Annotated in this window: 149 protein-coding genes, 7 tRNA genes, 1 other RNA gene and 1 pseudogene (1 of these 158 running past the window's edge); 49 read left to right on the top strand and 109 right to left on the bottom strand. The window is 58.4% G+C overall.

Annotated elements, in window-relative coordinates; all coding sequences use genetic code 11:
* Positions 1–632: 632 nt before the first annotated feature.
* The 3 genes from dnaQ to BMX68_RS03225 form a co-directional block, all read right to left on the bottom strand.
* Positions 633–1388 (bottom strand): DNA polymerase III subunit epsilon, encoded by a 756-nt coding sequence (gene dnaQ / locus BMX68_RS03235; protein WP_017134077.1) that lies wholly within the window; start codon positions 1386–1388, stop codon positions 633–635.
* A complete protein-coding gene (gene rnhA / locus BMX68_RS03230) occupies positions 1381–1833 on the bottom strand; it encodes a ribonuclease HI (protein ID WP_017134078.1) in 453 nt (150 codons plus the stop codon). The genes dnaQ and rnhA overlap by 8 nt, the downstream gene beginning before the upstream one ends.
* A gap of 152 nt (positions 1834–1985) precedes the next feature.
* Positions 1986–2744, bottom strand: a complete 759-nt coding sequence (locus BMX68_RS03225) for a methyltransferase domain-containing protein (protein WP_017134079.1) — start codon at positions 2742–2744, stop codon at positions 1986–1988.
* A gap of 74 nt (positions 2745–2818) precedes the next feature.
* On the opposite strand from BMX68_RS03225, the gene gloB reads away from it, so the two are divergent.
* The 7 genes from gloB to BMX68_RS03190 all read left to right on the top strand — a co-directional run bounded on the left by gloB (position 2819) and on the right by BMX68_RS03190 (position 12619).
* A complete protein-coding gene (gene gloB, locus BMX68_RS03220) occupies positions 2819–3598 on the top strand; it encodes a hydroxyacylglutathione hydrolase (RefSeq protein ID WP_026013419.1) in 780 nt (259 codons plus the stop codon).
* Between the two features lie 99 nt (positions 3599–3697).
* Positions 3698–5101: a transglycosylase SLT domain-containing protein gene (locus tag BMX68_RS03215; protein ID WP_026013420.1), complete on the top strand. Its 1404-nt coding sequence runs from the start codon at positions 3698–3700 to the stop codon at positions 5099–5101.
* 133 nt (positions 5102–5234) lie between these two features.
* Positions 5235–7064: an extracellular solute-binding protein gene (locus BMX68_RS03210; RefSeq protein ID WP_017134082.1), complete on the top strand. Its 1830-nt coding sequence runs from the start codon at positions 5235–5237 to the stop codon at positions 7062–7064.
* Positions 7061–8905, top strand: a complete 1845-nt coding sequence (locus tag BMX68_RS03205) for an extracellular solute-binding protein (RefSeq protein ID WP_017134083.1) — start codon at positions 7061–7063, stop codon at positions 8903–8905. The genes BMX68_RS03210 and BMX68_RS03205 overlap by 4 nt, the downstream gene beginning before the upstream one ends.
* Positions 8906–8909: 4 nt before the next feature.
* A complete protein-coding gene (locus tag BMX68_RS03200; protein ID WP_017134084.1) occupies positions 8910–9983 on the top strand; it encodes a microcin C ABC transporter permease YejB in 1074 nt (357 codons plus the stop codon).
* A gap of 1 nt (position 9984) precedes the next feature.
* A complete protein-coding gene (locus BMX68_RS03195) occupies positions 9985–11004 on the top strand; it encodes an ABC transporter permease (RefSeq protein ID WP_017134085.1) in 1020 nt (339 codons plus the stop codon).
* 1 nt (position 11005) lies between these two features.
* Positions 11006–12619 (top strand): ABC transporter ATP-binding protein, encoded by a 1614-nt coding sequence (locus BMX68_RS03190; protein WP_017134086.1) that lies wholly within the window; start codon positions 11006–11008, stop codon positions 12617–12619.
* A gap of 83 nt (positions 12620–12702) precedes the next feature.
* Here BMX68_RS03190 and BMX68_RS03185 read toward each other — a convergent pair whose 3' ends face one another.
* The 9 genes from BMX68_RS03185 to BMX68_RS03145 form a co-directional block, all read right to left on the bottom strand.
* Positions 12703–14562: a SurA N-terminal domain-containing protein gene (locus BMX68_RS03185; RefSeq protein WP_017134087.1), complete on the bottom strand. Its 1860-nt coding sequence runs from the start codon at positions 14560–14562 to the stop codon at positions 12703–12705.
* Positions 14563–14801: 239 nt separating this feature from the next.
* Positions 14802–15074, bottom strand: coding sequence for an HU family DNA-binding protein (locus BMX68_RS03180; protein WP_002552737.1), 273 nt, complete (start codon positions 15072–15074; stop codon positions 14802–14804).
* 163 nt (positions 15075–15237) lie between these two features.
* Entirely contained in the window at positions 15238–17634 is a 2397-nt protein-coding gene (gene lon, locus BMX68_RS03175) for an endopeptidase La (protein WP_017134088.1), read from the bottom strand.
* 166 nt (positions 17635–17800) lie between these two features.
* Positions 17801–19084, bottom strand: coding sequence for an ATP-dependent Clp protease ATP-binding subunit ClpX (gene clpX / locus BMX68_RS03170; RefSeq protein WP_017134089.1), 1284 nt, complete (start codon positions 19082–19084; stop codon positions 17801–17803).
* A gap of 112 nt (positions 19085–19196) precedes the next feature.
* Positions 19197–19832 (bottom strand): ATP-dependent Clp endopeptidase proteolytic subunit ClpP, encoded by a 636-nt coding sequence (gene clpP / locus BMX68_RS03165; RefSeq protein ID WP_017134090.1) that lies wholly within the window; start codon positions 19830–19832, stop codon positions 19197–19199.
* Between the two features lie 93 nt (positions 19833–19925).
* Positions 19926–21236: a trigger factor gene (gene tig / locus BMX68_RS03160; protein ID WP_026013422.1), complete on the bottom strand. Its 1311-nt coding sequence runs from the start codon at positions 21234–21236 to the stop codon at positions 19926–19928.
* A 413-nt stretch (positions 21237–21649) separates the two neighbouring features.
* Positions 21650–21734, bottom strand: a tRNA-Leu gene (locus tag BMX68_RS03155).
* 58 nt (positions 21735–21792) lie between these two features.
* Positions 21793–21868: transfer RNA gene (locus tag BMX68_RS03150), tRNA-His, on the bottom strand.
* Positions 21869–21900: 32 nt separating this feature from the next.
* Positions 21901–21977: transfer RNA gene (locus BMX68_RS03145), tRNA-Arg, on the bottom strand.
* Positions 21978–22256: 279 nt separating this feature from the next.
* Here BMX68_RS03145 and folD point away from each other — a divergent pair.
* On the top strand, positions 22257–23111 hold the full coding sequence (folD, locus tag BMX68_RS03140; protein WP_017134092.1) for a bifunctional methylenetetrahydrofolate dehydrogenase/methenyltetrahydrofolate cyclohydrolase FolD: 855 nt from the start codon (positions 22257–22259) through the stop codon (positions 23109–23111).
* A 67-nt stretch (positions 23112–23178) separates the two neighbouring features.
* On the opposite strand, the gene BMX68_RS03135 is transcribed toward folD, so the two are convergent.
* The 6 genes from BMX68_RS03135 to BMX68_RS03110 all read right to left on the bottom strand — a co-directional run bounded on the left by BMX68_RS03135 (position 23179) and on the right by BMX68_RS03110 (position 29160).
* A complete protein-coding gene (locus BMX68_RS03135; protein ID WP_060783785.1) occupies positions 23179–24942 on the bottom strand; it encodes an ABC transporter substrate-binding protein in 1764 nt (587 codons plus the stop codon).
* A 70-nt stretch (positions 24943–25012) separates the two neighbouring features.
* A complete protein-coding gene (locus tag BMX68_RS03130) occupies positions 25013–25285 on the bottom strand; it encodes a DUF2160 domain-containing protein (protein ID WP_017134093.1) in 273 nt (90 codons plus the stop codon).
* A gap of 11 nt (positions 25286–25296) precedes the next feature.
* A complete protein-coding gene (locus BMX68_RS03125; RefSeq protein ID WP_017134094.1) occupies positions 25297–26097 on the bottom strand; it encodes a carbohydrate ABC transporter permease in 801 nt (266 codons plus the stop codon).
* 8 nt (positions 26098–26105) lie between these two features.
* Positions 26106–26972, bottom strand: a complete 867-nt coding sequence (locus tag BMX68_RS03120) for a carbohydrate ABC transporter permease (protein ID WP_017134095.1) — start codon at positions 26970–26972, stop codon at positions 26106–26108.
* A complete protein-coding gene (locus BMX68_RS03115; protein ID WP_017134096.1) occupies positions 26969–28066 on the bottom strand; it encodes an ABC transporter ATP-binding protein in 1098 nt (365 codons plus the stop codon). Before BMX68_RS03115 ends, BMX68_RS03120 begins: the two co-directional genes overlap by 4 nt.
* Positions 28066–29160: an ABC transporter ATP-binding protein gene (locus BMX68_RS03110; RefSeq protein ID WP_017134097.1), complete on the bottom strand. Its 1095-nt coding sequence runs from the start codon at positions 29158–29160 to the stop codon at positions 28066–28068. Before BMX68_RS03110 ends, BMX68_RS03115 begins: the two co-directional genes overlap by 1 nt.
* A 293-nt stretch (positions 29161–29453) precedes the next feature.
* On the opposite strand from BMX68_RS03110, the gene BMX68_RS03105 reads away from it, so the two are divergent.
* The gene (locus BMX68_RS03105) at positions 29454–31295 is read left to right on the top strand and encodes a sigma-54-dependent Fis family transcriptional regulator (protein ID WP_017134098.1); all 1842 of its coding nucleotides are present in this window, start codon (positions 29454–29456) and stop codon (positions 31293–31295) included.
* 65 nt (positions 31296–31360) lie between these two features.
* Here the strand turns inward: BMX68_RS03105 and cysS are convergent, their stop codons facing one another.
* Complete coding sequence (gene cysS / locus BMX68_RS03100; protein ID WP_017134099.1) at positions 31361–32743, bottom strand: cysteine--tRNA ligase; 1383 nt, start codon at positions 32741–32743, stop codon at positions 31361–31363.
* A gap of 17 nt (positions 32744–32760) precedes the next feature.
* Positions 32761–34458 (bottom strand): glutamine--tRNA ligase/YqeY domain fusion protein, encoded by a 1698-nt coding sequence (locus BMX68_RS03095; RefSeq protein WP_017134100.1) that lies wholly within the window; start codon positions 34456–34458, stop codon positions 32761–32763.
* A 244-nt stretch (positions 34459–34702) separates the two neighbouring features.
* On the opposite strand from BMX68_RS03095, the gene BMX68_RS03090 reads away from it, so the two are divergent.
* Both BMX68_RS03090 and BMX68_RS03085 read left to right on the top strand, forming a co-directional pair.
* Positions 34703–35206: a peptidylprolyl isomerase gene (locus BMX68_RS03090; protein WP_017134101.1), complete on the top strand. Its 504-nt coding sequence runs from the start codon at positions 34703–34705 to the stop codon at positions 35204–35206.
* Positions 35203–35937, top strand: a complete 735-nt coding sequence (locus BMX68_RS03085; protein ID WP_017134102.1) for a UDP-2,3-diacylglucosamine diphosphatase — start codon at positions 35203–35205, stop codon at positions 35935–35937. The genes BMX68_RS03090 and BMX68_RS03085 overlap by 4 nt, the downstream gene beginning before the upstream one ends.
* Positions 35938–35994: 57 nt before the next feature.
* On the opposite strand, the pseudogene BMX68_RS03080 reads toward BMX68_RS03085, so the two are convergent.
* The 10 genes and pseudogenes from BMX68_RS03080 to BMX68_RS03035 form a co-directional block, all read right to left on the bottom strand.
* Positions 35995–37529, bottom strand: a pseudogene (locus BMX68_RS03080) (DHA2 family efflux MFS transporter permease subunit).
* A gap of 63 nt (positions 37530–37592) precedes the next feature.
* A complete protein-coding gene (locus tag BMX68_RS03075; RefSeq protein WP_017134103.1) occupies positions 37593–38795 on the bottom strand; it encodes an HlyD family secretion protein in 1203 nt (400 codons plus the stop codon).
* A 67-nt stretch (positions 38796–38862) separates the two neighbouring features.
* The gene (locus tag BMX68_RS03070) at positions 38863–39345 is read right to left on the bottom strand and encodes a MarR family winged helix-turn-helix transcriptional regulator (protein WP_017134104.1); all 483 of its coding nucleotides are present in this window, start codon (positions 39343–39345) and stop codon (positions 38863–38865) included.
* A 198-nt stretch (positions 39346–39543) separates the two neighbouring features.
* A complete protein-coding gene (locus tag BMX68_RS03065) occupies positions 39544–40389 on the bottom strand; it encodes an HpcH/HpaI aldolase/citrate lyase family protein (protein ID WP_017134105.1) in 846 nt (281 codons plus the stop codon).
* The gene (locus BMX68_RS03060; protein ID WP_017134106.1) at positions 40386–40871 is read right to left on the bottom strand and encodes a MaoC family dehydratase; all 486 of its coding nucleotides are present in this window, start codon (positions 40869–40871) and stop codon (positions 40386–40388) included. Before BMX68_RS03060 ends, BMX68_RS03065 begins: the two co-directional genes overlap by 4 nt.
* A gap of 119 nt (positions 40872–40990) precedes the next feature.
* Positions 40991–42289 carry a CitMHS family transporter gene (locus tag BMX68_RS03055; protein WP_017134107.1) on the bottom strand — a complete coding sequence of 433 codons (1299 nt, stop codon included), beginning with the start codon at positions 42287–42289 and terminating at the stop codon, positions 40991–40993.
* A gap of 106 nt (positions 42290–42395) precedes the next feature.
* A complete protein-coding gene (locus tag BMX68_RS03050) occupies positions 42396–43541 on the bottom strand; it encodes a CaiB/BaiF CoA transferase family protein (RefSeq protein ID WP_017134108.1) in 1146 nt (381 codons plus the stop codon).
* Positions 43542–43600: 59 nt separating this feature from the next.
* Positions 43601–44767, bottom strand: a complete 1167-nt coding sequence (locus tag BMX68_RS03045; RefSeq protein WP_017134109.1) for an acyl-CoA dehydrogenase family protein — start codon at positions 44765–44767, stop codon at positions 43601–43603.
* A gap of 360 nt (positions 44768–45127) precedes the next feature.
* Positions 45128–45871: an IclR family transcriptional regulator gene (locus BMX68_RS03040; protein WP_026013423.1), complete on the bottom strand. Its 744-nt coding sequence runs from the start codon at positions 45869–45871 to the stop codon at positions 45128–45130.
* Positions 45872–46000: 129 nt separating this feature from the next.
* The gene (locus tag BMX68_RS03035; protein ID WP_017134111.1) at positions 46001–46606 is read right to left on the bottom strand and encodes a MiaE family protein; all 606 of its coding nucleotides are present in this window, start codon (positions 46604–46606) and stop codon (positions 46001–46003) included.
* A 427-nt stretch (positions 46607–47033) separates the two neighbouring features.
* Here BMX68_RS03035 and BMX68_RS03030 point away from each other — a divergent pair, with 427 nt between their 5' ends.
* Positions 47034–47894, top strand: coding sequence for a universal stress protein (locus tag BMX68_RS03030; RefSeq protein WP_017134112.1), 861 nt, complete (start codon positions 47034–47036; stop codon positions 47892–47894).
* A 42-nt stretch (positions 47895–47936) separates the two neighbouring features.
* Here the strand turns inward: BMX68_RS03030 and BMX68_RS03025 are convergent, their stop codons facing one another.
* Entirely contained in the window at positions 47937–48407 is a 471-nt protein-coding gene (locus BMX68_RS03025) for a DUF1289 domain-containing protein (RefSeq protein WP_017134113.1), read from the bottom strand.
* 457 nt (positions 48408–48864) lie between these two features.
* On the opposite strand from BMX68_RS03025, the gene acnB reads away from it, so the two are divergent.
* The 3 genes from acnB (at position 48865) to BMX68_RS03010 (ending at position 53620) form a co-directional block, all read left to right on the top strand.
* Entirely contained in the window at positions 48865–51465 is a 2601-nt protein-coding gene (gene acnB / locus BMX68_RS03020) for a bifunctional aconitate hydratase 2/2-methylisocitrate dehydratase (RefSeq protein WP_026013424.1), read from the top strand.
* A gap of 437 nt (positions 51466–51902) precedes the next feature.
* Complete coding sequence (locus BMX68_RS03015; RefSeq protein WP_074861860.1) at positions 51903–53186, top strand: DUF6402 family protein; 1284 nt, start codon at positions 51903–51905, stop codon at positions 53184–53186.
* Positions 53162–53620 (top strand): hypothetical protein, encoded by a 459-nt coding sequence (locus tag BMX68_RS03010; RefSeq protein ID WP_017134116.1) that lies wholly within the window; start codon positions 53162–53164, stop codon positions 53618–53620. The genes BMX68_RS03015 and BMX68_RS03010 overlap by 25 nt, the downstream gene beginning before the upstream one ends.
* Before the next feature lie 198 nt (positions 53621–53818).
* Here BMX68_RS03010 and queF read toward each other — a convergent pair whose 3' ends face one another.
* The 5 genes from queF to BMX68_RS02985 all read right to left on the bottom strand — a co-directional run bounded on the left by queF (position 53819) and on the right by BMX68_RS02985 (position 58705).
* Positions 53819–54649 (bottom strand): NADPH-dependent 7-cyano-7-deazaguanine reductase QueF, encoded by an 831-nt coding sequence (gene queF / locus BMX68_RS03005; protein WP_017134117.1) that lies wholly within the window; start codon positions 54647–54649, stop codon positions 53819–53821.
* Positions 54650–54730: 81 nt separating this feature from the next.
* Positions 54731–55267 (bottom strand): copper-resistant cuproprotein CopI, encoded by a 537-nt coding sequence (copI, locus tag BMX68_RS03000; protein WP_017134118.1) that lies wholly within the window; start codon positions 55265–55267, stop codon positions 54731–54733.
* 124 nt (positions 55268–55391) lie between these two features.
* On the bottom strand, positions 55392–56636 hold the full coding sequence (locus BMX68_RS02995; RefSeq protein ID WP_017134119.1) for a lipoprotein-releasing ABC transporter permease subunit: 1245 nt from the start codon (positions 56634–56636) through the stop codon (positions 55392–55394).
* 124 nt (positions 56637–56760) lie between these two features.
* Positions 56761–57447 (bottom strand): lipoprotein-releasing ABC transporter ATP-binding protein LolD, encoded by a 687-nt coding sequence (lolD, locus tag BMX68_RS02990; protein ID WP_017134120.1) that lies wholly within the window; start codon positions 57445–57447, stop codon positions 56761–56763.
* A gap of 7 nt (positions 57448–57454) precedes the next feature.
* Positions 57455–58705 (bottom strand): lipoprotein-releasing ABC transporter permease subunit, encoded by a 1251-nt coding sequence (locus tag BMX68_RS02985; RefSeq protein WP_026013428.1) that lies wholly within the window; start codon positions 58703–58705, stop codon positions 57455–57457.
* 112 nt (positions 58706–58817) lie between these two features.
* On the opposite strand from BMX68_RS02985, the gene BMX68_RS02980 reads away from it, so the two are divergent.
* Together BMX68_RS02980 and BMX68_RS02975 are read left to right on the top strand one after the other, a co-directional pair.
* The gene (locus BMX68_RS02980) at positions 58818–59405 is read left to right on the top strand and encodes a PilZ domain-containing protein (RefSeq protein WP_017134122.1); all 588 of its coding nucleotides are present in this window, start codon (positions 58818–58820) and stop codon (positions 59403–59405) included.
* A 62-nt stretch (positions 59406–59467) separates the two neighbouring features.
* The gene (locus BMX68_RS02975) at positions 59468–60190 is read left to right on the top strand and encodes a glycerophosphodiester phosphodiesterase (RefSeq protein WP_017134123.1); all 723 of its coding nucleotides are present in this window, start codon (positions 59468–59470) and stop codon (positions 60188–60190) included.
* 42 nt (positions 60191–60232) lie between these two features.
* Here BMX68_RS02975 and sthA read toward each other — a convergent pair whose 3' ends face one another.
* A complete protein-coding gene (gene sthA, locus BMX68_RS02970; protein WP_017134124.1) occupies positions 60233–61627 on the bottom strand; it encodes a Si-specific NAD(P)(+) transhydrogenase in 1395 nt (464 codons plus the stop codon).
* 164 nt (positions 61628–61791) lie between these two features.
* Positions 61792–62793 carry an FAD:protein FMN transferase gene (locus BMX68_RS02965; RefSeq protein WP_017134125.1) on the bottom strand — a complete coding sequence of 334 codons (1002 nt, stop codon included), beginning with the start codon at positions 62791–62793 and terminating at the stop codon, positions 61792–61794.
* Positions 62794–63168: 375 nt separating this feature from the next.
* On the opposite strand from BMX68_RS02965, the gene BMX68_RS02960 reads away from it, so the two are divergent.
* Entirely contained in the window at positions 63169–64467 is a 1299-nt protein-coding gene (locus BMX68_RS02960; RefSeq protein ID WP_017134126.1) for an MFS transporter, read from the top strand.
* 53 nt (positions 64468–64520) lie between these two features.
* On the opposite strand, the gene BMX68_RS02955 is transcribed toward BMX68_RS02960, so the two are convergent.
* Entirely contained in the window at positions 64521–65984 is a 1464-nt protein-coding gene (locus tag BMX68_RS02955) for a glyceraldehyde-3-phosphate dehydrogenase (RefSeq protein ID WP_026013430.1), read from the bottom strand.
* A 352-nt stretch (positions 65985–66336) separates the two neighbouring features.
* On the opposite strand from BMX68_RS02955, the gene mfd reads away from it, so the two are divergent.
* Genes mfd through BMX68_RS02940 form a run of 3 tightly spaced genes read left to right on the top strand, consistent with a single transcriptional unit; the run spans position 66337 to position 73069 of the window.
* Positions 66337–69786, top strand: coding sequence for a transcription-repair coupling factor (gene mfd / locus BMX68_RS02950; RefSeq protein WP_017134128.1), 3450 nt, complete (start codon positions 66337–66339; stop codon positions 69784–69786).
* A 12-nt stretch (positions 69787–69798) separates the two neighbouring features.
* A complete protein-coding gene (locus BMX68_RS02945; protein ID WP_017134129.1) occupies positions 69799–70365 on the top strand; it encodes a CsiV family protein in 567 nt (188 codons plus the stop codon).
* Between the two features lie 7 nt (positions 70366–70372).
* A complete protein-coding gene (locus tag BMX68_RS02940; protein ID WP_026013431.1) occupies positions 70373–73069 on the top strand; it encodes a DEAD/DEAH box helicase in 2697 nt (898 codons plus the stop codon).
* Between the two features lie 69 nt (positions 73070–73138).
* On the opposite strand, the gene nagZ is transcribed toward BMX68_RS02940, so the two are convergent.
* Complete coding sequence (gene nagZ / locus BMX68_RS02935) at positions 73139–74137, bottom strand: beta-N-acetylhexosaminidase (RefSeq protein ID WP_176987347.1); 999 nt, start codon at positions 74135–74137, stop codon at positions 73139–73141.
* 37 nt (positions 74138–74174) lie between these two features.
* Positions 74175–74885 (bottom strand): TetR/AcrR family transcriptional regulator, encoded by a 711-nt coding sequence (locus tag BMX68_RS02930; RefSeq protein ID WP_017134132.1) that lies wholly within the window; start codon positions 74883–74885, stop codon positions 74175–74177.
* A 251-nt stretch (positions 74886–75136) separates the two neighbouring features.
* Between BMX68_RS02930 and lexA the strand changes: the two genes are divergently transcribed.
* Together lexA and sulA are read left to right on the top strand one after the other, a co-directional pair.
* On the top strand, positions 75137–75745 hold the full coding sequence (lexA, locus tag BMX68_RS02925; RefSeq protein ID WP_026013432.1) for a transcriptional repressor LexA: 609 nt from the start codon (positions 75137–75139) through the stop codon (positions 75743–75745).
* 10 nt (positions 75746–75755) lie between these two features.
* Positions 75756–76223 (top strand): SOS-induced cell division inhibitor SulA, encoded by a 468-nt coding sequence (gene sulA / locus BMX68_RS02920; RefSeq protein WP_017134133.1) that lies wholly within the window; start codon positions 75756–75758, stop codon positions 76221–76223.
* An 89-nt stretch (positions 76224–76312) separates the two neighbouring features.
* Here sulA and BMX68_RS02915 read toward each other — a convergent pair whose 3' ends face one another.
* From BMX68_RS02915 to BMX68_RS02880, 7 genes are all read right to left on the bottom strand, one after another.
* A complete protein-coding gene (locus tag BMX68_RS02915) occupies positions 76313–76546 on the bottom strand; it encodes a hypothetical protein (RefSeq protein WP_026013433.1) in 234 nt (77 codons plus the stop codon).
* A gap of 129 nt (positions 76547–76675) precedes the next feature.
* Positions 76676–77197 (bottom strand): DUF6586 family protein, encoded by a 522-nt coding sequence (locus tag BMX68_RS02910; protein WP_017134135.1) that lies wholly within the window; start codon positions 77195–77197, stop codon positions 76676–76678.
* Between the two features lie 139 nt (positions 77198–77336).
* Positions 77337–79958: a type I DNA topoisomerase gene (gene topA, locus BMX68_RS02905; RefSeq protein WP_060783799.1), complete on the bottom strand. Its 2622-nt coding sequence runs from the start codon at positions 79956–79958 to the stop codon at positions 77337–77339.
* 115 nt (positions 79959–80073) lie between these two features.
* Positions 80074–80310 (bottom strand): DUF1653 domain-containing protein, encoded by a 237-nt coding sequence (locus BMX68_RS02900; RefSeq protein WP_017134136.1) that lies wholly within the window; start codon positions 80308–80310, stop codon positions 80074–80076.
* Between the two features lie 86 nt (positions 80311–80396).
* Positions 80397–81572, bottom strand: a complete 1176-nt coding sequence (gene fadA, locus BMX68_RS02895; RefSeq protein WP_026013434.1) for an acetyl-CoA C-acyltransferase FadA — start codon at positions 81570–81572, stop codon at positions 80397–80399.
* Between the two features lie 29 nt (positions 81573–81601).
* Positions 81602–83749: a fatty acid oxidation complex subunit alpha FadB gene (fadB, locus tag BMX68_RS02890; RefSeq protein ID WP_017134138.1), complete on the bottom strand. Its 2148-nt coding sequence runs from the start codon at positions 83747–83749 to the stop codon at positions 81602–81604.
* Between the two features lie 544 nt (positions 83750–84293).
* Positions 84294–84731 carry a hypothetical protein gene (locus BMX68_RS02880; RefSeq protein WP_017134139.1) on the bottom strand — a complete coding sequence of 146 codons (438 nt, stop codon included), beginning with the start codon at positions 84729–84731 and terminating at the stop codon, positions 84294–84296.
* 107 nt (positions 84732–84838) lie between these two features.
* Here BMX68_RS02880 and BMX68_RS02875 point away from each other — a divergent pair, with 107 nt between their 5' ends.
* Positions 84839–85279 (top strand): universal stress protein, encoded by a 441-nt coding sequence (locus BMX68_RS02875; protein ID WP_017134140.1) that lies wholly within the window; start codon positions 84839–84841, stop codon positions 85277–85279.
* 51 nt (positions 85280–85330) lie between these two features.
* Here BMX68_RS02875 and BMX68_RS02870 read toward each other — a convergent pair whose 3' ends face one another.
* Positions 85331–87250 (bottom strand): ATP-binding cassette domain-containing protein, encoded by a 1920-nt coding sequence (locus tag BMX68_RS02870; protein WP_017134141.1) that lies wholly within the window; start codon positions 87248–87250, stop codon positions 85331–85333.
* A gap of 211 nt (positions 87251–87461) precedes the next feature.
* Between BMX68_RS02870 and BMX68_RS02865 the strand changes: the two genes are divergently transcribed.
* A complete protein-coding gene (locus tag BMX68_RS02865) occupies positions 87462–89390 on the top strand; it encodes a transglycosylase SLT domain-containing protein (protein ID WP_017134142.1) in 1929 nt (642 codons plus the stop codon).
* A gap of 43 nt (positions 89391–89433) precedes the next feature.
* Here BMX68_RS02865 and BMX68_RS02860 read toward each other — a convergent pair whose 3' ends face one another.
* Both BMX68_RS02860 and BMX68_RS02855 read right to left on the bottom strand, forming a co-directional pair.
* Positions 89434–90243, bottom strand: coding sequence for an MOSC domain-containing protein (locus BMX68_RS02860; RefSeq protein WP_017134143.1), 810 nt, complete (start codon positions 90241–90243; stop codon positions 89434–89436).
* Positions 90244–90351: 108 nt separating this feature from the next.
* Positions 90352–91281, bottom strand: a complete 930-nt coding sequence (locus BMX68_RS02855; protein ID WP_017134144.1) for a chemotaxis protein CheV — start codon at positions 91279–91281, stop codon at positions 90352–90354.
* A 262-nt stretch (positions 91282–91543) separates the two neighbouring features.
* Between BMX68_RS02855 and BMX68_RS02850 the strand changes: the two genes are divergently transcribed.
* The 4 genes from BMX68_RS02850 to BMX68_RS02835 all read left to right on the top strand — a co-directional run bounded on the left by BMX68_RS02850 (position 91544) and on the right by BMX68_RS02835 (position 94356).
* The gene (locus BMX68_RS02850) at positions 91544–91867 is read left to right on the top strand and encodes a hypothetical protein (RefSeq protein WP_143063226.1); all 324 of its coding nucleotides are present in this window, start codon (positions 91544–91546) and stop codon (positions 91865–91867) included.
* A complete protein-coding gene (locus BMX68_RS02845; protein ID WP_017134146.1) occupies positions 91854–92318 on the top strand; it encodes a hypothetical protein in 465 nt (154 codons plus the stop codon). The genes BMX68_RS02850 and BMX68_RS02845 overlap by 14 nt, the downstream gene beginning before the upstream one ends.
* Positions 92319–92803: 485 nt before the next feature.
* Positions 92804–93700 carry a sensor histidine kinase gene (locus BMX68_RS02840; protein WP_017134147.1) on the top strand — a complete coding sequence of 299 codons (897 nt, stop codon included), beginning with the start codon at positions 92804–92806 and terminating at the stop codon, positions 93698–93700.
* Positions 93697–94356 (top strand): response regulator, encoded by a 660-nt coding sequence (locus BMX68_RS02835; protein ID WP_017134148.1) that lies wholly within the window; start codon positions 93697–93699, stop codon positions 94354–94356. Before BMX68_RS02840 ends, BMX68_RS02835 begins: the two co-directional genes overlap by 4 nt.
* Here BMX68_RS02835 and yegS read toward each other — a convergent pair.
* The gene (gene yegS, locus BMX68_RS02830; RefSeq protein ID WP_017134149.1) at positions 94340–95239 is read right to left on the bottom strand and encodes a lipid kinase YegS; all 900 of its coding nucleotides are present in this window, start codon (positions 95237–95239) and stop codon (positions 94340–94342) included. The two genes, BMX68_RS02835 and yegS, sit on opposite strands and share 17 nt — an antisense overlap.
* Positions 95240–95598: 359 nt before the next feature.
* Here yegS and BMX68_RS26220 point away from each other — a divergent pair, with 359 nt between their 5' ends.
* Positions 95599–95931 (top strand): hypothetical protein, encoded by a 333-nt coding sequence (locus BMX68_RS26220; protein WP_244159591.1) that lies wholly within the window; start codon positions 95599–95601, stop codon positions 95929–95931.
* Positions 95932–95960: 29 nt separating this feature from the next.
* On the opposite strand, the gene recR is transcribed toward BMX68_RS26220, so the two are convergent.
* The 3 genes from recR to dnaX all read right to left on the bottom strand — a co-directional run bounded on the left by recR (position 95961) and on the right by dnaX (position 99380).
* Positions 95961–96563, bottom strand: a complete 603-nt coding sequence (gene recR, locus BMX68_RS02820; RefSeq protein WP_017134151.1) for a recombination mediator RecR — start codon at positions 96561–96563, stop codon at positions 95961–95963.
* Between the two features lie 292 nt (positions 96564–96855).
* Positions 96856–97194: a YbaB/EbfC family nucleoid-associated protein gene (locus BMX68_RS02815; RefSeq protein ID WP_017134152.1), complete on the bottom strand. Its 339-nt coding sequence runs from the start codon at positions 97192–97194 to the stop codon at positions 96856–96858.
* Positions 97195–97256: 62 nt separating this feature from the next.
* A complete protein-coding gene (dnaX, locus tag BMX68_RS02810) occupies positions 97257–99380 on the bottom strand; it encodes a DNA polymerase III subunit gamma/tau (RefSeq protein WP_060783823.1) in 2124 nt (707 codons plus the stop codon).
* A 149-nt stretch (positions 99381–99529) separates the two neighbouring features.
* Here dnaX and BMX68_RS02805 point away from each other — a divergent pair, with 149 nt between their 5' ends.
* The 8 genes from BMX68_RS02805 to BMX68_RS25285 all read left to right on the top strand — a co-directional run bounded on the left by BMX68_RS02805 (position 99530) and on the right by BMX68_RS25285 (position 106830).
* Positions 99530–100321 carry a substrate-binding periplasmic protein gene (locus BMX68_RS02805; protein ID WP_017134155.1) on the top strand — a complete coding sequence of 264 codons (792 nt, stop codon included), beginning with the start codon at positions 99530–99532 and terminating at the stop codon, positions 100319–100321.
* A gap of 438 nt (positions 100322–100759) precedes the next feature.
* A complete protein-coding gene (locus tag BMX68_RS25290; protein WP_143063225.1) occupies positions 100760–100996 on the top strand; it encodes a hypothetical protein in 237 nt (78 codons plus the stop codon).
* Between the two features lie 82 nt (positions 100997–101078).
* Positions 101079–101942 (top strand): McbB family protein, encoded by an 864-nt coding sequence (locus BMX68_RS02795; RefSeq protein WP_074861834.1) that lies wholly within the window; start codon positions 101079–101081, stop codon positions 101940–101942.
* Positions 101939–102733, top strand: coding sequence for a SagB/ThcOx family dehydrogenase (locus BMX68_RS02790; protein WP_074861831.1), 795 nt, complete (start codon positions 101939–101941; stop codon positions 102731–102733). Before BMX68_RS02795 ends, BMX68_RS02790 begins: the two co-directional genes overlap by 4 nt.
* Positions 102730–103647 (top strand): YcaO-like family protein, encoded by a 918-nt coding sequence (locus tag BMX68_RS02785; RefSeq protein ID WP_083400854.1) that lies wholly within the window; start codon positions 102730–102732, stop codon positions 103645–103647. Before BMX68_RS02790 ends, BMX68_RS02785 begins: the two co-directional genes overlap by 4 nt.
* A 292-nt stretch (positions 103648–103939) precedes the next feature.
* A complete protein-coding gene (locus BMX68_RS02780; protein ID WP_017134157.1) occupies positions 103940–104683 on the top strand; it encodes a hypothetical protein in 744 nt (247 codons plus the stop codon).
* Positions 104683–105387, top strand: coding sequence for an ATP-binding cassette domain-containing protein (locus BMX68_RS02775; RefSeq protein WP_017134158.1), 705 nt, complete (start codon positions 104683–104685; stop codon positions 105385–105387). Before BMX68_RS02780 ends, BMX68_RS02775 begins: the two co-directional genes overlap by 1 nt.
* A 342-nt stretch (positions 105388–105729) precedes the next feature.
* Positions 105730–106830: a hypothetical protein gene (locus BMX68_RS25285; RefSeq protein ID WP_143063224.1), complete on the top strand. Its 1101-nt coding sequence runs from the start codon at positions 105730–105732 to the stop codon at positions 106828–106830.
* A 221-nt stretch (positions 106831–107051) separates the two neighbouring features.
* On the opposite strand, the gene ffs is transcribed toward BMX68_RS25285, so the two are convergent.
* From ffs to BMX68_RS02700, 14 genes are all read right to left on the bottom strand, one after another.
* An RNA gene (gene ffs / locus BMX68_RS02765) (signal recognition particle sRNA small type) lies at positions 107052–107148 on the bottom strand.
* A gap of 316 nt (positions 107149–107464) precedes the next feature.
* Entirely contained in the window at positions 107465–108253 is a 789-nt protein-coding gene (locus tag BMX68_RS02760; protein ID WP_017134160.1) for a TatD family hydrolase, read from the bottom strand.
* A 15-nt stretch (positions 108254–108268) separates the two neighbouring features.
* The gene (locus BMX68_RS02755; RefSeq protein ID WP_017134161.1) at positions 108269–108625 is read right to left on the bottom strand and encodes a PilZ domain-containing protein; all 357 of its coding nucleotides are present in this window, start codon (positions 108623–108625) and stop codon (positions 108269–108271) included.
* A 54-nt stretch (positions 108626–108679) separates the two neighbouring features.
* Positions 108680–109663, bottom strand: a complete 984-nt coding sequence (locus BMX68_RS02750) for a DNA polymerase III subunit delta' (protein ID WP_017134162.1) — start codon at positions 109661–109663, stop codon at positions 108680–108682.
* Positions 109656–110288, bottom strand: a complete 633-nt coding sequence (tmk, locus tag BMX68_RS02745; protein ID WP_017134163.1) for a dTMP kinase — start codon at positions 110286–110288, stop codon at positions 109656–109658. The genes BMX68_RS02750 and tmk overlap by 8 nt, the downstream gene beginning before the upstream one ends.
* 19 nt (positions 110289–110307) lie before the next feature.
* Positions 110308–111495, bottom strand: coding sequence for an endolytic transglycosylase MltG (gene mltG, locus BMX68_RS02740; protein WP_026013435.1), 1188 nt, complete (start codon positions 111493–111495; stop codon positions 110308–110310).
* A 1-nt stretch (position 111496) separates the two neighbouring features.
* Positions 111497–112312, bottom strand: coding sequence for an aminodeoxychorismate lyase (gene pabC / locus BMX68_RS02735; RefSeq protein WP_017134165.1), 816 nt, complete (start codon positions 112310–112312; stop codon positions 111497–111499).
* Entirely contained in the window at positions 112312–113556 is a 1245-nt protein-coding gene (gene fabF / locus BMX68_RS02730) for a beta-ketoacyl-ACP synthase II (protein ID WP_026013436.1), read from the bottom strand. Before fabF ends, pabC begins: the two co-directional genes overlap by 1 nt.
* A 111-nt stretch (positions 113557–113667) precedes the next feature.
* Complete coding sequence (gene acpP, locus BMX68_RS02725) at positions 113668–113904, bottom strand: acyl carrier protein (protein WP_017134167.1); 237 nt, start codon at positions 113902–113904, stop codon at positions 113668–113670.
* Positions 113905–114099: 195 nt separating this feature from the next.
* Positions 114100–114840, bottom strand: coding sequence for a 3-oxoacyl-ACP reductase FabG (gene fabG, locus BMX68_RS02720; RefSeq protein WP_017134168.1), 741 nt, complete (start codon positions 114838–114840; stop codon positions 114100–114102).
* Positions 114841–114857: 17 nt separating this feature from the next.
* Positions 114858–115796, bottom strand: coding sequence for an ACP S-malonyltransferase (fabD, locus tag BMX68_RS02715; RefSeq protein ID WP_026013437.1), 939 nt, complete (start codon positions 115794–115796; stop codon positions 114858–114860).
* 138 nt (positions 115797–115934) lie between these two features.
* Complete coding sequence (gene plsX, locus BMX68_RS02710) at positions 115935–116945, bottom strand: phosphate acyltransferase PlsX (RefSeq protein ID WP_017134170.1); 1011 nt, start codon at positions 116943–116945, stop codon at positions 115935–115937.
* A 3-nt stretch (positions 116946–116948) separates the two neighbouring features.
* The gene (gene rpmF / locus BMX68_RS02705; RefSeq protein ID WP_017134171.1) at positions 116949–117131 is read right to left on the bottom strand and encodes a 50S ribosomal protein L32; all 183 of its coding nucleotides are present in this window, start codon (positions 117129–117131) and stop codon (positions 116949–116951) included.
* Positions 117132–117144: 13 nt separating this feature from the next.
* Positions 117145–117672: a YceD family protein gene (locus tag BMX68_RS02700; protein WP_017134172.1), complete on the bottom strand. Its 528-nt coding sequence runs from the start codon at positions 117670–117672 to the stop codon at positions 117145–117147.
* A 105-nt stretch (positions 117673–117777) separates the two neighbouring features.
* On the opposite strand from BMX68_RS02700, the gene BMX68_RS02695 reads away from it, so the two are divergent.
* Positions 117778–118356 (top strand): Maf family protein, encoded by a 579-nt coding sequence (locus BMX68_RS02695; RefSeq protein ID WP_017134173.1) that lies wholly within the window; start codon positions 117778–117780, stop codon positions 118354–118356.
* A 64-nt stretch (positions 118357–118420) separates the two neighbouring features.
* On the opposite strand, the gene BMX68_RS02690 is transcribed toward BMX68_RS02695, so the two are convergent.
* The 3 genes from BMX68_RS02690 to rluC are packed head-to-tail and all read right to left on the bottom strand — an operon-like array spanning position 118421 to position 121038.
* Positions 118421–119410 (bottom strand): S49 family peptidase, encoded by a 990-nt coding sequence (locus BMX68_RS02690; protein ID WP_017134174.1) that lies wholly within the window; start codon positions 119408–119410, stop codon positions 118421–118423.
* A 19-nt stretch (positions 119411–119429) separates the two neighbouring features.
* A complete protein-coding gene (locus BMX68_RS02685; RefSeq protein WP_017134175.1) occupies positions 119430–120092 on the bottom strand; it encodes an HAD-IA family hydrolase in 663 nt (220 codons plus the stop codon).
* Positions 120082–121038, bottom strand: a complete 957-nt coding sequence (rluC, locus tag BMX68_RS02680) for a 23S rRNA pseudouridine(955/2504/2580) synthase RluC (RefSeq protein ID WP_017134176.1) — start codon at positions 121036–121038, stop codon at positions 120082–120084. The genes BMX68_RS02685 and rluC overlap by 11 nt, the downstream gene beginning before the upstream one ends.
* Positions 121039–121748: 710 nt before the next feature.
* Between rluC and rne the strand changes: the two genes are divergently transcribed.
* Complete coding sequence (gene rne, locus BMX68_RS02675; protein ID WP_176987320.1) at positions 121749–124979, top strand: ribonuclease E; 3231 nt, start codon at positions 121749–121751, stop codon at positions 124977–124979.
* 204 nt (positions 124980–125183) lie between these two features.
* On the opposite strand, the gene BMX68_RS02670 is transcribed toward rne, so the two are convergent.
* The 12 genes from BMX68_RS02670 to BMX68_RS02615 form a co-directional block, all read right to left on the bottom strand.
* Positions 125184–125798, bottom strand: coding sequence for a nucleotidyltransferase family protein (locus BMX68_RS02670; RefSeq protein ID WP_017134179.1), 615 nt, complete (start codon positions 125796–125798; stop codon positions 125184–125186).
* Positions 125791–126777: an XdhC family protein gene (locus BMX68_RS02665; RefSeq protein WP_017134180.1), complete on the bottom strand. Its 987-nt coding sequence runs from the start codon at positions 126775–126777 to the stop codon at positions 125791–125793. Before BMX68_RS02665 ends, BMX68_RS02670 begins: the two co-directional genes overlap by 8 nt.
* Positions 126777–129095 carry a xanthine dehydrogenase family protein molybdopterin-binding subunit gene (locus BMX68_RS02660; RefSeq protein ID WP_060783830.1) on the bottom strand — a complete coding sequence of 773 codons (2319 nt, stop codon included), beginning with the start codon at positions 129093–129095 and terminating at the stop codon, positions 126777–126779. The genes BMX68_RS02665 and BMX68_RS02660 overlap by 1 nt, the downstream gene beginning before the upstream one ends.
* Positions 129092–129562, bottom strand: a complete 471-nt coding sequence (locus BMX68_RS02655; RefSeq protein WP_017134183.1) for a (2Fe-2S)-binding protein — start codon at positions 129560–129562, stop codon at positions 129092–129094. The genes BMX68_RS02660 and BMX68_RS02655 overlap by 4 nt, the downstream gene beginning before the upstream one ends.
* A gap of 236 nt (positions 129563–129798) precedes the next feature.
* Positions 129799–130818, bottom strand: coding sequence for a UDP-N-acetylmuramate dehydrogenase (gene murB / locus BMX68_RS02650; RefSeq protein WP_017134184.1), 1020 nt, complete (start codon positions 130816–130818; stop codon positions 129799–129801).
* Positions 130815–131279 (bottom strand): low molecular weight protein-tyrosine-phosphatase, encoded by a 465-nt coding sequence (locus BMX68_RS02645; protein WP_017134185.1) that lies wholly within the window; start codon positions 131277–131279, stop codon positions 130815–130817. The genes murB and BMX68_RS02645 overlap by 4 nt, the downstream gene beginning before the upstream one ends.
* Entirely contained in the window at positions 131279–132043 is a 765-nt protein-coding gene (gene kdsB, locus BMX68_RS02640; protein WP_017134186.1) for a 3-deoxy-manno-octulosonate cytidylyltransferase, read from the bottom strand. Before kdsB ends, BMX68_RS02645 begins: the two co-directional genes overlap by 1 nt.
* Positions 132040–132225 (bottom strand): Trm112 family protein, encoded by a 186-nt coding sequence (locus tag BMX68_RS02635; protein WP_010447200.1) that lies wholly within the window; start codon positions 132223–132225, stop codon positions 132040–132042. The genes kdsB and BMX68_RS02635 overlap by 4 nt, the downstream gene beginning before the upstream one ends.
* Before the next feature lie 26 nt (positions 132226–132251).
* Entirely contained in the window at positions 132252–133262 is a 1011-nt protein-coding gene (gene lpxK / locus BMX68_RS02630) for a tetraacyldisaccharide 4'-kinase (RefSeq protein WP_017134187.1), read from the bottom strand.
* Positions 133262–133690 carry a flagellar polar localization protein PocB gene (gene pocB, locus BMX68_RS02625; protein WP_017134188.1) on the bottom strand — a complete coding sequence of 143 codons (429 nt, stop codon included), beginning with the start codon at positions 133688–133690 and terminating at the stop codon, positions 133262–133264. The genes lpxK and pocB overlap by 1 nt, the downstream gene beginning before the upstream one ends.
* The gene (gene pocA / locus BMX68_RS02620; RefSeq protein WP_017126384.1) at positions 133687–134322 is read right to left on the bottom strand and encodes a flagellar polar localization protein PocA; all 636 of its coding nucleotides are present in this window, start codon (positions 134320–134322) and stop codon (positions 133687–133689) included. The genes pocB and pocA overlap by 4 nt, the downstream gene beginning before the upstream one ends.
* 99 nt (positions 134323–134421) lie before the next feature.
* Positions 134422–136656 (bottom strand): DNA internalization-related competence protein ComEC/Rec2, encoded by a 2235-nt coding sequence (locus tag BMX68_RS02615; protein WP_017134189.1) that lies wholly within the window; start codon positions 136654–136656, stop codon positions 134422–134424.
* A 140-nt stretch (positions 136657–136796) separates the two neighbouring features.
* Here BMX68_RS02615 and BMX68_RS02610 point away from each other — a divergent pair, with 140 nt between their 5' ends.
* A complete protein-coding gene (locus tag BMX68_RS02610; protein WP_060783838.1) occupies positions 136797–137333 on the top strand; it encodes a DUF2062 domain-containing protein in 537 nt (178 codons plus the stop codon).
* A 39-nt stretch (positions 137334–137372) separates the two neighbouring features.
* Here the strand turns inward: BMX68_RS02610 and BMX68_RS02605 are convergent, their stop codons facing one another.
* The 3 genes from BMX68_RS02605 to BMX68_RS02595 form a co-directional block, all read right to left on the bottom strand.
* Complete coding sequence (locus tag BMX68_RS02605; protein WP_017134191.1) at positions 137373–138152, bottom strand: ABC transporter permease; 780 nt, start codon at positions 138150–138152, stop codon at positions 137373–137375.
* A complete protein-coding gene (locus BMX68_RS02600) occupies positions 138149–139081 on the bottom strand; it encodes an ABC transporter ATP-binding protein (protein ID WP_017134192.1) in 933 nt (310 codons plus the stop codon). The genes BMX68_RS02605 and BMX68_RS02600 overlap by 4 nt, the downstream gene beginning before the upstream one ends.
* A 133-nt stretch (positions 139082–139214) precedes the next feature.
* Positions 139215–139838: a glutathione S-transferase gene (locus BMX68_RS02595; protein WP_017134193.1), complete on the bottom strand. Its 624-nt coding sequence runs from the start codon at positions 139836–139838 to the stop codon at positions 139215–139217.
* Between the two features lie 386 nt (positions 139839–140224).
* Between BMX68_RS02595 and BMX68_RS02590 the strand changes: the two genes are divergently transcribed.
* Together BMX68_RS02590 and BMX68_RS02585 are read left to right on the top strand one after the other, a co-directional pair.
* A complete protein-coding gene (locus BMX68_RS02590) occupies positions 140225–142672 on the top strand; it encodes an acyl-CoA dehydrogenase (RefSeq protein WP_060783839.1) in 2448 nt (815 codons plus the stop codon).
* Between the two features lie 63 nt (positions 142673–142735).
* Positions 142736–143143 (top strand): PA2817 family protein, encoded by a 408-nt coding sequence (locus tag BMX68_RS02585; RefSeq protein ID WP_017134196.1) that lies wholly within the window; start codon positions 142736–142738, stop codon positions 143141–143143.
* Positions 143144–143313: 170 nt separating this feature from the next.
* Here BMX68_RS02585 and BMX68_RS02580 read toward each other — a convergent pair whose 3' ends face one another.
* Entirely contained in the window at positions 143314–144225 is a 912-nt protein-coding gene (locus BMX68_RS02580; RefSeq protein WP_026013438.1) for an NAD-dependent epimerase/dehydratase family protein, read from the bottom strand.
* Positions 144226–145107: 882 nt separating this feature from the next.
* On the opposite strand from BMX68_RS02580, the gene BMX68_RS02575 reads away from it, so the two are divergent.
* Together BMX68_RS02575 and BMX68_RS02570 are read left to right on the top strand one after the other, a co-directional pair.
* Positions 145108–145524, top strand: coding sequence for a cupin domain-containing protein (locus BMX68_RS02575; RefSeq protein WP_017134199.1), 417 nt, complete (start codon positions 145108–145110; stop codon positions 145522–145524).
* 480 nt (positions 145525–146004) lie between these two features.
* On the top strand, positions 146005–146763 hold the full coding sequence (locus tag BMX68_RS02570) for an aspartyl/asparaginyl beta-hydroxylase domain-containing protein (RefSeq protein WP_017134200.1): 759 nt from the start codon (positions 146005–146007) through the stop codon (positions 146761–146763).
* 190 nt (positions 146764–146953) lie between these two features.
* Here the strand turns inward: BMX68_RS02570 and BMX68_RS02565 are convergent, their stop codons facing one another.
* On the bottom strand, positions 146954–147841 hold the full coding sequence (locus BMX68_RS02565; protein ID WP_081503074.1) for a scabin-related ADP-ribosyltransferase: 888 nt from the start codon (positions 147839–147841) through the stop codon (positions 146954–146956).
* 54 nt (positions 147842–147895) lie between these two features.
* On the bottom strand, positions 147896–148225 hold the full coding sequence (locus BMX68_RS25280; protein ID WP_143063223.1) for a hypothetical protein: 330 nt from the start codon (positions 148223–148225) through the stop codon (positions 147896–147898).
* A gap of 590 nt (positions 148226–148815) precedes the next feature.
* Here BMX68_RS25280 and BMX68_RS02560 point away from each other — a divergent pair.
* The gene (locus BMX68_RS02560; protein ID WP_060783840.1) at positions 148816–149832 is read left to right on the top strand and encodes a hypothetical protein; all 1017 of its coding nucleotides are present in this window, start codon (positions 148816–148818) and stop codon (positions 149830–149832) included.
* A gap of 423 nt (positions 149833–150255) precedes the next feature.
* Here the strand turns inward: BMX68_RS02560 and BMX68_RS02555 are convergent.
* The 4 genes from BMX68_RS02555 to BMX68_RS02540 form a co-directional block, all read right to left on the bottom strand.
* Positions 150256–150331 (bottom strand) — tRNA-Gly (locus BMX68_RS02555).
* A gap of 3 nt (positions 150332–150334) precedes the next feature.
* Positions 150335–150410 (bottom strand) — tRNA-Glu (locus BMX68_RS02550).
* A gap of 102 nt (positions 150411–150512) precedes the next feature.
* Positions 150513–150588: transfer RNA gene (locus BMX68_RS02545), tRNA-Gly, on the bottom strand.
* A 2-nt stretch (positions 150589–150590) separates the two neighbouring features.
* Positions 150591–150666, bottom strand: a tRNA-Glu gene (locus tag BMX68_RS02540).
* 360 nt (positions 150667–151026) lie between these two features.
* Between BMX68_RS02540 and BMX68_RS02535 the strand changes: the two genes are divergently transcribed.
* Positions 151027–151785, top strand: coding sequence for a hypothetical protein (locus BMX68_RS02535; protein ID WP_017134204.1), 759 nt, complete (start codon positions 151027–151029; stop codon positions 151783–151785).
* Between the two features lie 92 nt (positions 151786–151877).
* Here BMX68_RS02535 and BMX68_RS02530 read toward each other — a convergent pair whose 3' ends face one another.
* On the bottom strand, positions 151878–152222 hold the full coding sequence (locus tag BMX68_RS02530) for a YggL family protein (RefSeq protein WP_017134205.1): 345 nt from the start codon (positions 152220–152222) through the stop codon (positions 151878–151880).
* A 232-nt stretch (positions 152223–152454) separates the two neighbouring features.
* On the opposite strand from BMX68_RS02530, the gene dacB reads away from it, so the two are divergent.
* Positions 152455–153909 carry a D-alanyl-D-alanine carboxypeptidase/D-alanyl-D-alanine endopeptidase gene (dacB, locus tag BMX68_RS02525; RefSeq protein WP_017134206.1) on the top strand — a complete coding sequence of 485 codons (1455 nt, stop codon included), beginning with the start codon at positions 152455–152457 and terminating at the stop codon, positions 153907–153909.
* Positions 153910–153951: 42 nt separating this feature from the next.
* On the opposite strand, the gene BMX68_RS02520 is transcribed toward dacB, so the two are convergent.
* Positions 153952–155901 (bottom strand): sensor domain-containing diguanylate cyclase, encoded by a 1950-nt coding sequence (locus tag BMX68_RS02520; protein WP_017134207.1) that lies wholly within the window; start codon positions 155899–155901, stop codon positions 153952–153954.
* Between the two features lie 134 nt (positions 155902–156035).
* Positions 156036–158303: a bifunctional 23S rRNA (guanine(2069)-N(7))-methyltransferase RlmK/23S rRNA (guanine(2445)-N(2))-methyltransferase RlmL gene (gene rlmKL, locus BMX68_RS02515; RefSeq protein WP_017134208.1), complete on the bottom strand. Its 2268-nt coding sequence runs from the start codon at positions 158301–158303 to the stop codon at positions 156036–156038.
* A 707-nt stretch (positions 158304–159010) separates the two neighbouring features.
* On the opposite strand from rlmKL, the gene rmf reads away from it, so the two are divergent.
* Positions 159011–159226 (top strand): ribosome modulation factor, encoded by a 216-nt coding sequence (gene rmf / locus BMX68_RS02510; RefSeq protein ID WP_074861824.1) that lies wholly within the window; start codon positions 159011–159013, stop codon positions 159224–159226.
* Between the two features lie 129 nt (positions 159227–159355).
* Here the strand turns inward: rmf and BMX68_RS02505 are convergent, their stop codons facing one another.
* From BMX68_RS02505 to BMX68_RS02450, 12 genes are all read right to left on the bottom strand, one after another.
* Positions 159356–160378 (bottom strand): quinone-dependent dihydroorotate dehydrogenase, encoded by a 1023-nt coding sequence (locus tag BMX68_RS02505; RefSeq protein WP_017134209.1) that lies wholly within the window; start codon positions 160376–160378, stop codon positions 159356–159358.
* Positions 160379–160449: 71 nt separating this feature from the next.
* Entirely contained in the window at positions 160450–160881 is a 432-nt protein-coding gene (locus tag BMX68_RS02500) for a hypothetical protein (RefSeq protein WP_017134210.1), read from the bottom strand.
* Positions 160871–161584 carry a hypothetical protein gene (locus tag BMX68_RS02495; protein ID WP_017134211.1) on the bottom strand — a complete coding sequence of 238 codons (714 nt, stop codon included), beginning with the start codon at positions 161582–161584 and terminating at the stop codon, positions 160871–160873. The genes BMX68_RS02500 and BMX68_RS02495 overlap by 11 nt, the downstream gene beginning before the upstream one ends.
* Complete coding sequence (locus BMX68_RS02490) at positions 161559–162119, bottom strand: OrgA/MxiK family T3SS sorting platform protein (protein WP_017134212.1); 561 nt, start codon at positions 162117–162119, stop codon at positions 161559–161561. Before BMX68_RS02490 ends, BMX68_RS02495 begins: the two co-directional genes overlap by 26 nt.
* On the bottom strand, positions 162116–162829 hold the full coding sequence (locus tag BMX68_RS02485; protein ID WP_060783848.1) for an EscJ/YscJ/HrcJ family type III secretion inner membrane ring protein: 714 nt from the start codon (positions 162827–162829) through the stop codon (positions 162116–162118). The genes BMX68_RS02490 and BMX68_RS02485 overlap by 4 nt, the downstream gene beginning before the upstream one ends.
* Entirely contained in the window at positions 162826–163134 is a 309-nt protein-coding gene (gene sctI / locus BMX68_RS02480) for a type III secretion system inner rod subunit SctI (protein ID WP_017134214.1), read from the bottom strand. The genes BMX68_RS02485 and sctI overlap by 4 nt, the downstream gene beginning before the upstream one ends.
* 54 nt (positions 163135–163188) lie before the next feature.
* Complete coding sequence (sctF, locus tag BMX68_RS02475) at positions 163189–163449, bottom strand: type III secretion system needle filament subunit SctF (protein ID WP_017134215.1); 261 nt, start codon at positions 163447–163449, stop codon at positions 163189–163191.
* 3 nt (positions 163450–163452) lie between these two features.
* Positions 163453–164610, bottom strand: coding sequence for a PrgH/EprH family type III secretion apparatus protein (locus tag BMX68_RS02470; RefSeq protein WP_017134216.1), 1158 nt, complete (start codon positions 164608–164610; stop codon positions 163453–163455).
* Between the two features lie 119 nt (positions 164611–164729).
* Positions 164730–165170 (bottom strand): transglycosylase SLT domain-containing protein, encoded by a 441-nt coding sequence (locus BMX68_RS02465; RefSeq protein WP_026013441.1) that lies wholly within the window; start codon positions 165168–165170, stop codon positions 164730–164732.
* The gene (locus BMX68_RS02460) at positions 165167–166411 is read right to left on the bottom strand and encodes a winged helix-turn-helix domain-containing protein (protein WP_026013442.1); all 1245 of its coding nucleotides are present in this window, start codon (positions 166409–166411) and stop codon (positions 165167–165169) included. Before BMX68_RS02460 ends, BMX68_RS02465 begins: the two co-directional genes overlap by 4 nt.
* Before the next feature lie 210 nt (positions 166412–166621).
* On the bottom strand, positions 166622–166918 hold the full coding sequence (locus BMX68_RS02455) for a phosphopantetheine-binding protein (protein ID WP_017134219.1): 297 nt from the start codon (positions 166916–166918) through the stop codon (positions 166622–166624).
* 93 nt (positions 166919–167011) lie between these two features.
* Positions 167012–167714 carry the 3' portion of an IpaD/SipD/SspD family type III secretion system needle tip protein gene (locus BMX68_RS02450; protein ID WP_074861820.1) on the bottom strand. 377 nt of this gene lie beyond the right edge of the window, so the window shows 703 of its 1080 coding nt (coding positions 378–1080); its start codon lies off the right edge, out of view — the gene reads right to left on this strand; it ends in the stop codon at positions 167012–167014.

The raw sequence follows: 167714 nt of genomic DNA, 5'->3' as shown, positions 1-167714 counted from the left end.
ATCGTCAAGGTCTGGGTGGGAGGGGCTTGCCTGGGGTTCAAGGAGGTTGGGCGCTTTCAGGCCGAGATCGAGCCGCAAGGGCCCTATCTGAACGGCAACGGTATTTATTATCGGGCGCCGAATCCTAAGGCTCAGACCTATATCGACCAGCACGGTATTCCCTATGGCACCTGGTAAACACGCGCAGCGTCTAGTGGCCTATGCTCTATTAGTCGATTTCGGCACCGCCCGCCCCTGGCCGGCGTTGCTCCTCCTCGCTATAGGCTGGCTATGATTCGTCACAGCGTCTTGGCCATGAACTTCTGGCATCCGAACTTTAACTAACTAACCATACAGACCACTAGTGCATCAATTGCACTTTTAAGTGCTACGCGATAGTTTGCCAGAGGCGTTTACATCATGATCAAAAACCAGAGCCTCCTAAACTTCTATTAGAGGAAGTAATATAATCAAGAAATGACCGCGAGATAATAACCAATTATTTAACTCAAGGTGTCTTCTCGCCGCTTTATAGAGCCACTAACACTACCGAACAGTGGCACCGCGACTCGATCAATTGAAAAGAAATTAGGCAAGCGTGGTAGCCATAGCCGGTGATGCCCTATGGCTACCCATGTGAAACGTCAACAGACTCAGCGCACCTGCGACTCAGCGTCGGCCAGTTGTGTCCAGAGCGCGGGCGCTCCGGCGGACTTGGCGATGACCTCCAGGCGAGCCAGGTGTTCGGCCAGCTCGCTTTCGCTGGCGCGGATGATCCGGCTCGGCGCACGGTTCGCCGGCAGACGGCGAATTTCAGTGGCCTGGTTACCCGAACCTTCGCCGGAGCCATTGCCGTCGGTAGCGTTGCCGGCCAAGGACAGGCTGGTCTGGCCACCGGTCATGGTCAGGTAGACGTCGGCGAGAATTTCCGAGTCGAGCAAGGCGCCGTGCAGTTCACGGCCGGAGTTGTCGACGCCATAACGCTTGCACAGGGCGTCGAGGTTGTTGCGCTGCCCAGGGTGGCGTTCCCTGGCCATCATCAACGTATCAAGGATGCCGCAGTGCTGGCTGATATCGGCACGGTCGTGCTGCCCCAGCAAGGCGAATTCGTTGTTGATAAAGCCAACGTCGAACGCCGCGTTGTGGATGATCAGTTGTGCGCCCTGGATGAACTCGAAGAACTCATCGGCCACTTCGCCGAAACGTGGCTTGCCCACCAGGAACTGATCGGTGATGCCGTGGACGCCGATGGCACCCTCGTCGCTCTCGCGGTCCGGTTGCAGGTAGACGTGGAAATGCCGGCCCGTCAGGCGGCGGCCCATCAGTTCGACACAACCGATCTCGATGATCCGGTGACCATCGGTGACCGGCATACCGGTGGTTTCGGTATCGAGTACCACACTACGCATGTTTGACTCCTCGCACTTCATCCACGCCACGATTAGCCAACTGGTCGGCGCGCTCGTTGCCATGATGACCGATGTGCCCGCGCACCCACTTCCATTTCACGCTATGACGGTTGACCTGCTCGTCGAGCAGTTGCCACAGATCGGCATTTTTCACCGGTTCCTTGGCCGCAGTCTTCCAGCCACGCTTCTTCCAGTTGACCATCCACTCGGTGATGCCTTTCATCACGTATTGGGAGTCGGTCACCAGCAATACCTCGCACGGCCGTTTGAGCTCCTCCAGGCCACGGATCGCACCCATCAGTTCCATGCGGTTATTGGTGGTGTTGAGCTCGCCGCCCCAGAGTTCTTTCTCGATACCCTTGCACACCAGCAGCGCGCCCCAGCCACCGGGACCGGGATTGCCCTTGCAGGCACCATCAGTGAAGAGTTCAACGCTATCGCTCATTACAACCTTTCCATCGAAAATTGCCCTGTGGCCCGCTGGCAGTTGGCCGACGACACTCGGATCGGAAGGCTCGATCCCTTGGAAAAAAACATGATCTGGTGGCCTGTGCGGTGAGTTCGTTAGCTCAAATTCGGCGGCCACACGTCAGACCACTAGGGTTCGCTGTGGCGTCGGTTGACCTTGGCCATCGGCAGCGGCACCAGCTTGCCGATCGATTCGCGCCGCACTTGCCGCACAGGCCGCAGGCCGACCACGATCTTGCGCGCCACCAACAGGTAGAAGCCACCGCCCAGCAACTGCCAGCCGCCGGCAACCCGCTCCCAACCCGCCAGTCGTGCCTGCCAGGCCGGTGAGGCCAGCGGCGGACGATAACATCCGAAGCGGCGTTTCTCCAGCGCAAAGCCCAGCAGGTTCAGCCAATCAACGACCCGTGATGGTGAAATGCATCGGGCCTGGCGCAGCGCATCGTGGGCAAACACGTGTCGCAGCCCCCAGGCACTCCAGGGGTTGATCCCGATGATCAACAGGTGCCCGCCAGGACGCACGCTGGCGGCGGCTTCGCGCAGCAAGCCGTGGGGCGACAGGCAGAAATCCAGGCCGTGTTGCAGCACCACGACATCGGCCGCGTGTTCGCTCAACGGCCAGGCCCGCTCTTCGCAGACGATCTCCACCCCCGGCAGCGGTGCGCCCAGACGCACCGTGCGACGGACCTGCTGCGCTTGGGGCGGGGTTTCGGCGGACGGGCCGTAATGCACCAGGTAGCCGCCAAAATAACGCCCGAGTTCATCCTCAAGCATACGCCGCTCTTGCGCGAGTAGCAGCTGCCCCAGCGGTCCGGACAACCACTCACGGGCCGCGCTGATCAGTGCCAGCCAGTCCGGATCAGCCTGAGCGAACGCTTTATCGGTCATTGCTTACTCCTACTCGCCATGAGTCCTTCCCAGGCTCTAAGATGCGCCATTGTTTTCCGTTTGGCGACTTTCACATGATACAGATCGATGCACTGCCCGCCTTCACCGACAACTATATCTGGTTGCTGCAGGACAACGCCCGGCATCGCTGCGCGGTGGTCGATCCGGGCGATGCGACGCCGGTATTGGCCTGGCTGGAACAGCATCCAGGCTGGCGACTGGAGGATATCCTGGTCACTCATCATCATCATGATCACGTCGGCGGTGTCGAACGTCTGAAACAGCTGACCGGTGCCCGCGTGCTCGGTCCCGCCACCGAAAACGTCCCGGCCCGCGACGTGGCGCTGGACGACAACGACCAGGTCAATGTACTCGGCCTGGAGTTCCAGGTGTTTGCCGTGCCCGGCCATACCCTGGGTCATATTGCCTTCTATCATGAGACTGCCGACACACCGCTATTGTTCTGCGGCGACACTCTGTTCGCCGCCGGTTGCGGGCGCCTGTTCGAGGGGACACCTGAACAGATGCATGCGTCCTTGAGCCGACTGGCGGCCCTGCCGGCCAGCACCAAGGTCTACTGCACCCACGAATACACCCTGAGCAACCTGCGTTTTGCCCAGGCTGTCGAGCCGCACAATCCGGACATCGCCGCGCGCCTGACACAAGTCAGCCAGTGGCGGGCAGAGAGTCGGATCAGCCTGCCTTCGAACATTGCCCTGGAACGGCTGACCAACCCGTTCCTTCGGGTCGGAGAAACATCTGTTAAAGAAAAAGCAGACGAACGGAACGACCTCGATAATCAGTCGCCGAGCGAGGTGTTTGCTGCCCTGCGAGGCTGGAAAGATAAGTTCTAATCTGTGGTGCGGTTGGCACAAAAATTCTGAATGGTTGACCGCACCCTGAGCGCTTTCTAGAATCCCCCGACATTTTCGCCCGGAACTACCTTCCAGCCAATGTCGTCACTTAACCGAAAATCCATCAATAAAGACGCGTTGACGCGATTGGCTCAAGCTATCGCGGTGGCTGTGTCCGCCACCCTGGCGGGCTGCCAAAGCTTTCATCATCCGGCAGATAACAGCACCGAACCGGCCCCGAACCTCAGCGCCAGGATCAAGCAAAAACCCATCTGGCTCGGCGAAAAAGCCAACCCAACGCCACCTCAGGATGTCTGGGAGCGCATGCGCCAGGGCTTCAAGCTGCAAGATGGCCTGGGGGTGAACCCGCGTATCGAACAGCAGCGCTTGTGGTTCGCCAGCAACCCTTCGTTCCTGGAAAATGCCGGCGAGCGCGGCACCCTCTACATTCACTACATCGTCGAGCGCCTCGAAGAGCGCAATATGCCGCTGGAACTGGCGCTGTTGCCGGTCATCGAAAGTGCCTACAACCCGATGGCCTATTCACGTGCCGATGCAGTGGGCCTGTGGCAATTCATCCCATCCACCGGGCGCTATTTCAACCTGCGCCAGGATCGCTTCTACGACGGTCGTCGCGACATCACCGCCTCGACCCTCGCGGCGATGAACTATCTGACCCGCCTGCACGATATGTTCAACGGCGACTGGCTGCTGGCCCTGGCGGCCTACAATGCCGGTGAAGGCACTGTCAGCCGGGCGATCGAGCGTAACGAAAAGCTCGGCCTGCCCACCGACTACTGGAACCTGCCGCTGCCCCAGGAAACCCGTGACTACGTGCCCAAGCTGCTGGCCCTGTCCCAGGTGGTCATGGCGCCCGAAGCCTACGGCGTGAACCTCAATCCAATTGCCAACGAGCCTTATTTCGCTACCGTCGAAGTCAATCAACCGATGGACCTTTCTCGCGTCGCGGCCCTGGCCGAGATCGACGAAGACGAGATGATCCAATTGAATCCGGCCTACAAACAGAAGGCGACCCTTGATGGTCCGCAACACCTGTTGGTGCCGAGCTCCAAGGCACAATTGCTGACCGCCAGCCTGTCGAACCTCAAACCCGAGGAACTGGTCAGCTTGCGGCCAAAAAAGCCGGTATTCGAAAACGTCGCCAGCAATGACCCGGTACGCCTGAACCGCCGCTACAAGGTCAAGAACGGCGACAACCTGACCTCGATCGCCAAGGCCAACAAAGTTGATGTCAAGGACTTGCAGCACTGGAACAAGTTATCCGGCCAGAAGCTGAAGATCGGCCAGACCCTGGTCATGCAGGACAATGTCCGGGCTGAGGCCAGCCAACAGGCCACGACTTACAAAGTCCAGAAAGGCGACTCGTTGTACATCGTCGCCAAGCGCTTCAACCTTGAGATGCAACACCTCAAGCGCCTCAACCCGCGCACCGGCCAGGCCTTGAAACCAGGCCAGATCCTGACGGTTTCCCAGTCGCGCTGAGCCCCGCCGGTAGCGAGCGGGTTGGCCGCTCGCTACCGGATCAACGTCTTGATCCGTGCCTTTTTCCTGTCGATACAAGCTGTTAAGGTACGATCCACATAGCCCAAGCTGCCTGGATCGGATCTCTGACTTGATGCGTCCTCTCCTTCTGCTCTTCATCAGCCTGGCCTTGAGCTCTCCCGCAAGCGCGACGATCAGCGAAAGCCATGGTTATGCGCAATTCGGCACGCTCAAGTACCCCGCCAGGTTCACCCATTTCGATTGGGTCAATGCGCACGCGCCCAAGGGCGGCACCTTGCGGCTCATGGCGCTCGGCACCTTCGACACGCTCAACCCCTATACCCTCAAGGGCACCAGCCCGGTCTCGACCGCGAACTTCTTGCAATACGGCATCAACGAGCTGAATGAAACCCTGATGGTCGGCACCGGCCAGTATGCCCCCTCTGGCGACGAACCGACCTCCAGCTACGGATTGATCGCACAATCGGTGGAATACAGCGAGGATCGCAGTTGGGTGGTGTTCAATCTGCGTCCCGAAGCGCGCTTTCACGATGGCACGCCAATCACCGCCGATGACGTCGCCTTTTCCTACCGCCTGCTGCTCAAGGAGGGTCATCCTCAATACCGGACCAACCTGCAGGAGGTTTCACGGGTCGATGTACTCGGACCGCGACGGATCCGTTTTGTCTTCAAGCGCTCGGGCAATCCATTGTTGATCCTGCGCCTGGGCGAATTACCAGTAATGGCGCAGCACTACTGGCAGAGTCGCAACTTCCAGGCGACGACCTTCGAGCCACCACTGGGGAGCGGCCCCTACCGCATTACTCAAGTCCGGCCCGGCCGGCAACTGATATTCGAGCGCGTGAAGAACTGGTGGGGCGAGAACCTGCCAGTCAATCGCGGCAAATACAATTTCGACCGCGTCGAAGTCGAGTTCTATCGTGATAGCAACGTTGCCTTCGAAGCCTTCAAAGCGGGTGAGTTCGATATCTACATCGAACACCAGGCGAAGAATTGGAACACCGGCTACCACTTTCCCGCAGTCGCTCGCGGCGAGGTGATCAAGGCACAGATTGCCCACCAGATTCCGACCCAAACCCAAGGCCTGTTCATGAACAGCCGTCGCGGAGCCTTTGCCAAGGACAAAGTGCGCGAAGCCATGGGGTTGATGTTCGACTTTGAGTGGGCCAACCGGACTCTGTTCGGCGGCGCCTACCAACGCGCCCTGAGCTATTACCCCAACAGCGAATTTGCCGCCAGTGGCCTGCCGCTTGGGCAGGAATGGCTGCTGCTCTCGCCATACCGGAATCAGTTACCCAGCGGTCTGTTCAGCCAGACATTCAGCCTACCCCGGACCGACGGTCGCGGCATTCCTCGCGAAACCCTGCGCCAGGCCTTGGACCTGTTGAAGGAGGCAGGCTGGAAACTCGAAGGCCAGCATCTGCTCAATAGCGCCGGGCAGCCGCTGCGCTTCGAGATCCTATTGGTCAACCCGAACCTGGAGCGGATTCTGCAACCCTATATCGAGAACCTCGCCGGCATCGGTATAGACGCCCACCTGAGAACAGTGGATCGTGCCCAGTACAAGCAGCGTCTCGATCAGTTCGATTTCGACATGATCCTGATGACCCTTGACCAGACCCTCAGCCCAGGCCTTGAACAATGGCAGTACTTTCACTCCACGCAAGCGGCCATCAAGGGCAGCAAGAATTACGCGGGCGTTGCCAACCCGGTGGTCGACCATTTGCTCGACGTCCTGCTGGCGGCCCACTCAAGGGACGAACAATTGGCCGCGGGACGTGCCCTTGATCGGGTACTGTTATGGCACCACTACATGATTCCTAATTGGTACCTCAATTATCATCGCCTGGCCTACCGCAACCGGTTCGCTTTCATCACCACCCCGCCGTACACCCTGGGCCTGAGTGCCTGGTGGATAAAAGCTTCGGAGAAAGCCCCATGATGCCCTTGCGTACCCTGTTGCTGTCCGCCAGCGGCCTGTTGTTGACCGGGATGATCGGTTTCGCCAGTGCCGCCCCGCAACATGCCCTGACGCTCTATGATGAGCCACCGAAATACCCCGCCGATTTCAAGCATGTCGACTTCGTCAATCCCGAGGCGCCCAAGGGCGGCACTTTTCGGCAATCGGCCTCCGGCGGTTTCGACAGTCTCAACCCCTTTATCAGCAAGGGCGTGCCGGCCGAGGATATTGGCCTGATCTACGACACTTTGGCTCGCCAGGGCCTGGACGAGCCCTTCACCGAGTACGGGCTGGTGGCTGCCAGGATCGAAAAAGCCCCGGACAACGGCTGGGTGCGCTTCTATCTGCGCCCCGAAGCCCGCTTCCATGACGGCCATCCGATGCGCGCCGACGACGTCGTATTCAGCTTCCAGACCCTGATCAAGCAGGGCGCCCCGCTCTATCGCGCCTACTACGCGGATGTCGCCGAGGTGATCGAGGAAGATCCGTTACGAGTGTTGTTCAAGTTCAAACATACCAACAACCGGGAGCTGCCACTGATCCTTGGCCAGTTGCCAGTACTGCCCAAGCACTGGTGGGCCTCGCGCGATTTCACCAAGGGCAACCTGGAGTTCCCCCTTGGCAGCGGCCCGTACAAGGTGGCCGAGGTCAAAGCCGGACGCTCGATACGTTATGAACGGGTGAAGGACTATTGGGCCAGGGACCTGCCGATCAATCGTGGGTTCTACAACTTCGATGTGCTGACCACCGATTACTATCGCGACAACAGCGTCGCCCTCGAAGCCCTGAAGGCCGGGCAGTTCGATTACTGGCTGGAGATGAGCGCGAAGAACTGGGCGAACGCCTACAACACGCCCGCCGTGACTCAGGGGCGCCTGATCAAGGAACAGATCGCCAACGGCAATCCGACCGGCATGCAGGGGTTCGTCTACAATCTGCGCAAACCGATGTTCCAGGATATCCGCGTGCGCGAGGCCCTGAGCCTGCTGTTCGACTTCGAATGGAGCAACAAGCAACTGTTCAACGGCGCCTATACCCGTACCCGCAGCTACTTCGAAAACTCGGAAATGGCCGCCACGGACTTGCCGGACGAGGCCCAACTGGCCATTCTCGAACCTTTGCGCGGCCAAGTCCCCGAACCGGTATTCGACCAGCCCTTCCAACCACCGCTTTGTGACGGCAGCGGAATGATCCGCAACCAGCAACGCCGTGCCTATCAACTGTTGCTCGAAGCCGGCTGGCATATTGTCGACGACAAAATGGTCGATACCCACGGCAAGCCAGTGAGCATTGAATTCCTGTTGGCCCAGACCGAGTTCGAGCGGGTGCTGCTACCGTTCAAACGCAACCTCAGCGACCTGGGCATCAATCTGGTGATTCGTCGGGTCGATGTTTCCCAGTACATCAACCGCCTGCGTTCGCGCGATTTCGACATGGTCGTCGGCAGCTTCCCACAATCCAGCTCGCCCGGTAACGAGCAGCGCGAGTTCTGGATGTCGGCCAGTGCCGACAAGCCCGGCAGCCGCAATATCATGGGCCTCAAGGACCCGGCGGTGGATACCCTGGTGGAGCAACTGATCAACGCCGACTCCCGACAGAGCCTGGTGAGCCATGCCAGGGCGCTGGACCGCGTACTGCAATGGGGGTTCTACGTCATCCCGAACTGGCACATCAAGACGTGGCGCGTTGCCTACTGGGACCATATCGGCCATCCGAAAATCTCGCCAACCTATGAGATCGGCACGTCCACCTGGTGGATCAATCCGGACGCCAAACCGGCGGTATCACTGGAAAAAACCAACAGCACAAGCGCGGAGCAATAATAAGATGCTGGCTTATATTTTTCGGCGGCTGCTGCTGATCATCCCGACCCTGTTCGGTATTCTGCTGATCAACTTCGTGATCATTCAGGCCGCCCCTGGCGGCCCGGTGGAACAGATGATCGCCAAGCTCGAGGGCTTCGAGGGCGCCACCAGCCGGATCGCCGGGGGTGGTTCGGAAGTCTCGGTAGCCGGTTCCAACTATCGCGGCGCCCAAGGTCTGGACCCGGCGCTGGTGAAGGAAATCGAGCACCTGTACGGCTTCGACAAGTCGGCGCCGGAACGTTTGTGGATCATGCTCAAGAACTACGCAACCCTGGACTTCGGCGACAGCTTCTTCCGCGACGCCAAGGTCATCGACCTGATCCGGGAAAAGATGCCGGTGTCGATCTCGCTCGGGTTGTGGAGCACCCTGATCATGTACCTGGTTTCAATCCCGCTGGGGATCGCCAAGGCCACCCGCCATGGTAGCCATTTCGATGTCTGGACCAGTTCGGCGATCATCGTCGGTTACGCCATCCCGGCGTTCCTATTCGCAATCCTGCTGATCGTGGTATTTGCCGGCGGCAGTTATCTGAACTGGTTTCCCCTGCGCGGATTGACCTCGAACGACTTCGACCAGTTGAGCCTGGGCGGCAAGATCCTCGACTACTTCTGGCACTTGGCCCTGCCCGTCACCGCACTGGTCATCGGCAACTTCGCCACCTTGACCCTGCTGACCAAGAACAGCTTTCTCGATGAAATCAACAAACAATACGTGGTCACCGCAAAGGCCAAGGGCCTGACGCAACGGCGCATCCTCTACGGCCATGTGTTCCGCAACGCCATGCTGCTGGTGATTGCCGGTTTTCCGTCGGCCTTCATCGGCATCTTTTTTACCGGCTCGTTGTTGGTGGAGGTGATCTTCTCCCTCGACGGCCTCGGCCTGATGAGCTTCGAGGCGGCGATCAATCGTGATTATCCGGTGGTATTCGGTACTCTGTTCATCTTCACCCTGCTGGGCCTGGTGGTAAAACTGATCGGCGACCTGACCTATACCCTGGTCGACCCGCGTATCGACTTTGAACACCGGGAGCATTGAGATGAAATTATCTCCCATCAATCGCCGACGATTCGAACGCTTCAAGGCCAACAAGCGCGGGTGGTGGTCATTGTGGTTGTTCCTGATCCTGTTCGGCCTGAGCCTAGGCGCCGAGTTGATCGCCAATGACAAGCCGTTGCTGGTGCATTACGACGGTGATTGGTATTTCCCGGCCCTCAAGCGCTACCCGGAAACCACTTTCGGCGGTGAGTTCCCACTGGAGGCCAACTACAAGAGCCCGTATATCCGCGAGCTGATGAAGGCCAAGGAGGCCTGGGTGATCTGGGCACCGATCCCATTCAGCTATCAGACCATCAACTATGACCTGAAAGTCCCGGCGCCCGCTCCGCCCTCGGCGGACAACCTGCTGGGGACCGACGACCAGGGCCGTGACGTGCTCGCCCGAGTGATCTACGGTTTTCGCATCTCGGTGCTGTTCGCCCTGACACTGACGGTCCTCAGCTCGATTATCGGGGTGATTGCCGGTGCCTTGCAGGGTTTCTATGGCGGTTGGGTCGATTTGACCGGCCAGCGCTTCCTGGAGATCTGGTCGGGCCTGCCGGTGCTCTACCTGCTGATCATCCTCGCCAGCTTCGTCCAGCCGAACTTCTGGTGGCTGCTGGGGATCATGCTGCTGTTCTCCTGGATGAGCCTGGTGGATGTGGTCCGCGCCGAATTCCTCCGTGGCCGCAACCTGGAATATGTCCGCGCGGCCCGGGCGCTGGGCATGCAGAACGGCGCGATCATGTTCCGGCACATCCTACCCAATGCGATGGTCTCGACCATGACCTTCATGCCGTTCATTCTCACCGGCGCCATCGGTACGCTGACCGCGCTGGACTTCCTCGGTTTTGGCCTGCCGCCAGGGGCACCGTCGCTCGGCGAACTGGTAGCCCAGGGCAAGTCCAATCTGCAAGCGCCGTGGCTGGGCATGAGTGCCTTCGCCGTACTGGCAATCATGCTGAGCTTGCTGGTCTTTATCGGCGAGTCCGCTCGCGATGCCTTCGATCCGAGGAAATAACATGGATAACGACAATCTGATCGAAGTGCGCGACCTCACGGTGGAATTTGTCGTCGGCCAATACCGCCAGCGCGTGGTCGAGAACGTCAGCTTCGATATCCGTCGCGGGGAAACCCTGGCACTGGTCGGCGAAAGCGGTTCGGGCAAGTCCGTAACGGCGCACTCAATCCTGCGTCTGCTGCCCTACCCACTGGCGCACCACCCCAGTGGTACCATCCAGTACTCCGGACAGGACCTACTGGCCCTCAAGGAGAAAACCCTGCGACATATTCGCGGCAACCGCATCGCGATGATCTTCCAGGAGCCGATGACCTCGTTGAACCCACTGCACTCCATCGAGAAGCAGATCAATGAAGTGCTCTGTATCCACAAGGGATTGACCGGCAAGGTGGCCACACGACGCACCCTGGAACTATTGGAACTGGTGGGCATACCCGAGCCGCACAAACGCCTCAAGGCACTGCCGCACGAGCTCTCCGGCGGTCAGCGCCAACGCGTGATGATCGCCATGGCGCTGGCCAACGAACCCGAGCTGCTGATCGCCGACGAGCCGACCACGGCACTGGATGTCACCGTACAACTGAAAATCCTCGATTTGCTCAAGGAGCTTCAGGCGCGCCTGGGCATGGCACTGCTGCTGATCAGTCATGACCTCAACCTCGTGCGACGGATCGCCCATCGGGTCTGTGTGATGCAGAGCGGGCGCATCGTTGAGCAGGCAGACGGCGAGGTGCTGTTCCGCCAGCCACAACATCCCTACACCTGCGAGTTGCTAAGCGCCGAACCGCGCGGCGAGCCGGCGGCGAACCAGGCCGGCGCACCCTTGCTGGAAGTGGAGGACCTGAAGGTCTGGTTCCCGATCAAGAAAGGCCTGCTGCGCAGAACCGTGGACCATGTCAAGGCGGTGGACGGCATCAACTTCAGCCTGCCCCAGGGCCAGACTCTGGGAATCGTCGGTGAAAGCGGCTCGGGCAAGTCGACCCTGGGCTTGGCGATCCTGCGGTTGATCGCCAGCAAAGGCGATATCCGCTTCGACGGCCAGTCGTTGAGCTGCTTGTCCCAGCAACGGGTGCGACCATTGCGGCGGGAAATGCAGGTAGTGTTCCAGGACCCGTTCGGCAGCCTCAGTCCGCGCATGTGTGTCAGCGAGATTGTTGGAGAGGGCCTGCGTATCCATAAGATCGGCACACCGCCCGAGCAGGAACAGGCAATCATTGCCGCGCTGAAAGAAGTCGGCCTCGACCCGCAAACCCGACATCGATATCCCCACGAGTTCTCCGGTGGACAGCGCCAACGGATCGCTATCGCCCGGGCCCTGGTCCTCAAACCGGCGTTGATCCTCCTGGACGAACCGACTTCGGCCCTCGACCGGACCGTGCAGCGACAAGTGGTCGAGTTGCTGCGCTCGCTACAGATCAAGTACAACCTGACCTACCTGTTTATCAGCCACGATCTGGCGGTGGTCAAAGCGCTGAGCCATCAGTTGATGGTGATCAAGCATGGCCAGGTGGTCGAACAAGGGGCGGCGCAGGCAATCTTTGCCGCGCCACAGCACCGCTATACGAAAAGGCTGCTGGAAGCGGCGTTCATCACCCCCGAACCGATCGCCCCCTGATCGCCCGTGCTTCGAAGCACACCTACAAGAAGGCCGCTCGATTGAGCGGCCTTCTTGTAGGTGGTTAAGCAATATCAGCGGCTTCAGAAGCGCTTGATATCTGCCTGGCTTTCGAGTTGCTTACGATACGCGGCGAAGTCCTGTTGACCAAGACGCGACGCGAGGAAGCGACGGTAGGAGGCTTTCTCTTCATCGTTCGGCGCGGCACCTTCATTGACACCACTCAGGCGCAAGATCACCAGGCTGCCATCAGCCAAGGTCACGGTATTGAAGGTCGGCTGGTCCTTGGCTACAGGCTTGGGCATGCGGAACAGCGCCTGCAGCACGGTAGGATCGACACCTTCCTGACCACGGGTCACAGCTTCTTGTACCTTCCAGGACGACCCGGAAGGCAGCGCCTTGCCATCACGCAGGCTGGCGATCAGTCCGTCAGCCTTGACCTTGGCATCCGCTGTGGCATGTTCCTGGGTCAGTTGCTTGCGAATACTGGCGTCCACGCTCTCCAGCGGCAGTTGCTCGGGCCTGCGATGCTCCTTGGCACGCAAGACGATGACCGTATCCGGATCCAGCTCGATGGCGCTGCTGTTGGCCCCCTCGTCGAGGACTTCCGGGCTGAACGCCGCCGTCACCACAGCGCGATTCGCCGCCACACCTGGGCCACCTTCACGACCGAATGGCGCGGAGGTCTGCAGCTTCAGGTTCAGATCCTGCGCCGGCTGGGCCAGATCGGAAGCTTCGAACGAAGAGTCCTCCAGTTGTTTGGTCGCCTCGACGAAACGCTGCTCTACCTGCTGCGCTTTCAATTCGCGGGTCAGCTTGTCTTTCAGGCTGGCAAAGGTCGGCACTTCAGGCGCTTCGACACCCAGCAGCTTGATCAGGTGATAACCGAACTCACTGCGCACCGGACCTGAAACCTGATCCTTGTTCAACGCGTACAGCGCTTTCTCAAAGGCCGGGTCGTAGACGCCAGGACCAGCGAAACCGAGATCACCGCCATTGCTGGCCGAACCTGGATCCTGGGAGAACTCCTTGGCCAGGGCGGCGAAGTTCTCGCCCTTGGCCTGACGCTGCTGGATCTCTTCGATCTTGGCCTTGGCCTGGGCGTCAGTGACCTTGTCGTTTACTTCGATCAGGATATGTGCCGCCCGACGTTGTTCCGACAGGTTGGCCGTCTCTTTCCGATACGACGCTTGCAGGTCTTCGTCCTTGACGCTGACCTGATCGAAGAAGGAAGACTTCTTCAGCTCCAGGTAATCCACCACCACTTGATCCGGGGTCATGAACTCTTTGGCGTGCTTGTCGTAGTACGCTTTGACCTCATCATCGCTGAGCTTCACGATCGAGGGGTCGGACTTGATGCTCAAAGAGGAGAAATCGCGGGTCTGCTTCTCCAGGCGGGCAAAGGCCAGCACCTGGGCATCGGTCACGAAACCGCTTCCCGCCAGACCGGCGCGCACCTGGCCAATCAGCATTTCCTGGGTCAGCATCTCGCGAAACTGCAGGCGGCTGTAACCCAACTGACGAGTTACCTGATCGAAACGGTCGGCACTGAACTGGCCGTCCACCTGGAATTCAGGCGTCATCAGAATGACCTGGTCCAACGCCGCCTCGGAGAAAGCGAATTTCGATTTCTCGGCGCCTTGCAGCAACAGCTTGCGATCGATCAATCCCTTGAGAGCGGATTCGCGTAGCATCTTTTCATCCAGCAGCGAGGCATCGAAATCCTTGCCCAGCTGTTGCATCAGCTGGCGGCGCTGCATGTCGACCGCCTGGCTCAGTTCGTTCTGGGTAATTTCCTCACCATTGACCTTGGCCGCGTCCTGACGGGTGGAGGTGGCCTGGAAAATGGCATCGAAACCGGTCAGCGCCATCAATGCGACGATGACCCCGATAATAGTCTTGGCAATCCAGCCTTGTGAATTGTCCCTGATATTTTGCAGCATGCGTCCCCCAGAAACGGTTGAACTTCAAAATAGGCAACCGTGGAGCGTGGGTAGAAACCGAATAGAAGAAAGGCGCATCCGAGGATGCGCCTTCTCGTAACGGGCAGAGCGGACGAAGATCGAATTCGACCCTCGGCAGACGGCTCGGCGCTACCCTGAAGGTCTGCCCGAACGCTCTACCGCTCCGCTGCCAAGCCGGGAGTGAACCCGGCCCAGATAGCCAAAGGCTTGAAAGAAACTTAGTTGACCGCTTCTTTAAGTGCTTTACCAGCTTTGAATCCTGGTTTTTTAGCCGCAGCGATTTCCAGTGTCTTACCGGTCTGTGGGTTACGACCAATACGAGCAGGACGATCGGTAACAGAGAAAGTACCGAAACCAACCAGTACAACGGAGTCGCCAGCCTTCAGAGCACCAGTGACGGATTCGATTACTGCGTCCAGTGCACGACCAGCAGCGGCTTTCGGGATATCAGCAGATGCAGCGATGGCATCAATCAGTTCCGACTTGTTCACTCTAAGTCCCCTTATATCTATTGAGTATATTTCTAAGTTTTTTGGTAAAAAGCTAAAACGGGTGCTGATTGGCCTACAGACACTTAAGAGCCGCTTTATAACAAGGGCTCTAAAAAGCTGTCAAGGAAGCTCACCCAGGCCGGATCTCTATGGATGATCTCTATTAATGGGTACTGATTCTTTCCTTGGAGTCCGAATCGCGCTTCTCATCCTTCGCGACGATCTCCGGAACCACATCTGGCAAGGGCTCCGGCGCGTATTGCAGCGCAATTTGCAGGACTTCGTCAATCCATTTAACTGGCTTGATCTGAAGATCCTGTTTGATATTGTCAGGAATTTCCTTCAGATCGCGCACATTTTCTTCTGGAATAATCACAATCTTAATCCCACCACGGTGAGCGGCGAGCAATTTTTCCTTCAAACCACCAATCGCCAACACTTGGCCTCGCAGCGTGATTTCGCCGGTCATCGCAACATCTGCGCGCACAGGGATACCCGTCAAGGCCGACACCAACGCCGTGCACATGCCTACACCGGCGCTAGGACCGTCTTTGGGCGTGGCCCCTTCTGGCATGTGTATATGAGTGTCGCGCTTCTCATGGAAATCCAGCGGGATGCCCAGGCTCTTGGCCCGGCTGCGTACAACGGTGAGGGCCGCGGTGATCGATTCGACCATGACATCACCCAGCGAACCGGTCTTGATCAACTGCCCCTTGCCCGGTACCACCGCTGCTTCGATGGTCAGCAGTTCGCCTCCCACCTGCGTCCAGGCCAGGCCGGTCACCTGACCGATCTGGTCCTGCTGTTCGGCCAGGCCATAGCGGAATTTGCGCACGCCCAGGAAGTGTTCCAGCAGGTCGGCAGTCACCGTCACCGTGAAGCGTTTTTCCAGTGCGTGCTCCTTGACCGCCTTGCGACAGACCTTGGCAATCTGCCGTTCCAGCCCGCGTACACCGGCTTCGCGGGTGTAGTAACGGATGATGTCACGGATCGCCTCGACCTCGAATTCCAACTCACCTTTCTTCAGGCCATTGGCCTGAATCTGCTTGGGAGACAGGTACTTAGTGGCGATATTGATCTTCTCGTCCTCGGTGTAACCCGGCAGGCGGATCACTTCCATCCGATCCAGTAGCGCTGGCGGAATGTTCATCGAGTTGGAGGTGCAGAGGAACATTACATCAGACAGATCGTAGTCGACTTCCAGGTAATGATCGTTGAAATTGTGGTTCTGCTCGGGGTCCAGGACCTCCAACAGAGCCGAGGCCGGATCGCCACGCATATCGCTGCCCATCTTGTCAATTTCATCGAGCAGGAACAGTGGGTTGCGCACCCCCACCTTTGTCATCTTTTGTATCAATCTTCCTGGCATCGAACCGATATAAGTTCGCCGATGACCACGAATTTCCGCCTCGTCACGCACTCCACCAAGGGCCATACGCACGAACTTACGGTTGGTCGCATGGGCAATCGACTCAGCCAGGGAGGTTTTACCCACTCCCGGAGGGCCGACCAGGCACAATACCGGGCCACGAATCTTCTTCACGCGCTTCTGCACGGCGAGGTATTCGAGAATCCGTTCCTTGACTTCATCCAGACCATAATGATCGGCATCGAGAATATCCTCGGCCCGCTTAAGGTCCAGGCGCACTTTGCTTTGGGCCTTCCAGGGCACCTGCACCAGCCAGTCGAGGTAGGAACGCACGACCGTGGCCTCAGCCGACATCGGCGACATCTGCTTGAGCTTGTTCAGCTCGGCCTGGGCCTTGGTCAGGGCATCTTTGGGCAGGCCGGCGGCATCGATCCGCTTTCTCAGCTCTTCGATTTCATTATGGCCTTCGTCGCCATCGCCCAGCTCTTTCTGAATGGCCTTCATCTGCTCATTCAGGTAGTACTCGCGCTGGCTACGCTCCATTTGCTTCTTGACGCGGCCACGGATGCGTTTTTCAACCTGCAGCAGGTCGATTTCAGCATCTAACAATGCCAGGACGTGTTCGACACGGGCCGGCAGTTCGACGATTTCAAGAATTTCCTGTTTCTGCTCGATCTTCAGCGCCATGTGAGCGGCCATGGTATCGACCAGGCGGCTTGGCTCATCGATACTGTTCAACGAGGACAAAACCTCGGCCGGCACCTTTTTGCCCAGTTGCACATACTGCTCGAACTGCGACAACAGGCTGCGCACGAAGACTTCGGACTCTCGGTCCGGTGCATCGGTCTCTTCGATCAGCGCCACTTGCGCACGGCAGTGGCCATCGACTTCGCTAAAAAGCTCGACGGTGCCGCGCTGCTCGCCTTCCACAAGCACCTTGACGGTACCATCGGGTAGCTTGAGCAGTTGCAGGACGGTAGCCACGGTACCGACTCGATACAATGCCTCTTCGCCCGGGTCATCATCGGCGGGATTACGTTGGGCCAACAGCAGGATCTGCTTGTCGCCCATCATCGCGGCTTCGAGAGCTTCGATAGACTTCTCGCGCCCCACGAACAGCGGGATAACCATGTGCGGATACACCACGACATCACGCAATGGCAGGAGAGGCAATTCGATGGTTGTCTTCATGATTTCGCCTCTACGGCGGCCATAAGGCCGTAAACGGATGAAAGTAAGCTTGGACCCAAGATGGGGGCTGCTTGGAAAAAAAACAAGCACCCTATCAGGAAAAGCAAAGGGGCAGGAAAAGCAAAAGGGGCCAGAAGGCCCCCTTTTAGGTCACACGCTGTAACACTTACGCGTCAGGTGCGGCCTTGGCGGTCGGTTCGTTGTTTTCATAGATATACAACGGCTTGGACTTGCCTTCTATAACGCTTTCGTCAATCACCACCTTACTCACCTCGGACTGCGAGGGAATTTCGTACATGGTATCGAGCAAGACGCCTTCGAGGATCGAACGCAGGCCACGAGCTCCCGTCTTGCGCTCCAGGGCACGCTTGGCCACGGATTTCAGCGCATCGGTACGAAACTCGAGGTCAACTCCTTCCATTTCGAACAACTTGGCGTATTGCTTGGTCAACGCGTTCTTCGGTTCGGTGAGGATCTGCATCAGTGCCGCCTCATCCAGTTCGTCCAGCGTGGCCAGGACCGGCAGGCGGCCGACGAATTCCGGGATCAGACCAAACTTGACCAGATCGTCAGGTTCGACTTCACGCAGGGACTCCCCCACCTTCTTGCCTTCTTCCTTGCTACGCACTTCGGCGCTGAAGCCGATGCCACCCTTGGTCGAGCGGTTCTGGATGACCTTTTCCAGGCCCGAGAACGCTCCACCGCAGATAAACAGGATGTTGCGGGTATCGACCTGCAAGAACTCCTGTTGTGGGTGCTTACGCCCGCCCTGAGGCGGAACGGAGGCCACTGTGCCTTCGATCAGCTTCAGCAAGGCTTGTTGCACGCCTTCACCGGAAACGTCGCGAGTGATCGACGGGTTATCGGACTTGCGGGAAATCTTGTCGATTTCATCGATGTAGACAATACCCATCTGGGCTTTTTCCACATCGTAGTCGCACTTCTGCAACAGTTTCTGAATAATGTTTTCCACGTCCTCGCCCACATAACCCGCCTCGGTGAGGGTGGTTGCATCGGCGATGGTGAATGGCACATTCAGCAGACGAGCCAGGGTTTCGGCCAGCAGGGTCTTACCCGAGCCGGTCGGGCCGATCAGCAGGATATTGCTTTTGCCGAGTTCGACGTCGTCATTTTTCTTGTCACGCTGGTTCAAACGCTTGTAGTGGTTGTAGACCGCTACTGCCAGAACCTTTTTTGCACGCTCCTGACCAATCACATACTGATCAAGGATGCCGCTGATTTCTTTAGGCGAAGGCAATTTATGCGCGCTGCTTTCCGCCTGTGCTTCCTGCACCTCCTCACGGATGATGTCATTGCACAGGTCGACGCACTCGTCGCAGATAAAGACCGAGGGGCCGGCAATCAATTTGCGTACTTCATGCTGGCTTTTGCCACAGAAGGAGCAATAGAGCAGCTTGCCGTTGTCCTCGCCGTTGCGGGTGTCAGTCATTCGTTCGATCCAAATCCGATAGGCTTGCAGCACAAGATGAAGGCTATTGCGGGCTTTTTCAAGCCCGCTGGTGATCGGAGCAGCCGACCACCCCTATTTTGAGCTGCTTATTTTACGCGGGGCGCTGGGTGATCACTTCATCGATCAGGCCGTATGCCTTCGCAGCTTCCGCACTCATGAAGTTGTCGCGATTGGTATCGCGCTCGATTTCTTCAAGGGTGCGCCCGCTATGCTTGGCCATCAACGTGTTGAGCCGCTCACGAATGAAGAGGATTTCCTTGGCATGAATTTCGATATCCGACGCCTGGCCCTGGAAACCACCCAGTGGCTGGTGAATCATCACACGCGAGTTGGGCAGGCAGAAGCGCTTGCCGTGGGCACCTGCCGTTAGCAGGAACGCCCCCATGCTGCACGCCTGACCGATACAGGTGGTCGACACGTTTGGCTTGATGAACTGCATGGTGTCATAGATCGACATGCCCGCCGTCACCGAACCGCCCGGGGAGTTGATATAGAGATGAATATCCTTGTCCGGGTTTTCCGCTTCAAGGAACAGCAATTGCGCACAAATCAGGTTGGCCATGTAGTCCTCAACCGGGCCCACCAGGAAAATCACCCGCTCCTTGAGAAGCCGCGAGTAGATATCATAGGCGCGCTCGCCACGAGCGGACTGCTCGACAACCATCGGGACCAGGCCACCGGCGGCCTGAATATCAGAGTTCTGCTGAATATAGGAATTACGGAACATGCTCTGCAGTCACTCCCAAATAGTCATGTCTTGAATACGCATAAGCCAGCGCGAGGCTGGCTTATGGTGGGTATTTTCCAACGAGTCAGAAAATCAGTCGGCTTGTGGAGCTTCCACCGGCTTGACTGCTTCTTCGTAGGAGACCGATTTATCGGTCACATTCGCCTTCTGCAGAACAGTATCCACAACTTGTTCTTCCAGCACAACCGAACGAACTTCGTTCAACTGCTGGTCGTTCTTGTAGTACCAGGACACAACTTGCTCTGGCTCCTGGTAGGCCGAGGCCATTTCCTGAATCAGTTCGCGAACGCGGGTTTCGTCTGGCTTGAGGTCGAATTGCTTGACCACTTCGGCCACGATCAGGCCCAGTACCACACGGCGCTTGGCTTGCTCTTCGAATAGCTCGGCCGGCAGTTGGTCAGGCTTGATGTTGCCGCCGAACTGCTGAACGGCCTGCACGCGCAGGCGGTTCACTTCGTTGTCCAGCAGCGCCTTCGGCACTTCGATCGGGTTGGCGGCCAGCAGACCGTCCATCACCTGGTTCTTGACCTTGGACTTGATCGCCTGACGCAGCTCACGCTCCATGTTCTTGCGAACTTCGGCGCGGAAGCCTTCCAGACCGCTTTCCTTGATACCGAACTGGGCGAAGAACGCCTCGTTCAGCTCAGGCAGAGTCGGAGCGGAAACGCTGTTCACGGTCACGCTGAACTCGGCGACTTTGCCCGCCAGGTCCAGATTCTGATAATCCGCTGGGAAGGTCAGGTTCAGAACGCGTTCTTCACCGGCCTTGGCGCCCACCAGGCCATCTTCGAAGCCTGGGATCATGCGATTGGAACCCAGGACCAGTTGGGTGCCCTTGGCGGAACCGCCAGCGAACTCTTCGCCGTCGACCTTGCCAACGAAATCGATGTTCAACTGGTCTTCGTTCTGGGCGGCACGCTCGGCCACTTCGAAACGGGTGTTCTGCTTGCGCAGGACTTCCAGCATCTTGTCCAGGTCGGCATCAGCCACTTCAGCGCTCAGGCGCTCTACCGCAATGGACTCGAAACCGGCAACGGTAAATTCAGGGAACACCTCGAAAGTCGCGATGTATTCCAGGTCCTTGCCTTTTTCCAGCACTTTGGGCTCGACCGAAGGCTGGCCAGCAGGGTTGAGCTTCTGCTCGACCACGGCCTCGTAGAAGGAGGCCTGGATCACCTCGCCCACCGCTTCTTGACGGGCATCAGTTTCATAACGCTGACGGATCACGCTCATTGGCACCTTGCCAGGACGGAAGCCAGCGATCTTGGCCTTTTGGGCAGTCTGCTGCAGACGCTTGTTGACCTGGGTCTCGATGCGCTCAGCTGGCACGGTAATGCTCATGCGGCGCTCAAGAGCCGATGTACTTTCAACAGAAACTTGCATGGATATTCCTCGTTGCACAGACGTTAGCCGGCCGTTTCCGACCTCAGAAGCAAGGGCATGCATTCTAGTGGGTCATACTCAAGAAGTCACCCTACTGAAAACGGGTAAAAAACAGCAGGCAATTATTTGCCGGAACAGACTGTTGGCGGCCCGCCCGGCAACACGCATTCACTCACGTCGCAGCCTCGGCCAGCCTATATATATAGAAGGACTGCTCAGCCGGTGCCCCGACGATCGGTCTGCCAGACAGACCGAAGGTTGAACCGGTATCATCCAGCAACAATAAGGCCATGCCGATGCATGCCACCCTATCCGCCCCAAACCGGCGACATCACTGGAGCTGCCGGGACATCCGAAACAAAAACGGCGCAGCCCCTTTTCAGGTACTGCACCGTTCTTAATTTCAAGCTAATTGGTGCGGACGGAGAGACTCGAACTCTCACGCCTTGCGGCGCTGGAACCTAAATCCAGTGTGTCTACCAATTCCACCACGTCCGCGGGTCAAACTCTTAAAGCAAAGACGCCAGATCATTAATCTGGCGTCTTTATCCGAATATGGGGTGGACGATGGGGATCGAACCCACGACAACAGGAGTCACAATCCTGTGCTCTACCAACTGAGCTACGCCCACCATATTGCGTTACTTGTGCCAAAGCTGCCTAATGGCGCACCCGGCAGGACTCGAACCTGCGACCATCCGCTTAGAAGGCGGATGCTCTATCCAGCTGAGCTACGGGCGCCTTATTAATCTGCATTCTATTACGACTACAAACTAAGTGCTTCAATCTTGCACAGCTGAACATCAACTCTGCTCGACCTTCTCAACCAGTGCTAGGCTGTGCCCGACAAGTGCGACGAATGTTATAGGTGAGCCTGAAGGCCGTCAACTATTTTCTAAAAAAAATTCAGAAATATAAAGGAGTTAGGGGAATAACCAGACCAAGCGCCTTTGCCCTGGGGTCATGGCGTGCGAGAATGCGCACTCTTTTTCAACCCCTTTCGATGGTTAATCACGCGTCATGACTGCACAACTAATCGACGGCAAAGCGATCGCCGCCCGTCTGCGCCAGCAGATCGCCAAGCGTGTCGCCGAGCGTCGCCAGCAGGGCCTGCGTATGCCAGGCCTCGCAGTGATTCTGGTCGGCAGCGATCCCGCCTCTCAGGTTTATGTCTCGCACAAGCGCAAGGACTGTGAAGAAGTCGGCTTTATTTCCCAAGCCTATGACTTGCCTGGCGAAACCACACAACAGGCGCTGACCGATCTGATCGATCGCCTGAATGACGATCCGAGCATCGACGGCGTGCTATTGCAATTGCCGCTGCCGGCACACCTGGACGCCTCCAGGTTGCTGGAGCGCATTCGTCCGGATAAAGACGTGGATGGCTTTCATCCTTATAACGTCGGTCGCCTGGCCCAACGCATCCCGCTGCTGCGTCCCTGTACCCCGAAAGGCATCATGGCCTTGCTGGAAAGCACGGGGGCCGATCTTTACGGGATGGATGCGGTTATTGTCGGTGCATCGAATATCGTGGGCCGGCCAATGGCCATGGAACTGTTGCTGGCCGGTTGCACCGTGACCGTAACCCACCGTTTCACCCAGGACCTCGCCGGCCACGTTGGCCGTGCCGATCTGGTAGTGGTAGCCGCCGGCAAACCGGGACTGGTCAAGGGCGAGTGGATCAAGGAAGGGGCCATCGTGATCGACGTGGGCATCAACCGCCAGGAAGACGGCAAGCTGGTCGGCGATGTGGTGTATGAGACGGCCCTGCCCCGCGCCGGGTGGATCACTCCGGTGCCAGGCGGCGTAGGCCCGATGACCCGCGCCTGCCTGCTGGAAAATACCCTGTATGCGGCCGAGTCGCTGCATGTCTGACCACCATTAGTGACCATCGACGACAAAGGCCCCCTGGGTGCCTTTGTCGTTTTACAGCCGCAGTTGATTACTGGCGGGCGTCCGCCCAGCTTTTCAGCAGTTCGTTGTAATTAATGGTCTCGCCCTTGGGCTTCTCGTTGGCCAGTTTGCGCTGCGGCGCACCGCCGACGGCCTCACCCTTCCTGTACCACTCCTCAGCGGTGGTTGGCGGGTTCATCTTCGGCGCACAACCGCTCTTTTCCTGCGCCTTGGAACGCTCAAGCCGCGTCAGGATCGCGTCCTGATCCTTGGCCAGGCCATCCAGCGCCTGCTGCGCGGTCTTCTCACCCGTGACGGCCTCGGCCACATGGCTCCACCACAACTGCGCCAGCTTCGGATAATCCGGTACGTTGGTGCCTGTCGGCGTCCATTGCACCCGCGCCGGGCTGCGGTAGAACTCCACCAGGCCACCCAGCTTCGGTGCCAGCTCGGTCATGGCCGGGGAATTGATGTCCGACTCGCGAATGGGGGTCAAGCCAACAATGGTTTTCTTCAGGGATACGGTTTTCGAGGTCACGAACTGCGCATAGAGCCAGGCCGCCATGCGCTGTTTCTCGGGTGTCGAATAAAGGAAGGTCCAGGAACCGACATCCTGATACCCAAGCTTCATACCTTCTTTCCAGTAAGGCCCCTTGGGCGACGGCGCCATCCGCCATTTTGGCGTGCCGTCGGCATTCATCACCGCCAGCCCCGGCTTGGTCATATCGGCGGTGAACGCGGTATACCAGAAGATCTGCTGGGCGATATTGCCTTGCGACGGCACCGGCCCGGACTCGGAGAAGGTCATGCCCGCCGCCTCGGGTGGCGCATACGCCTTGAGCCAGTCGATGTATTTCTGCGTGGCGAAGACCGCCGCCGGACCGTTGGTGTCGCCGCCGCGGGTAATGCTCGACCCCACCGGATGGCAATCCTCTACCCGGATCCCCCATTCATCCACCGGCAAGCCGTTGGGCAGACCCTTGTCGCCGCCGCCAGCCATGGAAAACCAGGCATCGGTGAAACGCCAACCCAGGGACGGATCCTTCTTGCCATAGTCCATGTGGCCATACACGCGTTTGCCATCGATCTCCCTGACGTCCTCGCTGAAGAATTTGGCAATGTCCTCATAGGCCGACCAGTTGACCGGCACTCCTAGTTCATAACCGTACTTCGCCTTGAACCTGGCCTTTAGATCCGCCCGCTCGAACCAGTCGGCACGAAACCAGTAGAGGTTAGCGAACTGCTGGTCCGGCAGTTGGTAGACCTTGCCGTCCGGTGCGGTGGTAAAGGACAGGCCGATGAAGTCCTTGATATCCAGGGTGGGCGAAGTGACTTGCTTGCCGGCATCGCTGGCCATCAGTTCGTCCAGCGATTGTGCCTTGCCATAACGGAAATGCGTACCGATCAGGTCAGAGTCGTTGACCCAGCCATCATAGATATTCTTGTCCGACTGCATCTGGGTCTGGATCTTCTCGATCACGTCGCCTTCCTGCAGCAAGTCATGGGTCACTTTGATCCCGGTGATTTCAGTAAAAGCCTTGGCCAGGGTCTTGGATTCATACTCGTGGGTGGTCAGGGTTTCCGAGACCACCTTGATATCCATTCCGCGAAAGGGTTCGGCAGCCTTGATAAACCACGTCAACTCCGCGAGCTGCTGCTCGGGGGTCAGGGTCGAGGGCTTGAATTCCGCGCCTATCCATTTTTTTGCCGCGTCTTCGTAGGCATCCGCCCAGGCTGTCGCGCTCAAGCCACCGAGCGCCAGCATCGAAGCCAACGTCACGCTATGTCGAAGCTTATTGTTTTTATAGAACATAGACACCTCCAGATGATTTCCACGTAGCCCACTTGCCAAGAGATCCGAAACCAGTCGCCGTGCTTGCCGGCTAACCCCAACGCATCACCACCCACAGCCATGCCAAGGCCAGCAACGACCCGATCCACAGGCTCCAGTCGGTGACACCGATGACCAGCAAATGCAGGAAGGCGCTGAGCAGGAGCCCGATAAACAAACGATCGCCACGACCGGTGGTGATCGGCAGAAAACCTCGCCGCTCGATACACGGTGAACGCAGTTCCCAGACCGTCATGCCGATCAGCAGCAACGCGATAGCGCCGAAGAAGGTAGCGGTCAGTGGGGTCCAGGCCATCCAATCCATCATGCGACTCCTCAGACCCGACCGAGGGCGAAGCCCTTGACCACATGGTTGCGAACAAACCAGATCACCAGCACGCCGGGCAGGATAGTCAGCACGCCCGCCGCCGCCAGCACCCCCCAATCAATTCCCGAGGCCGACACCGTGCGGGTCATCACCGCCGCAATGGGCTTGGCATTGACCGACGTCAGGGTGCGCGCCAGCAACAATTCGACCCAAGAAAACATGAAGCAGAAAAAAGCCGTCACACCGATCCCCGAGCCAATCAGCGGGACAAAGATTTTTACGAAGAATTTGGCAAAGCTGTAGCCGTCGATATAGGCGGTTTCGTCGATTTCCTTCGGCACACCGGACATGAAGCCCTCCAATATCCACACCGCCAGGGGCACATTGAACAGGCAATGCGCCAGGGCCACGGCAATCGGCGTATCGAACAGGCCGATGGACGAATACAACTGGAAGAACGGCAACAGGAACACCGCCGGCGGCGCCATACGGTTGGTCAACAACCAGAAGAACAGATGCTTGTCGCCGAGAAACCGATAGCGTGAGAACGCATAGGCCGCTGGCAGCGCCACGGTCAGGGAAATCACTGTGTTGAGGCTGACGTAGTACAACGAGTTGATATAGCCGCTGTACCAGCTTGGGTCAGTGAAAATCACCCGATAGTTCGCCAAGGTGAAATCGCGCGGAAACAGAGTCAGCCCGCCGAGGATCTCGGTATTGCTCTTGAACGACATGTTCAGCAGCCAGTAAATGGGTACCAGCAGGAACAGGATGTAGATCAGCAAGGGAACCAGCTTGCGTGCGTTCATGACAAACCTCAGCGCTTGGCATCGGCGTGGGTCATGGCGGTATAGAACAACCAGGACACCAACAGGATGATCAGGAAGTACACCAGCGAAAACGCCGCCGCCGGTCCCAGGTCGAATTGGCCGATAGCCATCTGAGTCAGGGTCTGGCTGAGGAAGGTGGTGGCATTGCCCGGCCCGCCGCCTGTCAGCACGAAGGGTTCGGTGTAGATCATGAAACTGTCCATGAAGCGCAGCATCACCGCGATCAACAACACGCTCTTCATCTTCGGCAGTTGGATATATCGGAACACCGCCCAGGCCGAGGCCCGGTCGATGCGCGCCGCCTGGTAATAGACATCCGGAATCGCCCGCAGCCCCGAGTAGCAGAGCAATGCCACCAGCGACGTCCAGTGCCAGACATCCATCACCAGGACCGTGACCCAGGCGTCCATGGTGTTGGCCGCATAGTTGTAGTTCAAACCCAGGGCATTGAGGGTCCAGCCCAGCAGCCCGATATCCGCCCTGCCAAAGATCTGCCAGATGGTCCCCACCACGTTCCACGGGATCAGCAGCGGAATCGCCAGCACGATCAGCACCAGCGAGGACCAGCGCCCCTTGGTCGGCATGGTCAGGGCGATGGCGATACCCAGCGGAATCTCGATCGCCAGCACACAGGCTGAATAGATGAACTGGCGCAGCAGCGAATCGTGCAGGCGTGGGTCCCGTAGCACCTGCCGATACCAGTCGGCACCGACAAAGTAGCGACTGGACTGGTCGAAGATGTCCTGTACCGAATAGTTGACCACCGTCATCATCGGCACCACCGCACTGAACGCCACCAGCAGGAAAACCGGCAATACCAGCCACCAGGCCTTGTTGTTGCGCACCTTGTTCATGGGTTGACCTCCAACAGCCGATCATCGGCATAGACCATCAACCATTGCGCCGGGAAACTGATCCAGGCCTTGCCTTGCGGCACCGGTTTGTCTTCCTGCAGGCGGACCTTGAGCATCTGGCCATCCAGGTCGAGGGTCATGATCTTGTAGGTTCCAAGATCCTCGATATGTCGGACTTGGGCACACAACGCTTCCTCGTAAGCCTCATCCCAGACACGCACGAACTCGGGGCGAATGCCGACTTGCAGGCGGCGCCAACCACCGGCGGCAATCCGCTGCCGCAAGGCTTCGGACAACTCCAGATGGGTATTGGCAAAACCGACGCCACCGAGCCTGGGCTGCACGTCGATCAGGTTCATCCCAGGGCTGCCGATGAAATAGCCGACAAAGGTATGGCTGGGCCGCTCGAACAACTCCCGTGGCGTGCCGAACTGGACGATCTGCCCGCCATACATCACGGCGATCTTGTCGGCAAAGGTCGAAGCCTCCAATTGGTCGTGGGTCACGTAGACCATGGTGATATTGAATTGCTCGTGGATCTGCTTGAGCTTGCGTCGCAGCTTCCACTTCAAGTGCGGGTCGATCACCGTCAGCGGTTCGTCGAAGAGAATCGCCGAGACATCGTCGCGTACCAGCCCACGCCCCATCGAAACCTTCTGCTTTTCATCGGCACTCAGGTTGCTGGCCTTGCGTTGCAACAGCGGTTGCAGGTCGAGCACCTCGGCAATTTCCTGAACCTTGCTCAACACCCGCGACTCGGCCATGCCCTGGTTGCGCAGGGGAAAGGCCAGGTTGTCGAACACCGTCATGGTGTCGTAGACCACCGGGAACTGGAACACCTGGGCAATGTTGCGTTTTTCCGGGCTCAGTGCATTGACCACCGTGCTGTCGAACAGCACCTGCCCCTGTGAAGGGCTGAGCAGCCCGGAAATGATATTGAGCAGGGTCGACTTGCCACACCCCGATGGCCCCAGCAGCGCATAGGCGCCGCCCTGCTCCCAGATATGGTTCATCTCATGAATGGCATAATCCTCAGCACCGGCCGGGCTCTGGCTGTAACTGTGGGCCAGGTTGCGCAACTGAATTCGCGCCATCAGGCAACCCTCGCCACACGTCGACCCGGCGCCTGGAGCAGTTGACCCTGCCCGTCGAACACAAAGAGTTTGTGGGTCGGGATGTAGATACGGATCGACGCATCGACATCGTAGGCATGTACCCCAGGCAAATGCAGCACCAGTTGGAACTGTTCGTTGCGCACGTGGAGAAAGGTCTCCGAACCACTGATTTCCGCGAGCTCCACGGTCACCGCCAGCTCCAGGTCGTCATCGTTGCTCGGCACCAGGCGGATATGGCTTGGCCGTACACCGAAACGGAATTCACCTTCGCCAACCGGACGCAGGTCGACGTTCAGCGGAAAATGCACGAAGTTGGCGAAACTGACCTCATTGCCGAGAATCCGCCCCGGCATCAGGTTGATCGGCGGCTCGGAAAACAGTTGCGCCGCTAGCACCGTCCGCGGCTGGTGATAGACCGCAGGCGTGCTATCGCTCTGGATGATCCGTCCCTCATGGACGATGGTGGTGGTGCCGCCCAGGGCCAGGGCCTCGTTGGGCTCGGTGGTGGCATACACGGCGATAGTGTGGCGTGCCTTGAACAGCTCACGCATTTCCTGGCGCAACTCTTCGCGCAGCTTGTAGTCGAGGTTGACCAGCGGCTCGTCGAACAAGATCAACTCGGCATCCTTGACCAGTGCCCTGGCCATCGCCGTGCGTTGTTGCTGACCGCCGGAAAGCTCCAGCGGATGACGTTGCAGGAACTTCTCGATACGCAGCATTTGCGCGGTTTCCAGCACCTTGGCCTGGATCTGCTGCGCCGGCATCCGCGCCTGGCGCAGCGGCGAGGCAATGTTCTCGAACACCGTCATGGTCGGGTAGTTGATGAACTGCTGGTACACCATCGATACGTTGCGCAAACGTACCGCGCGCCCGGTGACATCCACGCCATTCATCAGCACCCGCCCGCCGTCTGGCTTGTCCAGGCCGGCCATCAGGCGCATAAGACTGGTCTTGCCGGACAGCGTGCGCCCCAACAGGACATTGAAGGACCCAGGTTCGAAACTCAGGCTCGCCTCGTCGATCCAGACCTGGCCCTCGACTACACGGCTGACGCGCTCCAGCGTTAAAGACATGGCTCGACCTTTTATTATTGAAATCAAATGCCACACATCGCTCAACCGACAGAGCGACATCCGTGCCAGAAACGCAAAACACTGCGCAACCCCTCGGACCAGAGCCTCGGACAGTGAAGAACGAAGGCTATAGCGGGCTCACGACTGAACAGAAATGAACAACCCTGAGTGAACAGATGAACACTTCGAGCGTTGACAATGAACACAAGTGAACAACACTAAACGAATGCTTGTTTGGCTCGATTGCGCCCGCCCACAACAAAAACAATAAAGCACCCAGGAGATCGACAGCCATGGCCGTTGCCCCTCTCAGTCACGACACCATCATCCAGGACTCCTGGAGCCGCTGCCGCCGCTTCGGGCTGAGCCACCAGTGTGCGCCGGCGTTCGATCAGTTGCCGGCCCACGAGGTCGCGCAACTGATCGACAGCCAACAGGCACTGGTGCAGACCACCCATCAGGAAGTGCTGCCGTACTACGAGAACATCCTCAGTAATTCCAACTGCCTGATCATGCTCGCTGACAATCAGGGCCAGATCCTCACTTCCTGGGGCACCCAGCGGTTTATCGAGCCCAAGCTACAACGTGGCTTCAGCGCCGGGGCAAGCTGGATGGAGCGCTGCACCGGCACCAACGCCATCGGCACCGCCCTGGCCTGCGGGCAGGCGGTGCATATCGAGCACGATGAACACTTCCTCAAGGCCAACCGCTTCATGACCGGCTCCGCGGCGCCGATCTTCGATGCCAGCCGGCAGGTCATTGCCGTGCTGGATGTGTCCAGCGACAGCTACCTGCCACCCTCCCACACCCTGGGCATCGTCAAGATGATGAGCCAGACGGTGGAGAACCGACTGATCCTCAATCTGTTCGAGGGCAAACAGTTCCAACTGGTGTTCAATACCGGCCTGAACAACCTCGACAGCCAGTGGGCCGGGCTGCTGATCTTCGATGACAGCGGCCAGGTGCTCTCGGCCAATCGCCGCGCGGACAACCTGCTGGGCATCCGCCTGGCACGGGTCGGCATCGATAGCCTGTTCAATGTCTCGTTGCTGGAGCTGCTCAACCAACCCGAAGGCCTGCCCTTTGCCTTGCAAGCCTCGGGGCGCAACCGCTTTCATTGCCTGCTCAAGCGGCCACAGTGCCGTCCGATCAAGCCGCGGGTATTTGCCGAAGCCAAGCCGCGAACCGAGACCACGACGGACAGATCAAGCCTCAAGGGCCTGCATTGGGGTGAAAAGCGGGTGGAGAAAGCCATACGTCAGGCGCAACGCCTGCAGGAAAAAGGCATTGCGTTGCTGATCCACGGCGAGACCGGGGTCGGTAAGGAAGTTTTCGTCAAGGCCTTGCACCAGGCTGGCTCACGCGCCATACAGCCCTTGATCGCGGTGAACTGTGCGGCCATTCCGGCGGAGTTGGTGGAGTCGGAACTGTTCGGCTACGAGAAAGGCGCCTTTACCGGGGCCAACCAGAAAGGCCATATCGGGCTGATCCGCCAAGCTGACAAGGGCACGCTGTTTCTCGATGAAATCGGCGACATGCCGCTGCCGACCCAGGCTCGCTTGCTGCGAGTATTGCAGGAACGCTGTGTGCAACCGGTGGGCGGCAGCGAGGCTTATCCGGTGGATATTCGCCTGGTTTCGGCGACCAACCGTTCGTTGCGCCAGCAGATCCAAAACGGTCTGTTTCGCGAAGACTTGTACTACCGCATCGGCGGCCTGACCCTGGAGTTGCCGCCCTTGCGCGAGCGCACCGACAAACAGGCGCTGTTTCAGCAGATTTGGGAGCGGCATCGGGAAAGCCCGCAATGGGCCGGGTTGAGCCGGGAGGTACTGGAGCTGTTCGACCGACACCCCTGGCCCGGTAACATCCGCCAGCTCGATAGCGTGATTCAGGTGGCATTGGCGATGGCCGAGGATCAGCCGATTCGCGCCGAACATCTACCGGATGATTTTTTCGTCGATCTCGGCCTGACCGGCAGGGAGTCGATCCCGTTGCAGAGCAAACCCGCGTTGGAACACGTCGATGATCTGAACCAGTTGCTCAAGGCCTCCGGCGGGAATATTTCCCATCTGGCCCGACAACTCGGGGTCAGTCGCAATACCTTGTACAAACGCCTGCGGCAACTCGAGACCTGAAGGCCCACCAGCGCCGCAAAACAGCAGCCCGCGCCCGGCGGGCTTCTGTCAATTCAAGCTAGCGCTCAGTCAGCCAGACGCCAGGTGGTACCACCCTTACCGTCTTCCAGCACCACGCCCATCGCGCTGATCTGGTCGCGAATGCGGTCGGATTCGGCCCAGTCCTTGTTGGCCCGCGCCGCCAGGCGAGCCTGGATCAGTGCTTGGACTTCAGCCGCGTCGACCCGCCCCTGGGCGCCTGCCCGCAGGAAGTCATCGGCGTCCAACTGCAAGACACCGAGCACGTTGGCCAGCTCCTTCAAGCGCGCCGCCAGAGCCGCCGCCGCATTGACATCGCTCTCGCGCAGGCGATTGATCTCGCGCACCATCTCGAACAATACCGCACAGGCTTCCGGCGTCCCGAAGTCGTCGTTCATCACCTGGGTGAAACGCTCGACAAAGGCTTCGCCGCCGGCAGCCGGCACGCTCGGCAGGCCTTTCAACGCGTGGTAGAAACGCTCCAGGGCGGCCTTGGCGTCCTTGAGGTTGTCTTGCGAATAGTTGATCGCGCTGCGGTAGTGGCTCGACACCAGCAGATAACGCACGACCTCCGGGTGATACTTGTCCAGCACATCGCGAATGGTGAAGAAGTTGTTCAACGACTTGGACATCTTCTCGCCGTTGATGCGAATCATGCCGCAATGCATCCAGGCATTAGCGTAGGTCTTGCCAGTGGCGGCCTCGCTCTGGGCGATTTCGTTTTCATGGTGCGGGAACTCAAGGTCACTGCCACCGCCATGAATGTCGAACGTCTCGCCCAGGCAGCAGGTGGACATCACCGAGCATTCGATATGCCAGCCCGGACGCCCGGCGCCCCACGGCGACTCCCAGCTCGGTTCACCCGCTTTGGCGGCTTTCCACAGGACGAAATCCAGCGGGTCTTGCTTCGCTTCGTCGACCTCGATCCGCGCACCGATGCGCAGGTCTTCGATCTTCTTGCGCGACAGCTTGCCGTAGCCCAGGAACTTGCCAACGCGGTAATACACGTCACCGTTGCCCGGCGCGTAGGCGTAGCCCTTGTCGATCAGAGTCTGGATCATGGCGTGCATGCCCGGAATGTGATCGGTGGCGCGCGGTTCCATGTCCGGCTTGAGGATGTTCAGGCGCGCCTCATCCTCGTGCATCGCGGCGATCATGCGCTCGGTCAGCGCTTGGAACGATTCGCCATTCTCCCTGGCCCGATTGATGATCTTGTCGTCGATGTCGGTGATGTTACGCACATAGGTCAGGTCATAACCGCAAAAACGCAGCCAGCGGGTCACCAGGTCGAAAGCGATCATGCTGCGACCGTGGCCCAGGTGGCAATAGTCATACACCGTCATCCCGCAGACATACAGGCGTACCTTGTTGCCATCCAGCGGCTTGAAGACTTCTTTACTCTTGGTGAGCGTGTTGTAGATGCTTAGCACAAAAGGTTCCTTAACTATCACTGACCCCAGGAGTCGCGCAGGGTCACCGTGCGGTTGAATACGAGGGCGCCAGGTTTCGAGTCCTTGATATCCGCGCAGAAGTAGCCTTCGCGCTCGAACTGGAAACGATCTTCCGGTTGTGCGTTACCCAACGAAGGTTCGGCACGACAGCCCGTGAGGATGCGCAGGGAGTCAGGGTTGATGTTGTCGAGGAAACTGGCACCGTCTTCGGCCTTCTCCGGATTCGGCGAACGAAACAGGCGGTCGTACAGACGCACTTCGCACTCGACGCTGGCCGCCGCCGGCACCCAGTGGATCACGCCCTTGACCTTGCGGCCCTCGGGGTTCTTGCCCAGGGTTTCTGGATCGTAGGAGCAACGCAGCTCGACGATATTGCCCTCGGCGTCCTTGACCGCCTCATCGGCACGGATCACATAGCTGCCGCGCAGGCGCACCTCACCGGCCGGCTCCAGGCGCTTGTAGCCCTTTGGCGGCTCCTCCATGAAATCGTCACGGTCGATATAGATCTCGCGGGCGAATGGCAACTGACGCACGCCCATGTCTTCCTTCGGGTGGCGCGGCAGTTCAAGGTTCTCGACCTGGCCTTGCGGATAGTTGGTGATGACCACTTTCAACGGGCGCAGCACGCACATGGCACGCGGCGCGCTGTGATCGAGGTCGTCACGGATGCTGAACTCCAGCATGGCGAAGTCGACCACGCCATCGGAGCGATTGGTGCCGACCATCTCGCAGAAATTGCGAATGGATTTGGGCGTGTAGCCGCGCCGGCGAAAGCCTGACAGAGTCGACATGCGCGGGTCGTCCCAACCGTTGACGTGCTTCTCGTCCACCAACTGCTTGAGCTTGCGCTTGCTGGTGATGGTGTAGTTCAGGTTCAGCCGCGAAAACTCATACTGGCGCGGCTTGCACGGCACCGACAGGTTGTCGAGGAACCACTCATAGAGTGGACGATGGCTTTCAAATTCCAGGGTGCAGACGGAATGAGTGATGCCTTCTATAGCATCCGACTGACCGTGGGTGAAGTCGTAGATCGGATAGATGCACCACTTGTCGCCGGTCTGGTGGTGGTGGGCATGACGGATGCGATAGAGGATCGGATCGCGCAGGTTCATGTTCGGCGAGGCCATGTCGATCTTCGCCCGCAGTACGCGCTCGCCATCCTTGAATTCGCCGGCTTTCATGCGGGCGAACCAGTCGAGGTTTTCTTCCACCGAACGCTCGCGGAACGGGCTGTTCTTGCCCGGTTCGGTCAGGCTGCCACGGTATTCCCTGGCTTGCTCGGGGGTCAGGTCGTCGACATAGGCCTTGCCGGCCTTGATCAACTCGACCGCCCAGTCATGCAACTGGTCGAAATACTGCGAGGCGTAGCGCACTTCACCGGCCCACTGAAAGCCCAGCCACTTGACGTCGCTTTCGATGGCATCGATGTATTCCTGGTCTTCCTTGGCCGGATTGGTGTCGTCGAAACGCAGGTGCGTGATGCCACCGAACTCCTGGGCCAGGCCGAAGTTCACACAGATCGACTTGGCGTGACCGATGTGCAAGTAGCCGTTGGGCTCGGGCGGGAAACGGGTGACGATCTGGGTGTGCTTGCCCGAATCCAGGTCGGCCTGAATAATCGGGCGCAGGAAGTTGACCGGGACAGCCGGGCCGGTCTTGGCGTTCGAAGCAGGGTCGACAGTGGGCTTGCTCATAAGATCCTTGGACGTGACAAGTGCGTGGCCCGGATAGGCCGAGTCAATCAAAGCTCCTATCATAGCCGAACCTGTCAAGCCCCTGACAGGGCCACCCGGAAAACCGCCGCTTTTAATACCGTCGATATAAAAACCCCTCGAAATGCCCGAGGAGCACGTTAAACTCCCAGGCCAGGTTGTGGCGTGAACTGTTATCGGGTTCGGCCACAGTTCCACGAATTCCCTGAATAGAGCGATAGCTACCATGACTCAAGTCAAACTGACCACCAACCACGGCGAGATCGTTCTCGAGTTGAACAAAGAGAAAGCCCCGATCACCGTAAAGAACTTCGTTGAGTACGTCAGCGCGGGCCACTACGAAAACACCGTGTTCCATCGCGTCATCGGCAACTTCATGATCCAGGGCGGCGGTTTCGAGCCGGGCATGAAGGAAAAGAAAGACAAGCGCCCAAGCATTCAGAACGAAGCCGACAACGGTCTGCCAAACGACAAGTACACCGTGGCCATGGCGCGTACCATGGAGCCGCACTCGGCCTCCGCGCAGTTCTTCATCAACGTGGCTGACAACAGCTTCCTGAACCACAGTGCCAAGACCACTCAGGGCTGGGGTTACGCGGTATTCGGCAAAGTAGTGGCCGGCAATGAGGTGGTCGACAAGATCAAGGGCGTTGCCACCACGAACAAAGCCGGCCACCAGGATGTTCCGGCAGAGGATGTGATTATCGAGAAAGCCGAGATCATTGAGTGATACTGCTGATTTCAGATTTACATCTGGAAGAGGGGCGCCCGGACATCACCCGGGCGTTTCTGGATTTCCTCGCCGGGCGCGTCCGTTCGGCACAAGCGTTGTACATCCTCGGCGACTTCTTCGAAGCCTGGATCGGCGACGATGCCATGACCCCGTTCCAACGTTCGATCTGCGCCGCGCTGCGCACGGCCAGCGAGGCTGGCACGGCGATTTTCCTGATGCACGGCAATCGCGATTTCCTGCTCGGCACGGCCTTTTGCAAGGCCGCCGGCGCCACCCTGCTCAAAGACCCGAGCGTGGTGCAGATTAATGGCGAACCGGTGCTGCTGATGCACGGTGACAGCCTGTGTACCCGTGACGAGGCCTACATGCGCCTGCGGCGCTACCTGCGCAATCCCGTTACGTTGTTTATCCTGCGACACCTGCCATTGCGCACCCGCCACAAGCTGGCGCGCAAGCTGCGCAGCGAAAGTCGCGCCCAGACCCGCATGAAGGCCAACGACATCGTTGACGTGACTCCCGAGGAAATTCCACGGATCATGCAGCAATATGGCGTGCACACGCTGATCCATGGTCATACCCACCGCCCCGCCATCCACAAACTGCAACTCGGCGCGCAAGCGGCGAAGCGCATTGTCCTGGGGGATTGGGATCGCCAGGGTTGGGCCTTGCAGGTAGATGAGCAAGGATTCCAGTTGGCGCCCTTCGATTTTACGCCACCAGCGATCTGACAACTGAATCCCGGGTGGCGAGCAGGCTTGCCCCCTTGTCACATCAGTGTCTTACCACTAATGCCCCGCCGCTGCCGGCCCGGCCTTGGCCGTGAACGGCGGCTTGGCCAGCCACACCAGCAGCATCAATCCCATGAAGCCCCAACCCAGCAGCGTGAAATAATCCACGGTCGAGAGCATGTACGCCTGGCTGGTGAGAATCTGATCCAGCCGGCCATAAGCCTGGCTGCCCGCCCCGCCAAGACTATCCAGAGCGCTGCGCGTCGCCGGATCGAACGGGCTCATGCTTTCACTCAGGTAGGCGTGGTGCTGGTCCGCCCGGCGAATCCAGATCCAGGTGGTCAGCGACGCCGCGAAACTCCCGCCGAGCGTGCGCAGGAACGTGGCCAGGCCGGCGCCGTCGGCAATCTGGTGCGGCGGTAGGTCCGACATCAGGATGCTCAAGGTCGGCATGAAGAACAGCGCCACGCCGATCCCCATGAACAACTGCACCAGAGCGATATGTTGGAAATCCACCTCGTTGGTGAAGCCCGCCCGCATAAAGCAACTCAAGCCGATGGTCAGGAACGCCAAGCCCGCCAGCAGGCGCAGGTCGACCTTGTGGGCGTACTGGCCAACAAAGGGTGACATCAGCACCGGCAGGATGCCCAGCGGCGCCACCGCCAATCCCGCCCAGGTCGCGGTGTAGCCCATCTGGGTCTGTAACCACTGGGGCTGGATCAGATTGATGCCGAAGAACCCCGCATAACCCAGGATCAGCACCAGGGTGCCGATACGGAAATTGCGGTAGGCAAACAGGCGCAAGTTGACCACCGGGTGCTGATCGGTCATTTCCCAGATCACAAAGGCCGCCAGGGCGATCAGCGAGATCACCGCACCGATAATAATGAAGTTCGACTCGAACCAATCCAGGTCGTTGCCTTTGTCGAGGATCACCTGCAATGCGCCAACACCGATGATCAGGGTTAGCAAGCCGACATAGTCCATCGGTTGGCGCTGGGTTACTACCGGTCGCGCCTTGAGCTGCTGGCGCACGACCAGGGTGGCAAAGATGCCGATCGGCACATTTATGAAGAAAATCCACGGCCAACTGTAGCTGTCGGTGATCCAGCCACCGAGAATCGGCCCGGCAATCGGCGCCACCACCGTGACCATCGCCAGCAACGCCAGGGCCATGCCGCGCCGCGCCGCGCCGGTGGATACACGGCGATCAACAGCGTCTGAGTCATCGGGTACAACGGCCCGGCCACCAGACCCTGGACGACGCGGAAGCCCACCAACTCGGGCATCGATGTGGAAATGCCACAGAGAAACGAAGCCAACACAAACAACAGCGTGGCCCAGATAAACAGTTTCACCTCGCCAAAGCGCCGGCTCAGCCAGCCGGTCAGCGGCAGGGCAATGGCGTTGCTCACGGCAAACGAGGTGATGACCCAGGTCCCCTGCTCCGAACTCACTCCCAGGTTGCCGGAAATGGTGGGCAGCGCCACATTGGCGATGGTGGTGTCGAGTACCTGCATAAAGGTCGCCAGCGACAAGCCGATGGTGCTGAGCAGCAAGCTGGGCGGAGTAAAAGAGGCGTTCGAGTTCATCGCGAATCCTTTGGAGCAAGGCTGGCACCGCGACCAACAGGCTCGCGAGCGGGGATCGGCGACTCAGCGTTGCGAGGTTTTGCTCGCCGCCGCGCTGTTTTCATTGATCAGCCGGGTAATCACTGCATCGGCGTCAGCCAGTTGCCACTGATAGACATGTGTGGTGAACGAGGCTTTTTGCGGCGGTTGCTGGGCGAGCACCGGACCGCTTTGGTCCCGTAAGTTGACTTCAACTTGGGTCGACAGCCCGACCCGCAGCGGATGCCGGACCAGCTCTTGGGCGTTGATATAAATCCGCACCGGCACACGCTGGACGATCTTGATCCAGTTACCGGTGGCGTTCTGCGCCGGCAACAGGGCGAAGGCACTGCCGGTGCCAGCACCGAGGCTGTCGACGGTGCCGCTGTATTTCACCTCGCTGCCGTACAGATCGGCCTCGATATCCACCGGCTGGCCGATACGCATCTGCCGTAGCTGGGTTTCCTTGAAGTTGGCATCGATCCACAACTGATCCAGCGGGATCACCGCCATCAGCGCGGTGCCCGGCTGCACACGCTGGCCGAGCTGCACGGTCCGCTTGGCGACATAGCCGGTCACGGGCGCGATCAAGGTGGTCCGGGCATTCGCCAGGTAGGCCTGGCGCAAACGGGCGGCGGCGGCCTTGACCTCGGGGTGATTGGACACCACCGTATCGTCCACCAGCGCATTGAGGGTGTTGAGTTGCTGCTGGGTGTTGCCCAAAGCACTCTGAGCCATGGTCAGATCATCGCGGGCATGGGACAGCTCTTCCTGGGAGATTGCCCCGCCAGCGGCCAGGTTCTTGCGGCGGGAGAAGTTGTCCTGGGCTTTGCGCACCGCAACCTGCTGCACCGCGAGCTGGGCCTTCATGCCATCGACGTTGCTATACAGACCACGGACCTCGCGCACGGTCTTGGCCAGGCTGGCCTCGGCACTTTGCAGGTCAATCTGGGCATCGCTCGGATCGAAGTTCAGTAGCACCTGGCCTGCATGGACCAGATCGCCGTCGTCGGCGCCAATGCTCACCACCGTCCCGGTGATCAGCGGGGTGATTTCCACCACGTTACCGTTAACGTAGGCATCGTCGGTGCTTTCGCTCCAGCGACCGTAGAATTCATACCAACCCCACACCGCTAGACCACCCACGAGCACCGCCAGGGCGAGTGCCGAGAACATGACCTTGCGTTTGCCGGAATTGCCGGTATTCGGGACCTTTTCAACCGCATCTGTTTCGGCAGCGATAGCCATGGCCAGTACCTTCAGTTAATGAGGTTGTGCGGCGGGGTCTGCTGTACTCAAAGCACCACGCAAGGTCCTACTGTTCATTTTCTCCACCCAGGCGCAGCTCGATAAGCGAATCGCCGGCCGCCAGCAAAATCTTCTTGAGAACATTTTCCAGGGTCCGCAATTCCTCGTGGGTAATCGCTCCCGCCAACTCGTTCATGGCATCGGCACCGATCTGCGGCAAGCGGTCCGCGAGGGCCTGCCCCTGCGCCGTCAACACCAACCGGACTTGGCGCCGATCCCCTGCCGAGCGCTGCCGGGCCAGCAACGCCTTCTGTTCCAGGCGATCGAGCATGCGCGTCATCGAACCGCTGTCCAGAGATAAATGGCGACACAGCTCGGCCGGCGAGTCGACGCCGAATTGGGCCATGATGATCAGCACCTTGAACTGCGCCGCGGTAATGCCGTAAGGGACCATATGGGTGTCGATGATCCGGTCCTTGAGCAAGGCAGCGCGCCCCAGAAGCAGACCCAGATGGCAGTTGTGGAAGTCGTCCGGCAAGAAGTGTTTCATACGCGTTACCTGGAAAGCTGCCTAGACAGATAGTCGCTTGGATATTACTGCTTAGGCAGCCTGTGTCAACGCAATTGTTAGCAAGCTTTTTATTTACTCGATAAAAGGCCCCCTCCCGCAAGAGCCATCGGTGCGTGTGTATGCCTGTCACTTCAATGCCGGTATGATCGTCGCGCCCAGGTCAGGGAGTGTCGGTTGCTATCTGTTGGTGAGCGTTACAGAGGGTGCTTGGAGCACTCGCAAAGCTTGCTTGAGGAGAGGTTCATCGATCATGCGCCCATTAAGGCTGACCACTGCGCCGGCGGTGGATTGCATCGCCGCAACCACTTGCGTGGCCCACAGGCGTTGTTCTTCGCTGGGGCTGAAGGCGTTACGAATAACGTTGACATGGGAAGGATGGATGCATGCCTTGGCCGTAAAGCCCACATCAACCGCTTGCTTGGATTCACGGGCCAATCCGTCCACATCGGCTATATCAATATGCACGGCATCAATGGCTGGCTTAGCGCACTGACCGGCGGCGAGGAGGATCGTGGTTCGCGCGTGCTCGACCACAGGGTAATAGTTCCCGGAGGAGTCCCGACTACTGCGCCCTCCCAGGTCGGCGATGAGATCTTCGCCGCCCCAGAACAGCGCCATACAGTTTTGAGCCTGCGCTAACTGATAAGCGTTGATCACTCCTTTCGCGGTTTCACACAGGACGATTACCTGGAAGTCATCCAAAGCCAGCAGTTGTTGTATTTCTTCTGCCTTTGGAAGAAGAATCAAAGGATCAATACCGCTGCGTTCACGCAGGTCTCGCAAAGCTTGCACATCCTCTTTATACCAAGGGGACATCGACGCGTTGATCCGCACAATAATGTCCTTACCTGCTGCCGGTAAGGCATCAATGACGCAACGACGAGCCACGTCCTTGCGGTGCGCAGCGACACTGTCTTCCAAGTCAAAAATAACCCGGTCGGCTCGCTGCAATGCCTTGTCAAAACGTTCGGGACGATCGCCAGGACAAAATAAGATGGCCTCTCCAAGACGGATTTGTTTCATACCACCTCCGGCTTGCGCAACATGAGCGCGTGACGCCGGGCAACAGCCACTAAGACACCTTCCTGATTATATCCACGATGCTCCAGCAGAACTATTCCAGCGTCCGGGCGGGACTTTGACAGGCGCTTTTCTATGACTTCTGTCTTTGCATAAAGGGTATCGCCGGAAAACACCGGTGCCGGAAATTTTATGTCAGCAAAACCCAGGTTTGCTACAAGCGTCTTTTGTGTCAAATGACCTACGCTCAAGCCGACCAGCGTTGAAACTGTCAGCATGCTATTAACCAAACGCCCGCCAAATTCGTTGCCAGCACTGTCATGTGCATCGAAATGAATGCTCGCGGGATTCATGGTCAACAAAGAAAATAACGTGCTGTCCCCGTCATCCAGCGTTCGCCCAGGTGCGTGGCTGTAAAGCACGCCCATTTCGAGTTCTTCGTAATACAAGCCTCGTTGTTGGACAACCAAAGCATTTGCATTCATTTACACACTCCCGCACTTCTAATGATTAATCAGTTCGTAACGGCCAGGAAGCGTTCCACGGCAATCGCGAGCCGCTCAACCACCGCCCTGGGAACTCGCCTATCTGCGTTATATGTCAATCAAAATGGGAACACCCCAAATGCCGCTGCCGCGATAGTCATAATCACGCTCGCCACAAACAGATAAGGAATGGTGAATTTCTGATGGTCGGCCAGATCTATTTTGGTCAGCCCCACAATCAAGAAAGTGGCCGGCGTTAGCGGACTGACCGGAAACCCCGTGGTCATTTGCCCAAGGAGCGCGGCCTGGCCCATCTGAATGGGCGCAACCCCAAGCAGTTGCGCGCTGTGGGCCAATACAGGCATTACGCCGAAGTAGAAGGAGTCCGGATCAAACAAAAGGCTCAATGGCATGGAAAGCAGGCCAAGGATAAACGGCATATGCTCCGCGTGCTCGCGGGGCACATGCTGCACCAGCATTTCGGCCATGGCCCTGAGCATGCCCGATTCCCCCATGATTCCGGTAAATACACCGGCAGCCAGCAATACACTTGCCATCATCAATGCTGCCTTGGCGTGAGCATCCACTCGGGCACGTTGCTCGTGTACATTGGGATAGTTGACCAACAAAGCCGCGACAGTGCCGAGCATGAACATCAGGACCGGTGGAACCCAGCCAGCCACGAGAACGATCAAGACCGTCGATGTGATCACGCAATTAACGCCGAAACGCTTGGGGCGACGTATCCCTTGTTGTTCAATCGACATTTCCGGTACGTGTGCCGATACGTCGATACCCATGGCCGTGATACCCAAACGCCGCTCTTCACGAAGTCCGAGCCAGTAACACACGGCAAACACAAAAGTCAGCCCTATTATCTGCACGGGAATAAGTGGATAAAACATTTCCGTGGTCGGTATGCCCAATGCCGCCGAGGCACGCAGCATCGGGCCTACCCAAGGCAGAAAATTCACGCCGGCCGCCAGCGACACCGCGCAGGCCAGCACTCGCTTATCCATTCCCAAACGTTCATAAAGCGGAAGCATTGCCGGAATAGTCACCAGAAAAGTTACCGCGCCTGATCCATCCAAGTGAATAAGCAGCGCTAGCATTGCGGTGCCCATGACGATATAACGCGGTCGCCCGCCAACGACCCTCAATACGCGCTTAATGATCGGATCGAGCAACCCCGCATCGCTCATCACACCAAAGAAGATAATGGCGAAAATAAACATGCCGGCCACGGGAGCGATATTTTTAATGCCATTGAGCACGAAGCCAGAAGTCTGCAAGCCGAACCCAGCTAACAGCGATGCAACCACCGGCACTATGATTAACGCCACGAGTGGCGAAAGGCGTTTCGTCAGAATAAGCAAGAACAGGCTGGCAATGGCCAGCAAACCGATACTCGCGAGCATTTTTCTTTCCTCATCGAACGATCCAAGGGGCTACCCGTGTATGAAGGCAGCTCCTGACTCCCGGCTTATGTCAGAGCGGTCCGTCACTGCGGGCCTGGTCAGGTCGTCAATCTGCGGTCGTACCGAAGATTTCAGCGGCGTGCTCATTCAGTAATGGCGGACGGCACCGGTAACTGGCAGGTGTACGACTGAGGCGAATCGGCGAGGCGATGCCGCTGTAGTCCTCGCCGATCCTCACCAGCATGTTGCGTGCGGCGACTTGAGGCAACGCCAGCGCCTGCGGGATATCCAGCACAGGCCCGCAAGGCACGCCTTGATGGATCAGTTGCTCGCACAATGCCTCGCCAGAAAGCTTCAATAGTTTTGTCGCCAATGATTGGCGTAGCGCCTGGCGGTGCTCATTACGCAGTTGGTTGCTGAAGAAGCGTGGGTCATCAATCAGCTCCGGCAAAGCGAGCCGCTGGCACAGCGTGGCAAATTGTGCGTCGTTGCCAACAGCGAGGAAAATGTCGCCGGTAGCCGTGGCGAATTTGTCATAAGGCGTGATGTTGGGATGGGCATTGCCACTGCGCTGGGGTGTTTGCGCCGCGTAGAGATAGTTGGCCGAATGCGGATGCAGGATCGACAACGCGCAATCGAACAGCGCCGCTTCGACGAACTGCCCCTCACCGCTACGCTCGCGCTCGTAAAGCGCCATGAGGATACCGAGCGTGGCATTCATACCCGTGACCATGTCGACTATGGGCACGCCAACCCGAAGTGAATCGCCGCCTTGTTCACCATTTACGCTCATGAGCCCACTCATGGCTTGGATGGCCGCATCGTAGCCCGGCATGCCCGCGTAGGGGCCTTGATCGCCATAGCCAGAAATGCGGCAATGGATCAGTCTGGGGAAGCGTAACTTCAACGACTCATAGTTCAAGCCCCACCTTTCCAGGGTGCCTGGCTTGTAGTTTTCCACCAATACATCGGCGTCTTCGAGAAGATCGAACAGGCGTTGCCGATCGACAGCGTCGCCGAGGTTTAAACTGACTCCACGTTTGTTTCTATTGACCCCCATAAAATACGCGGAGGTGCGTTCGCGCACTGGGGCACCCCAGCCACGGGTTTCGTCGCCCGAAGGGGGCTCGACCTTGATCACTTGCGCACCGTGATCAGCGAGGATCTGGGTGCAATAAGGACCACCCAGAACTTTCGATAGATCTACTATTTTGAGTCCCGAAAGCGCGCTCAAGTTTGCTTGTAGGTTCATCAGCGTTACCTTCTTGTTATTTTTTTATAGAAACCGCCCAGGCTAGGTCGCAGACTTGTTTAGTAGGATTTGGGGAGACCGAGAACCTTTTCGGCGATATGGCACATGATCAGTTGCGGGCTCACCGGTGCCAGACGCGGAATCCAGCTCTCACGAAGATAACGCTCGACGTGATACTCCTTCGCAAACCCCATACCGCCAAGCGTCGCCACTGCGGTTTGACACGCCTGACTGCAAGCTTCTGCTGCCAGGTATTTGGCGGTGTTTGCTTCGGCGCCACAGGGTTGTCCCGCGTCATACAGACTGGCGGCCTTGTAAACCATTAACTGGGCTGCCTCCAAGGCCATCCAGGCTTGGGCTAAAGGATGCTGTATGCCCTGGTTTTGCCCAATCGGTCGGCCAAATACCACTCGATCCCGCGCATACTCAACCGCGCGCCACAGTGCCACTTGGCCGAGTCCAACGGCTTCCACCGCAATCAGGATGCGTTCGGGATTGAGCCCGTGCAGCAGGTACTCGAACCCCTTCCCTTCTTCGCCGATAAGATCTTCTTCGGGCACTTCAAGACCGTCGATGAAGAGCATGTTGGAGTCCACGGACTTGCGGCCCATTTTTTCTATCTCGCGCACTTCAACTTTTTCGCGATCCAGGCGGGTGTAGAACAAGGAGAGACCCTGAGTCGACTTGCTGACCTGATCGCGAGGCGTGGTCCTGGCAATGATCAGCATTCGGTCGGCTATCTGCGCGGTGGAAATCCAGATTTTGCGGCCATCTACCACATACCCGCCGGGGACCTTGCGTGCGAAGGTCTTAAGGTTCGTGGTGTCCAAGCCCGTATTAGGCTCGGTAACCGCGAAACAGGCCTTTTCCTTGCCCTGAATCAACGCGGGTAAAAAACGCTGCTTTTGCTCTTCGCTGCCAAAGACCTGCACCGGGTTCAACCCGAAAATATTCATGTGCACGGCTGATGCACCGGAAAGACCTGCGCCCGAGCCGCTGATGGTTTGCATCATCACCGCCGCTTCAAAAATACCCAGACCGGCGCCGCCATATTTCGCATCCATGGCGATACCCAACCATCCCTGATCCGCTAAAGCACGGTACAGCTCATGGGGAAATCGACCGTCGGCGTCGCGCTCAAGCCAGTACTCATCACCAAATGCCTTGCAAATTCGCTGAATGGAATCGCGGATGGCCAACTGGTCTTCATTGAGCTGAAAATTCATCGCTTTCTCCGTTGTTTTTATTCGAGGGCCACGGGTTACACGCGCAGTTAATTCACCAGAGTGAAAATTAATTTACCTTCAAGAATTACTTCGCGCAATCATTTTCGTGATCGCACTTTGTTCGAAGAATCCAATGAGCGGGGAACAGCGCAATGCCCAGGAGTCGAGGGTGTACGAGCTCAGCAGGCTATTTCGGTGGGAGTGGCGGTAAAATCCGATGAACATCGGGAAAAGGAAGGACGGTTGTTTTCATCGCCGCTAGCACAAGCGCGATCATCAATGGGGGGCCCGGCTTTAATTGCGTGGCCGGATGCAGTGCCCTGCATCCCGGTGATTGAGCCTGATGGCAAACGTGTGTTTTCAACCGAGGTCTATGTCGGCGACGATCGACGCGATGCACGCCAGCAGCGGTGCCGAAAGGCTTTGCCAATGTTCGCGCATACGTGGCAGCGGCCCTGCGATTGAAACCGCATACCATTCCCCGGCGAAATTGAAGGCACAGGAGAGCGCTGCCAGATCATTGGAGCTTTCACCCATATTCTCACTCCAGCCACGCTGGCGCACTTCTGCCAGTGCGGCGAGATAATCGTCTTCGCAGGTGAGTGTGTGATCAGTGAAGCGCGGCATGGCCAAACCTTGCAGTCGCTGTCGTACCTGCGTCTCGGGTAATTGCGCCAATATCGCCTTGCCGATGGAGTTGGCGTGTAAAGGTCGAAGTTCGCCAGCGTCAGGGGAGTAGCGGATTGGCCGGGAGGAATCCAGCACATGCAGATAGAGCACCTGCGAACCTTCCAATTTACCCAGGACTACCGTCTCATCGACCTCTCGCTGAAGCGCCTGCAGATGCTCATCGATGATATTGACCAGTGAGTCACCGCTATCGATCTGCATGGCTATCGACAACAAGCGCTTTGTCGGGTAATAGCCCCCTCGCTTGCGCACTTCATAAAGATACCCTCGTGCCGATAATGTACGAATGAGTCCAAGGCAACTCGACATTGGCACATCCAGCAGCCGGGCCAACTCGGTCAGCGACATGGCGCGACGCTCGCGGGCAAAGACCTCTAGAAGGTCAAGTGTGCGGGCAACCAGTTTTACTTCCATAAGGTACTACCAAGCTCGAACCAAAGGCAGAGGGTAGCTTCAAGGCCATACACCCCACAAGCTTGCACACCTGATCCGGCGTTGGACTGGGCTACGCCTCAAGCTACATCCCCACGGGTACAATCCACGTCACGCCGCTGTCGGCACACCGCTGTGGAAACGGAACTCCACGTCCGGGGACTCGATCAGTTCCTGCTCGGCGGCACGAACCTTATCGATCACCTGGGCGATGTCACTCGCATCGCCGTACTGGTAGGCCAGTTTCAGATAACCCTGGAAATGCCGGGCTTCGCTTTTCAGCAAACCAAAATAGAACGTGCCCAGCTCTTCGTCCAGATGCGGCACCAGCGCCTCGAAACGCTCACAGCTCCGGGCTTCGATGAACGCGCCGACCACCAGCGTATCGACCAGTTTGACCGGCTCGTGGTTGCGCACCACTTTGCGCAGGCCCGATGCGTATCGCCCGGCGGAGAGTTGACGCAGCTCGATCTTGCGCTTTTTCAGCAGGCGCATGACCTGCTCGTGGTGAACCAGCTCTTCCCGGGCCAGACGCGACATCATGTTGATCAAGTCGACATGGGAGTGATATTTGGCAATCAGGCTCAGGGCCGTGCTAGCGGCCTTGAATTCGCAATTTTTGTGATCCAAAAGCATCACATCCTGCTGGCCAAGGGCAGCTTCCACCCAGGCATCGGGTGTGCGACATCCTAGAAAATCATGGATTTCAGGCAGCATGGAAAACTCTCACAATGGGTCGGCGCATTGCCGCCTTCTTCTCAGGGTTCTTGTGGTCGATCAGCCGTGCCGCTTGATCGGCCAGCGCCGCTTACCCCCCAAACGCGCCCCTTTTTCCGGCAGGTTCACAGCAAGGCTCTGGCGGTGCGGGCAAGCAGGGTCGGCGATTATACGGATCCTGGGGTCTGTACGAAATGTTTTCGAGCAAAGCCCAGACCAGGCGAAAGCAGCCGAGCCAGCGCCGTTGGCGGGGGGACAATGAGCATGGCGAGCCGGCTCTCGCGGCATGGGCAAGCGTAGATACATTTCGTACAGAGCCTGGGCCGGGCCACTAACCGCCGCCCTGGATGGGCAGCAACTCCAGAGTCGGCGCAGTCCAACTATAGTGATGTATAAGCCGACTTCAGCCTCAGGGAGAAACCTGACCATGCAAGCCATCCGCAGCATTCTGGTGATACTCGACCCTGAACACGCGCATAGCCTGGCGCTCAATCGCGCCAAACTGATTGCCAAGGTCACGGACGCGCACCTGCACCTACTGATGTGCGACCCAAGACATGATCACAGCGCCCTGCTCGCGCTGCTCAAGAGTCAGTTGCATGACGACGGCTACAGCGCCACCGCGGAACAGGCCTGGGAAAAAACCCCGCACGACACCATCATCGGCGTGCAACAGGCCGAAGGCTGCGCACTGGTGATCAAACAACACCGCCCCGACAGCTCGCTGAAAAAAGCCCTGTTGACCCCCTCGGACTGGCAGCTGCTGCGTTTCTGCCCTTGCGCCGTGCTGATGGTCAAGACCGAAGTGCCATGGGCCGGTGGGGTGATCCTGGCGGCTGTGGATGTCGGCAACGCGGACGAAGAACATCGGCACCTGCATGCCAGTATCATTGATCATGGCTATGACATCGCCAGCCTCGCCAAAGGGCGACTGCACGTGATGACCGCCCACCCCTCGCCCATGCTCTCGGCAGCCGACCCGGTGTATCAGTTGAAGGAAACCATCGAGGCGCGTTATCGCGAGCAATGCCGTGCCTTCCAGACAGAGTTCGATATCGACGACGACCACCTGCACATCGCCGAAGGCCCGGCGGATGTGCTGATCCCGCACATGGCCCATAAGCTCGACGCGGCGGTCACGGTGATCGGTACGGTGGCGCGCACCGGGATCTCGGGAGCGCTGATCGGCAATACCGCCGAGGCGGTCCTGGACTCACTGGAAAGCGACATCCTGGTGCTCAAGCCCCAGGAGATCATCGATCATCTGGAAGAACTGGCCAGAGGTTGAAGTCGGCGCTGAATCCGGCATCGCTGCCCCGCGCCGGATTTCTCAGGCGCCGAACGCGTCCTTGAGAAAGCCCGGCGCGATATAACGCTGGTAGTGCGCTTCGGACAGCAGGAAAAACTCCCGATCAATGGCATCGCGCAGCTCCGGCAGGTTCCAATCGCGGAACTCCGGCAGCAGTACCATACCGTAGGCATCCAACTGACTGATCACCCGTGCGCCGCGGGCAATCAACTGATAAGCCCAGCAATATTCCGACTGATGCGGCACGAAGCGAATCTTGCGGGCCTCCAGTTGCTCACGCAGCCTGACCGGATCGAACACTTCCAGCTTGGCCACCATGACCTGCACCAGCAACTGCTCCAAACGCAGCCAGACCGCACGCTTGGCCTCCTCGTCGTAACCGTTCCAGTGGATCACTTCATGGTGGAAGCGCTTGCAGCCACGACACACCAAGTCACCGTAAACAGTGGAGCAGAGGCCGACGCAGGGAGTCTTGATGGTCTGATGGGACATGGGCAGGGAACACGCGGCAAAGCAAAACAGGTCCGCATGTTAGCCTTTTGTCTAAAAAGGATCACCCCCGAACCTGTAGGGCTTAACTTACCTTTCTCCGGAATATGCCGTAGAATCGGCCTGCCTTTTTAGGCGCCAATGTCCGTTGGAAGCTGTTTTCAAAGCGTCACGAGCACAGTGTGGGGTGAAATACGTCCAAAGACGCTTCACCCTCCGGGCGAAATCGCCCTCATTCTGAAGAACGGCGTTGGCGTGGGAGTTTCCGCCCGGAAATCCTCATGCCGACCCTCATCTGCATCAGCTCCGTTCCGAAGACGTAAAACTTTGAAAACAGCTTCTGTTGGAAATCTCCGAACCTCTGGCTAAACGGCTCAAAAAGCCCTGTTGCGCATGGAGTCGAGCATTTCTGGATGAGCGTCCCGGACACCCATTTGGGACCACTGATGAGGGTAATACTGTGCTTGAAGCCTACCGCAAACATATCGAAGAGCGTGCAGCCCTGGGTATCGTGCCCCAGCCGCTTAACGCCGAACAAACTGCAGGCCTCGTCGAGCTGCTGAAGAACCCCCCGGCTGGCGAAGAAACGTTCCTTGTTGACTTGATCACCCATCGCGTTCCGCCTGGAGTGGACGAAGCCGCCTACGTCAAGGCCGGTTTCCTCTCCGCCCTGGCCAAGAGCGAAGTCAGTTCCCCCCTGATCGACAAGAAGCGTGCCGTTGAGCTGCTCGGCACCATGCAGGGCGGCTACAACATCGTCACCCTGGTCGAGCTGCTGGACGACGCCGAGCTGGCCCCGGTTGCCGCCGCGCAACTCAAGCATACCCTGCTGATGTTCGATGCCTTCCACGACGTCGCGGAAAAAGCCAGGAACGGCAATGCCCACGCCAAGGCCGTGATCCAGTCCTGGGCCGACGGCGAGTGGTTCAAGAACCGCCCGACCTTGGCCGACAAGATCAGCCTGCGCGTGTTCAAGGTCACTGGCGAAACCAACACCGACGACCTGTCCCCGGCTCCGGATGCCTGGTCGCGCCCTGACATTCCGCTGCACGCTCTGGCCATGCTGAAAATGGCCCGTGGCGGTATTGTTCCGGACCAGCAAGGCGCCATCGGCCCGATGAAACAGATCGAGCAGATGCGCAATGACGGCTTCCCGATTGCCTACGTCGGTGACGTGGTCGGTACCGGTTCGTCGCGTAAATCGGCGACCAACTCGGTCCTGTGGTTCTTCGGTGACGACGTTCCTTATGTGCCGAACAAGCGCGCAGGCGGCTTCTGCTTCGGCAGCAAGATTGCCCCGATCTTCTACAACACCATGGAAGACGCTGGCGCACTGCCAATCGAGTTCGATGTCACCAACATGCACATGGGCGACGTGATCGACCTGTACCCGCATGCCGGCAAAGTAACCAAGCACAACAGCGATGAAGTCCTGGCCACCTTCGAAATGAAGACCCCGGTACTGCTCGACGAAGTTCGTGCCGGCGGTCGTATCCCACTGATCATCGGCCGTGGCCTGACCGAGAAGGCGCGTGCCGAACTGGGCCTGCCCGCTTCGACCCTGTTCAAGCTGCCGGAAGCTCCGGCCCAAAGCACCAAGGGCTATACCCTGGCGCAGAAAATGGTCGGCAAGGCCTGCGGCGTGACAGGCGTTCGTCCTGGCACCTACTGCGAGCCGAAGATGACCACCGTCGGTTCCCAGGACACCACGGGGCCGATGACCCGTGACGAACTCAAAGACCTGGCTTGCCTGGGCTTCTCCACCGACCTGGTCATGCAGTCGTTCTGCCACACCGCGGCCTATCCGAAGCCAATCGATGTCACCACGCATCACACCCTACCCGACTTCATCATGACCCGTGGCGGTGTGTCCCTGCGTCCGGGCGACGGCATCATCCACAGTTGGCTGAACCGCATGCTGCTGCCGGACACCGTCGGCACCGGTGGTGACTCGCACACCCGCTTCCCGATCGGCATCTCGTTCCCAGCCGGTTCCGGCCTGGTGGCTTTCGCCGCCGCCACTGGCGTGATGCCACTGGACATGCCGGAATCCATTCTGGTGCGTTTCAAGGGCAAACTGCAACCGGGCGTCACCCTGCGTGACCTGGTACATGCCATCCCTTACTACGCGATCCAGAAAGGTCTGCTGACTGTCGAGAAGAAAGGCAAGAAGAACGCCTTCTCTGGTCGCATCCTGGAAATCGAAGGTCTGGAAACCCTGACCGTCGAGCAGGCTTTCGAACTGTCCGACGCCTCGGCCGAACGTTCCGCCGCCGGTTGCACCATCAAGCTGTCCAAAGAGTCGATCACTGAGTACCTGAAGTCGAACATCACCCTGCTGCGCTGGATGATCGGCGAAGGCTACGGCGATGCCCGCACTCTGGAACGTCGAGCACAGGCGATGGAAGCCTGGGTCGCCAATCCTGAGCTGCTGGAAGCCGACAAGGATGCCGAGTACGCCGAAATCATCGAAATCGACCTGGCCGACGTCAAGGAACCCGTGCTCTGCGCGCCGAACGACCCGGACGACGCCCGCCTGCTGTCCAGCGTTGCCGGCGAGAAGATCGACGAAGTGTTCATCGGTTCCTGCATGACCAACATCGGCCACTTCCGCGCCGCGGGCAAGTTGCTGGATCAGGTCAAGGGCCAACTGCCGACTCGCCTGTGGCTGTCGCCGCCAACCAAGATGGACGCTCACCAACTGACCGAGGAAGGCTACTACGGCATCTACGGCAAGGCCGGTGCGCGCATGGAAATGCCGGGCTGCTCGCTGTGCATGGGTAACCAGGCACGGGTAGAACCGAACTCCACCGTGGTGTCGACCTCGACCCGTAACTTCCCGAACCGTCTGGGCGACGGCGCGAACGTCTACCTGGCTTCGGCCGAGCTGGCGTCCGTGGCATCGATCCTGGGTCGCCTGCCGACCGTCGAGGAGTACATGGAGTACGCGGGCAAGATCGACAGCATGGCTGCCGATGTTTACCGCTATCTCAGCTTCGACCAGATCGCCGAGTTCCGTGAAGCCGCGGCAAACGCCAAGATCCCGGTTGTGCAAGCCTAAGCAACAAGTGATCGAATGGGAGGCGGCTTCAGAACCGCCTCCCATTCATCATACATACAACCCCGTATACAGCGGCTCAGGTTACATTGCTGAGCCGATTTATCGTATCCTGTATTGAGATTAGACGATGGCGTCATTGATAATTTTCACTTTATACTCAAAAAAATCATAGAAAAACTGAAACGTGAAAAATTAAAGCTGAATCATAAAAATGTACTCAACAGCGTGCTTTCTTTATTTAGGATTGCTCATACCGAGTCTCTCCAAAATTCAATAACGAACAACTACAAACTAATCTTACGATACGATTAAGTTAGATTTATGTAGATGAACTTGGCACGCTTCGCTTAGATAGGCATCGGGCATGCCACACGCGCAACGATAAGCAGGAAGGTGTTTTGAGCAAAACGAAGATAATAAAGCGACCCTATTACCAGATGGCTCCATCTGGTCTTCCGTTTACTACTTCAACGTGGAAGTGCTATGTGGGATCGGCTGGGTGTGTCCCAATCAACACCCCACAGACGATCTCCTATGAGCGGCTTGCGCCTGGTGAAGCTCCACCCCCAAGGCCCACGGCATCCACACTCATCGCTGAACAAATCAAGCCCCAACAAGTAGAAGCAGCACCTCAGAAGCAGCTTGCTGCACAAACCGCAAAACAACAGCAGAAAGAATCTAAGCCCCCACCTGCCCTCAAGCCACAAGAGCTTGAAGCTGAAGATCATGAGAGGCTCCCTGAATTTGATCTTCAAGACATTCCCGGTGCAATGGAAAAGATTGGTTGGCCAATATCCGCCAAGGTCGCTAGAGAATGGTTTGCCAGCCCCAAACACATCTATAACGATCAACCTAACGCGGTTCACCCCATTGACCACAATACGGTAACACTCAAATGGGCATTAAATTTTGGCAGCGTGCGAAGGCGTTTCGATGAACTACTAAGTGAGAAAATATATTCACCTAAAGCTATTGAGGGTGCCAAGAAAAAAATTACAGAGCAGATCAGAAAGATATTCATCGATCAAAAATCAATGAACCTTTCATTTGGCACTGCACAATATATCGGCGACATTCGCCAATTTCACATCGATTGGCAATTTCAATTTCAGGACATCCCAACAAGTGCGACACTGGATGGATTGCTTCTAACCGACCTTACCGGAACATTAGGAAATTTCAATATCTATACCGCTATTGGCCACGTCAAAATCAGCACAGAGAAATATTTCAAATATGACGGACAGAACAGAACCAAGTCATATTGCATTGACTCCACTGCCACCATCACTCACATTTATGCATATCTGAAAGACAATTATTCATTCAATGACAAAAATAATAGCAACAGTCAATATCTTGGACATTGGAATAAGAAAGACATGATTCTTTCTTACTTTGCAGTAATCAGTGACTTGGTTGATGGCAATAAAATTAATACCAAGATGGGAAGCTCAAAAATTACCGAGATGGGTATCAATTGGGATTACCTACCAGGCAACCCTATTGACAAACCTATAGATAAGAGAACCGGCTTCTTCAGTAAGCTTTTGGTGAAAAACGTTTACTATCCCGTTTACAACAAAAGCTATAATGAGTGGCGCGAGAAGCACAATAGAGGTGGCGATTTCATGATCTACAGCAAACCACAACTTTTCAAGCTGAAGAAGCCGATTCAAATGAAATTGGAACAAATATGCCGCCCATCGGAGCCGATGTGAAGAGGCCTTTCAAGTCTGCCCTTTTTATAGCTATCGGTATTATAGTCCTTGGTTATGGTGCATCTTTTCTCGAAAATTCATTTAATAACACTGATTGTCAAAGATACAACTATAATGACAAATTGAATGGTGGAGTCAAAGAGTTCGATGACAAGAAGTACACTATCAACATTTGTGGTAGCGGAGTAAATACCAGCCACCTCTTTGGCGATAGCATGGATCAAGTTCAACTCACCATCACAGATGAACAAGGATCGCTTCTAGTCAAGAGACACTACAAAATCTTCTGGGATGGTCAGCCAGGTCATGAGCCTATCACTATCGAAAAGGGTAAGATCATTTATCAAGATGATGAAAAACAGGTGGATCACACCATCGTCATGCCTCCAACCTTTCTTGAATCGCTACGAGCAAGATTACCTTTTTCTGGTTAGATGATCACACTGCAGAAAATCGAGTAAGATGACGAGGTAATTCGTGCGACCTTCTTGCTTATGGCTGTCGGATCCACAGCCAAGCAGGCTGCGTTTGCGCAACCTGTCGTTCCTGGAGCACCCAATAGAAAAAGCCTCGACTCGTCGAGGCTTTTTTGTGCCTGAATGGTTATCGCCAACACGCGTTGGCGATAACCGTTACTGACGCACCAACCGCAGGTTCTGGAATTCGGCCGCCTCGGTACTGCGATACGGATTGATATCCAAGCCACCGCGCCGTACATAACGCGCATACACCGTCAGTTTCTCCGGCTTCAGCAAGCGTTGCAGGTCGAGGAAGATCCGCTCCACGCACTGCTCATGAAAATCCGAGTGTTGGCGGAAGCTCACCAGATACGCCAACAGACTCGCGTGATCCAGCGCCGCACCACGATACTCGACGACCACGCTGCCCCAGTCCGGTTGGCTGGTGACCGGGCAATTGGACTTGAGCAGATGACTGTACACGCTCTCCTCGATCACCCGCGACTTATCGCAACGCAGCAGCTCGGGACGCGGATGGGCGTAGTCGTTGACAGTGACCTCCAGGTCGTCGATGCACACACCCGGTAACGCCACCACGCCCTCGGCCTGCACCTCATTCAAGGAACGGACCCGCACGCCCACCGCTTTCCCGGCGGCTGCCGACAAATCGGCGCGCAGCACTGCCTCCAGGCTCGCGGTATCGGCGAACGGCGTCTGGTTCAAGGAGTTAAGGTACAGTTTGAAGGACTTGGATTCGATGATATTCGGTGAATCCGCGGGAATGCTGAACTCGCCGATCGCCACCACAGGCTTGCCCGACGGCAACAGCCAGGACAGCTCGAAGCAGTTCCAGAAATCCACGCCCCGATAAGGCAAGGTAGCGGCGCTCAGGCCCAATTCGGCCCATTTTGCCGCACGCGGGATCGAGAACAGTAAGGACGGGGTGTAAGTGGCGATGTACTCGCTGGACTTGCCCAGCGGCGAGTGTTCGGCTGCGGGATGCATAACGGAAACCTGAAAGAATAAACCCGACCAGTCTATCGGGTTTACCTGCGGCTTTCAGCGTGGCGATGCAACCGACCCCGCTCAACCGTCGATTTTTAGCTCGCCGACCATGCCTGCCTGGTAATGGCCAGGGATATTGCAGGCAAACTGCAGGTTGCCGGCCTGATTGAAGGTCCAGGTCAGTTCGGCGGTCTTGCCCGGCGCCACCAGCACACTGTTGGGATCGTCATGCTTCATCCCATGATCCATGCCCGCCATGGCGGAATGATCCATTGCGCCTTCCTGTATGCCGGTCGGGGTTAACAGGCCGGCCTGTTGCATCTTGAGCATTTCCTGCTGGTGCTCGGCATGCATCGAGGCATGGCCGAGGTTGAACTCATGCAGCAGATGGCCGTTATTGACCAGTACGAAACGCACGGTTTCACCGGCCTTGACCTCCAGCTCCTTGGCGCTGAAGGCGATATCGGTCATGTCTACTTCGATCGTGCGGGTGGCCTTCGCGGCGGGCGCGGGCTGGCCGAAGTCATAGTGGACCGGCGATGCCCAGGCCGGAAAACCCGCCACCAGCAGGCTGGCCAGTGCCAGGCTATTGCGCGCAATGCTATTAAAAACAAACATACTCACCCTCCAACGGAATGGGATTGACCCTGTGCAAGTACCGCGTTCCATCTGACACAACGCTTCGCGCCCAGCGGCGGTGCGGCGTTCCGACCAGCCCACCCGCCACAGAGGCCATCACCGACTACGAATATCTTAGCGCATGCGCCGGCTCGATCTTCGCCGCCCGATATGCCGGGTACAGGGTCGCCAGGAAACTGAGGATAAACCCGGCCGAACAGATCAACACTACATCCCCCGCCTGCAACTGTGACGGCAGGTTGCTGACGAAGTACACATCGGAACTGAAGATGTGCTGCCCACTGATGCGCTCGATCCAACCCACCAGTTCGCTGACATTGAGCGCCGCGATCACGCCGAGCACACCACCGATCAAGGTCCCGACAATCCCGATTACCGTGCCCTGGACCATGAAGATCGTCATGATTTGCCGGGGCGTGGCGCCAAGGGTGCGCAAGATGGCGATATCCGCCCCCTTGTCGTTCACCACCATGATCAGCGTCGCGATGATATTGAACGCCGCCACCGCCACGATCATCATCAGCAGCAGGCCGATCATGGTCTTTTCCATCTTCATCGCGCTGAACAGGCTGCCCTGGGTATGGGTCCAGTTATCCGCCGTGAACTCGGCGCCCAGCCCGCTGGCAATGTGAGCCGAGACTCGGGGCGCGGCATACAGGTCCTTCACCGCCAGGCGCACACTCTGCACCTGGTTCGGTTGCCAGTGCTGGATATCCGCCGCATCCGCCATATGGATCAGGGCCATGGAACCATCCAGCTCGGCACCGACCTTGAATACCCCAACCACGTTCAGGCGTTGCATACGCGGGGTGATGCCACCCGGCGCGGAGCTGAGCTCGGGGACGATCAACGTCAACTTGTCACCGATATTCAGGCGAAAGCGCCGCGCGGTGATATCGCCGATCACCACGCCGAACTCGCCCGGCTTTAGGTCATCCAACTGGCCCTGGACAATATGTTGGGCAACGATCGAGACCTTGCCTTCCTGGGCCGGATCGACGCCGCTGATCTGGATCGGTTGCATCGAGCCCTTGTACGACAGCATCCCGTCCATTTCAGTGAACGGCACCGCCGCGATCACTTCGGGATTCTTCATTGCCGCCTCAGCCACCGGCAGCCAGTCATCGATGGGCTTTACGCCGACGATGGTCGCATGAGGCACCATGCCAAGGATGCGCGACTGCATTTCCTTCTGGAAACCGTTCATCACCGACAGCACCACGATCATTGCCAGCACGCCCAGGGCCAGGCCGATCATTGAGGTCATCGAGATAAACGAGACAAAGCGATTGCGGCGCTTGGCGCGGGTATAGCGCGTGCCGATGAAAATCGATAACGGTCGGAACATTCGCAAGCCACCGTAGAAAAATAACAGTTACTTCAATATGAAGAACAGACATCCAAATCGCCCGAAAGCGCAGCGAGCGACGGCGAGCCTGTATTTAACGCCGTATCGTCGAGCGCCGTAGCTTTCACGGGATTTGGACCAGCTTGCCATCTTCCAGATGGAGCACGCGGTCCATCTGGCGGGCCAGGCTCATGTCGTGGGTCACCACCAGGAACGCCGTGCGCATCGAGGTGCTGAGTTCCAGCATCAGGTCCTGGATACCCTGAGCAGTGTGGTGGTCGAGGTTACCGGTCGGCTCGTCGAGCATCACCAGGCCCGGTTTGTTCACCAGCGCCCGAGCAATCGCCACGCGCTGGCGCTCACCGCCGGACAGCTCGGCCGGTTTGTGCTCCAGGCGGTGCCCCAGGCCGACCCGCGCCAGCAATGCAGTAGCGCGCTGGCGGGCCTCGGGAATCGCCGTGCGACCGATCAGCAACGGCATGCAGACGTTCTCCAGTGCAGTGAATTCCGCCAGCAGATGATGGAACTGGTAAACGAAACCCAGGGAACGATTGCGCAACAACCCACGGGCCTTTTCCCCCAACGCCGACAACTCTTCGCCGGCCAGCCAGACACTGCCCTGGGACGGCGTATCCAGCCCGCCCAGCAGGTTGAGTAAGGTGCTCTTGCCGGAGCCGGAACTGCCAACGATCGCCACCCGCTCGCCCGCGTGGAGCTCAAGCTGCAAGCCGGACAACACCACCACCGACTCCGGGCCCTCCTCGTAGGACTTGCCCAGGTTGCGGCAACTCAGCACTGCTTTATCACTCATGCCTAACTCACTCATAACGTAGCGCCTCCGCAGGCTGGGTGCGCGCCGCACGCCAGGCCGGATACAAGGTGGCGAGGAAACTCAGGACCAACGCCGCGCCACAGACCGCCAAGACATCCTGGGCCATCAGTTGGGACGGCAGGTAGTCGATGAAATACACATCGGCATTGAGGAATTTGTGCCCGATCAGACCTTCGAGGGCAGAAATCGCCGCGCTGACATTGAGCGCGGCGAACATTCCCACCGCCGCACCAATCAGCGTGCCCACCACGCCGATCACGGTGCCCTGGACCATGAAGATCCTCATGATCTGCCCCGGCGTGGCCCCCAGGGTACGTAGGATGGCGATATCGCCTTTCTTGTCGTTCACCACCATCACCAGGGTCGAGATGATGTTAAACGCCGCCACCGCCACGATCAGCAGCAGCAGCAGGCCGATGATGGCTTTTTCCATCTTGATTGCCTGGTACAGGTTGCCGTGGGTACGGGTCCAGTCGCGGGCGTAGTAGTGGTTGTCGCCCAACTGCTGGGCGATTTCCCAGGCCGTGCGCGGTGCCTGGAACAGGTCGTTGAACTTCAGGCGCAGGCCCTGGACCTGATCCGGTTTCCAACGATGCAGGCGCGCGAGGTCATCGAGATTGGTCAGGCCGAGATAGCCATCCAGTTCGCCAGCGCCGACATGGAAGATCCCGACCACGGTAAAGCGCTTCATCCGCGGGAACATTCCCGCCGGCGTCACCGTGACTTCCGGAGCGACGAAAGTCAGCTTGTCGCCGAGACCGACACCGAGCTTGGTCGCCGCCTTGTCGCCAATGACGATGCCGAAGCTGCCAGGCGACAACGCATCAAGCTGGCCCTGGAGCATGAACCGGTCAATGATCGAGACCTTACGCTCCTGCGCCGGATCGATGGCATTGAGCAGCACCTTCTGCACCTGACCGTTGTTGGTCAGCAACCCCTGCATCTGAGTGAACGGGGCCACGGCGGCGACTTTCGGGTTGTGCCGGACCTTGTCCGCCAGGCTCGGCCAGTCACTGATCGGCTGGCCCGACTCGAGGGTGGCGTGGGGCACCATGCCCAGCACGCGGTCGCGCATTTCACGGTCGAAGCCGTTCATCACCGACAGCACCACGATCATCACTACCACGCCCAAGGCAAGGCCAATCATGGATGTCAGGGAAATGAACGAAACAAAGTGACTGCGGCGCTTTGCACGGGTGTAACGCGTACCGATAAATACGAAAAGTGGTCTGAACATGTCGGAGGCTAGTTCGAAGGCAAAGAAGTTCGGAGGAAAAGAAGACGTCCAATGTGGCGAGGCGGGGTCAGCAGCTTTACACTCAGACCATCACCTCTACCTTGGGTTCGCCATGTCGACATTAGATGAAGAAGATCGCCGCGAATACTACCGTATCGAGGACACGATCGCACTGGAAATCCACCCTCTGTCTGCCGCCGATGCCGCTCACCGGGAAGTATTGCAGGATGCTTCGCCGCTCTTCAATCTGCTCAGCGAACTGCACCTGAGCGAATTCGAATCGCAGCATCTGCTGCGCCAGGTCAGCGAGCGCGACCGGACGCTGTCGGCCTACCTGAAATCGCAGAACAAGCGCATCGACCTGCTCAGCCAGGTCATGGCCTTGACCGTGCTCGGCGAGTTCGGCGAACCGCAATCGGTGATCATCTCCGAAGGCGGCATTGAGTTCAGCCATCACCAGGCCTACCTGGCGGGCACCCACCTGGCGGTCAAGCTGGTGCTGATGCCGCAGGCCCTCGGGCTGCTGTTGCGGGCCAAGGTGGTCCACTGCAAACCACAGAGCTTCGGCACTTTCGAAATCGGCACCGAATTCCAAGCATTGACCGATGCCCAGCGCCAACTGCTGGCACGCTATATCCTCCAGAAACAGGCGCAGCAACGACGCCTGGCTCGCGAGCAAAACGATCCCGAGGCGAGTTAAGCCCTGGATTTATCGTGCGACCCGATTATTTGCAGGATCATTTTTTCCTTGAAGGAGCAGTCGTGACTCTGATTTATGGCCATCGTGGTGCCAAAGGCGAGGCACCGGAAAACACCCTGACCAGCTTCCAGGAGTGCCTCAAACACGGCGTGCGCCGCTGCGAACTGGATTTGCATCTGTCCATGGATGGCGAATTGATGGTGATCCATGACCCGACCCTCAAGCGCACCACCGACCGACGCGGCAAGGTGGTCGAGCATTCGGCCGCCGACCTTGTGACCTACGACGCACGCAAGGGCGGTCCGGGTTGGATCACCCCGTGTCCGATTCCGCGCCTGGAGGAATTGTTCGAGCAGTGCGAGTTCGAACACTGGCAACTGGAAGTCAAGAGCGCTTCACGTACCCGCGCCGCAACCACCGTACTGGCGATCCGCGAAATGGCCCAGCGCTTCGGCCTGCTGGACAGGGTCACCGTCACCTCCAGCTCTCGCGAGGTGCTCAAGGCCGCCTTGGAGCTGACCCCTGATCTGTCACGTGGACTGGTAGCCGAATACGCCTGGCTCGACCCGCTGAAGATTGCGCAGAGTTATGGCTGCCAGATTCTGGCGTTGAACTGGACGCTCTGCACCCCGGAACGCCTGATCAAGGCTCAGCGCCAGGGTCTGCATGTGTCGGTATGGACAGTCAACGAGCCGGCGCTGATGCGCAGGCTCGCCGACTTCGGCGTCGACAGCCTGATTACAGACTTTCCCGGTTTGGCCACGGCCACACTTGGGAAAGGCTGAAATCGGTCTCCCCGGCCGGCTCAGGCCACCGGCCGGAGCCGCTCAAAAAAGCCGGTTGAGACCATCATAAGCCGCTACCCGATAGGCTTCGGCCATGGTCGGGTAGTTGAAGGTGGTGTTGACGAAGTACTTCAGGGTGTTGTTCTCGCCCGGCTGGTTCATGATCGCCTGGCCAATGTGCACGATCTCCGAGGCCTGGTAACCGAAGCAATGAACGCCGAGGACCTCCAGGGTCTCGCGGTGGAACAGGATCTTCAACATGCCTTGTGGCTCGCCGGCGATCTGCGCCCGGGCCATGCTCTTGAAGAATGCCTTGCCCACTTCGTAAGGCACCTTGGCCTTGGTCAGTTCATGCTCGTTCTTGCCGATCGAGCTGATCTCCGGAATGGTGTAGATCCCGGTCGGCACGTCGTTGACATAGCGCCAGCTACCGTTGTCGACAATGCTGCCCGCCGCCGAACGGCCCTGGTCGTGGGCGGCACTGGCCAGGCTCGGCCAGCCGATCACATCGCCAGCACCATAGATGTTGGGCACGCAGGTACGATAGTTCTCGTCGACCTCGATCTGGCCACGGCCGTTGACCTTGACCCCGATGTTCTCCATGCCCAGCTTATCGGTGTTGCCGGTACGGCCGTTACACCAAAGCAAGGCATCGGCCTTGATTTTCTTGCCCGACTTCAGGTGCAGGATCACCCCATTGTCCAGGCCCTCGACGCGCTCGTACTCTTCGTTGTGGCGCACGGTGATGTTGTTGTTGCTGAAGTGGTAGCTCAGCGCCTGGGAAATCTCCGAGTCGAGGAAGCTGAGCAACTGGTCGCGGTTATCCACCAGTTCCACCAGCACCCCCAGACCACTGAAGATCGAGGCGTATTCGCAACCGATCACCCCGGCCCCGTAGATAATCAGCTTGCGCGGGGTATGGCCCAGGCTGAGGATCGTGTCGCTGTCGTAGATACGCGGGTGATGGAAATCGATATCGGCTGGGCGATAAGGCCGCGAACCGGTAGCGATGATGATGTGCCTGGCCACCAGCGTCTCGACCACGCCGTTGGAGCAAACCACTTCGATGGTCTGCTCGTCGGCGAAGCTGCCAGTGCCGAAAAACAGGTCCACGCGGTTACGGGCATAGTAACCAGTGCGCGAGGCAACCTGCTTGGAGATCACCTTTTCCGCACTCTTGAGCACATCCGGGAAGGAGAACCAGCGTGGCTCACCGATGGCCCGGAACATCGGGTTAGTGTTGAACTGCATGATCTGTCGTACAGAGTGACGCAGGGCCTTGGACGGGATGGTCCCCAGGTGGGTGCTGTTGCCGCCAACCTGCCGACGGCTGTCGACCATCGCCACCTTGCGCCCTGCTTTGGCGGCGTTCATCGCCGCACCTTCTCCAGCGGGCCCAGAACCCAGTACCACCACGTCGTAGTTGTAGACAGCCATGCGTACTCCTCAGAACAGGCCGAGGCACCCCTCTGGCACCTGCGGCTAAACCATGTCGCAACCGACGACATGAAGGATCAAATCTCGGTGTGCAGTCTATAGAAACGTTAACGCCGCGCACACTAACCCTTGGCCGCGTCGCGGGCTAGGCCCAGGCACTCAAGTTAATGTGCCTTGTCGCTGAACAATCGGTCAAACGCCAAATTCGTTCGCGTGACGAAACCGGTATCGGCACGCACCACAAAAAATGCAGCGATATCGTGCTCCTGCGCGTAGTCCCAACCGCGCTCGGGGCCCAGGATCAACAGCATCGTCGATAACCCATCGGCCATCAGGGTCGAGGGATCGATCACCGTGACCGCCGCCAGCCCGTGGGTAATCGGCGCGCCGGTGAGCGCATCGAAGGTGTGGGAGTACCGCCTGCCATCCTGCTCGAAATAATTGCGATAGTCACCGGAAGTGGACACCCCGTAGCCATCGATATCGATGACGCGTTGCGCGACCTGCCGGTCGTCGCGCGGTTCTTCCAGCGCAACGCGCCAGGGGCTGCCGTCGGGTTTGCGGCCCACTGCCTTGAGTTCGCCCGTGACCTCGGCTAGAAAGCTCTCAATGCCCATCGCCGTCAGCCGCTCGGCAATCCGGTCCACCGTGTAGCCTGCGGCGATGCTATCGAAGTCGACCCGCACGGCCGCGTCCTTGCACAACCGTTCGGCCTCGACACGCAGATGCAGGTGCCCGACGCGTTGGCGGGCCTCGGCCAGTTGCGCGGCCTGCGGCACTTGTTCCTTGCGCCCTTGCGGACCAAAGCCCCAGAGATTCATCAGCGGCTCGACCGTCAGGTCGTAGGCTCCCTGGCTGGCCCGCGCCAACTCCTCGCCCACGCGCACCAATCGCAGAATCGAGGCAGGCATGGGACGACAGCGATGGGCCGGCAGATCGTTGAACTGTTCAATATCGGAGTCGCTGCGATAGGTCGACATCTGCTGGTCGACCTCAGCCAAAATCGCCTCGACTTCGGCCTTGACCTCACGGGCCACTGGCCCATCCGCACGCCGCACGTATTGGATGGAATAGGTACTGCCCATGGTAGGCCCACCAAACCGCTCCAGGGAGTCTTGCGAACCGCAGCCGCAGATCAGCAGGAACGCGGTGGCGAGCCATGGCATACCTGTTCGTAAGAAAATCCTGGGGCCTGGAAATAACATGATCGCTAAGAAGGCATCGTTGGAGGTTGCGTAGTATGCGTTAGATCGTTGCAGGCCGCCGGCCTTCGGAACTCACCTGGGTGCCCTTCAGTGTTGGGTTAGTCTCGGACACCTTTTCAGCCCCGCGGCACGCGACCTTGCTCACCCCAAAAACCAACTGAGACGCTCTAGTGGCCAGATTATGGCATTTTGCTCAGAGGCTGGGGTTTTTGTTGCCTGACCTCGGCAATACACATATTGTTACAAACTGTTCTTCCAGCTTGCGGATACCTGAAAGGATCAGTCACGAGGAACAACGACGAAAGATTGCTTCGAAAGCCAACGTGGTGGATAAAAATGGCCTTGAGTACAGGCAAGGGCAAGGCGATTTTTCGCGTTGTCAGCGGTAACTTTCTTGAGATGTTCGACTTCATGGTCTATGGCTTCTATGCCACGGCCATCGCTAAAACCTTCTTTCCGGCCGACAGTGCATTTGCCTCCCTGATGCTTTCTCTGGCTACCTTCGGTGCCGGTTTCCTGATGCGTCCGCTGGGTGCGATCTTTCTCGGTGCCTACATCGACCGCCATGGTCGTCGTCAGGGGCTGATCATCACCTTGGCGATGATGGCTGCAGGCACGGTGTTGATTGCCGGTGTGCCGGGTTACGCAACCCTCGGCGTGGCGGCACCGCTGCTGGTCCTGTTGGGCCGTCTGTTGCAGGGTTTCTCTGCTGGGGTAGAGCTGGGCGGTGTTTCGGTCTACCTGGCCGAGATCTCGACGCCGGGCCGCAAAGGCTTTTTCGTCAGTTGGCAGTCTGCCAGTCAACAGGCCGCAGTGGTCTTCGCCGGCTTGCTGGGGGTGGCTTTGAACCACTGGCTGAGCCCCGAGCAAATGGGTGAATGGGGTTGGCGCGTGCCGTTCCTGATCGGCTGCATGATCGTCCCGACGATCTTCATCATCCGCCGCTCGCTGGAAGAGACACCTGAATTCCAGGCACGCAAACATCGCCCCACCTTACAGGAAGTCATGCGTTCGATCAGCCAGAACTTCGGCCTGGTGCTGGCGGGCATGGCGCTGGTGGTCATGACCACGGTATCGTTCTATCTGATCACCGCCTACACCCCGACCTTCGGCAAGAACGAACTGCACCTGTCGGACTTCGACGCGTTGCTGGTGACCGTGTGCATCGGCCTGTCGAACTTCTTCTGGCTGCCGGTGATGGGCGCCGTTTCCGATAAGATCGGCCGCAAGCCGTTACTGTTGGGGGCGACCATCCTGGCGATCCTTACGGCCTATCCAGTGCTGTCCTGGCTGGTGGTAAACCCGAGTTTCAGCCATCTGCTGATTGCCGAGTTGTGGTTGTCGTTCCTCTACGGTTCGTACAACGGCGCAATGGTGGTAGCCCTGACCGAGATCATGCCAGTGGAAGTCCGCACCACGGGCTTCTCCCTGGCCTACAGCCTGGCGACGGCGACCTTCGGCGGCTTCACGCCGGCGGCCTGCACCTACCTGATCCACGTACTGGACAATAAGGCGGCTCCGGGCATCTGGCTCAGTGGTGCGGCCGTACTGGGGCTGATCGCTACCCTGGTGCTGTTCCATGGTAACAGGCATGAACTGCGCACCGCACAAGTGACGGCCCCCAGCCAGGTTTGATCGCCAACAAAAACGCCCCGACTAGTCGGGGCGTTTTTGTTGGCGGCTGTTGCTTAGTGTGGAAGCGCTGGCGGGTTGACCCCAGCCATATCTTCCATCACACGCACCACCTGGCAGCTGTAACCGAACTCGTTGTCGTACCAGACGTACAGGACAACACGGTTATCGTTGCAGATCGTCGCCTCGGCATCGACCACACCAGCGTGGCGCGAACCGACGAAGTCGGTGGACACCACTTCCTGCGAGTTGACGAAGTCGATCTGCTTGTGCAGATCCGAGTGCAGCGCCACATAGCGCAGGTACTCGTTCATCTCCTCGCGGCTGGTGGCAGTCTCCAGGTTGAGGTTCAGAATCGCCATCGACACGTTCGGAGTCGGTACGCGAATCGCATTGCCGGTCAGTTTGCCGGCCAGCTCAGGCAAGGCCTTGGCGGCAGCAGTGGCGGCACCGGTCTCGGTGATCACCATATTCAGCGCCGCGCTGCGGCCACGGCGATCGCCCTTGTGGAAGTTGTCGATCAGGTTCTGGTCGTTGGTGTACGAGTGAACGGTTTCGACGTGGCCGTTGATGATGCCGAACTTGTCGTTGACGGCCTTGAGCACCGGCACGATGGCGTTGGTGGTGCAGGACGCCGCGGAAACGATCTTATCGTCAGCGGTGATTTCACCGTGGTTGATGCCATGCACGATGTTCTTCAGCTTGCCTTTGCCCGGCGCGGTCAAGACCACGCGGTCGATACCCGGACAGGCCAGGTGCTGACCCAGGCCGTCGGCGTCACGCCATACGCCGGTGTTGTCCACCAGCAGGGCGTTCTTGATGCCGTACCGGGTGTAGTCCACCTCGCTCGGACTCTTCGCGTAGATCACCTGGATCAGGTTACCGTTGGCGGTGATGGTGTTGTTTTCTTCGTCGATGGTGATGGTGCCGTTGAACGAACCATGCACCGAGTCGCGGCGCAGCAGGCTGGCGCGCTTGGTCAGGTCGTTCTCGGCGCCTTTGCGCACGACGATGGCGCGCAGGCGCAATCCGTCGCCGCCACCGGTTTTCTCGATCAGGATACGCGCCAGCAGACGACCGATACGACCAAAGCCGTACAGCACCACGTCAGTGCCCTTGCGTGCGCAAACATTCTGCTGACCGACGACATCGGCCAGCTCTTCGCGGACGAACTGCTCGGCGCTGCGACCATTGCCCTGAGTCTTGAACTTCACGGCCAACTTGCCGAGATCCACCGAAGCGGCGCCCAGCTTGAGCTCGCTCATGGCCTTGAGCAGCGGGAAAGTCTCGTGGACGGACAGTTCGACATCATCGGTCTGACGATGGCGAGCAAAGCGGTGAGCCTTGAGAATCGCGATGACAGACTGGTTGATCAGGCTGCGGCCATAGATCGAACTCACCACATTGTTATTGCGGTAGAGCTGACCGATAAGCGGAATCATCGCTTCTGCAAGCGCTTCACGATCAATCCACTCACCAAGACACTGGTCGGGCTTCTGAGTCACGGGAACCTTCCACATGTAGGGGCTGAAAAAAGGGGCTACATTATGCAGTCCAGTCGCCCGACGAGCAATGCGCGGCTGTCGCGCAATTGCCCATAAAACTCCACACAGAAACTTCTCACCCCGCGCAAGGCCAGTAAATACGCGGCCTTCGGAGCGCACCATTTTGGAGCGCTCACCATAACTTGTCTGTAACCCTCCGAACTACCCGTGCAATATGGCACCACCTATTCAGCATAAAAGCGCTATTTCTTATCATAGCCACTACATTTTCCCCCAACCTGTAATAGACACAGTCTACAACTGACAGGCGGCACCCTAGGCCGCTACAATTACCGACTTTGTCGCAACGCTTGGAGCTCAACCTTCCGTGCCCGTTCTGCGTCTACCGCTACTCCCTGCTGCGGCAGGTAAACAGCACTGGGGCAATCTCCCCGGTGCCGCCCTGAGCCTGGCCATTGCCGAGGCCGCCAGCGCCGCCAGGCGCTTCACCCTGCTGCTCACCGCCGACAGCCAGAGCGCTGAACGACTGGAACAGGAGCTGAGTTTCTTCGCCCCCGATTTGCCGGTACTGCATTTTCCCGACTGGGAAACCCTGCCTTACGATCTGTTTTCACCGCATCAGGACATCATTTCTCAGCGCATCGCCAGCCTTTACCGGCTGCCGGAGCTGGAACATGGCGTATTGGTAGTGCCGATCACCACCGCGCTGCACCGTCTGGCCCCGACCCGGTTCCTGCTGGGTAGCAGCCTGGTGCTGGATATCGGCCAAAAACTCGACGTCGAACAGATGCGCAGCCGCCTGGAAGCCTCCGGCTACCGCTGTGTCGACACGGTCTATGAGCATGGTGAATTTGCCGTGCGTGGGGCCCTGATCGATCTGTTCCCGATGGGCAGTAAACTGCCTTACCGCGTGGATCTGTTCGATGACGAGATCGAGACGCTGCGCACCTTCGACCCGGAAAACCAGCGCTCCATCGACAAGGTTGATTCGGTGCGCCTGCTGCCGGCCAAGGAATTCCCGCTACAAAAGGAAGCGGTCACCCGCTTCAAGGCGCGCTTTCGCGAACGCTTCGACGTCGACTTTCGCCGCTGCCCGATCTTCCAGGACCTCAACAGCGGGATCACCCCTGCCGGCATCGAGTACTACCTGCCGCTGTTCTTCGAGGAAACCTCGACCTTGTTCGACTACTTGCCTCAGGACACCCAAGTGTTCTCCCTGCCAGGCATCGAGCAGGCCGCGGAAAACTTTTGGAACGATGTGCGCAACCGCTACGAAGAGCGCCGCGTCGATCCAACCCGCCCACTACTGCCGCCGGCTGAACTGTTCCTGCCGGTGGAGGACTGCTTCGCCCGCTTGAAACGCTGGCCACGGGTCATCGCCAGCCAGCAAGATGTGGAAACCGGTATAGGCCGCGAACGTTTCCCCACCCGCGAACTGCCGAACCTGGCGATCGAGGCCAAAGCCAACCAGCCCTTGGCGGCGCTCTCCGCGTTCCTCGACCAGTTTCCCGGGCGGGTGCTGTTCACCGCCGAATCCGCCGGTCGTCGTGAAGTCTTATTGGAGCTGCTCGAACGCCTCAAGTTGCGCCCGAAGACCGTCGACAGTTGGCCCGACTTCGTCGCCGCGAAGGAGCGCCTGGCGATCACCATCGCGCCGCTGGACGAAGGCCTGGTCCTTGACGATCCAGCCCTGGCACTGATTGCCGAAAGCCCGCTGTTCGGCCAACGCGTGATGCAGCGCCGACGTCGGGAAAAACGCGCCGACGCTAACAACGACGCCGTCATCAAGAACCTCACCGAGTTGCGCGAAGGCGCGCCGGTGGTACATATCGACCATGGCGTCGGTCGCTACCTCGGCCTGGCTACTCTGGAAATCGACAATCAAGCCGCTGAATTCCTCACCATGGAATACGCCGAGGGCGCCAAGCTCTACGTGCCCGTGGCCAACCTGCACCTGATCGCCCGCTACACCGGCAGCGACGACGCCCTCGCACCGCTGCACCGCCTGGGCTCGGAAGCCTGGCAAAAAGCCAAGCGCAAGGCCGCCGAGCAGGTCCGCGACGTCGCCGCCGAACTGCTCGACATCTACGCCCGTCGAGCCGCCCGTGAAGGTTATGCATTCGCCGATCCGAAAGCCGACTATGCGACTTTCAGCGCCGGCTTCCCGTTCGAGGAAACCCCGGACCAGCAGACCACCATCGAGGCGGTGCGCGCCGACATGCTCTCGGCCAAGCCGATGGACCGCCTGGTCTGTGGCGACGTGGGCTTCGGCAAAACCGAAGTGGCGATGCGCGCTGCCTTTATCGCAGTCCACGGCGGCAGGCAGGTGGCGATCCTGGTGCCGACCACGCTACTCGCCCAACAGCACTACAACAGCTTCCGCGATCGCTTCGCCGACTGGCCGGTGACCGTCGAAGTGATGAGCCGCTTCAAGTCCGCCAAAGAGGTGAACGCCGCCGTGGCGGAGCTGGCCGAAGGCAAGATCGATATCGTCATTGGCACCCACAAGTTGCTGCAGGATGATGTGAAGATCAAGAATCTGGGCTTGGTGATCATCGACGAAGAACACCGTTTTGGCGTGCGCCAGAAAGAACAGCTCAAGGCCCTGCGCAGCGAAGTCGACATCCTCACCCTGACCGCCACGCCGATTCCGCGCACGCTGAACATGGCGGTGTCGGGTATGCGCGACCTGTCGATCATCGCCACCCCGCCAGCCCGACGCCTGTCGGTGCGCACCTTCGTCATGGAGCAGAACAAAAGCACGATCAAGGAAGCCCTGCTGCGCGAGCTGTTGCGCGGAGGCCAAGTCTACTACCTGCACAACGATGTGAAGACCATCGAGAAGTGCGCCGCCGACCTCGCCGAACTGGTGCCGGAAGCTCGCATCGGCATCGGCCACGGGCAGATGCGCGAGCGCGAACTCGAACAGGTGATGAGCGATTTCTACCACAAGCGCTTCAACGTGCTGATCGCCTCGACCATCATCGAGACCGGCATCGATGTGCCGAGCGCCAACACCATCATCATTGAGCGCGCCGACAAGTTCGGCCTGGCCCAATTGCACCAGTTGCGTGGCCGGGTCGGGCGCAGTCACCACCAGGCCTACGCCTACCTGCTGACGCCCGCTCGCCAGCAGATCACCGCCGACGCGGAGAAACGCCTGGAGGCCATCGCCAATACCCAGGACCTCGGCGCCGGCTTTGTACTCGCCACCAACGACCTGGAGATCCGCGGTGCCGGCGAACTGCTGGGCGACGGCCAAAGCGGGCAGATCCAGGCGGTGGGCTTCACCCTGTACATGGAAATGCTCGAGCGCGCAGTCAAATCCATTCGCAAAGGCGAGCAACCCAACCTCGACCAGCCCCTGGGCGGCGGCCCGGAGATCAACCTACGCCTGCCGGCGCTGATCCCCGAAGATTACCTGCCGGACGTCCATGCGCGCCTGATCCTCTACAAGCGCATCGCCTCGGCGACCGACGAAGACGGTCTCAAGGACCTGCAAGTGGAAATGATCGACCGCTTCGGCCTGCTGCCGGAACCGACCAAGAACCTGGTGCGCCTGACCTTGCTGAAACTGCAGGCCGAGCAACTGGGCATCAAGAAAATCGACGGTGGTCCGCAAGGCGGGCGTATCGAGTTCGCCGCGGACACGCCGGTCGATCCCCTGGCATTGATCAAGCTGATCCAGGGGCAACCCAATCGCTATAAATTCGAAGGTGCCACACTGTTCAAGTTCATGGTGCCGATGGAGCATGCGCAAGAACGCTTTAGTACACTAGAGGCGCTGTTCGAGCGCCTCACCCCGAAATCTGCTTGATAAGGACGCCGTATGCGCCTGATCTCTTCGCTGGCCGTGTTGTTGGCCCTGCTTACCCCGCCAGCCTTTGCCGACGAGCAGTATCAGGTCGAAATGATCCTGATCCGACAAAACCTCGAACAACCGTTCCTCAGCCAACCGGCTCCCGAAGACTGGGCCAAGGGCGCCAGACCTGTTACCACTGGCGACGAGCGCACGCCGGCGCTGAACGACATGGTCGCCAAGCTCGGCGCCAGCGGCAACTATGAAGTATTGCTGCACAAGAGCTGGCAGCAGTCACTCAGCGACCAACCGAGCAAGGTCTCGATCACTGCCGGCCAGGAACAGTTCGGCCAGTTTCCCGTGGAGGGCACGTTGAGCCTCACGCTCAAGCGTTTCACCGACGTGGAAGCTCTGTTCTGGGTCAACCGCTTCGACAGCAACGGCGTGGTCAGTGCCAGTGAACGCCTGAACCAGATCAGCCAGATCAAGAACGGTCAACTCAACTTCCTCGACAGCGGGCACCTCGCCCTGCTGCTCAAGGTGACCTCGCTGTCAGCCTCCAAACGCGAAGCGCCGCCACAGAACCTGGACCAGTGACCAGCCGATGCCCTCATCCCTGACGCCCTCCATGACCAAGCCACTCGCGCCGTCATGGGTCAGCCGCTTCAAGGAACAGAGCCTGGAACGTGGCAGGCGCTACGCCGTGGAAAACCGGGTGAGAATTGTCCAGGTCGGTGATAGCACCATCACCGCCAGTTGCGAAGGCTCCGGTGGCAATGTCTACCGCCAAACCGTTCACCTTCGCGAGTCAGCCAAGGGCACCTTGCTGATTGTCGATGCCAACTGCACCTGTCCGGTTCGCAGCTACTGCAAGCACACCGCGGCGGTCTTGTTGAAAGTCCAGGAAACCCTGGCCTACCCAGCAGCGGAACAAGACGCCGAACTGCTGGAAAAGCTGCAGGCGGTGTTGGATGCCCGCCCTCCCGCGCTGCCCCAGCAGCTCGTCGAAGACGTCATGCCCGTGCCGCGCCTGTGGTTGGCCAGCGTCGCGTTCAGCGCCTTCGAACCGCGCAACGGACGCATGCAGCGCTACATCCAGCACCGTGCGGCACTGTCGTTTAACTACCTGGGCGAGTACGTCAGCGGACAGAAAAACGCCGATATTATCCTGCGCCAGGAGCACCAGAGCCTGCGTATCAAGCGCCAGCCCGAAGCAGAAAAGACTGGCCGCGAGCAGTTGCGCCTGCTCGGCTTCAAGATCGCCACGCGACAAAGCAAGGCCCTGCCGGAAAGCGCCGGCGATCTGTACGAGATGGTCAACGACAGCGCCTGGCTGAACTTCACCCTCAACGAGCTGCCAGGTTTGCGCAGTCAGGGCTGGGAGTTGCAGATCGACGAGGATTTCGGTTTCGACCTGAGCACCATCGACGACTGGTACGCCACTGTCGACGAAGCACCGGGGCGCGACTGGTTCGACCTCGAATTGGGGATCATCGTCAATGGCGAACGCCTGAGCCTGCTGCCGATTCTGCTCAATCTGATGCGCTCCCACACCGAACTACTCAACCCCGAGCGTCTGGCCCGGCGCCGAGACGACGAGCTGATCCTGGTGAATATCCCCGCCTCGCCCAACGGCAGCCACGGGCCGCTGCAAGTAGCGCTGCCCTACGGGCGCCTCAAGCCGGTGCTGATCACCCTCGGCGAGTTCTACCTGGAAGAACCCGGCGCCACCGCCCTACGTCTGAGCCGCGCCGATGCCACGCGCCTCAACCCTCTCGACGGCTTGCCGCTGCTCTGGGAAGGCGGCGAACAGATTCGTAACTTCGCCGAGCGCCTGCGCGATATCCGCGAGTATCAGGCCTGCATTCCCAAGGGGCTCAACGCCACCTTGCGCCCCTACCAACACGAAGGCCTGAGCTGGATGCAATCGCTACGGCAATTGCAAGTCGGCGGGATCCTCGCCGACGACATGGGCCTGGGCAAGACCTTGCAGACCCTGGCGCATATGCTCAGCGAAAAGCATGCCGGACGCCTCGACTGCCCCTGCATGGTAGTGATGCCCACCAGCCTGATACCCAATTGGGTCGACGAAGCCGCACATTTCACTCCCCAGCTCAAGGTCCTGGCACTGTACGGCGCCGCCCGCAAAAAACATTTCGCACAACTGCAAAATTACGACCTGATCCTCACCACCTATGCCCTACTGCCCAAGGACATCGAGAAACTCAAGCTGCAACCGTTGCATGTGTTGGTGCTCGATGAGGCGCAGTACATCAAAAACCCCGGCAGCAAGGCCGCCCACGCCGCCCGCGAGCTGAATGCACGCCAGCGCCTGTGCCTGAGCGGCACGCCGCTGGAAAACCACCTCGGCGAACTCTGGTCGTTGTTCCACTTCCTCCTGCCGGGCTGGTTGGGAGATATCAAGCGCTTCAACCGCGACTACCGCGTGCCCATCGAAAACCGCGCCAGCGAAGTCCGCCTGCAACACCTCAACGGTCGGATCAAACCTTTTCTGCTGCGTCGGACCAAGGAACAGGTGGCCACCGAACTGCCGCCCAAGACCGAAATTATTCACTGGGTTGAACTCAACGAGGCCCAGCGCGACGTCTACGAGACCATGCGCCTGGCGATGGACCGGAAAGTCCGCGACGAAATCACTCGCAAAGGCGTGGCCCGCAGCCAGATCATCATTCTCGAAGCCCTGCTCAAGCTGCGCCAGGTCTGCTGCGACCTGCGCCTGGTCAACGGCGCCACCCTGCCGGCGCGTGGCAGCGCTTCCGGCAAGCTCGACAGCCTGATGGAAATGCTCGATGAGTTGTTTGCCGAGGGCCGACGGATCCTGCTGTTCTCCCAGTTCACCTCGATGCTGGCGTTAATCGAGGTGGAGCTACAAAAGCGCAATGTGGCCTATGCGCAGCTGACCGGACAGACCCGGGATCGAAGGACTCCGGTCAAGGACTTCCAGAGCGGGAAATTGCAGATTTTCCTGATCAGCCTCAAGGCCGGTGGCGTCGGCCTGAACCTCACCGAGGCCGACACCGTGATCCACTACGACCCGTGGTGGAATCCGGCGGCGGAAAACCAGGCAACCGACCGCGCGTACCGGATTGGCCAGGAAAAACCGGTGTTCGTCTACAAAATGATCGCTCGCGGCACGGTGGAGGAGAAGATCCAACATCTGCAACAGGAAAAATCCGCCCTCGCCGCGGGCGTGCTCGACGGGCGCCAGGCCGGCGACTGGCAGTTACAGAACGACGATATCGAGGCGCTGTTTGCGCCGTTGCCCACCCAATCAACTTAGCGAAGCATGAGTTCCAAACGGCTCGACCGACAGCTATCAGCCGGCACCGAGACCGCTTGCCAGAGGGGCTCAATCAATCAATTGGGCGTCCCTGAGGGCTTCGATAGCCGTCAGCCAACGCGGCTCCTGACGGTAATCGGTGCGAGCAAACCCCTGCCCGCGCATCCTCGCGATACGGGGCGACGGCGTCACCCGCAGGCGCTGGACCGCGCCAAGCGCCAACTCCGCCGCCGCCCGGTCGTTGCACACCAGGCCCATATCGCAACCGGCTGACAACGCCGCTTCGATGCGACTGGCGGCATCGCCAACCACATGGGCACCGGCCATCGACAAGTCATCGCTGAAGATGACCCCGTCGAATTGCAACTCACCACGCAGGATCTCCTGCAACCAACGCCGGGAAAACCCGGCAGGCTGCGCATCGACCTGTGGGTAAATCACATGGGCCGGCATCACCGCCGCCAACTGCTGGCTCAACCGTGCGAAAGGCACCAGGTCATGGCTACGGATAACCTCCAGGCTGCGCTCATCGACGGGGATCGCCACATGGGAATCCGCCTCGGCCCAACCATGCCCCGGAAAATGCTTGCCGGTGGCCGCCATGCCAGCGTCCTTCATCCCACGGATAAAGGCACCGGCCAGCAACGCCGCACGCTCGGGGTCGCCCTCGAAGGCGCGGCTACCCACCACCGCGCTACGCTGGTGATCCAGGTCGAGTACTGGCGCAAAGCTCAGGTCAAGCCCTACGGCCAGGACTTCCGTTGCCATCAGCCAGCCGCATTGCTCGGCCAGGTATTCGGCGTTCGGATTGTCAGCAATGGCGCGCATCGCCGGCAAGCGCACAAAGCCCTGGCGCAAGCGCTGCACGCGGCCACCCTCCTGGTCGACCGCCAGCAACAGGTCGGGGCGAATCGCACGGATCGACGCACTCAGTTCGCGCACCTGGCGCGGATGCTCGATATTGCGTGCGAAGATGATCAGCCCACCCACTTGCGGCTGGCGCAGCAACTGACGATCTTCAGCCGTCAGCCACGTACCGGCGATGTCGACCATCAGGGAGCCTTGCAGGGCAGTACTCATAGAAAATCCTTGTGAAAAAAATACATCAGGCCTTGGCGGCGACCGGCACGCTCGACTTGCTACGCGGCCGTAACTGGGCGCCAGCCATGGCTTCATCCGTCACGCCACTGTCCGCACGCATGCCGGCCGCGAGGAACGGCACCATCAGGCGCATTACGGTCTCGATCGAGGTGTTGACGCCGAAATCGGTCTCGGCAATCGCTCGCAACGCCTTGATCCCGGACATGCTGAACGCCGCCGCCCCCAACATGAAGTGGACGCGCCAGAACAATTCGATCGGCGGAATACGCGGGGCCGCCTCATTGACCAGGAGCATGTAGCGACGGAACACCCTGCCGTACATGTCTTCCAGATAGCGCCGCAAGTGACCCTGGCTCTGGCTGAACGCCAACCCCAGCAAGCGCATGAAGATCGACAGGTCGTTGCCGCTGCGCGGCTGCACCACCAACGCCTGCTCGACAAGGATTTCCAGCAGATCCTCCAGGCTCGACTTGACCTCGGGCCTGGCCAGGCGCTGCTCCAGCTCGCGGTCAAGGCTGATGCAGAATGGTCCGAGGAAGCGCGAAAACACCGCCTGGATAAGGGCTTTCTTTGAGCCGAAGTGGTAATTCACCGCCGCCAGATTGACGCCCGCCTTGCTGGTGATCAATCGCAATGAGGTCTCGGCGAAACCTTTTTCCGCGAACAATTGCTCGGCGGCATCGAGAATGCGTTCAACGGTTTCCGATTGGGCCACGATTATTCCGCCTGACAAACACTTGTTTGAAACATACGTTTCAATTCAAAAAATGTCAAGTCTGACAGTCCATTCGTGGCCGGCCGGTCAGGTATTAAATCATAGAAATCGGGACCTGTAGCACAGTGCTCGACTCAGTTGTCGGCAACCTTCCCGACAACCGTCCGGCGGACGCTTTGAAAAGGAGGATTGCCAAGTGCCTTCCACTGTATATAATCCCAGTCACTGTATAAAAAAACAGAGCGATCGAGATGCTAAAACTGACGCCACGCCAAGCTGAGATTCTGGTTTTTATCAAACGCTGCCTGGAGGATAACGGTTATCCGCCGACCCGCGCGGAGATTGCCCTGGAACTGGGTTTCAAGTCACCGAACGCGGCCGAGGAGCACCTCAAGGCCCTGGCGCGCAAGGGTGCCATCGAAATGACCCCTGGCGCCTCGCGCGGCATTCGTATTCCTGGCTTCGAGGCCAAGGCCGACGAGTCCACCTTGCCGATCATCGGCCGGGTCGCCGCAGGCGCGCCGATTCTCGCCCAACAGCATGTCGAGGAATCCTGCAACATCAATCCGACCTTCTTCCATCCCCGAGCCGACTACCTGTTGCGCGTTCACGGCATGAGCATGAAGGACGTCGGCATTTTCGACGGTGACCTGCTGGCCGTGCATACGTGCCGCGAAGCCCGCAACGGCCAGATCGTGGTGGCGCGGATCGGCGAGGAAGTCACCGTCAAGCGCTTCAAGCGCGAAGGCAGCAAGGTCTGGCTGCTGGCTGAAAACCCCGAGTTCGCCCCCATCGAAGTCAACCTGAAAGATCAGGACTTCGTCATCGAAGGTTTGAGTGTCGGCGTCATTCGCCGCTGAAGGAGGCATCATGCAATTTCCGCAAACTCCACAACACGCACAGTTGCCCTTGTTCGAAGCTTTCATGGCGCAGCCGCTGGCTCCGCTTCTCACGGAAGTGGTTGAAACGCCCTGGAGCACCGAGTCCGAGGTCTTCAGCGAATTGTCGTTACGTGGCGGGAATTGCCTGAGCCTGCTGGCGCCCATCCTGCGTGAACTGAGCCAGGACCAGGATGCCCGCTGGTTGACCCTGATCGCCCCGCCGTCGAGCCTGACCCAGGCCTGGCTGCGGGAAGCAGGATTGAATCGCGAGCGAATCCTGCTGCTGCAACCCAGTAGCGCCCAGAATGCCCAGCAGCTGACTTGCGAAGCCTTGCGCCTGGGACGCAGCCATACCGTGGTCAGTTGGCTCAATCCGCTGAGCAACAGCGCTCGCCAACAATTGATCAGCGCAGCCCGCAAGGGTGATGCGCAAAGCCTGAATATTCGTTTGGGCTAGACAGAGGCGCCGCAGGCACTCTTAGCGCGTATGCTGAACAGGGAAGTCGATCAGAATCGATGATCTACGCTAGAAAACGGTTGGCAGCTTCAATGAAGAACGCGCGGACCGTCTTCTTTCTCAAGCTCGCCTTCTACCAATCGCCCCGCCATCTGCACACCGACGCTCAACATGGCTTTGGCTACTTCGACATGCTGGCCCTGCAGGAACACTTTGGCATCTTCAGAGAAGTTCAAGGTAACCAGAGAACCTTCGTCCTCGGCCCGGCGCAGCTCGATACGGCCGTCCGGCAGTTCGACGATTTCTAGAAAGGACGTAGGCATAAAAATCTGTTCTCCACGAAAGGCCAGGATTATATCAGTCATCCGTGGCAACTCGCTCAAGATCTCAACAGCTTTCTTTACTGCTTGATGAACAACTGACAGACGGAGCCTACAGCCCCACCCAACGAATTAGCACTCGTTCAGTCCATCGCGAAAGCGGATCGCCAAACCCTTGAGGTTCTGTCGCCAGCCCTCCAGCTCCTCGCGCCCCAGCTGCGGAGTTTCCTCCTCGTCCAGGCCGACCGCCACGATCAACGGTTGCAACACGTCTCCCTTGGCTTTCCTGGGCATCTGGGGCGGCAAGTACAAGGCCGTGTGCGCGGCGATCAGCCGGGCCAGCCAGGTTTGCGGGCTGTGGGCCAACTCGACCAGCTCGGCCATTTCCGGAATAGCAATGGATGCCAGCGCTTCCCGGGTCAGCAATAGCTCGGCACGCGGCGCATTGGCCTGGGGCAGCCGGTAGAAACCGGCAATTTCATGGCACAGCCCGAGCAAGGCGCCATACAGGTGGAATACCGCCGCTTCACGCTCGGCCTGGATCAGCGCCAGCGCGTTTAGAGCCCGGCTTTCCTCGGCCTTGCCCAAGGCCTCAAGCGCCAGGCCCGCGTAAAAAATCTTCTGGTTGGTGCGAGTGTAGAGTTCATTGGCCATGACGGCGCACTCCAGACAAAAAGCCACAGGCGAGTCGGACAGTTTCAGGGATCGACCCGGCTTGCGGCAAGCCAAAAAGACCAAGGCCGCGTGAAACCCCAGGTCTTCACACGGCCTTGCCACTACGAGATAGCGGACATCAGGCGCCCTGACGCTTGTCCTCGACCTTCCACTTGCCACCGTCGTAGAACGCCTTCCAACCGGTCGGCTTGCCATCGACTTCGCTCTGCACGTACTGCTCCTTGGTCTTGCGGCTGTAGCGAATGACTGCCGGACGCCCGTCCGGGTCCTTCTTCGGCGCTTCACAGAGGAAGTGGTACTTGGGATCGATCTCGTCCTTGTGAGGAACGATCTCGATCACCAGCGGCGCACGGGTCTCACGGTTTTTCGGGAACTGGCTGGCCGCCAGGAACAGGCCGGACGCACCGTCACGCAAGATGTAGGTATCGTTGACCTTTTCGCACTTGAGCTCCGGCATCTTCACCGGATCCATCTTCGGCGGTGCCGCGTCACCGCTCTTGAGCAGCTTGCGGGTATTCTTGCAGGTCGGATTGGTGCAACCGAAGAACTTGCCGAAGCGACCGGTCTTGAGCTGCATTTCGCTGCCGCACTTGTCGCATTCCAGGCTCGGGCCTTCATAGCCCTTGATCCGGTAGCTGCCCTCTTCGATCTCGTAGCCGGCGCAATCCGGGTTGTTGCCACAGATATGCAACTTGCGTTTCTCGTCCAGCAGGTAGGCATCCATTGCCGTGCTGCAAATCGGGCAGCGATGCTTGCCACGCAGCACCAGCGATTCCGACTCGCCCTCATCGTCAGCGGCGATCTCGTCGCCGGGAACCAGATTGACGGTCGCCTTGCAGCGTTCTTTGGGCGGCAGACTGTAACCCGAGCAGCCGAGGAACACTCCCGTGGATGCGGTACGAATCTGCATCGGTCGGCCACAGGTCAGGCACGGGATGTCGGTCATGACCGGCTGGTTGGCACGCATGCCGTTTTCCGCGCCTTCGGCCACTTCGAGCTTCTTCTTGAAGTCGCCGTAGAACTCGTCGAGCACGTTTTTCCAGTCACGCTCGCCCTGGGCCACGTCATCGAGGTTCTCTTCCATGCCGGCGGTGAAACCGTAGTCCATCAGGTTCGAGAAGCTCTCCGCGAGGCGCTCGGTGACAATGTCGCCCATCTTCTCGGAGTAAAAGCGACGGTTGTGCAGCGCCACATAGCCACGGTCCTGGATGGTGGAAATGATCGCCGCATAAGTCGAAGGACGACCAATGCCACGCTTTTCCATTTCCTTGACCAGGCTGGCTTCGGAGTAACGCGCCGGCGGTTTGGTGAAGTGCTGGCTCGGGTCGAGCTGGATCAGCTTGAGCACATCGCCCTGGCTCATCTCCGGCAGCACATCATCATCGCCCGGCTTGGCGATCTGTGGCATCACGCGGGTATAGCCGTCGAACTTCAGGATGCGCCCCTTGGCACGCAACTCGAAGTCACCGGCCCCCACCGTCACGGTGGTCGACAAGTACTGCGCCGGCAGCATCTGGCAGGCGAGAAACTGGCGCCAGATCAGTTCGTAAAGGCGCTCGGCATCACGCTCCATACCCGACAACTTGCTCGGCTCGGTATTGGCATCGGAAGGACGGATCGCTTCGTGAGCCTCCTGGGCGCCTTCCTTGCTGCTGTAGACGTTTGGCGAGTCCGGCAGGTACTTCTTGCCGAACTCGCTCTCGATGTAGCTGCGTGCCATCGCCACGGCATCGACCGAGAGGTTGGTCGAGTCGGTACGCATATAGGTGATGTAGCCGGCCTCATATAGACGCTGGGCCATCATCATGGTCTTCTTCACCCCGAAGCCCAGGCGGTTGCTTGCGGCTTGCTGCAGGGTGGAGGTGATGAACGGGGCCGAGGGCTTGCTGCTGGTCGGTTTGTCTTCGCGCTTGGCGATGGTATAGGCCGATGCCCGGAGCTTCTCCAGTGCCGCCATGGCCTGGGCTTCGTTGAGTGGCTTGAAGGCCTCGCCTTTTTCCCGGGCCACTTCGAAGCGCACCTTGGCGCCCTTAGTGGTGCCCAGGTCGGCGTGGATTTCCCAGTATTCTTCCGGGTTGAATGCGCGAATTTCGCGCTCGCGCTCGACCACCAATTTCACCGCCACCGACTGCACACGACCGGCGGACAGGCCACGGGCGATCTTGGCCCACAGCAGCGGCGAAACCATGTAACCCACCACGCGATCGAGGAAACGTCGCGCCTGCTGGGCATTGACGCGATCCAGGTCCAGCTCGCCCGGCTTGGAGAAGGCTTCCTGGATTGCCTTCTTGGTAATTTCGTTGAACACCACGCGCTTGTAGCGGCTGTCGTCACCGCCGATGGCTTCGCGCAGGTGCCAGGCAATGGCCTCCCCTTCGCGGTCCAAGTCGGTTGCGAGGTAGATGGTGTCAGCATCCTTGGCGAGCCGGCGCAGCTCCTCGATCACCTTCTCCTTGCCAGGAAGGATTTCGTAACGGGCTTTCCAGCCATGATCCGGATCGACGCCCATGCGCGAGACAAGCTGCTTGCGCGCCTTCTCTTTTGCCGAGAGCACCGGCGCTTCGCCAGCGCCAGCCTTGCCACGCTTGGCGGCAGGTTCTTTGGCGGCACTCGCCGAACCGCTGGTGGGCAGGTCTCGGATATGGCCGATACTCGACTTCACCACGTACTGGGTACCCAAGTACTTGTTGATGGTCTTGGCCTTAGCCGGGGATTCCACAATGACCAGCGATTTGCCCATGGATCGGAAAATTCCTGAATGCTTGAAGTGAGAGCGCAGCCCGCGTCGGGCGCGGCATCGCTATATATAGTGGCAACAACGTGAGGTCAAGCGCGGGGTTCCGTGCAACCCGCACTCATGGCCTGGAAAAAAGGCTCGGTTCGGCTTGCACCAAAGCAAAGCGCGGGACCCGTTCGCCGTCAACCTCGACCGACTCCAGGAACATGCTCAAAGGACGTACCCAGAAGCCGCAATCGCCATACAACGCTTGGTAAAACACCACTTCCTCCTCAGTCTCGGAATGCCGTGCCACGCTGAAAACACGGTACTGCGGCCCCTTATAATGCTGATAGAGCCCAGGCTGCAATTTCATGTCTCGACCTCTTACAAAATAAAAATAAAAAAATTTTAAAAAACAAAAACCGGGGCACTAGGCCCCGGATTCCATCGACGAGACACTTAGACGCGTTCGAAGACGGTGGCAATGCCCTGGCCGAGACCGATGCACATGGTGGAGACCCCAAAGGTCCCGCCATTCTGCTTCATCACGTTGAGCAAGGTGCCGGAGATTCGCGCACCGGAACAACCGAACGGGTGGCCCAGAGCAATGGCACCGCCGTGCAGGTTAATCTTGTCGTTCATCTTGTCGAGCACTTTCAGATCCTTCAGCACCGGCAAGGCCTGTGCGGCGAAGGCTTCGTTGAGCTCCAAGAAGTCGATATCGGAGATCGCCAGGCCCGCGCGCTTCAGCGCTTTCTGGGTCGCCGGTACCGGACCATAGCCCATGATCGCTGGATCTACACCCGCCACCGCCATCGAGCGGATCACCGCCAGAGGCTGGATCCCGAGGTCCTGGGCACGCTGCGCCGACATCACAATCATGCACGAAGCACCATCGGTGATCTGCGACGAAGTGCCTGCCGTCACGGTGCCGCCCTTGGGGTTGAACGCCGGCTTCAACGCCGCCAGGCTTTCCAGGGTCGTTTCCGGACGAATGGTTTCGTCGTAGTCGAACACTTTCAGGAAACCATTTTCGTCATAACCCTGCATCGGGATGATTTCGTCCTTGAACTTACCTTCCACCGTGGCCTTGTGAGCCAACTGATGGGAGCGCACGCCAAAGGCATCCTGCTGCTCGCGGGTAATGCCGTGCATCTTGCCAAGCATCTCGGCGGTCAGGCCCATCATGCCCGAGGCCTTCGCCGCGTACAGCGACATGTGCGGGTTAGGATCGACACCGTGCATCATTCCGACATGGCCCATATGCTCGACGCCGCCGACGAGGAAGACGTCACCATTGCCGGTCATGATTGCCTGGGCGGCGGTGTGCAGCGCGCTCATCGACGAGCCGCACAGGCGACTGACGGTCTGACCGGCAGCGGTGTGCGGGATCTGGGTCATCAGCGATGCCATGCGCGCGATGTTCCAGCCCTGCTCCAGGGTCTGGTTCACACAGCCCCAGATCACGTCCTCGACTTCGTTCGGGTCGACCTTGACGTTGCGTTCCAGCAGCTTGCTGATCAGGTGCGCCGACATGTCCTCGGCGCGGGTGTTGCGGTGCATGCCGCCCTTGGAGCGGCCCATCGGAGTACGACCGAAGTCGACAATCACGACGTCTCTAGGATTCAAGCTCATATCGTTCACTCTCGCTCTGGTGTGGGCGCTTAACCGAAAAACCGCTGGCCGTTCTTGGCCATTTCGCGCAGCTTCGCGGTCGGGTGGTACAGCGCGCCCAGGTCGGCGTACTGATCGGCCAGGGCAACGAATTCGGCCACACCGATGGAATCGATGTAGCGCAACGCACCGCCACGGAAGGGCGGGAAACCAATACCATAGACCAACCCCATGTCGGCTTCGGCGGCAGTCTCGACGATACCGTCTTCCAGGCAGCGCACGGTTTCCAGGCACAACGGGATCATCATCCAGTTGATGATGTCCTCGTCGCTCACTTCACGCTGCTCGTAGATGATCGGCTTGAGCACTTCCAACACCGAAGAGTCGGTGACTTTGTTCTGTTTGCCGCGCTTGTCGGTCTCGTAGGCGTAGAAGCCCTTGCCGTTCTTCTGACCCAGGCGCTTGGCCTCATACAAGGCATCGACAGCCGAACGACGGTCGTCCTTCATGCGGTCCGGGAAACCTTCGGCCATCACATCGCGGCCATGATGACCGGTATCGATGCCGACCACGTCCATCAGATAGGCCGGGCCCATCGGCCAGCCGAACTTCTCCATGACCTTGTCGATACGGACGAAGTCCACGCCAGCGCTGACCAGCTTGGCGAAACCGCCGAAGTACGGGAACAGGATACGGTTGACCAAAAAGCCTGGACAGTCGTTGACCACGATCGGGTTCTTGCCCATCTTCTTGGCATAGGCCACGGTAGTGGCAATCGCTTGTTCGCTGGACTTCTCGCCACGGATCACTTCCACCAGCGGCATCATATGCACCGGGTTAAAGAAGTGCATGCCGACGAAATTTTCCGGACGTTTGAGGGCCTTGGCCAGCAGGCTGATGGAAATGGTCGAGGTGTTGGACGCAAGGATCGCATTTTCCCTGACCTGGGCTTCCACTTCCGCCAGTACTGCCTGCTTGACCTTTGGGTTCTCGACTACCGCTTCGACCACCAGATCGACATGACCGAAGTCGCCGTAGGACAGGGTCGGACGAATGCCGTTGAGCACTTCGGCCATCTTCGCCGCGCTCATGCGGCCCTTGTCGACGCGACCGACCAGCAGCTTGGCGGCTTCCGCCAGCCCCTGCTCGATGCCGTGCTCGTTGATGTCCTTCATCAGGATCGGCGTTCCCTTGGACGCCGACTGATAAGCGATGCCACCGCCCATGATACCGGCGCCCAACACGGCGGCCTGTTTCACCTCCTTGGCGATTTCGTCATAGACCCTGGCCTTTTTCTTCAACTCCTGGTCATTCAGGAACAGCCCGATCAGGCTCTGTGCAGCCGAGGTCTTGGCCAGTTTCACGAAACCGGCGGCCTCAATTTCCAGCGCCTTGTCGCGACCGAAGTTGGCGGCTTTCTGGATTGCCTTGATCGCTTCGACCGGAGCCGGGTAGTTCGGACCGGCCTGACCGGCGACAAACCCCTTGGCGGTTTCGAACGCCATCATCTGCTCGATGGCATTGAGCTTGAGCTTGTCCAGCTTGGGCTGGCGCCTGGCTTTATGATCGATCTCGCCGCCAATGGCGCGCTTGACCAGTTCCAGGGCGGCTGCCCGCAGCTTTTCCGGAGCGACCACGGCATCGACGGCACCGACCTTCAGAGCGTCTTCGGCACTGTTTTCCTTACCGGCGGCAATCCACTCGATGGCATTGTCCGCACCGATCAGGCGCGGCAAGCGCACGGTGCCACCAAAGCCCGGATAGATTCCCAGCTTGACTTCCGGCAGACCAATCTTCGCACGGGTGGACATCACGCGAAAATCCGCGGCCAGGCACATTTCCAGGCCGCCACCCAGGGCGATGCCATTGATTGCGGCAACGGTCGGTACGGCCAGGTCCTCGAAATCGCTGAAAATCCTGCTGGCTTCGAGGGTACCCGCCAGGAGCTCGGCATCGGGCAGCTTGAAGTTGTCGACAAATTCGGTGATGTCGGCGCCGACGATAAACACGTCCTTGCCGCTGCTGACAATGACACCCTTGATCGAGGCATCGGCCTTGATGGCGCCTACCGCCTGACGCAACTCGTTCAGGGTTAGACGGTTGAACTTGTTGACGGACTCACCCTTGAGGTCGAACGTCAGTTCGACGATACCACTTTCAAGAGCCTTAACCGTGATGGCTTTACCTTCGTAAATCATCAACTGATCTCCACGATATGGAAGCTGAACAGTACGCGTCGGACGCTAACTTCTGACCCGGCATTGACCTCATCATCGCTGCTACGCCAAGCTGCCAGGCGAACCCGCCGACGCGATAGTCGGGATTCTGTAAGAGTTGTCTGATCAGACAAACGCTCAATTCATACGCCCGTTTGATTTGGGTGTAAACACGATCACGGAATTCGAGACAATTGTCAATTGTCGAAAACACTCCCTAAAAATGCGATTTTCCAGTCACTTTCAAGGCCGACGAGTACGCCAGCAGCGGGCCTGATGACGTCTCATTCACGGAAACAATACCCCACCAAGCGACCAGATCAGGCAACGATAAGGGAATAAACCTACCAGATCCCAAGAAACAGCTTGGTAGAAAATAGGGCATTTTTTATGAAGCCGAAGCATAAGCCTCGCCACACTGCTTGGTCAGCCTGCTTGACCTACCCAGACTCATATAGCCTGTCGGGTCGTAATTTGACTGTTTTCCCGTCGCGATGCCAGCGCCATTGCGGCTCGCTTACTTGCCTCAGGCCAGCGCCTTGAGTACAGCTGCGATGTCCTGTAATACCAGCACCTCACCGCGCTCACCCCAGTACAACGCGATCATCTGCTTGTCTGCCTCGACCTTGAACACATTGGCCGGCAATGTCCTGAAATGAACCAGCAAGGCATCATCTACCAGCACCTCGCGCCATCGGTTGACCCAAACCCCAGGCTCAGTCTGCCAGTAGCTCCAACACGCCGGGTCCTGACCACGGCGGGGCCGGTGGTATTGGGCACACGGACTGGGTGGTTCCTGTGTCAGCCAGTGCGGCCACTCCTGGGGCGCCAGTTGCATGCCCAGGCCGATGCGGCGTGCCTCCATACGCAGGGCCATCTGGCCGCTCTGGCGGCGCGAAGGACGCAACCAGGCCAGAGGGCTGAGAACTACCGCCAGGATTGACACCACTATCCAGACCGTCATATTTCTACTCCCCGAACATTATTCATGAGCCATTGGGTCGCCGCTGAACCAATCCGCATGAAACGAGCCATACTTAAAGCAATTGCGATCCTCAGGAGGTGCCTTCCATGCCCTACCACCACATTCTCGTTGCCGTCGACTTGACGGAAGAATGCGACCCGGTCATTCATCGCGCACGCGAACTGTCGGTCAGCAACAGCGCCAAATTGTCCCTGGTGCATATCGTCGAGCCCATGGCCATGGCCTTCGGCGGCGATGTGCCGATGGACCTGTCCCAATTGCAGCAGCAACAGTTCGATCAGGCCAAGGAGCGCCTGGAGCGGCTGATCCTCAAGTATCCCGAGCTGTCGCAAGATACCAGTCACCTGACCTACGGCCAGCCCCGCCAGGAAATTCATCACCTGGCCAAGGAACAGGCCTGCGACCTGATCGTGGTCGGCAGTCACGGCCGCCACGGGCTGGCCTTGCTGCTCGGATCTACCGCCAATGACGTGCTACACGGCGCTCCGTGTGACGTTCTCGCGGTCCGCCTGCAGAGCAAGAGCTGATCATCAAAAAAGCCCGGCATGAAGCCGGGCTTTTGCTTGCCAGTCGATCAATCAGGCATCCAACTCTGCCCAACGCTCCACCATCAGGTCCAGTTCAGCCTGGAGTTTTTCCAGCCGGGCAATCACTGCTGCCGTTTCAGTCGCAGGGCGCTGATAGAAACCCGTCTCGGCCATTTCGGCCTCGACAGCGGCAATCTCCTGCTCCTTGGCGTCGATCTCGCTCGGCAGGGCTTCCAGCTCGCGCTGCAGCTTGTAACTGAGCTTCTTTTTCGCTGCCGGAGCTTCGGCCACGGCCGCCACCGGCGCCGCGGGTGCGCTCACCACCGCCGAATTCAGCTCGGCCTTGCCCGACTTGTTCTCGGTCACGCCCAACAGCCGGGGCGAGCCGCCCTGGCGCAACCAGTCCTGATAACCACCGACGTATTCACGAACCTTGCCTTCGCCTTCGAAGACCAAGGTGCTGGTCACTACGTTATCGAGGAATACCCGGTCGTGGCTGACCATCAACACGGTGCCCTGGAAGGTCAACAGCACCTCCTCCAGCAGCTCGAGGGTTTCCACATCGAGGTCATTGGTCGGTTCATCGAGCACCAGCAGATTCGCCGGTTTGCTGAACAGCTTGGCCAGCAGCAAACGCGCACGCTCGCCACCGGACAAAGCCTTGACCGGCGTTCGCGCACGCTGCGGACTGAACAGGAAGTCACCGAGGTAGCTGAGCACATGACGGCTCTGGCCATCGATATCGATAAAGTCGCGACCTTCGGCGACGTTATCGATCACGGTCTTTTCCAGGTCCAGTTGATGACGCAACTGATCGAAGTAGGCCACGTCGATACGGGTGCCCTCTTCCACTTTGCCGCTAGTCGGCACCAGCCCGCTGAGCATTAGCTTCAACAGCGTCGTCTTGCCGGTACCGTTGGCCCCCAGCAGGCCAATCCGGTCGCCGCGCTGCAGGACCATGGAGAAATCCTTGATCAAGAACGGGCCGCCTGGGTGGGCAAAGCTGACGTTGTCGAGGACCATGACCTGTTTGCCGGATTTGTCGGCGGTTTCCAGTTGGATATTCGCCTTACCGGTGCGCTCGCGACGCTCACTGCGCTCTACGCGCAGGGCCTTCAACGCCCGCACGCGGCCTTCGTTACGGGTACGCCGGGCCTTGATGCCCTGGCGAATCCAGACTTCTTCCTGGGCCAGGCGCTTGTCGAACAATGCGTTGGCAGTTTCTTCAGCGGCCAGGGACGCTTCCTTGTGCACGAGGAAGCTGGCGTAGTCGCCATTCCAGTCGATCAGGCCGCCACGATCCAGCTCAAGGATGCGGGTCGCCAGGTTTTGCAGGAAAGAACGGTCGTGGGTAATAAACAGCACAGCGCCCTGGAAATCCTTCAGGGCCTCTTCCAACCAGGCAATCGCACCGATGTCCAAGTGGTTGGTCGGCTCATCGAGCAGCAGCAAGTCCGGCTCGGACACCAGCGCCTGGGCCAGCAGCACGCGACGACGCCAGCCGCCGGACAACTCAGCGAGGGTCTTGTCGGCGGGCAACTGCAGGCGACTCAGGGTGCTGTCGACCAGTTGCTGCAAACGCCAGCCGTCACGAGCCTCAAGGTCGTGCTGGACATGCATCAGTTTGTCCAGATCGGCATCGGTGACAATGTTCTGGCTCAGATGGTGATATTGCGCGAGCAACTCACCGACGCCATCCAGGCCCTCGGCCACGACATCGAACACGGTTCGCCCGTCGGCCACCGGCAGCTCTTGCGGCAATTCGCCGATCTTGAGTCCGGGCGCACGCCAGACGGAGCCGTCATCGGGCTTCTGATCGCCCTTGACCAGCTTCAGCATGCTGGATTTGCCTGTGCCATTGCGACCGATGATGCACACCCGCTCACCACGGGCGATCTGCCAGGACACCTTGTCCAACAACGGCATGGCGCCGAAAGCAAGGGACACATCGCTGAATTTGAGCAGGGTCATGAGCTTCTCCAAAAACCGGGCGCGTATTCTACCTGAGTTGGGCTATGAGGCGGCCGCGATTTTTGCCAATGAGCCGAGCAAGATGACAATTAGTATCAAGTTGCGTACAGCGCCCGGCAAAACTTTCGCCCGTCGCCGGCAAAAGGCTAAGCTACCCGACAATCCGTGTCGGCCTTGTCGCCACTTACCCGTTTTTTTGCTCGGAAGTCTCATGCGCAGCCGTCTTTTCAACTTTTTATCGTGCCTGCTTCTTTCCACCTGCGCCGTTCAAGCAGCCCAGGCTGTCGATCTCGCTCAGCAACGCCAACTCTACGACGAGGCCAAGCGCGCCCTGGCCAAGGGCGACTCAGGCCCTTACTTGCGCTATCAGGACACCCTGCGCAGCTACCCGCTTGAACCGTACCTAGCCTACGACGAACTGACCGCCCGGCTGAAAACCGCCAGCAACGCCGAGATCGAGAAATTTCTCGCCGAACACGGCGATCTGCCCCAGGCCAACTGGATGAAACTGCGTTGGTTGCGCTGGCTCGCCGAGCGTGGCGACTGGGGGCCCTTCGCCAAATATTACGACCCGAAACTGAATTTCACCGAACTGGACTGCCTCAATGGCCAATACCAGCTCATTCACAACCTGCGCGCCGAAGGCTACGCCACGGCACAAAAGCTCTGGTTGACCGGCAAGACCCAGCCAACCGCCTGTGATGCGCTGTTCGACCGCTGGGCGACGGAAGGCCAGTTGACCGAACAAAAACGCTGGCAGCGCCTCAAGCTGGCCGCCGAAGCCCGCAACTACACGCTGGCCACCGCCCTGATGAAGGGCCTGGGCACCCTCGGCGCGCAGGGTCAATTGATGATCGAGGTGGCGCAAAAACCCGACCTGCTCAGCCAACCCTCGCGCTTCCTGCCAGCCGATGACGCCATGTCCGACGTGGTCGGCCTCGGCCTGCGCCGCCTCGCCCGCCAGGATCCGGACAAGGCCATGGCGCTGCTCGACGGTTATGCCGCCAGCATGCACTTCTCCCGTGACGAAAAGGTTTCGATCGCCCGCGAGATCGGCCTGACCCTGGCGCGCCGCTATGACAGTCGCGCCCTCGATATCATGACCCAGTACGACCCGGAGCGGCGCGACAATACCGTCACCGAATGGCGCTTGCGCCTGCTGTTGCGCCTGGGCCGCTGGGAAGATGTCTACCAGTTGACCCGCAAGCTGCCTCAGGACCTGGCCGAGACCAATCGCTGGCGTTACTGGCAGGCCCGTAGCCTGGAGCTGGCGCAACCGCAGAATCCGCAGGCGCTGGTGCTGCTCAAAAATGTCGCCCGTGAGCGTGACTTCTACGGCTTCCTCGCCGCCGATCGCGCGCAGACGCCCTACCAGTTGACCAATCGCCCGCTAGTGCTCAGCCCGCAATTAATCAATAAAGTCCGCAATACACCGGGCGTGCGGCGGGCATTGGAGCTGCATGATCGCGGCCAGATTGTCGACGGTCGACGCGAGTGGTATCACGTCAGCCGGATGTTCAACCGTGACGAAATGGTTGCCCAGGCCAAATTGGCCTACGATCTGAAGTGGTACTTTCCCGCGATTCGCACTATCAGCCAGGCCCAGTATTGGGATGATCTGGATATCCGCTTCCCGATGGCTCACCGCGATACGCTAGTGCGCGAAGCCAAGCTACGCGGCCTGCATTCGAGCTGGGTGTTTGCTATTACCCGCCAGGAAAGTGCCTTCATGGATGACGCCCGCTCCAGCGCCGGCGCCACTGGCCTGATGCAACTGATGCCCGGCACCGCCAAGGAAACCGCGCGCAAGTTCAGCATCCCGCTGGCGTCCCCCCAGCAGGTGCTGGATCCGGACAAGAACGTCCAACTGGGTGCGGCCTATTTGAGCCAGGTCCACGGCCAGTTCAACGGTAACCGCGTGCTCGCCACCGCCGCCTACAACGCCGGCCCGGGCCGGGTCAGGCAATGGCTCAGGGGTGCCAACCACCTGAGTTTCGACGTCTGGGTGGAAAGCATTCCGTTCGATGAAACCCGCCAATACGTGCAGAACGTGCTGTCGTACTCGGTGATCTACGGCCAGAAACTCAACGCACCGCAGCCGCTGGTCGATTGGAACGAGCGTTATTTCGACGATCAATAAGGTTACTCATGCGCGCCGGCTGGCCGGCGCCTACCCTTTTGCGTCATGACTCAAGAACGGTAACCGGCATACCCACCTCAAGCCGCCCCTGGCCGTCATTGACCAGGTTTTGCCCGAACATCACATCCCCACCTTGTTCTCGATAGGTCTTGAGAGTCGTCAACGGTTCCCGGTCAACGCTACGCACCCCGGATTGCGGGTCGATCGTGGTCAGGATGCAGCGTGAGCAAGGCTTGATCACACGAAAATCGATGTCGCCGATACGAATACGCTTCCACTGGTCCTCGATAAACGCCGAGCCGCCCTCGATCACCAGGTTGGGACGAAAACGCAGCATCTCCAGAGGTCGTCCGACTTTGCGGGAAAGATCCTCCAGCGAGGCCTGGCCAATCAGCAACAACGGGAAACCATCGGCAAACGCCACACGGTCATCCTCCTTGCCATAACCCGCCTGGGTGGTCCGCGCCCGTTCCGGCGGCATATGGACCAGGCGCACCGGCCTGCCGATAAACTCGCTGAGCCAAGCCGCGGCTTCATCACCGGCATCGGGCACCCGCAAGGTATCGCTCCAGAGGGTCACCCCGCGTAACGACTGGTCTGCCGAGGGTAATGCCACCTCCAGCGCCAAACGCCCCGGTGCACTCAAGGTCAGGCCGCCCGCGGCATTCCACAAGGCGGACAACTGGCTCATGCCGGCCACGGCTCGTTGAGTCAGGAAGCGTCCGCTGGCTTCATCCACCACCATCCAGCGCCGATCCCCGCTCAACCCCAACTCGTCGAGCGAGCTGTGCTGCAGGCGTTCGCCCCTGCCGGACTTCAGCGGGTAACGGTACAGCGCGCTCAAACGCAACATGTCCAACTCCTGGAGAGGTAAAACAGTGATTCTACAGGAGGGTGAATCACCGTCACACAAACGTGCCCTGAGGTTCGGCTGGCCGGCACGCCTTGCAGACGCAGGGGATCAGCTCTTATCCAGCAACAAACGCTGGCGCACTACATCCACCAGCTTGTCCGGCTGGAACTTGGAAAGGAAGTTGTCGCAACCGACCTTCTTCACCATGGCATCGTTGAAGCTGCCGGACAGCGAGGTATGCAACACCACATAAAGACCGCGCAAGCGTGGGTCGTTGCGAATTTCGGTGGTCAGGCGATAACCGTCCATCTCTGGCATTTCCGCATCGGTGAAGACCATCAGCAACTTGTCGGTCATCACCGTCCCGGAATCGGCCCAGCCCTTGAGCATGTTCAACGCCTTCAATCCATCGCCGGCGATATGCATCTTCACCCCCAGTTGGCCCAGGGTATCGCGTAACTGCGACAAGGCCACGTTGGAGTCATCGACCAGCAACACCTCCCGCCCGCGCGCGCGCTCCATCAACGGATCGTCGAGTTTTTCACGGGACACCTTGGCGTTGTAGGGGACGATTTCAGCCAGGACTTTCTCGACATCGATGATTTCCACCAACTGATCGTCGACCTTGCTGATGGCAGTCAGGTAGTGCTGGCGACCCGCGCTGGTCGGCGGCGGTAGGATTGCCTCCCAGTTCATGTTGACGATGCGATCCACACCACCGACCAGGAATGCCTGCACCGAACGGTTGTATTCGGTCACGATAATGGTGCTGTTGGGACCTGGCACCAGAGGACGCATGCCAATCGCCTGGGACAGGTCGATCACCGGCAGGGTCTGGCCCCGCAAGTTGACCACACCGCAGACAAACGGATGGCGCTGGGGCATCAAGGTCAGCTTGGGCAGTTGCAGTACCTCCTGAACCTTGAACACGTTGATCGCGAACAACTGCCGACCGGCCAGGCGAAACATGAGAATCTCCAGACGATTCTCACCCACCAGTTGCGTGCGTTGGTCTACCGTGTCGAGAATGCCGGCCATCAATCACTCCTGGGGCGCTGATAAAAAAAGCTACATTGCGCGAGTTATCGGCTGGAGCTGTCAAAGCTTGACCGCCCACCCCAATGCCATGCAAAGCAGTTGATACCATATTGATATCATGCTTCACTGAATTCACCGCCAGAATTCGACACCCGCCCCAGGCGCGCGACCATCAATTATGCTTTTTGTTCCCCTCTATAGGGGAATCCCCTAGCAACAATCAGGCATGACCTGATATTCGCAATATTCAATAGCTATTAATGTGACGCTATTCTCATTGCATGAATGGAGTCAGGCTTTTGCTTTCGATCGCGAGACGATGGCCGGAAAGCCGGGAAAAAGCCTCATAGATTTTGCTGAGGCGCTCTGCAATGGCTATTTCGAAGGATCTTTGCAACCGCAGGGGATCATCTTCTTAAAAATGAGCGCACGGCCCAAAAATGTCGCGCAATGCACCAAGGCCGAAACAATCGGAAACAGACTACAGACATCCTCTGTTGGCGACATTAACTTAACACCGTTCGCCAAGCGCGACGTTCTATCGCCTGCCGATATTTTCATGGAGATAAAGCATGCTGAACGGTAAAGAGTGGCAGATAAGCCTGCCTGAATTCCTCGTCGAGGCCGAGACTTTGCAAGCGAAAATGCAAGAGTGCTGCCTGCATCTGGGCCTGATCCGCAACGACCGGGATGCAATCGATTGCCTACTCGCTACGCTGCACAAGCTGGCCGGACGCGCCGATGTGCTCGGCGTGCGTTGTATGGCCGAGTTTTCCCGGCATATCCACAGTGTGCTAAGCCACGCTCCCGAGCAACTCAACCTGCACAGCGCTGCCTTGCAGGCCCTACAGGACTGCTTGACCTTGTTAGCGTGGCAGCTCGAATTGATCGATCCCTATAGTGGTCAGTTGAGCCTCGACGACAGCGAGCAGGCTGCACTGGTCGCGACCCTGGCGTCACAGACCAACATGTCCGAAACCGTGTTTAACGAGCCAAAAACCTTCACACTGATCACTTTTCCCGGACAATCCGCTTGAATAGCAGCATCTTCGCCCATGCATTTACATGCGCTGTTTTCAATAGTTAAGCGCGCCTTACCCCTGCCTCATAGTCAAAACCGACACAACCAACTAATTAACCAATTTCCGGGTTTCAGACCGGGCTTTTTATTAGCCAAAAAACAACTAGTAAAGTGCCGCAAGTTCACAATTAACCAGACTGCGGTCAGCGGCTTCCCGAGCCTTGCAGAACCATTGCGCAAAAAATGCTGACCATCCGGACATATATCCTTGAGGAGGACCAATCTTAAACAAAGTGCTATTATGCTGTCCGTTCACTTATGTGCTTGACTACAAAATGATTTCACCTCGATTGGTCATGACACCAGCATTGTCTTGACGAGCTAACCTATACATCGCAGAGCTTTATGTATAGGTATTGAACCGTAACCGTTTTTCAAACAGAGTCCCGCCGGTGACAGCGTGGGGCTCTCCGTAGCGAACATTCATTGGCTCCACACGCTATGTACGCCAGCCTCAAGTCATTAAAGCCTTGGCTTTCCTCTCGCAAAAATGCCCGCCGGCTGACCGTATTGCTATGCCTTGCCTCGACCGTGACGAGCTTGTCGGTCTATCTGAGCTGTTCGAGCCTACCGCGAAGCCTGTTGCTGCCAATGCTCAATCTGGCCGCGCTGATCAGCGTCTGGATACAGCATCGGGGGTCGCGGGCATCGATCAATTTTCAACCCCAGGAACTCGCCGATCGCCTGCTGGAAGTGCAAGAAAACGAGCGCCACCGCCTCAGCCGCGAACTGCACGACGATATCGGCCAACTACTGACGGCCGCCAAGCTGCAAACCCAATGGCTGCTGGGGCACTTGCCGGAGACGTTGCGTAACCATTGTGCCGATCTGAGCAACATCCTGGATGAAACCCTGACCAAGGTGCGGGACGTTTCGGCGATTCTCAATCCACGCCAGTTGGCCAGCCTCGGACTCGAAGCCAGTCTGCGTGCCCACCTGCTCAAGACCCTGGGCAATACCACGGTGAACTGGAGCCTGGAATGCCAGCAACGGCTGACCGGGTTGTCAGAGGAAATGGCCGTGACTGCCTTTCGCCTGGCCCAGGAAGCCGTTACCAATATGTTGCGCCATGCTCAGGCCGACAATCTGCTGATACGCCTCAAGCGCCTGCCCGAAGGTCTGTCGATACACATCGCCGACGATGGTCTGGGTTTTTCGCCGGTGGCCAATCCGAGCGAGCAAGGGCAGCGCGGCATGGCCGGTATGGCGGAGCGTGTCGAACAGCTAGGCGGTACATTGACAATCACCAGCGGACCCGGCAAGGGCACGCAAATCGACGCCCTACTTCCTTGGGCTCCACGAGCCCTCGAACGAGCCAGTACGAATAAAGTTTTATGACCTGCAACTTACTTCTTGTGGATGATCACTCACTGATCAGGGCCGGTGTGCGTGCCCTGGTGCTGGACATTCCGGGCTACGCCGTCATCGGCGAAGCCAGTGACGGCGCCCAGTTGCTCGAAGCCGTCGAGCGCCTGAACCCGGATATCATCCTGCTCGACCTGTCCATGCGCGATACCGGCGGCCTGGACGCCTTGCGCCAGCTCCAGGCGGCCCGCCCTCACAGCAAGGTGCTGATTCTATCGATGCACACCGACCCGCAATTGATCATGCAGGCTCTGGAGATCGGCGCCCGTGGCTACCTGCTCAAGGACACCACCGCCACCGAACTGGCCCAGGCCCTGGAAGCCTTGCGCAACGACGAGCGCTACCTCAGCCCGGCGGTCGCCCACACGGTGATCAATCGGGCCCTGACCCAGGTCCAGCGTCACTCGCCGATGGAGGCCGCCACCTACAACCTGACCGGGCGCCAGCTGGAAATCCTCCGACTGATCGTGCGCGGCAAATCGACTCGGGAAATCGCCAACGGCCTGGGCCTGAGCATCAAGACCGTGGAGGCCCATCGTTCGCAGATCATGAAACGCCTGCAGATTTTCGACATCGCCGGGCTGGTACTGTTCGCCGTCCGCGAGCGAATCATCAGCCTCGACGACTGAGCAGCGGCGAATCCGTCGGCAAGTGCAGCCGCAGTGCCCCGGCACGCGCCTCGAAACGCAGGCACTCGCTCTCCAGGGGTTCACCGTCGAGGTTCAGGTACAAGCCTTCGGCGACCTTGATCTCGACCCAGGGGAGGCGGGCTCGGACAAACAGGTTGTCGAGCCCCCACCCATCGCTCATCAATTGGCGCAAGGTGCCCACCAACTCCTGGGGCGCCGGCAGGATACTGATATCGAGCAAGCCATCGTCGGCCAGCGCCTCGGGGCACAACAGGTGCCCGCCCCCCGCCTGACGTCCATTGCCGATCCCCAATGCCAATAATTCCCCTCGCCAATGGAAATCCGGCCCCTGCAACTCGCCGTAGGCGGCATGCAGCTCGCTGAAGCGTGACAGACCGGTAAACAGGTAGGCCGCACCACCAACGATTTTCTTCAGTTCCTCCGAGGTATTGGCCGTCACCTGGCTACCGAAACCGCCGGTGGCCATGTTCAGGAACAACTGCCCGCCAACCGCCCCCAGGTCGATCGCCGCGGCAGGCACCTCCAACAATTGCAAGGCCAGGGCTGGCTCCAGCGGCACTCCGGCGGCACGGGCAAAGTCATTGGCGGTGCCCAACGGCATCAGCACCAAACTCGCCTCGCTGTGCGCCAATGCCATGGCCTCGGCGACCTCACGACAAGTGCCGTCGCCACCGCCGGCGATCAACTGCCGATAACCCATGTCCAACGCTTCAGCCACCAGGCGCCGGGCATCCCCGGCCTCCCAGGTGACGCGCACGGCCAATTCCCAACCGTCTCGTCGCTTGCCCTCAACCGCCGACCGCACTTCTTCGTTGAAGGCCTGCTTGCCATGCAGAATCAGCAATGCCTTGCGCTCGTTCATCAGCGGTTTCTCCTGTGTCGATGAGCCTGAAGAATGTGGACCACGGCCAGCCGCAAAGGAGCTGGCGCCCCAGGATTTATTTCACCGTCCTCCCCCAAAAAAATAAATCCAACCGCAGCGGCCGTTCAACCGACTGACTGCCGGCACTGGGCTCACCCTGACCCTGGTAGATAGCTTGTATAGACGCTACGCCGACAGCCCGAGCCTGATTCAGCGGGCATGTCGGGCGCCGGCGACTTTTCCCATAAACATCAGCGAATCGCCTTAATTGACCGGAAAGCGAAATGGCGCGATTTTCCACGGTGTCTTTTATCAGGGCGATGGTGCCCGGAACATCAACCAGCGAGGATGTAAACCACATGGAAGTTGAGCTACAACACTGCGTGACACCCTGCCTGAATCCTGCCTCCCGATGGTCGGGCAATCATGAGGCGATGCAGCAATCTCCGTCACCCAGTGGTCCCACCAAGACCGGCGACCCGTCTCGAGGCGACACCATGGAACCACGAATCACCGAACTGGAAACCCACCTGGAGTACATCCACCGCGACCTCGGCGAAGTCCGCGGCGATGTGAAGTCGATCAAGGCCCGACTTGCCTATATCGCTGGCGGTACAACGGTCCTGGGTATGCTGCTGAGCTGGCTCGCCAACCACCGACTGGATCAGATACTGCGTTTGCTGGCTCCCTGAAGAGCTTGTCCGATCGCCCCTTCCTGCCTTCAAAGCGTGATAGGTTTGCGTCCCGCGAACGAATGCGCCAGCGTACCGCCGTCGACCAGTTCCAACTCGCCGCCCAGGGGAACACCATGAGCGATACGCGAGGTGATCAACCCCTTGTTGGAGAGCAACTGTGCGATGTAGTGCGCCGTAGCTTCGCCTTCGACCGTCGGGTTGGTGGCAAGGATGATCTCGGTGAAGCTGCCTTGTTCTTCGATACGCACCAACAACTGCGGAATACCGATGGCTTCCGGCCCAAGGCCATCGAGCGGCGACAGATGTCCCTTGAGCACGAAGTAACGACCGCGATAACCGGTCTGCTCCACCGCGTAAACATCCATCGGTCCTTCGACCACACACAGTAAGGTGTCGTCGCGCCGGGGATCGGCACACTGTGGGCACAGGTCGTCTTCGGTCAAGGTCCGGCACCGGCGGCAATGCCCGACTCCGTCCATGGCCTGGCCCAATGCCTGTGCCAGGCGCGCGCCACCGCTACGGTCGCGCTCGAGCAGCTGCAAAGCCATGCGCTGGGCAGTTTTCTGACCGACACCGGGCAAAACCCGAAAGGCATCGATCAACTGGCGAATCAGGGGGCTGAAACTCATGGGAGAAGGTCCGACAAAACTGCGAGAGGCGGTTTATACCCGTGGCTCCGGCCAGCGTCAAATGCTCAGACCCAAGCCTGGGAAACAACAATGCCAGGCACCGAGCCTAGTGGCCTGTACGGTGAGTTCGTTAACTCAAATTCGGATGCCAGAAGTTCATGGCCAAGGCGCTGTGACGAGTCATAGCCGGGCTATGGCGAGGAACAGCAGCGCCGGTCAGGGACTTCCGGCGCCGAAATTGACTCATAGAACTCACCACACCGGCACTAGCATTGCGTGAGCACAAAATACCTCAGAACGGCATCTTGAAGCCCGGCGGCAGTTGCATACCGGCGGTCATGCCGGACATCTTATCCGAGCTGTTGGCTTCAATCTTGCGCACGGCGTCGTTGACGGCGGCGGCAAACAGATCTTCCAGCACTTCGCGATCGTCGTCGCTGACACCTTCCAGCAAGCTCGGGTCGATGCTCACACGCTTGATATCGTGACGCCCGGTCATGACCACGGTGACCATGTCGCCGCCGGCCTTGCCGGTGATCTCGGCATTGGCCAGCTCCTCCTGCATCTTGGCCATTTTTTCCTGCATCTGCTGCGCCTGCTTCATCAGGCCGGCCATGCCACCCTTCATCATGGGAATCACCTCAAAAGTTTGCTGGGACAATCGGCGCGAGGCACCCGCCTCGCGTCATTCAGTTACTCACCCTGGGCCACCAGGGCTTCGACAGGTTCAATAGTATCGTCACGGATCACCGCGCCGAACTGTTGCATCATTTGCTGGATGAACGGATCGGCATGAATCGACGCCACGGCCTCGTTCTGGCGCTCATGGCGGCGACGGGAAGCCGCCTGGGCCGGGGTTTCCTGTTCGGGCTTGATCAGCTCGATGGTCACCCTCAAGGTTCGTTCATGGTACTGGTTCAGCGCATCGTTGAGACGGCGCTGCTGCGTGGCGTTGAACAACGCACTGTGGGCCGGGTCCAGGTGCAGCAGCCAGTCGTCGCCATTGACCGCGATCAACGTGCAGTTGGCTGCGATGCTACCGGTCATGCCGGAGATCGGCAGTTTCGGGAACAATTGCAACCATTCCAGCGCCAGTCCGGTGGCCGGCTGCGCGGCAGGCAACGGCTCGGGTTCCGGTGCCGGCTCGGCGGCGTGTTCACTGGCGAGATCGTCAAGGTAGCTGTAGGACGAATCCATATCCGGCTCGATATAATCTTCATCCAGCGGCGGCTCGTCGTCACGCTCCAGGCCCGCGGTCGCGGCATCCGCCTGGGCCGGAGTCGGCTCGGGAATGCCTGCTGCCACCCATCCCGGCGCGTCCGGCACCACGTTGTCGGGCGGCGGCGCCAGTTCCGGCGGCTCGGCCTCGGCAGCGGTTTCCAGTACCGGCTCCATGGCTGGCTCGTGCATCAGCGGCTCAGCGGGCGCGTTCCAGGGTAGATCGGCGGCTTCGACCGCCGCTGCCACGGGCTCGGCCACGGGTGCTGCCTCGACCGCCGAGACTCGCTCAGGCACGGTGTCGACCACCGGCGCAGGAATTGGCTCGACCCCGGGCGCGGGTGCTATTGCATCAGTCGTCACGGCGTTTTGCACCGCGCAAACCTTGACCTGCGCAGCCATAGCCGCGACCACCGGCGCAGCCGCCGCTGGACCCGCCACGTTGCGCGCGGAATCAACTGTGGCCTGGCTGATCCCCACTGGCTTTAGCGGCTGCCTCGGTGCCGTGGTGCTGTCAGCCGGTCGGAAGGCGAGCATTCGCAACAGCACCATCTCGAAGCCACCACGCGGATCCGGTGCCAGCGGCAGGTCGCGCCGGCCAATCAGGCCCATCTGGTAATAAAATTGCACGTCTTCGGCTGGCAGCGCCTGGGCCAGGGCCAGCACGCGGTCACGGTCACCGTGACCGTTATCGACACCTTCAGGCAGCGCCTGGGCAATCGCCACGCGGTGCAGCACATTGAGGATTTCCGAGAGCACGCCGTTCCAGTCGGGGCCTTGCTCGGCCAAATGCCGCACCGCTTCGAGCAACGCCTTGGCATCGCCTTCGATCAACGCATGCAGCACGTCGTAGACCTGACCGTGATCCAGCGTACCGAGCATCGCCCGCACATCACTGGCCATGACCTTGCCTTCACCGAAGGCAATGGCCTGGTCGGTCAGGCTCATGGCGTCGCGCATCGAACCGTCCGCCGCACGGCCGAGCAACCAGAGGGCGTCGTCTTCGAACGGTACGTTCTCGACCCCCAGTACGTGGGTCAGGTGCTCGACCACTCGCTCCGGGGTCATGTTCTTCAGAGAGAATTGCAAGCAGCGCGACAAAATCGTTGCAGGAAGTTTCTGTGGGTCGGTGGTCGCCAGGATGAACTTGACGTAGGGTGGCGGCTCTTCCAGGGTTTTCAACAAGGCGTTGAACGAGTGGCTGGAAAGCATGTGCACTTCGTCGATCAGGTAGACCTTGAAGCGCCCTCGGCTCGGCGCGTACTGCACGTTGTCCAGCAACTCGCGGGTGTCCTCGACCTTGGTCCGGCTCGCGGCGTCGATCTCGATCAGATCGACAAAACGCCCCTCGTCGATCTCGCGGCACACCGAACAAGTACCGCACGGTGACGAGGTAATACCGGTTTCGCAGTTCAGGCACTTGGCGATGATTCGCGCAATGGTGGTCTTACCGACCCCGCGGGTGCCGGTGAACAGATAGGCGTGGTGCAGTCGCTGGCTGTCCAGAGCATTGATCAGCGCCTTGAGCACATGGGTCTGGCCGACCATTTCGCGGAACGAGCGCGGACGCCATTTACGTGCAAGAACCTGATAACTCATCGATAACCGTCGCATCTGGAAAGCGGAAGACCGCTAATGCTAGCGGAGCAGGGGCAAAATTGCATCCGGCGCTCGGCCCTAATCTGACTAAGCTGAACTTTATGGGAAAATTCACAGCCTGAAGCGTCGTACTCCAGCCGGAGAGTTGAATGCGTATAGCGTGGGGCGCCTTTGTGTTGATGATCGCCAACTGTTCTGCTGCGCCTGCGCCATTGCGCTTTGCCGTGGCCGACAGCTGGGCCATGCCGCTGGTCCAGATCGAGAACGACCAACCGACCCAGGGTATTCTCTATGATCTGATGACCAGCCTTGCCCAGCAGGTTGGGGTGCCCGCCGAGTTTCATGTCCTGGCCCGAGCCCGCGTGCAGAGTGCCATGGAGCACGGCGACATCGACGTGCGTTGCTATGCCGCACAATCCTGGCTGGCGAACCGATCAGGCGACTATATATGGAGCATTCCACTGCTGGTGCATCGCGATGTGCTGATCAGCAATGCCAACCACCCGCAACAGATCAATCTTCGGAACCTGCCCAGACAACCTGTCGGCACCGTATTGAGCTACACCTACCCAACCCTGCAACCACTGTTCGATACGGGCAAGTTGATCCGCGACGATGCTCGTAACCAGGAACAGGTGCTGAAAAAGCTATCGGCGGGTCGCTATCAGTATGCGGTCAGCAACCAGTGGAGCCTGGACTGGTTCAACCAGAAGCTCATGCCACAGCACCAACTGAGAGTCGTAGCGATGCTGCAAGAGCAGTCGGTGGGCTGTTTAGTGCGCAATGATCCGGCGCTGCCGGTGCAGCGGATCTTGCGGACCCTGCTGAGAATGAAGATATCCGGGGAAATCGACGGGATTATCGGGCTCTACACCGGCAACGGCGAACAACTGGACAAGCCGGTTACACAACCTCCTGTATTACTCCCTGAAGCCCCATGAGCCTGGCCGGCCAGTGAAGCTTTGCCTGTCCTGCCATCTGTGCACCCCTACTCCGTTGAAAAACGCCTCACAAACGCACGAAAAATCAATTACGTCAGCCACTTAACCAAGAATGAGGCTATGCCCTAAGACGGGCTTTTTTTTCAAAGACCGTTTGTCGTTTTCCCAAGCAGAAGTGCTCTTCATTTAATGTAAGAACTGCCCTACAAAAAAACACATAACTATTTTTAAAAAACCATAAAAAACAATACAAAACTATTTTTAAAAATTTCAACTACTTCTGAAACACTCAAAAAAACTACGAAACTTCCTACAAATAGCATCATTTGCATTTGACGTGACTTTAGCACAAGAGCTATAGCTAGCATTACTGCTACTCAGCAGTAGTAGTTGATGAAAGCGGCTACTTAATACATAAACAGTACACAGGAGAAAGCCATGAGTATCGAAAATTTTGGAGATTCGATCTTCAACTTTAAAAAAGATCCTAGCTTCGACAGAAGCCCTCAGGCAAATATTGGTGGTTCAGGTAGCCAAGGTGGATGCGGCGGGAGTGGTGGCTGTGGTGGTGGTGGTGGGTGTAACGGCGGTAGCGGAGGAAGTGGAGGTTCAAGGGGCAACGCGATTACCAGCAATGACAGACATCAACTAACCGCTGCTTCGCGTGAGGATTAGAGAACTAAATACCCAAACCATGTGAAGGTTACTCTGCAGTGAGCTAAGTAACCTTTGCTGCAGGATATTAAGGAGGCCCCCAATGAACATAAACATACATAACTATGAAATACTTAACTTCCCTAATGAAGATCTCGTAGTATCAGAAATTGGAATTTCAAGAATCAACTCAAAATCATTACTAAATGCATTGAAAACCATAAAAATTCGAGATCAATGCAATATATCCAAAGAAGAAATAAATGACATCTTGATAGAAAATGGTCTCGATTCTTCAGCAGCATTTTCTTTCCTGGAGAAAATTTTATACATAAAAAAACCAATCAGTGACTATTTTTTTAAAAAAACAGTCATCATCCATGACTTTTACAATGCTGACTTGAAAGAAATATTGACCACCGAGTTAAGTCTACCTGTAGATTATCAAAATTTTCCTAAAAATAAACTTCACTTAAAAATAACAGATCGATATTTCTTTTTTATTTTATGTAAAAACTACGATTACACTCAACTAAAGAAATTATATTTTGAAATAGCATCTGGCGCGCCCCAAAGCTCAATTTCAGTTGGGACAATGATCGGAAACTTCTTTTCTATCAGCCCACCTTACATTCCCGAAATAGGCAATCCATGTCATTTCTGTAATGTAGATCGACTAGAGATCAACACTCAATCAAACCAAAGAGATAACAACTGGGTAAGATTATTTAATTTTTTCAAAGATCGAAGCTCACCAATTCCATCTTGCAAACATTCGCTACTTCAAAAAAATATAATTTTCGGAGCTATTGCTGACCACATCAATTTCTATACCACACCGGGACACGAAATACGTCACCAAGATAGTATGTTTCTCACATCATACATAGATATACAAAAAGGATTGATTACCGAAGAAAACATACCTCATTGGTTCATGTGCGACTGTTTGAGATCAAATGTATGAAAACCATCCCTCACGATTATTACTTGAAATTTATAGATCCAAAAGTATTCGAGGAAGTACAAAATTTTCACAACAAGGAAAAATATACAATTCATGAAGCATTCGAAAACACCACCTACCTCCATCAACTAAATGAAGAGCAACTTGATACTCTATGTTCCAATGAGCTCAGCCTTTACCCAGATCTTGGCTTAACACATAACTTACCTGACAACATAAAAGAAATAAATACATTCAATAGAAACGAATCTTGCGATTTTTTTGAAAAAACAAAATTAAATCTCCCAATTATTCAACGATTGATAGCTCCACTTTTAACAAAAAATTCAAACCCAAAAAAAAGAAACTATCCTAGCGGGGGCGCGCTCTATCCAATAGAAATATTTATATGTTCATTGAATGACGAAAATGAAGGCTGGCCTCACCCTCAAAAAATATTGCACTTGCTCCCCGCCTCAAAATCCTTTGAAATCATGCAAACCAGTTGCAATACACATCATTTAAAAAAAACGATATTATCCAACATACAAAGCATCGGCAGCCCAAGCATAGCAATTGTCTATGTGGCTTACTTTCCAAAAATTTTATTCAAATATAGATATCGTGGATACCGCATGGCCTTAATGGAGGCAGGCTCAATCTATATGCTAATAGAGCTCCAGGCGGCAGATATTGGATTGAATTGCAGGTTATGGGCTGACTATACAGACCACATGTTATCAAAAGCATTGGGATTAAACCCTGTACTATTTTCGCCAATTTGCGTTCATTTAATTGGAGCAAAAAAATGAATATCATAAACAACAATTTTGGAACCATGTTCCCCAATAGAGTTTGTTATCAACCTTCTGCCACACTAGACATGCCGTCAGTGACCGAAGTATTTGATTTCCACTTAAACACCGGATCTGGTATAGGAATAGGTTCAAACGCAATCAAATCTGCCATAGGGGAATATTTTGAAAGGCGGCATTTTTACATCGAGGTTTTTCCGGACTTAGAAAACACTCTCTCCAGTAGCCTCTCCGCCAAAGAAGTAAAATCTTTTATTAAAGCATTCTACCAGACAAACTCCGAAAACTTCAAAACCTCCGACTTGGAGCTACATAGATATAAATTAACGAAAGCTTCAAGGCTTTCCAACTTCACCCCTTGCTATATTCCAACAGCGTGTATCTCTCTAAACTCACTAGAATTAGGCAGCGACAGCGAAATTTACCCATCGCGAGATACCTGCGGTTGCAGTTTCCACTGGAGTGCCGAAGAGTCAATGTTCGGCGCATTAAAAGAAAGTTTAGAACGACAATTTTTATCACGTTTTTGGCTTACAAAAAAATGCACTGCCGTCTTAGGGTCAACCGAATTAATAAAATCATTGAGGTATCACGTTACCACAAAATTACACCAAATACTATGTAAATCTGGAGAGCTCATAGCCTTTGACATATCAGACAACAGATTCCCCGGAAAATGTTTATTGGTAGTATACGGACAAAAAGACACAACTCGCAACGTATTATATTGTGCAGGATTATCTTATGCTGAAACCAAAATAGCTGCCTTAGACAAGGCCATTAACGAACTCTGGCAAACCTTTCGCTTTATTAATCTATTCTCCAGTATCAACGGAAAATTGCACAGCCTTCACGATCCATACATAAAATATTTCTTAAGCTGCACAACTATCAAACATTCCAAAACATAAGTACTCATATCATAACCCACGACGAGAACAAACATACATCTCATCCTTTTAACTTCAACGGTATCAGACAAGCTATCATAGATCAAAATATACTTGGCTATCTTTATACAAAAACTCGATTACTAGATGGAGAAACTTGCACAGTAAGCAAATTTATCTCACCGGACATGTTTACTCACATGGATAATTCAAAAAATATAAACACACATAACAAATACTCATTTCACTTCAAGAAAGACATAATCACTGAACGAAAATCAATGATGGTTCCATTTCCATAGAGGATAAATCAATGCAAAGCCATTTTTCTTATCGCTCAAGCCGTCTAGCCTGGCTCTTTATAAAAGAGCAGCTCAAGGAGCCCATTGCCTTATTCTGGATCATTATTTCGCCATGTGCGGCTTTCTATCTCCTGGAGCTATCCAGAGGCGGGACAGCGGTATTTTCAGGGACTTACGCTGAACATACAGCTTGGTTCTATGCCTACATCTCGTCCAGTGTCGCCCTGTTCGGCTTTTCTTTTTATATCATTGGTCGTCGAGAAAGCGGCTATATTCGGTCTTTTATTTATAATCACGAGGCAAAGCTTGTCTTTGTCCTGGCCCAGACCTTGGCCTACTCAGTCATCGCAATTATCTACTGCACGGTATTTTACCTTGCCACACGCCTACCATTTGGTGCTTATTCACTTTCGGAGTTGCTGAGTATAATTTTAAAATTCTATACTTGCTATCTACTATTTTGCTCAATCGGCATTCACTTTAGCTTACTCCCCATAAATTTCCAAAACGCCAATACTCTTTTCTCGATTTTTTCATTTTGCATTTTGATCCTCGGCTTATCGAATTCACTCTTGGAAAACTCCCTGCTTAACAGCATTAATCTGGGTAACCCACTCATACACGCAGTCGGACTTGTTGAGCAAGGCTTCGAGGCCAATGTAGAACTCACCCTATTAATATTTATCATATTCATCTCAAGCTTGTTGATAACCATCAAATTCTTGCGCATCAACCCTGTCTGGAGCCGTTACTGATGAAAGGTCTCGAAATAAACTCATTATCATTCCGATACAGCGACAGGATGATTTTCCAAGACGCGACGCTTAGCGTGCAGCCGGGTGCTATTATCGGTGTGCTTGGTCCAAACGGATCAGGAAAAACTACGCTCTTTGATATCATCTGTAAATTGAAGACACCTTGTGCGGGGACTATACAGAACGATTTCGCAAAAGAGCTTTATCTGTCTCAGACGCTAATGACGCCACCTGCCCTGCGCATGTTCGATATCTTCGAAATGACCAATCTGCTTTGCTCTTCGACTCGCCACGCACAGACACAAGTACTGGACAAGCTTTCGCAATGGAGCCCCAACATCATCAATCGCTACAAAGAGATATGGGGGAAAAAGTCCGCGTTGTGCAGTTATGGAGAAAAACGTTGGTTTTTTACCCTTTCCCTTCTGTCGTTGGACGCTGACTTCATCATCCTTGACGAGCCCACGGCAGGTGTCGATCCAGAATTTCGTCATTATATCTGGCAGTGCCTGCACGGCGCAGCGAACAGTGGCACCGCCATTCTGGCTTCCTCGCATAACGTTGATGAGATCGTTGACCACTGCAACTATTTCTATATGTTGAGCCAAAAGCAGTTCAAGCGATTTGACAACCGCCAGTTTTTTATGGATGCCTATGATGCAAAATCGCTTGATGCGGCGTTTATCCAAGCTGCGGCCTCCTGAAATAACAGGAGTAGGTCAGCTTTGCATCGGCACTAACATGAACGGTTCAACGCGTCGGTACTTGTGGTCGTAAGAATGCACATAATCGACCACGGCCGATGTGAGGTCTGCTGTAGACATCTGACCGATATTAACACTTATGGAACCCACGCCGTCTAACGGACACCTAGCAAGCGGTTAATGATCACGCCGACACTTTCTGGTCAGCCCTCCCCCCGAAAATGCAATGACATCGGATCCGAAACCAGGGATTAGGTCGTCTTCGGCAGGTTCAATCGCCACAGATCCGCATTCCCGGCCAATGGCACTTTTTACCAGTGCAATCGATGCACCGGATGGTTCGTGCTCTGCTCAGAAAACCTATCTTTCGTTCATGACGTCAAAAAATCAGGAAATATAAAGTATATGAGAATAGAGTTTCCGGGCTCTCGCTCAATCCATGTCCCGGTATCTGAACACACGGAAAACGTCGAAAATGGAGACCCCAGCCAAGCCAGCACACCATTGGCAAAACAGCTGATAGGAAACTATTCATCATCGAAAGAATTCGGTGTCCCCCAAGACATCAAAACCTCAGATCGCCCTCGACGCAGCTCTTCGTTGTCAGATACTGATCGCCGGCTGGCGGCTTATGTGTTTGCACGCACGGTCGATAATCGTCTGCCCAACGACATTGAGTTAGGGATGTTAAGAGAGGCTAATGTATCAATAAAAGAGACTCAAAAATTGCTGTCAGAAGGGAGAGGCAATGTCCGGTCGGACTTGGACCGAACACAAAACGATTCGTTTTTCAGATCATTCGCCATGCGATCTACGCTGCAAAAGGTAAGACTATCATCCGCTCAGCGGGCCGCATTGGCCGTACATGCAAGAGCTGGAAATTGCGGTGAACACTCAGATGTCTTAATGCATGTTCATGCCGAAAAGCTCAGCGCCGGTGATCGACTGCATGATGTATACAACTTCATTGAGGATCACGAAGCTGTCATTCTAGAGGGCGCAGGAGAGCGCCCAGACATTCTTCTCGATGTATGGGGCAGTCGTCATCGCACGAGCGCGATGAATGTAATAGACAGCAAATACCATAACGATGCTCGGGATCTCGAAACAATTGGTACGCTTACGCAAAAGACCGGATTAGAGGCATCGTCTGAATTTAAAGGCAGCCTTTCAAACGGGATAAACGAAGCGAAAGGGGTATTCGATGCGGAGCTTAAGCGTGCCCGTGAGCGCGGCACCAAATCAGTCGGTGCACGCGACTCAAACGTTTTCAATGAAGCTTTTGCTGCGCGAGTTAAAGCTAAAGTTGCAGAGAATGACCCCGCGAAAAATTTACATTTTGCATTAAATGCTGCCATCTCCATAGGGGCGAGTTCTAGCTCGGCTAGCAGAGCGGCCCCTGAAATAATTCAAATCGCTTCAGATCTGATTAGGAGTGATTGACCTGAAACAAACTTACTCCCAGTGCCCAATACGTTCACTAGTAGTGGCATGAATTTTTGGCTTGGTGCGAAATGCATCAAGCCGAAGCTGGTGCGATGCCACGCGGCGGAGAGATTGACGTCGATTATGGCGTACCGCCCTGGCACACCTAAAGGTCGCTATACTTCGAGGAGTTTTTTGGAAAATCCTTGTAAAATCAAGGATTAATAAAATGGAGGCAACCCCACCAGCCACACCCCGGCACACAATGTTCCCGCTGTGGCTGCTCCCTTCCGGGCCTGACCAGGTTCACGGGTAATCGTTGCGGGGGGACCGATGAGGTCACCATAACGACGCTCGCCTGGCAGCGAGCCGCGCCATTGTACCTAGATAACGAGAAGTTACAACCGCCAGACACCGATAAAAATTCGATAGAGCTCAAACACTTGTCGGCGTTGTCCCACCACTTCACCGAGCGCTCACACGCTCTGCGGCGCCAGCGTTCGGCAACGCTGTTTCATAGAGGAGACCGCCTTCCTCAATCCCTCAACACCAGGATATCGACGTCGAGCATACAGGATATGAACCCGGCAAAGCTTCAGTTCGAACAGCGAGCCACTCCCCCCAGGACGTACAGCGTTTGACGTAACAGCCGTCAGGCGGCGTGTACGTGGGCCAGCGGGAACAAGCGCTTGAAGTTTTCGGTGGTCTGTTCGGCGAACTGCTCGTAGGACACTCCGCGCAACATCGCCAGGTAATCCGCCACATCGCGCACGTACTGTGGCAGGTTCGGCTTGCCACGGTGGGGAATCGGTGCGAGGTAAGGCGAATCGGTTTCCACCAGCAGCCTATCGGCCGGCACTTGCCGGGCCACATCGCGCAAGGCATCGGCATTGCGGAAGGTCACGATCCCAGACAAGGAGATATAGAATCCAAGGTCCAGGGCCGCACGGGCCATGTCCCAATCCTCGGTAAAGCAATGTAGCACACCGGCCTGGGGCAACCGCGCTTCGCGCAACAGGCTCAGGGTATCGGCGCGGGCACCACGGGTATGGACGATCACCGGTTTGCCGGTCTTCTGCGCCGCCTGCAGGTGCAGACGGAAAGATGCCTGCTGCACTTGCGCCGCTTGTGGCTCGTAGTGATAGTCCAGACCGGTTTCGCCGATTGCCACGACACGCGGATGATCAAGCTCGCGCAGTAACCAGTCGAGGGCCGGCGTCGCGTCAGGCTTGACGTCTAAAGGGTGAACGCCGACCGAACAGTCGACATCGGCATAACGCTCAGCCAGGGCCTTTATATCAGCGGCGTTGTCGGCGCTGACGCCGATGCACAGGAAATGCCCAACGCCGCGCTGGCGCGCCGCCTCGAGGGCGGCATCCAGAGAACCCTGGTGTTCGGCGAGATCAAGGCGGTCGAGGTGGCAATGGGAATCTATAAGCATGGGATAACGTGACAACTACATCGTATGGGTGGGACGGTCGGACTTAAGGGTGCCGGCCAGATGGGTTTCGATCTTGCTGTGGGCAGTGTTGTCGCCGTCGTTGAACTGTACGCCGATACCCGCCGCACGATTGCCCTGGGCTCCCTTGGGAGTGATCCAGATGACCTTGCCGGCGACCGGGATTTTCTCCGGTTCATCCATCAGGTTGAGCAGCATGAACACCTCGTCACCTAACTTGTAGCTCTTGTAGGTGGGGATGAACAGGCCGCCATTCTTGATAAAGGGCATATAGGCCGCGTACAACACCGACTTGTCCTTGATGGTCAACGACAAGATACCGTTGCGCGGCCCTGGGCCTATGGGTTCGTTCATACGGACTCCCGAAATGCAGATAACCCAATTCTAGGCGCTTGCCAGCCTGGACGGCTAGTTTGCAGGCAACGCGGCCCATTGCACCAGCAGGGCTTCGAGCAGCAACACCCGGTTGAGGTTGGCCTTGCTCAGCACCTTTTGGCGCTGGGCGAGGATCCAGTCCTGGATATTCAGGACCTTCTCCTGCGAGGTTTTCTGTGCCAGGTACTGCACCACCTTGCGCATGTCGGGCAGCCCCAGGCCGACTTCATCCTGGGTCAGTTGGTAGCGCAGGATCAAGCTCGACCAGTCACAGAACCAATCGAACAACAGCAACAGCGAAATGGCATTCCACCCCTCGGCCAACTGCGTGGCCGATTGCTGTTGCTTGAGCAGTTTCTTCACCCCCTCCACCACCAGCGCCCGTTGTTCGCGCACGCCCTGGGCCTGCAGGCTGACCGCAGCCAGTGGCGAACCTGCCGCCAGGGTCAGCAGTTCGATACGCTCCGGCTCACTGCAATCAGGCAAGGCTGCGGCCAGCCATTGCAGGCTCATGGCTTCGCCCGGCAGCGGGCAGGCTTGCTGCACGCACCGGCTGCGAATGGTCGGCAGCAGACGACTGGACTGGTGGCTGACCAGCAGCAGCACGGTATCGCCGGACGGTTCTTCGAGGCTCTTGAGCAGAGCGTTGGCGGCGTTGATATTCATCGATTCCACCGGATCGATCAGCACCACCTTGCGCCCGCCCAGTTGCGCAGTCTGGACCACGAAACTGACCAACTCGCGGACCTGGTCGACCTTGATCGCCTTGTCCGCCTCTTCCGGTTCGAGGATGTAGTTGTCCGGGTGACTACCTGCCGCCAGCAACAGGCAGGATTTGCACTGCCCGCAGGCATTGAGGCCTTGCGGACTCTTGCACAGCAGCAGTGCCATCAGACGCTCGGCCAGCGCCCGCTTACCGATCCCCACCGGGCCATGGAGCAGATAGGCATGGGCATGCTGCGTGCGACCGGCCAGTTGCCGCCAGAGATCGTCCTGCCAGGGATAGGCTTCAGCCACGATGCCGCTCCAGGATCTGCGGTAATAGAGTATCCAATGCCTGTTGGACTGCGGCCAGGGGCAAGGCGGCGTCGACCAACCGATAACGCGCCGGGTCGGCTTGGGCGCGCTTGAGGTAGGTGTGGCGCACCGCTTCGAAGAACACCTGACCTTCCTGCTCGAAGCGATCCAGCCGACCACGCGCACTGGCACGGGCCAGGCCGATTTCCACCGGCAGGTCGAAGACCAGGGTGAGGTCCGGACGCAGCTCGCCCTGGACAAAGGTTTCCAGGATGGCAATCCGCTCCTGGGACAAACCACGACCGCCGCCCTGATAGGCATAAGTGGCATCGGTGAAACGGTCGCACAGGACCACCGCACCCCGCGCCAGGGCCGGACGAATCACTTCAGCCAGATGCTGGGCACGGGCGGCGAACACCAGCAACAATTCGGTGTCGGCGCACATGGCTTCATCGCTGGTTGCCAGCAGCAGCTCGCGAACGCGCTCGGCCAGGGGCGTGCCGCCCGGTTCGCGAGTCAGTAGCACATCGATGCCCCGAGCACGCAACTGCTCGGCCAGATAGTCGCGATTGGTGCTTTTGCCCGCGCCTTCCGGGCCTTCCAAGGTAATAAACAAGCCGGTCACAGGCAGTCCTTCATCAGAGTCATTGCACGTCCTTCGCCGTGGGTTCGGCGGGCACCGGCGGTGTATCTGTCGTTGCGCCGGAGGGGTCTGGGCCTGCTGCGGGTTCGCTGGCATCCGGGACCGGCGCAGGCGGCGTGGCAGCCTCGGGGGCCGGACTCGCTGCTGCGCCCGAAGCCGGTGCCGGGCTGGAGCGATAGTCGGCACGACGCTTGAGCTGGAACTCGCGCACCGCGTTGTTATGGGTCTCCAGGTCATCGGAGAAGACATGACTACCATCGCCTCGGGCGACAAAATACAGGCTGCTGCCCGCCACCGGGTTCAGGGCGGCATGAATCGCCTCGCGTCCGACCATGGCGATCGGCGTCGGCGGCAAGCCAGCGTTGAGGTAAGTGTTATAGGGATTGGCTTCGCGCAGGTGGGCGCGGGTCAATTTGCCAGTGTAACGCTCGCCCAGGCCGTAGATCACCGTTGGATCGGTCTGCAGCAACATGCCAATCTGCATCCGCCGCACGAAGACCCCGGCGATCTGGCCGCGCTCCTGGGGGACACCGGTTTCCTTCTCCACCAGCGAAGCCATGATCAGCGCCTGGTACGGATTAGCGTAGGGCGCGTCGGCGGCACGCTTTTGCCACTCCTGGTCCAGTACGCTGTCCAGGCGGTCGTAGGCCTTTTCCAGCAGCTCGACATCGCTCATTCCGCGCACGAAGCGATAGGTGTCGGGGAAAAAGCGACCTTCAGGGAACACGCCGAAGTGGCCCAGCTTGCTCATGACCTCGGCGTCGCTCAGCTCGCTCAGGGTCTGCTGGAGCTTGTCGTTCTTCGCCAGCGCACTGCGTACCTGACGAAAGTTCCAACCCTCGACCAGGGTCAGGCTGTACTGCACCACTTCACCACGCTGCCAGAGGCCCAACAGCGCCCGCACATTCATGCCCGGAGTCAGCCGATACTCGCCACCGTGCAACGGCACCCCGGCCAGGTTGAAGCGCCAGTACAAGCGTAGCCAGAACGCATCACGCAGGGTGCCGTCGGCCTCCATACGGTTGAAGGTCCCGATGGGCGTCGCGCCAGTTGGCACGTCGAGCAATTGTTCCTGTGTCAGGTCGAGGGTCTGCTCCAACGCCGAATGGATCTTCCAGGCCGATCCACCCAGCACCAATCCCGCCAGTACCAGCCCCGTCTGCAGCAGCAGCAAGCATTTACGTCTCAATTCAAACATCCAATAGCGCGCGGGCAATGCCTTGCAGTTTACGGGTGAGAGGACCAACCGACCAGCTCAGGTCGGTAAAAGCCCGAACCGGCCAGACACCGTAGACGCTGTTACAGAGAAAGACCTCATCAGCCTGTCGGAACTGCTCCATGCTGATGTCTGAAATACTCACCGGGATAGCCAATGCACGGGCCTGGTCCAGCAGCTCGGCACGCATGACGCCCGCCACGCCGCAACGGCTCAGGTCAGCGGTGAACAGCACGCCGTCACGCACCAGGAACAGGTTGCTGAAAACCCCTTCGATCACCCGTCCGGCGCCGTCGAGCATCAAGCCTTCGGCATACTCGGCATCTTGCCATTCGCTGCGAGCGATGACCTGCTCGAGTCGGTTGAGGTGCTTGAGGCCGGCCAGCAAGGGTTGTTCGGACAACCGGGTGATACAGGGAAAAAGGCGAATGCCTTCGTTCTGCAGGGCCGCGGGATAGATCGCCGCGGGACTGCCCTGGAGGATACGGCGCGGCACTGCGTCAGCCGCCGTGGCGTAGCCGCGCAGGCTGTCGCCACGGGTAAGGATGAGTTTGAGCACGCCCTCACCCATGGCGGCGCTGTAGACCAGCAACTCGCTGCGAATCAGCGGGTGATTGACCGCCATGCCCAGACGCTGACCACCGTCGACCAGACGCCGCAGATGCCGCTCCAGCAACCGCGCACGTCCGGCCTTCACGGCAATGGTCTCGAACAGACCATCGCCATAGGCCAGGCCACGGTCCTTGAGCGGCAACGAATCAGCCGGTTGACCGTCGACCCAGCTTTGCATCACTCGGCGAACCGGCGGAACACCAGCGAGCCGTTGGTACCGCCAAAACCAAAGGAGTTGGACAGCACCACGTCAATCGGCATACGCCGCGCTTCGTGAGGCACGAAGTCGAGGTCGCAGCCTTCGTCCGGCTCGTCGAGGTTGATGGTCGGCGGCGCCACCTGATCGTTGATCGCCAGCACGCTGAAGATCGCCTCGATCGCCCCGGCGGCACCCAGCAGATGACCGGTCATCGATTTGGTCGAGCTGACCGCCAATTTGTAGGCGTGCTCGCCGAACACCGTCTTGATCGCCTGGGCTTCGGCGAGGTCACCGGCCGCGGTCGAGGTGCCATGGGCGTTGACGTACTGCACCTGCTCGACATTCAACTGCGCATCACGTAGAGCGTTGGCGATGCAACGCGCCGCGCCAGCGCCGTCAGGGGGTGGCGAGGTCATGTGATAAGCATCGCCGCTGGTGCCAAAGCCAATCAGTTCGGCGTAAATGGTGGCACCACGCGCCTTGGCGTGCTCCAACTCTTCCAGGACCAGCGCACCGGCACCGTCGGCCAGCACGAAGCCGTCACGGCCCTTGTCCCACGGACGGCTGGCACGGGCCGGCTCGTCATTGCGGGTGGACAGCGCGCGCGAAGCACCAAACCCCCCCATGCCAAGGCCACAAGCGGCCATTTCGGCACCGCCGGCAATCATCACGTCGGCTTCGCCATAGACAATGTTACGCGCCGCCATGCCGATACAATGGGTACCGGTGGTGCAGGCGGTAGAGATGGCGTAGTTCGGCCCCTGGGCACCCAGATGGATGGACAGGAAGCCAGAAATCATATTGATGATCGAGCCAGGGACGAAGAACGGCGAAATGCGCCGCGGCCCGGAATCATGCAGGATACGGCTGGTTTCCTCGATATTGGTCAGACCGCCAATACCCGAGCCCATGGCCACGCCGATACGCTCACGGTTGGCATCGGTGACTTGCAGGCCGGCGTTACGCACCGCCTGAAAACCGGCGGCCAGACCGTATTGAATGAATAGGTCGAGTTTGCGGGCTTCTTTGACCGACAAATACTCTTCGACAATGAAGCCCTTTACCGAACCGCCAAAACGGGTGGTATAGGCAGAAAGGTCTGTGTGTTCGATCAGACCAATGCCACTGCGGCCAGCCAGAATGCCCTGCCAGGTGCTCGAAACATCCGTACCCAATGGCGACAACATCCCCATACCGGTGACTACGACGCGTCTACGCGACACAGCACTCTCCTTTATCCTGTTGACCACGCTTTGCCTCACGCCTAAAGAAAAAACCGCACGCCACGATGGCAGTGCGGTTTTTCCATGACAGCGGGCAACGATTACAAACTATTACGCCGAATGGGCAGTAACGTAATCGATAGCAGCTTGTACGGTGGTGATTTTTTCAGCTTCTTCATCAGGAATTTCGGTCTCGAATTCCTCTTCCAGAGCCATCACCAGCTCAACGGTGTCAAGGGAGTCGGCACCCAAGTCTTCAACGAAGGAAGCTTTGTTGATCACTTCTTCTTCCTTGACGCCCAGTTGCTCGGCAACGATTTTCTTGACGCGTTCTTCGATGGTGCTCATACCTTGTTTTCACTCCTAATGGAAAAATTCAGGCAGCTGGCCGGTGGGTAAGTGTATAGAAAGGCTTTTCAGCTTTTCAACCGAAAGCTTCGGCCTTTACCCCCTTTTGCCCTCTGCCCATCAATAAGTTGCAGCTTTATAACGGATTTTAGACAGCTGGTATGACTTTTTTTCAAACAAGCCGTCACATTTGAATTACATGTACATCCCGCCGTTCACCGGGATTGTAGCCCCAGTCACGTAAGCTGCCCCGTCCGAAGCCAGAAAAGCGACCACTTGCGCAATCTCCTCGGCCTGACCCAGACGACCCAGCGGAATCTGCGTCAGCAGGGCTTCACGCTGTGCCTCGGGCAATTCGCGAGTCATATCGGTGTCGATGAAGCCTGGAGCAACCGAGTTTACCGTAATCGACCGCGAACCGACTTCACGCGCGAGTGCGCGACTGAAACCTTCGAGGCCGGCCTTGGCTGCCGCGTAGTTTACTTGGCCTGCGTTGCCCATGGCACCCACAACCGAGCCAATATTGATAATTCGCCCCCAACGCGCCTTGGTCATGCCACGCAAAACGCCTTTGGACAGGCGGAACAGACTGTTGAGGTTGGTATCGATCACGTCGTACCACTCATCGTCTTTCATGCGCATCATCAGGTTATCGCGGGTGATACCGGCATTATTGACCAAGATGGCCGGCACACCGAATTGCTCGGTGATGCTGGCCAGGACTGCGGCCACGGACTCGTCGCTGGTGACGTTGAGTTCCAGGCCGGTACCTTGAATACCATTTTCCTTGAGGGTCGCGGCAATGCGCTCGGCACCTGAGGCGGATGTCGCGGTACCAACGACCACGGCCCCCTGGCGACCCAACTCAAGGGCGATGGCTTGGCCGATACCACGGCTGGCGCCGGTGACCAGTGCAACTTTACCTTGCAGACTCATGCAGGCTTCTCCTAATTTCAGGCCAGCGCCGCACACGTGGCGGCGAAGGCATCCGGGGTATTCAGGTTGGACGTGTTGACGCCATCGGCGCAACGCTTGTTCAGGCCGGCCAGGACCTTGCCTGGACCGCACTCAACCAGCTCAGTCGCGCCCTGGGCGGCCAGGTATTGCACCGATTCGACCCAGCGAACCGGCTTATAAAGCTGTTCCAGCAGATCGCGCTTGAGGGTATTCAGATCAGCGGCGACGCTCGCGCTGACATTCTGCACCAACGGAATCCGTGGTGCCTGCCAGTCGATGGCGGCAATCGATTCGGCAAAACGTTCGGCGGCCGGACGCATCAGCTCGCAATGCGATGGCACGCTGACCGGCAGCGGCAACGCGCGCTTGGCACCCTTGGCCTTGCAGGCCTCCATGGCACGTTCGACGGCGGCCTTGGTCCCGGCAATCACCACCTGGCCCGGCGAGTTGAAGTTCACCGCGCTAACCACTTCGCCCTGGGCGCAGTCGGCACAAGCGGCAACCACATCGGCATCTTCCAGACCGAGGATCGCCGCCATGGCACCCTGCCCCGCCGGCACGGCTTGTTGCATCAGTTGACCGCGACGCTCGACCAGACGAACGGCATCGACCAGGCTCAGACTATCGGCGGCGACCAGCGCACTGTATTCACCCAGGCTGTGGCCGGCAACATACGCCGGGCGCTCGCCGCCCTTGGCCAACCACAAGCGCCACAGGGCCACCGAAGCAGTGAGGATCGCCGGCTGGGTCTTGTCGGTTTGATCGAGTCGCTCTTGCGGCCCCTGCTGGGTCAGCGCCCAGAGGTCATAACCCAGGGCCTCGGAGGCCTCAGCGAAGGTTTCCAGGATCAGCGGGTACTGCACGCCCAGCTCGGCCAGCATGCCGAGGGACTGTGAGCCCTGCCCTGGAAAGACGAATGCGAGGGAGGTAGACATGAAACGAGCCCCTAATGATCTTGTCGTCGGAGAGTTGAGGCTCCACCTTGGGAAGGCAAGAAACCCTTGATTGAATGCCTCAGTTGGATGGATCGTTGAACCGAGCGGTCACATTTAAGCATTAGCCAGGCAAAATGCCTAAAGCAACAGATCCTCCAGGCGCCCATGCAAGCGCTCGGGAAGGTTTTCCTGAATCTCGATTGAGGCTCGCCGGATGGCGCTCTGCAAGCCCTGGACACCGGCCGAGCCATGGCTCTTGACGACAATCCCCTGTAAGCCAAGGAAACTCGCGCCATTGTGGCGTGCCGGCGCCAGATCGGCTTGCAGGCGCCTCAGCAACGGCAAAGCCAGGGCACCGACCACCCGCGAGGCCAGATTGGCGCGGAACAACGCTTCGATCCGTGCCGCGATCATGCTCGCCAGGCCTTCGCTGGACTTGAGCAGGATATTGCCGACAAAGCCGTCGCAGACCACCACATCAGCCTCGCCACGATACAACCCGTCCCCCTCGACGAAGCCGATATAGTTGAGCCCGCGAGCCCCCTGCAACAGACTGGCCGCCAGTTTCACCTGCTGATTGCCCTTGATGTCTTCAGTACCGACATTCAGCAAGGCCACCCGCGGCTGCACCACGCCAAGAGCCTCAGCAGCCACCGAGCCCATCACGGCGAACTGAAACAGGTGCTCGGCGTTGCAGTCGACATTCGCCCCGAGGTCGAGCAACTGGCAGTAACCACGCTGGGTTGGAATTGCCGCCACCATCGCTGGCCGATCAATGCCCGGCAACGTCTTGAGCACATGCCGCGACAGCGCCATCAGCGCCCCGGTATTACCAGCACTGACCACCGCCTGGACCTTGCTGTCACACAGCAACTGCAGTGCCACGCGCATCGAGGAATCCGGTTTGCCACGCAACGCCTGGGACGGCCGATCATCCATGGTGATGACCTCCGCCGCCGGAACAATCGTCAGACGCGCGCGATCAACAGCCGGATAGCCAGCAATCAATTCATCCAAAAGAGAGGGTTGACCGACGAGGGTCAGGTGCAGCGAAGGGGTTGCGCACAGGCAGGCAATACTAGCCTGGACAATGCTGCGGGGACCGAAGTCCCCGCCCATTGCGTCGATCGCGATGATCTGAGCGGACAAGATTTACTCGTCAGCGCCCTTGTCGGTCACTTTGCGGCCACGGTACACGCCTTCTGGCGATACGTGGTGACGCAGGTGAACTTCACCGGTGGTCTTTTCCACGGACAGGGTGCTAGCCTCGAGCGCATCGTGGGAGCGACGCATGTCACGGGCAGAGCGGGATTTTTTGTTCTGCTGAACAGCCATAATTGATTAACTCCTAAACGTTTGGGTCACGCTTTAACTGCGCCAATACACTGAACGGGTTGGACCGCGTTACCTCGTCCTCGCTCGGCTCAGGCTCTTGGAGCCCGTCCGGCTGCTGGCATTCTTCCGGATGATGAGCAGGCACGATGGGCAAGGCGAGCAGAAGCTCTTCCTCGATCAACGCCTGCAGATCCAAAGGATCTTCGCCCAGTTCCAGCACGTCATAACCTTTCGGTAACGACTGGGTATTCGCACCCTCCTTCACCACAGCATAACTGCATTCGCTGTGAATAGGCAGGGTGACCAGCTCAAGACAACGCTGACAAACCATCTTGACTTCGGTGTCGATAAAGCTGTGGATAACCACAGACTTACGTTCATCTCGTTCAAAAACGAATTTGGCCTGCACCGTACCGACAGTGTCGGAAAGCGGGTCGCAGAGTCTCTCCAAATCAGCCAGCAACAGCTCACCTTGAAGGGTGGTGCCACGGTCGGCTAATTTGCGCGGGTCAACGTGAGGTGGAATCGGGTCATTCAACATAGGCGCAGCATTATAGGGATGCCCCCGCCCATGTCAAAGGAAATTCAGCCCTGTCCGTCTGCTGCGCCTCTGGATAGAATCATCGGTTATCCTCAGGAGAAGCCCATGCTGCCGTTGTTACTCGCCTCCAGCTCGCTTTATCGCCGGGCATTGCTCGACCGCCTGTGCTTGCCGTTCACCTGCGGCGCGCCCGATATCGACGAACGCCATCAGCCCGGCGAGCCCGCCGAAGCGCTGGTCAGGCGCCTGGCCGAAGAAAAGGCCCGAGCTCTGTCCGCCAGCCACCCACGCCACCTGATCATCGGTTCGGACCAGGTGGCCGTGCTCGATGGACGCATCATCGGCAAGCCTTACACATTTGACAAAGCCCGCGAGCAGTTGTTGGCCGCCAGCGGCGCCAGCGTGACCTTCCTCACCGGCCTGGCGCTGCTCAATAGCCAGAGCGGCCACTGCCAGGTCGACTGCGTGCCGTTTACCGTGCACATGCGCCCACTCGACCCGGCGCGCATCGAGCGTTACCTGCGGGCCGATCAACCTTACGACTGCGCCGGCAGCTTCAAGGCCGAAGGTTTGGGCGTCAGCCTGTTTCAAAGCACCGAAGGCCCCGATGCCACCAGCCTGGTCGGTCTGCCACTGATCAGACTGGTGGATATGCTGCTGGCCGAAGGCGTTGAAATCCCTTAAAGCGGGCACGCAGCGTCTGACAGCCCTGTGGCAAGCGCTCGCCACAGGGCAACCACTACCGGATTTAACGCAGGGTCGGCCCCTGGAAGCCCATCCACATGGCTAACTGCTCAGCCACACTGGCTCCGAGCTTTTTCGAGAAGCGGTCGAAAGCCGATTCACGGACCGTGAAATCCACCAACTCCTTCTCGCCGATCACGTCGCGGGCCACGGAACTGGCGCTCCCCAGGCCATCTATCAGACCCAAGGGCAAGGCCTGCTCGCCGGACCACACCAGTCCGGAGAACAACTCGGGGTGCTCCTTATCTTTGAGACGATCACCGCGCCCCTTCTTCACACTGGCGATGAACTGATTGTGGGTGGTATCCAGCACCCCTTGCCAGAACCGGGTTTCATCGGCTTTCTGCGGCTGAAAGGGATCAAGGAACGATTTGTGCTCGCCCGAAGAGTAGGCACGACGCTCGACACCGAGCTTCTCCATGGTGCCGACAAAGCCATAACCTGCCGCCGTCACACCAATGGAACCGACCAGACTGGCCTTGTCGGCATAGATCTGATCAGCCGCGCTGGCAATGTAGTACGCCCCCGAGGCACCGATATCGGAAATCACCGCATAGACCTTGGTATCCGGATGCTGGCCCCGCAGGCGAAGAATCTCGTCATAGACATAACCCGATTGCACCGGACTGCCACCTGGGCTGTTGATGCACAGGATGATTGCCTTGACCTTGGGATCGTCGAACGCGGTGCGCAGGCTGCCGACGATATTGTCGGCACTGGCCGACTCCTTGTCCGCGATCACTCCGCGCACCTCGATCAAAGCGCTGTAGCGGTCACTCCCAACGGTGCTCTTTTCCATGTCCATCAATGGCGAAAACATCAACAGCGCGACCAGCAGATAGGCAAAGGTCAGCAGCTTGAAGAAAATCCCCCAGCGGCGCGCCCGGCGCTGCTCCTGGACGCCGGCAAGCAGGGTTTTTTCCAGCAACTTCCAGCTTTTATCATCGCCATTGGCGGCACTCGCCTTGGGCGGTTCATTCCATTCATCTGCCATGTGTGCTCACCCAATAGACTCAATCGACCTGACGACACAGCCAGGCCTGCAATTCAGGAAAACCATCGATCGTCAGGCGCGGCTCGAACACTCGCAACTCATCCAACGACAAGGCCCCATAGCCGACCGCAACGCTGTCCATGCCGGCATTGCGTGCCATCTGCAGATCAAACGCCGAATCACCCACCATCAGCGCCTGGGACGCCGACACGCCGCAGTGGGCAAGAATCTCCTCCAGCATCAACGGATGAGGCTTGCTCGCGGTTTCATCGGCGGCGCGGGTGACATCGAAGTAATCCAGCCAGCCATGAGCCTTCAACACCCGATCCAGCCCGCGACGGGCCTTGCCGGTCGCCACGGCCAACCGGTAACCCATGGCACGAAAGGCCTCCATGGACTCCACCACGCCCGGGAACAATGGTGAAGGCACCGCCTCCAGCGCAATATAGCTATCGGCATAATGCTGGCGAAACATGACCAACTCTGCTTCGCAAATACCCGGATATAGGGTACCAATTGCCTCCGGCAAGCCCAGGCCGATAATCCCCTTGACCGCCGGATCATCGCGCTTGGGCCAGCCAGAACGTTCGGCCGCCTCGCCCATCGCCTGAACAATCCGACCAATGGAATCGGCCAGGGTGCCATCCCAATCAAAAATCAGCAGCTTGTAATCAGACCGCACTCAACCGCTCCACCGTCTTAGTCCACATTTCGTCCACCGGCGCCTGCAACTTCAGCTCGCCGCCATCGGGTAACGGCACGTTCAGCATGTAGGCGTGCAGGAACAGGCGCTTGCCACCCAGGTCGCGAATTTCTCTGGAGAACCCCTCATCGCCGTATTTGCTGTCACCGGCGATGCTATGGCCGGCGTGCAGGGTGTGCACGCGAATCTGGTGGGTCCGGCCAGTCACCGGCTTGGCTTCGACCATGGTCGCAAAGTCACCGAAGCGGCGCAGCACCTTGAATACCGTCAATGCCTCCTTGCCTTCTTCGTTGACCTCGACCATGCGCTCGCCGGAACGCAGGTTGCTCTTGAGCAAAGGTGCCCGCACTTGCTTGAGGGCCGTTTCCCAGCGACCGCGGACCAGGGCCATATAGCGCTTGTCCACACCATCGCCGCGCAGTTGCTCATGCAAATGACGCAACATGCTGCGTTTCTTGGCGATCATCAGCAGGCCGGAAGTGTCGCGATCCAGGCGGTGAACCAGTTCCAGTTCCTTGGCATCCGGACGCAACTGGCGAAAGGCTTCGATCACACCGAAATTCAGGCCGCTGCCGCCATGCACGGCAATGCCGGCTGGCTTGTTGATCACGATCAGCGCCTTATCTTCGAATACGATCGAGGCTTCCAGGCGTTGCAACAGGCCCTGGGCCAGCGGCACGGGCTCGTCGCGCTCGGGAACGCGCACAGGAGGCACTCGAACGACATCTCCGGCCTGTAACTTGTATTCGGGCTTGATCCGCCCCTTGTTCACGCGCACTTCGCCTTTACGCAAGATGCGGTAGATCAAGGTCTTGGGCACGCCTTTGAGCCGGGCAAGAAGAAAGTTGTCGATGCGTTGGCCGGCATATTCCGGCGAGACCTCAAGCAGTTGGACGCCTGGGGTCGTGGGGGTCGTCGTCGTCATGCCGGCAATGATAACAATTTTTTATGGAATTGAAGCACTTAATCATTGCTGCTATAGTCGCGAATGCCGCCAAAAGCGGCCGGGCAGAGGAACAACGGCAAACAGCCGAGCCTGACCAACGCAATTCATCAGGACGAGAGGCCGTCCTACGGGGCTTTCGCTACACATGGCAGGTTCGTGATTGTAACGAGCGCAGGTGACATGAGGCCTGAAGCGAGCCGGGAAACTGAGTAATCACTCGTCATCCCGAGCCGATATTCACGGCCAGTTCACAAAGTGCAGTCAATCGCGGGACACGCTCAAGCTAAAGTGCCGGAAACAACGCCTGATTAGCCATGATGCGTGAACTCCTCTTTCGGCGTTCACGGTAAATGCCAACCCGCTGCGGATTCTGCGCGCGGCAGCACCCGAATTATCAGGGATACGTGTAGGGTGGAGATGCACAACCGTCGGACTGTGTAGCATTAGGCTTGTTCAAGACGCTTCATATCGTCCACACCCGCGGTTGATTCCTCCTCCTGACTCAGTTTTGCTTAAGCGGTGCTTATCCCACCACAGCAAGCAGGAAGCGTCAGTCGCGACTTCGCCTGAAGGTCGAAATCTCGCTAGACACGGGAGTGGCCAACCACTCCTGACGCACCTGACACCGACCGTGAGAAGTCGTGTGTGCCGAACGCCGTTTCCGGCAGCCCGGAAACCGACGGTACTACATGAAAAGAATGCTGATTAACGCAACTCAACCCGAAGAGTTGCGGGTTGCACTGGTAGACGGCCAGCGCCTCTACGACCTGGACATTGAATCCGGTGCACGCGAGCAGAAGAAGGCCAACATCTATAAAGGCCGGATTACTCGCATCGAACCGAGCCTCGAGGCGGCCTTTGTCGATTTCGGCTCCGAGCGCCATGGCTTCCTGCCCCTTAAAGAAATCTCCCGCGAATACTTCAAAAAAGCCCCTGACGGCCGCGTTAACATCAAAGACGTCCTGAGCGAAGGCCAGGAAGTCATCGTCCAGGTTGAAAAAGAAGAACGTGGCAACAAGGGCGCCGCCCTGACCACCTTCATCAGCCTGGCCGGTCGTTACCTGGTACTGATGCCGAATAACCCGCGTGCTGGCGGCATTTCCCGGCGTATCGAAGGCGAAGAGCGCAACGAACTGCGTGAAGCGCTGAACGGCCTGGTGGCTCCCGCTGACATGGGCCTGATTGTGCGCACCGCCGGCCTGGGCCGCAGTAGCGAAGAAATGCAGTGGGACCTCGATTACCTGCTGCAGCTGTGGACCGCGATCAAGGAGGCGTCCCTGGATCGTTCCGCCCCTTTCCTGATCTACCAGGAAAGCAACGTGATCATCCGTGCTATCCGCGACTACCTGCGCCAGGACATCGGCGAAGTGCTGATCGATAGCGTCGAAGCCCAGGACGAAGCCCTGACTTTCATCCGCCAGGTGATGCCGCAGTACGCCAGCAAGATCAAGCTGTACGAAGACAGCGTCCCGCTGTTCAATCGCTTCCAGATCGAAAGCCAGATCGAGACCGCTTTTCAACGTGTCGTCGAACTGCCTTCCGGTGGCTCCATCGTGATCGATCCGACCGAAGCCCTGGTGTCCATCGACATTAACTCGGCGCGTGCCACCAAAGGCAGCGACATCGAAGAAACCGCGCTGCAGACCAACCTCGAAGCCGCTGAAGAAATTGCCCGTCAGTTGCGCCTGCGCGACATCGGCGGCCTGATCGTGATCGACTTCATCGACATGACCCCGGCCAAGAACCAGCGCGCCGTGGAAGAAAAGGTCCGTGAATGCCTGGAAGCGGATCGTGCCCGCGTACAAGTCGGGCGCATTTCGCGCTTCGGCCTGTTGGAAATGTCCCGCCAGCGCCTGCGCCCCTCCCTGGGCGAAAGCAGCGGCATCGTCTGCCCGCGTTGCAACGGCACCGGCATCATCCGTGACGTCGAGTCGCTGTCCCTGGCGATCCTGCGCCTGATCGAGGAAGAAGCCCTGAAAGATCGCACCGCCGAAGTCCGTGCCCAAGTGCCGATTCCGGTTGCCGCGTTCCTGCTCAACGAAAAACGCAACTCGATCACCAAGATCGAACTGCGCACCCGTGCCCGCATCGTGATCCTGCCGAACGATCACCTTGAGACGCCGCACTTTGAAGTGCAACGTCTGCGCGACGACAGCCCGGAAGCCCATACCAACCAATCCAGCTACGAAATCGCCGCCGCTGCTGAAGTCGAAGAAGTCCAGCCGGTCGCTGCGACCCGCACCCTGGTTCGCCAGGAAGCTGCGGTGAAGACCGCCCCGGCCCGCGCTAATGCGCCGGTGCCAAGCGAAGTGGTCGCGCCGGTTGCAGCCGCCCCTGCCCCGGTTGCCGAGCCAAGCCTGTTCAAGGGCCTGGTGAAGTCGCTGGTCCGCCTGTTCGCCACCAAGGAAGAGCCAGCCGCGCCGGTCGTGGTCGAGAAACCGGCCACCGAGCGTCCAGCCCGCAACGAAGAGCGTCGTAACGGTCGTCAGCAGAGCCGCAACCGTAACGGTCGCCGCGATGAGGAGCGCAAGCCACGCGAAGAGCGTGCCCCCCGTGAAGAACGTGTACCACGCGAGCCTCGTGAAGAACGTGCGCCACGTGATGCCCGCGAAGCCCGTGAGGAAGCTCCGGCTGTAGCCCGTGAGGAACGTGCTCCACGCGCTCCCCGCGAAGAACGCGCACCACGTGCGCCACGTGAAGATCGCAAGCCACGTGGCGAGCGTGAAGAACGTGTACGCGAACTGCGCGAGCCGCTGGATACCGCCCCGGCAGTCGCCGGTGCCGCCGCCGCTATCGCTGAAGAACGTCCGGCCCGCGCCCCGCGTGAAGAGCGCCAGCCACGTGCGCCGCGTGAAGAACGCCAACCACGTATCGGACAGGCCACGGTGGTCAGCGAAGAAGAGCAAGCGTTGCGGGGCGAAGAGCAACCGCAGGATGACAGCCAGGACAACGCCGAAGGCGGCGATCGTCCACGTCGTCGTTCCCGTGGCCAGCGTCGTCGCAGCAACCGTCGCGAGCGTCAGCGTGATGCCAACGGTAATGTGATCGAAGGCTCCGAAGAAGGCAGCGAAGGTCATCAGGGCGACGCCAGCACTGACGAACTGGCTGCCGGCCTGGCCGTGACCGCCGCTGTCGCCAGCAGCGTGATCAGCGCGCCGGCTGAAGCCGAAGCTCACCAGCAAGCTGAACGCGCCACTGCTACCGTAGAGCACTCCCCGCCCGTTGAAACACCGGTGGTGGAAGCTGGCGCTTCGATGGAAGTGATCGGCGCACCGAAAGTGGAAGTTGCTCCGGTTGTCGAAGCCGCGCCAGTGGTTCAAGCGCCGACTGAGTTGACCGTGGACACCGAACTGCCAATGCCCGTGACCCCGGAACCAACTGTCCAAGCTGCGGTTGTCGAAACGCCCGTGGTTGCGGCCCCGGTGATTGAAACCCCAGCCGAGAAAGCCCCGGAGCCCATCCAGGAAGTCCAGGCGACCTTCGAATGGTCCGCTGAACCAGCCGTTGTCGAAGCACCACGACAAGCAGCGCCAGTCGCCGAGCCGATGCTTGTCGAACCGCCTGCCACCGAGCTCGTGGAAGCTGCACAATCAACGCCGACTCCGGTCGAAGCCCCGACGGTGGTCGTGTCCAGCAATGGCCGGGCGCCGAACGACCCACGTGAAGTACGTCGCCGCAAGCGTGAAGAAGAAGCGCGCAAGGCCGCCGAACTGGCAGGCGCAACGATCGCCCCTGCCGTGGAAGCGCAAGTGGCTGCTGGCGAACCGGTTATACCACAAGCCGCTACGGCGCCTGTTGTCAGCACTGAAAGCGAAGCAACTGCACCGACCATCGACGAGAACCTGCAATCCGGCGAAGAAGTGATCGAGCACGCGCCAAAAGCCCTGGAAGAAGCCCACGAACCTAAACCCCTCGCCTGACTCCAGCGGTAACTAAAAAGCCCCGCCTGCAGCGATGCAGGCGGGGCTTTTTTATGGCTTCGGGATAGCGTCGCGGCGCCAGAGAAGGCATCGATCTGGTATCCCTTGAGTTAGGACGTTATGAAGCACCTGCAGATAGTGACGGATAGGCATTTTCGTTGACAAGTCGTGTCGAAAGTTATCTCAGCACGCCTACAAACATGATCAACATTCAGTTTTGATATCGGCAACGACAAAATTGAGCGAAACGGGCACATCGACATCCCAGACGATCCCAGGGTCCTCGACAGGCACCGGATGAAGCTTGGTCGTCGCGAGCAGCGGTTTCGCTCCACGATCTCCGGACAAGCCCCGCAATGCATTTCCGAAACCGGCACCGAAGCCCACCGGATGACCATATTGGCCGGCAAGCATCGGCACGCAAATCCGATCGTTTGTCATGCTCTCCAACACTTGCGTAATAGTCTGCGGCAAGATAAACGGCATATCGCCCAGCACTACTAGCCAACCGCTATCACTGGCCGTTGCGGCGACTCCGGCGGCGATACTTTCGCCCATGCCGGCGGAGTCCAGCAGCAGCAGCCGACAGCCGTGGGCACGCGCCAGACCGATCACTTCACAACGATCAGGCGTCGTGACCACCAGACGCTCACCCACCCCATCAGGCAGGCTGTACAGCACTTGCGCCGACACCGGACGAACGACTCCATCGCGCCCACAACAAGGGGCCAGCAACTTATCCTGGTCAGCTCCCGCGATCCGCCGAAAACGACTGCCCCGCCCCGCCGCCAGGATAATCGCCGCGACCCGCTCAGCCACTGACTGCAATCTCCGGTCTCTTCTGTGGCAACTCCACAGCGTTTTTGATCGCGACAATCTGCGCCAGCAACGACAAGGTAATCTCCGAAGGCGTGTAGCTGCCGATAGGCAAGCCGATCGGGCCATGCAGGCGGGCAATCGCCTCCGCGCTCAAACCCAGCGCCGCGAGGTTGTCCCGACGCTTGCGACTGTTGGCCCGCGAACCCAGTGCGCCAATATAAAAGGCCCTGGAGTTTAACGCCGTGAGCAGCGCCATGTCGTCCAGTCGCGGGTCGTGGGTCAGGGCGACGATGGCCGTGCGTTCGTCGGTCTCGATATTCAGCACAGCTTCGTCGGGCATGCCCGGCACAAGGCGCCCGTGCTGTTCCTCCCAGCCATAAACGAATTCCTCTCGCGGATCGCAGACCAACACCTCGAAATCCAGTAGCCGGGCCATTTGCGCGACATACCGCGACAACTGGCCGGCGCCGATCAACAACAGCCGCCAACGGGGGCCATAGGTGGCCCGCAGGGTCTGTCCGTCGAAGATCAGGGCATCGTGCGTGCTCGCTTCGTGTAAGGTCACCGCACCGCTGGTCAGGTCCAGTTCACGGGTAACGATCTCGTGAGCCTCGCAACGCCGCAGCAATTGTGCGACCCAGCCTGGATCGGCGATCCGCTCCTCGGTCAGGCGCAAGGTTCCGCCACACGGCAGGCCGAACCGCGCCGCCTCTTCACGGGTCACGCCGTAGGTCACCAGTTGCACCGGAGGCCCGTCGTCAGGCAGCCGACCATCGTGCAACCGGGCGATCAGGTCGTCTTCGATACAGCCACCCGAGACGGAGCCGATCACCACCCCATCCTCCCGCAAGGCCAGCATGGCCCCCGGTCGGCGAGGCGCACTGCCCCAGGTTTGGACCACGCTGTACAGCACCACTCGCTGCCCGGCACGGCGCCACTGTAGGACGCTGCGCAGGACGTTCAAATCGACGCTGTCCATCAGGCCTTCGCCTTGTTCCAGCCTTGCAACTGGTAACGTATCGGCAAGTTGCGGATCCGCTGGCCGGTGGCAGCGAAGATCGCATTGCACAAGGCCGGCGCGATCGGCGGCACGCCCGGTTCGCCAACACCGCCCAGAGGCACTTCTCCGGCTGGCGTGACCAAGTGTATTGCCACTTCCTTGGGCGCCAACGGCATACGCGCCACCTCATACATATGGAAGTTGTCCTGCTGGACCTTGCCTTCCTTGAAGCTGATTTCCCCCAGCACCGCGTTGCCCAGGCCCATTACACAAGCGCCCTCGAATTGGGAACGGATCCGCTCAGGGTTGATCTGCGGTCCACAATCCACGGCGATATCGGCCTTGTGCACAATCAACGTGCCATCCTCCTTGACCTCGACCTCCAGGACCGCCGCCACATAGGTGACGAAGCTGTAGTGTACCGCCAGGCCCAGCCCGCGCCCCTTGGGTAACTTGCGTCCCCAGCCCGCCGCCTGGGTGGCGGTCTCCAGCACGCCGCGCATGCGAGCGGTATCGATCGGATAGCGCTCCGGGGACTCGCCATAGTTCCACTGATCGCTCAGGGTACGCGGGTCGATCTTGCGATCCGGCCCCAGCAGCTTGAGCTGATACGCCAGCGGATCCTGCCCGGCCTTGTGGGCCAACTCGTCGACAAAACTCTGGATGGCGAAGCCATGGGGAATATTCGACACCGAACGGTACCAGCCCACGCGGGTATGAATCTTCGCCTCGGGGTTTTCCAAGCGCACATTGGGAATGTCGTAGGCCATGTTGGTGAAGCCCATGCCCAGTTCGGACGGCGACTCATTGTTCATGTTGGGCGCGAACAACGCCGTGATGCTGGGCGCCACGGTGCGGTGCAGCCAGCCGGACGGCATGCCATCGCGATCCAGGCTGGCGCGTAGGTACTCCGCCGACACGGTATGGAAATAGGAATAATGGATATCGTCCTCGCGCGTCCATTGCATTCGCACCGCCCGCCCCGGCATTTCCTTGGCGAGAATAGCCGCCTCGATAAGGTAGTCCGGTTGGGACTTGCGCCCGAAACCGCCGCCCAGCAAGGTGACATTGACCGTCACCTGGTCGAAGCCGATACCCAACCGCTCCGCCACCCGTTGGCGGGCGACCTGTGGCGCCTGGATCGGTGCCCATGCCTCGCACTGGCCATCATTGAAACGGGCGATGGCGACCATCGGCTCCATGGGCGACTGGGATAGATGTGGCAGGTAGTAGCCGGCTTCGACATGACGGGTAGCACGTTTCAGCGCCTCGTCGACGTTGCCGGTGTTGCGCACCACTTTACCTGGCTTGCGCGACGCAGCCTCTAGTTCCTGACGATAGGCGATGGAGTCGTAGCTGCGGTTGTCGCCGTCGTCCCAGACGATATTCAGCGCCTCGCGCCCCTTGATTGCCGCCCAGGTATGGCTGGCGATCACCGCCACGCCGCCCAGCGGTTGGAATTCGGAAGGCAGCGCACGGCCTTCGATCTCCACCACCTTGAGCACGCCGGGCACCTTCAGTGCGGCCGCTGAATCGAAGGACTTGACCTTGCCGCCATAAACTCGCGGACGCGCCACGGTGGCGTAGAGCATGCCGTCGAAATGGATATCGGCGCCATATAGCGCCCGGCCATTAACGATATCCGCGCCATCGATGGCCCGTGTCGACTCCTTGCCAATATAGCGAAACTGCTCAGGCTGCTTAAGCTTCAGGCTGTCCCGAGCCGGTACCGCCAACGCGCCAGCGGCGGCGGCCAAGGCACCGTAGCCTAGCTCGCGACCGCTCGGGCGGTGAATAACCCGGTGCAACTGCGCCTGGCACTCGCCTACAGGCACACTCCACTGGGCTGCCGCCGCCTGCTCGAGCATGTTTCGCGCCGCGGCGCCGCAACGCCGCATCGGTTCATACCAGTGGCGCATGCTGCGTGAACCGTCGGTGTTCTGATTGCCGAAGCGCACTTCATCCGCCGGCGCCTGGCGGACCTTGACCAGCGCCCAGTCGGCTTCCAGTTCGTCGGCCACCACCATGCTCAGGCTGGTGCGCACACCCTGGCCCATCTCGGAACGGTTGCAAATTACTGTCACGCTGCCATCGGCGTCGATGCTGATATAGACCTTGGGATCGTCGATCCAGCCATTGGGCATGCCATCGGCACCATATTTCTTCTCACCCTCGGCAAAGGCCTCGGGCAATCCCCAGGTCGCCGCCAGCACCAGGGCGCCAGTGGCCCCGACGCCCTTGAGAAAACCGCGCCGACTGAGGTTGCTCAGGGCGAAATCGTTCAGGAACGGGCTCATGCCTTGGCCTCCCGCAGGTGCGCGGCGGCGGCATGGATGGCCGTCTTGATGCGATTGTAGGTGCCGCAACGACAAATATTGCCGAGCATCGCTTCTTCGATCTGTGCATCGCTGGGTGTGGGGTTGACCTTGAGCAAGGCGGTGGCGGACATGATCTGTCCGCCCTGGCAGAACCCGCACTGCGCCACCCCGCCCTCCAGCCAGGCCCGCTGGACCGTTTGGCCGACCGGGTCGCTGTGCAGATCGTCGATGGTGTTCACGCTCTTGCCCGCCACCGAACCGACCGGGGTGATGCAGGAGCGTGCCGGCAGGCCGTCGATGTGTACAGTGCAAGCACCGCACAAGCCCATGCCGCAGCCGAATTTGGTCCCGGTGTAACCTGCTACGTCACGGATCGCCCACAGCAGCGGCATGTCCTCGGTAGCATCCAGGGAATGATCTTGACCATTGAGTTTCAGGGTAATCATGGGCACGCCCGCATTGTTCAGGTCATGGGGGTCGAGCCATCTGCGCAAGCGCCGCACGGACGGCAGCAGATCGACTCAGGCTAATCGGCTCTCTCATGAAGTCAGTACTTCATTGGGCCGTTGTTGAACGCATTATCTACAGCGTTAGTCGGCCAAGGGAAGCCGTATTAACAAAAAAGCCCTATGGCGTCAGACTCCATAGGGCTTGGCATGACATGGCAGCCATCAGCATAGCCTCAGTACAGGTTCGGTTCCATTTCCAGCTCAACGGCAAAACGCTCGGCGATATCGGCCTGGATCCTGCGGGCCAGGGTAAGTAACTGTTGGCCGCTGGCCGTGCCATAGTTGACCAGTACCAACGACTGCAAGCGGTGCACACCGGCATCGTCTTCACGAAACCCCTTCCAACCGGCAGCCTCGATCAACCAACCTGCCGCCAGCTTCACCTGTCCGTCAGCCTGTGGATAACCGACCAACCCAGGGTGTATCCGCTTCAATTCGGCGGCGTGGGCCGCCGATACCAACGGATTCTTGAAGAAGCTTCCGACATTGCCGAGCACTGCCGGGTCGGGCAATTTCTCGCTGCGGATACTGCATATAGCCCGACTGACATCCAGGGCGCTCGGCTGGCTAAGACCCTGTTCGCGCAAGCGCTCGGCCACCGCGCCGTAGCCAAGGTGCAGGTGCTCGACCCGGCTCAGGGCAAAACGCACACGCAGGATCAACCAACGCCCGCCAGCCTGTTTGAACAGGCTGTCGCGATAACCGAACTGGCACTCCTCCAGGGAAAATTCGCGCAACTGGCCGCTCTGCCGATCAAGAGCGGTGAGGCCAGCGAACACGTCTTTGATCTCGACCCCGTAGGCGCCGATGTTCTGCATCGGTGCTGCGCCTACCGTCCCCGGAATCAAGCTGAGATTTTCCAGGCCGGACCAGCCCTGGGCCAAGGTCGACAGCACGAAGGGATGCCAGGGCTCGCCGGCCTGCGCCTCGACGACCACCCGAACGCCATCGTCGCTCAATAGGCGAATGCCCCGGCTGTTCATGCGCAATACCAACGCCTGGATATCCGCCGTCAGCAGCAGGTTGCTGCCGCCACCGATCACCAGCAGCGGCAATTCATGCTGTGCCGCGTAGGCCAGGGCCTCGATCACGTCGGCATCGCCGTGGGCTTCGGCGAACCATTGGGCGCGGACATCGACGCCAAAGCTGTTGTAGGGTTTGAGGGAGATCCCGGCTTGCAATTGCAGGCTCATAGACGCCCCTTGAGTTCGCTGATCAAGCGATCGCTGGCCTGTTCGATCAGGTCTAGCACCTGCTCGAAACCGTGTTCTTCGTCATAGTATGGATCCGGCACCTCCTCCACCGCACCGTCGTAACGACGCAGGAACAGATCCAATTCAGCCCTGCCGTGGGCTGGTTGCAGCAGCTTGAGGTGTCGCAGGTTGCTTTGGTCCATGGCCAGGATCAGGTCGAAGCGGTTGAAGTCCGCGGCGCTGACCTGCCGTGCGCGCTGCGCCGACAAATCATAACCGCGCATCCGCGCCGCGCGCAGGCTACGGCTATCCGGCTCTTTGCCGATATGCCATTGGCCGGTGCCGGCGGAGTCGACTTCGATATGCTCCGCAAGCCCAGCTTCGCGCAACTTGTGCCGCAATACACCTTCGGCCGTGGGCGAACGACAGATGTTGCCCAAGCAGACAAACAAAATCCGCATCAGGCCTCCAACAAGCGACGAACGCGATCAAGATCCTGCTCCGTGTCGACACCGGTGGGCGGCGCCTCCAGGGCATCGGCCACGTGGATCCGCACGCCATGCCACAGGGCGCGCAATTGTTCCAGGCGTTCCGTGGTTTCCAGCCAGCATGGGCCCCAGTTGACAAAGTCATGCAGGAAACCGACGCGGTAGGCATAGATGCCGATATGTCGACGGAACGGCACACCTTCGGGCATCTGCTCACGGTTCTTGGCGAAGTCATCCCGGGCCCAGGGCAAGGTGGTGCGGCTAAAGGTCAGGGCCAGGCCATTGATGTCGCTGACCACCTTGACCACATTGGGGTTGAACAGCGCCTCGATGTCTTCGATCGACTCGGCCAGAGTAGCCACGCGCGCTTCGGTATGCGCCGCCAGGTTGGCCGCGACCTGGTCGATCACCACCGGCGGGATCAACGGCTCGTCGCCCTGGACATTCACCACGATGGCGTCCGGCTCCAGCCCCAACTGGCTGGCGACTTCGGCCAGGCGGTCGGTACCGGACTCATGATCTTCGCGAGTCAGCAACACTTCGGCGCCGAAGGCCTGGCAAACTTCCACGATCCGTGCGTCATCCGTCGCCACCACCACCCGCTGGGCGCTGCTTTTACACGCCTGTTCCCACGTGTGCTGGATCATCGGCTTGCCGGCGATCAGTTGCAGCGGTTTGGCCGGCAGGCGCGTGGAGGAAAAACGCGCCGGAATCACCACGATGAACGGGATGCTCATTTGTCCAGGCGCTCATCGGTGCTCAGGGTGCGGGCCTCGCTTTCCAACATCACCGGGATGCCGTCGCGAATCGGAAACGCCAGGCCGGCGCCCTTGCTGATCAGTTCGGTCTTGTCGGCGCTGAGCTTGAGCGGACCTTTGCAGATCGGGCAAGCGAGGATATCGAGTAGTTTGGTGTCCATGAGGGATTCCCTGGATAAAAACGGGTTTAGGGCAACAGACGATCAGGCAACAGACGCAACAGTTGCGTGTCGAACCAGGCCGCGAAGGCCTCGGAAGGCACCGCGTCGACCGCCAGCCACCACCAGTCGGGGGCCGCGAACGCCCGGCACTTCACCGCGTCTTTTTCGGTCATGACCAGCGGCAGTGACGGCGTGAAGTTAAGGGCTTGCGCACTGTACTGGGCATGATCGGCAAAGGCGTGGGGCACAGGCTGCCAGTGTAGCGTTTCGAGGGTGCTGAAGAAACGTTGCGGGTTGCCAATTCCAGCCACCGCGTGCAACGCCTGTCCGGGCGCAAAATGTTCGAGCGGCCGGCGCTCGCCGGTCAGCAGGTTGACCAGGGCGGTCGGTTGCAAACGGAAGGCAAAGCCGTTGTCACGGTCCTCGGTGGCACCGTTGTACAGCAGCGCGTCGACGCTTTGCAGACGTTCGAGCGGCTCGCGCAACGGCCCAGCGGGCAGGCAACGGCCATTACCCAGACCACGGGCCGCATCGATCAGCACCAGCTCCAGGTCGCGGGCCAGCCGGTAATGTTGCAAGCCATCATCGGAGAGGATCAAATCGAGCGTTTCAGTGACCAGCAAGGTCTGCACCGCACGGCTGCGATCCGGATCGATCACCAGCGGCACATCGTTACGCTGGACGATCAACAGCGGTTCGTCGCCAGCCACCGCGGCGCTCTGGTCGCAACGCACCCGCCACGGCAGGCTCGGCGGCTTGGCGCCATAACCGCGGCTGACCACGCCCACGCGCAGGCCGCGACGCCGGCAATGCTCGATCAGCCAGAGAATCATCGGAGTCTTGCCGGTGCCGCCGACGGTGATATTACCGACCACGATCAACGGCACCGGCGGCTGATAGATAACCCCTTCACCCGCGACAAAGCGCGCCCGCCTGGCGTCGACCACCCGACGATATAACCACTCCAGCGGACGCAGCAAGGCCAGGGCCGGATGGCCGGTGTACCAGGCGCGCAGTAGACGATCGGAGAATGTCATCAGGGAACCGGTGCCGCTTCGACAGTGGTCATGCGCAAATGGCTGAAGCCAAGCTTGCCGGCCGCGTCCATGGCAGTGATCACGGCCTGATGCTGGGCCTTGCCATCGGCACTGATGGAAAGCGGCAACTGGGTATCGCCACCGGACTCTTTCTGCAAGGCTTGCATCAGGCTCGCCAGGTCATTTTTCGCCAATAGCTGGTTGTTCACCGTGAAGACTCCATCGGCGCTGATGGCGATGTCCAGTTGCTTGGCCTGCGGATCTTCGGCCGGCGCGCCGCTGACCGCCTGCGGCAACTCCACGCGTAACTGGGTTTCGCGGGTGAAGGTGGTAGTCACCACAAAAAACAGCAGCAGGACGAAGACCACGTCGATCAGCGACGCGAGGTTGATGTCGATGGTTTCCCGGGGCTTGCGGCGAAATTTCACGCTCTGCCCTCGGGCATTTCCACGTCACGGTCACCCTGTACCACCTCCACCAGCTTGATCGCCTGTTGCTCCATGCCGACCACCAGTTCGTCGATCCGGCGTTGCAGGAAACGATGGAAGAACACTGCCGGAATCCCCACGATCAGGCCCGAAGCCGTGGTAATCAGCGCCTTGGAGATACCACCGGCAAGGACCGCTGCGTTGGTGGTCATGCCCGAGCCCATGAACGAACTGAAAATATCGATCATGCCCAACACCGTGCCCAGCAGGCCGAGCAGCGGTGACATGGCGGCAATGGTGCCGAGGGCATTGATATAGCGCTCCAACTCATGAATCACCCGGGCAGCGGCTTCTTCGATACACTCCTTCATGATCTCGCGACCGTGCTTGGAGTTCGCCAGGCCCGCCGCGAGGATCTCGCCCAAGGGGGAATCGGCACGCAGTTGCTTGAGTTTTTCCTTGTCCAGTTGCTTGTCCTTGATCCAGACCCAGACCTGCCCGAGCAGATGCTCCGGGGTCACGCGACTGGCGCGCAGGGTCCACAGTCGTTCGGCAATGATGCCCAAAGCCGCGATGGAACTCAGAATGATCGGCAGCATCATCCAGCCGCCGGATTTGACCAATTCCCACACAGTGACAGTCCCCTCGAAAAAGTGCGCCACTCTAACATAGGGGGTCGGTCGGGCCGAAGAACGTGATGTCGCCTGCTGCTGCGCTTTAATAACCCATGGTTATTGATTCGCCAGCACCGGCGCTCGCCAGAAACGCCGCGCCTCGCGCACAAATCGTCCTGCGCCGAAGGTTCCCAGTTGCAGGCGCACGGCGCCCTGCTCCGCGCTATCATAAATCGCCATATCCAAGGCCCGGTAGCGCTCCATGACCTGCGGGTGCGGATGACCGAACGCATTGCCATGCCCACGCGAAATCAGCACCGCCCGAGGCGTCAGACGCTGGAGAAAAGCCATCGAAGAAGAGCTGCGGCTGCCGTGATGGGGAGCTTGCAGCCAGTGGGTGTCGACGGCCAGCGCACTCTCCAGGAACGCCTGCTCGGCCTGGATATCGATATCGCCGGTCAGCAGCAACCGCTCGCCATTCGCTTCGATCTGCAATACACAGGAACGCTGGTTGCTGTCCCTGGCGCCAGGCCACTGCCAAAGGGCAAAATTCACCCCGTCCCATTCCCAGCGCTCGCCGCCGATACACGACTCGGCGAACAATTGCGTCGATACCCCCTCGGCATCGCCGCTGAGCACCCTGGCCACCGGCAGACCATTGCTCACCGCCAGGGCGCCGCCGGCATGGTCGGCATCGGCGTGACTGATCAGCATCAGGTCGAGTTTGCGCACGCCATGCTTGTGCAAGAACGGCAGTACCACGCGCTGGCCGAGGTCGAAATCGCCGAAACGCGGCCCCGCGTCATACAAGAGAGTGTGGTGCCGGGTCCGTACCAGAATCGCCAATCCCTGGCCGACATCCAATTGCCAGACTTCGGCCTGGCCTTCGGGCACCCTCGATTGCGCCGCCAGCACGACCAGTGCCGCCAGCGGCCACCCCAAGGGCCGCAGCGGTACACCGGCAGGCAGCAACAACAGCAGGATTCCCAGGCTGCCCAGCAGCCAGGCCCATGGCGGGATGGCTTCCGGCCACCAGACCGAGACCTGTAGCGCCACCTCGTCGAGCCCGAAGAACAGCAGTTCCAGCAAACTGCCAGCCAGCCACAACAGCGATTCGCCAATTAAGGGCAGCGGCAACAACAAGGTCCCGAACAGGGCCAGCGGCAATACCGCGAGACTGATCCAAGGCACAGCGATCAGATTGACCCACGGCCCGCTCAGACTGATGGGCAAACCCAGCACCAACAGAAACGGCACCAGGCCGAGGGCAATCGTCCATTGCGCGCGTGTCCAGCTCTGCCAGACACGCCAGGCGCCGAGCCGTCCACTGAAGCAGAAGATCAACACGGCCACGGCGGCAAAGGACAGCCAGAAACCTGGCCGCAAGCTGGCCAGCGGTTCGAACAATAGAACCAGGTTAAGCGCCAACAGCAACGGCCAGGTCACCCCCAGATGGCGATAACGCAGGCGCCATAGCAGCACCAGGCCGATCATCGCGCACGCCCGCTGTACCGGCACGCCGAAGCCGGCCAGCAGGCCGTAACCCACAGCGGCGACACAGGCCAGGCCACAGGCCCACGGCAACCAGGGCCAGCGCCGCGGCCAGAGACCGTAACGCGCCAGGCCGGCGATCAAGGCATAGACCAGCGCGGCGAAGAGCCCGATATGCTGCCCGGAAATCACCAACAGGTGCACGGTCCCGGTCTCCTGCAAGACGCGCCAGCTCTGCGCCGACAGCCCCGAACCATCCCCCAGCACCAGCGCCACCAGGGTTGCCGATTGGCCACAGGCATCGACCTGCAGCAATCGCTGGCGAATCGCATCGCGCCAGGAACCGCTGGATGGCGCCAGCAATTGCCCGTCCTTGACGGTTCCCGTAGCGCCGATGCGTTGCGCCAGCAGCCAGGCCTCACGGTCGAATCCGTGGGGGTTGAGCAGCCCCACCGGAGCCTTGAGCTTGACCGCCAGCCGCCAGCGCTCACCCTTCTGGATCGGCGGTCCGCCGTGCCAGGCCAGACGGATCAGCTTTGGCAGTGTATCCCGGCGGGCAACCGCGCCTTCCAATTCGAAGCGGCGTACCGAATCACTGCCTTGTGGCAGGCCGACAACCCGCCCTTCGAGCCACAGCGTCTGGCCGTCGAGAGCGGGCGCCAAGCGATCAGCCAACGCCCAGTGCGCCTGCAGGCAGGCCCAACTGAAACCGAACAGGAACAGTGCGACCGGATAGCGACGAAATGGCAACATCATCAGGCCAAGCGATGAAAGTGCCAGCAGCATGCCGACCGGCGGCAATTGCGGCAAAAAACGCAGCATCAGCAAACCCGCCGCCAGCGCCAACATCCCTGTGCGCATCTCCGCCACTCCTTGAACCGATCTCCAGTTCTCGGAATAGCCCGGTTAACCGGCAAGTGCTTTATTAATTGTCACAAAGTCTGAATTGGCCGTATGTAAAATCCGGGCATACTGCCTGCTTGAACCGACCGAGAAGCCTTATGCCGCGTCGCTTATTCAAACGCTACATGCCCGATCCGAACAGCATTCGGGAACACAAGCACTTACGATTTTTTGGCAAACTGCTTCACGATCCCAACCTCTGGCACCTCAATCGTCACTCCGTGGCCCGGGCCATGGCGGTCGGCCTGTTTGCCGCGTTGATGCCCATCCCGTTGCAAATGTTGCTGGCGGCGTGCCTGGCAATTTCGCTGCGCGCCAACCTGCCGATTGCGGTCAGCCTGGTGTGGCTGACCAATCCACTGACCATGCCGCCGATTTTCTACTGCACCTACCAGATCGGTGCCTGGATCATGGCGGTGCCATCGCGCAGCCTGCCGGACGAGCTGAGCTGGGACTGGGTCAGCAGTCAATTGTCGACGCTGTGGCAGCCGTTCCTGCTGGGCTCGCTGCTTCTCGGGCTGGTACTGGCCGCATTGGGCTATTGCCTGACCATGGGTTACTGGCGCTGGTGGGTGGCACGCCAGTGGAAGAGGCGCCGGGAACAACGCCGGAAGGATAAACCTACCCCCCGCTGATCGTTCCCATCCAGCATGGAAACGATCAAGCGTGAAGAGCTACTGACGCATTCCCCGACCACTGACCAGCAGCCGCGTACAACCGATATACAACACTATCGTCGCCACCAGCATGAAGCTGATTGCCACGCTGATGCGAATATCCGAGACACCGAGAATGCCATAGCGGAAGGCATTGACCATATGCAGCACGGGGTTGGCCAGTGACACACTCTGCCAGAACGGTGGCAGCAAGGTGATCGAATAGAAGACCCCGCCCAGATAGGTCAGCGGCGTCAGCACAAAGGTCGGGATAATCGAAATATCATCGAAGTTGCGCGCAAACACTGCGTTGATAAAGCCTAGAAGCGAGAAGATCGTCGCCGTCAACACCACCACCAGCACGGTCACGCCCAGGTGATGGACCTGCAGGTGGGTGAAGAACAGCGACAGCAGGGTCACGATGATCCCCACCATCAACCCGCGCAGCACACCGCCGAGGGTGTAGCCGATCAGGATCGTGTGGGGCGAAACGGGCGAAACCATCAGCTCCTCGATCGAACGCTGGAACTTGCTGCCGAAGAAGCTCGAGACCACGTTGCCATATGAGTTGGTGATCACCGACATCATGATCAGCCCCGGCACAATGTACTCCATATAGGTGAAGCCACCCATATCACCGATCTGTCGACCGATCAGGTTGCCGAAGATCACGAAGTACAGGACCATCGTGATGGCCGGGGGCAACAGTGTCTGCGGCCAGATCCGGGTAAAACGCCTCACCTCGCGGTAAACGATGGTGTTGAGGGCGATCAGGTTAGGGCGCAGCTCCGAGCTCATACCGCCACCTTCGACAGATTTTTTTCCACCAGGGACACGAATAGCTCCTCAAGGCGATTGGTTTTGTTACGCAGGCTGAGGACTTCGATCTGCTGCGTGGCCAATTGGCTGAACAGTGCGGTAATGCCCACGGCTTTGTCGACCTGCACTTCCAGGGTATGGCTGTCGAGCAGCCTGCTCGGATAGCCGATCAACGCCGGCGCAACCGCCTGGGCATGCTTGAGGTCAAGCAGGAAAGTCTCGACATGCAATTGACTAAGCAACTGCCGCATGCTGGTGTTTTCGACGATGGTGCCGTGGTCGATGATGCCGATATTACGGCACAGCTGTTCAGCCTCTTCCAGGTAATGGGTGGTGAGGATGATGGTGATGCCTTTCTCGTTCAGCTCGGTGAGGAAGGTCCACATCGAACGGCGCAGCTCGATGTCCACCCCAGCCGTCGGTTCGTCGAGAATCAGCAGGCGCGGCTCGTGGACCAGGGCCCGGGCGATCATCAGGCGGCGTTTCATGCCGCCAGACAACGAACGCGACGGCACGTCGCGCTTGTCCCATAAGCCTAGCTGGGTCAGGTACTGTTCGGCACGTTCCTTGGCAATTTTTGCCGGAATGCCGTAGTAGCCGGCCTGGGTCACGACGATATCGAAGGTTTTCTCGAACTGGTTGAAGTTGAACTCCTGCGGCACCACGCCAATGCTGCGCTTGAGCGCCGCAGGAGATTTGTCCAGGTCGTTGCCAAAGATATTGACCGTGCCGCTGGTCTTGTTGACCAGCGTGGAAAGAATGCCGATGGTCGTGGATTTGCCGGCACCGTTGGGGCCGAGCAGAGCGAAAAAGTCACCTTCGGCAACATCCAGATCGATACCACTCAGGGCCTGGAAACCGTTGCCGTAGGTTTTGGTTAGCTGCCGGATGGACAGAGCGGAACTCATATCGGATTCATGCACCAAGAAGGGAAGAAAATTCTAGATAAGGGCAAGCCTGCTCAAAAACAATAGCGGCGTACCTGCGCTATGGTGCTTGGCGCCGCGGCACAAGTACAGCAATCCGCATTAATAGTAGGTATCAAGTCAAGGCTGTCATGATCGCCCGCTGGTAGGCCGGACGTTGTTTCAGGCGCTCGTACCAGGCACGCAAATGGGGCAACGACGGGCGCTCGATGGGCATTTCGAACCAGGCATAGATAAAGCTGCCGAGGGGAATATCGCCCATGCCGATTTCACTGCCAGACAGGTAAGGCTGTTCGGCCAGAGCCTGATCGACCATGACCAGCAGCTCGCTACAGGCTTGCAACGAGGCATTGATGGCCGTCCAGTCCTGTTGTTCGGTCGGTGTGCGCAACACACCCCAGAACACGCCACGAAATGGCGTGGCAAAGGAGGAAGTCGTCCAGTCCATCCATTTTTCGGCGGCTGCCCGCGCCTGTAAATCCTCGGCATACCAGGCAGAACCGGCGGCATGCTTGGCCGCCAGATAACGCACGATGGTATTGGACTCCCACAGGACAAAATCACCATCCTCGATCATCGGTACCAGGCCGTTGGGGTTTTTCTCGCGGTACTGCGCAGTGCCAACCACCCCGAAGGCACCGCCAGCATCAATGGCCTCGTAGGACAGGCCCAGTTCTTCGGCGATCCACAGTGCCTTCCTGACATTCGAGGAATTTTTTCGACCCCAGATTTTCAGCATGACAACCTCTCGTAGGATAAATGTCGAGGCAGTCTACGCCCGATCAGCCTCGACTCAAATCGTTGTGCAGGTCACCGCTCGGGAAATCTGCTCGTGGGTGAACAGGCGAACTCCAGCAGCGCCGGGTGGTCACTATCGATGAAGCGTCCTGGACTCAGACACCCGTGCCTGACGACAGTCTGCCTGGGAAGGCTCGAGTCTGCGCTTCGGTCAGGTCGTGGTCCCAGGGAGTTGTTCTTGCGACCAGGCAAAGCGCCACTCGCGCCGGGAGCACAGTTGCTTGAACGATTTTTCCCACAGATTTAGACACACAGCTCTGGCGCCCGTCTACCAGATACCAACTAAGCTCTGGGATGTTTTTGTCTCGTCTTCACGGAGGATTGCATATGCTGTTGTTGTGGATACTGGTTTTGGTGCTCGGTGTCGCCTATCTGGCGCATCGGCGCATCGCCCCGCTTCCAGCACTTGGCGTGGTGGCCGTGTACCTCGTCGCGCTGGATATTTTGCTGCATGGCCACGGCTGGCTAAAGCTGGTCCTGTGGCTCATTCTCGCGGCCTTGGCGCTGCCATTGCTGCTGCCCGACCTGCGCCGCAAACTCTTCAGCGCCCCGCTGTTCGCCTGGTTCCAGAAAGCCCTGCCGCCGATGTCCGAGACCGAACGCGACGCCATTGATGCCGGCACCGTCTGGTGGGATGGCGAGCTGTTCAGCGGTCGCCCGGACTGGAACAAACTGCTGGCCTATCCCAAGGCCCAACTGACCGAGGAAGAACAAGCCTTTATCGATGGCCCGACCGAAGCGCTCTGTGCCATGGTCAGCGACTGGCAGATCGGCCAGGCCATGGACCTGCCGCCAGCCGCCTGGGAGCATATCAAGCAACATGGCTTTTTTGCCTTGATCATTCCCAAGGAGTTTGGTGGCAAGGGCTTTTCCGCCTATGCCCACTCTCAAGTGGCGATGAAGCTGGCGACCCGCAGCGGCGACCTCGCCTCCACTGTCATGGTCCCTAACTCTCTCGGTCCGGCAGAATTGCTGCTGCATTACGGCACCGAGGCACAGCGTAATCATTACCTGCCTCGGCTGGCCCGTGGCGACGATATCCCGTGTTTTGCCTTGACCGGCCCCCTGGCAGGCTCCGATGCCGGCTCGATGCCGGACACCGGGGTGGTCTGCAAGGGCGACTGGCAAGGCCAGGAAGTTCTCGGCCTGCGCCTGAACTGGGAAAAACGCTACATCACCCTCGGTCCAGTCGCGACCCTGCTCGGCCTGGCGTTTAAGGCCTATGACCCGGACCACTTGCTGGGCGAAGAAGAAGACCTGGGCATCAGCCTGGCACTGATCCCCACCGATACCCCAGGTGTCGAGATCGGTCGTCGTCACCTACCGCTGGGCGCTGCCTTCATGAACGGCCCGAACGCCGGCAAGGATGTGTTCATCCCCCTGGAATTCCTGATCGGCGGCCAGGAAATGCTTGGCAAAGGCTGGATGATGTTGATGAATTGCCTGTCGGTGGGCCGTTCGATTTCCCTGCCGGCTGTCGGTACCGGTGCGGCCAAGTTCACCAGCCTGGTCACTGGCCAGTACGCCCAGATCCGTGAACAGTTCAATGTGCCGCTCTGCGCCTTCGAGGGAATCCAGGAAGCCCTGGCGCGGATCGGCGGCAATGCCTGGCTGATGGACAGCGCACGGATGCTCACCGCCAATGCGGTAGACCTGGGAGAAAAGCCCTCGGTGCTGTCGGCGATTCTCAAGTACCACCTGACCGAGCGTGGCCGCGAATGCATCAGCCATGCCATGGACGTCCATGGCGGCAAGGCCATCATCATGGGCCCGAACAACTACCTGGGCCGTAGCTGGCAAGGCGCGCCAATCTTCATCACCGTGGAGGGCGCGAATATTCTTTCGCGCAACCTGATGATTTTCGGCCAGGGCGCGATTCGCTGCCATCCGTTCGTGCTTAAGGAAATGGCCCTGGCCGGACGCGAGGACCGTGACCAGGCGCTGCTGGAGTTCGATGGCTTGCTGCTCGAACATATCGGCTTCGCCGCGAGCAACGCCGCCAGCACCCTGGTCCTGAACCTCGGGCTCGGCCACTTCGAGTCGGCCCCCGGCAACCGCCTCAGCCAGGGCTATTTCCGCGCACTGAATCGCCAGGCGGCGGCCTTCGCCTTGCTGGCGGACCTGAGTATGATGCTCCTCGGCGGCGAACTGAAGCGCCGCGAGCGGCTGTCCGCCCGCCTGGGGGATGTGCTCAGCCACCTGTACCTAGCTTCGGCGGCGCTCAAGCGTTATCACGACCTGGACTCGCCGGAGTACCTCGATCCGTTGTTCACCTGGGCCATGGAAGAAAGCCTCGGCCACTCCGAGCGAGCACTGGACGAGCTGCTGCGCAACTTCCCCAACCGGCTAGTGGGCTGTCTGTTGCGGGTTATCGTATTCCCGTTCGGCCGGCGACATACCGGGCCGTCGGATGCCCTGGATGCCGAAGTCGCCGCGGTGCTGGGCCGGGCCAAGGGCGATCCGGCCCTGGAAGCGGTGCTCGCCGGCTGTTACCGCCCACAATCGGCAGACGATCCGGTCGGCGCGCTGCAGCATGCCTACGACCTGCTGAGCGCCAGCCATGAACTGCAGAAAAAGCTGCACAGCGGGCTCAAAGGTGGTCAGGTCAAGCCGGCGGCAGGCGAGTCGGCCATCGATGCGGCCCTGGAAGCCGGGGTGCTGCAAGCAGCCGAGGCCCAGACCCTGCGCAAAGCCGAAGCCGCACGGCGCAAGGTTATCGACGTGGATGACTTCAGCAAGGAGGAGCTGAGCCAGAGCGCGGGAAAAGTACGTTAAGACGACAACAGGCGTGTGGCGTCTTATACTCGCGCGCCTGTTTTACTCTTGAGGCCCCTTGCCATGTCCAACGTCGTTGCCGATCACCTGGTCCTGCTCGACCACCTGCGCAGCATTCTGGTTGCCGTCGGCGAAGCCGAACAGGTCCCCGAAGAAAGCCATACCCTGTTCCTGGAGCGTTTCGATGAGCTGCGTGCGCAACTGCCGATCGATCCGATCGAAAGCCAGTACCTGGGCCAGGACATGCTGTGCCAGGTGATCCAGCGTTACCCACAGATCGCCCACCTGGTCCCCCGCGACTTGCTGTGGTTCTTTGGTGGCGATTGCCTGCACTACATGCCGGACGAAGAACTGGCGCTGTATCAAGCGTTGGAAGAACGTCGCTACGAAGCCGAACAGAACGATGAACCGTTCGATTGGAACCAGGAAAAGCAGCTGCTGGCCCTGTCCAACCAGGACAGCAAACACTGATCAAACCGCTGCCTTCGCCGTCCACGCGAGCAGCGCCTGCCAATGTGAAATCGAATGGCCACCGGCCAGTCACGCACAAACAAAAACGCCGCTCATCACTGAGCGGCGTTTTTATCGCATGCCGTGTAGACGACTTGGCCTAAGCGGTCAATCTAACGGGAATGCCACGTTCAGGCATCCTTCCAGAGCAGTGGTCGCGGAGCGAAACCGAGTTTCGCCTTCGCCGCGCTGTTCGACGCGCCAGTCAGGCGGGTGTGATAGTAGACCGCTTCGTCCCCGGCGACTTTCCGAGCGTCCTCGACGCTGATCCGAGTGGGCTTCGGAGCGCCGACCCAGGCTGCGAACGAGGGCAGCCATTGGGCGACGGGAAGAGGGTCGTCATCGACCACGTTGTATACGCCAGGCTCGCTGGTCAGCGACGCAACCGTCGCCGCGATTGCATCGTCGATATGAACGAACGACCAGACTGCGTTGCCGTCGCCAATGATCGATGCTTCACCCCTTAGCGCTTGCTCCGCAATCGCTCCGCCAGGTCTATACCAAGTGCCGGGACCATAGAAGAAGCCATAGCGCAGTACCACGCCGTCCAGCGCGGAGGAACCCATGACGGCGTGCTCATATTCAGCAAAGACCCGCGCACTGGCGCCGACCTCACCGGGAGCCTCACCGCGAAGCTCGGCGCTTTCGTCAGCAAGCTTCCCCGGTTCGGCATTCAGATAGAACCCCCGCGACTGCACGATATAGCGGCGCACACCGGCCGCCTCGGAGGCAGCCAACAAATTAGCGCCGCCGACTTTATGCAGGCGCGTATCGTTGGGCATTGATTTGATGATGTCAGCAGGGTCGGCTGGAAGCCAGGTGAGTTGGTCAATGACCACATCGGGCTTGGCGGCATTGATGGCGTCCAGAACCGCCTGACGGTCGAAGGCATCGGCGGAAGACACGTGAGCGCCGATTTCACGCAGCCGGTCGGCACCTGGACCGACGCGAGTCATCCCTGTTACATCATGACCCAGTGCTCGAAGGGCGCGCACAAGAGGTAGTCCAACAGCACCAGTGGCGCCAGCGACAAATATTTTCATGAGTTTTCTCCATTGAGCGGCACTTCCCGGCTGCACTGCGTCAATGACTCAACGCAGCAGAAAGTAGCACTAGGTTTTGAATCACTGAGCGGCAGTATGAATGATTTTGGTACATTCAAAAAAGCGCCAAAAAACGGAAAAAACCGTAGACCACTGACCCTATAGGGCTCTTCGGAATCTTAAGCTGGGAGAACTTTAGTACCAGTGTCTGTAAGCATACACAGGCATTCGGAATTTGCTGTCTGATCGCTGTTGTTACACCGAAGATCAGCCCTGATCGTTGCGTAGATATGTAGCGATACCCTGGCCACGAGGGTGCCGTTGCTTCGATTTCGTCACATGCGACACGGGTTCGCAGCCGGGCGAACGCTGTGCCCGGGAAACAGCCCGACGCTGGCAGGCCATTTTTTGAAAGAGCGCTGGACCAAGCAAGAAGTGCTGGTATACAGTGAACTTTATATCTGTTTCGATGGAACGTGCATGTTCCATTGGTGGACTCTGTATGATCGGAAACTTCAATGGCCTGTACGAGTTAGTTCGTCAGCTCAAGTTCGGATGCCACAGGTCCATAGCCCGCTATGGCGAGAAACAACTGCACAGGCCAGGAGCTTGTGACGCCGAAGTCGACTAACGGAAGCAGTCAAACAGGCCATCAGGTCCGTCCACACGGCAACCTGACTCAGGGAGCGAGTATGCCATTGTCAATCACACCGCTGATATCCAGCCGAATCTGCTCGGCGAGCGAAGCTTTGGATCCACGGTCAGGCTTCAGATTCAACATCCTCATGACTTCTGGCGTAGCGAAAGCTCACATACTATAGTTCTTTTTTATGATCCAATGGCCGGTCATAATTTTAACCTATAACCTCCAAGGAGCTAACCATGAAACTTCATCGCATCCTTCTTTCCCTCGTGGCAGCCACGGGTATGGCCTTCGCCGGAGCTGCCGCGGCTCACGGTGACGGCGATTCGGTCAAATCGAATTTCGCCAGAGCGATTCCGAACATTCCGGGCAAATCTCTGATCGCCGTGGAAGTACTTTATCCACCGGGAGGAGCCTCGCAACCTCATACCCACGCCAAGTCGGCATTCATCTATGCATACGTCGTTTCGGGTAGCATAGCCAGCAAGGTTAACGACGAACCGGAACATGTGTACAAGGCCGGAGAGAGCTTCTATGAGGCGCCCGGCTCAAGGCATCCGGTGAGCCGCAATGCGAGCAAGACCGAGCCGGCTAAGCTGCTCGCTGTGTTTGTCGTCGATTCGGACGACAAGGAACTGACCACCAACGACAAATAAGAGATTGAAATAAGATCGGACACGTCAACGCATCACCCCGACCCGAGGTGGTGCGTTGTCGGTATCTGGCCAATCAAATCCACTGTATCGACTATCGCAACTTCGCTTACGTCCCTTTACGCTCTTACCGGCATCCAAGCCACTCTCCTCATCTGCTTGAAGGCAACTACCAGTCGACTGGGAATCCGGGATAGCCGTTGACAGGGCCATCCTCGCGATCTTCCCGATCCAATCCTTGCGCACGCAAGGGCGCACACTGAATATGCCGGGGTTGTTCAAGACACTTTTTTACATTTGAATACGCCATCGACTATGCTCTCTGGCGGCTTGCGAGGCATCTGGACGAATCCATTGAAACCAGCTCACCCTACACCGTTATCCGCTTATTTTCCGCCGGCCTATGCCATGACGATTACCGTGGCGTTGCCATCTTCGCTAAACAACGCTGCTTGCACATTTGCGTAATGGGGGATAATAAACATGGACATTCGTCCTTCAGACCTTACCCGTAAGAAAAAACGAAAACATCGCCCGAGCGTTGCCGTGGGTTTGTGGGTGATCAAGCGACTGGAAAAATTCATCAGTCGACACTCCATGGTGGGGGCTACGCCGTTTTTTGATCCAGCAATATTCGATTGGGCGCAGATGCTGGAATCAAAATGGTCGACGATTGCAGCAGAGCTACACACGATTCTTAAAGAACGCGACAACATTCCGAATTTTCAGGACATATCCAAGGATCAGGTCAGCTTGACGCAAGATGACCAATGGAAAACATTCTTCCTTTATGGTTATGGTTACAAGATGGACGGCAACTGCCGCAGGTGCCCGGAAACGACTCAACTAATCGAATCAATTCCCGGTATGTTCACCGCGTTCTTTTCTATCTTGAGCCCGGGCAAACACATACCGCCTCATCGTGGTCCATATAACGGGCTGTTAAGAGCGCATCTTGGCCTGATTATCCCTACGCCCGAAGAGAATTGTCGTATTCAGGTCGGCGAGGAGATACGGCACTGGGAGATAGGTCGCTGCTTGATCTTCGACGACACCTTCCGCCACCAGGTTTGGAATGACACGAGCGGAGTCCGTGTGGTGTTGTTTCTCGACGTACAGCGCCCACTGGACTGGCGCGGCAGGCTACTCAACAAAATGGTACTCAAGTTGATTCAGTGGTCCCCTTTTATCCAGGATGCTCGCAGGAATCATCGTGCATGGGAACAGGGTTTGCTCAAGTGATAGTAACAGGCCGAAAGCCCTTCCAGGTGTGATGGGATCGGCAAGCGAGCGCTTTCTCTGTGCCAGAACACATGTCCATGCGCTCGGCGGCGAACCCAATAGCGTCAATACCCTCCGCTCGTTGATGGCAGACGCCTCTGCCGGTTGTTTAGGCAGAGCTGTCAAAGGAACAAACGTAGTAGCCCAGCTTTCAATCTTCATCTAGAAGGAGCTTATATACACCACCTAGACCAATCGGGTAGGTGCCGAGATCAACCACCGTCGGATTCATACACCCGTCGAGGTCCGTGATTTTCTGCACGCTCTGGGCATAAGGCGGCGGAGGGCAAAACGCAATTCCAATTCCTAATCCCTGGAAAAATTCCACCGTTGAGTTGAGCGCATAAGCCTGCCTTATCCGATGATAGGCCTGGATGCCATGCTGCGGATATATACCTTCGCTGGCAAAGGTCTGCCCTTGCTCATAACCCGCGTTTGTCGACTCACTACCAAGGACCACTTCTTCATTCGCGTACATCACTTCACGGGCCTCACTAATTTGCTTCGCAGGCACCCCGCCTGCGGCAACCCATTCTCTTTGGTATGCGTAGGCACGCCTCGCTTCAGCGATACTCCGTTGATTCTCTTCTTTTGGTGGGTTGCTTTCCATGCTCTCCATATAACGATCTACTTCGTAGAAATGTTGATCAGCCCGGATGGTATAAATGTACAAAGAACGATTTCGTAGGTTGGGCTGAAAATGATATCGACGTTGCGCAATGAATTTGGCAGTTTCGAAATTGTCGGTGGTAGCAACAAAAAAAGATCCTCGATCTCCACGCTGTAGAAGGCTTGCCCCCAAGACATGGTCAAGCAGATAGTCATTCTTTCCCCATGAGAGGAAACCATCGCGAAAAATCTCGTCCGGATCTCGTTCATCCACACGATAAACTTCACTTGGGGTGGCTAAAACCAAGGAACAAAATAAGAGCACTCCTATGTAACTAGCTACCCGCGCAAATACGCTCAGCACTAAACGCACCAAATAAAAGAGTCGCGAACCGGAACCAAGCCGTTCTGATTGAATGAGGTTACTCATGGACTCCCCTCACATTAGCTTTGATTGCAAAGCCCCCCAATGCGAGTGACAGAGTCAATTGGTAATTTGGTTTTCGAGGATAAGATAGTCTACCAGCCCATTGTCACGACAATGGTACACATTAACATCCAGGCCAGTTGCATAGGCGGTGAGCAGCATGGCAAACATTGATCGCCCGTATGGTGTATCAAGGCCATATTTTTGAGAAAGAACAAGCCAGTACTCCGGAGATTTCACCAGCGTAAACTGGACTCTAATATCGGCAGCACTTTGACTACCAGTAGTAGTTTCATTGAAGTGTATTGCGCCCACTTTTCCCTTTTTTTCAGGAGGGCATCCGTCCCCATAAGCATTGCCGCACAACAGCACTAGAAACTGTCTCACGAAAAAAATTAACGAGGCTCATGTTCTCGGTACTCTATATTATATTTAAGTCGACCAGGCACTTGGTTTTCCAAGCTCGAACCATCGATCAGGTTGATCTGTCAGCTGAGGAGCCTTTAGGGCATGCACGTCATTATTGGATGTAATATTAAGTACATGCCTATGAATTTTTGTAGTTTTTCGCCGCTGACAGACACCGGACCGGCTGGAGTCTAAGACCACGTTTACTCCACCAATTAAGGCGCTAACCGATAGAGCCATCGCTAGAATCAAGCTCAAGATAGATCAGGGCTCCCGCTGGGAACATTGGTTGCGATGAAAATGGCAATGATCTGCCCTCGCCCTAAAGGCCTGCCTCCGTCCACTCAGGTGCAATCAATCAGTCATGTCGAAGTTTTCGATTGTGATCAATGTGGAGTTCTGGGTAAAAATAAAGGTCACACGTCAGCCCGCAAACTAATAATTTTAGTTGTTTTTTTATTACATTCACCGTCTAAGCTCATGCCATCGAGAAATGCTTAGCTATAGTTCAAAAAATATGCCAGCTCTCAAATCAGACAAGTCAATATACAACCAATGAGGCTAATATCATGACAGAAAGAAATACATGTGTGATTTTTGGTTTTCGCGTAATTATCGGAGTAGCCTTTCCATTTTCCGCACCGGCCTTTACGCTTAGGATCAAGGACAACAAATGGAGCGATATCAATTATTTTAAAGACCCAATAAAACTCCCTGAAGAAACACCGAACCATTGTACACCGACAGGATTTATACTCGACCAAGAGCCTTACATCATATCCAGAGATCGTGACAGCAAAATTTATCTTAGAAATATTCTTAAAAAAGATTCCCCTGTTACTTACCTAGGCATTACCTCCACCGAAACTGTTGTAGCCTATCAAGTCGACCCCCTCAATAAACTTAATTTTCTTGTATTTCATAAAGATAAAAATGAATTATTTTTGTCGGTTTTCGAGGGCAATAACAACACCTTCAGACAAGTTGGGAATACACACTCCGTGGTCAAAAAAATGAATGACTACCCAAGTCTACCGAGATCATACGAAGATAACAGAGAGTATGGCAATCGACTATTTTTTGCTAATAGGCTGGAAGATGGAACTTCAGAATTGGCCAGTATAAAAATTCACTCTAGCGGCTTAGCCATAGGTGAAGCTCTATGCTACAATCGAGCAATCGCTTACAGTCCAAGCGCTATTGAATGGCGGATACAGAATCAACGCTTCTACGTAGTGTTTTACCAGGGAGTAAATAAGACTACAGGGGAGTTTACACGGGAGCTTAAGTGTATCAAAACCGACATTAACGGTAGCATTTTGGGACATGAAGAGATCCAACCCAGCACTAGCTATCCTGAGCTTAGGATTAGGATCAGCACGTCGCCCTCTGTTGTCTATAGAGAGTCTCTCTCGGAAATTTCCGTATTTTATATAGACCACGATACTCAGCAAATAAAAGAGGCTATAATTCAGTTTAGCACAACTGAATTCAGACTAAAAAACATCCATAACGTAACGAAAAGCGATTCGTCACAGCTTCTTTTAGGCGCCAATTGCGCCCCTTTCGCCATGCAGCTTTCATAAAGTTTCAAGAAGGGAGGCTTAATCTCTTTACAAGAGCAGGATGCAAACATCTATTAACTCAAATCGCTTACAACTCAATACACTAAGCATTATAGAAGGAAGCCCAACTCTGCTATGACTGGCAATAGTAAATGGCTCGGTCGAGGCCTGACAATGAGATCAGTTTTCGAGGCCGAGTTTTTTCAGGACAGTCAGAGCCGCTATTCATCAAGAGTCGAGCGCTGTCGCCACAGCGCTCACAACAAGCCTGAATACATGCGCGCAGTTCGTCCAAATTCAACACCCCCATCCAGGAGTTAAACCGCAACTCAAAAACAGGCGATAGTATCGAGCTTCAGTGACTGCCTCTGAAACGAAAAAAGGACCCGAAGGTCCTGATTTCAAGCGCGCACAGAATTCAACAGAACTCTGTGATGCAATATTTGGAGCGGGAAACGAGACTCGAACTCGCGACCCCGACCTTGGCAAGGTCGTGCTCTACCAACTGAGCTATTCCCGCAAATGGCGTCCCCTAGGGGACTCGAACCCCTGTTACCGCCGTGAAAGGGCGGTGTCCTAGGCCACTAGACGAAGGGGACAACTACCCGGTACACATGGTGTGTGTTTCGGTCTCCAGAGCCTCATCCGAAGAGGTGGCCCTGGTCTCACCCAGACTCGCCCAAAGCAAGACCGTTTAAAATTGGAGCGGGAAACGAGACTCGAACTCGCGACCCCGACCTTGGCAAGGTCGTGCTCTACCAACTGAGCTATTCCCGCATTGGCGTCCCCTAGGGGACTCGAACCCCTGTTACCGCCGTGAAAGGGCGGTGTCCTAGGCCACTAGACGAAGGGGACACACTACAACATTCACTCCCTGCCGCGTGTCGCTGTGTGCTTTACGCTGCAAGTGGCGCGCATTCTATGGATGGATCGAAGAATCGTCAACCCCCAACTATAAATTTATTTAAATCAATGACTTCGCTCTGCTTTGCGGTCCTTTCCGAGCTTCCCTCGCGTCCGACGATTGGCGCCTATATTCTGGCGCCCAACAAGGCGCTATAGTCCCCCATACAAATAGTGGCAATGTGCATCTACTTATCTATGCAGAAGCGCTCTGACGCCGTGCTACACGTCGATCAACGCTATCAGCGATAACGCCAAGCCACTACACTCGCTCGTATTCCCCTTGAAGAGGTCTTAACGGTGACACCACTCATGATCGCCCTGCTGGTCGCAGCTGGGATCTTTCTCTTGATCGCCATTGGGTTCCTCAACCATATGGCCGAGAACAATAAGCTGGAAAGGGCTCGCCTCAAGGTGGAACTCAATGATCGTCTGCGCCGTTGCGCCGAGATCACCGAGACCTTTCCCGGCCAGTACATGACCCCCGCGCTCAAGCTGCTGTTGACGCGCCTGGAACTCAACGCCAACCAACGCCTGCTGAACATAAGCAAGACCGATGCGGTGCTCAAGTCGCGCATCGCCGAACTTGACACCCTGGTCAACCAGGGCGAATCGATTCCGGTCAACAACCCGCCCAGCCCGATCCAGACCGAAGCCAAGGCCAAGGACGTGCGTTTCTTGCTCGAAGCCCTGCACGGCCAGATCACTCGCGCGGCCCAGGATCGTTTCCTGCAACCCTCCGAAGCCAAACACTGGGTTCGCGAAGTGCGGCATATCCTGGTCTTGCTGCATATCGAGTTCTTCAACAACCTCGGCCAGCGGGCCTTGCAACAGAACCAGCCGGGGCAAGCGCGCCTGGCGTTCGAACGCGGCGTGCAGTACCTGCGCAAGCAACCGGAGCCCGCGGTCTATACCGAGCAACTGCTGTTCTTGGAAAAACTCCTGGCGCGTGCCAACGCCATGGTCTTGGCCACCACTCAGCCGACCGAAGATGACGTCAATGAATTGAGCCAGGGCCTCAAGGGCGTGGAAGCTGACGCCGACTGGAAAAAGAAGGCGATCTACGACTGATTTCCAGCAGGCAAAAAAACGGACACGCCATAGCGTATCCGTTTTTTTGTGCCTCGGGAAACCCGCTTATACGGCGCCTGGCCCGAACGAGGTCAGGCTACCGGATTGATCGGTTTTTCGGGGTACCAGACGTCTAGCAGCGGACTGACTTCAGCAGAGGTCAGTTCGCTACGAGCCTTGAGCCAGGCTTCGACGGCTGTGCGTTGTTCTTCGCAAACCGAGCCACGCTTGATCAGGCAAACCAGGCCGTAGTCATCGCCGCCAACATAACCAAGACCGTTGGCTTCCATTGCTTCTTTCAGGAAAGCCTCGAGGAAAGTGTCGATGGCCTCTTCACTCAGGTCTTCTTTGAAATCCAGGTTCAGCTCGAAACCCAGCTCCTGAAATTCCTCAACGCACAGTTTTTTGCGCAGACGCCGGGAACGGTTAGTCGCCATGAAACAATCCTCAAAAGTAATAACGGGCAGCACTCTAGCAGCTTAAGGCTGCAATTACCCGAGTCTCTGGGCCTGGCCGGCCGATCGAGCGCAAAAAATTGAGGCGTCGCCCCACCTGTAAGACGCCAATAACGCTGATTTGGGGCATAATACCGACACTTTCATGACCATTGAGGGATTTTTGTCGCTATGCCCTCGTATTTTTCCCCTCGGCTGTAGGGTCTTATTTTATATGATCAAATCTTTGCGCCCTTTCGTATTCGCCAGCCTGCTGCTTCCCCTGGCACTGCCCGTCTCCGCCACCCCGGCCAACACCACGCTCTCTCCCAAGGTCCAACAAGCAATCAAGGCCAGCAAGCTGCAGAACAATGCCCTGTCGCTAGTCATGTTGCCACTCGACGGTCCGGGCACCCCGACGATATTCAATGCCGATGTGTCGGTGAATCCGGCCTCGACCATGAAGCTGATCACTACCTACGCCGCCCTGGAAATGCTCGGGCCGAATCACCAATGGAAAACCGAGTTCTATACCGACGGCACGCTGAATAACGGCACCTTGCAGGGTAATCTGTACCTCAAGGGCGGTGGCGACTCCAAACTGAATATGGAAAAGCTCTGGTTGCTGATGCGTGACCTGCGAGCCAATGGTGTAACCCAGGTGACCGGCGACCTGGTACTGGACCGCAGCTTCTTCATCCCTGCGCAGTTGCCGGAGTTCAACGATGACGGCAACGACGAGAACAGGCCGTTCCTGGTCAAGCCCGATGCGTTGCTGGTCAATCTCAAGGCCCTGCGTTTTGTCGCCCGCAATGATTCAGGCAAGGTCACGGTATCGGTCGAGCCACCGATTGCCAGCATCCGCATCGACAATCAGGTCAAGGTGCTCAGTGCCAAGCAATGCACAGGCGATGTGCGCTACAACCCGACGCCCCAGGCCGACGGCTCGACCCTGATCACCGTCAGCGGGCAATTGGCCGATGGTTGCAGCTCCCAGACCTATCTGTCATTGCTCGACCACCCGACTTACGCCGCCGGCACAGTGCGCGCCATCTGGCAGGAACTGGGCGGCAGCATTCACGGCAAGGACCGCCAGGACACGGTGCCCAAGGGTGCCAAGCTGCTGGCTCGCGCATTTTCACCGGACCTGACGGAAGTCATCCGCGACATCAACAAGTACAGTAACAACACCATGGCCCAGCAACTGTTCCTCAGCTTGGGGGCAAAGTTTCGCAATGACGCCGATGGCGACGATGCCAAAGCCGCGCAACGGGTCGTGCGCCAGTGGTTGGCGCAGAAAGGCATCACCGCCCCGCACCTGGTGATGGAAAACGGGTCCGGTCTGTCGCGCGCCGAACGAGTCAGTGCCCGGGAAATGGCGACCCTGTTGCAGGCAGCCTGGAAAAGCCCCTACGCTGCGGAGTTCATCAGTTCAATGCCAATCACCGGCATGGACGGCACCATGCGCAAGCGCCTGAAACGTACCGCCATGTCGGGCGAAGCGCATATCAAGACCGGCACTTTGAACACCGTGCGGGCGATCGCCGGCTTCAGCCGCGACAGCAACGGCACGACCTGGGCCGTCGTGGCAATCCTCAACGATCCGAAACCATGGGGCGCCTCGTCGGTGCTCGATCAGGTGTTGCTGGATCTGTATCGTCAGCCGAGAGCGACCGACTCGGGCGAGTAACCCATCGCCCGGCAGGCGGGCTTGCGTGAAAGCAAGCCCGCCTCAATCGAGTTCCGCCATCACTCGGTCACGGCCATCCTGCTTGGCCGCATACACTCCCGAATCCGCCCGCAGTAATAGCGCATCCGCCCCTTCCCCCATGCGCCAGCCGGCAATCCCGAAACTGGCCGTGACCCACCCCACGCCCTCGAATGGCACATTGCGCAACCCTTGCCATAACTCCAATGCCAACTTGCGGGCCTGTTCGGCGTCGGTGTTGGGGCACAACACCATGAATTCCTCGCCACCCAGGCGACAAAAGACGTCGGTGCGACGCAAACGATGGCTGATCCGCCCACACAACTCCTTGAGTACCCGATCCCCTTCGGCATGACCGTACTGATCGTTGATGCGCTTGAAGTGATCGATGTCAAGCATGATCACCGCCAGGCCACCTGGCCCGCGCTGGGCCCGTGCCAGCTCAGCCTTGAGCCGCTCCTGGAAATAACGCCGGTTGTAGATACCGGTCAGCGAATCGGTGACCGACAGGGCTCGCAACTCCTCCTCGACCCGCTTGAGGTCGGTAATATCCGAAAGATAACCGTGCCAGAGCACCTCGCCCGTGGGCAGCCGCTCAGGGGTGGCCTCGCCGCGCAACCAGCGCAAGCCGCGCATCGGCAATACCACGCGAAACTCTTCGCGCCAGGGGCTGAGTCGCTCGGCCGAAACCCGGATCGAGGCCCGCAACGGCTCCAGGTCGTCCGGGTGAACACGCTCGAACGCCGGCTCGGCATTCTCCAGCAAACGTTGGGTATCGACTTCCAGGATTCCCCCCGTGCCCGCGCTGGCATAGACAAAGTGCGCATTACCGTCGAGGTTGAGTTTGTACTGATAGATGCCACCGGGAACGTTCGCGCCGAGCTTTTCCAGCAAACGGTCGCGCACCTGTAACTGCGAGGTCCGCTGCTCGACCAACTCAAGGGCGCGCTGGCGCTGACTGACAAGGTTGTACAATAAAACACTGAGGAGCACGCTCAGCATTGCACCGAGCACCGCCAGGCTGGCCTCCGATGAATGATTGACTTGAATGAAAGCCTCGCAAGGGCGGATATCCACCTGGTATTCGCGGTCGGCCAGACGCAGCAGGCGAGTGGCACTCAATGGACTGGCAACCGGTAGATTGGGCGATTGATACAGCAGCTCATGCTCGCCTTTGGTCGACAGATCGAGAATGCGCACCGACAGGTTGTCGTGCTTCTGCTCCGGCAGGCCCTCGGCGACCAGTTGACGCATACTGATCACCGCCATCACGTATCCTTCGAGCTCCGGCCTGGGTTGCTCGACGCGCGCGAGCACAGTGATCGGCGCCACCAACAGCAAGCCTCGGGCGTAGGCTTGCTCAACTCCAACCAGATTCAGCGGTTGCGAGGCAGCCATGGTGCCCGAATCGCGAGCACGTTCCAGTGTGATGCGGCGCAAGGGTTGCTCCAGCAAGTCATAGCCCAGCGGCGAACCCTGGGCACTCTGCGTCTCGCTGTACAGTACCGGTACATACTCGTCACGCACCGCCGCCAATTGCAGGCGACCTTCGGCATTGAGTTCCCGAATGGAAAAGCCGCTCAGGCCCTGGGCCCGGGCAAGCCGTTCGAACGACTCCCGATCGCGGCCCTTGACCCATGGCGCCCAGGAATAAGCCTGGGTCCGCAACAGCAGCGGCTTGGTGTAGCCCTCGAATTCCTGGCGCGTGACTGAATCGGAATTGACAAAGAACCGCCGCAGACCGTCCAGCCGCTGCACCTGGTCCTCGAAGCGCTCCTCGATAAGGCTGAAGCGTTCGTTGGCCAACAATTCGAAACGTAGCTGCAACTGACGCTGATAAAGCTCGCGTGTGGCCACGGACAACAACAGCGTGAGCAACCCGCCCACCAACAAAGCCAATACCGCTACCAGCCAGGCAGAAGCATCTTCACTGATAAAGCCAAGAATCTTGGGGTGTACGGGATGCGACGACATAGGCGACAACTCATCACGCCGACGTGTTTTACATCACATTGGCTTTGACTGAGTTATAGCTATTCGCCAGTAGATTAGCCAGCCCCAAAAGCCCCGCCGTCTATAAAAATCCAGAGGCGGGGCTCGGTCATGACTTAGCGTGCGGTGATCTTCCAGGCACGATGAATCTTGCTGTTGCGGGCAAAGTCCGGGTCCAGGGTCTGGCGGCTGATTTCCTCGACGGCGTAACGCGCCACCAGGTTGTCTGCCAGTTGGAACTTGCTGAAATTATTGGAAAAATACAGCACGCCAGCGGGCGCCAGGCGCGCCATGGCCAAGTCGAGCAGTTGCACATGGTCACGCTGGACGTCGAACACGCCTTCCATGCGTTTGGAGTTGGAGAACGTCGGCGGGTCGATGAAGATCAGGTCGAATTCGTCGCGATTGCCTTCCAACCAAGTCATCACATCACTCTGCTCCAGGCGGTTCTTGTCGGAGAAACCATTCAGTGACAGGTTGCGCCGCGCCCAGTCGAGATAGGTCCTCGACAGGTCGACACTGGTGGTCGTCCGAGCCCCGCCCTTGGCCGCATGCACGCTGGCGGTAGCGGTGTAGCAGAACAGATTGAGGAAACGCTTGCCGGCAGCCTCTTTCTGGATTCGCAGGCGCATCGGCCGGTGGTCGAGGAACAGCCCGGTATCGAGGTAGTCGGTGAGGTTGACCAACAGCTTCACCCCGCCTTCGCTCACCTCGGTGAATTTGCCCTCGGCACTCTGGCGCTCATATTGCTTGGTCCCGCTTTGGCGCTCGCGGCGCTTGATGATCACCCGACTCTTGTCGACATTGAGTGCCTGGGGAATCGCAGCCAGCGCATCGAACAGGCGGGTCTGAGCCTTTTGCGGGTCGATGGACTTGGGCGCGGCGTATTCCTGGACGTGTACCCAATCGTGGTAGAGATCAATGGCCAGAGAGTATTCCGGCATGTCGGCGTCATAGACCCGATAGCAATCCACACCTTCGCGCTTGGCCCATTTACCCAATTGCTTGAGGTTTTTCTGCAGGCGGTTGGCGAACATCCGCCCGCCTTCGCTCAGGCGTGCCTGCTCGATCACCGGTGCCGCTGGCGGCGCAGGCTTGATCGGGTTGCCGTTCTTGTTGAGCTTCGGCGCTTCGACGGTGATCTGTGCCTGCTCTTCGGCGTGGGCCCGCTCGACTTGGCGCTGTTGCGGGGTACGCCGCTCACCGGTGACGAACTGGTCGGGGACCACCTTGATCAGCAGCAGCTTGCACGCCAGTGCGCCGTTCCAGAACGAGTATTGCTTGTGGCTGCGAATACCCATGCGCTTACCCAGATCCGGGGCGCCAGTGAACACCGCCGCCTCCCAGTTCAAGCAGGCCTGACGTAGGCGCTCGCCGAGGTTCTGGTAGAGGTAGAGCAGGCTCGCCTCGTCTCCCAGGCGCTCGCCATAAGGCGGGTTGCAGATCACCAGGCCTTTCTGGTTCTGGTCCGGGCGCGGTTCGAAGGTCCCAACCTCACCCTGATAGATCTTGATCCAATCGCTCAGGCCGGCACGCTCAACGTTGTTGCGACCCGGCTGGATCAGACGTGGATCGGCTTCATAACCGCGAATCCACAGCGGTGGGCGGGCCAGGCCGGCTTCGGCGCGGGCCGTGGCTTCTTCATGAAGTTTTTTCCACAAGGCCGGCACGTGGCCAAGCCACGCATCGAAGCCCCAGCGGATGCGATTGAGGTTGGGCGCGATATCGGCGGCAATCATCGCAGCCTCCACCAGAAAGGTGCCCACCCCGCACATCGGGTCGGCCAAGGCCCCTCCTTCGGCGGCGATACGCGGCCAGCCGGAACGGATCAGGATCGCCGCCGCGAGGTTTTCCTTCAGCGGCGCCGCGCCTTGCTGCAGGCGGTAGCCGCGCTGGTGCAGGCTGTGGCCGGACAAGTCGAGGGAAAGAATCGCCTCGCCACGGTCCAGACGCAGGTGAATGCGCAGGTCCGGGCTGATCTTGTCGATAGACGGACGCTCACCCGCCGGGGTGCGCAACTTGTCGACGATGGCGTCCTTGACCTTCAAGGCACCGAAGTGGGTGTTGTCGATGCCCGAGCCATGGCCGCTGAACTCCACGGCCAGGGTGCCGTCGGCAAGCATATGATCCTGCCAGTCGATATCCAATACGCCCTGGTAGAGGTCCTCGGCGTCCTTCATCGGGAAACGCTTAAGCACCAGCAAAACCCGGTTGGCCAGGCGCGACCAGAGACATAACCGATAGGCCGTCTCCATGTCGGCCAAGCCGCGAATGGCCGAGGTGTGCTCGCGCGCCTCCTCAAGACCAAGCCCGACGGCTTCCTCCAGAAGCAGGCCTTCGAGGCCTTTGGGACAAGTGAGGAAGAGTTCGTAATGATCCGACATGGGAATTCCAGGGCCTTGAGCAGTCAATGAACGGGCGACGCATCACCCGCTCGGTTTTGATCGAGCACGTTTCTTGAAGAGTGCTCGTGTGGCACACCATTGTGCCGTTCCATCCGGCATATGCTTTTGCCCATAAATTATGGGGACAAAAGAATGGAGACACCGGGATAGTTCATTCTTTTCGTAACAAAAAGTCACATCATGACCCTTCGTCGAATAATACCTGAGTACGAGGGTCAGTATTTTTTGCAGAGAGTGAAACCCATCCTTCATGCAAGGGCTGATAATAGCTGGATTTTCTCCAGATAACCGAGCAAACGGTCAGCCTATCTTATGGCCTTACCCCACATATCGTTACGTTCTTATGACAAAACGATCATTCACACGCCATCGCACATTGGTTAGAACTCAACACAGTTGGCGTCGCAAGGACGTCAACATCTCCCGCTTTTGATGAAACTCGTCGAGCGGCGATCAGGCAAGGCAAAAACAGGTGAGGAGCGACGAGGGTCGCGTCCGACTTCAGCCCGCTACGCTAAAAGGAGCCTTGTGAACCTGTTTTTAACGCAGCATGATCGACGCGCGGACAGTTTCATCCGATGCGGAGCTCGCCACGCCGGCAGCGAGCACCATGCAGATGCATTCTGCCCGGCCTCGACGAGAGGTCGACGGGACCTATAACAGTCAACCAGCGAGGGCAACACCCTATGAGAAGACTTAAGCGTGATCCGTTGGAAAGAGCATTTTTACGCGGATATCGATACGGCGTTCATGGCAAGTCCCGTGAGCTTTGCCCCTTTACTCTACCGTCGGTACGCCAAGCCTGGATCAACGGCTGGCGAGAAGGACGTGGCGACAATTGGGACGGTATGACCGGCACTGCGGGAATCCACAGACTCAACGAACTTCACGCTGTCGGCTAATCAGGGCACATTCCGACACGACAATCCGAGCACTCTGTTGAAAGCAACGACTTAACCACGCACGCCCCATCCGGGCGGCGGGCTTCGGCCCAGGGGCTCCCTAGAGGAGCCCTTTTTAATACCCAGAACTCAGCGGCGCAAAGCGGCGATGGCATCCACCGACTGGCGAATCAGTGCCGGCCCCTTGTAGATAAAGCCCGAATACAACTGCACCAGGCTCGCTCCGGCGGCGACTTTCTCGGCCGCATGTCCGCCTTCGGTGATCCCACCGACGGCGATGATCGGCAAACGTCCGGCCAGCTCGGCCGCCAGCACCTTGACCGTGTGGGTGCTCTGCTCGCGCACCGGCGCACCGGACAGGCCACCGGCCTCCTCGCCATGAACCAAGCCTTCGACACCGACACGGCTGAGGGTGGTATTGGTAGCGATCACCGCATCCATCCCCGACTCCACCAGTGCCTGGGCCACCAGCACGGTTTCTTCGTCGCTCATGTCCGGAGCGATCTTGATCGCCAGGGGCACACGCTTGCCATGCTGCCCGGCCAGTTGAGTCTGGCGCTGGCTCAGGGACTCGAGCAACTGCTTGAGCGAATCGCCGAATTGCAGACTGCGCAGACCCGGTGTGTTCGGCGAACTGACGTTGACCGTGACATAGCTGGCGTGGGCGTAGACTTTGTCCAGGCAGATCAGGTAATCGTCCACGGCACGCTCCACCGGGGTATCGAAGTTCTTGCCGATATTGATCCCCAGGATACCGCCGTAGCGGGCGGCGCGAACCCGGGAAATCAGGTTATCCACCCCCAGGTTGTTGAACCCCATGCGGTTGATGATCGCTTCGGCCTCGGGCAGGCGGAAGATCCGCGGTTTTGGATTCCCCGGCTGCGGTCGTGGCGTCACCGTGCCGATCTCGACAAAACCAAAGCCCAACTGGGCCAAACCGTCGATGGCCGCACCATTTTTGTCCAGCCCCGCGGCCAGACCTACCGGGTTGGGAAAATCCAGCCCCATGACGGTCACCGGACTCGACGCCGGCGCCTTGCACAGGAGGCCGTTGAGCCCCAGGCGACCGCCCGCGCCGATCAGGTCCAGGGACAAATCGTGGGAGGTTTCCGGGGAAAGTTTGAACAACAACTGGCGGGCCAGGTTATACATGGGCGGGCTTGACTCGGGTGGCGGCGAATTGAACGGGCGATTATAGCCGGCCAGCCACCTGACAAGCGAGTTTACCAACCGGCCTTTTCCCGACTGTCCTCATCCAATTCGGGATTGAAAATATCCTGCAGGTATTGGTTGATGAACAAACTGGTGCCAAACAACCGGCCCATGACTCCACGCAGCTCCTTGTGCTGTCCGGAGCCTTCCAAGCCTTCCTCCTTGAGACGTGACAAGGCCTGGCCAACGACCGTCATCTGCTCGCCGACAGTGCGATAGTCCAGCGGTCCCTGGTCACTGCTACGATAGTTGGCGATAAAATGCAGAAGCTCTTTTTCGCCAGTCCCGGACAGCGCCAGCAACTGCCGATAAAAGGCTTCGAACCCTGGATCGGCCAACGGTGCGGCGCGGACGGGCTGATTCAGGCGTTGCTCCAGGGGATGCGCCGAGAAACTCTCCGGAGCAGAGGTAGAGAGAACGGCCGTGGGTCTTTCAATGTGCATCGTCGACTCCTTGTGACGGATCTTCGTCGGCATCGACAAATCGACTCACCAGTTGCACCAGCGCTTGCCGTGCCTGTTGGTCAAGCTCGCGTACCCCTTCGGGCAAACCGACCAGTTGACTCAGCACGCGCGGGGCCAATTGTTCGCGGGCCGACTCCAGGTCAAATTCGAACAACTGGTCGGCCAACCGGACGACATAACGCTCCTGGTCTTCGAATTCGAACTTGACCGAGGCCACGCCCAGGCGCCCCAGATGCTCGCGCAGGGCGCCGACCCGACCGCGACAGTTGGCGGGCAAAAGGATTTGCAAGGTCATCCGCGCGGTGTCGGGCTGCTCTGCCAACCAATGGTCGAGCATCTCGTCGAACCACCGTGAATCATCCAACAGATGCTTGAGCAGTTGCCGGACCGCCTCGGCCATTTGCTCGTGCAACTGGCTGGCCAGGCGTTGGGATTCGCACAAGCCCTGGGCCAGGTCGACGCAAGCCTGAATCACGCCTTCGCAATAGCCTTCGGCAAACGCGGTAGCCTGGATCGCCTCGGCCTGAGCCTGGGCCTGGTCGATCAACTGCCGGGCACGCTGTTGTGCCTGGCGCTCCAAGGCACGACAGCGACGGGCGGTCGCCAGTTCCTGGCGGGTGATATGCACGGTATCCGCGCCCACCTCCGCCAGTTCGTCAATCGTGCGGATGGCGTCGAGCATGCTGTACCGCCAGAAAAAACAGCACCGGATCGGGCACCGATACAGGCAACCATGCCTGTCCATCGACCACCGCCTCGCAGAACTGCAACGGCAGCCGTTCGCGCAACGCCGTGGGCAGCGCCCGCTCGAACGCTAGCAACTGCGCCAGCCCGACGCTGTCCACCTGTTGCAACACCGGACTGTCAGACAGCAGCTCCAGGATCAATCGAGGCGCGATGGCACACCGTGCAAAGTCCCGCACACTGGCGGACAGCAACCCCATGCGAGCGCCTCGCGCCAGCTCCGGCCACAAGCGCTGAGCACCGATCAACCGGGCGATATGCGGCAGGCGCCACCACTCATGCACCCACACTGTCGCGAGTGGGGAAAGCGCCGGACACGACGTCGGCAGCGTCAGCCCCTCCAGCAAGATGCGATTGAGCACCTGCCGACCCGGCCCGTCGTTAAATCCCGCCGGCAGACTCAGGCGCCGGCTATGCAAGTAATCCAGCGGCTGCCAGAGAATCTGTCGCAGGCGTTCGTCCAAGGCGTTCATGCACGCCCACCCGACGCCCGCAAGTGATAGAAGCCACCGACGCCAGCCAGCAACCCCACGAGCAACATCAGGACCAAAGCAGGCATCCAGAAGGCAGTGGCAGCCGGCTCGACCGGCAGCGGCGCCGCATGCTGGGTGGAAGAGCGCCGGGTGAGGATCACCGAAATATTTTCGTATTCGACCGCTGAGAAACTGTTCTTCAAGAACCGTTTGATATCGTTGATCAACAGCCCCGGCTCGACATCGCGCTCATGCACGGCCACCGCTGACAGATGCACGGAAGACGCCTTGCGCCCGCCCTCCCCGGCGTCCACGTCATAGCTGACATGCACCCGTGCCGAGACGACGCCTTCGAGCACACTCAAGGTTTGTTCCAGACGCTGCTCCAGCGCCGAATAGAGTCGGGCCTTTTCCGCGCGCGGGGAGGCGACCAGGGAGTCGGAGGGAAACAATTGGGCCACTTCCACACGAGGTTTCGACGGCAGCGCATAGAGATTCAACAAGTCCACCGCCGCCGGGAAATCCACTTGGGCCACCTTGACGCTGTAGCCGACCTTGCCGTTATCCTGCTTTGCCGCGCCGATATTGTTGCGCTGCAACACCGACACCACCTCGTTGGCCTGTTGCTGATCAAGCCCGTCGAGCAGCGCCGGTTGCCGACACCCCGCCAGCGCCAGACACAGGAGGATAAGCCACACGCAGGGTTTCATGACGAGCGCAGCAGGGTTTCTGCCGCCCCCACGGCCTTGCGCACCAGGGTATTAAGCAGATTGATGTCGACGTTGTATTGGCCCATCTGTTCCTGCAACACCGCCAGCTTCTCGGGGTGAGTGATATCCGGGCTATCCAGTAACTGGCGGACGCCGCCAACCCGCCGTGCCGAGTCCACGGCGGAACTGGCAAAGGCATCGAGCAGGCGCGCTTCCAGCGACACCGGCGTGCTTTCCTGCGGGCTGCGCAACTCGACCAGCGCTACCTGTTCGAGCAGGCCGACAGGATTATGTTGATAAGACATGGCCACTACTCGCCGTGGCCGGCGGTCATCGCCGACCCAATGATGATCGGGAACTCAGCGCGCCGACTGGATGATCGACATGTCGATATCCTTGAAGCCCTTGATGGTGTTGGTCTGCGCATTGCGGAACACGGTATAGGAGGAAAAGGCCGACTGATACTTGGCCAACAGCGATGGATCCGAGGCATTCCCTTCAAGCGCTTTCAGCGCCGCATCAAGTTTATCCTTCAGGTCTTTGGCCCCGGCTTCGAAAGCCTCGGCCTGCTGCCCCAGAAAATCGTCGGCGAACTCGACCGGTCTTGTGACATCTACCATAAATCACCTCGTTTGACGGATTGTTGAAAAATGCCAGGACGAACTGCTCGTCTTGATGTAACCCTGCGGTCCCGATTGGAATGACCGGCCCTTGAACAGGTCATCCCTGAGATCGATGTTGAAGCGCACCTGGCGGTCTCCCCAGCGCCGATAGAAGTCATCGACAAAGTCACGCGTCATTTGCCGCTGCGCGTCCTGAAGATCCCCGGCGATATTGAAGACCGTCGCGTCCCCCTGCCCGACCCGTTCGAACGCCAGTGCCAGGCGTTGCAAGCCTTGCTCGGCCAAGGCAACCAGCAGATCGTCATCCTGGGGCTCGAAGCTGACTTGGCGCACGTAAGCCGCCTCTTCGTGCAAGAGCTGCGAGACCTGCTGTTCCAGTCCGGCATCTGGCGCGCCGCGCCGCAGGCTGTAAAACACCCGCGGGCTTGCGGGCTGCGACAAATCGATACGCTGGACCCTCAGCGCCGGCACCTGCTCGAGCAACCGCGACTCCAAACGCCGGCGTTCGTCCGTAACAGCCAGCACCTGGCTCGGGATGCCATGACGCACGAGCACCTGGCGGCTCCAACCCGCATCGCGCTCCGATGTCACGAAAACGTAGACCCGATCATCCCGCCCCTGAACAACCCGGGTTGCCCCATGAGTGCCGGCGGTCAGACTCAATACATCGGGTCGGGACGATTTCATTGGCACCGACCATACGGCTGCACACGCCGCCAGCAATACGCACACCACCGCCGTGACAATCACCTTCCTGAGCAGCGGTCGAACGGTGCGCCCCGCCGCCATCGGTTCGACAGTCGCCGTGCTTGTGAACAGTTCTGGCGCCCAGGGTTCGTGCTCGGGACGAAGGGTAATGTGCAACCCGGCGATCTGTTCGCAACGCTGGAAGGCAACTTCGCGCTCCTCGACCTCATCGCCCAGGATCCGCAGAGTCGCGTACTCCTGGCCAAGCAATACCTCAAAGTTGCAATGGCCCCGTTCCAGCGGAACGAAGATCGCATCCTGCGGTATGGCAGCAACCAGTCCATCATCTCCCAACCTATCGGGAGTCCCGACGATGAACAGTGTCCGGCTGCTGCGTAGGGTGAACTCACACCCCTGCAACAGACCGCTACCAATTCTCAGGACACAGGGTAAAAAGGGGTTGTCCGGCATCGTCACCCTCTTCGATCGGTAAAGCGTCCGGCGATACTAGCGAGGCCTGCAAGGACGATCCTGATCGCCGCCAGCGTCCTACCGGAAGATTTCAATCAGAATCCTCGGGCTTGCTCCACTCACGGCACCAGCACCCGATAGAAGCGCCAGACCCTGCGCGCATAACGCTCGCGAGCAGCCTGACGCTCCTCGCCACTGCCGGCGTTATAGGCGCCCACGGCGGTCCAGCCGTAGCCATGGCGTTCAATGAACTGCGCCAGGATCGCGGCACCGACGTGCACGCTGAGACAGGGATCCTCCAGCAACTGCTGCTCGGTGATCCCTTGTGCCGACAATCGTGGCAGGTGAAAGCTGTTGATCTGCATCAGGCCGATATCCCGACTGCCATCCTTGTTGCGGCCCACGGCCTGCGCACGCAGGCCGCTTTCCACATGAGCAATGGCGTACAACAATTGCGGCTCGATGCCATGCCGCCGTCCGGCGGAGTCCCAGCAAAAGGCCTGCAGCGGCCCGCTCAATACCAGCATCAACCAGGCTCCCCCGCGGTATCGCCTGCTCATGCCCGGTTACGCTGTTCCTCGGCGATCCGCACACGCATCCGTTGTGCCGCGATGAAAGACGGATCACGGCGCAGCGATGATTCAAGGCTCTCCAGCGCTCGCTCATCGCGCCCGCCACACCAGTGGTGCCAGGCATACAGGTAATGGACGTCAGCCCGATCAGAGGCCAGTAAGCAGCGCTGGAACAACACCTGGGCCGCATCGCCACACCCTTGCAAGCTGGTGATCAAGGCCAACCGCGCCAGCGCATCGGTATTGCCCGGCTCCAGCACCAAGGCCTGAGCAATGGCCTCGCGGGCTTGTTCGATGGCGGACTCGCGATCAGCCCGCCCCAACATCGACAGCGCCAGGTGGGCATCGGCCAGGCCGCACCAGGGCGGAACGTAGCTCGCATCCATGTGCAGGCACTGGCGAAAATACAGCATGGCCTCCTGCACGCTTTGCGCAGTATGCCGTTGCAAGCCGTATATGCCCTTGAGGAAGGCCAACGCCAAGGGATAGGACGAGCAACCGCTGACGGAAGGGCGCACATCGGGGAGGTGTTGCGCCACCATCGACACCATCGACCGCAGCACCTCTTCGAGCGCGCCCTTGATGGCCACAGGCCCACGTACCAGATAGTGATCGCTGCCGCGAATCAGCTCGACCGACAGCTCCATCCGATCACCTCGAGCATAAAAACGCCCACTCAGGTAGTAATCCGGCGCCAGTCGCTCCATCAATTGTCGGATATCGCTCGGGCCGGGGCCTGGCACCATGAGCCCCGCCGGCAAGATTTTGAGAGTACCGTCGAATGCGGACTTCAACTGCCGAATCGTCGCATCCTGCAAATCCAGCGCCGCCACATCGTCCGCGTGGCGAAACGGCAATACCGCCAACGAGGAAGCCGTTGGACATTCAACCGGTGAAGATGCCAGGGGCGCCACCGCTCCGACAAAGCGATAACCCTTGCCATAGACCGTGGCGATGTAGCCTCGCCCTTCCCCCAATAATTTGCGCAAGGTATAGATGCAGCGAGTCAACGACTCCTCGGCCGCATCCCAACCGGGCCACACACAATCGAGCAGCGAGTCTTTAGTGACCAGCTTGCCGGCCGACCCCAGCAGCAACCGCAAAACCTGCAACTCCTTGGGGGGCAGATGAACTCCTTTTCCGTTTCGCAACAGCGTTCCATCGCTTTGCAATATCCACTCGCCAAATGCGAATGATTGTTTCAGGACGTTATCAGTGGCACGGTCCATAAATCAGCTTGAGACCTCTACAGAGATGTACTGACATTCAAAACAGGCCTCGGACAACCCGGGCCTATCAACGAGGAACGGCAGCGACTATAGAAACTTGGTCTCCCGCAGTCCGTAGGACATTTCTCTTATAAAACAAGAAAAAAACTACACACTCAACGGAATATAAAACACCCAGGCGATGAGAGTTATACAACAACGGAAAGCGCTCTATATTATGTCAGTCGTTTCCCTTGCAAGTCTTTGTTGTCGAGTAATGCCTACAAGGCGACACACATCTGCCACCGTCCGCCATCTCGCCACACCAGGCTCGGGCAGCTCGATGTCAAAGGCCTCGTTGAGCAGCACCGCCATCTCGACGATGTGCATCGAGTCGACGTACAAGTCCTCGATAAGCCGCAACTCGAACAAAATCTTTCGACGCTCCAGTTGGAAGTAGTCAGCGAGCAACACCATCACTTGCTGTTCGATAAAATCATCGCAATAGCCCGGTGTCAGATAGGTCATTGATTGTTTCTCCAGAGCAGGACGAAGCCCAGGAGGAAGCTCCCCAGGGTCCGTCTTCGAAGGGTAGTGATATAAGGTCGGCGGGCCAACAGCTCAGAAGTTGAGCATTGCCTTCAACATGTCCGTGAACTGACTCATATGAGACGATAAGGTCTTGATGAAATTATCGTGCGTGGAGTTGGCGCTGGAGTACTTTTGCGTGAGCTTTTGAAGTTCATTCTTCAATTGCTCGCCTTGTGCGTTGAAACCGGTTTGCCAAGACTGGAATTGTGCGCTGTTCCAGGTAACCTTTCCTTCCTTGATTTCTTCCAGGGGAATATCGTCAAGCCGCTTGACCATCGAATCCAGCGCGGAGAGATCGATCATCACGCAATAGTTGTCACCGCCAAGATAAACCAGACGCCCCGAACCCATGGCATCGATCCAATCCTGTGCCTGCTTTTTGTTGGCGGTGTTGGGCGGCTCGTCCTGTTTGGCAGGAACGGGAAACAAGACACCTGCGGGAGCCTGGCTGAACTGCCGTATCAGCTCATCGAGGGCTTTTTTCAACTCCTCCACGTTGAGTTCTACGTCCTTACCCTCGTTGGCGCCTTTTATCCATTCATGCAGTTTCGAGGTAATCTGCTCATTGAACGCCTTGAAAAAACCCGAGTAGGTCGCCACGATGTGTTCGTAGACCTTCAGGTAATCGTTACCGATGATGCCGATCAGCTCGATCAGCTTGTCAAAGAAATCCGGGAATTCTTCGGTTTTTTTTGCCCCCAGCCCAGCGATCTCCGGCTCACGATCGAGCTGC

Source organism: Pseudomonas agarici (assembly GCF_900109755.1).
GTDB lineage: Bacteria > Pseudomonadota > Gammaproteobacteria > Pseudomonadales > Pseudomonadaceae > Aquipseudomonas > Aquipseudomonas agarici.
Note: the sequence above shows the minus strand (reverse complement) of the source record. Positions and strands in the feature narration are given on the sequence as shown.

What these genes read in the sequence shown, in the direction of transcription:
- dnaQ (WP_017134077.1), bottom strand. Translation starts at nt 1,388, where the DNA reads ATGCGTAGTGTGGTACTCGATACCGAAACCACCGGTATGCCGGTCACC.
- rnhA (WP_017134078.1), bottom strand. Translation starts at nt 1,833, where the DNA reads ATGAGCGATAGCGTTGAACTCTTCACTGATGGTGCCTGCAAGGGCAAT.
- BMX68_RS03225 (WP_017134079.1), bottom strand. Translation starts at nt 2,744, where the DNA reads ATGACCGATAAAGCGTTCGCTCAGGCTGATCCGGACTGGCTGGCACTG.
- gloB (WP_026013419.1), top strand. Translation starts at nt 2,819, where the DNA reads ATGATACAGATCGATGCACTGCCCGCCTTCACCGACAACTATATCTGG.
- BMX68_RS03215 (WP_026013420.1), top strand. Translation starts at nt 3,698, where the DNA reads ATGTCGTCACTTAACCGAAAATCCATCAATAAAGACGCGTTGACGCGA.
- BMX68_RS03210 (WP_017134082.1), top strand. Translation starts at nt 5,235, where the DNA reads ATGCGTCCTCTCCTTCTGCTCTTCATCAGCCTGGCCTTGAGCTCTCCC.
- BMX68_RS03205 (WP_017134083.1), top strand. Translation starts at nt 7,061, where the DNA reads ATGATGCCCTTGCGTACCCTGTTGCTGTCCGCCAGCGGCCTGTTGTTG.
- BMX68_RS03200 (WP_017134084.1), top strand. Translation starts at nt 8,910, where the DNA reads ATGCTGGCTTATATTTTTCGGCGGCTGCTGCTGATCATCCCGACCCTG.
- BMX68_RS03195 (WP_017134085.1), top strand. Translation starts at nt 9,985, where the DNA reads ATGAAATTATCTCCCATCAATCGCCGACGATTCGAACGCTTCAAGGCC.
- BMX68_RS03190 (WP_017134086.1), top strand. Translation starts at nt 11,006, where the DNA reads ATGGATAACGACAATCTGATCGAAGTGCGCGACCTCACGGTGGAATTT.
- BMX68_RS03185 (WP_017134087.1), bottom strand. Translation starts at nt 14,562, where the DNA reads ATGCTGCAAAATATCAGGGACAATTCACAAGGCTGGATTGCCAAGACT.
- lon (WP_017134088.1), bottom strand. Translation starts at nt 17,634, where the DNA reads ATGAAGACAACCATCGAATTGCCTCTCCTGCCATTGCGTGATGTCGTG.
- clpX (WP_017134089.1), bottom strand. Translation starts at nt 19,084, where the DNA reads ATGACTGACACCCGCAACGGCGAGGACAACGGCAAGCTGCTCTATTGC.
- clpP (WP_017134090.1), bottom strand. Translation starts at nt 19,832, where the DNA reads ATGTTCCGTAATTCCTATATTCAGCAGAACTCTGATATTCAGGCCGCC.
- tig (WP_026013422.1), bottom strand. Translation starts at nt 21,236, where the DNA reads ATGCAAGTTTCTGTTGAAAGTACATCGGCTCTTGAGCGCCGCATGAGC.
- folD (WP_017134092.1), top strand. Translation starts at nt 22,257, where the DNA reads ATGACTGCACAACTAATCGACGGCAAAGCGATCGCCGCCCGTCTGCGC.
- BMX68_RS03135 (WP_060783785.1), bottom strand. Translation starts at nt 24,942, where the DNA reads ATGTTCTATAAAAACAATAAGCTTCGACATAGCGTGACGTTGGCTTCG.
- BMX68_RS03130 (WP_017134093.1), bottom strand. Translation starts at nt 25,285, where the DNA reads ATGGATTGGATGGCCTGGACCCCACTGACCGCTACCTTCTTCGGCGCT.
- BMX68_RS03125 (WP_017134094.1), bottom strand. Translation starts at nt 26,097, where the DNA reads ATGAACGCACGCAAGCTGGTTCCCTTGCTGATCTACATCCTGTTCCTG.
- BMX68_RS03120 (WP_017134095.1), bottom strand. Translation starts at nt 26,972, where the DNA reads ATGAACAAGGTGCGCAACAACAAGGCCTGGTGGCTGGTATTGCCGGTT.
- BMX68_RS03115 (WP_017134096.1), bottom strand. Translation starts at nt 28,066, where the DNA reads ATGGCGCGAATTCAGTTGCGCAACCTGGCCCACAGTTACAGCCAGAGC.
- BMX68_RS03110 (WP_017134097.1), bottom strand. Translation starts at nt 29,160, where the DNA reads ATGTCTTTAACGCTGGAGCGCGTCAGCCGTGTAGTCGAGGGCCAGGTC.
- BMX68_RS03105 (WP_017134098.1), top strand. Translation starts at nt 29,454, where the DNA reads ATGGCCGTTGCCCCTCTCAGTCACGACACCATCATCCAGGACTCCTGG.
- BMX68_RS03095 (WP_017134100.1), bottom strand. Translation starts at nt 34,458, where the DNA reads ATGAGCAAGCCCACTGTCGACCCTGCTTCGAACGCCAAGACCGGCCCG.
- BMX68_RS03090 (WP_017134101.1), top strand. Translation starts at nt 34,703, where the DNA reads ATGACTCAAGTCAAACTGACCACCAACCACGGCGAGATCGTTCTCGAG.
- BMX68_RS03075 (WP_017134103.1), bottom strand. Translation starts at nt 38,795, where the DNA reads ATGGCTATCGCTGCCGAAACAGATGCGGTTGAAAAGGTCCCGAATACC.
- BMX68_RS03070 (WP_017134104.1), bottom strand. Translation starts at nt 39,345, where the DNA reads ATGAAACACTTCTTGCCGGACGACTTCCACAACTGCCATCTGGGTCTG.
- BMX68_RS03065 (WP_017134105.1), bottom strand. Translation starts at nt 40,389, where the DNA reads ATGAAACAAATCCGTCTTGGAGAGGCCATCTTATTTTGTCCTGGCGAT.
- BMX68_RS03060 (WP_017134106.1), bottom strand. Translation starts at nt 40,871, where the DNA reads ATGAATGCAAATGCTTTGGTTGTCCAACAACGAGGCTTGTATTACGAA.
- BMX68_RS03055 (WP_017134107.1), bottom strand. Translation starts at nt 42,289, where the DNA reads ATGCTCGCGAGTATCGGTTTGCTGGCCATTGCCAGCCTGTTCTTGCTT.
- BMX68_RS03050 (WP_017134108.1), bottom strand. Translation starts at nt 43,541, where the DNA reads ATGAACCTACAAGCAAACTTGAGCGCGCTTTCGGGACTCAAAATAGTA.
- BMX68_RS03045 (WP_017134109.1), bottom strand. Translation starts at nt 44,767, where the DNA reads ATGAATTTTCAGCTCAATGAAGACCAGTTGGCCATCCGCGATTCCATT.
- BMX68_RS03040 (WP_026013423.1), bottom strand. Translation starts at nt 45,871, where the DNA reads ATGGAAGTAAAACTGGTTGCCCGCACACTTGACCTTCTAGAGGTCTTT.
- BMX68_RS03035 (WP_017134111.1), bottom strand. Translation starts at nt 46,606, where the DNA reads ATGCTGCCTGAAATCCATGATTTTCTAGGATGTCGCACACCCGATGCC.
- BMX68_RS03030 (WP_017134112.1), top strand. Translation starts at nt 47,034, where the DNA reads ATGCAAGCCATCCGCAGCATTCTGGTGATACTCGACCCTGAACACGCG.
- BMX68_RS03025 (WP_017134113.1), bottom strand. Translation starts at nt 48,407, where the DNA reads ATGTCCCATCAGACCATCAAGACTCCCTGCGTCGGCCTCTGCTCCACT.
- BMX68_RS03015 (WP_074861860.1), top strand. Translation starts at nt 51,903, where the DNA reads ATGGCTCCATCTGGTCTTCCGTTTACTACTTCAACGTGGAAGTGCTAT.
- BMX68_RS03010 (WP_017134116.1), top strand. Translation starts at nt 53,162, where the DNA reads ATGCCGCCCATCGGAGCCGATGTGAAGAGGCCTTTCAAGTCTGCCCTT.
- queF (WP_017134117.1), bottom strand. Translation starts at nt 54,649, where the DNA reads ATGCATCCCGCAGCCGAACACTCGCCGCTGGGCAAGTCCAGCGAGTAC.
- copI (WP_017134118.1), bottom strand. Translation starts at nt 55,267, where the DNA reads ATGTTTGTTTTTAATAGCATTGCGCGCAATAGCCTGGCACTGGCCAGC.
- BMX68_RS02995 (WP_017134119.1), bottom strand. Translation starts at nt 56,636, where the DNA reads ATGTTCCGACCGTTATCGATTTTCATCGGCACGCGCTATACCCGCGCC.
- lolD (WP_017134120.1), bottom strand. Translation starts at nt 57,447, where the DNA reads ATGAGTGATAAAGCAGTGCTGAGTTGCCGCAACCTGGGCAAGTCCTAC.
- BMX68_RS02985 (WP_026013428.1), bottom strand. Translation starts at nt 58,705, where the DNA reads ATGTTCAGACCACTTTTCGTATTTATCGGTACGCGTTACACCCGTGCA.
- BMX68_RS02980 (WP_017134122.1), top strand. Translation starts at nt 58,818, where the DNA reads ATGTCGACATTAGATGAAGAAGATCGCCGCGAATACTACCGTATCGAG.
- sthA (WP_017134124.1), bottom strand. Translation starts at nt 61,627, where the DNA reads ATGGCTGTCTACAACTACGACGTGGTGGTACTGGGTTCTGGGCCCGCT.
- BMX68_RS02965 (WP_017134125.1), bottom strand. Translation starts at nt 62,793, where the DNA reads ATGCCATGGCTCGCCACCGCGTTCCTGCTGATCTGCGGCTGCGGTTCG.
- BMX68_RS02960 (WP_017134126.1), top strand. Translation starts at nt 63,169, where the DNA reads ATGGCCTTGAGTACAGGCAAGGGCAAGGCGATTTTTCGCGTTGTCAGC.
- BMX68_RS02955 (WP_026013430.1), bottom strand. Translation starts at nt 65,984, where the DNA reads ATGTGGAAGGTTCCCGTGACTCAGAAGCCCGACCAGTGTCTTGGTGAG.
- BMX68_RS02945 (WP_017134129.1), top strand. Translation starts at nt 69,799, where the DNA reads ATGCGCCTGATCTCTTCGCTGGCCGTGTTGTTGGCCCTGCTTACCCCG.
- BMX68_RS02940 (WP_026013431.1), top strand. Translation starts at nt 70,373, where the DNA reads ATGCCCTCATCCCTGACGCCCTCCATGACCAAGCCACTCGCGCCGTCA.
- lexA (WP_026013432.1), top strand. Translation starts at nt 75,137, where the DNA reads ATGCTAAAACTGACGCCACGCCAAGCTGAGATTCTGGTTTTTATCAAA.
- sulA (WP_017134133.1), top strand. Translation starts at nt 75,756, where the DNA reads ATGCAATTTCCGCAAACTCCACAACACGCACAGTTGCCCTTGTTCGAA.
- BMX68_RS02915 (WP_026013433.1), bottom strand. Translation starts at nt 76,546, where the DNA reads ATGCCTACGTCCTTTCTAGAAATCGTCGAACTGCCGGACGGCCGTATC.
- BMX68_RS02910 (WP_017134135.1), bottom strand. Translation starts at nt 77,197, where the DNA reads ATGGCCAATGAACTCTACACTCGCACCAACCAGAAGATTTTTTACGCG.
- topA (WP_060783799.1), bottom strand. Translation starts at nt 79,958, where the DNA reads ATGGGCAAATCGCTGGTCATTGTGGAATCCCCGGCTAAGGCCAAGACC.
- BMX68_RS02900 (WP_017134136.1), bottom strand. Translation starts at nt 80,310, where the DNA reads ATGAAATTGCAGCCTGGGCTCTATCAGCATTATAAGGGGCCGCAGTAC.
- fadA (WP_026013434.1), bottom strand. Translation starts at nt 81,572, where the DNA reads ATGAGCTTGAATCCTAGAGACGTCGTGATTGTCGACTTCGGTCGTACT.
- fadB (WP_017134138.1), bottom strand. Translation starts at nt 83,749, where the DNA reads ATGATTTACGAAGGTAAAGCCATCACGGTTAAGGCTCTTGAAAGTGGT.
- BMX68_RS02880 (WP_017134139.1), bottom strand. Translation starts at nt 84,731, where the DNA reads ATGACGGTCTGGATAGTGGTGTCAATCCTGGCGGTAGTTCTCAGCCCT.
- BMX68_RS02875 (WP_017134140.1), top strand. Translation starts at nt 84,839, where the DNA reads ATGCCCTACCACCACATTCTCGTTGCCGTCGACTTGACGGAAGAATGC.
- BMX68_RS02870 (WP_017134141.1), bottom strand. Translation starts at nt 87,250, where the DNA reads ATGACCCTGCTCAAATTCAGCGATGTGTCCCTTGCTTTCGGCGCCATG.
- BMX68_RS02865 (WP_017134142.1), top strand. Translation starts at nt 87,462, where the DNA reads ATGCGCAGCCGTCTTTTCAACTTTTTATCGTGCCTGCTTCTTTCCACC.
- BMX68_RS02860 (WP_017134143.1), bottom strand. Translation starts at nt 90,243, where the DNA reads ATGTTGCGTTTGAGCGCGCTGTACCGTTACCCGCTGAAGTCCGGCAGG.
- BMX68_RS02855 (WP_017134144.1), bottom strand. Translation starts at nt 91,281, where the DNA reads ATGGCCGGCATTCTCGACACGGTAGACCAACGCACGCAACTGGTGGGT.
- BMX68_RS02845 (WP_017134146.1), top strand. Translation starts at nt 91,854, where the DNA reads ATGCTGAACGGTAAAGAGTGGCAGATAAGCCTGCCTGAATTCCTCGTC.
- BMX68_RS02840 (WP_017134147.1), top strand. Translation starts at nt 92,804, where the DNA reads ATGTACGCCAGCCTCAAGTCATTAAAGCCTTGGCTTTCCTCTCGCAAA.
- BMX68_RS02835 (WP_017134148.1), top strand. Translation starts at nt 93,697, where the DNA reads ATGACCTGCAACTTACTTCTTGTGGATGATCACTCACTGATCAGGGCC.
- yegS (WP_017134149.1), bottom strand. Translation starts at nt 95,239, where the DNA reads ATGAACGAGCGCAAGGCATTGCTGATTCTGCATGGCAAGCAGGCCTTC.
- BMX68_RS26220 (WP_244159591.1), top strand. Translation starts at nt 95,599, where the DNA reads ATGGAAGTTGAGCTACAACACTGCGTGACACCCTGCCTGAATCCTGCC.
- recR (WP_017134151.1), bottom strand. Translation starts at nt 96,563, where the DNA reads ATGAGTTTCAGCCCCCTGATTCGCCAGTTGATCGATGCCTTTCGGGTT.
- BMX68_RS02815 (WP_017134152.1), bottom strand. Translation starts at nt 97,194, where the DNA reads ATGATGAAGGGTGGCATGGCCGGCCTGATGAAGCAGGCGCAGCAGATG.
- dnaX (WP_060783823.1), bottom strand. Translation starts at nt 99,380, where the DNA reads ATGAGTTATCAGGTTCTTGCACGTAAATGGCGTCCGCGCTCGTTCCGC.
- BMX68_RS02805 (WP_017134155.1), top strand. Translation starts at nt 99,530, where the DNA reads ATGCGTATAGCGTGGGGCGCCTTTGTGTTGATGATCGCCAACTGTTCT.
- BMX68_RS25290 (WP_143063225.1), top strand. Translation starts at nt 100,760, where the DNA reads ATGAGTATCGAAAATTTTGGAGATTCGATCTTCAACTTTAAAAAAGAT.
- BMX68_RS02795 (WP_074861834.1), top strand. Translation starts at nt 101,079, where the DNA reads ATGAACATAAACATACATAACTATGAAATACTTAACTTCCCTAATGAA.
- BMX68_RS02790 (WP_074861831.1), top strand. Translation starts at nt 101,939, where the DNA reads ATGAAAACCATCCCTCACGATTATTACTTGAAATTTATAGATCCAAAA.
- BMX68_RS02785 (WP_083400854.1), top strand. Translation starts at nt 102,730, where the DNA reads ATGAATATCATAAACAACAATTTTGGAACCATGTTCCCCAATAGAGTT.
- BMX68_RS02780 (WP_017134157.1), top strand. Translation starts at nt 103,940, where the DNA reads ATGCAAAGCCATTTTTCTTATCGCTCAAGCCGTCTAGCCTGGCTCTTT.
- BMX68_RS02775 (WP_017134158.1), top strand. Translation starts at nt 104,683, where the DNA reads ATGAAAGGTCTCGAAATAAACTCATTATCATTCCGATACAGCGACAGG.
- BMX68_RS02760 (WP_017134160.1), bottom strand. Translation starts at nt 108,253, where the DNA reads ATGCTTATAGATTCCCATTGCCACCTCGACCGCCTTGATCTCGCCGAA.
- BMX68_RS02755 (WP_017134161.1), bottom strand. Translation starts at nt 108,625, where the DNA reads ATGAACGAACCCATAGGCCCAGGGCCGCGCAACGGTATCTTGTCGTTG.
- pabC (WP_017134165.1), bottom strand. Translation starts at nt 112,312, where the DNA reads ATGCAAAGCTGGGTCGACGGTCAACCGGCTGATTCGTTGCCGCTCAAG.
- acpP (WP_017134167.1), bottom strand. Translation starts at nt 113,904, where the DNA reads ATGAGCACCATCGAAGAACGCGTCAAGAAAATCGTTGCCGAGCAACTG.
- fabG (WP_017134168.1), bottom strand. Translation starts at nt 114,840, where the DNA reads ATGAGTCTGCAAGGTAAAGTTGCACTGGTCACCGGCGCCAGCCGTGGT.
- fabD (WP_026013437.1), bottom strand. Translation starts at nt 115,796, where the DNA reads ATGTCTACCTCCCTCGCATTCGTCTTTCCAGGGCAGGGCTCACAGTCC.
- rpmF (WP_017134171.1), bottom strand. Translation starts at nt 117,131, where the DNA reads ATGGCTGTTCAGCAGAACAAAAAATCCCGCTCTGCCCGTGACATGCGT.
- BMX68_RS02700 (WP_017134172.1), bottom strand. Translation starts at nt 117,672, where the DNA reads ATGTTGAATGACCCGATTCCACCTCACGTTGACCCGCGCAAATTAGCC.
- BMX68_RS02695 (WP_017134173.1), top strand. Translation starts at nt 117,778, where the DNA reads ATGCTGCCGTTGTTACTCGCCTCCAGCTCGCTTTATCGCCGGGCATTG.
- BMX68_RS02690 (WP_017134174.1), bottom strand. Translation starts at nt 119,410, where the DNA reads ATGGCAGATGAATGGAATGAACCGCCCAAGGCGAGTGCCGCCAATGGC.
- rluC (WP_017134176.1), bottom strand. Translation starts at nt 121,038, where the DNA reads ATGACGACGACGACCCCCACGACCCCAGGCGTCCAACTGCTTGAGGTC.
- rne (WP_176987320.1), top strand. Translation starts at nt 121,749, where the DNA reads ATGAAAAGAATGCTGATTAACGCAACTCAACCCGAAGAGTTGCGGGTT.
- BMX68_RS02665 (WP_017134180.1), bottom strand. Translation starts at nt 126,777, where the DNA reads ATGGACAGCGTCGATTTGAACGTCCTGCGCAGCGTCCTACAGTGGCGC.
- BMX68_RS02660 (WP_060783830.1), bottom strand. Translation starts at nt 129,095, where the DNA reads ATGAGCCCGTTCCTGAACGATTTCGCCCTGAGCAACCTCAGTCGGCGC.
- BMX68_RS02655 (WP_017134183.1), bottom strand. Translation starts at nt 129,562, where the DNA reads ATGATTACCCTGAAACTCAATGGTCAAGATCATTCCCTGGATGCTACC.
- murB (WP_017134184.1), bottom strand. Translation starts at nt 130,818, where the DNA reads ATGAGCCTGCAATTGCAAGCCGGGATCTCCCTCAAACCCTACAACAGC.
- BMX68_RS02645 (WP_017134185.1), bottom strand. Translation starts at nt 131,279, where the DNA reads ATGCGGATTTTGTTTGTCTGCTTGGGCAACATCTGTCGTTCGCCCACG.
- kdsB (WP_017134186.1), bottom strand. Translation starts at nt 132,043, where the DNA reads ATGAGCATCCCGTTCATCGTGGTGATTCCGGCGCGTTTTTCCTCCACG.
- BMX68_RS02635 (WP_010447200.1), bottom strand. Translation starts at nt 132,225, where the DNA reads ATGGACACCAAACTACTCGATATCCTCGCTTGCCCGATCTGCAAAGGT.
- lpxK (WP_017134187.1), bottom strand. Translation starts at nt 133,262, where the DNA reads ATGACATTCTCCGATCGTCTACTGCGCGCCTGGTACACCGGCCATCCG.
- BMX68_RS02615 (WP_017134189.1), bottom strand. Translation starts at nt 136,656, where the DNA reads ATGCGCACAGGGATGTTGGCGCTGGCGGCGGGTTTGCTGATGCTGCGT.
- BMX68_RS02610 (WP_060783838.1), top strand. Translation starts at nt 136,797, where the DNA reads ATGCCGCGTCGCTTATTCAAACGCTACATGCCCGATCCGAACAGCATT.
- BMX68_RS02605 (WP_017134191.1), bottom strand. Translation starts at nt 138,152, where the DNA reads ATGAGCTCGGAGCTGCGCCCTAACCTGATCGCCCTCAACACCATCGTT.
- BMX68_RS02600 (WP_017134192.1), bottom strand. Translation starts at nt 139,081, where the DNA reads ATGAGTTCCGCTCTGTCCATCCGGCAGCTAACCAAAACCTACGGCAAC.
- BMX68_RS02595 (WP_017134193.1), bottom strand. Translation starts at nt 139,838, where the DNA reads ATGCTGAAAATCTGGGGTCGAAAAAATTCCTCGAATGTCAGGAAGGCA.
- BMX68_RS02590 (WP_060783839.1), top strand. Translation starts at nt 140,225, where the DNA reads ATGCTGTTGTTGTGGATACTGGTTTTGGTGCTCGGTGTCGCCTATCTG.
- BMX68_RS02585 (WP_017134196.1), top strand. Translation starts at nt 142,736, where the DNA reads ATGTCCAACGTCGTTGCCGATCACCTGGTCCTGCTCGACCACCTGCGC.
- BMX68_RS02580 (WP_026013438.1), bottom strand. Translation starts at nt 144,225, where the DNA reads ATGAAAATATTTGTCGCTGGCGCCACTGGTGCTGTTGGACTACCTCTT.
- BMX68_RS02575 (WP_017134199.1), top strand. Translation starts at nt 145,108, where the DNA reads ATGAAACTTCATCGCATCCTTCTTTCCCTCGTGGCAGCCACGGGTATG.
- BMX68_RS02570 (WP_017134200.1), top strand. Translation starts at nt 146,005, where the DNA reads ATGGACATTCGTCCTTCAGACCTTACCCGTAAGAAAAAACGAAAACAT.
- BMX68_RS02565 (WP_081503074.1), bottom strand. Translation starts at nt 147,841, where the DNA reads ATGAGTAACCTCATTCAATCAGAACGGCTTGGTTCCGGTTCGCGACTC.
- BMX68_RS02560 (WP_060783840.1), top strand. Translation starts at nt 148,816, where the DNA reads ATGACAGAAAGAAATACATGTGTGATTTTTGGTTTTCGCGTAATTATC.
- BMX68_RS02535 (WP_017134204.1), top strand. Translation starts at nt 151,027, where the DNA reads ATGATCGCCCTGCTGGTCGCAGCTGGGATCTTTCTCTTGATCGCCATT.
- BMX68_RS02530 (WP_017134205.1), bottom strand. Translation starts at nt 152,222, where the DNA reads ATGGCGACTAACCGTTCCCGGCGTCTGCGCAAAAAACTGTGCGTTGAG.
- dacB (WP_017134206.1), top strand. Translation starts at nt 152,455, where the DNA reads ATGATCAAATCTTTGCGCCCTTTCGTATTCGCCAGCCTGCTGCTTCCC.
- BMX68_RS02520 (WP_017134207.1), bottom strand. Translation starts at nt 155,901, where the DNA reads ATGTCGTCGCATCCCGTACACCCCAAGATTCTTGGCTTTATCAGTGAA.
- rlmKL (WP_017134208.1), bottom strand. Translation starts at nt 158,303, where the DNA reads ATGTCGGATCATTACGAACTCTTCCTCACTTGTCCCAAAGGCCTCGAA.
- rmf (WP_074861824.1), top strand. Translation starts at nt 159,011, where the DNA reads ATGAGAAGACTTAAGCGTGATCCGTTGGAAAGAGCATTTTTACGCGGA.
- BMX68_RS02505 (WP_017134209.1), bottom strand. Translation starts at nt 160,378, where the DNA reads ATGTATAACCTGGCCCGCCAGTTGTTGTTCAAACTTTCCCCGGAAACC.
- BMX68_RS02500 (WP_017134210.1), bottom strand. Translation starts at nt 160,881, where the DNA reads ATGCACATTGAAAGACCCACGGCCGTTCTCTCTACCTCTGCTCCGGAG.
- BMX68_RS02495 (WP_017134211.1), bottom strand. Translation starts at nt 161,584, where the DNA reads ATGCTCGACGCCATCCGCACGATTGACGAACTGGCGGAGGTGGGCGCG.
- BMX68_RS02490 (WP_017134212.1), bottom strand. Translation starts at nt 162,119, where the DNA reads ATGAACGCCTTGGACGAACGCCTGCGACAGATTCTCTGGCAGCCGCTG.
- BMX68_RS02485 (WP_060783848.1), bottom strand. Translation starts at nt 162,829, where the DNA reads ATGAAACCCTGCGTGTGGCTTATCCTCCTGTGTCTGGCGCTGGCGGGG.
- sctI (WP_017134214.1), bottom strand. Translation starts at nt 163,134, where the DNA reads ATGTCTTATCAACATAATCCTGTCGGCCTGCTCGAACAGGTAGCGCTG.
- sctF (WP_017134215.1), bottom strand. Translation starts at nt 163,449, where the DNA reads ATGGTAGATGTCACAAGACCGGTCGAGTTCGCCGACGATTTTCTGGGG.
- BMX68_RS02470 (WP_017134216.1), bottom strand. Translation starts at nt 164,610, where the DNA reads ATGCCGGACAACCCCTTTTTACCCTGTGTCCTGAGAATTGGTAGCGGT.
- BMX68_RS02465 (WP_026013441.1), bottom strand. Translation starts at nt 165,170, where the DNA reads ATGAGCAGGCGATACCGCGGGGGAGCCTGGTTGATGCTGGTATTGAGC.
- BMX68_RS02460 (WP_026013442.1), bottom strand. Translation starts at nt 166,411, where the DNA reads ATGGACCGTGCCACTGATAACGTCCTGAAACAATCATTCGCATTTGGC.
- BMX68_RS02455 (WP_017134219.1), bottom strand. Translation starts at nt 166,918, where the DNA reads ATGACCTATCTGACACCGGGCTATTGCGATGATTTTATCGAACAGCAA.